This is a genomic window from Streptomyces sp. NPDC111628 (assembly GCF_055635195.1).
In genome coordinates this window covers 1,153,821-1,380,390 of sequence record NZ_JBVKBZ010000001.1, presented here as the reverse complement: position 1 = coordinate 1,380,390, position 226,570 = coordinate 1,153,821, and the positions used below count along the sequence as shown (strand labels likewise).

At 71.3% G+C, this 226,570-nt stretch carries 207 protein-coding genes, 2 tRNA genes, 2 pseudogenes and 1 riboswitch (2 of these 212 only partly in view); of the genes and pseudogenes, 98 read left to right on the top strand and 113 right to left on the bottom strand.

Annotated features, from left to right (window positions below; all coding sequences use genetic code 11):
- The 4 genes from ACZ7MF_RS06720 to ACZ7MF_RS06705 form a co-directional block, all read right to left on the bottom strand.
- Positions 1-2,094, bottom strand: partial view of a HelD family protein gene (locus ACZ7MF_RS06720; RefSeq protein WP_471474892.1) — the 5' portion only. It extends 174 nt beyond the left edge of the window; the window shows 2,094 of its 2,268 coding nt (coding positions 1-2,094); the start codon lies at positions 2,092-2,094; the stop codon falls past the left edge of the window.
- Between the two features lie 135 nt (positions 2,095-2,229).
- Positions 2,230-2,544, bottom strand: coding sequence for a thioredoxin (locus tag ACZ7MF_RS06715; RefSeq protein WP_109033491.1), 315 nt, complete (start codon positions 2,542-2,544; stop codon positions 2,230-2,232).
- An 11-nt stretch (positions 2,545-2,555) separates the two neighbouring features.
- A complete protein-coding gene (locus ACZ7MF_RS06710) occupies positions 2,556-2,954 on the bottom strand; it encodes a MerR family transcriptional regulator (RefSeq protein ID WP_003973561.1) in 399 nt (132 codons plus the stop codon).
- A gap of 162 nt (positions 2,955-3,116) precedes the next feature.
- Complete coding sequence (locus ACZ7MF_RS06705; protein ID WP_471474890.1) at positions 3,117-4,520, bottom strand: cation:dicarboxylate symporter family transporter; 1,404 nt, start codon at positions 4,518-4,520, stop codon at positions 3,117-3,119.
- A gap of 154 nt (positions 4,521-4,674) precedes the next feature.
- Here ACZ7MF_RS06705 and ACZ7MF_RS06700 point away from each other — a divergent pair, with 154 nt between their 5' ends.
- Positions 4,675-6,348: a sensor histidine kinase gene (locus ACZ7MF_RS06700; RefSeq protein ID WP_471474889.1), complete on the top strand. Its 1,674-nt coding sequence runs from the start codon at positions 4,675-4,677 to the stop codon at positions 6,346-6,348.
- 124 nt (positions 6,349-6,472) lie between these two features.
- On the top strand, positions 6,473-7,162 hold the full coding sequence (locus ACZ7MF_RS06695; protein ID WP_471474887.1) for a response regulator: 690 nt from the start codon (positions 6,473-6,475) through the stop codon (positions 7,160-7,162).
- On the opposite strand, the gene ACZ7MF_RS06690 is transcribed toward ACZ7MF_RS06695, so the two are convergent.
- A complete protein-coding gene (locus tag ACZ7MF_RS06690; RefSeq protein WP_471474886.1) occupies positions 7,047-9,473 on the bottom strand; it encodes an ATP-binding protein in 2,427 nt (808 codons plus the stop codon). The genes ACZ7MF_RS06695 and ACZ7MF_RS06690 overlap by 116 nt on opposite strands.
- 30 nt (positions 9,474-9,503) lie before the next feature.
- Positions 9,504-10,043: a hypothetical protein gene (locus tag ACZ7MF_RS06685; protein WP_471474884.1), complete on the bottom strand. Its 540-nt coding sequence runs from the start codon at positions 10,041-10,043 to the stop codon at positions 9,504-9,506.
- A gap of 33 nt (positions 10,044-10,076) precedes the next feature.
- On the opposite strand from ACZ7MF_RS06685, the gene ACZ7MF_RS06680 reads away from it, so the two are divergent.
- From ACZ7MF_RS06680 to ACZ7MF_RS06660, 5 genes are all read left to right on the top strand, one after another.
- Positions 10,077-10,964, top strand: a complete 888-nt coding sequence (locus ACZ7MF_RS06680; protein ID WP_471474883.1) for a 5'-methylthioadenosine/S-adenosylhomocysteine nucleosidase family protein — start codon at positions 10,077-10,079, stop codon at positions 10,962-10,964.
- Positions 10,965-11,032: 68 nt separating this feature from the next.
- Entirely contained in the window at positions 11,033-12,409 is a 1,377-nt protein-coding gene (locus ACZ7MF_RS06675; RefSeq protein ID WP_471474881.1) for an extracellular solute-binding protein, read from the top strand.
- Entirely contained in the window at positions 12,406-13,347 is a 942-nt protein-coding gene (locus tag ACZ7MF_RS06670; RefSeq protein WP_471474880.1) for a carbohydrate ABC transporter permease, read from the top strand. Before ACZ7MF_RS06675 ends, ACZ7MF_RS06670 begins: the two co-directional genes overlap by 4 nt.
- Before the next feature lies 1 nt (position 13,348).
- Positions 13,349-14,218, top strand: a complete 870-nt coding sequence (locus tag ACZ7MF_RS06665) for a carbohydrate ABC transporter permease (protein WP_471474878.1) — start codon at positions 13,349-13,351, stop codon at positions 14,216-14,218.
- Positions 14,219-14,295: 77 nt separating this feature from the next.
- Positions 14,296-15,009 (top strand): helix-turn-helix domain-containing protein, encoded by a 714-nt coding sequence (locus tag ACZ7MF_RS06660; protein ID WP_361004618.1) that lies wholly within the window; start codon positions 14,296-14,298, stop codon positions 15,007-15,009.
- A gap of 40 nt (positions 15,010-15,049) precedes the next feature.
- Here the strand turns inward: ACZ7MF_RS06660 and ACZ7MF_RS06655 are convergent, their stop codons facing one another.
- Positions 15,050-16,075 (bottom strand): ATP-dependent 6-phosphofructokinase, encoded by a 1,026-nt coding sequence (locus ACZ7MF_RS06655; protein ID WP_361004615.1) that lies wholly within the window; start codon positions 16,073-16,075, stop codon positions 15,050-15,052.
- 150 nt (positions 16,076-16,225) lie between these two features.
- Between ACZ7MF_RS06655 and pta the strand changes: the two genes are divergently transcribed.
- From pta to pyk, 3 genes are all read left to right on the top strand, one after another.
- Complete coding sequence (gene pta, locus ACZ7MF_RS06650; RefSeq protein WP_471474877.1) at positions 16,226-18,319, top strand: phosphate acetyltransferase; 2,094 nt, start codon at positions 16,226-16,228, stop codon at positions 18,317-18,319.
- Positions 18,316-19,536 carry an acetate kinase gene (locus tag ACZ7MF_RS06645; RefSeq protein WP_471474875.1) on the top strand — a complete coding sequence of 407 codons (1,221 nt, stop codon included), beginning with the start codon at positions 18,316-18,318 and terminating at the stop codon, positions 19,534-19,536. The genes pta and ACZ7MF_RS06645 overlap by 4 nt, the downstream gene beginning before the upstream one ends.
- A 74-nt stretch (positions 19,537-19,610) precedes the next feature.
- The gene (pyk, locus tag ACZ7MF_RS06640) at positions 19,611-21,041 is read left to right on the top strand and encodes a pyruvate kinase (RefSeq protein ID WP_471474874.1); all 1,431 of its coding nucleotides are present in this window, start codon (positions 19,611-19,613) and stop codon (positions 21,039-21,041) included.
- A 75-nt stretch (positions 21,042-21,116) separates the two neighbouring features.
- Here the strand turns inward: pyk and ACZ7MF_RS06635 are convergent, their stop codons facing one another.
- The 4 genes from ACZ7MF_RS06635 to ACZ7MF_RS06620 form a co-directional block, all read right to left on the bottom strand.
- Positions 21,117-22,520: a hypothetical protein gene (locus ACZ7MF_RS06635; RefSeq protein ID WP_471474872.1), complete on the bottom strand. Its 1,404-nt coding sequence runs from the start codon at positions 22,518-22,520 to the stop codon at positions 21,117-21,119.
- Positions 22,510-23,157, bottom strand: a complete 648-nt coding sequence (locus ACZ7MF_RS06630) for a DUF6114 domain-containing protein (protein WP_471474871.1) — start codon at positions 23,155-23,157, stop codon at positions 22,510-22,512. The genes ACZ7MF_RS06635 and ACZ7MF_RS06630 overlap by 11 nt, the downstream gene beginning before the upstream one ends.
- Before the next feature lie 116 nt (positions 23,158-23,273).
- On the bottom strand, positions 23,274-23,906 hold the full coding sequence (locus ACZ7MF_RS06625) for a DUF6230 family protein (RefSeq protein ID WP_398323788.1): 633 nt from the start codon (positions 23,904-23,906) through the stop codon (positions 23,274-23,276).
- 652 nt (positions 23,907-24,558) lie between these two features.
- Positions 24,559-25,536, bottom strand: coding sequence for a tetratricopeptide repeat protein (locus ACZ7MF_RS06620; RefSeq protein ID WP_471474869.1), 978 nt, complete (start codon positions 25,534-25,536; stop codon positions 24,559-24,561).
- A 279-nt stretch (positions 25,537-25,815) separates the two neighbouring features.
- Between ACZ7MF_RS06620 and ACZ7MF_RS06615 the strand changes: the two genes are divergently transcribed.
- Positions 25,816-26,466: a TetR/AcrR family transcriptional regulator gene (locus ACZ7MF_RS06615; RefSeq protein WP_471474868.1), complete on the top strand. Its 651-nt coding sequence runs from the start codon at positions 25,816-25,818 to the stop codon at positions 26,464-26,466.
- 22 nt (positions 26,467-26,488) lie between these two features.
- On the opposite strand, the gene ACZ7MF_RS06610 is transcribed toward ACZ7MF_RS06615, so the two are convergent.
- Positions 26,489-27,457, bottom strand: coding sequence for an NADP-dependent oxidoreductase (locus ACZ7MF_RS06610; protein ID WP_471474866.1), 969 nt, complete (start codon positions 27,455-27,457; stop codon positions 26,489-26,491).
- Positions 27,458-27,528: 71 nt separating this feature from the next.
- Here ACZ7MF_RS06610 and ACZ7MF_RS06605 point away from each other — a divergent pair, with 71 nt between their 5' ends.
- Positions 27,529-28,542, top strand: a complete 1,014-nt coding sequence (locus ACZ7MF_RS06605) for a GlxA family transcriptional regulator (RefSeq protein WP_471474864.1) — start codon at positions 27,529-27,531, stop codon at positions 28,540-28,542.
- 29 nt (positions 28,543-28,571) lie between these two features.
- Here the strand turns inward: ACZ7MF_RS06605 and ACZ7MF_RS06600 are convergent, their stop codons facing one another.
- From ACZ7MF_RS06600 to ACZ7MF_RS06580, 5 genes are all read right to left on the bottom strand, one after another.
- Positions 28,572-30,272: a methylmalonyl-CoA mutase family protein gene (locus ACZ7MF_RS06600; protein WP_003973584.1), complete on the bottom strand. Its 1,701-nt coding sequence runs from the start codon at positions 30,270-30,272 to the stop codon at positions 28,572-28,574.
- A 93-nt stretch (positions 30,273-30,365) separates the two neighbouring features.
- Positions 30,366-30,707, bottom strand: coding sequence for a DUF3817 domain-containing protein (locus ACZ7MF_RS06595; RefSeq protein WP_361004581.1), 342 nt, complete (start codon positions 30,705-30,707; stop codon positions 30,366-30,368).
- Between the two features lie 78 nt (positions 30,708-30,785).
- Positions 30,786-31,295: a MarR family winged helix-turn-helix transcriptional regulator gene (locus ACZ7MF_RS06590; protein WP_003973586.1), complete on the bottom strand. Its 510-nt coding sequence runs from the start codon at positions 31,293-31,295 to the stop codon at positions 30,786-30,788.
- 86 nt (positions 31,296-31,381) lie between these two features.
- The gene (locus ACZ7MF_RS06585) at positions 31,382-31,675 is read right to left on the bottom strand and encodes an MTH1187 family thiamine-binding protein (protein WP_189701513.1); all 294 of its coding nucleotides are present in this window, start codon (positions 31,673-31,675) and stop codon (positions 31,382-31,384) included.
- Positions 31,672-32,016, bottom strand: a complete 345-nt coding sequence (locus ACZ7MF_RS06580) for a DUF3817 domain-containing protein (RefSeq protein WP_003973588.1) — start codon at positions 32,014-32,016, stop codon at positions 31,672-31,674. Before ACZ7MF_RS06580 ends, ACZ7MF_RS06585 begins: the two co-directional genes overlap by 4 nt.
- Before the next feature lie 184 nt (positions 32,017-32,200).
- Between ACZ7MF_RS06580 and ACZ7MF_RS06575 the strand changes: the two genes are divergently transcribed.
- The 4 genes from ACZ7MF_RS06575 (at position 32,201) to ACZ7MF_RS06560 (ending at position 34,836) form a co-directional block, all read left to right on the top strand.
- Complete coding sequence (locus ACZ7MF_RS06575) at positions 32,201-32,833, top strand: AIM24 family protein (RefSeq protein WP_093457011.1); 633 nt, start codon at positions 32,201-32,203, stop codon at positions 32,831-32,833.
- Position 32,834: 1 nt separating this feature from the next.
- Entirely contained in the window at positions 32,835-33,485 is a 651-nt protein-coding gene (locus ACZ7MF_RS06570) for an AIM24 family protein (protein WP_356862904.1), read from the top strand.
- A complete protein-coding gene (locus tag ACZ7MF_RS06565; RefSeq protein WP_361004573.1) occupies positions 33,482-34,258 on the top strand; it encodes an AIM24 family protein in 777 nt (258 codons plus the stop codon). The genes ACZ7MF_RS06570 and ACZ7MF_RS06565 overlap by 4 nt, the downstream gene beginning before the upstream one ends.
- 101 nt (positions 34,259-34,359) lie before the next feature.
- Positions 34,360-34,836, top strand: a complete 477-nt coding sequence (locus ACZ7MF_RS06560) for a MarR family winged helix-turn-helix transcriptional regulator (RefSeq protein WP_087807185.1) — start codon at positions 34,360-34,362, stop codon at positions 34,834-34,836.
- Between the two features lie 22 nt (positions 34,837-34,858).
- Here ACZ7MF_RS06560 and ACZ7MF_RS06555 read toward each other — a convergent pair whose 3' ends face one another.
- The gene (locus ACZ7MF_RS06555) at positions 34,859-36,307 is read right to left on the bottom strand and encodes a sensor histidine kinase (protein ID WP_471474862.1); all 1,449 of its coding nucleotides are present in this window, start codon (positions 36,305-36,307) and stop codon (positions 34,859-34,861) included.
- Positions 36,304-36,972: a response regulator transcription factor gene (locus ACZ7MF_RS06550; RefSeq protein WP_102932268.1), complete on the bottom strand. Its 669-nt coding sequence runs from the start codon at positions 36,970-36,972 to the stop codon at positions 36,304-36,306. The genes ACZ7MF_RS06555 and ACZ7MF_RS06550 overlap by 4 nt, the downstream gene beginning before the upstream one ends.
- 124 nt (positions 36,973-37,096) lie before the next feature.
- On the opposite strand from ACZ7MF_RS06550, the gene ACZ7MF_RS06545 reads away from it, so the two are divergent.
- On the top strand, positions 37,097-37,855 hold the full coding sequence (locus tag ACZ7MF_RS06545) for a PepSY domain-containing protein (protein WP_471474861.1): 759 nt from the start codon (positions 37,097-37,099) through the stop codon (positions 37,853-37,855).
- On the opposite strand, the gene ACZ7MF_RS06540 is transcribed toward ACZ7MF_RS06545, so the two are convergent.
- From ACZ7MF_RS06540 to ACZ7MF_RS06530, 3 genes are all read right to left on the bottom strand, one after another.
- On the bottom strand, positions 37,789-39,084 hold the full coding sequence (locus ACZ7MF_RS06540) for an MFS transporter (RefSeq protein WP_471474859.1): 1,296 nt from the start codon (positions 39,082-39,084) through the stop codon (positions 37,789-37,791). The two genes, ACZ7MF_RS06545 and ACZ7MF_RS06540, sit on opposite strands and share 67 nt — an antisense overlap.
- A gap of 249 nt (positions 39,085-39,333) precedes the next feature.
- Positions 39,334-40,290 (bottom strand): methylmalonyl Co-A mutase-associated GTPase MeaB, encoded by a 957-nt coding sequence (meaB, locus tag ACZ7MF_RS06535; protein ID WP_471474858.1) that lies wholly within the window; start codon positions 40,288-40,290, stop codon positions 39,334-39,336.
- Between the two features lie 64 nt (positions 40,291-40,354).
- Positions 40,355-41,596, bottom strand: a complete 1,242-nt coding sequence (locus tag ACZ7MF_RS06530; protein ID WP_471474856.1) for an acetyl-CoA C-acetyltransferase — start codon at positions 41,594-41,596, stop codon at positions 40,355-40,357.
- Positions 41,597-41,745: 149 nt separating this feature from the next.
- On the opposite strand from ACZ7MF_RS06530, the gene mce reads away from it, so the two are divergent.
- The 7 genes from mce (at position 41,746) to ACZ7MF_RS06495 (ending at position 51,714) form a co-directional block, all read left to right on the top strand.
- Positions 41,746-42,186, top strand: coding sequence for a methylmalonyl-CoA epimerase (gene mce / locus ACZ7MF_RS06525; RefSeq protein WP_059301486.1), 441 nt, complete (start codon positions 41,746-41,748; stop codon positions 42,184-42,186).
- Positions 42,187-42,419: 233 nt separating this feature from the next.
- Positions 42,420-46,400, top strand: a complete 3,981-nt coding sequence (gene scy / locus ACZ7MF_RS06520) for a polarized growth protein Scy (protein ID WP_471474854.1) — start codon at positions 42,420-42,422, stop codon at positions 46,398-46,400.
- A 207-nt stretch (positions 46,401-46,607) separates the two neighbouring features.
- Positions 46,608-47,540 carry a coiled-coil domain-containing protein gene (locus tag ACZ7MF_RS06515; protein ID WP_356862888.1) on the top strand — a complete coding sequence of 311 codons (933 nt, stop codon included), beginning with the start codon at positions 46,608-46,610 and terminating at the stop codon, positions 47,538-47,540.
- A gap of 122 nt (positions 47,541-47,662) precedes the next feature.
- Positions 47,663-48,655: an ABC transporter ATP-binding protein gene (locus tag ACZ7MF_RS06510; protein ID WP_471474853.1), complete on the top strand. Its 993-nt coding sequence runs from the start codon at positions 47,663-47,665 to the stop codon at positions 48,653-48,655.
- Positions 48,652-49,428: an ABC transporter permease gene (locus ACZ7MF_RS06505; RefSeq protein ID WP_471474851.1), complete on the top strand. Its 777-nt coding sequence runs from the start codon at positions 48,652-48,654 to the stop codon at positions 49,426-49,428. Before ACZ7MF_RS06510 ends, ACZ7MF_RS06505 begins: the two co-directional genes overlap by 4 nt.
- A 148-nt stretch (positions 49,429-49,576) precedes the next feature.
- Positions 49,577-50,848, top strand: coding sequence for an ABC transporter ATP-binding protein (locus tag ACZ7MF_RS06500; protein WP_471474850.1), 1,272 nt, complete (start codon positions 49,577-49,579; stop codon positions 50,846-50,848).
- The gene (locus ACZ7MF_RS06495) at positions 50,845-51,714 is read left to right on the top strand and encodes an ABC transporter permease (protein WP_471474848.1); all 870 of its coding nucleotides are present in this window, start codon (positions 50,845-50,847) and stop codon (positions 51,712-51,714) included. Before ACZ7MF_RS06500 ends, ACZ7MF_RS06495 begins: the two co-directional genes overlap by 4 nt.
- Before the next feature lie 17 nt (positions 51,715-51,731).
- On the opposite strand, the gene ACZ7MF_RS06490 is transcribed toward ACZ7MF_RS06495, so the two are convergent.
- The gene (locus tag ACZ7MF_RS06490) at positions 51,732-52,064 is read right to left on the bottom strand and encodes an ATP/GTP-binding protein (RefSeq protein WP_471474847.1); all 333 of its coding nucleotides are present in this window, start codon (positions 52,062-52,064) and stop codon (positions 51,732-51,734) included.
- Between the two features lie 256 nt (positions 52,065-52,320).
- Here ACZ7MF_RS06490 and ACZ7MF_RS06485 point away from each other — a divergent pair, with 256 nt between their 5' ends.
- Positions 52,321-53,349, top strand: a complete 1,029-nt coding sequence (locus ACZ7MF_RS06485) for an LLM class flavin-dependent oxidoreductase (RefSeq protein ID WP_471474845.1) — start codon at positions 52,321-52,323, stop codon at positions 53,347-53,349.
- 79 nt (positions 53,350-53,428) lie between these two features.
- Here the strand turns inward: ACZ7MF_RS06485 and ACZ7MF_RS06480 are convergent, their stop codons facing one another.
- Complete coding sequence (locus ACZ7MF_RS06480; protein ID WP_356862873.1) at positions 53,429-53,821, bottom strand: SCO5389 family protein; 393 nt, start codon at positions 53,819-53,821, stop codon at positions 53,429-53,431.
- A gap of 279 nt (positions 53,822-54,100) precedes the next feature.
- Here ACZ7MF_RS06480 and nucS point away from each other — a divergent pair, with 279 nt between their 5' ends.
- The gene (nucS, locus tag ACZ7MF_RS06475; RefSeq protein WP_471474843.1) at positions 54,101-54,772 is read left to right on the top strand and encodes an endonuclease NucS; all 672 of its coding nucleotides are present in this window, start codon (positions 54,101-54,103) and stop codon (positions 54,770-54,772) included.
- Between the two features lie 82 nt (positions 54,773-54,854).
- Here nucS and ACZ7MF_RS06470 read toward each other — a convergent pair whose 3' ends face one another.
- The 4 genes from ACZ7MF_RS06470 to ACZ7MF_RS06455 form a co-directional block, all read right to left on the bottom strand.
- Positions 54,855-57,470 carry an ATP-binding protein gene (locus ACZ7MF_RS06470; RefSeq protein ID WP_471474842.1) on the bottom strand — a complete coding sequence of 872 codons (2,616 nt, stop codon included), beginning with the start codon at positions 57,468-57,470 and terminating at the stop codon, positions 54,855-54,857.
- Positions 57,471-57,703: 233 nt separating this feature from the next.
- The gene (locus ACZ7MF_RS06465; RefSeq protein ID WP_003973611.1) at positions 57,704-58,027 is read right to left on the bottom strand and encodes an STAS domain-containing protein; all 324 of its coding nucleotides are present in this window, start codon (positions 58,025-58,027) and stop codon (positions 57,704-57,706) included.
- Positions 58,028-58,229: 202 nt separating this feature from the next.
- Positions 58,230-59,078: a 3-hydroxyacyl-CoA dehydrogenase family protein gene (locus ACZ7MF_RS06460; RefSeq protein ID WP_471474840.1), complete on the bottom strand. Its 849-nt coding sequence runs from the start codon at positions 59,076-59,078 to the stop codon at positions 58,230-58,232.
- Positions 59,079-59,214: 136 nt separating this feature from the next.
- Positions 59,215-59,856 (bottom strand): TetR/AcrR family transcriptional regulator, encoded by a 642-nt coding sequence (locus tag ACZ7MF_RS06455; protein WP_471474839.1) that lies wholly within the window; start codon positions 59,854-59,856, stop codon positions 59,215-59,217.
- Positions 59,857-59,949: 93 nt separating this feature from the next.
- Between ACZ7MF_RS06455 and ACZ7MF_RS06450 the strand changes: the two genes are divergently transcribed.
- From ACZ7MF_RS06450 to ACZ7MF_RS06440, 3 genes are read left to right on the top strand one after another with little or no spacing between them, the layout of a single operon-like run.
- Positions 59,950-60,732: an ABC transporter ATP-binding protein gene (locus ACZ7MF_RS06450; protein WP_471474837.1), complete on the top strand. Its 783-nt coding sequence runs from the start codon at positions 59,950-59,952 to the stop codon at positions 60,730-60,732.
- A 20-nt stretch (positions 60,733-60,752) separates the two neighbouring features.
- Complete coding sequence (locus tag ACZ7MF_RS06445) at positions 60,753-61,502, top strand: ABC transporter permease (RefSeq protein ID WP_356862861.1); 750 nt, start codon at positions 60,753-60,755, stop codon at positions 61,500-61,502.
- A 13-nt stretch (positions 61,503-61,515) separates the two neighbouring features.
- Entirely contained in the window at positions 61,516-62,088 is a 573-nt protein-coding gene (locus tag ACZ7MF_RS06440) for a cob(I)yrinic acid a,c-diamide adenosyltransferase (RefSeq protein WP_471474836.1), read from the top strand.
- 42 nt (positions 62,089-62,130) lie between these two features.
- On the opposite strand, the gene ACZ7MF_RS06435 is transcribed toward ACZ7MF_RS06440, so the two are convergent.
- Entirely contained in the window at positions 62,131-62,736 is a 606-nt protein-coding gene (locus ACZ7MF_RS06435) for a hypothetical protein (RefSeq protein WP_471474834.1), read from the bottom strand.
- Positions 62,737-62,888: 152 nt separating this feature from the next.
- Here ACZ7MF_RS06435 and ACZ7MF_RS06430 point away from each other — a divergent pair, with 152 nt between their 5' ends.
- From ACZ7MF_RS06430 to ACZ7MF_RS06420, 3 genes are all read left to right on the top strand, one after another.
- Complete coding sequence (locus ACZ7MF_RS06430) at positions 62,889-64,085, top strand: sensor histidine kinase (RefSeq protein WP_471474833.1); 1,197 nt, start codon at positions 62,889-62,891, stop codon at positions 64,083-64,085.
- On the top strand, positions 64,082-64,723 hold the full coding sequence (locus ACZ7MF_RS06425) for a response regulator transcription factor (RefSeq protein WP_361004503.1): 642 nt from the start codon (positions 64,082-64,084) through the stop codon (positions 64,721-64,723). Before ACZ7MF_RS06430 ends, ACZ7MF_RS06425 begins: the two co-directional genes overlap by 4 nt.
- A 147-nt stretch (positions 64,724-64,870) precedes the next feature.
- A complete protein-coding gene (locus ACZ7MF_RS06420) occupies positions 64,871-66,700 on the top strand; it encodes a glycosyl hydrolase family 18 protein (protein ID WP_471474831.1) in 1,830 nt (609 codons plus the stop codon).
- 28 nt (positions 66,701-66,728) lie between these two features.
- Here ACZ7MF_RS06420 and ACZ7MF_RS06415 read toward each other — a convergent pair whose 3' ends face one another.
- The 25 genes from ACZ7MF_RS06415 to ACZ7MF_RS06295 form a co-directional block, all read right to left on the bottom strand.
- Positions 66,729-67,178, bottom strand: coding sequence for a DUF2550 domain-containing protein (locus tag ACZ7MF_RS06415; RefSeq protein WP_003973622.1), 450 nt, complete (start codon positions 67,176-67,178; stop codon positions 66,729-66,731).
- Positions 67,179-67,320: 142 nt separating this feature from the next.
- Positions 67,321-67,695, bottom strand: a complete 375-nt coding sequence (locus ACZ7MF_RS06410; RefSeq protein ID WP_104631686.1) for a F0F1 ATP synthase subunit epsilon — start codon at positions 67,693-67,695, stop codon at positions 67,321-67,323.
- 131 nt (positions 67,696-67,826) lie between these two features.
- A complete protein-coding gene (gene atpD / locus ACZ7MF_RS06405) occupies positions 67,827-69,263 on the bottom strand; it encodes a F0F1 ATP synthase subunit beta (RefSeq protein WP_385359015.1) in 1,437 nt (478 codons plus the stop codon).
- Positions 69,263-70,204: a F0F1 ATP synthase subunit gamma gene (locus tag ACZ7MF_RS06400; protein ID WP_471474829.1), complete on the bottom strand. Its 942-nt coding sequence runs from the start codon at positions 70,202-70,204 to the stop codon at positions 69,263-69,265. Before ACZ7MF_RS06400 ends, atpD begins: the two co-directional genes overlap by 1 nt.
- A 21-nt stretch (positions 70,205-70,225) precedes the next feature.
- Positions 70,226-71,815: a F0F1 ATP synthase subunit alpha gene (gene atpA / locus ACZ7MF_RS06395; RefSeq protein ID WP_356862842.1), complete on the bottom strand. Its 1,590-nt coding sequence runs from the start codon at positions 71,813-71,815 to the stop codon at positions 70,226-70,228.
- 180 nt (positions 71,816-71,995) lie between these two features.
- On the bottom strand, positions 71,996-72,811 hold the full coding sequence (locus ACZ7MF_RS06390; RefSeq protein ID WP_471474827.1) for a F0F1 ATP synthase subunit delta: 816 nt from the start codon (positions 72,809-72,811) through the stop codon (positions 71,996-71,998).
- A gap of 5 nt (positions 72,812-72,816) precedes the next feature.
- On the bottom strand, positions 72,817-73,371 hold the full coding sequence (locus ACZ7MF_RS06385; protein ID WP_385458272.1) for a F0F1 ATP synthase subunit B: 555 nt from the start codon (positions 73,369-73,371) through the stop codon (positions 72,817-72,819).
- A gap of 41 nt (positions 73,372-73,412) precedes the next feature.
- Entirely contained in the window at positions 73,413-73,643 is a 231-nt protein-coding gene (gene atpE, locus ACZ7MF_RS06380) for an ATP synthase F0 subunit C (RefSeq protein ID WP_009321656.1), read from the bottom strand.
- A 75-nt stretch (positions 73,644-73,718) separates the two neighbouring features.
- The gene (gene atpB, locus ACZ7MF_RS06375; protein ID WP_109033445.1) at positions 73,719-74,540 is read right to left on the bottom strand and encodes a F0F1 ATP synthase subunit A; all 822 of its coding nucleotides are present in this window, start codon (positions 74,538-74,540) and stop codon (positions 73,719-73,721) included.
- 225 nt (positions 74,541-74,765) lie between these two features.
- Positions 74,766-75,200 (bottom strand): hypothetical protein, encoded by a 435-nt coding sequence (locus tag ACZ7MF_RS06370; protein WP_471474825.1) that lies wholly within the window; start codon positions 75,198-75,200, stop codon positions 74,766-74,768.
- Between the two features lie 262 nt (positions 75,201-75,462).
- Complete coding sequence (locus tag ACZ7MF_RS06365; protein ID WP_471474824.1) at positions 75,463-76,782, bottom strand: MraY family glycosyltransferase; 1,320 nt, start codon at positions 76,780-76,782, stop codon at positions 75,463-75,465.
- Between the two features lie 143 nt (positions 76,783-76,925).
- Positions 76,926-78,182, bottom strand: coding sequence for a serine hydroxymethyltransferase (locus ACZ7MF_RS06360; RefSeq protein ID WP_471474822.1), 1,257 nt, complete (start codon positions 78,180-78,182; stop codon positions 76,926-76,928).
- 247 nt (positions 78,183-78,429) lie between these two features.
- Positions 78,430-79,110, bottom strand: coding sequence for an arsenate reductase/protein-tyrosine-phosphatase family protein (locus ACZ7MF_RS06355; protein ID WP_109033441.1), 681 nt, complete (start codon positions 79,108-79,110; stop codon positions 78,430-78,432).
- Positions 79,107-79,754, bottom strand: coding sequence for an L-threonylcarbamoyladenylate synthase (locus ACZ7MF_RS06350; protein ID WP_471474821.1), 648 nt, complete (start codon positions 79,752-79,754; stop codon positions 79,107-79,109). The genes ACZ7MF_RS06355 and ACZ7MF_RS06350 overlap by 4 nt, the downstream gene beginning before the upstream one ends.
- Positions 79,755-79,804: 50 nt before the next feature.
- Positions 79,805-80,650, bottom strand: coding sequence for a peptide chain release factor N(5)-glutamine methyltransferase (prmC, locus tag ACZ7MF_RS06345; protein WP_471474819.1), 846 nt, complete (start codon positions 80,648-80,650; stop codon positions 79,805-79,807).
- Between the two features lie 79 nt (positions 80,651-80,729).
- Positions 80,730-81,806 carry a peptide chain release factor 1 gene (gene prfA, locus ACZ7MF_RS06340; RefSeq protein WP_003973637.1) on the bottom strand — a complete coding sequence of 359 codons (1,077 nt, stop codon included), beginning with the start codon at positions 81,804-81,806 and terminating at the stop codon, positions 80,730-80,732.
- Positions 81,807-81,914: 108 nt separating this feature from the next.
- Complete coding sequence (gene rpmE, locus ACZ7MF_RS06335) at positions 81,915-82,139, bottom strand: 50S ribosomal protein L31 (protein WP_030420966.1); 225 nt, start codon at positions 82,137-82,139, stop codon at positions 81,915-81,917.
- Between the two features lie 124 nt (positions 82,140-82,263).
- Positions 82,264-83,412 carry an LCP family protein gene (locus ACZ7MF_RS06330; protein WP_471474818.1) on the bottom strand — a complete coding sequence of 383 codons (1,149 nt, stop codon included), beginning with the start codon at positions 83,410-83,412 and terminating at the stop codon, positions 82,264-82,266.
- Positions 83,413-83,840: 428 nt separating this feature from the next.
- Entirely contained in the window at positions 83,841-85,955 is a 2,115-nt protein-coding gene (gene rho / locus ACZ7MF_RS06325) for a transcription termination factor Rho (RefSeq protein ID WP_471474816.1), read from the bottom strand.
- Positions 85,956-86,384: 429 nt separating this feature from the next.
- The gene (gene thrB / locus ACZ7MF_RS06320) at positions 86,385-87,314 is read right to left on the bottom strand and encodes a homoserine kinase (protein ID WP_115744224.1); all 930 of its coding nucleotides are present in this window, start codon (positions 87,312-87,314) and stop codon (positions 86,385-86,387) included.
- A gap of 285 nt (positions 87,315-87,599) precedes the next feature.
- Entirely contained in the window at positions 87,600-88,658 is a 1,059-nt protein-coding gene (gene thrC / locus ACZ7MF_RS06315; RefSeq protein WP_356862821.1) for a threonine synthase, read from the bottom strand.
- Between the two features lie 6 nt (positions 88,659-88,664).
- Complete coding sequence (locus tag ACZ7MF_RS06310) at positions 88,665-89,957, bottom strand: homoserine dehydrogenase (RefSeq protein WP_052840680.1); 1,293 nt, start codon at positions 89,955-89,957, stop codon at positions 88,665-88,667.
- Between the two features lie 158 nt (positions 89,958-90,115).
- On the bottom strand, positions 90,116-91,507 hold the full coding sequence (gene lysA, locus ACZ7MF_RS06305) for a diaminopimelate decarboxylase (RefSeq protein ID WP_471474815.1): 1,392 nt from the start codon (positions 91,505-91,507) through the stop codon (positions 90,116-90,118).
- Between the two features lie 18 nt (positions 91,508-91,525).
- On the bottom strand, positions 91,526-92,569 hold the full coding sequence (gene nrtL, locus ACZ7MF_RS06300) for an ArgS-related anticodon-binding protein NrtL (protein WP_471474813.1): 1,044 nt from the start codon (positions 92,567-92,569) through the stop codon (positions 91,526-91,528).
- Positions 92,570-92,689: 120 nt separating this feature from the next.
- Positions 92,690-93,193: a response regulator gene (locus ACZ7MF_RS06295; RefSeq protein ID WP_471474812.1), complete on the bottom strand. Its 504-nt coding sequence runs from the start codon at positions 93,191-93,193 to the stop codon at positions 92,690-92,692.
- Positions 93,194-93,372: 179 nt separating this feature from the next.
- On the opposite strand from ACZ7MF_RS06295, the gene ACZ7MF_RS06290 reads away from it, so the two are divergent.
- Positions 93,373-93,444: transfer RNA gene (locus ACZ7MF_RS06290), tRNA-Arg, on the top strand.
- Positions 93,445-93,671: 227 nt separating this feature from the next.
- On the top strand, positions 93,672-94,139 hold the full coding sequence (locus ACZ7MF_RS06285) for a hypothetical protein (RefSeq protein WP_471474811.1): 468 nt from the start codon (positions 93,672-93,674) through the stop codon (positions 94,137-94,139).
- A 77-nt stretch (positions 94,140-94,216) separates the two neighbouring features.
- On the opposite strand, the gene ACZ7MF_RS06280 is transcribed toward ACZ7MF_RS06285, so the two are convergent.
- From ACZ7MF_RS06280 to ACZ7MF_RS06270, 3 genes and pseudogenes are all read right to left on the bottom strand, one after another.
- Positions 94,217-95,596 carry a tyrosine-type recombinase/integrase gene (locus tag ACZ7MF_RS06280; RefSeq protein ID WP_471474810.1) on the bottom strand — a complete coding sequence of 460 codons (1,380 nt, stop codon included), beginning with the start codon at positions 95,594-95,596 and terminating at the stop codon, positions 94,217-94,219.
- Positions 95,593-95,787, bottom strand: coding sequence for a helix-turn-helix transcriptional regulator (locus tag ACZ7MF_RS06275; protein WP_471474808.1), 195 nt, complete (start codon positions 95,785-95,787; stop codon positions 95,593-95,595). The genes ACZ7MF_RS06280 and ACZ7MF_RS06275 overlap by 4 nt, the downstream gene beginning before the upstream one ends.
- Before the next feature lie 7 nt (positions 95,788-95,794).
- Positions 95,795-96,481: pseudogene (locus ACZ7MF_RS06270) on the bottom strand (replication initiator); the annotation flags it as partial.
- 595 nt (positions 96,482-97,076) lie between these two features.
- On the opposite strand from ACZ7MF_RS06270, the gene ACZ7MF_RS06265 reads away from it, so the two are divergent.
- From ACZ7MF_RS06265 to ACZ7MF_RS06255, 3 genes are all read left to right on the top strand, one after another.
- Complete coding sequence (locus ACZ7MF_RS06265; RefSeq protein WP_471474807.1) at positions 97,077-98,759, top strand: AAA family ATPase; 1,683 nt, start codon at positions 97,077-97,079, stop codon at positions 98,757-98,759.
- 104 nt (positions 98,760-98,863) lie between these two features.
- Positions 98,864-99,289 (top strand): hypothetical protein, encoded by a 426-nt coding sequence (locus ACZ7MF_RS06260; protein WP_471474806.1) that lies wholly within the window; start codon positions 98,864-98,866, stop codon positions 99,287-99,289.
- 551 nt (positions 99,290-99,840) lie between these two features.
- A complete protein-coding gene (locus ACZ7MF_RS06255; RefSeq protein ID WP_471474804.1) occupies positions 99,841-100,584 on the top strand; it encodes an NYN domain-containing protein in 744 nt (247 codons plus the stop codon).
- A 777-nt stretch (positions 100,585-101,361) separates the two neighbouring features.
- Here the strand turns inward: ACZ7MF_RS06255 and ACZ7MF_RS06250 are convergent.
- From ACZ7MF_RS06250 to ACZ7MF_RS06230, 5 genes are all read right to left on the bottom strand, one after another.
- A complete protein-coding gene (locus ACZ7MF_RS06250) occupies positions 101,362-102,303 on the bottom strand; it encodes a restriction endonuclease (protein ID WP_471474803.1) in 942 nt (313 codons plus the stop codon).
- Positions 102,304-102,503: 200 nt separating this feature from the next.
- Positions 102,504-103,049 (bottom strand): hypothetical protein, encoded by a 546-nt coding sequence (locus ACZ7MF_RS06245; RefSeq protein WP_471474802.1) that lies wholly within the window; start codon positions 103,047-103,049, stop codon positions 102,504-102,506.
- Between the two features lie 289 nt (positions 103,050-103,338).
- Positions 103,339-103,695, bottom strand: coding sequence for a hypothetical protein (locus ACZ7MF_RS06240; protein ID WP_387062265.1), 357 nt, complete (start codon positions 103,693-103,695; stop codon positions 103,339-103,341).
- A gap of 4 nt (positions 103,696-103,699) precedes the next feature.
- Positions 103,700-104,020, bottom strand: a complete 321-nt coding sequence (locus ACZ7MF_RS06235) for a hypothetical protein (RefSeq protein WP_471474800.1) — start codon at positions 104,018-104,020, stop codon at positions 103,700-103,702.
- On the bottom strand, positions 104,010-104,570 hold the full coding sequence (locus ACZ7MF_RS06230; RefSeq protein WP_471474799.1) for a bifunctional DNA primase/polymerase: 561 nt from the start codon (positions 104,568-104,570) through the stop codon (positions 104,010-104,012). Before ACZ7MF_RS06230 ends, ACZ7MF_RS06235 begins: the two co-directional genes overlap by 11 nt.
- 385 nt (positions 104,571-104,955) lie before the next feature.
- On the opposite strand from ACZ7MF_RS06230, the gene ACZ7MF_RS06225 reads away from it, so the two are divergent.
- Entirely contained in the window at positions 104,956-106,197 is a 1,242-nt protein-coding gene (locus ACZ7MF_RS06225; protein WP_471474798.1) for a hypothetical protein, read from the top strand.
- 33 nt (positions 106,198-106,230) lie between these two features.
- On the opposite strand, the gene ACZ7MF_RS06220 is transcribed toward ACZ7MF_RS06225, so the two are convergent.
- The gene (locus ACZ7MF_RS06220; RefSeq protein WP_471475202.1) at positions 106,231-107,160 is read right to left on the bottom strand and encodes a phosphotransferase family protein; all 930 of its coding nucleotides are present in this window, start codon (positions 107,158-107,160) and stop codon (positions 106,231-106,233) included.
- 89 nt (positions 107,161-107,249) lie between these two features.
- Between ACZ7MF_RS06220 and ACZ7MF_RS06215 the strand changes: the two genes are divergently transcribed.
- Positions 107,250-107,337: transfer RNA gene (locus ACZ7MF_RS06215), tRNA-Arg, on the top strand.
- A 250-nt stretch (positions 107,338-107,587) separates the two neighbouring features.
- Here the strand turns inward: ACZ7MF_RS06215 and ACZ7MF_RS06210 are convergent.
- From ACZ7MF_RS06210 to ACZ7MF_RS06200, 3 genes are read right to left on the bottom strand one after another with little or no spacing between them, the layout of a single operon-like run.
- Positions 107,588-108,277: a hypothetical protein gene (locus tag ACZ7MF_RS06210; RefSeq protein WP_471474797.1), complete on the bottom strand. Its 690-nt coding sequence runs from the start codon at positions 108,275-108,277 to the stop codon at positions 107,588-107,590.
- Between the two features lie 55 nt (positions 108,278-108,332).
- Positions 108,333-110,636: a glycoside hydrolase domain-containing protein gene (locus ACZ7MF_RS06205; RefSeq protein WP_471474795.1), complete on the bottom strand. Its 2,304-nt coding sequence runs from the start codon at positions 110,634-110,636 to the stop codon at positions 108,333-108,335.
- Positions 110,637-110,687: 51 nt separating this feature from the next.
- The gene (locus ACZ7MF_RS06200; RefSeq protein WP_471474794.1) at positions 110,688-111,239 is read right to left on the bottom strand and encodes a peptidoglycan-binding domain-containing protein; all 552 of its coding nucleotides are present in this window, start codon (positions 111,237-111,239) and stop codon (positions 110,688-110,690) included.
- 148 nt (positions 111,240-111,387) lie between these two features.
- On the opposite strand from ACZ7MF_RS06200, the gene ACZ7MF_RS06195 reads away from it, so the two are divergent.
- Positions 111,388-113,931 carry a sensor histidine kinase gene (locus ACZ7MF_RS06195; RefSeq protein WP_471474793.1) on the top strand — a complete coding sequence of 848 codons (2,544 nt, stop codon included), beginning with the start codon at positions 111,388-111,390 and terminating at the stop codon, positions 113,929-113,931.
- A 14-nt stretch (positions 113,932-113,945) separates the two neighbouring features.
- On the top strand, positions 113,946-114,602 hold the full coding sequence (locus ACZ7MF_RS06190) for a DNA-binding response regulator (RefSeq protein ID WP_471474791.1): 657 nt from the start codon (positions 113,946-113,948) through the stop codon (positions 114,600-114,602).
- Between the two features lie 39 nt (positions 114,603-114,641).
- Here ACZ7MF_RS06190 and ACZ7MF_RS06185 read toward each other — a convergent pair whose 3' ends face one another.
- Complete coding sequence (locus ACZ7MF_RS06185) at positions 114,642-115,613, bottom strand: hypothetical protein (protein WP_471474790.1); 972 nt, start codon at positions 115,611-115,613, stop codon at positions 114,642-114,644.
- A 432-nt stretch (positions 115,614-116,045) separates the two neighbouring features.
- Between ACZ7MF_RS06185 and ACZ7MF_RS06180 the strand changes: the two genes are divergently transcribed.
- Positions 116,046-116,693, top strand: a complete 648-nt coding sequence (locus tag ACZ7MF_RS06180; RefSeq protein ID WP_471474789.1) for a papain-like cysteine protease family protein — start codon at positions 116,046-116,048, stop codon at positions 116,691-116,693.
- Between the two features lie 85 nt (positions 116,694-116,778).
- Positions 116,779-117,618 (top strand): hypothetical protein, encoded by an 840-nt coding sequence (locus ACZ7MF_RS06175; RefSeq protein ID WP_471474787.1) that lies wholly within the window; start codon positions 116,779-116,781, stop codon positions 117,616-117,618.
- 62 nt (positions 117,619-117,680) lie between these two features.
- Here ACZ7MF_RS06175 and ACZ7MF_RS06170 read toward each other — a convergent pair whose 3' ends face one another.
- Positions 117,681-118,361: a nitroreductase family protein gene (locus tag ACZ7MF_RS06170; RefSeq protein WP_471474786.1), complete on the bottom strand. Its 681-nt coding sequence runs from the start codon at positions 118,359-118,361 to the stop codon at positions 117,681-117,683.
- Positions 118,362-118,495: 134 nt separating this feature from the next.
- On the opposite strand from ACZ7MF_RS06170, the gene ACZ7MF_RS06165 reads away from it, so the two are divergent.
- A complete protein-coding gene (locus tag ACZ7MF_RS06165) occupies positions 118,496-118,990 on the top strand; it encodes an Lrp/AsnC family transcriptional regulator (protein WP_471474785.1) in 495 nt (164 codons plus the stop codon).
- Between the two features lie 57 nt (positions 118,991-119,047).
- Here the strand turns inward: ACZ7MF_RS06165 and ACZ7MF_RS06160 are convergent, their stop codons facing one another.
- Both ACZ7MF_RS06160 and ACZ7MF_RS06155 read right to left on the bottom strand, forming a co-directional pair.
- Positions 119,048-119,887 carry a patatin-like phospholipase family protein gene (locus ACZ7MF_RS06160; protein WP_471474783.1) on the bottom strand — a complete coding sequence of 280 codons (840 nt, stop codon included), beginning with the start codon at positions 119,885-119,887 and terminating at the stop codon, positions 119,048-119,050.
- A gap of 106 nt (positions 119,888-119,993) precedes the next feature.
- Positions 119,994-121,895, bottom strand: coding sequence for an FAD-dependent oxidoreductase (locus ACZ7MF_RS06155; protein WP_471474782.1), 1,902 nt, complete (start codon positions 121,893-121,895; stop codon positions 119,994-119,996).
- 339 nt (positions 121,896-122,234) lie between these two features.
- Between ACZ7MF_RS06155 and ACZ7MF_RS06150 the strand changes: the two genes are divergently transcribed.
- From ACZ7MF_RS06150 to ACZ7MF_RS06085, 14 genes are all read left to right on the top strand, one after another.
- Positions 122,235-123,428, top strand: coding sequence for a SchA/CurD-like domain-containing protein (locus ACZ7MF_RS06150; protein WP_471474780.1), 1,194 nt, complete (start codon positions 122,235-122,237; stop codon positions 123,426-123,428).
- A 181-nt stretch (positions 123,429-123,609) separates the two neighbouring features.
- The gene (locus ACZ7MF_RS06145; RefSeq protein ID WP_471474779.1) at positions 123,610-124,089 is read left to right on the top strand and encodes a cupin domain-containing protein; all 480 of its coding nucleotides are present in this window, start codon (positions 123,610-123,612) and stop codon (positions 124,087-124,089) included.
- Entirely contained in the window at positions 124,086-125,357 is a 1,272-nt protein-coding gene (locus ACZ7MF_RS06140) for a beta-ketoacyl-[acyl-carrier-protein] synthase family protein (protein ID WP_471474778.1), read from the top strand. The genes ACZ7MF_RS06145 and ACZ7MF_RS06140 overlap by 4 nt, the downstream gene beginning before the upstream one ends.
- Positions 125,354-126,628, top strand: coding sequence for a ketosynthase chain-length factor (locus tag ACZ7MF_RS06135; protein WP_471474776.1), 1,275 nt, complete (start codon positions 125,354-125,356; stop codon positions 126,626-126,628). Before ACZ7MF_RS06140 ends, ACZ7MF_RS06135 begins: the two co-directional genes overlap by 4 nt.
- A 69-nt stretch (positions 126,629-126,697) precedes the next feature.
- Positions 126,698-126,967: an acyl carrier protein gene (locus ACZ7MF_RS06130; protein ID WP_007444685.1), complete on the top strand. Its 270-nt coding sequence runs from the start codon at positions 126,698-126,700 to the stop codon at positions 126,965-126,967.
- A 1-nt stretch (position 126,968) separates the two neighbouring features.
- Positions 126,969-127,448, top strand: coding sequence for an SRPBCC family protein (locus ACZ7MF_RS06125; RefSeq protein ID WP_356862744.1), 480 nt, complete (start codon positions 126,969-126,971; stop codon positions 127,446-127,448).
- Positions 127,449-127,480: 32 nt separating this feature from the next.
- Positions 127,481-127,816 (top strand): TcmI family type II polyketide cyclase, encoded by a 336-nt coding sequence (locus ACZ7MF_RS06120; protein ID WP_115744192.1) that lies wholly within the window; start codon positions 127,481-127,483, stop codon positions 127,814-127,816.
- Positions 127,817-128,075: 259 nt separating this feature from the next.
- Positions 128,076-128,999, top strand: a complete 924-nt coding sequence (locus ACZ7MF_RS06115; protein WP_471474775.1) for a DUF3152 domain-containing protein — start codon at positions 128,076-128,078, stop codon at positions 128,997-128,999.
- A gap of 26 nt (positions 129,000-129,025) precedes the next feature.
- Positions 129,026-129,460, top strand: coding sequence for a PPOX class F420-dependent oxidoreductase (locus ACZ7MF_RS06110; RefSeq protein WP_471474773.1), 435 nt, complete (start codon positions 129,026-129,028; stop codon positions 129,458-129,460).
- Positions 129,461-129,588: 128 nt separating this feature from the next.
- On the top strand, positions 129,589-130,335 hold the full coding sequence (locus tag ACZ7MF_RS06105) for a DUF4142 domain-containing protein (RefSeq protein ID WP_356856814.1): 747 nt from the start codon (positions 129,589-129,591) through the stop codon (positions 130,333-130,335).
- Between the two features lie 226 nt (positions 130,336-130,561).
- On the top strand, positions 130,562-131,101 hold the full coding sequence (locus ACZ7MF_RS06100; protein ID WP_471474772.1) for a hypothetical protein: 540 nt from the start codon (positions 130,562-130,564) through the stop codon (positions 131,099-131,101).
- A 22-nt stretch (positions 131,102-131,123) separates the two neighbouring features.
- The gene (locus tag ACZ7MF_RS06095) at positions 131,124-131,861 is read left to right on the top strand and encodes a TetR/AcrR family transcriptional regulator (RefSeq protein WP_471474770.1); all 738 of its coding nucleotides are present in this window, start codon (positions 131,124-131,126) and stop codon (positions 131,859-131,861) included.
- Positions 131,776-132,474, top strand: a complete 699-nt coding sequence (locus ACZ7MF_RS06090) for an ABC transporter ATP-binding protein (protein ID WP_471474769.1) — start codon at positions 131,776-131,778, stop codon at positions 132,472-132,474. Before ACZ7MF_RS06095 ends, ACZ7MF_RS06090 begins: the two co-directional genes overlap by 86 nt.
- A complete protein-coding gene (locus ACZ7MF_RS06085) occupies positions 132,461-133,255 on the top strand; it encodes an ABC transporter permease (RefSeq protein WP_471474767.1) in 795 nt (264 codons plus the stop codon). The genes ACZ7MF_RS06090 and ACZ7MF_RS06085 overlap by 14 nt, the downstream gene beginning before the upstream one ends.
- 24 nt (positions 133,256-133,279) lie before the next feature.
- Here ACZ7MF_RS06085 and ku read toward each other — a convergent pair whose 3' ends face one another.
- Positions 133,280-134,362 carry a non-homologous end joining protein Ku gene (gene ku / locus ACZ7MF_RS06080; protein WP_471474766.1) on the bottom strand — a complete coding sequence of 361 codons (1,083 nt, stop codon included), beginning with the start codon at positions 134,360-134,362 and terminating at the stop codon, positions 133,280-133,282.
- A gap of 55 nt (positions 134,363-134,417) precedes the next feature.
- Here ku and ligD point away from each other — a divergent pair, with 55 nt between their 5' ends.
- Positions 134,418-135,299, top strand: coding sequence for a non-homologous end-joining DNA ligase (gene ligD / locus ACZ7MF_RS06075; protein WP_471474764.1), 882 nt, complete (start codon positions 134,418-134,420; stop codon positions 135,297-135,299).
- A gap of 10 nt (positions 135,300-135,309) precedes the next feature.
- On the opposite strand, the gene ACZ7MF_RS06070 is transcribed toward ligD, so the two are convergent.
- Positions 135,310-136,113, bottom strand: coding sequence for an NERD domain-containing protein (locus tag ACZ7MF_RS06070; RefSeq protein WP_471474763.1), 804 nt, complete (start codon positions 136,111-136,113; stop codon positions 135,310-135,312).
- Between the two features lie 319 nt (positions 136,114-136,432).
- On the opposite strand from ACZ7MF_RS06070, the gene ACZ7MF_RS06065 reads away from it, so the two are divergent.
- The 5 genes from ACZ7MF_RS06065 to ACZ7MF_RS06045 all read left to right on the top strand — a co-directional run bounded on the left by ACZ7MF_RS06065 (position 136,433) and on the right by ACZ7MF_RS06045 (position 141,950).
- Positions 136,433-137,227, top strand: coding sequence for a hypothetical protein (locus tag ACZ7MF_RS06065; protein ID WP_471474761.1), 795 nt, complete (start codon positions 136,433-136,435; stop codon positions 137,225-137,227).
- Complete coding sequence (locus tag ACZ7MF_RS06060; RefSeq protein WP_471474760.1) at positions 137,224-138,468, top strand: ATP-binding protein; 1,245 nt, start codon at positions 137,224-137,226, stop codon at positions 138,466-138,468. The genes ACZ7MF_RS06065 and ACZ7MF_RS06060 overlap by 4 nt, the downstream gene beginning before the upstream one ends.
- 107 nt (positions 138,469-138,575) lie before the next feature.
- Positions 138,576-139,055 (top strand): SH3 domain-containing protein, encoded by a 480-nt coding sequence (locus ACZ7MF_RS06055; protein ID WP_471474758.1) that lies wholly within the window; start codon positions 138,576-138,578, stop codon positions 139,053-139,055.
- A 43-nt stretch (positions 139,056-139,098) separates the two neighbouring features.
- The gene (locus tag ACZ7MF_RS06050; protein WP_471474757.1) at positions 139,099-140,460 is read left to right on the top strand and encodes an FtsW/RodA/SpoVE family cell cycle protein; all 1,362 of its coding nucleotides are present in this window, start codon (positions 139,099-139,101) and stop codon (positions 140,458-140,460) included.
- The gene (locus ACZ7MF_RS06045) at positions 140,457-141,950 is read left to right on the top strand and encodes a penicillin-binding transpeptidase domain-containing protein (protein ID WP_471474755.1); all 1,494 of its coding nucleotides are present in this window, start codon (positions 140,457-140,459) and stop codon (positions 141,948-141,950) included. Before ACZ7MF_RS06050 ends, ACZ7MF_RS06045 begins: the two co-directional genes overlap by 4 nt.
- Here the strand turns inward: ACZ7MF_RS06045 and ACZ7MF_RS06040 are convergent.
- Positions 141,907-142,533: a Uma2 family endonuclease gene (locus ACZ7MF_RS06040; protein WP_361004728.1), complete on the bottom strand. Its 627-nt coding sequence runs from the start codon at positions 142,531-142,533 to the stop codon at positions 141,907-141,909. The two genes, ACZ7MF_RS06045 and ACZ7MF_RS06040, sit on opposite strands and share 44 nt — an antisense overlap.
- Before the next feature lie 237 nt (positions 142,534-142,770).
- Here ACZ7MF_RS06040 and ACZ7MF_RS06035 point away from each other — a divergent pair, with 237 nt between their 5' ends.
- From ACZ7MF_RS06035 to ACZ7MF_RS06020, 4 genes are all read left to right on the top strand, one after another.
- On the top strand, positions 142,771-143,709 hold the full coding sequence (locus tag ACZ7MF_RS06035; protein ID WP_471474754.1) for an AurF N-oxygenase family protein: 939 nt from the start codon (positions 142,771-142,773) through the stop codon (positions 143,707-143,709).
- A gap of 52 nt (positions 143,710-143,761) precedes the next feature.
- The gene (locus ACZ7MF_RS06030) at positions 143,762-144,415 is read left to right on the top strand and encodes a TetR/AcrR family transcriptional regulator (protein ID WP_471474752.1); all 654 of its coding nucleotides are present in this window, start codon (positions 143,762-143,764) and stop codon (positions 144,413-144,415) included.
- Between the two features lie 49 nt (positions 144,416-144,464).
- Positions 144,465-144,788 carry a hypothetical protein gene (locus tag ACZ7MF_RS06025; RefSeq protein ID WP_471474751.1) on the top strand — a complete coding sequence of 108 codons (324 nt, stop codon included), beginning with the start codon at positions 144,465-144,467 and terminating at the stop codon, positions 144,786-144,788.
- 103 nt (positions 144,789-144,891) lie between these two features.
- Positions 144,892-146,040 (top strand): C40 family peptidase, encoded by a 1,149-nt coding sequence (locus ACZ7MF_RS06020; protein ID WP_471474749.1) that lies wholly within the window; start codon positions 144,892-144,894, stop codon positions 146,038-146,040.
- Positions 146,041-146,194: 154 nt separating this feature from the next.
- On the opposite strand, the gene ACZ7MF_RS06015 is transcribed toward ACZ7MF_RS06020, so the two are convergent.
- The 5 genes from ACZ7MF_RS06015 to ACZ7MF_RS05995 are packed head-to-tail and all read right to left on the bottom strand — an operon-like array spanning position 146,195 to position 152,018.
- Complete coding sequence (locus ACZ7MF_RS06015; RefSeq protein WP_471474748.1) at positions 146,195-147,457, bottom strand: styrene monooxygenase/indole monooxygenase family protein; 1,263 nt, start codon at positions 147,455-147,457, stop codon at positions 146,195-146,197.
- 44 nt (positions 147,458-147,501) lie between these two features.
- Positions 147,502-148,143, bottom strand: a complete 642-nt coding sequence (locus ACZ7MF_RS06010; protein ID WP_356856778.1) for a GTP-binding protein — start codon at positions 148,141-148,143, stop codon at positions 147,502-147,504.
- On the bottom strand, positions 148,124-148,573 hold the full coding sequence (locus tag ACZ7MF_RS06005; RefSeq protein ID WP_356856776.1) for a DUF742 domain-containing protein: 450 nt from the start codon (positions 148,571-148,573) through the stop codon (positions 148,124-148,126). The genes ACZ7MF_RS06010 and ACZ7MF_RS06005 overlap by 20 nt, the downstream gene beginning before the upstream one ends.
- Positions 148,570-149,100 carry a roadblock/LC7 domain-containing protein gene (locus ACZ7MF_RS06000; protein ID WP_471474746.1) on the bottom strand — a complete coding sequence of 177 codons (531 nt, stop codon included), beginning with the start codon at positions 149,098-149,100 and terminating at the stop codon, positions 148,570-148,572. The genes ACZ7MF_RS06005 and ACZ7MF_RS06000 overlap by 4 nt, the downstream gene beginning before the upstream one ends.
- Positions 149,097-152,018 (bottom strand): sensor histidine kinase, encoded by a 2,922-nt coding sequence (locus tag ACZ7MF_RS05995; RefSeq protein WP_471474745.1) that lies wholly within the window; start codon positions 152,016-152,018, stop codon positions 149,097-149,099. Before ACZ7MF_RS05995 ends, ACZ7MF_RS06000 begins: the two co-directional genes overlap by 4 nt.
- Positions 152,019-152,470: 452 nt before the next feature.
- Here ACZ7MF_RS05995 and ACZ7MF_RS05990 point away from each other — a divergent pair, with 452 nt between their 5' ends.
- Positions 152,471-153,262, top strand: coding sequence for a hypothetical protein (locus tag ACZ7MF_RS05990; RefSeq protein ID WP_471474743.1), 792 nt, complete (start codon positions 152,471-152,473; stop codon positions 153,260-153,262).
- A gap of 57 nt (positions 153,263-153,319) precedes the next feature.
- On the opposite strand, the gene ACZ7MF_RS05985 is transcribed toward ACZ7MF_RS05990, so the two are convergent.
- Positions 153,320-153,814, bottom strand: coding sequence for a MarR family winged helix-turn-helix transcriptional regulator (locus ACZ7MF_RS05985; protein ID WP_356856768.1), 495 nt, complete (start codon positions 153,812-153,814; stop codon positions 153,320-153,322).
- Between the two features lie 259 nt (positions 153,815-154,073).
- On the opposite strand from ACZ7MF_RS05985, the gene ACZ7MF_RS05980 reads away from it, so the two are divergent.
- Positions 154,074-154,901 carry a lysozyme gene (locus tag ACZ7MF_RS05980; protein ID WP_471474742.1) on the top strand — a complete coding sequence of 276 codons (828 nt, stop codon included), beginning with the start codon at positions 154,074-154,076 and terminating at the stop codon, positions 154,899-154,901.
- A gap of 76 nt (positions 154,902-154,977) precedes the next feature.
- Here the strand turns inward: ACZ7MF_RS05980 and lon are convergent, their stop codons facing one another.
- Positions 154,978-157,401 carry an endopeptidase La gene (gene lon, locus ACZ7MF_RS05975; protein WP_471474741.1) on the bottom strand — a complete coding sequence of 808 codons (2,424 nt, stop codon included), beginning with the start codon at positions 157,399-157,401 and terminating at the stop codon, positions 154,978-154,980.
- Between the two features lie 179 nt (positions 157,402-157,580).
- Here lon and ACZ7MF_RS05970 point away from each other — a divergent pair, with 179 nt between their 5' ends.
- From ACZ7MF_RS05970 to ACZ7MF_RS05955, 4 genes are all read left to right on the top strand, one after another.
- Positions 157,581-158,279: a spermidine synthase family protein gene (locus ACZ7MF_RS05970; protein WP_471474739.1), complete on the top strand. Its 699-nt coding sequence runs from the start codon at positions 157,581-157,583 to the stop codon at positions 158,277-158,279.
- Positions 158,280-158,392: 113 nt separating this feature from the next.
- Positions 158,393-159,127, top strand: a complete 735-nt coding sequence (locus ACZ7MF_RS05965; protein ID WP_003973686.1) for a response regulator transcription factor — start codon at positions 158,393-158,395, stop codon at positions 159,125-159,127.
- A complete protein-coding gene (locus tag ACZ7MF_RS05960) occupies positions 159,124-160,251 on the top strand; it encodes a sensor histidine kinase (RefSeq protein ID WP_361004268.1) in 1,128 nt (375 codons plus the stop codon). The genes ACZ7MF_RS05965 and ACZ7MF_RS05960 overlap by 4 nt, the downstream gene beginning before the upstream one ends.
- A gap of 283 nt (positions 160,252-160,534) precedes the next feature.
- Positions 160,535-164,383, top strand: coding sequence for a multifunctional oxoglutarate decarboxylase/oxoglutarate dehydrogenase thiamine pyrophosphate-binding subunit/dihydrolipoyllysine-residue succinyltransferase subunit (locus ACZ7MF_RS05955; RefSeq protein WP_471474738.1), 3,849 nt, complete (start codon positions 160,535-160,537; stop codon positions 164,381-164,383).
- A 101-nt stretch (positions 164,384-164,484) separates the two neighbouring features.
- Here the strand turns inward: ACZ7MF_RS05955 and fxsT are convergent, their stop codons facing one another.
- The 8 genes and pseudogenes from fxsT to ACZ7MF_RS05915 form a co-directional block, all read right to left on the bottom strand.
- Entirely contained in the window at positions 164,485-167,508 is a 3,024-nt protein-coding gene (gene fxsT / locus ACZ7MF_RS05950) for an FxSxx-COOH system tetratricopeptide repeat protein (protein ID WP_471474737.1), read from the bottom strand.
- Between the two features lie 128 nt (positions 167,509-167,636).
- Positions 167,637-169,196: an aKG-HExxH-type peptide beta-hydroxylase gene (locus ACZ7MF_RS05945; RefSeq protein ID WP_471474736.1), complete on the bottom strand. Its 1,560-nt coding sequence runs from the start codon at positions 169,194-169,196 to the stop codon at positions 167,637-167,639.
- 476 nt (positions 169,197-169,672) lie between these two features.
- Positions 169,673-170,821 (bottom strand): annotated as a pseudogene (locus tag ACZ7MF_RS05940) (FxsB family cyclophane-forming radical SAM/SPASM peptide maturase); the annotation flags it as partial.
- A 152-nt stretch (positions 170,822-170,973) separates the two neighbouring features.
- A complete protein-coding gene (gene fxsA, locus ACZ7MF_RS05935; RefSeq protein WP_471474735.1) occupies positions 170,974-171,168 on the bottom strand; it encodes an FxSxx-COOH cyclophane-containing RiPP peptide in 195 nt (64 codons plus the stop codon).
- Between the two features lie 20 nt (positions 171,169-171,188).
- On the bottom strand, positions 171,189-174,482 hold the full coding sequence (locus ACZ7MF_RS05930; protein ID WP_471475201.1) for an SAV_2336 N-terminal domain-related protein: 3,294 nt from the start codon (positions 174,480-174,482) through the stop codon (positions 171,189-171,191).
- A 94-nt stretch (positions 174,483-174,576) separates the two neighbouring features.
- Positions 174,577-175,599 (bottom strand): AAA family ATPase, encoded by a 1,023-nt coding sequence (locus tag ACZ7MF_RS05925; RefSeq protein WP_471474733.1) that lies wholly within the window; start codon positions 175,597-175,599, stop codon positions 174,577-174,579.
- Between the two features lie 169 nt (positions 175,600-175,768).
- Positions 175,769-178,024, bottom strand: coding sequence for a VMAP-C domain-containing protein (locus ACZ7MF_RS05920; protein WP_471474732.1), 2,256 nt, complete (start codon positions 178,022-178,024; stop codon positions 175,769-175,771).
- Positions 178,021-178,491, bottom strand: coding sequence for a CU044_2847 family protein (locus ACZ7MF_RS05915; RefSeq protein WP_388522456.1), 471 nt, complete (start codon positions 178,489-178,491; stop codon positions 178,021-178,023). Before ACZ7MF_RS05915 ends, ACZ7MF_RS05920 begins: the two co-directional genes overlap by 4 nt.
- Before the next feature lie 179 nt (positions 178,492-178,670).
- Between ACZ7MF_RS05915 and ACZ7MF_RS05910 the strand changes: the two genes are divergently transcribed.
- Positions 178,671-178,853, top strand: a complete 183-nt coding sequence (locus tag ACZ7MF_RS05910) for a DUF6104 family protein (protein WP_014176503.1) — start codon at positions 178,671-178,673, stop codon at positions 178,851-178,853.
- A gap of 139 nt (positions 178,854-178,992) precedes the next feature.
- Here the strand turns inward: ACZ7MF_RS05910 and ACZ7MF_RS05905 are convergent, their stop codons facing one another.
- Positions 178,993-179,826: a hypothetical protein gene (locus tag ACZ7MF_RS05905; protein ID WP_471474730.1), complete on the bottom strand. Its 834-nt coding sequence runs from the start codon at positions 179,824-179,826 to the stop codon at positions 178,993-178,995.
- A gap of 136 nt (positions 179,827-179,962) precedes the next feature.
- On the opposite strand from ACZ7MF_RS05905, the gene ACZ7MF_RS05900 reads away from it, so the two are divergent.
- Positions 179,963-180,913 (top strand): DUF4097 family beta strand repeat-containing protein, encoded by a 951-nt coding sequence (locus ACZ7MF_RS05900; RefSeq protein ID WP_471474729.1) that lies wholly within the window; start codon positions 179,963-179,965, stop codon positions 180,911-180,913.
- 1 nt (position 180,914) lies between these two features.
- On the top strand, positions 180,915-181,997 hold the full coding sequence (locus tag ACZ7MF_RS05895) for a PadR family transcriptional regulator (protein WP_471474728.1): 1,083 nt from the start codon (positions 180,915-180,917) through the stop codon (positions 181,995-181,997).
- 68 nt (positions 181,998-182,065) lie between these two features.
- Here the strand turns inward: ACZ7MF_RS05895 and ACZ7MF_RS05890 are convergent, their stop codons facing one another.
- The 4 genes from ACZ7MF_RS05890 to ACZ7MF_RS05875 all read right to left on the bottom strand — a co-directional run bounded on the left by ACZ7MF_RS05890 (position 182,066) and on the right by ACZ7MF_RS05875 (position 185,508).
- Positions 182,066-182,632: a Clp protease N-terminal domain-containing protein gene (locus ACZ7MF_RS05890; RefSeq protein WP_356856738.1), complete on the bottom strand. Its 567-nt coding sequence runs from the start codon at positions 182,630-182,632 to the stop codon at positions 182,066-182,068.
- Positions 182,632-182,841, bottom strand: coding sequence for a helix-turn-helix domain-containing protein (locus tag ACZ7MF_RS05885; protein ID WP_471474726.1), 210 nt, complete (start codon positions 182,839-182,841; stop codon positions 182,632-182,634). The genes ACZ7MF_RS05890 and ACZ7MF_RS05885 overlap by 1 nt, the downstream gene beginning before the upstream one ends.
- 129 nt (positions 182,842-182,970) lie before the next feature.
- Positions 182,971-183,936, bottom strand: coding sequence for a zinc-binding dehydrogenase (locus tag ACZ7MF_RS05880; protein WP_471474725.1), 966 nt, complete (start codon positions 183,934-183,936; stop codon positions 182,971-182,973).
- A gap of 342 nt (positions 183,937-184,278) precedes the next feature.
- On the bottom strand, positions 184,279-185,508 hold the full coding sequence (locus tag ACZ7MF_RS05875; RefSeq protein WP_471474724.1) for an NAD(P)-dependent malic enzyme: 1,230 nt from the start codon (positions 185,506-185,508) through the stop codon (positions 184,279-184,281).
- 639 nt (positions 185,509-186,147) lie between these two features.
- On the opposite strand from ACZ7MF_RS05875, the gene ACZ7MF_RS05870 reads away from it, so the two are divergent.
- Genes ACZ7MF_RS05870 through ACZ7MF_RS05860 form a run of 3 tightly spaced genes read left to right on the top strand, consistent with a single transcriptional unit; the run spans position 186,148 to position 188,849 of the window.
- Entirely contained in the window at positions 186,148-187,110 is a 963-nt protein-coding gene (locus ACZ7MF_RS05870; RefSeq protein WP_471474722.1) for an ABC transporter substrate-binding protein, read from the top strand.
- 30 nt (positions 187,111-187,140) lie between these two features.
- On the top strand, positions 187,141-188,091 hold the full coding sequence (locus ACZ7MF_RS05865) for an amino acid ABC transporter permease (RefSeq protein WP_356856730.1): 951 nt from the start codon (positions 187,141-187,143) through the stop codon (positions 188,089-188,091).
- Entirely contained in the window at positions 188,088-188,849 is a 762-nt protein-coding gene (locus ACZ7MF_RS05860; RefSeq protein WP_121709743.1) for an amino acid ABC transporter ATP-binding protein, read from the top strand. Before ACZ7MF_RS05865 ends, ACZ7MF_RS05860 begins: the two co-directional genes overlap by 4 nt.
- 66 nt (positions 188,850-188,915) lie before the next feature.
- Here the strand turns inward: ACZ7MF_RS05860 and ACZ7MF_RS05855 are convergent, their stop codons facing one another.
- Positions 188,916-189,722: a class I SAM-dependent methyltransferase gene (locus ACZ7MF_RS05855; RefSeq protein WP_471474720.1), complete on the bottom strand. Its 807-nt coding sequence runs from the start codon at positions 189,720-189,722 to the stop codon at positions 188,916-188,918.
- Positions 189,723-189,820: 98 nt separating this feature from the next.
- Between ACZ7MF_RS05855 and ACZ7MF_RS05850 the strand changes: the two genes are divergently transcribed.
- On the top strand, positions 189,821-190,450 hold the full coding sequence (locus ACZ7MF_RS05850; protein WP_356856725.1) for a CGNR zinc finger domain-containing protein: 630 nt from the start codon (positions 189,821-189,823) through the stop codon (positions 190,448-190,450).
- On the opposite strand, the gene sodX is transcribed toward ACZ7MF_RS05850, so the two are convergent.
- The gene (gene sodX, locus ACZ7MF_RS05845; protein WP_471474719.1) at positions 190,354-190,791 is read right to left on the bottom strand and encodes a nickel-type superoxide dismutase maturation protease; all 438 of its coding nucleotides are present in this window, start codon (positions 190,789-190,791) and stop codon (positions 190,354-190,356) included. The two genes, ACZ7MF_RS05850 and sodX, sit on opposite strands and share 97 nt — an antisense overlap.
- Positions 190,792-190,936: 145 nt before the next feature.
- Between sodX and sodN the strand changes: the two genes are divergently transcribed.
- The gene (gene sodN, locus ACZ7MF_RS05840) at positions 190,937-191,332 is read left to right on the top strand and encodes a superoxide dismutase, Ni (RefSeq protein ID WP_003973716.1); all 396 of its coding nucleotides are present in this window, start codon (positions 190,937-190,939) and stop codon (positions 191,330-191,332) included.
- A gap of 355 nt (positions 191,333-191,687) precedes the next feature.
- Here the strand turns inward: sodN and ACZ7MF_RS05835 are convergent, their stop codons facing one another.
- The 4 genes from ACZ7MF_RS05835 to ACZ7MF_RS05820 form a co-directional block, all read right to left on the bottom strand.
- Entirely contained in the window at positions 191,688-192,272 is a 585-nt protein-coding gene (locus tag ACZ7MF_RS05835) for a dihydrofolate reductase family protein (protein WP_471474718.1), read from the bottom strand.
- Between the two features lie 75 nt (positions 192,273-192,347).
- A complete protein-coding gene (locus ACZ7MF_RS05830) occupies positions 192,348-192,962 on the bottom strand; it encodes a GNAT family N-acetyltransferase (protein WP_471474716.1) in 615 nt (204 codons plus the stop codon).
- Positions 192,963-193,217: 255 nt separating this feature from the next.
- Positions 193,218-194,378 carry a family 2 encapsulin nanocompartment cargo protein polyprenyl transferase gene (locus tag ACZ7MF_RS05825; RefSeq protein WP_471474715.1) on the bottom strand — a complete coding sequence of 387 codons (1,161 nt, stop codon included), beginning with the start codon at positions 194,376-194,378 and terminating at the stop codon, positions 193,218-193,220.
- Positions 194,379-194,463: 85 nt separating this feature from the next.
- A complete protein-coding gene (locus ACZ7MF_RS05820) occupies positions 194,464-195,870 on the bottom strand; it encodes a family 2B encapsulin nanocompartment shell protein (RefSeq protein WP_356856713.1) in 1,407 nt (468 codons plus the stop codon).
- 306 nt (positions 195,871-196,176) lie between these two features.
- Here ACZ7MF_RS05820 and ACZ7MF_RS05815 point away from each other — a divergent pair, with 306 nt between their 5' ends.
- On the top strand, positions 196,177-196,755 hold the full coding sequence (locus tag ACZ7MF_RS05815; RefSeq protein WP_471475200.1) for an N-acetylmuramoyl-L-alanine amidase: 579 nt from the start codon (positions 196,177-196,179) through the stop codon (positions 196,753-196,755).
- 230 nt (positions 196,756-196,985) lie between these two features.
- Positions 196,986-197,894 carry a 1-aminocyclopropane-1-carboxylate deaminase/D-cysteine desulfhydrase gene (locus ACZ7MF_RS05810; RefSeq protein WP_471474713.1) on the top strand — a complete coding sequence of 303 codons (909 nt, stop codon included), beginning with the start codon at positions 196,986-196,988 and terminating at the stop codon, positions 197,892-197,894.
- Between the two features lie 48 nt (positions 197,895-197,942).
- Here ACZ7MF_RS05810 and ACZ7MF_RS05805 read toward each other — a convergent pair whose 3' ends face one another.
- Entirely contained in the window at positions 197,943-199,535 is a 1,593-nt protein-coding gene (locus tag ACZ7MF_RS05805; RefSeq protein ID WP_471474712.1) for a Na+/H+ antiporter, read from the bottom strand.
- Between the two features lie 61 nt (positions 199,536-199,596).
- Here ACZ7MF_RS05805 and ACZ7MF_RS05800 point away from each other — a divergent pair, with 61 nt between their 5' ends.
- From ACZ7MF_RS05800 to ACZ7MF_RS05790, 3 genes are all read left to right on the top strand, one after another.
- Positions 199,597-199,857, top strand: a complete 261-nt coding sequence (locus ACZ7MF_RS05800) for a UBP-type zinc finger domain-containing protein (protein WP_471474711.1) — start codon at positions 199,597-199,599, stop codon at positions 199,855-199,857.
- Positions 199,858-200,107: 250 nt separating this feature from the next.
- Positions 200,108-200,521 (top strand): ATP-binding protein, encoded by a 414-nt coding sequence (locus ACZ7MF_RS05795; RefSeq protein WP_003973726.1) that lies wholly within the window; start codon positions 200,108-200,110, stop codon positions 200,519-200,521.
- A gap of 17 nt (positions 200,522-200,538) precedes the next feature.
- Positions 200,539-201,603 carry an RNA polymerase sigma factor SigF gene (locus tag ACZ7MF_RS05790; protein WP_356856707.1) on the top strand — a complete coding sequence of 355 codons (1,065 nt, stop codon included), beginning with the start codon at positions 200,539-200,541 and terminating at the stop codon, positions 201,601-201,603.
- Positions 201,604-201,622: 19 nt separating this feature from the next.
- On the opposite strand, the gene ACZ7MF_RS05785 is transcribed toward ACZ7MF_RS05790, so the two are convergent.
- Entirely contained in the window at positions 201,623-202,081 is a 459-nt protein-coding gene (locus ACZ7MF_RS05785; RefSeq protein WP_471474709.1) for a hypothetical protein, read from the bottom strand.
- 127 nt (positions 202,082-202,208) lie between these two features.
- Here ACZ7MF_RS05785 and ACZ7MF_RS05780 point away from each other — a divergent pair, with 127 nt between their 5' ends.
- Positions 202,209-203,177, top strand: a complete 969-nt coding sequence (locus ACZ7MF_RS05780; protein ID WP_356856704.1) for a diacylglycerol/lipid kinase family protein — start codon at positions 202,209-202,211, stop codon at positions 203,175-203,177.
- A gap of 320 nt (positions 203,178-203,497) precedes the next feature.
- The gene (locus ACZ7MF_RS05775) at positions 203,498-203,755 is read left to right on the top strand and encodes a WhiB family transcriptional regulator (protein ID WP_003973730.1); all 258 of its coding nucleotides are present in this window, start codon (positions 203,498-203,500) and stop codon (positions 203,753-203,755) included.
- Positions 203,756-203,932: 177 nt separating this feature from the next.
- On the opposite strand, the gene ACZ7MF_RS05770 is transcribed toward ACZ7MF_RS05775, so the two are convergent.
- Positions 203,933-205,408, bottom strand: coding sequence for a histidine kinase N-terminal domain-containing protein (locus ACZ7MF_RS05770; RefSeq protein ID WP_471474708.1), 1,476 nt, complete (start codon positions 205,406-205,408; stop codon positions 203,933-203,935).
- A gap of 420 nt (positions 205,409-205,828) precedes the next feature.
- A complete protein-coding gene (locus ACZ7MF_RS05765) occupies positions 205,829-206,473 on the bottom strand; it encodes a TetR/AcrR family transcriptional regulator (protein WP_471474706.1) in 645 nt (214 codons plus the stop codon).
- A 96-nt stretch (positions 206,474-206,569) separates the two neighbouring features.
- Here ACZ7MF_RS05765 and ACZ7MF_RS05760 point away from each other — a divergent pair, with 96 nt between their 5' ends.
- On the top strand, positions 206,570-207,322 hold the full coding sequence (locus ACZ7MF_RS05760; RefSeq protein WP_471474705.1) for an SDR family oxidoreductase: 753 nt from the start codon (positions 206,570-206,572) through the stop codon (positions 207,320-207,322).
- Between the two features lie 134 nt (positions 207,323-207,456).
- Complete coding sequence (nagB, locus tag ACZ7MF_RS05755; protein ID WP_471474704.1) at positions 207,457-208,242, top strand: glucosamine-6-phosphate deaminase; 786 nt, start codon at positions 207,457-207,459, stop codon at positions 208,240-208,242.
- A 193-nt stretch (positions 208,243-208,435) separates the two neighbouring features.
- Here the strand turns inward: nagB and ACZ7MF_RS05750 are convergent, their stop codons facing one another.
- From ACZ7MF_RS05750 to dasA, 4 genes are all read right to left on the bottom strand, one after another.
- A complete protein-coding gene (locus ACZ7MF_RS05750) occupies positions 208,436-209,926 on the bottom strand; it encodes a glycoside hydrolase family 3 protein (protein ID WP_471474702.1) in 1,491 nt (496 codons plus the stop codon).
- Between the two features lie 8 nt (positions 209,927-209,934).
- On the bottom strand, positions 209,935-210,765 hold the full coding sequence (locus ACZ7MF_RS05745; protein ID WP_471474701.1) for a carbohydrate ABC transporter permease: 831 nt from the start codon (positions 210,763-210,765) through the stop codon (positions 209,935-209,937).
- Positions 210,762-211,748 carry a carbohydrate ABC transporter permease gene (locus ACZ7MF_RS05740; protein WP_356856690.1) on the bottom strand — a complete coding sequence of 329 codons (987 nt, stop codon included), beginning with the start codon at positions 211,746-211,748 and terminating at the stop codon, positions 210,762-210,764. The genes ACZ7MF_RS05745 and ACZ7MF_RS05740 overlap by 4 nt, the downstream gene beginning before the upstream one ends.
- An 89-nt stretch (positions 211,749-211,837) precedes the next feature.
- Positions 211,838-213,115, bottom strand: a complete 1,278-nt coding sequence (dasA, locus tag ACZ7MF_RS05735; RefSeq protein ID WP_471474699.1) for a N,N'-diacetylchitobiose ABC transporter substrate-binding protein DasA — start codon at positions 213,113-213,115, stop codon at positions 211,838-211,840.
- Between the two features lie 455 nt (positions 213,116-213,570).
- Between dasA and ACZ7MF_RS05730 the strand changes: the two genes are divergently transcribed.
- The 6 genes from ACZ7MF_RS05730 to ACZ7MF_RS05705 all read left to right on the top strand — a co-directional run bounded on the left by ACZ7MF_RS05730 (position 213,571) and on the right by ACZ7MF_RS05705 (position 220,738).
- The gene (locus ACZ7MF_RS05730) at positions 213,571-214,335 is read left to right on the top strand and encodes a GntR family transcriptional regulator (RefSeq protein WP_003973740.1); all 765 of its coding nucleotides are present in this window, start codon (positions 213,571-213,573) and stop codon (positions 214,333-214,335) included.
- A 145-nt stretch (positions 214,336-214,480) separates the two neighbouring features.
- Positions 214,481-214,792, top strand: coding sequence for a DUF3311 domain-containing protein (locus ACZ7MF_RS05725; RefSeq protein WP_471474698.1), 312 nt, complete (start codon positions 214,481-214,483; stop codon positions 214,790-214,792).
- Positions 214,789-216,399 carry a monocarboxylate uptake permease MctP gene (gene mctP, locus ACZ7MF_RS05720; protein ID WP_361004158.1) on the top strand — a complete coding sequence of 537 codons (1,611 nt, stop codon included), beginning with the start codon at positions 214,789-214,791 and terminating at the stop codon, positions 216,397-216,399. Before ACZ7MF_RS05725 ends, mctP begins: the two co-directional genes overlap by 4 nt.
- A 71-nt stretch (positions 216,400-216,470) precedes the next feature.
- The gene (locus ACZ7MF_RS05715) at positions 216,471-216,977 is read left to right on the top strand and encodes a GNAT family N-acetyltransferase (protein ID WP_471474696.1); all 507 of its coding nucleotides are present in this window, start codon (positions 216,471-216,473) and stop codon (positions 216,975-216,977) included.
- 78 nt (positions 216,978-217,055) lie between these two features.
- Positions 217,056-217,199, top strand: a riboswitch (cobalamin riboswitch).
- 123 nt (positions 217,200-217,322) lie between these two features.
- On the top strand, positions 217,323-219,698 hold the full coding sequence (locus tag ACZ7MF_RS05710; protein ID WP_471474695.1) for a ribonucleoside-diphosphate reductase subunit alpha: 2,376 nt from the start codon (positions 217,323-217,325) through the stop codon (positions 219,696-219,698).
- Positions 219,698-220,738, top strand: coding sequence for a ribonucleotide-diphosphate reductase subunit beta (locus ACZ7MF_RS05705; protein WP_471474693.1), 1,041 nt, complete (start codon positions 219,698-219,700; stop codon positions 220,736-220,738). The genes ACZ7MF_RS05710 and ACZ7MF_RS05705 overlap by 1 nt, the downstream gene beginning before the upstream one ends.
- On the opposite strand, the gene ACZ7MF_RS05700 is transcribed toward ACZ7MF_RS05705, so the two are convergent.
- Entirely contained in the window at positions 220,651-220,917 is a 267-nt protein-coding gene (locus tag ACZ7MF_RS05700) for a hypothetical protein (RefSeq protein WP_356856678.1), read from the bottom strand. The two genes, ACZ7MF_RS05705 and ACZ7MF_RS05700, sit on opposite strands and share 88 nt — an antisense overlap.
- Before the next feature lie 92 nt (positions 220,918-221,009).
- Between ACZ7MF_RS05700 and ACZ7MF_RS05695 the strand changes: the two genes are divergently transcribed.
- Positions 221,010-221,978 (top strand): GlxA family transcriptional regulator, encoded by a 969-nt coding sequence (locus ACZ7MF_RS05695; RefSeq protein WP_471474692.1) that lies wholly within the window; start codon positions 221,010-221,012, stop codon positions 221,976-221,978.
- A 13-nt stretch (positions 221,979-221,991) separates the two neighbouring features.
- Here the strand turns inward: ACZ7MF_RS05695 and ACZ7MF_RS05690 are convergent, their stop codons facing one another.
- The 5 genes from ACZ7MF_RS05690 to ACZ7MF_RS05670 form a co-directional block, all read right to left on the bottom strand.
- Positions 221,992-223,377, bottom strand: coding sequence for a bifunctional albaflavenone monooxygenase/terpene synthase (locus ACZ7MF_RS05690; protein ID WP_471474690.1), 1,386 nt, complete (start codon positions 223,375-223,377; stop codon positions 221,992-221,994).
- A complete protein-coding gene (gene cyc1 / locus ACZ7MF_RS05685) occupies positions 223,374-224,459 on the bottom strand; it encodes an epi-isozizaene synthase (protein ID WP_471474689.1) in 1,086 nt (361 codons plus the stop codon). The genes ACZ7MF_RS05690 and cyc1 overlap by 4 nt, the downstream gene beginning before the upstream one ends.
- A 270-nt stretch (positions 224,460-224,729) precedes the next feature.
- On the bottom strand, positions 224,730-225,380 hold the full coding sequence (gene def / locus ACZ7MF_RS05680; protein WP_356856670.1) for a peptide deformylase: 651 nt from the start codon (positions 225,378-225,380) through the stop codon (positions 224,730-224,732).
- Positions 225,381-225,458: 78 nt separating this feature from the next.
- Positions 225,459-226,439 carry a tetratricopeptide repeat protein gene (locus ACZ7MF_RS05675; RefSeq protein ID WP_471474687.1) on the bottom strand — a complete coding sequence of 327 codons (981 nt, stop codon included), beginning with the start codon at positions 226,437-226,439 and terminating at the stop codon, positions 225,459-225,461.
- Positions 226,440-226,553: 114 nt separating this feature from the next.
- Positions 226,554-226,570 carry the 3' portion of an HD-GYP domain-containing protein gene (locus tag ACZ7MF_RS05670; protein ID WP_471474686.1) on the bottom strand. The gene runs 1,249 nt beyond the window's last position, so the window shows 17 of its 1,266 coding nt (coding positions 1,250-1,266); the start codon falls outside the window, past its right edge — the gene reads right to left on this strand; it ends in the stop codon at positions 226,554-226,556.

Sequence of the window (226,570 nt, the reverse complement as noted above, 5' to 3'; positions counted from 1 at the left end):
GCGGTGGGTGAGGTCGGGCTCGGCGTCCGCCGTCACGCCGTCCAGGCGGGCCGCGAGGACCCGGTGCAGTTCGCGCGGGGCGATGACGGCGAGGCGGCCCTCCTCGGGGGTCAGCTCCCGGACCGCCTCGGCCACGGCGGCCGGGAGGTCGCCGGTCGCGCGGACCCAGGGGCGTACGCCGGTCGAGCGCACCGAACTCGGCGGCGTGAACTCCGGGTCACCGGCCCGGACGACGGCCGCCGCCAGGTCCATGATCTCGGCCGGGGTGCGGTAGTTGACGCCGAGGCGGGTGTGCTCCCAGCGGTCCTCGACGTAGGGGTCGAGGATCTTCGACCAGGAGCCGACACCGGCCGCCTCGGCGGTCTGCGCCGGGTCGCCGACCAGGGTCATCGAGCGGGTGGGGCAGCGCCGCATCAGCAGCCGCCAGGCCATCGGGGACAGCTCCTGCGCCTCGTCCACGATGATGTGCCCGAAGGCCCAGGTGCGGTCGGCCGCGGCGCGTTCGGCGGCGCTGCGGTGGTCGTCCTCCTCCTGGCGCTCGGCGAACCGCTCGGCGTCGATGATGTCGTGCGCGGACAGGACCTCGGCGTCCTCCTCGTCCTTGTCCTCGAACTCGTAGGTCCGGGACGCGTACGACACGTCGAGCACGCCCTGCGCGTAGGCGATCTGCTCCTCCCGCTCGCGCTCGGCGCGGGAGCGGGCGATCCGGTCGTCCACGCCGAGCAGTTCGGCCGCCTCGTCCAGCAGGGGCACGTCGGCGACGGTCCAGCGACGGGTGACCGGGCGGCGGACGGCGGCGGCGTCCTCGGCGGGCAGGAAGGCCTCGGGTGCGGCGAGGAGGTCGGCGACCAGACGCTGCGGGGTGAGCCGGGGCCACAGCTGGTCGACTGCGGCCCAGACCTCGGGGTTCTCGGCGAGTTCGTCGCGGATCTGGGTGATGTCGCTGGGGTCGAGGAGGTTGCTGCCGTCGTAGGGGTCGGTGCCGATGCGCTCGGCGACCATGTCGGTGAGGGTGTTGAGGATGTGGCCCTCGAAGTGCTCGCGGGCCGCGTTGTGCGGGAGCTTCGCGGCGCGGGTGCGCTCGCGGGCGACGTTCACCAGGTCGTCGTCCAGCATGAGGATCTCGCGGTCGTGCTCGATCGCGATGACCGGGTCGGGCAGCGCCTGCCGGTCGCGGACCGCCTCGGCGAGCACGGCGGCCATCTCGGCCCGGCCCTTCACGGCCGCCGCCTCGGGGGTGTCCGTCGCCGTGGCCTTCACGCCGGGGAACAGCTCGCCGACGGTGGCGAGGAGCACGCCGGTCTCGCCCAGCGAGGGCAGCACCTCGCCGATGTAGCCGAGGAAGGCCGGGTTGGGGCCGACGATGAGGACGGCGCGCTTGGCGAGCAGTTCGCGGTGCTCGTAGAGGAGGTAGGCGGCGCGGTGCAGGGCGACGGCGGTCTTGCCGGTGCCGGGCCCGCCCTCGACGACCAGGACGCCGCGGTGCGGGGCGCGGATGATGCGGTCCTGGTCGGCCTGGATGGTCTGCACGATGTCGCCCATGCGGCCGGTCCGCGCCGAGTTCAGCGCGGCGAGCAGCACGGCGTCGCCGGAGGGGTCCTCGTGGCCGGTGCGGGTCTCGTCGCCGAGGTCGAGGATCTCGTCGTGCAGGGCGGTGACCGTGCGGCCCTCGCTGGTGATGTGCCGGCGGCGGCGCAGCCCCATCGGGGTGTGGCCGGTGGCCAGGTAGAACGGGCGGGCGACACCGGCCCGCCAGTCGATGAGGACGGGGGTGCGTTCGGCGTCGTCGGCGCGCAGGCCGATGCGGCCGATGTGGTGGCCCTGCCCGGAGGTGAGGTCGATCCGGCCGAAGCAGAGGGAGCCGTCCACCGCGTTGAGCGCGGCGAGCAGTCCCGAGCGCTCGGCGACCAGGATGTCCCGCTCCAGGCGGGCCTGCTGCGGGGTGTTGCCCTGCGCGAGCGCGTCGGTCACGGAGTCCTCGGTGTCGCCGCGCAGCGCGTCCACGCGCGCGTAGAGTCCGTCGATGAATTCCTGCTCGTGCAGCAATTCATCGTCCGGAAATTCGGTGTTTGACAATTCCACTCCCGGCCGCATATACTGTGCCTACTGAACTTCTTCGCGACCTCATTTTTCTGAAGTCACGAATCAACGAATATACGCAGAGAAATCCCCCGAGCGCAATTGCCCGGGGGATTTTTTCTGCGTCGGCCAGTCCGTGTGCCGGGCCGGTCAGACCACGTCGGCCAGCTCCTCCAGCAGCCGCCGCTTGGGCCGGGAGCCGACCATCGACTTCACCGGCTCACCGCCGCGGAACACCATGAACGTCGGCATCGACAGCACCTTGTACGCGTTGGTGGTCGCCGGGTTCTGGTCGACGTTCAGCTGCACCACGCGGAGCCGGTCACCCTCCTCCTCGGCGAGGGCGCTGAGCACCGGCGCCATCTGCCGGCACGGCGGGCACCAGTCGGCGGTGAACTCCACCAGCACGGGCAGCTCGGAGCCGATCACCTCCGCCGCGAAGTCCGCGTCCGTCACCTCGGGCACCCCGCTGGTCTTCATCCGTGTCCTCCCAGTTCGCACTTGGGCTCCGGACCCCCCGGAGCCGCCGCCTCGGCCCGCGTCAGCTGCGCGGCGACCTGCGCGCGCACCGACGTGAGCTGCTCGATCAGCGTGTCCAGCTCGGCCAGCTTGCGCCGGTAGACCACCAGGGACGCCGGGCAGGAGTCGCCCTCGGGGTGCCCGGCGCGCAGGCACTCCACGAAGGGGCGGGTCTCCTCCAGGTCGAACCCGAAGTCCTGGAGGGTCCTGATCTGCCGCAGCAGCTTCAGGTCGTCCTCGTCGTAGGTCCGGTAGCCGTTGCCGCCCCGCCGCGCGGGCAGCAGGCCCCGCGACTCGTAGTACCGCAGCGTCCGCGTGGTGGTCCCGGCCCGTGCGGCCAGCTCGCCGATTCGCATGGGAACGAACGTAAGCCTTGACGCGGACGTCAAGGCAAGAAGCCCCGCGCGGGGGGTGCGCGGGGCTTCTTCGGGGGGCCGGGCGGCTGAGCAACGGGGGGAGCACCTCAGCCGCCCGGGGTGTGCGGCCGCCACCCGGAGCGGGTGGGCGTCGTACGGCCGTCAGGCCTTCGCCAGCTCCTTCTCGCCGCCCTGCTCGGGCAGGTCCGGCGCGCTGTCGCCGCCGTCGTCGGCGGCGGCGCCGTGGCCGTCGTCCAGGAGGGTCTTCTCGTCGAACGGGATCCGGCCGGCCAGCACCTCGTTCACCCGGTCCTTGTCGATCTCCTTGGTCCAGGTGCCGATGAGGACGGTGGCGACGGCGTTGCCGCCGAAGTTGGTCAGGGCGCGGGCCTCGCTCATGAAGCGGTCGATACCGACGATCAGGCCGATGCCGTCCACCAGGGCGGGCTTGTGCGACTGGAGGCCGCCGGCCAGCGTGGCGAGACCGGCGCCGGAGACACCGGCGGCGCCCTTGGAGGCCACCAGCAGGAAGAGCAGCAGCGGGATCTGCTCGCCGATCGACATCGGCGTGCCCATGGCGTCCGAGATGAACAGCGAGGCCATGGTCATGTAGATCATGGTGCCGTCGAGGTTGAACGAGTAGCCGGTCGGGACGGTGATGCCGACCACCGGCTTGCTGACGCCCAGGTGCTCCATCTTCGCGATGAGGCGCGGCAGCGCCGACTCGGAGGAGGAGGTGGAAAGGATCAGCAGGAACTCGCGGCCCAGGTACTTGAAGAGCGAGAAGACGTTGATCCCGGTGACGACGCGCAGCACCGTGCCGAGCACCACGAAGAGGAAGATGACGCAGGTCGCGTAGAAGCCGAGCATCAGCACGGCCAGGCTCTTCAGGGCGTCGACGCCGGCCGATCCGGTGACGGCGGCGATGGCACCGAAGGCACCGACCGGGGCCGCCCACATGATCATGGCCAGGACGCGGAAGACCAGCCGCTGGATGTGCTCGATGCCGCGCAGGACGGGCTGCCCGGCGTTGCCCATGGCCTGCAGGGCGAAGCCGCAGAGCAGGGCGATCAGCAGGGTCTGGAGCACCTCGCCCGCGGTGAAGGCGGAGACGATCGTCGTCGGGATGATGCCCATCAGGAAGTCGACGGTGCCCTTGGCCTCCGCGTCGACCTGCGCCTGGCCCGTCTCCTTCACGGCGTCGGTGACCGCGAGGCCCGTGCCCGGGTCCAGGATGTTGCCGACGATCAGACCGATGGCGAGCGCCACCAGCGACATGACCAGGAAGTAGCCCAGGGCGATACCGCCGACCGCGCCGACCTTGGCGGCCTTGCGGACCGAGCCGATGCCCAGCACGATCGTGCAGAAGATGATCGGCGAGATCATCATCTTGATCAGGTTCACGAAGCCGGTGCCCAGCGGCTTCAGCTCGGTGGCGAAGTCCGGGGCGATCAGACCGACGGCGATACCGAGGGCGACCGCGATGATCACGGCGATGTAGAGATAATGCGTGCGGTCCCGCTTGGCTTTGGGTGCGGCCGGTGCGGTAGCGGCGTTGCTGGTCACGGCTGCCCTCCTTGACGACGTCGTCGGTACTCACCGGCGTGCGGCTCACGTCCGGGGTTTGTATCGGGGATGCGGTGACTATCTCCCGGCATGTGAGCGCGGTCACCCTTGCGTTCATTTAGTTCACAATCAAGCCACGAGGGAGACTGGCGGCATGCACCTCCGCGTCCCGAGACCCCGCAGCCTGGCCGGGCAGCTCTTCGCCATGCAGGCCGTCCTGATAGCGGTCGTCGTGGTCGGGTACGCGCTGTTCAGCTACATCAGCGACCGGGGGCAGGCGGAGGAGGCTGCCGGGCGCCAGGCCAGGGCGGTGTCGCTGGCGATCGCCGACTCGCCGTCCGTGGCGGAGGCGATCCGTACCCCGGACCCGACGGCGCGCCTCCAGCCGTACGCGGTGCGTGTCATGCAGGACACGGACGTGGACTTCGTGACGATCATGAATCCCGAGGGCATCCGCTGGACCCACCCCGAACCGACAGAAATCGGCCATCCCTTCCAGGGTCACATCGAGCGCGCGCAGCGGGGCCAGACCTTCACCGAGACCTACACGGGCACGCTCGGCCCCTCGGTGCGGGCGGTCACACCGATCGTGGACGACGGCCGGATCGTCGGCCTGGTCAGCGCCGGGATCAAGGTCGAGGAGATCAGCAAGCGGGCGCAGGACCAGCTCACGGCCCTGTCGGGGGTGGCGGCCGGGGCCCTGCTGCTCGGCGCGGTCGGGACGTACGTGATCAACGCGCGGCTGCGCCGGCACACGCACGGCATGAACGCCGACGAGCTGAGCCGGATGCACGACTACCATCAGGCGGCGCTGCACGCGGTGCGGGAGGGACTGCTGATGCTGGACGGGCAGTACCGTGTCGCGCTGATCAACGACGGCGGACGGGAGCTGCTCGGCGTGCGCGGTGACGTGGTCGGCGCCTCGGTGGCGGACCTGGGGCTGCCGTCGCCGCTGACGGGGGCGCTGCTGGCGTCGGAGCCGCGGGTGGACGAGGTGCACCTGGCGGCGGAGCGGGTGCTGGTGGTGAACACCTCGCCGGTCTCCGGCGGTGAACGCCGGGGCACGGTGGTGACACTGCGGGACGTGACCGAGCTGCAGTCGCTGACGGGCGAGCTGAACTCGGAGCGCGGTTTCACCCAGGCGCTGCGCTCACAGGCGCACGAGGCGGCGAACCGGCTGCACACGGTCGTCTCGCTGATCGAGCTGGGGCGGGCGGAGGAGGCCGTGGAGTTCGCGACGGCGGAGCTGGAACTGGCGCAGGCCCTCACCGACCAGGTGGTGGCGGCGGTGAGCGAGCCGGTGCTCGCGGCGCTGCTGCTGGGCAAGACGGCGCAGGCCAACGAGCGGGGAGTGGAGCTGGTGGTGTCGCAGGACAGCCGACTGGACGACGGACTGCTGCCGTCGTCGCTGCCCGCCCGGGACCTGGTGACGATCCTGGGCAACCTGGTGGACAACGCGGTGGACGCGGCGCAGGGCGCGGTGCCCTCGCGGGTGACGGTGGCGGCGTACACGGAGGGTGCCGGTTCCGGTGGCTCCGAGCTGGTGCTGCGGGTGTCGGACACCGGCGCCGGGGTCGATCCCGCCCACGCCGACCTGGTCTTCCAGCGGGGCTACTCGACCAAGCCGGCCGGGGAGGGCGGACGCGGCCTGGGCCTCGCCCTGGTCCGGCAGGCGGTGCGGCGGCACGGCGGCACCCTGACCGTGGCGGAGGCGGAGGGCGGCGGCGCCCGCTTCGAGGCACGGCTGCCGCTGGGCCCTGCCGGGGGCGGAGGCTCGACCCCGGTCGCGGTGTCGGGCGGCAGACCGGACTCCGGGGGTGCCCTGTGAGACGGCAACCGCCCGCGCGTGTCGTCCCAGTCGCCGTGGCCCGCCCGGCCGTCGGCGCCGTGCGCCGTGCCGCCCGCGGTGACGGCCACTCCCACAGTGCGGCAACTCACCCCGGAGGTGCCGTATGAGCACCGCCGGGGAGCCCATCCGCGTCCTGGTCGTCGAGGACGACCCGGTCGCCGCCGACGCGCACATGATGTACGTCGGCCGGGTGCCCGGGTTCGTCGCCGTCGGCAAGGCGCACACCGGCGCGGAGGCCAAGCGGATGCTGGACCGCACGCCGGTGGACCTGCTCCTGCTCGACCTGCACCTGCCGGACGTGCACGGACTCCAGCTGGCCCGCTCGCTCCGCGCGGCCGGGCATCACACCGACGTGATAGCGGTGACGTCGGCGCGCGACCTGACGATGGTGCGCGAGGGGGTGTCGCTGGGCGTCGTCCAGTACGTCCTGAAGCCCTTCACCTTCGCCACCCTGCGCGACCGCCTGGTGCGCTACGCGGAGTTCCGCGGCACCGCCGGGGAGGCCAGCGGCCAGGACGAGGTGGACCGCGCCCTGGCCACCCTCCGCGCCCCCGGCCCCGCGGCCCTGCCCAAGGGCCTGAGCGGCCCGACCCTGGAACGCGTGACGGGCGCCCTGCGCGGCTCGTCCGAGGGCCTCACGGCGGCCGGGGTCGCCGAGGCGGTGGGCATCTCCCGCATCACGGCCCGGCGTTACCTGGAGCACCTGGTGGACGCGGGCCGGGCGGGGCGGAGCCCGCAGTACGGTCAGGTGGGGCGGCCGGAGCTGGTGTACCGGTGGGTGCGGGGCCGGTGAGCCGGGCCGCCCTGCGGGCCTGCTCGGCCTCCTCGGTCGAGCCCGCCCGCTCGTAGGCGTCGGCGGCCTGTGTCATCCGCGCGCGGGCCCGCTCGGCGTCTCCGGCCGTCTCGTGCACGAGCCCGAGGGCGTACAGCGTCCGGGCGCTGCCGTGCCAGTCCTCGAACTCCTCGCAGATGTCCAGGCTGTCGAGGCAGGCGGCCACGGCTTCCGCCGTACGGCCGCGTGCGTTGAGGGCGACGGCGTAGTTGTGCCAGGCCCGGCCCTCGCGGGGCCGGTCCCCGGTCTCCCGGTAGAGGGCGAGCGCGGCTCGGAGGGCGTCGAGGGCCTCGTCCACGCGGCCGGACTTGCGCAGTGTGAGGGCGAGGTTGTTCCAGGCACCGGCCTCGCTGTGCCGGTCGCCGGTGCGGCGGAAGAGCCCGAGGGCGAGCCGGAAGGCGTCGATGGCCTCGTCGGCCTGTCCCACGTCGCTGAGGAGGGTGCCCAGGTTGGACACCGCCATCGCCCTGCCGTTGTCGTCGCCCAGGGCCTGGTACAGGTCGCGGGCCCGTCGGTGGGCGTCGTACGCCTCCCTGAGCCGCCTGCTTCCCCGCAGAGCGGTGCCCGTCCGGTTCCAGGCGGCGGCCTCGGCGGCCGCGTCACCCGCCCGGTGCGCGGCGGCACGGGCGGCCCGGCACACGGTGACCGCGTCGTCGAAACGGCGCCGCCAGTCCAGGTACTCGCAGAGCGCACCGGCGAGCCGGACGGCGTCGGCGGTCAGGTGCCGGTCCGACACCCACCGCGCGGCCGCCACGAGCCCGGCACGCTCCGCGTCGCACCAGGCGAGCGCCTCCTCACGGCTCCGGAACGGCCCGGACTCCTCGTCGTCCTCCGTGCGGGGCTTCAGGTGGGCGTCCGCCGCGCGGGCCCGCTCCAGGTAGTGCCGCAGCACCCGTGACCGCGCGGCGTCAGCCTCTGCTCGGGCCACCACTCCCGCCCCGAACACCCGCACCAGGTCGTGCAACCGCCACCAGCCGCGCGCACGCCCCCTCTCCACGAGGTGCGCCCGGGCCAGGGCGTGCTGGTCACGTACCGGAGGACGGTCGGCGCCGACCAGCGCGGCGACGACCTCGTCGCTCACCTCGGGCCCCGGCGCGAGAGCGAGCAGGCGCAGCAGCCGGGCCTGCTCGGGCGGCAGTCGGCGGTAGGACAGCTCGAAGGCGGCGCGGATGCTGCGTTCGCCGTCGTCGAGGTGGTCCAGGCGGTCGTGGGCCTCGGCCAGTTCCGCCACGAGTTCGGCCACCGGTTTGCCGGGGTCCGCCGCCAGCAGGGCGACCGCGATCTGCAGGGCCAGGGGGAGGTGTCCGCAGAGTTCGGCGAGTCGCTCGGCCGTGTCGGGGTCGTCGGCCATGCGGCTGTCGTGGGGATCGGCGATCCCCAGAGCACGGTGGAGGAGTTCGAGGGCCTCGCTTGCTCCGAGCTGATCCAGGGGCAGGAGCCGCGCGCCGAGTTGGGGCAGACGGTCGCGTGACGTGACCAGGACGCGGTGCCGGAAGTCGCCCGGCAGGAGGGGCCGTACCTGCTCCGGTGAGGAGGCGTTGTCGGCCAGGATCAGCACCGCGCCGCGCTCACGGGTTCGGGCGGCCAGCGTCGAGCGGTAGAGCGCGGCCCGCTCGTCCGTCGTGATGGGGATGTGTTCCGGCAGGGTGCCGAGGGCGTGCAGCAGGGCCTGGAGGCCCCGGTCGGCGGTGACGGGCTCCCGGTCGTAGCCGTGCAGGTCGAGGAAGAGGACCCCACCGGGGAACCAGCCCCGTTCCCGGGCCAGGTGCGCGGTCTCGACGGCGAGCGCGGTCTTGCCGATACCGCCGAGACCGGACACGGCGGCAACGGGGGCGGCCGACTCCGTGGACCGCGTCCTCGCCGGGTCCAGCGCGCGCAGCAGGTTTTCGGTCTCGCGGTCCCGTCCGGTGAACCCGCCGGGCCTCGGCGGCAGGCCCGCCACCGCCTCCGGGACGGCGGCCCCACCCTCCTGGACCACGACCTGTACGCCGACCACCTCGCGCAGGAAGACCCCGCCCCGGAAGTCGGCGTGATCGCCGCCGTACCAGGACGCCCCGCTGCCCGGCACCGGCAGCCCGGCCACCGTCCCGCCCCACTCCCGTACGACCTCCCGTACGGCCTCCCGCCGCGCCGGTTCCGCCGCGGCCCTCGCGATGTCCCGGACGGACGCGTCGGCGTCGAGCCCCACCGCCCGCGCCAGCGCCTCCACCGCCCGGCGCCCCGCGTCTCCGCCCGCGCCCTCGGCCAGGGCCGTCAGCAGTGCCGTTTCCATCCGCGCCGCTCCTCCCTGCCGGAGGGACGCTCACGCCGCCTTCGCGTACCACACGACCTGCGCGGCGAGCCCCGCCACGGCGAGCGCCTCCAGCACCGAGAGCGCGACGAGCAGCCGGGTGGCGTCCCCGTTCACCCAGAAAACGACCAGCGCCGCCAGGGGTACCGCGCAGAACGCGGTCAGGTCGATCACGGTCTGGATCGTCTTGCGGGACCGGCGCCGGGTGTCGCTGCGGTGGTACGCCTCCCACCCGAAGGTCGCGAACCCGCTCGCGTGCGCGGCGAGTTCGGCCAGCTTCGGCCCCAGATCGTCCCGGACGTAGAGCCCGATCGCGGAGATCTTCTCGTCGTTGACGAGGTAGGTCCACCCGAGGACGAGGCACACCGGCGGCAGCGCCAGCAGCATCGAGGGCCGCTCCGCCTGGGCGGTAGCGGCGATGACGGCGGCCACGACGGCGAGCGTCACATAGAGGAGATTGTCCCGGAACCCGATCCTCGCCCTCTGCTCGCTCTTCACGCTCTCGTACTCGGCGAGCAGCAACTGCCCCACCGTGACGTCCTGTTCCGGCACTCGAATCCCTTCTCCCAGCGGTAACTTACGACTATGCCGGACATCCAGCCCACCGTTCTGGTCCTGACCGCACTCCCGCTCGAATACGCCGCGGTCCGCGCGCACGTGGCGGAGCGGGAGGAGCGGGTGCACCGGGACGGCACCCGGGTCGAAGTGGGCCGAGTGACATCGGCTTCCTGGCACGTCGCCCTCGCCGAACTGGGCATGGGCGCCGAGCGCGCCGGCGTTCTCACCACCCAGCTCATCAACTGGCTGCGCCCCGAGGCCGTGCTGTTCGTCGGGGTCGCGGGCAGTCTGAAGGACGACGTCGGGATCGGCGACGTCGTCGTGGGCACGCAGGTGTACGAGATCCACGGCGGCAAGCAGACCCCGGAGGGCTTCCTGGTCCGGCCGGAGGCCCTGCCGGGCTCGCACGCGCTGGAGCAGGCGGCCCGTTCCGCCGTGCGGGACCTGCCCGGCGTACGGGCGCACTTCATGCCGATCGCCACGGGTGATGTCGTCCTGGCGGACGCCGAGTCGGAGATCGCCCGGTTCCTCCACCGGAACTACAACGACGCGGGCGCGATCGAGATGGAGGGCTCGGGCGCCCTCCAGGCAGCCCACCTGAACGGCCAGGTGTACGCCCTGGTCATCCGGGGCATCAGCGACCGCGCCGACGCCGGGAAGCACAGGGCCGACGCCTCGGGTTCACCGCAGCGCGCCGCCGAGCAGGCCGCGACGGTGACGGTGGCGGTGCTGCACAAGCACCGGCCCCGGGAGGGCTCCTCGGACGGCGCGGAGGGGCCCCACGAACATGAGGCCAACGGAGCGACGTACGGCGGGGACCACATCGACTTCCGGGGCGGCACCTTCCACGGGCCCGTCACCGGCAAGGCCGATCACCTCCTCCGGGGCCAATCCGGCGCACACTCATTGACCTGACTAGACCATTCCTCTTACGTTCGCCACGCAGCCGTCCAGGCCACAGTGTCGTGTGCCCGTAGGAGGTCATGCCCGTGCGTCCCACCGTCCGGTTCACCGCCCTGTTCACCCTCACCGCGCTCGCCTCCACCTCGCTCGCCGCCTGCTCAAGCGGCTCCGGCAGCGATCCGGACACGGTGAAGGTCTCCTTCAAGCAGTCGACGGACAACTCCATCAAGGTGATGGACACCTACCTCGGCGACATCAAGAAGCAGTTCGAGAAGGCCAACCCGGGGAAGAAGGTCGAGCTGGTGCCGATCAAGGCGCCGGACTCGGAGTACTACACCAAGCTCCAGCAGATGCTCCGCTCCCCCAAGACCGCCCCTGACCTGGTCTACGAGGACACCTTCCTCATCAACTCCGACATCACCAGCGGGTACCTGAAGCCGATCGACGAGTACCTGGACCAGTGGAAGGACTGGGACCAGTTCATCGACACGGCGAAGGCGGCGGCCAAGGGCGAGGACGGCAAGACGTACGGCGTGCCGGACGGGACCGACACCCGCGGGCTGTGGTTCAGCAAGGACGTCTTCGCCAAGGCGGGGCTGCCCGCCGACTGGCAGCCGAAGACCTGGGACGAGGTCCTCGACGCCGCCCGCACCATCAAGGAGAAGGTCCCCGGCGTCACACCGCTCAACGTCTACACGGGCAAGCCCGCCGGCGAGATGGCCACCATGCAGGGCTTCGAGATGCTGCTGTACGGCACGGGGGACGGCTCCTCCGACCCGCTGTACGACAAGGGCGGCAAGAAGTGGATCACGGCGGGGCAGGGGTTCAAGGACTCCCTCGCCTTCGTCGAGACGGTGTACAAGGAGAAGCTCGGCCCGGAGGTCTCCGACGCCCTCGACCCCAACTTCTCCACGAAGATCCGCGGTGAGCTGCTGCCACAGGGCAAGCTCGGGATCGCGCTCGACGGCTCCTGGCTGCCGCAGGACTGGCTGGAGGGCAGCGGGCACGAGTGGCCCGAGTGGTCGAAGGAGCTGGGGCTCGCCGCCATGCCCACGCAGAACGGGCAGGCGCCCGGCAGGGTGAGCATGTCCGGCGGGTGGACCTGGTCGATCCCGGCCAAGGCGGGCAACCCCGACCTGGCCTTCGAGTTCATCAAGACGATGCAGACCAAGGCCAACGCCCAGAAGTGGTACGTCGCCAACTCCGGCATCTCCGTCCGCGAGGACGTCGCCGACGACCCCGCCTACGTCGACGCCCAGCCCGGCATCAAGTTCTTCACCGACCTCGTCGCCGACACCCACTACCGGCCCGCCTACCCGGCGTACCCGAAGGTGTCCGTCGCCATCCAGGAGGCCATGGAGGGCGTGACGACCGGTGACAAGTCGGTCGAGGAGGCGGCGCGCGGCTACGACGAGGCGCTCAAGGAGGCCACCGACAACCAGGTGGTGAGCAAGTGACGGCCACCGCGCCGGAGCACACCGGGCCCAAGGTGCGGAAGACGCCCGCGCCTTTGGCCTCGGGCACCCGGCCCGGCAGCGTCCGGCGCTCCCTCTTCCGCGCCCTGCCCGTCTCCCCCGCCGTCGTCCTGCTGCTGCTCTTCCTCGCGGGTCCGATCGTCTACTGCGTCGTCATCGCCTTCACCGACCTCCAGCTCACCGGGCAGGCCCAGGAGTCCTTCGTCGGGTTCGACAACTTCACCCGCGCCTTCAAGGACGAGGCGTTCCTCAACGCCGTATGGCTGACCCTCGTCTTCACCGTGCTGTCCTCGCTGATCGGGCAGAACACCCTGGGGCTCGCCCTGGCCTCGCTGATGCAGCGGGCCTCGAAGCCGGTCCGCACGCTCACCGGTGGCATCGTTGTCACGGCCTGGGTGCTGCCGGAGGTGGTGGCGGGCTTCCTGCTCTACGCCTTCTTCCGGCGCGAGGGCACCCTCAACGCCATCCTGGACTGGCTCCATCTGCCCTCCCAGAACTGGCTGTTCACGCTGCCGATCCTGGCGGTGTCCTTCGCCAACGTGTGGCGGGGCACGGCGTTCTCGATGCTGGTGTACTCGGCCGCGCTGAACGAGATCCCCAAGGAGGTCACCGAGGCCGCCGAGGTCGACGGCGCGAGCGGCTGGCGCCGGATGTGGCACATCACGCTGCCGATGATCCGGCGCTCCATCGGCACCAACCTGATGCTCAACACGCTGCAGACGCTGTCGGTCTTCGGGCTGATCTGGGTGATGACGCGGGGCGGGCCGAGCGGCAAGAGCCAGACGCTGCCGCTGTTCATGTACGAGCAGGCCTTCCAGAACAGCCTGATCGGGTACGGCACGGCGGTGGCGCTGCTGCTGTTGCTGATCGGCTCGCTGTTCTCGGTCGTGTACCTGCGCCTGCTGCGGACGGAGGTCTGACATGGCATCCACGGTCACGTCCCGTACGGCCCGCCGTACGACCCCCGCCTCCCGGCGCAACCGGCGCCGCACCGCCGCCGACGCCGGGCTGCTGGTGGCGGCCGCGGCCTTCGTACTGCCGCTGGCCTGGGTGGTGCTGTCCGCCCTCGACCCGCACGCGAGCCTGCGGGTCAAGGTCCCCGACGGGGTCACCCTGGACAACTTCGACGCGATCCTCACCCCGGAGATCACCTTCACCCCGCTGCTCAACAGCCTGATCCTGTGCGGCGGGGCGACGCTGCTGACGGTGGTGTGCGCGGTGCTCGCGGCGTATCCGCTCTCCCGCTTCCGGTCGCGGCTGAACCGGCCTTTCCTGCTCACCATCCTGTTCGCGACCAGCCTGCCGATCACGGCGATCATGGTGCCCGTCTACGCCCTGTTCGTGCGGGTGAACATGATCGACACCATGCAGGGGACGATCTTCTTCTTCGCCGCCTCGCAACTGCCCTTCGCGATCTGGCTGATGAAGAACTTCATGGACGGGGTGCCGAAGGAACTGGAAGAGGCGGCGTGGACGGACGGGGCGTCGTCCTTCCAGTCGCTGCTGCGGATCGTGCTGCCGCTGATGGGGCCGGGGGTGGCGGTGGTGACGGTGTTCTCGTTCGTGATGATGTGGGGGAACTTCTTCGTCCCCTTCATGCTGCTGCTCTCCCCGGACCAGATGCCCGCATCGGTCAGCATCAACGACTTCTTCGGCAACCGGGGCATGGTGGCGTACGGACAGCTGGCGGCGTTCTCGATCGTCTACTCCACGCCGGTGGTGCTGCTGTACGTGCTGATCTCGCGACGGCTGGGCGGCGGGTTCGCGCTGGGCGGGGCGGTCAAAGGGTGAGCCGCGCCCCCGTACGTTCCTACAATCCGTATCGCTGGCCGAACAGCCCGTAGTCAGCATCGCCCCGGACCCCTACGGTGTGGCGCGTGCGCCGACCCTCACCCGGCCCGAGCCAGTCGGGCCCTCCGTTCAACGCCCTCGCCGCCCGCCGGCTGCGTGCCGCCCTCAACATGGGGCCCGAGCACGTCGCCCACGGCATACGCGTCTCGTACGGGCTGCCGTACGTCTCCCCCGACCTCGTCATCGCCTGGGAGCGGGGGACGGCCTTCCCCGAGGGGCCGGAGCTGACCGCGCTCGCCGGGGTGCTGTGGTGCTCGCCCGGTGAGCTGATCGGGCGGCCGCAGTCCCTGCGCGAGCACCGCGTCGCCCGCGGTCTGGCACCCGAGGACGTGGCCCGTGCGGTCGGGCTCGGGCTTCCGGCCTACCTGCGGATGGAGGAGGCGGACGACTGGCGCGGCACCGACCGTCAGTCGGCCCAGCTCGCCGACGTGCTCGGTCTCACGCTGCCCGACTTCGTGACCGTCACGGGGCGCGAGGAGAAGCTGGCCGACCTGCTGACGAGCGCGGTGACCACCCGCTGGCAGGGCTGCGTGCGCCCGATCGCCAAGCTGGCACCGCTGGACCGGCGCGTCCTGGAGAACGTCCTCCAGGTGCTGCACCAGGACTACCAGGGGCGGATGACCGCCACCCTCAGCTGGGGCGGCGGCGCCCCCGACTCGAGCGCCGGGGGCCGGGACTTCCTCGACCGGATCGTCGACCACTTCTGGACGGCGGTCGAGAAGCACCCGTAAGCGGGTCCGAGGTCTGGAGATCCAGTGTCTGGAAGAGGGTCTAGAAGACCGACTCCGCCTCGTCCATCCGGTCCTTCGGGACCGTCTTCAGCTCGGTGACCGCCTCCGCCAGCGGCACCATCACGACGTCGGTGCCGCGCAGCGCCGTCATCCGGCCGAAGTCGCCCCGGTGCGCGGCCTCCACCGCGTGCCAGCCGAAGCGGGTGGCGAGGACCCGGTCGTACGCGGTCGGTACGCCGCCGCGCTGGACGTGGCCGAGGATGACCGGCTTGGCCTCCTTGCCGAGCCTGCGCTCCAGCTCGAAGGCGAGTGCGGTGCCGATGCCCTGGAAGCGCTCGTGGCCGAACTTGTCGATGGCGCCCTTGCCGTAGTCCATGGAGCCCTCGGCGGGGTGGGCGCCCTCGGCGACGCAGACGACGGCGAACTTCTTGCCGCGGGAGAAGCGCTCCTCGACCATCTTGACCAGGTCGGCGGGGTCGAAGGGGCGCTCGGGCAGGCAGATGCCGTGGGCACCGGCGGCCATGCCGGACTCCAGGGCGATCCAGCCGGCGTGCCGGCCCATGACCTCGACGACCATGACGCGCTGGTGGGACTCGGCGGTGGTCTTGAGGCGGTCCATCGCCTCGGTCGCGACGCCGACGGCGGTGTCGAAGCCGAAGGTGCGGTCGGTGGAGGAGATGTCGTTGTCGATGGTCTTCGGCACGCCGACCACCGGGAGCCCGGCGTCGGACAGCATCCGGGCGGCCGTGAGGGTGCCCTCGCCGCCGATCGGGATCAGGGCGTCGATGCCGAAGTTCTGGATCATGTCCGAGGCGTCCTCGCAGGCCTCGCGGAGCCGGTCGCGCTCCAGGCGGGAGGAGCCGAGGATGGTGCCGCCGCGGGCGAGGATGCCGCTGACCGCGTTGAGGTCGAGGGTGCGGTAGCGGCTGTCCAGCAGCCCCGCGTAGCCGTCCTCGAAGCCGATGACCTCGTCGCCGTAGTTGTCCACCGCTCGGTGCACGACCGACCGGATCACTGCGTTCAGGCCGGGGCAGTCGCCGCCTGCGGTGAGAACTCCGATACGCATCGTGCTGTGTCTCCTGCTCGCTGTTGACACCGGTGAGCCGATCCAATTGTTTCACGGCCCGGGCGGCGGTGGACGCTGACGGGCGCCTTAACCATCGCCGGAGGTACTGTCAAGAGGATTCCGCTCACCCCTACGAAACGGAGAGCACGCGTGACGCGCAGCGTGTACGTGACCGGTATCGACCGCGGTGACGGCCGCCAGGTCGTCGAGCTGGGGGTGATGGAACTCCTGACCCGGCAGGTCGACCGGGTCGGTGTCTTCCGTCCCCTGGTGCACGACGGGCCCGACCGGCTCTTCGAACTGCTGCGCGCCCGCTACCGGCTCTCGCAGGACTCCGCGACGGTCTACGGCATGGACTACCAGGAAGCCTCCCTCCTCCAGGCCGAACAGGGCGTGGACGAGCTGGTGTCCGCGCTGGTCGACCGCTTCCATCTGGTCGCGCGGGACTACGACGTCGTCCTCGTCCTCGGCACCGACTACGCCGACACCCAGTTCCCGGACGAGCTGTCGCTGAACGCGCGGCTCGCCAACGAGTTCGGCGCCTCGGTCCTTCCCGTGGTCGGGGGCCGCAAGCAGAGTGCCGAGTCGGTGCTGGCCGAGACCCACAACGCCTTCCGCGCCTACGACGGCCTCGGCTGCGACGTGCTGGCCATGGTGACCAACCGGGTCGCGCGCGAGGACCGGGACGAGATCGCCGAGCGGCTCGCGCACCGGCTGCCGGTGCCGTGCTGGGTGGTGCCGGACGAGCCCGCCCTGTCCGCGCCGACGGTCTCCCAGATCGCGCACGCCCTGGGCGCCGAGATCGTCCTCGGCGACGACTCCGGGCTCGCCCGCGACGCGCTGGACTTCGTCTTCGGCGGGGCCATGCTGCCCAACCTGCTGGCCGCGCTGACCCCGGGCTGCCTGGTCATCACGCCCGGCGACCGCGCCGACCTGGTGATCGGCACGCTGGCCGCGCACAGCGCCGGCACCCCGCCGATAGCCGGGGTGCTGCTGACCCTGAACGAGGTGCCCGGCGAGGGCATCCTCACCCTCGCCGCCCGGCTGGCCCCCGGCACGCCGGTGCTCTCGGTGACCGGCACCAGCTTCCCCACCGCCGAGCAGCTCTTCTCCCTGGAGGGCAAGCTCAACGCGGCCACCCCGCGCAAGGCGGAGACCGCCCTCGGCCTCTTCGAGCGGTACGTCGACACCGCCGAGCTGAACAAGCGGGTCTCCGCGCCCAGCAGCGACCGCGTCACGCCGATGATGTTCGAGCACAAGCTCCTCGAGCAGGCCCGCTCCGACCTGCGCCGGGTGGTCCTGCCGGAGGGCACCGAGGAGCGGGTGCTGCACGCGGCGGAGGTGCTGCTGCGCCGGGGCGTGTGCGAGCTGACGCTGCTCGGCCCGGTCGAGCAGATCCGCAAGAAGGCCGCCGACCTGGGCATCGACCTGGCCGGCGCCGAGCTGATGGACCCGGCCGCCAGCGAGCTGCGGGACTCCTTCGCCGAGAAGTACGCCGCCCTGCGCGCTCACAGGGGCGTGACCGTGGAGCTGGCGTACGACGTGGTCTCGGACGTGAACTACTTCGGCACGCTGATGGTGCAGGAAGGGTTCGCCGACGGGATGGTCTCAGGGTCGGTGCACTCGACGGCGGCGACCATCCGGCCCGCCTTCGAGATCATCAAGACCAAGCCGGACGCGGCCATCGTCTCCTCCGTCTTCTTCATGTGCCTGGCCGACAAGGTGCTGGTCTACGGCGACTGCGCGGTCAATCCGGACCCGGACGCGGAGCAGCTCGCCGACATCGCCACCCAGTCCGCCGCGACGGCCTCGCAGTTCGGGGTGGAGCCGCGGATCGCGATGCTGTCGTACTCGACCGGCACGTCCGGTTCCGGCGCGGACGTCGACAAGGTGCGCGAGGCCACCGAGCTGGTCCGCTCGCGCCGCCCGGACCTCAGCGTCGAGGGGCCGATCCAGTACGACGCAGCGGTCGAGCCGTCGGTCGCCGCGACCAAGCTGCCCGGTTCGGCGGTCGCCGGGCAGGCCAGCGTGCTGATCTTCCCCGACCTGAACACCGGCAACAACACCTACAAGGCGGTGCAGCGCTCGGCCGGTGCCATCGCCGTCGGCCCGGTCCTCCAGGGCCTGCGCAAGCCGGTCAACGACCTGTCCCGGGGCGCGCTCGTGCAGGACATCGTCAACACCGTCGCCATCACGGCGATCCAGGCCCAGCAGTCCCCCAGTGAGAAGGCGTCCGACCAGTGACCGGCACCCGTGTCCTCGTGCTCAACTCCGGCTCGTCGTCGGTGAAGTACCAGCTGATCGACATGCGCGGCGGCGAGCGCCTCGCCGTGGGCCTGGTCGAGCGGATCGGTGAGGAGACCTCACGGCTGAAGCACACGCCGGCGGGCGGCGACAGCCGCGAGTGGAGCGGGTCCGTTCCGGACCACGAGGCGGCGCTGAAGGCCGTGGCGGCCGAGCTGGCCAGGGACGGGCTCGGCCTGGACTCCTCCGAGCTGGCCGCGATCGGGCACCGGGTGGTGCACGGCGGCAAGCACTTCACCGAGCCGACGGTGATCGACGACGCGGTGCTCGCCGAGATCGAGCGGCTCATCCCGGTCGCCCCGCTGCACAACCCGGCGAACCTCACCGGCATCCGGACCGCGCAGGCGCTGCGCCCGGACCTGCCGCAGGTCGCCGTGTTCGACACCGCCTTCCACACGACGATGCCGGAGTCCGCGGCGCGCTACGCGATCGACGTCGAGACGGCCGACGCGCACCGGATCCGCCGCTACGGCTTCCACGGCACCTCGCACGCGTACGTCTCCCGCGAGACCGCGCGCCTCCTCGGCAGGGCGCCCGAGGACGTGAACGTGATCGTGCTGCACCTGGGCAACGGGGCGTCCGCCTCGGCCGTGCGGGGCGGCCGGTGCGTGGACACCTCCATGGGGCTGACGCCTTTGGAGGGACTCGTGATGGGTACGCGCTCGGGAGACATGGACCCGGCCGTCATCTTCCATTTGATGCGCGTTGGGGAAATGTCCGCCGACGAGATCGACACTCTCCTCAACAAGAGGAGCGGTCTGATCGGGCTGTGCGGCGACAACGACATGCGGGAGATCCGCCGCCGCGTCGACGCGGGCGACCAGCGGGCGCGGCTGGCCTTCGACATCTACATTCACCGGCTCAAGAAGTACATCGGTGCCTATTACGCCGTTCTCGGACGCGTGGACGCCGTGGCGTTCACGGCGGGAGTCGGGGAGAACTCGGCGCCGGTGCGCGAGGCGGCCGTGGCCGGGCTGGAAGGGCTCGGCCTGGCGGTCGACGGCGGGCTGAACGCCGTACGCGGCGACGGAGCCCGGCTGATCTCGCCCGCGGGGGCGCGGGTGGCGGTGGCGGTGGTACCGACGGACGAGGAAATGGAGATCGCGACACAGACCTACGCGCTGGTAATTGAATCGGGAAATCCCCATCTCACCTGAGCGGCATCCCGCCCTTTTGTATTTTCCGCCAGACGGAATATTCCGCGCCGAAACAAACCGATAGGATGGCACCCATGCGCCGTTCGAAAATCGTCTGTACTCTCGGCCCCGCGGTCGACTCCCACGAGCAGCTCGTCACGCTGATCGAAGCCGGCATGAACGTGGCCCGCTTCAACTTCAGCCACGGCAGCCACGCCGAGCACCAGGGCCGTTACGACCGGGTCCGGGCCGCCGCCAAGGAGACCGGCCGGGCCATCGGTGTCCTCGCCGACCTGCAGGGCCCGAAGATCCGCCTGGAGACCTTCGCGGAGGGTCCCGTCGAGCTGGTGCGCGGTGACGAGTTCACCATCACCGCCGAGGACGTCCCGGGCGACAGGACGATCTGCGGCACGACGTACAAGGGCCTGCCCGGTGACGTCACCAAGGGCGACCAGGTGCTCATCAACGACGGCAACGTCGAGCTGAAGGTCACCGAGGTCGAGGGCCCCCGGGTGAAGACGATCGTCATCGAGGGCGGCGTCATCTCCGACCACAAGGGCATCAACCTGCCCGGCGCGGCGGTCAACGTCCCCGCGCTGAGCGAGAAGGACGTCGAGGACCTCCGTTTCGCGCTGCGCATGGGCTGCGACCTGGTCGCCCTCTCCTTCGTCCGGGACGCCAAGGACGTCGCCGACGTGCACCGCGTCATGGACGAGGAGGGCCGCCGTGTCCCGGTGATCGCCAAGGTGGAGAAGCCCCAGGCGGTCGACAACATGGAGGACGTCGTGATGGCGTTCGACGGCGTGATGGTCGCCCGTGGCGACCTGGCCGTCGAGTACCCGCTCGAGAAGGTCCCCATGGTGCAGAAGCGCCTGATCGAGCTGTGCCGGCGCAACGCCAAGCCGGTGATCGTGGCGACCCAGATGATGGAGTCGATGATCACCAACTCCCGTCCGACCCGCGCCGAGGCCTCCGACGTGGCCAACGCGATCCTGGACGGCGCCGACGCGGTCATGCTGTCCGCCGAGTCGAGCGTGGGCGCCTACCCGATCGAGACCGTCAAGACGATGTCGAAGATCGTCACCGCCGCCGAGCAGGAGCTGCTCTCCAAGGGCCTCCAGCCGCTGGTGCCGGGCAAGAAGCCGCGCACGCAGGGCGGTTCGGTGGCCCGTGCGGCCGCCGAGATCGCCGACTTCCTGGGCGGCAAGGGCCTGGTGGCCTTCACCCAGTCCGGCGACACCGCCCGCCGGCTCTCCCGCTACCGCGCGGCCCAGCCGATCCTCGCCTTCACCACCGACGAGTCCACCCGCAACCAGCTGGCGCTCAGCTGGGGCGTGGAGCCGCACGTGGTGCCGCTCGTGAACACCACGGACGAGATGGTGGACCTGGTGGACCAGGAGACGGCCCGCCTGGGCCGGTTCAGCGACGGCGACATCGTCGTGATCACCGCCGGTTCGCCCCCCGGCGTGCCCGGCACCACCAACATGGTGCGGGTCCTCCACCTGGGCGAGACACGGCGCGGCTGACCGCCCCCTCCCCGTCGTACGCACCGAGGGCGCCCCCTGTCGCAGGGGGCGCCCTCGGGCGTGGTGCGGGCGTGCTCAGTCGGTCGTGTACTGGTGCAGTCCCGGGATGTGCAGCGTGCCGCCGAACTGGCCGGCCTGGACGACCGTCACCTTGGTGAAGTAGATCAGCGGGATGTCCAGGGGCGGCGGGTGCTCCGGGTCGAAGGTGATCGGGATCAGCCCGAGCAGGTTGCCCGAGATGCTCTCCGTGTACATCACCGTCTCGCCGTCGCGGATCGTGGACGTGGAGCCCTTGGCCGCCTGCACGTGGTAGGTCTTGCCGGCCTGCTTGTCGTTCACCGTCTGGTGCAGGTCGCCGATGTCGGTGCCGTCGGAGATGACGTACTTCAGCACCTTCTTGGTGGTGCCGTTGGCCGTCTTGACCTCGACGACGCCCTTGTAGGAGGCGCCCTTCAGGAGCAGCGAGCTGGCGTTGAGGTACCACGGGTCGTCGGGCAGCGGCAGCTTGTTGTCGACGCCGCCCTCGTCGTCCGTGGCGACCGGGCAGTCCTCGGCGTCCTTGCCGGCCTCGTCGGCGCTCTCGGAGGGGCTGGGCGTGGCGGTGGCGTCCTCCTCGGCCTTCGCCGCGTCCTCCTTGGCCTTCTCCGCCGCCTCCTTGGCCGCCTCGGCCGCCTTGTCCACCGTGTCCTTGGTGTCCTCGGCCGCCTTCGACGCCGTGTCGGTCGCGCCCTCGACGGTGTCCTTCACCGTGCCGGTGACCTCGTCGGTCGTGTCCTTCAACGCGCCGGACGCGTCCGACGCGTCGCCCGCGCTCTCGGACGCCGAGGGGGTCGGCGTGGGGCTCGGGCTCTCCTCGGCCTTCTTGCCGCCGGTGAAGATGCCCTCGATGGCGTCGCCGAGGCCCTCCAGCAGACCGCCCTTGTCCTCCGACTCGGACGGGGAGGGCTCCGTGGCGCTCTGACCGGATGCCTCCTGGCTCTGCGACGCGGAGGGGCTCGGGGCGGGGTCGGCCTTGTCGTCCCCGGCGTCCTTGCCGCCCTCGTCGTCGGAACCTGAATCCGACGAAGAGGAGTCGCCCTTGTCCGTGCCGGAGTCCTTGTCCCCGGTGGAGGCCGAGGGGTCGGGCTCCTTGGCGTCGTCCTTGCCGTCCTCGGCCCCGTCACTCGCCGAGGGCGAAGGGGTGGGCGACTCGGACGGGTCCTTCTCGGCGTCCTCGAGGGCCGCCACGCAGTCCTTGTACTCGTCGGCCGTCAGGCTGTTGGAGGGCGGCGCCGCGTCGTTGCCGTCGGCGAGGGCGAGCGTCGGCGTGAACCCCATCCCCATGAGCACGGCCGTGGGCATCGCCGCGATGGCTATCGCCTTGCCGGCCGGCATGTGGAACCTGGTGAACAACGGCTTCTTGGGTGCCGCGTGGCGCGGCCCGGTTCTCACACGGGACGACTCCACGTCAGTCCCGCGGGTCACCTCGTCAGCCGGCACTGTGCCTCCCGTTCGCCCCGTTGGCCGGGCTCGTTCCTGACAGATCGTGCGCCCCCGGTGCCATGGAGGCCTGGGAGGGCTCCCCGTCGTCCATGCCGCCCCGCGGCCCCGGCACCGCGGGGCCGGACGCCTGGGTCCCGGGCTCCGGGAAGCCGGGGAAGGCGGTGTCGTCGGCCGCGGGGACCGCGCCCCGGGGCGCGTCGTCCGTGCCCTTGCCCTCCGCCGGCGGCTCGGCCTGCGGCGGATCGCCCGGCACCCACGACACGGCCATGGCCCCGCCGACCAGCGCGAACAGGAAGCCGATGAGGAAGCCGCCGAGGTTGGACACGGGGATGGACACCAGCGCCAGCAGGATCGCCGCGACGCCCGCGAAGACCCGCACGTGCTTCTGGAACCACAGGCTGACGCCCAGGACGACCAGCAGCACGCCGATGATCAGGGACCCGGCGCCCGCCGTGGTGGACATCGCCAGCGTCAGGTGACCGATCTGAAGGTTCGCGTACGGGAAGTAGGCGATGGGGAGTCCGCCGAGCGCGACGAACAGGCCGGCCCAGAACGGCCGCGCGCCTCGCCAGGCACGGAACTGCAGCCTGCGGCGGGTGAACTGGCCGGCGGCGGCAGGAGTCTCGGCGCTCATGGAAATAGCTCCCTGGTACGGCTTTGCTGTGGTGGAGATGTGGGCCGCGCGTGAAGGCGCGGCCGGAGAGTGGACGGGCGGGGGCGCCGTCGGCTCCCCCGCCCGTCAGCGAGTGCTTAGTAGCACTCCTTGACACCCTTGGACAGCGACATCTTCAGACCGCTGAGCTTGAAGGTTCCGGCGGTGGTCGCCCACGCCGTCTGCTTCACATCGGTCAGCGTGGCCGAGTCGGCCTGCTGCGAGAACCCGTACGGGTTCGTGGTGTCGCCCTTCTTGATGCCGGGACCCTTGTTGGCGTCCTTGGCGGCCACACCGATGTCGATGCCGCGGAACGTGGCATCGGCCTGCAGGTCCTCGACGTCGATGTACAGGTTCTCCGCCTTGACCGGGGTGTCTCCACCGCCGGCCTTCAGCATGAGGCTGACCGAGCCGATCAACGGGATGTCCGGGGTGACCACGGACTGGCACATGTTCTTGATCTGCGCGGACTTGAACGCCGAGACCGCGACGGGGTGAGCCGTCTTCTCGCCCTTCAGCGTGTAGCCCGAGTCGATCGCGCCGTACTGCATAAAGCCCGTGCCGTCGAGCCGGTCAGCCGTCACCTTGAACGACTGGCCCGACACGCTGAACGACGCGGCGAGAGCGCCCTGCGCGAGGGCGACACCTATCGCAGCCGTGGCGGCCACGCTGGGCACCATCACCACGGCGAACCGCTTCCATCTGGTCCCGCCACGCACCTGGGACTCCATATTTCCTCCTTCTCGGACGTACATCTCCTGGCCTCGGCCCCGTCACCAGTCGGCGACTCGGCCCGGCAGGGATGGGAGAAGTGCTACGTCCTCGGGAAGGAGAGCGCCTGTCCTCGGCGGCACGTACAACGCGCCCGAACAACCGGCGATCACCCCCGAGCGACAACCACTGGTCGCGCCTGACACGCATCACGCACAACCCTGCTGGACAGGCTTCGCCGGATGAGCGAAGACCCCCCTGCCCAAGGGCCGGCATCACTGCCGCCGACCCTGCTCGGTGGGGACCCAAAAACCCCCGCGACCCGACCGGCTGTCGGGGTACGGGAATGGACCGAGCGTCGCCGATCGTGGTGCATTCTCGCCGTCGGCACAAGGGGGTTCGTTACTGGCTAGTAGCGGCCGCGTGACCGCGGGACGACACACCGGGCCCGAACGGCGACGCTGGGTGTGCCATGAGGGCAGAACAAAACTATTGATCGATGGACAGAGTCCGACAGATCGACGCCGTCGACTTACTGGCAGTAACAGCGGCCGCGATTACCAAGTTTTGGTAAAGCGCGGCCGCAGTGACGCCTCTTCGACAGCTCCTTCACATACGCAACACGCCGACGGCGTTTAGAACGCCGATCCCGGAGCGCCGACGAGAAGCCGCCTAGAACAGGGCCCGCGCCAGCGCCCGGCGCGCCGCGGTCACCCGCGGATCGTCGGCACCGACCACCTCGAACAGCTCCAGCAACCGCAGCCGGACGGCGTCCCGGTCGTCGCCCGCCGTGACGCGCACCGTGTCGATGAGGCGCCCGAAGGCGTCCTCCACGTGACCGCCCACCAGGTCCAGGTCGGCGGCGGCGATCTGCGCCTGGGCGTCACCCGGCTTGTCGGCCGCTTCCTGACGGACCTTCTGCGGATCGGCGTTCTGCACCCGCTGGAGCAACTCGGCCTGGGCCAGGCCCAGTTTGGCCTCCGTGTTGCCCGGCTCCTCGGCCAGCACGTTCTGGTAGGCCTGGACGGCACCGCCCAGGTCGCCCGCGTCCATCGCCTGCACGGCGGCGTCGAGGGCCGCGTCGTGCGGCCCGGCGGGGCGCTCGGGCGCGGCGGGCCGCTCGGCACCCGGCTCCGCCTCGGGGTCGACGACGAGACCGGTCAGGCCGAAGCGCTCCTCGCCGACCTGCACCAGCTGATCCAGGGTCTGCCGGATCTGCTGCTCGCCCGCGGCCCCCTGGAAGAGGGGCAGCGCCTGTCCGGCGACGACCGCGAACACGGCCGGGATGCCCTGGACGCCGAACTGCTGCATCAGCATCTGGTTGGCGTCGACGTCGATCTTGGCGAGGAGGAAGCGCCCGTTGTACTCGACGGCGAGCCGCTCCAGGACCGGGCTCAACTGCTTGCAGGGCTCGCACCACTCGGCCCAGAAGTCGATGACGACCGGGACCTCGGTGGACCGCTGCAGGACGTCGCTCTCGAAGCCGGCCTCGTCGACCTCGATGACGAGGTCGGCCGGGGAGACGGCGCCCGCGCCGCCGGTCCGGGCCGCCTCGGCGCGCGCCTGCTCCGCCTTCGCCTTGGCCTCCTGGGCCTGCTTCACCGCGGCGAGGTCGACGACCCCGCTCATGGACATGTTCCGTGGCTGCATGGGTCTATCCTCCCCCGTACGGCGCGCGCGTGTGAAAACCGGGTCGAAAGCCCGCCCGGATGTGTGCTGTTCGGTCTGTGTACTGCTCGGCTGTACTGCTCGGCGCCGGGTCCCCACCCCACGCCCGTGGTCGTCGCTGGGGCACGGGCGGACCCGCGCTTTCGCTACGAGTCGTAGCGTAATGCCAGGACGGCCCGTCGGAACACCCCACCGCCGGACCCCGACGCGGTGATCTGTCTCACGACCGGCCGCGTGTTACCCGCCGGTTAAGGTCGGGGGATGCAGAGCAGCACCCCAGCCGGCCGTGCCGGGCGCCCGCGCAGTGCCGCGGCGGACACCGCGATCCTGGCCGCGACGCGGGCCGCCCTGGTCGACCTCGGCTGGTCGAAGCTCACCCTGGGAGACGTCGCCACGCGGGCCGGGGTTGCCAAGACGACGCTCTACCGCCGCTGGGCGGGCAAGAACGAACTGGTCGTGGACGCGGTGGCGGAGCTCTTCGACGAGCTCGAACTGCCCGACCGCGGCTCGCTCGCCGCCGACATCGAGGGCGTGGTGCTCCAGTTCGCGACGATCCTGGCCCGGCCGGAGGCCAGGAGCGGCCTGATGGCGGTGGTCGCGGAGTCCACCCGCGACGACGCGCTGCGCGAGCGCATCCGCACGTCGATCGTCGAGCGGCAGAAGCGCCTGGTGCTGGAGGGCAGGGCCCGCGCCCAGGCCCGCGGCGAGCTGCCGCCGGAGACCGATGCGGCCGAGGCCGCCCGCACGGCGGACCTCATCTTCGACGTGGTGGCGGGCGCGGTGGTGCACCGCACGCTGGTCAGCGCCCGGGCCGCGGACGAGGAGTGGGTGCACGGCCTGACACAGGTACTGCTGTGGGGCCTGGCCGGCGCGGACGGCGGGGCCGACGCGGAACCGGCCGCGCCCCGGTAGGACGCGGCCGGTTCGGGCCCGCTCAGCGCACGGTGACGACCAGCTTGCCCGTCGTACGGCCGGTCTCCCCCTGGGCGTGCGCCCGGGCGCCCTCGGCGAGCGGGAAGGTGCCGGACACGTGGGCGCGCAGGCTCCCCCGTTCGACGAGATCGGCGATGGCGCGCATCCCGGCGTGGTCGTGTTCGACCAGCAGGACCACGGCGCGGACCCCGGCCCGCTCGGCCGCGGCCCCGGTGTGCGCGTCGCCCGGCAGCAGGGAGACGACGGTGCCGCCGGGGCGGAGCACGCCCACGGAACGGGTGGCGGTCTCCCCGCCGAGCGTGTCGAGGACCACGTCGTAGCGCTCCTCGGTGTCGGTGAAGTCCACGGAGCGGTAGTCGACGCAGGCGTCCGCACCGAGTTCACGCAGGAACGCGTGCTTGGGCGCGCTCGCGGTGCCGGTGACGTGCGCGCCCCGCTCCTTGGCGATCTGTACGGCGAGATGGCCCACGCCGCCCGCCGCCGCGTGGATCAGCACCCGCTGCCCGGCGCGGAGACCGGCGGTGTCGACCAGGGCCTGCCAGGCGGTGAGCGCGGCCAGCGGGAGGGCGGCGGCCTGGACGTGGTCGATCCCGGCGGGCTTGGCGGCGAAGGCGCGGGCCGGTCCGGTCACGTACTCGGCGTGCGCGCCGGCCCCGTGCGGATAGGGCAGCATGCCGAAGACCTCGTCGCCGGGCCGGAAGAGGGTGACGCCGAAACCGGTCTCCACCACGGTGCCGGAGACGTCCCAGCCGAGGGTCAGCGGCGGGGGCGGCAGGAAGATCTTCAGGGCGCGGTGCTTGAAGTCCGTCGGGTTGAGCCCGGCCGCGTGCACGGCGACGAGGATCTCGCCCGGTCCCGGTTCGGGCCGCGGCAGTTCGGTGGGCCGCAGCACCTCGGGGCCGCCGAGGGCCGTCTGGTGCAGGGCGAGCATCACGGGGGCGGGCTTCTCAGGAGTGTCCGTCGAGGTCATGCCCTCGATCCTGGCCGTGCGGAGCGGTCCGGCGCGATGGCCAGAAGGACAGCATCCGATACATTTCTGCCATGCTCGTCGATGCGGCCGCGCGCGCGGCCGAACTGGACCGCCTGATGCGCCCGGCGCCCCGGCCCGGCGCCCACAAGGTCGCCGTCCTCGCCCTGGACGGCGTCTACCCCTTCGAACTCGGCATTCCGCACCGGGTCCTGGGTTCCGCGGACGGCCGCTACGCAGTGCTGTCCGCGAGCGTCGACGGACGGCCCGTGCGCACCGACTCGGACCTGACCGTCACCCCGGCGCACGGCCCCGAGGCGCTTGCCGAGGCGGACACCGTGATCGTCCCGCCGTACGCCATCACGGCCGCGTCCGCCGCCGTGCCGGATCCGCGGGCGCTCGCCGCCCTGGCCCGGATCCGCCCCGGGACCCGCCTGGTGTCGATCTGCACCGGCGCCTTCCTGCTGGCCGCCGCCGGTCTCCTGGACGGGCGCCGGGCCACCACCCACTGGGCGCTCACCGACCACTTCCGGGAACTGTTCCCCCGGGTCGAACTGGACGCGGACGTGCTCTTCGTCGACCACGGCGACCTGCTGACCTCCGCGGGCGCGGCGAGCGGCGTCGACGTCTGCCTGCACCTGGTGCGCCAGGACCACGGCAGCGAGGTGGCCAACCAGGTGGCCCGCCGCTGCGTCGTACCGCCGTACCGGGACGGCGGCCAGGCGCAGTACATCGAGCGGCCGGTGCCACCGACGAGCGGGACGGGCACCGGCCCGACCCGCGACTGGGCGCTGGGCCGGCTGGGCCGGCCCCTGTCCCTGGACGAGTTGGCCGCGCACGCGGCGATGAGCACCCGCACCTTCGCCCGGCGCTTCAGGGAGGAGACCGGTCTGAGTCCCGGCCGCTGGCTGACCCAGCAGCGGCTGCGGCGGGCCCGGCACCTGCTGGAGTCCAGCGACCTTTCGGTGGAACGGGTCGCCCACGAGGTCGGCTTCGCCACCGCCACCTCGCTGCGCCGGCACCTGGCCGCCGAGGCGGGGGTCGCTCCGTCGGCGTACCGGCGCACGTTCCGCGCCTCGGTGCCGTAAGAGGCGCCCCGGGTGGGTGTCGGCCTCGCTCAGAACCCCGCCGGTTCCGTGTACACCCCCCACTCGTCGCGCAGCACCCCGCAGATCTCGCCCAGCGTCGCCTCCGCGCGCACCGCGTCCAGCATCGGCCCGATCATGTTGCCGCCGGAGCGGGCCGCGGCCAGCATGGCGTCCAGGGCACCGCGCACGGCGGCGTCGTCGCGGGCGTCCTTGCGCTCGCCCAGCACCCGCACCTGCTCGCGCTCGACCTCGTGGCTGACCCGCAGGATCTCCAGGTCGCCGGTGACGGAGCCGGTGTGGACGTTGACGCCGACCACCTTCTTGTCGTCCTTCTCCAAGGACTGCTGGTAGCGGAAGGCGGACTCGGCGATCTCGCCGGTGAACCAGCCGTCCTCGATGCCGCGCAGCAGGCCGGAGGTGATCGGCCCGACGGGGTGCTGCCCGTCGGGGTGGGCGCGCAGCCCCCGCTCCTTGATCTGCTCGAAGATCTTCTCGGCGTCGGCCTCGATGCGGTCGGTCAGCTGCTCGATGAACCAGGAACCGCCCAGCGGGTCGGCGACGTTGGCGACGCCGGTCTCCTCCATCAGCACCTGCTGGGTGCGCAGGGCGATCTCGGCGGCCTGCTCGCTGGGCAGGGCGAGGGTCTCGTCGAGCGCGTTGGTGTGCAGGGAGTTGGTGCCGCCGAGCACGGCCGCCAGCGCCTCCACGGCGGTGCGTACGACGTTGTTGTACGGCTGCTGCGCGGTGAGCGAGACACCGGCGGTCTGGGTGTGGAACCGCAGCCACTGGGCCTTGTCGGTCTGCGCCCCGTACACGTCGCGCATCCAGCGGGCCCAGATCCGGCGGGCCGCCCGGAACTTGGCGATCTCCTCGAAGAAGTCGAGGTGCGCGTCGAAGAAGAAGGAGAGGCCGGGCGCGAAGACGTCCACGTCGAGCCCGCGGCTGAGCCCCAGCTCCACGTATCCGAAGCCGTCGGCGAGCGTGTACGCCAGCTCCTGCGCGGCCGTCGCCCCGGCCTCGCGGATGTGGTACCCGGAGACCGACAGCGGCTTGTAGGCGGGGATGCCGGCCGCGCAGTACTCCATGAGGTCGCCGATGAGCCGAAGGTGGGGCTCGGGCTGGAAGAGCCACTCCTTCTGGGCGATGTACTCCTTGAAGATGTCGGTCTGCAGCGTGCCGTTGAGCACGGACGCGTCGACGCCCTGGCGCTCGGCGGCGACCAGGTACATGCAGAACACGGGCACGGCGGGCCCGCTGATCGTCATGGAGGTCGTCACGTCCCCGAGCGGGATGTCCTTGAACAGCACCTCCATGTCGGCGGCCGAGTCGATGGCCACCCCGCAGTGCCCGACCTCGCCGAGGGAGCGCGGGTCGTCGGAGTCGCGGCCCATCAGCGTCGGCATGTCGAAGGCGACGGAGAGCCCGCCGCCGCCGTTGCGGAGGATCATCTTGTAGCGCTCGTTGGTCTGCTCGGCGTTGCCGAACCCGGCGAACTGCCGGATGGTCCACGTACGCCCCCGGTATCCGGTCGGATACAGGCCGCGGGTGAAGGGGTACTCGCCCGGCCAGCCGATCCGCTCGAAGCCCTCGTACTCGTCCCCCGGGCGGGGCCCGTACACCGGCTCCACGGGGTCTCCGGAGAGCGTGGTGAAGTCCGCGTCGCGCTTGCGCGCCGCGTCGTACCGGGCCTGCCAGCGAAGGCGGCCCTCTTCTATGGCGTGAGCGTCCATACCCTCAAATTTACTAGGACGTCCAAGTAAATGTCGATGGGGTACCGCCGTACGGGTGTCCGTACGGCGGTGGGACGGCTCGTGAGGGGCCGGTTACGCCTTGACGGGGGCCGGTGCCTCGGCGGCGGCGACCTTCGCGTCCAGCTCCTGGGTGACCCTGCGCTCCACGAAGAACGCCGCGGTCGGAACGGTCCCGGCGAGCAGCACCCAGAGCTGCTTCTTCACCGGCCACTTCGCCTTGGAGCCCAGGTCGAAGGCGAAGACCAGGTAGATCACGTACAGCCAGCCGTGGGCGATGCTGACGACCTGGGTGAAGTCGGCGGCGCCGCCCAGATCCAGGGCGTACTTCGCGATCATGCCAAGGCACAGCGCGATCAGCAGCACACCGGTGACGTACGCCATGACCCGGTAGCGGGTCAGCACGCTCTTTTTCATGGCTACGAGCGTAACCGTCCGTTTCGCGCGATCTTCGACCGGGTCGGGCGACTCGCCGGGCCCGCCCGGCCCGCGCGCTCAGTCCTCGTCGAAGTCCCCCGCGGCGACCCGCAGCGGCCGGAGCATCGCGAAGATCTCGCCGCACTCCTCGGCGTCGTACGCGCCCAGGCCGAAGTCCATCGCCATCAGGTCGCGGGTGGCCGCCTCGACGACCTCGCGGCCCTTGTCGGTGATGGTGGCCAGTGTGCCGCGGCCGTCGTTGGGGTTGGGGCGCTTGGCCACCAGGCCGGAGCGCACCAGGCGGTCGACGGTGTTCGTCACGGAGGTGGGGTGCACCATCAGGCGCTCGCCGATCTTGGACATCGGCAGTTCGCCCGACTTGGAGAAGGTGAGCAGCACCAGCGCCTCGTAGCGCGCGAAGGTCAGCCCGTACGGCTTGACCACGGCGTCGACCTCGCCCAGCAGGATCTGCTGGGCCCGCATGATCGAGGTGATCGCCGCCATGGAGGGCACACCGCCCCAGCGCTGTGCCCAGAGTTCGTCGGCTCGGGCGATGGGATCGAAGGAGAGACTGAGGGGCTTCGGCACGGCAAGAGACCTTACCGGCCGGTCACATGCCGGTCAGCCCCGTCTCGCCTTTCGATACCACCGGCCCGCCGTGTACGACCGCCGCGTCATTGCGCGAGGTGGCGCTCGACCGTCTCGACCTTCGACGTGAGGCCGTCCGTCACGCCGGGGCGGATGTCCGCCTTGAGGACCAGGGAGACCCGCGGTGCGCGTGCCTCGACGGCGGCGACGGCCCGCCGGACGACGTCCATGACCTCGTCCCACTCGCCCTCGACGGACGTGAACATCGCGTCGGTGCGGTTCGGCAGCCCGGACTCGCGGACCACGCGGACGGCGTCGGCGACGTACTCCCCCACGTCCTCGCCGACGCCGAGCGGCGTCACGGAGAAGGCGACGATCATGCGTTGACGATCCCTTCCTGGCGGGCGCGGGAGGCGATGACCGCGCTCTCGGCCTCGCGCTTGAGCTTGCGCTCGGCGAAGAAGCCGCCGGTCGGCAGGACGGAGAGGACGAAGTAGAGGGCGGCGGTCTTCAGCGGCCACTTGGCGCGGTTCCAGGCGTCGGCCCAGAAGATCACGTACAGCACGAAGAGGACACCGTGGATCATGCCCATCGCCGGCACCGCGTTGAAGTCGGTGGTCCGCTTCAGGACGGAGCAGACGAGCAGGAGGAGGAACGAGATCGCCTCGGGGGCCGAGACCAGGCGGAGGCGGCGGAGGGCGGTGGCGGTCTTGAGGTCCACGGGTCACCTTCGGAAGGGAGGGATGCGCCGTCGGCGCGGGCGGTGTGCGGTCCGCCTTGTGAACGGAAGCACAATCGTTCGCCCATTGTGGCAAACAATGCCCCAAGGGATGGACTCAGGGTCGGTCTCCACCCGTGGGCCCTGTTCTGTCCACCCGTGGCGGGGCTACTTTCGCAGCGTGGCGATGTTCCGACTTCAAGGCAGCAAGGTCCTCGCCGTCGACATGACCCAAGACGCCGTGAAGGCGAAGAACGGCTCGATGGTCGCGTACGACGGGGAGATGGCCTTCAAGAAGCTCAGCGGCGGCGGTGAGGGCATCCGGGGCATGGTGACCCGGCGGATCACCGGCGAGCAGATGACGGTGATGGAGGTGAGGGGGCAGGGGACCTGCTGGTTCGCGGACCGGGCCTCGGAGATCACCCTGGTGGGGCTCCAGGGCGACAAGCTGTACGTCGAGTCGAGCAATTTCCTGGCGGCCGACGCCGGGCTGCGCACCGGCACCAGCTTCACGGGCACGCGCGGCGCCTCCCAGGGCAACGGGCTGTTCACCACGACGATCGAGGGGCACGGGCAGGCGGCGATCATGTCCGACGGTCCCGCGGTGGTGCTGCGGGTCAGCGCCCAGTACCCGCTGACCGTCGACCCGGGGGCGTACGTCGCGCACCAGGGGAATCTGCGGCAGTCCTTCCAGTCGGGTGTGACCTTCCGCACGCTGTTCGGGGAGGGCGGCGGGGAGGCCTTCCAGATCCGCTTCGAGGGCGACGGACTGGTGTATGTGCAGCCGAGCGAGCGGAACACGATCGCGGGGGATGTGTGAGATGGCCTTCGAGGAGCTCAATTCCAAGATGGTCCGGGCGACCGTGGCACCCGGGCAGCGGCTGTTCAGTCAGCGCGGGGCGATGCTCGCCTACCAGGGCGAGGTGTCCTTCACCCCCAATCTGCGCGGCGGTCAGGGCGGCGTCATGTCGATGATCGGCCGCCGGGTGGCGAACGAGGACACGCCGCTGATGACCGTCGAGGGCAGCGGCACCGTGTTCTTCGGGCACGGCGGCCACCACGTCCAGGTGATCAGCCTCGCGGGCGACACCCTGTACGTGGAGGCGGACCGCCTCCTCGCCTTCGAGGGCACCCTGGAGCAGAGCACGGTGTTTCTCGGCTCGCAGGGCGGCGTGATGGGCATGGTGCGGGGCCAGGTGAGCGGACAGGGGCTGTTCACCACGTCCCTCAAGGGCCACGGCTCGGTGGCCGTGATGGCCCACGGGGGCGTCTTCGAGGTGCCCATCACCCCGCAGCGGCCGGTGCGCGTGGACCCGCAGGCCTACGTCGCCCACCACGGCGACGTGCGCAACAAGCTGTCCACGGCGCTGGGCTGGCGGGACATGGTGGGACGCGGCTCCGGCGAGGCGTTCCAGCTGGAGCTGAGCGGCAGCGGCACGGTGTTCGTCCAGGCGTCGGAGGAGAAGCTGTGAGCACGGTCCACCACGACCCGGCGACGCTGCCGGCCGACGACAACGTCAACGCGTACACCTTCTGCGTGGAGCTCAAGGGGAGCCAGTGGTTCCTGCAGAAGGGGAAGATGATCGCCTACTACGGGACGATCGATTTCAACGGGATCGGGCACGGCCGGCTGGACCGTCTGGTGCGCACTTCGTTTCATTCGCCTCTGCACGCGAGCGACTGGGTCGTGGCGGAGGGTTCGGGCAAGATGCTCCTCGCCGACCGGGCCTTCGACGTGAATTCCTTCGACCTGGAGGACGGCAATCTGACCATTCGCTCGGGCAACCTGCTCGCTTTTCAGCCAAGCCTCGCGCTCAAGCAGTCGATCGTGCCGGGCTTCCTGACGCTGATCGGAACCGGGAAGTTCGTGGCCGCGTCCAACGGTCCGGTGGTGTTCATGGAACCGCCGATCCGGGTGGACCCGCAGGCCCTGGTCGGCTGGGCCGACTGCCCGTCTCCGTGCCACCACTACGACCACGGGTACATGACCGGCCTACTGGGCGGTCTACGTGCGATGACGGGGCTCGGCGGGGCCTCCGGGGAGGAGCACCAGTTCGAGTTCGTGGGCGCGGGGACGGTGCTGCTGCAGTCGAGCGAGGCGCTGATGGCGGAGCAGGCCGTGGGGACCCCTCCGCAGCAGGCGGGGGTGCCCGGCGGCGGGGCTTCCGGAGCGCCGGGAGGCCGGTCGGGGGTACCGGGACTTCCCGGACAGCTGGGGGACCTCCAACGCCGCTTCGGGCTGTGAGCGGTAATCTGCGGAGTGTGACATCGAACGCGTGCGCACCGTCACCGTCACGGAAAACCCCTCACTAGTTCGCCTTTCAACCTTTTAGGTAGACTTCATTCATGGAGACCGAGACGGCCACTCGCTGGCTGACCGATACGGAGCAGTGTGCTTGGCGCACCCACCTGGAGGTCAACAGGCTGTTGACGCACCAGCTCGAGAAGGACCTGCAGCCGTTCGGCCTGACAATGAACGACTACGAGATCCTGGTGAACCTCTCCGAGTCGGAGGGCGACAGAATGCGGATGAGCGACCTGGCCACCGCCACGATGCAGTCCAAGAGCCGCCTCTCCCACCAGATCACCCGCATGGAGAACGCCAACCTGGTCCGGCGGGAGAACTGCGAGTCCGACCGGCGCGGGCTCTTCGCCGTCCTCACCGAGCACGGCATGGAGACGATGCGGAAGGTCGCCCCGCACCACGTGGCCTCCGTCCGCAGGCACTTCATCGACCTGCTGGCCCCGGAGGACCTGACGGAGCTGGACAAGGCGCTCAAGCCCATCGCGGAACACCTGCGCGGGCAGCGGGGACGACCCTGAGTCCCTGATCACCTGTCCCTGATCACTCGTCCCGGGCCGTGCGGGCCCGGGCACCCGGCAGGCGGAGCTCGAACAGGGCGCCGCCTGCCGGTGCGTCGTGCACGGTGAGCGTGCCGCCGTGCCGCATGGCGACGTCGCGGGCGATGGCCAGTCCCAGACCGGCCCCGCCGTCGTCGCGGCTGCGGGCGTCGTCGAGCCGTACGAAGCGCTCGAAGATCCGCTCCCGGTCGGCCGCCGGCACGCCTGCGCCGTCGTCGGCCACGGCGACCACCGCGGTGTCCCCGTCCCGCCGCACGGACACCTCCACCGCCGTGCGGGCGTGCCGCTCGGCGTTGTCCAGCAGATTGGCCAGCACCCGCCCCAGCTGCCCGCGCGATCCGGCCACCCTCACCACCCCCTCGTCCCCGCGCACCCGCACCCCGGTCCGGCCCTCGGCCGCCTCCCGTGCGAGCGCCGCGAGGTCGACCCGGGCGTCGGCCGGCCGCTCCCCCGCGTCCAGCCTGGCCAGCAGCAGCAGATCGGCGGCGAGCCGCTGGAGCCGTACGGTGTCCGCCACGGCGCCGTCCAGATCCAGCAGCTCGGGATGCGCGGCGGCCACCTCCAGCTGGGTGCGCAGCGAGGCGATCGGGCTGCGCAGCTCGTGCGAGGCGTCGGCGACGAAGCCGCGCTGCCGCTCCACCGAGGACTCCAGGGCGGCCAGCGTCTCGTTGGTGGTGGAGGCGAGCCTGGCCACCTCGTCGTGGGTGCCCGGCACCGGGACACGGCGGGCCAGGTCCTCGCTGGCGGTGATCGCGGCCATCTCGCGCCGGATGCCCTCCACCGGGCGCAGTGCGCGCCGGGTGACCAGCCAGGTCACCCACGCCACGACCGCGAGCAGCAGGGGGAAACCGATCAGCATCACCGTCAGCGCGGTGTTCACGGCGCCGTGTTCGGCGGAGAGCGGGGCACCGGCGTAGACGGTGAGCGTGCCCCGGTCGTCGGTCTTCACCGGGACGGCGGCGAAACGGTAGTCCTCCTTGTCCCCGTCGATGGTCGCCGAGCCGTCGCTGACGGTGATCCGCTCGCCGATCTCACTGGGTTCGAGGGGCTCGCGCGAGTCGTCGTCGTCGGCATCGTCGTCGGCGGCGTCCTCCCCGTCGCGGGGAGCGGTCGGCTGCGGCTTCACCGCGTCGACACCGGTGCCGCTGATCCGCTCCAGGTCCTCGCTGGCGGCGACCAGCACGCCGTCGTCGTCGACGACCTGCACCGGCCGGTCGTCCACGTCCAGCGACAGGTCGCCGTACGCCGTCCCGAAGGCCAGCTCCGTCGCGACGTCGCGGGCGGACCGCTCCGCCTGGGTGCCGGCCTCGCCCAGCAGGTTGGAGCGCAGGGAGAGCAGCACGGCGGTACCGGCCGCGACGAGGGCGACGGCGACCACGAGGGTCGCGGCGAGCGTGGCGCGGGCCCGCACCGAGGCGAAGAGGCGGCTCACCGCCCGGTCTCCAGCCGGTAACCGGCGCCGCGCACGGTCCGGATGAGCCCGGCGCGCAGCTTGCGCCGGAGCGCGCTGACGTAGACCTCGACGATGTTGGGGTCGCCGTCGTAGGCGAAGTCCCAGACGTGCTCCAGGATCTCCGCCTTGGAGACCACCTGCCCGGCCCGCACCACGAGCTGCTCCAGGACGGCGAACTCCTTGGCGGTGAGGGTGACCTCGTCCTCGCCGAGAAAGACCCGGCGGGCGGCGGTGTCGACCCTGAGGTCGCCGTGGACGTGCACGGGAGAGGCCCCGGCACCCTGTCCCCGCCGCCGCAGCAGGGCCTTCACCCGGGCGACGAGGACCACGTAGGAGAAGGGCTTGGTGAGGTAGTCGTCCGCGCCCGTGTCCAGGCCCTCGGCCTCGTCGTACTCGCCGTCCTTGGCGGTGAGCATCAGGATCGGCACGTCGTGCCCGGCGGCGCGCAGGGCGGCGCAGACCCGGTAGCCGTTGAGGCCGGGCAGCATGATGTCGAGGATGACGAGGTCGTAGACGCCCTCGCCCGCCCGGTGCAGTCCCTCCAGGCCGTCGTGGACGACGTCCACGGCGTATCCCTCCGCGGTGAGGCCCTTGGCGAGCGACACGGCGAGGCGCTTCTCGTCCTCCACGATCAACAGGCGCATGCGTAAAGAGTGGCAAAGGCGAGCTGAAGATCGCTTCAGGTGCCTTCAGGTTGGCCTCAGCGTCGGTCCGGGACAGTGAAGTCAACGAAAACCGCTGGACTCTGGACGACTCGGAGGAAACCGCATGAAGCGCAACATCGTGATCGCCGCCGTCACCGCCGCCGCACTGATCGGAGGCGGTACGGCGACGGCCCTGGCGACGACGGGGGACGACGACCGGGGCACGGCGTCCCGCGCGGACGTGGCGGACGCGTCGGCCGTCACCGTGTCGGACGACGGCGGCGTACGGGACGAGGCCGACGACCGCGACGACGACCGGCGCGACGACTCCGGCGCCGCCTCCGCGAAGGTGACGGCGGCCGACGCCGTCGCCGCCGCGCTGGCGGACACCCCGGGCACCGCCGTCTCCGCCGAGCTGGACGACGAGGACGACGACCACGACGGGGACGACGACGGCGACGACCGCCGCGAGCGCGCGGCCTGGGAGGTCGACGTCCTCTCCGGCGACGGCACCTGGCACAGCGTCCGGGTGGACCCGGCCACCGGCAAGGTCCTCGGCTCGGAGCGGGACGACGACGAGGACGACACCGCCGAGGTGCGCGCGGCCCTGAAGGGCGCCTCCGTCGACGCCGCCGAGGCGGCGAAGGCGGCGGCGGGACACGGGACCGTCACCTCCGTCGAGCTGGACGAGGACGGCTACCGCGGCGACGGCAAGCCCGCCTGGGAGGTCGAGACGCACACCTCCGGCAAGGGCGAGCAGGACTGGCGGGTCGACCCGAAGACCGGCAAGGTCACGGCCGACCGCGCGGACGACGCTCATGACGCGGACGCCTCGGACGACTCCGACGGCTCCGACGACGCGCGCGACTCCGACGACGACTGACCGGCCCCGCCCGACCGGACCGAACCACGGCGGCGGTACCCCGGCACCAGTGCCGCCGCCGCGGCGACCGCGCCGGCGACGGCGAAGCACACCGGCAGCGGCAGCCGTTCCACCAGCAGGCCCACCGCGGCGGCGCCGACCGACATCCCGGCGTTCACGGCGGTGTTGCACCAGGCGCCCGCCCGGACCCGGAAACCGGGCGCCACGCTCTCGTCGGCGATCAGGTACGCCGTGGTCAGCGCAGGGGCCACGAACAGGCCCGCGCACATGACGGCCAGGACCAGCGTGCCGAGGCCGGGCGCGAGGCCCGCGGCGGCGAGGCAGAGGCCGACCCCGGCCGCGAAGAACGGGAGCCGGGCCCGGGTGGGCGAGCTCCAGGCGACGGCGCCGTTGACGAGACCGCCGACCGCGCTGCCCACCGAGAGCGCCGCGAGCACCCAGGCGACGGCGCCGTCCCCGAGGCCGCGCTCCCCCGCGAAGGCCACGACGAGGAGGTCGACGGCGCTCACCGAGACGCCGACGGCCGCCGCGACGACGACGGGCTGCAGCAGCGCCCGGCCGTGCCCGGGGGCGCCCCGCCCGGGTGCGGGGCCGTCACTCTTCCCCCGCCCCGCCGGGCGCAGCGCCGCGGTCGCCGGTGAGGTGACGAAGGCGAAAGTGCCGACCGCCACCAGCACCGCGCTGAGCACGACGCCGACCACCGGTGACCCGACGGCGACGATGCCGCCGACCAGGAGCGGGCCGGAGACGAAGAGCAGTTCCTCGGCGACGCCGTCCACGCTGTAGGCCCGCTGCAACAGACGCCGGTCCGGGAGCAGTTCGGCCCACACCGCGCGCATCGTGGGGCCGAGCGGGGGCGTGCAGGCGCCCGCGAGCCCGGCGCTCACCGCGAGGACGGCCTCGGAGGTGCCCGGACGCCGGCAGGCCGCCGCCAGCACGCAGAGCAGGGCGGCGTAGAGCAGGGCCATGGGCAGCAGGGCCCGGCGCGGACCGTGCCGGTCCACGAGGGACGCACGGTAGGGGGACAGGAAGACGCTCGTGGCGCCGAAGAGCGCCATGACCAGCCCGGCCACGGCGTACGACCCGGTGGACCGGGTCAGGGAGAGCATCAGGGAGAGGGAGACCGTGCCGTACGACAGCCGCCCGACGAGGGCGGCCGCGAACGTGCGGCGGGCATGGGGGACGCGGAGTACAGCGGCGTACGAGGGCCGCGAGAGTGGCGTGGACACGCGAAGGGTTCCTCTGCGGGAGGCAACTGGGGGACGCCGATGCGCGCGACGGCCGGATGCGGCGGTCGCGTGCGGGGCGGGCCCTAGGCCAAGAGGAGGAACATGCGCGTCACTTTAGCCCGTCCGGCGCTTGAGGACGAGGCCGTTCAGGCCGAAAGCGGGGTCTGGGGGCGCAGCCCCCAGGGACGGGAATGGGAAGGGGCGGCGGGGGCGAGAGAAGCTGTACGCCGGAAAGCCACCCCGCACCGCTCAGCCCCGCGTCAGCCCCGCCACCAGTTCGTCCGCCGCCCGGTACGGATCCAGTTCCCCCGCGACGATGCGCTCCGCCAGCGCGCCGAGGCGCCGGTCCCCGTGCAGGTCGCCGATGCGTTCCCGCAGCGTCGTGACGGCGATCGTCTCGACCTCGCGCGCCGCGCGGGCCCGGCGGCGTTCGGTGAGGACGTCCCGTTCCTCCATCCACGCGCGGTGCTTCTCCAGCGCCTCGACGACCTCGTCGACGCCCTCGCCGCGCGCGGCGACCGTCTTGACGATGGGCGGGCGCCAGTCGCCGGCGGCGCGGGCCTCGCCGAGGCCCAGCATGTGGTTCAGCTCGCGGGCGGTCGCGTCGGCGCCGTCGCGGTCGGCCTTGTTGACGACGTAGACGTCGCCGATCTCCAGGATTCCGGCCTTGGCCGCCTGGATGCCGTCGCCCATGCCGGGGGCGAGCAGGACGACGGAGGTGTCGGCCTGGGAGGCGATCTCGACCTCCGACTGGCCGACGCCCACCGTCTCCACCAGGACCACGTCGCAGCCGGCCGCGTCCAGCACGCGGATCGCCTGCGGCGCGGCCCAGGCGAGCCCGCCGAGGTGGCCGCGGGTCGCCATCGAGCGGATGTAGACGCCCGGGTCGGAGGCGTGCTCCGACATCCGCACGCGGTCGCCGAGCAGGGCGCCGCCGGAGAAGGGGGAGGACGGGTCGACGGCGAGCACGCCGACCCGCCTGCCCTGCTTGCGGTACGCCGTGACCAGCGCCGAGGTGGACGTCGACTTGCCGACACCCGGGGAGCCGGTCAGGCCGACGACGTACGCGTTGCCGGTGAGCGGCGCGAGCGCCTCCATGACCTCCCTGAGCTGCGGGGACGCCCCCTCCACCAGGGAGATCAGCCGGGCCACGGCCCGCGGCCGGCCTTCTTGGGCCTGGGCCACCAGTGAGGAGACGTCCTGCATCACAGCTCCGTTCAGCTCCGTTCGGTGAGGTCTCGTACCTCTGGCGAGATCTCGTGTCTTGGGGTCAGGCCCCGGGCACCCGCACGATCAGCGCGTCGCCCTGACCGCCGCCGCCGCACAGCGCCGCCGCGCCGACGCCGCCGCCGCGCCGCTTCAGTTCCAGGGCGAGGTGCAGCACCAGCCGGGCGCCGGACATGCCGATCGGATGCCCGAGGGCGATGGCGCCACCGTTGACGTTCACCTTTTCGGTGGACACGCCGAGGTCCTTCATTGACTGCACGGCGACGGCCGCGAAGGCCTCGTTGATCTCGATCAGGTCGAGATCGGCGACCTCCAGGCCCTCCTTCTTCAGGGCGTGCCGGATGGCGTTCGACGGCTGCGACTGCAAAGAGTTGTCCGGGCCCGCGACATTGCCGTGGGCGCCGATCTCCGCGATCCACTCCAGGCCCAGCTCCTCGGCCTTGGCCCGGCTCATGACGACCACGGCCGCCGCGCCGTCGGAGATCTGCGAGGAGGAGCCCGCGGTGATGGTGCCGTCCTTGGCGAAGGCCGGGCGGAGCCTGCCGAGCGACTCGGCGGTGGTGTCGCCGCGGATGCCCTCGTCCTTGCTGAACAGCACCGGGTCGCCCTTGCGCTGCGGGATCTCGACCGGCGTGATCTCGGCCTCGAAGACGCCGTTCTTCTGGGCGGCGGCGGCGCGCTGGTGGGACAGGGCGGCGATCTCGTCCTGGGCGGCGCGCTCGATGCCGAGGCGGGTGTTGTGCTTCTCCGTGGACTCGCCCATGGCGATGTCCTCGAAGGAGTCGGTCAGGCCGTCGTAGGCCATGGCGTCGATCATCTGGACCGCGCCGTACTTGTAGCCCTCGCGGGACTTGGGCAGCAGGTGCGGGGCGTTGGTCATGGACTCCTGGCCGCCGGCGACGATCACGTCGAATTCACCGGCGCGAATGAGCTGGTCGGCGAGTGCGATGGCGTCGAGGCCGGAGAGGCAGACCTTGTTGATCGTGAGCGCCGGGACGCTCATGGGGATGCCGGCCTTGACGGCGGCCTGGCGGGCGGGGATCTGCCCGGTACCGGCCTGGAGCACCTGCCCCATGATCACGTACTGGACCTGGTCGCCGCCGATCCCCGCGCGGTCGAGGGCGGCCTTGATCGCGAATCCGCCGAGGTCGGCCCCGCTGAAGGACTTCAGGGAGCCGAGCAGCCGCCCCATCGGGGTGCGGGCACCCGCGACGACGACGGAGGTCGTGCCGTTCGTTCCAGAGGTTCCAGAGGTTCCCGAGGTTTCAGTGGTTCCAGAAGACATGAGCTGCGGTCCCCTTTTCCGGCCCGCACAGGCCGAGGAGTGAACGAGGGTTTACTCGAATGTACTGAGCGGTATCCCGCCCGTCACCGGGCTGTCGGTGTGATCGCGCGCACGTTGCGTAACCACCTCCGGAGCGCTGCACTGAAACCATGCTGACGCGAATCGACCACATCGGAATCGCCTGCCACGACCTCGACGCGACCGTCGAGTTCTACCGTGCCACCTACGGCTTCGAGGTGTTCCACACCGAGGTCAACGAGGAGCAGGGCGTGCGCGAGGCCATGCTCAAGATCAACGATACGTCGGACGGGGGCGCCTCGTACCTCCAGCTCCTGGAGCCGACCCGCGAGGACTCCGCGGTCGGCAAGTGGCTCGCGAAGAACGGCGAGGGCGTCCACCACATCGCGTTCGGTACGGCGGACGTGGACGCGGACGCCGCGGACATCCGGGGCAAGGGCGTACGCGTTCTGTACGACGAGCCCCGGCGCGGTTCCATGGGGTCGCGGATCACCTTCCTGCACCCCAAGGACTGCCATGGCGTACTGACAGAACTGGTCACTTCGGCGGCCGTTGAGTCACCTGAGCACTGACCCTCGTACATATGGGCCGGTAGGGTTGGGTGCGGTCGCCGCTCAGTCCAGGGTGACCCGGTCCTGTCGCCTTGGGCGCCGGGACCGCCGGGGTCGTGTTTCGGGGGGCGGGCGACGGGGCAGCAGCACATGCTCCGCCGTTGATCTGACACCATTCCCCGGGGGCCCCGTTCGGCGGACGGACGGAGCTCGTTCGGGAAGATTTGCGACCAGGGGACGGATGGGACCGCGCAGTGCGGGGCTACGAGAGCCAGGAGCGAGAGCCGGCGGCTGACGTCGACCACCTCTCTCGGTTCGAGGCCGAGATGAAGCGGCTGAAGACCGAGCGGGAAAAGGCGATCCAGCACGCCGAGGACCTCGGCTACCAGGTCGAGGTGCTGCGCGCCAAGCTGCACGAGGCGCGGCGCACCATCATGTCCCGGCCCGCCTTCGACGGCGGCGACATCGGGTACCAGGCCGAGCAGTTGCTGCGCAACGCGCAGACGCAGGCCGACCAGCTGCGCGCGGACGCGGAGCGGGAGCTGAGCCAGGCGCGGGCGCAGACCCAGCGGATCCTCCAGGAGCACGCCGAGCAGGCGGCCCGGCTCCAGGCGGAGCTGCACCAGGAGGCGGTGACCCGACGCCAGCAGCTCGACCAGGAGCTGGCCGAGCGTCGCCAGACCGTCGAGTCCCACGTCAACGAGAACGTGGCCTGGGCGGAGCAGCTGCGCGCCCGCACCGAGCAGCAGGCCCGGCGCCTGCTCGACGAGTCCCGGACCGAGGCCGAGCAGGCCATGACCGCGGCCCGCGCCGAGGCGGAGCGGCTGACCGCCGAGGCCCGTCAGCGGCTGCGGAGCGACGCGGAGAGTGCCCGCACCGAGGCCGAGCAGATCCTGCGCCGGGCCCGCACCGACGCCGAGCGGCTGCTGAACGCCGCCTCCACGCAGGCGCAGGAGGCCACCGACCACGCGGAGCAGCTGCGCAGCTCCACCGCCACCGAGTCGGAGTCCACCCGGCGCGAGGTCCAGGAGCTGAGCCGGGCCGCCGAGCAGCGCATGTCGGAGGCCGAGGAGGCGCTGCGCAAGGCGCAGACCGAGGCCGAGAAGGTGGTCGCCGAGGCCGAGGAGGCCGCGGCCAAGGCCCTGTCCAGCGCCGAGGCGACCAACGAGCAGCGCACCCGCACCGCCAAGGAGCAGGTCGCCCGGCTGGTCGGCGAGGCCACCAAGGACGCCGAGAGCACCAGGTCCGAGGCCGAGCAGGTGGTCGCGGACGCCCGTACCGAGGCCGAGCGGATCGTCGCCGAGGCCGCCGAGAAGGCCCGCACGATCACCGCCGAGGAGTCGGCCACCCAGCTTTCCAAGGCGGCCAAGACGGCCGAGGACGTGCTGAACAAGGCGTCGGAGGACGCCAAGCGGACCACGAAGGCGGCCACCGAGGAGGCCGAGCGGATCCGCACCGAGGCCGAGACCGAGGCGGACCGGCTGCGCGCCGAGGCGCACGACATCGCCGAGGAGCTCAAGGGCGCGGCGAAGGACGACACCAAGGAGTACCGCGCCAAGACGGTCGAGCTGCAGGAGGAGGCGCGCCGGCTGCGCGGCGAGGCCGAGCAGCTGCGGGCGGACGCGGTCGCCGAGGGCGAGAAGATCCGCACCGAGGCCCGCAAGGAGGCCGTGGCGCAGATCGAGGAGGCGGCGAAGTCCGCCGAGGAGCTGCTCGCCAAGGCCAAGGCGGACGCGGACGAGCTGCGCCAGACCGCGACGGCGGACGGCGAGAAGGTCCGCGCCGAGGCCATCGAGCGGGCGACCACCCTGCGCCGGCAGGCCGAGGAGACCCTGGAGCGCACCCGCGCGGAGGCCGAGCGGCACCGCACGGAGGCCGCCGAGCGGGTGGAGGAGCTCCAGGCGGAGGCCGAGCGGGCCGCCCGTGAGCTGCGCGAGGAGACCGAGCGCGCCGTCGAGGCCCGGCGGGAGGAGGCCGCCGAGGAGCTGACGCGGCTGCACACCGAGGCCGAGGAGCGCCGCACCGCCGCCGAGGAGGCGCTGAGCGGGGCCCGCGAGGAGGGCGAGCGGATCCGCCGCGAGGCCGCCGAGGAGAGCGAGCGGCTGCGCGCGGAGGCCGCGGAGCGGGTCCGTACGCTCCAGCAGCAGGCCGAGACGGAGGCCGAGCGGCTGCGCACCGAGGCCGCCGCGGACGCGTCCGCCTCCCGCGCGGAGGGCGAGGCCGTCGCCGTACGGCTGCGCTCGGAGGCCGCGAACGAGGCGGAGCGGTTGAAGTCGGAGGCGCAGGAGAGCGCCGACCGGGTGCGGGCGGAGGCGCAGACCGCCGCCGAGCGCATCGCGGCCGAGGCGTCCGAGGCGCTGGCCGCCGCCCAGGAGGAGGCCGCCCGGCGCCGCCGCGAGGCGGAGGAACTGCTCGGCTCCGCCCGGCAGGAGGCCGACCAGGAGCGCGAGCGGGCCCGCGAGCAGAGCGAGGAGCTGCTCGCCTCGGCACGCAACCGGGTGGAGGAGGCCCAGGCCGAGGCGGTCCGGCTGGTCGAGGAGGCCGACCGGCGCGCCACCGAGATGGTGTCGGCCGCCGAGCAGCACGCGGCGCAGGTCCGGGAGTCGGTCGCCGGGCTGCACGAGCAGGCCCAGGAGGAGATCACCGGGCTGCGCAGCGCCGCCGAGCACGCCGCGGAGCGCACCCGGCACGAGGCCGAGGAGGAGGCGGACCGGGTCCGCGCCGACGCCTACGCGGAGCGGGAGCGGGCGAGCGAGGACGCCGGACGCCTCCGGCGCGAGGCGCAGGAGGAGACCGAGGCCGCCAAGACGCTGGCCGAGCGGACCGTGTCCGAGGCCATCACGGAGGCCGACCGGATCCGCGCGGACGTCTCCGAGCACGCCCAGCGGGTGCGCACGGAGGCCTCGGACGCCATCGCCGAGGCCGAGCAGTCCGCGTCGCGCACCCGGGCGGACGCCCGCGAGGACGCCAACCGCATGCGGTCCGACGCGGCGACGCAGGCGGACACCCTGATCACCGAGGCGCGTTCCGAGGCGGAGCGGCTCACCACCGAGACGGTGGCCGAGACCGACCGGCTCCGGACCCGGACGCTCGCGGAGGCGGAGCGCGTCACCGCCGAGGCGGCGAGCGAGTCCGAGCGGGTCAGGACCGAGGCGGCCGCCGAGTCGGAGCGGCTGCGCACCGAGACGATCGCCGAGGCCGACCGGGTACGGGCCGAGGCGGGCGCCCGGGCCGAGCAGCTGGTCTCGGACGCCACCGGGGAGGCGGAGCGGCTGCGGGCCGAGGCCGCCGACACCGTCGGCTCCGCGCAGCAGCACGCCGAGCGGCTGCGCACCGAGGCGGACCGGGTCCGCCGCGAGGCGGCCGCGGAGGCCGAGCGGGTCACCACGGCGGCCCGCGAGGAGGCCGAGCGCACTCTCGACGAGGCCCGCAAGGACGCCAACAAGCGCCGCTCGGAGGCCGCCGAGCAGGTCGACACGCTCATCACGGAGACCACCGCCGAGGCCGACAAGCTGCTCACCGAGGCGCAGCAGCAGGCCCAGAAGACCACCGCGGACGCCGAGTCGCAGGCCGACACGATGGTCGGCGCGGCCCGCTCGGAGGCGGACCGGCTCGTCCAGGAGGCGACGGTCGAGGGCAACACCCGGGTGGAGAAGGCCCGTACGGACGCGGACGAGCTGCTGGTGGGCGCCCGCCGGGACGCGACCGCCATAAGGGAGCGGGCGGAGGAGCTGCGCGAGCGGCTCACCTCCGAGATCGAGGAGCTGCACGAGCGGGCCCGCCGCGAGGCCGCCGAGACGATGAAGTCGGCCGGCGACCGCTGCGACGCGCTCATCAAGGCCGCCGAGGAGCAGCTCGCCAAGGCGGAGGCGAAGGCCAAGGAGCTGGTGTCGGAGGCCAACTCCGAGGCGGGCAAGGTGCGCATCGCCGCCGTCAAGAAGGCCGAGGGGCTGCTCAAGGAGGCCGAGCAGAAGAAGGCCACCCTGGTCCGCGAGGCCGAGGAGCTGAAGGCCGAGGCGGTCCGCGAGGCCCGGGCCACGGTCGACGAGGGCAAGCGCGAGCTGGAGGTGCTGGTCCGGCGCCGCGAGGACATCAACGCGGAGATCTCCCGGGTGCAGGACGTGCTGGAGGCGCTGGAGTCGTTCGAGGCGCCCGGGGGCGCGAAGGACAACGGGGTGAAGGCCGGTGCGACGGTGGGCGCCCCACGTTCGGGTGGCAAGTCGTCAGACGGCTAGCGCCCGGGGCGGATTCGGTGTCTGCTGGAGATCTTTGGCCGAGTCCCGACGGGACCGTTCACCAGAACTTTGGCAAGCCATCCGCGGGTCAGCCACTCAAAAGAGGTGTCATTCTCCGTATCAAACGTGCATCCGCTCGATGACACACCGCATTGGCGCCTAGGATTCCCTCTATCACCTCACCCGGTCTCTTTCGACAGGAACCCCATGAGCGACACTTCCCCCTACGGCTTCGAGCTTGTGCGGCGTGGGTACGACCGCGCTCAGGTGGACGAACGTATCTCCAAGCTCGTCTCCGACCGTGACAGCGCTCTCGCCCGCATCACCGCTCTGGAAAAGCGCATCGAGGAGCTCCACCTCGAAACCCAGAACGCCCAGGCCCAGGTCAACGACGCCGAGCCGTCGTACGCCGGTCTCGGCGCCCGGGTCGAGAAGATCCTGCGGCTCGCCGAGGAAGAGGCGAAGGACCTGCGCGAGGAGGCCCGGCGCGCGGCCGAGCAGCACCGCGAGCTGGCCGAGTCCTCGGCCCAGCAGGTGCGCAACGACGCGGAGTCGTACGCCGCGGAGCGCAAGTCCAAGGCCGAGGACGAGGGCGTCCGGATCGTCGAGAAGGCCAAGGGCGACGCCTCGCAGCTGCGTTCCGAGGCGCAGAAGGACGCGCAGTCGAAGCGCGACGAGGCCGACGCGCTCTTCGAGGAGACCCGCGCGAAGGCCGCGCAGGCCGCCGCCGACTTCGAGACGAACCTCGCCAAGCGCCGCGAGCAGTCGGAGCGGGACCTGGCCTCCCGTCAGGCCAAGGCCGAGAAGCGGCTCGCGGAGATCGAGCACCGCGCGGAGCAGCTGCGCCTGGAGGCGGAGAAGCTGCGCACGGACGCCGAGCGCCGGGCCCGCCAGACCGTGGAGACGGCGCAGCGCCAGTCCGAGGACATCGTGGCCGACGCCAACGCCAAGGCCGACCGGATCCGTTCGGAGTCGGAGCGCGAGCTGGCCGCCCTCACCAACCGCCGCGACTCCATCAACGCGCAGCTGACCAACGTGCGCGAGATGCTGGCGTCGCTCACGGGCGCCGCGGTGGCGGCCGCTCCGTCGGTCGAGGACGAGTCGGTCTCCCGCGGGGTCCCGGCCCAGCAGTCGCGCTGACGCCGTCTGACCCGGGCGGTTTCGGCTGCGCGGGGGTACGCCTGCTGAATCCGTACGAACCTGGGCGAGGCCTGCTGTCACTGGGGTGGCAGCGGGCCTCGTCCCGTTCTAGCGTGGTCGCCATGATCGAGCTCGAGGGGCTGACCAAGCGGTACGGCGAGAAGGTGGCGGTCAACAATCTCTCCTTCACCGTCAGACCGGGCATCATCACGGGATTCCTCGGCCCCAACGGCGCGGGCAAGTCGACGACCATGCGGATGGTGCTTGGCCTGGACCGGCCGACCGCCGGGGACGTGCGGATCGACGGCAAGCACTACGACCAGCTGAAGGACCCGCTGACGTACATCGGCGCGCTCCTGGAGGCCAAGGCGTGGCACGGCGGGCGCAGCGCCTACAACCACCTGCTGTGCCTCGCGCAGAGCAACGGCATTCCCGCGAGCCGGGTGCGCGAGGTCCTGGACACGGTCGGGCTGTCGGCGGTCGCCAGGAAGAAGACCAAGGGCTTCTCCCTCGGCATGGGGCAGCGGCTCGGCATCGCGGGCGCCCTGCTGGGCGACCCGCGGATCCTGATGTTCGACGAGCCGGTCAACGGGCTCGACCCCGAGGGCATCCACTGGATCCGCAATCTGATGAAGACCCTGGCCGCCCAGGGCCGTACGGTCTTCGTCTCCTCCCACCTGATGAGCGAGATGGCGCTGACCGCCGACCATCTGGTGGTCATCGGCCAGGGCAGGCTGCTGGCGGACACCTCGATGGCCGAGTTCATCGCGGAGAACTCGCGCAGCTACGTCCGGATCCGCACCCCGCAGCGCGAGCAGCTGCTCGACGCGCTGCACGCGGCCGGGGTCACGGTCGTCGAGTCGGGCGAGGGCGTCCTGGAGGTGGACGGCGACAAGTCGGAGACGGTCGGCGAGCTGGCGGCGCGCCACCAGGTCGTGCTGTACGAGCTGAGTCCGCAGCGCGCCTCCCTGGAGGAGGCGTTCATGCAGCTGACCGCGGAGTCCGTGGAGTACCACGCGCACGACGGGCAGCCGCCCGGCGCGGTGCCGCAGCAGCAACAGCCACCGGGGCAGCCTCCGCAGCAGCCGTGGGGCAGCGACTGGAAGAGGGGATGAGCATGGCGGCGACACAGGTCGTCCGGTCCGAGTGGACCAAGATCCGGTCGGTCGCGTCCACGGTGTGGACGCTGGGCCTCGCCGTGGTCGTCACCATCGCCCTCGGCATGCTGATCTCGGCCCTGTCGAAGAGCGAGTTCGGCGACATGAGCCGGCGCGACCAGCTCTCCTTCGACCCGACCTTCATCAGCTTCGCCGGCACCAGCCTCGGCCAGCTGGCGATGATCGTGTTCGGGGTCCTGGTCGTGGGCAACGAGTACAGCTCCGGCATGATCCGCACCTCGCTGGCCGCCGTGCCGAAGCGCGCCACCTTCCTGTTCAGCAAGATCGCGGTGGCCACCGCCCTGGCCCTGATCGTGGCCATGGTCACCAGTTTCGCCACGTTCTTCCTCGGGCAGGCGATGCTCGGCGACCTGAAGGCGTCGATCGGCGACCCCGGCGTGCTGCGCGCGGTGTTCGGCGGCGGCCTCTACATGACCCTGATCGCGATGTTCTCGATGGGCGTCGCCGCGATGCTGCGCTCCCCGATGCTGTCGCTGGGCATCCTGATGCCGTTCTTCTTCCTGATCTCCAACATCCTGGGCAACGTCCCGGCGACGGAGAAGGTCGGCCGGTTCCTGCCCGACCAGGCCGGCAGCAAGATCATGCAGGTGGTCACGCCGATCGACGACGACGTCCCGTACGGACCGTGGGGCGGCCTGGGGATCATGGCACTGTGGGTGATCGCGGCGCTCGTCGGCGGGTACGCGGTGCTGAAGCGGCGGGACGCCTGACACGCTGGGAGCAGAACCCCGGCGGGCGCCTCCGTACGGTGTCGGATTTTGCCCGCGCTTGAACGGAACCGTCAGCGCGTGGATATCCTCCTAACCCTTACGGGGGCGTGTGCCCTGCTGTCCCTGAACCTTCCGATGGGTGCGGAGCATGATCGAGGCTGTCGGCCTGACCAAGCGATACGGCGACAAGACCGCTGTGTACAACCTCTCCTTCCAGGTGCGGCCCGGTGCCGTCACCGGCTTCCTGGGGCCCAACGGCTCGGGCAAGTCGACGACGATGCGGATGATCCTGGGCCTGGACAACCCCACGGCGGGGCACGTGACCATCGGCGGTCACCCGTACCGCAGGCTGCCGAACGCCGCGCGCCACGTCGGGGCGCTCCTGGACGCCAAGGCGGTGCACGGCGGGCGGGCCGCCCGCAACCACCTGCTGAGCCTCGCCCAGCTGTCCGGCATCCCGGCCCGGCGGGTGGACGAGGTGCTCGGCGTGGTGGGCCTCCAGGACGTGGCCAAGCGGCGTTCCAAGGGCTTCTCCCTCGGCATGGGCCAGCGGCTCGGCATCGCCGCCGCGCTGCTCGGCGACCCCCAGGTGCTGCTCTTCGACGAGCCGGTCAACGGCCTCGACCCGGAGGGCATCCACTGGGTGCGCAACCTGATGAAGGCGCTCGCGGCCGAGGGCCGTACCGTCTTCGTCTCCTCGCACCTGATGAGCGAGATGGCGCTCACCGCCGACCACCTGATCGTCATCGGGCGCGGCCAGCTGCTCGCCGACATGAGCGTGACGGACTTCATCTCGGCCAACTCCGCCGACTTCGCGCGGGTGCGGACCCCGGACACCGATCCGCAGCTGCGCGAGAAGCTGACCTCGGCGCTGACCGAGGCGGGCGGCCACGTGCTGCCCGAGCAGGACGGCGCGCTGCGGGTGACCGGGCTCGCCCTCCCCCGCATCAGCGACATCGCGCACGACACCGACGTACGACTGTGGGAGCTGTCGCCGCACCAGGCCTCGCTGGAGGAGGCGTACATGCGGATGACGCAGGGCGCCGTGGACTACCGGTCGACCGCCGACCAGAAGGCGGGGCTCCAGCAGCCCCTGCCGCCCGGCGCGCAGCCGCCGATGCCGGTGCCGGGACAGGGCCAGCCCGGGTGGTACGCGCCGCCGCCGCCCCAGCAGGGCGGTCAGCCCTTCGCCGCGCCGCAGGGCGCGCCGGGCCAGGCCCCGGCGGGCCCGTACGGCGCCCCCGTGGCGCCCGGGGCGGTGCCGGGCGGTCAGCCGGCCAACCCGTACGCGGCCCAGCAGGCGCCCCAGGCACCGCCGATGCCCCAGGCTCCGGCCGGCGCGCCGACGCCGCCCGTGGCGGGCCCCGCGCCCGCCTCCGCGCCCGTCACCGACCCGACCAAGCCCGAGGACGCCCGATGAGCACGCCCCAGCCCCCGACGCAGCAGGCCGCGCCCGACTGGCACGCGGCGTCCGGTTCGCCGTTCCCGACGTACACGTCGCCGATCCCGGTGGTGCGCACGACCCTCGTGCACGCGCTGGCCTCCGAGTGGACGAAGATCAAGTCGGTGCGCTCGACGATGTGGACGCTGGGCGTGTTCGTCCTGCTGGTCCTCGGCATCGGGCTGCTGACCGGCGCGGTGGTGGCGGGCTCGGACTCCGACCTGGCCGGCGAGAGCGCGCTGAGCCTCGGCTTCTTCGGTCTGCTGCTGGGCAGCATGTGCGTGATCACGCTCGGCGTGCTGACCACCGCCTCGGAGTACGGCACGGGGATGATCCGCACGACGATGACCGCCTGCCCGAGCCGCGGCCGGGTGCTGGCCGCCAAGGGCATCGTGTTCTTCCTGGTGGCGTTCGTGGTGACCCTGGTCTCCGCGACGCTGGTCGGGCTGGCCCACGTGTCCATGCTGGAGGGCAACGGCGCCGAGAACCCGACCGGCGCGGAGTGGCTGAAGGGCACCGTCGGCGTCTCGCTCTACGTCGCGCTGCTCGGGCTGCTCTCGCTGGCCATGGGCTCGATCATCCGGCACTCGGCGGGCGCCATCACCATCATGATCGGCGTCCTGCTCGCCCCGCTGGTGATCGCGCTGTTCATGTTCTCGGAGTCGCTCAAGGACGTGCAGCAGGCGCTGTTCGAGTACTCGATCCCGAACCAGATGAGCATCTTCTACGCCAACTCGCTCTCCGAGTCCGGGCCCTCGGGCTGGGACCCGCTGTGGATCGTGCTCGGCGTGACCGCGGCCGCCTTCGCCGCCGCCTTCGCCCTGCTGGAGAAGCGGGACGTGTAGGCCGGCGGGACCGGCCTTCAGAACCTCGGCGCGTTACGGGACCGCTGCACCCGCGTGGTGCGGCGGTCCTTCGCGTTCCAGCACGCCTTGTGCCAGTGCCGGCGGTCGTCGACGCCCGAGTGCGCGGGCCAGGCCACCACGTGCGGGACACCGTCCGGAATGAGCTGGTCGCAGCCCGGGCATCGGTACGACTTGCCCTGCGCGCTCGCGCCCGCCACGTGCCGTACGCTCCACTCCTCGCCCTGCCAGTCCTCCGAGGACTGCCAGCCGCCGTAGCGGCCGGAGCCGTCCTCCTCGGCGCTCCGGCCGGAGAAACCGGCTTCCTTGGGTCGGTTGCGACGCGGGGACACAGGACACCTCACGGAGCTATACAGGAAGCAGGGCTGCATCCAGCCTACGCGGCACGGACACGGGTACGCGTACGGCGCCGAACACCGCAACTCCCCCTGACCGGTGTTGTCCGTCCGGGCGCGTGCACCGTCCCACAACGGCCGATTCTGCAGACAATCCGCAAATTCCTTCGTCCGGCCGTGTCCTCGGCACGTGTCAGGCGGTTATGCCGTGTGGGGGAGCTCCACGTCGGGGCCGAGGAAGCAGGAAAAGGCAATGCGCGTAGGAAGTTTCGTGTTGGGGGCCCAGTTCCCGGGCCAGGGTCAGGGGGAGGCGCTGCACCGCGCGGTCCGCTCGGCCGAGGTCGCCGAGGAGGCCGGGCTGGACACGGTCTGGCTGGCCGAACACCACTTCGTGCCGTACGGCACGTGTCCGTCGGCCGTGACCCTGGCCGCGCTGCTGCTGGGCCGCACCCGGCGCCTGAGGGTCGGCACCGCGGTGAGTGTGCTGCCCACCGTCCACCCCGTGGCGCTCGGCGAGCAGGCCGCGCTGCTGCACGTCACCAGCGGCGGCCGCTTCTCGCTGGGCGTGGGCCGCGGCGGCCCGTGGGTGGACCTGGAGGTGTTCGGCGCGGGTCTTGAGGCGTACGAGAAGGGGTTTCCGGACTCGCTCGACCTGCTGCTGCGCTGGCTGCGCGAGCCGGCCGTCGGCGCCTCGGGGGACCGCTACCGCTTCCGTGAGGTGCCCGTCGTGCCGCGTCCGTCGGAGTCCCTGTCGGAGGAGCCGGGCCCGGAGGTCGTCGTCGCCTGCACCTCGCCGTCGAGCGTGCGGCTGGCGGCCGAGCGGGGGCTGCCGATGCTCCTCGGAATGCACGTCGGCGACGAGGAGAAGGCGGAGATGGTCGCCCTGTGGCGGCGCCACGCGCGTGCGGCCGGGCGTCCGGCGGCGGAGATCCACGGCGCCGGACACGTCTCGGCCGGTGTCTGCCAGATCGCGGACCGGCGCACGGACGCGACCGAGAGCCTGCTCAAGGCGATGCCGGGCTGGCTGCGGCAGGGACTGGGCGCCCACGTCACGGTGGACAGCCGGGCCCGGCAGATGCGCGACCCGCACGCCTACACCGAACTGCTCTGCGGGCTGCACCCGGTGGGCACGCCCCGGCTGTGCGCGGACCGGCTCGCGGCGACCGGCGAGCGGACCGGCATCTCCCGCTTCGCCCTGCTCGTCGAGGGCTCGGGAGACCTGGCGGCGACCGAGGAGAACGTACGCCGGCTCGGGGCCGAGGTACTCCCCCAGCTCCGCTGAGCCCGCGGGCGGGGAGCTTGCCGCTCCGGTACAGAACTGCACCTCCCGCGTACGGAGCGGCAAGCGAGGACCGCGGGCCTCAGCAGTCGCGCAGTTCCGGCGACTGGTTCAGCAACTGGCTGCGCACCGAGGTGAACTTGGTCAGCGTCCCGTCGACAGAGGAGTCCAACGGGAACACCGCCACCCGGTGGCAGTTCTGGAAGGCCAGCCGCACCCCGAAGTGCCGCTGCAGTGCACCGCGTATGGCGTCACTCGCGAGCGCACGCAGGAGCTGACCGCGCGCCTGCTCGTCCGGCGGGGGCGTCTGGTTGTCGGCGAACGCTCCGCCGTCGACCTTCAGCTGTGCCACCAGGGAGCTGACCATCTCCCATGCGTAGGGCAGGGAGGTCCGGACGCAGTCGACGAAGTCTGCTTCGTCGACCTCGCCTCGCTCGGCCTGTTCGAGTAGGGCCGGTGAGACGTCGAGCGACATGGGTTCTCCTCTCGCACCCCCGACCAGCAGGGGTTGCCGGACAGTTAAGGGAGTGCGCGATTCCGAACACGCTGCGTACACAGTTCGCGACCTCCCGTTCAATACCGTAAGCAACCGATCGTGACGGCACCAGGAGAATGCCCAGATGGACACCATCCCGTAGGCCCACAATCGGCCAGTGCGCAAGACGGGGCCAATGGGAGAAGTGGGACAGTGCGCGCGGTGCCCGGGTCCGGGCGAATCGCGTCGGGCCGGGCCGGTCGAGTAGCGTTGCCGACCATGCGTCTCGTCATTGCCCGCTGCTCCGTCGACTACGCCGGACGGCTCACCGCCCACCTGCCCTCGGCCCCCCGGCTGATCCTGGTCAAGGCGGACGGCAGCGTCTCGATCCACGCCGACGACCGGGCCTACAAGCCCCTCAACTGGATGTCGCCGCCCTGCGCCCTGAAGGAGGGCACGGGCGAGGAGGAGGGCGTCTGGACCGTCGTCAACAAGGCGGGCGAGAAGCTCATCATCACGATGGAGGAGATCCTCCACGACTCCTCGCACGAACTGGGCGTCGATCCGGGCCTGATCAAGGACGGCGTGGAAGCACACCTCCAGGAGCTGCTCGCCGACCGCATCGACACCCTGGGCGAGGGCTACACCCTCATCCGCCGCGAGTACATGACCGCCATCGGCCCGGTCGACATCCTGTGCCGGGACGGCCAGGGCGGGACCGTCGCGGTCGAGATCAAGCGGCGCGGCGAGATCGACGGCGTGGAGCAGCTCACGCGCTACCTGGAGCTGTTGAACCGCGATCCGCATCTCGCGCCGGTGCGCGGCGTCTTCGCCGCCCAGGAGATCAAGCCGCAGGCCCGCGTGCTGGCCACGGACCGCGGCATCGGCTGCCAGGTGCTGGACTACGACGCGCTGCGGGGCATCCAGGACGACAAGCTGCGGCTGTTCTGAGGGCACGTCACGTACGACGTGGGGAGGGCCGGGTCCGGGTGGCGGACCCGGCCCTCCTGCGCTGTCGCCTTCCCCGGTGGGGTCAGATGATCTGACCGGTCGCCGGATCCGAGTCGGCCGGGGCTCCCGTTCCGGTGTCGGTGCTCGCTGCGCTCTCCGTGCTGCTCTGCGAAACGGTGGCCGGGGGCGTGTCGGCGCCGCTGACGGTGTCGGACGTCTCCGGGGTGGACGGCGAGGTCGTCTCGGTCTCCGTGGGCGTCGGTGACGTGTCGTCGGACTCGGTGGGCGTCCCGGGGTCCGTCGGCTCGGTGTCCGTCGGCTTCGGCGACGTCGGCTTCGTCGTCGGCGAACTCGGCGACTTGCTCGGTTCGTCCGGCGAGCCGGGGTCGTCGGGACTCTCGTCGTCACCGGGGCCGGTGCTGTCCGTACTGCTCGGCCCCTGCGAAGGCTCCCCCGACTCCGTGGCCGTCGGCGACTCGGACGTGCCGGGGGTGGCGGAGTCGCTCGGGCCGGGCGTCTGCCGGCCCTGACCGTCGTCGGAGGGCCGGTCCGCGCCCAGGCTGCCGTCGTCGACGCCCTGGCTGGCCGACGGGTTGACGCCGACCTCGTTGGACGGATCGCCGCCGTCGTTCTCCGACGTGGCCCCCAGGGTCACCACCGTGCCGAGCACGGCGACGAGCAGTGCGCCCGCCCCCGCGGCCACCAGGTTGCGCCGCGCGAAGCCCTTGATGCCGCCGGCGACCGTGCGGGACGGCTCCTCGTCGGGCTCGCGACGGGTGACGAGGGTGGGGGACTGCGGACGCGGCTGAAGCGGCGGGAAGGGCGCGGGGACGCCCGCGGACGGCGACGCCGACTCCTCGTTGCGGGCGTCGGGCACCTCCTCCCCCACCGTCGGACCGAGTCCGGCGCCGACGGCACCGAGCCCCGCGGCGGGCGCCGCCGCGGCGAACGCGCCCGCGCCGCTGCCCAGGCCCGGCGTGTCGCCGGTGCGGTCGGCGACCAGTGCGAGGGCGCGGCGGCCGGCCACGGCACCGCGCTTGTCCGCCATCGCGCCGCGCAGCCCGATGGAGGCCTCCAGCTCGGCGCGGGCCCGGTCCAGCTGGCCCTCGCACAGCGCGAGGACGCCCAGCTCGTGGTGGAAGTAGGCCTGTTCGGCGACGTCACCGGCGAGCCGGGAGGCCTCGGTGCCCGAACGCAGCGCCCGTTCCCAGGCGCTCCAGTGCAGCCCGGCGGCGAACGCGGGCGCCGCGGTGCGGGCCAGCTGGACGGCCGGGCTCTCCTCGTCCTCGGCGGTCGGGGTGGTCGTGGGCACCAGCACGGCGAGGGCGGCCAGTACGGCGTCGGCCTCCGCGCAGACCCGCTCCGGGGTGACCGAGGGGTGTCCGGCCCACCAGGCGTAGTGCTGGGCGGCGGCCGTCGCCCGCTCCCGTACGGCGTCCGTGTAACCGGCGCTGTCCAGCTGGGTGAGCACGCCGGCGGCCAGCCGGTAGCGGGAGCCGACCGGGGAGACCAGCCCGCAGTCCGTCAGCTCGCCGAGGGCGGCGTCCGCGTGGGTGTCGCCGACCAGGGCGGGCAGATGCGCCTGGTGCGGCACCTCGCCGCCGAGCGCGACGGCGAACTCCAGGGTGGCGCGGGCGGAGGCGCTCAGCCGGGAGGCGAGCAGCGGTGCGGGGGCGGCGGCCTCGCCGAGGGACGGCAGGGGTACGTCCTCGGCCTCGGCTGCGTCGTAGGGGGTGTCGTCGGCGGGGCGGGTGTCGGCGAAGACGCCGAACTCGTCGACGGCGTCGGCACCGGCCCGCTCCCGGTCCCGGCGGCGCAGCAGGGCACCGGCCTGGACGAAGCGCAGCGGCAGGCCCTCGGACTCGAACCAGAGGTCTCCGGCCCAGTTGGCCTCCTCCTCGGTGAGGGTCCGCCCGGCGGCGCGCTCAAGGAGCTCCACGCCGTCGGATCGGTCCAGGCCGGTGAGGAAGACCTCCTCGACGGCGGAGTCGGCGGAGGGTGCGGCCACGTCCGGGGTGGCGCCGATGACGAAGGCGCACTCGGGGGTGGCGTCGAGGAGTTCGTCGAGGGCGGTGCCGCCGAACTCGACGTCGTCCAGGACGACGACGGCGCCCACCTCGCGCAGGTGTCCGAGGAGTTCCGTCCGGTCGGGACGGTGCAGGGGCGCGCGGTGGACGGCGTAGAAGAGGTCGTGGAGCAGGTCGTCGGCGGTGCGGTGGTGGCCGCTCAGCCGGACGACGCCGTCGGGCGCGAGGCCCGCACAGTCCTCGGCGACGACGTCGAGGAGGCTGGTGCGGCCGGAGCCGGCGGGGCCGGTGAGGCGGACGGAGCGGCCGCGGGCGAGCAGCCGGACCAGGCGTTCGCGTTCGTCCTCGCGGGCCAGCAGGCCGAGGACCGTGCGGACCGGTCCCGGTGGGACGGGCGGCCGCGCGGCGCGCTCCGCCTCGGCGCGTTCGGCCGCGGTGAGCTTCTCGGGCCGGGCGGGCCGCTCCGTGGGCGGGCAGACCTCGATCTCGCTGCCGTCGACGGGGTTGACGGTGAGCAGGAAGTCGCCGGACACCAGCTGCACCGTGCGGGCGAGCGCGGGCGCGTGCTGTCCGAAGTCGGAGGTGATGGGGTCCCTGTGCGGGCGCGGGCGCGGCGCCTGCTGGTCGCCGTCCTGGCCGTACTCCTCAGGGCCCCGGTTGTTCGGGTCCATTGGTTCAAGCCCCCCAAAAGCGTCGTGTGCAGGGCCCCGGCAGGGACCACCCTCCCGGCCTTGCCGCACACCGCGCTGTCGCTTCTGGTCCGGGCCCGCCGGCGGGTTTGCAAAGGCAGCGGGCAGCCAGACCCTAAACCTTCGCCCAGTATCTCCGACAGTCCGGGGTGCCGGACGGCCCGAGAGGTCACGGTCTCGTGAGGATTGCGTGTGTCGGAGGTGTGAACCTTCACTTACACGCGGGGCAGGGTCTCCACACCGATGCCGCCCTCGATGGCGAGGATCCGGTGCAGCCGGGTGGCCACCAGCAGGCGCTGCATCTGCGGTGGCACGCCGCGCAGCACCAGCCGCCGGCCGCAGCGGCCGGCCCGCCGGTGGGCCCCCATGATCACGCCGAGTCCGGTGGCGTCCCAGGAGTCCAGCTCTGACAGGTCGAGCACCAGGTCGCCGACTCCGTCGTCGACGGCCGAGTGCAGGACCGTACGGGCGTCCGCCGCGCTGCGGACGTCGAGGCGGCCCCCGACGACCAGCTCGACGTGGTCGCCCCTGATGTGCATATGCGCTCCCCGGCGTGCGTCTTCTTCGTCGTCTTCTTCGTCTTGTTCTTCGTCTTGGCGTTGCGTTGCGCGCGTTGTGGTCTCTCGGCGATATCAGGCACTGCACCCTCTGACTGGCCGAAACGACCGGAGGTTGCCGTCTGTAAGCGAACCGATACCGAATTCACCCCGGCGTGTGACGTTTGCCGGGGCTGATGTGACCTCAGTGCTTGTAGAAGCCCTGCCCGCTCTTGCGGCCGATGTCACCGGCGTCCACCATCCGGCGCATCAGCTCCGGCGGGGCGAACTTCTCGTCCTGGGACTCGGTGTAGATGTTGCCGGTGGCGTGCAGCAGGATGTCGACGCCCGTCAGGTCGGCGGTGGCCAGCGGTCCCATGGCATGGCCGAAGCCCAGCTTGCAGGCGAGGTCGATGTCCTCGGCGGTGGCGACGCCCGACTCGTACAGCTTCGCGGCCTCGACGACGAGGGCGGAGATGAGCCGGGTGGTCACGAATCCGGCGACGTCGCGGTTGACGACGATGCAGGTCTTGCCGGTGGACTCGGCGAACTCGCGTGCGGTGGCGAGCGTTTCGTCGCTGGTCTTGTAGCCGCGCACCAGCTCGCACAGCTGCATCATCGGGACCGGCGAGAAGAAGTGGGTGCCGACGACCCGCTCGGGGCGCTGCGTGACGGCCGCGATCTTGGTGATCGGGATCGCGGAGGTGTTGGACGCGAGGATCGCCCCGTCCTTCACCAGCTTGTCCAGGGTACGGAAGATCTCGTGCTTGACCTCGAGCTTCTCGAAGACGGCCTCGACGACGACGTCCGCGTCGGCGGCGGCGTCCAGGTCGGTGGTCGCGGTGATGCGCCCGAGCGCGGCCTCGGCGTCGTCGGCGTCGAGCTTCCCCTTGGCGACGAACTTGTCGTAGGAGGCCCTGATGCCGTCGGTGCCGCGCCGCAACGCCTCGTCGGTGACGTCGCGCAGGACGACCTCCCAGCCCGCCTGGGCGGAGACCTGGGCGATGCCGGACCCCATGAGACCGGCTCCGATGACGGCGAGCTTCCGTGCCACTGTGCGACTCCCCTGATACGCGCTGATTCTCGTCTCTCGGCCGGAGATTAGCGGGCGTGAGGCGCTGTGTGACCGGTTAGTAACGCGCGTCACGTCTCAAATGACGGACGTCACACCGAGGGGTGGCGTCCGGGTGTCACAGAGCGCCTCGTACGGCGTAGTTGAGCACCTTCTCGCTCAGCAGGTCCTCCATCTCGTCCAGCAGCACGAGGATGTCGCGGGACACCTCGGCGGGCTTCCCGCCGGCCATCAGGCGGCGGCCGATGGTCGCCATCACCGTGCCGTGCAGCCAGCTGACCTGACCGGCCATCAGCGAAGGGACGGGGTCGTCGTCGGGGGCACCGGTCTCCTCGCGCAGGGTGTGCTCGAGGTTGTCCTGCACCTCCTGGCCGATCGCCCAGAGCCGGGAACGCAGCGCGGGCGAGGCGTGGATGACCCCCATGAAGCGCGCATAGCCATCCATGAGGCCGATCCGGGGCGAAACCGACTCGACCTCCTCGCGCAGTTCCCGCAGCACGGCCCGGGCCGCCGACTCCCCGTCCCGCCGCCCGCGCACCCAGCGGGAGAGCCGGTCGATCACACCCTTGGACCGGTCGAGGAACAGGTCCTCCTTGGCCGGGAAGTAGTTGTACACGGTGTTGACGGAGACGTTCGCGGCGTCCGCGACCTCCGCCACCGTCACGGCCTCGAAGCCGCGCTCCAGGAACAGCCCGGTGGCGACATCCGAGATGTACTGCCGGGTCTGCCGCTTCTTCCGTTCCCTGAGTCCCTCGGCCATGCCCGCATCCTAGCCGCGCCGACGGCACAGTCTGAGGCGAGTGAAAACTTGGTGTCATTGCAAAATTTCAGTGACTCTGTTTTTCTGGAGCGCATGGCAATCATCAGTACGGCCGGGCTGGCCCGGACCTTCGCGACCAAGCGCGGTCCGGTCGAGGCGGTGCGCGGCATCGACCTCACCGTCCGCGAGAGCGAGATCCTGGGCTTCCTTGGCCCCAACGGCGCCGGCAAGACGACCACCCTGCGGATGCTCACCACCCTGCTCGCCCCCACCGGCGGCGCGGCCACCGTCGCCGGGCACGACCTGGCGACCGACCCGGCCGGGGTGCGCGCGGCGTGCGGGTACGTGGCGCAGTCGGGCGGGGTGGACCCGCAGATCACGGTCCGGGAGGAGCTGGTCACCCAGGGCCGCCTGTACCGCCTGTCCAGGGCGCGGGCCGCCGACCGCGCCGGGGAGCTGGCCCTCGACCTGGGCCTGGCCGAGCTGCTCGACCGCAAGTGCGGGGCGCTCTCCGGCGGGCAGCGGCGGCGGCTGGACATCGCGATGGCGCTCACGCACCGCCCGAAGGTGCTCTTCCTGGACGAGCCGACGACCGGCCTGGACCCGGGCAGCCGCGCCGACCTGTGGGACCTGGTCCGCCGGCTGCGCGACGAGCACGGCACGACGGTCTTCCTGACCACCCACTACCTCGACGAGGCCGACGCCCTCTCCGACCGCCTGGTGGTCGTGGACGGCGGCACGGTGGTCGCCGAGGGGACTCCGGCCGCCCTGAAGCGCGAGTACGGCGGCTCGCCCGACGCCACCCTCCAGGACACCTTCCTGGCCGTCACCGGCCGCGGCGCCGCTCCGGCCGACGCCACTCCCGTAGCCGTCTAACACCCCTGGGAACCGACCCGATGCTGCTCCACGACACCGGCCTCGTCTACGGCCGCTATCTGCGCCAGTCCCTGCGCTCCCGCTTCGCGCTGCTGTTCGGCGTGCTGATGCCGCTGCTGTACCTGCTGTTCTTCGGCCCGCTGCTGACCGATCTGCCGCTCGGCGGGCGGGGCAGCTCCTGGCAGGTGCTGGTCCCCGGCCTGCTGCTGCAACTCGGCCTGTTCGGCGCCTCCTTCGCCGGGTTCTCGATCATCATCGAGAACGGCCAGGGAGTGGTCGAGCGGATGCGCGTCACGCCCGTCAGCCGCCTGGCACTGCTCCTGGGCCGGGTACTGCGGGACGCCACCGTCTTCGCCTTCCAGGCGGTGCTGCTGGTGCTGGCGGCCGTGGTGATGGGCCTGCGCGCGCCGCTGCCCGGCGTGCTGATCGGCTTCGCCTTCGTCGCCCTGCTCACGGTCTCGCTGGCCTCGCTGTCGTACGCGCTGGCGATGAAGGTCCGCACCCCGCAGGAGTTCGGGCCCACGATCAACGCTCTGACCATGCCGTCGATGCTGCTGTCCGGCCTGATGCTGCCGATGACACTGGGCCCGGCGTGGCTGGACGTGCTGTCGCACCTGATGCCGTTCCGCTATCTGGTGGACGCGGTGCGGGACGCCTACGTCGGCTCCTACGCGACGGCGCACATGCTGTACGGCGTCCTCGTCGCCCTGTGCTTCACCGCACTGGCCGTGACGGTGGGCACACGCGTGTTCCGAACCGCCGGGGCGTAACTACGCTGGTCCCATGGTCAACCTGACGCGCATCTACACCCGGACCGGCGACAAGGGCACCACCGCCCTCGGCGACATGAGCCGGGTCCCCAAGACCGACCTCAGGATCTCCGCGTACGCCGACGCCAACGAGGCGAACGCGGTGATCGGTACCGCCGTCGCGCTCGGCGGTCTGCCCGACGAGGTCGTCAAGGTCCTCGTCCGCGTCCAGAACGACCTGTTCGACGTGGGCGCGGACCTGTCGACGCCGGTGGTGGAGAACCCGGAGTTCCCGCCGCTCAGGGTCGAACAGTTCTACGTCGACAAGCTGGAGGAGGACTGCGACCGCTACCTGGCCGAGGTGGAGAAGCTCCGCTCCTTCATCCTCCCCGGCGGCACCGCCGGCGCGGCCCTGCTGCACCAGGCGTGCACGGTGGTCCGCCGGGCCGAGCGCTCGACCTGGGCGGCGCTGGAGGCCCACGGCGAGACGATGAACCCGCTCACCGCGACCTACCTGAACCGGCTCTCCGACCTGCTGTTCATCCTGGCCCGAGTGGCCAACAAGGAGGTCGGCGACGTGCTGTGGGTGCCGGGCGGGGAACGCTGAGCGCTCCGCAGGGAGGGGCGTGACGGCCCGGCCGCCGATCGTCTAATCACATCGTCGTGGCTGGTCGTGCAGTTCCCCGCGCCCCTTGGGGGCGCTGCCCGCCGGGGCGCTGCCCGCCGGGGCCTTCTTCGGCCAGACCAGGTAGGTGAGGGCGATCAGGCCGTGGATGCCGACGACCTTCAGTACCGCGCCCTGGGATGCCTCCAGGGCCGAGGCGTCCCCCTCGTCGCCGACGTACCAGACGGCGGCCAGGAGCAGCGCCGAGGAGACGGCGCCACCCACGACCGTCCGCAGCCACATCCGGCCCTCGTGGGCGGCCCGGGGCAGGCCGTGCCGCGGCGGCTTGCGCGGCGGCGGTCCCCCGCCCAGCCGGTGGGCGGCGTGGCCGTCGAGCCAGCGGATCGTGTAGTGGCCGTATCCGACCGTGTAGCCGATGTACAGCGCGGCCAGGCCGTGCTCCCAGCCGGGCTCGGCGCCGTTCTTCAGGTCCCACGCCGTCACGGCGAACAGCACCAGTTCCAGCACCGGCTCGCACAGCAGCAGGACGACGCTGGTGCGGCGCCACTTCAGCACGTAGCGGGCGCCCAGGCCGAGGGCCAGCAGCACCCAGAAGCTGACCTCACAGGCGATGATCAACGCAGCGACCACGACGCACTCCCTTCGTTCACCCTTCCAGGCTCCCGTCGGAATCCGCCGGGATCGTCGTCGCCGGTGACGAACCTCCCGTACATCGAAAGATGCAGTGCGGGACCCTTCCCCGGGATCAGGCGGGCGGGGCGCGGGCCGTGTTGGATGGTGGCATGGCCGCACGACTCCCCCGCCCGCGCCGCTTCGACGTGTACGCCGCGTCGGCCGGGCTGCTGGGCGGGCTGCTGCTGTGGGGCATCGGCCTGGGCGTGCGGCCGGCCGACGAGCCGGTCGTGCTGTTCGACGGCCGCTGGCCGCTGCTGGTGCCGCTCGCCGTCATGGCGGGCTGCGAGCTGCTGCGCCGGGCCGCGCCCCGCACGGGGCTGCTGGTCGGCACCGCCGCGCTGATCGCCGACACGCTCACCCAGGGCAGCCTGGTCACGGTGATCATGTACACCGACCTGATGTACGCCGCCGTGCTGTACGGCCCGCCCGCCTCGGCCCGCCGCATCCCGTGGATCACCGGGCTGCTCACGGTGGCCGGGACGGTGGTGCCGTACGCGGTGCTGCGGGTGCCCGAGGCGCTGCTCATCGGTGTCGCCGTCGGCGTCGTGTCCTTCGCGCCCGCCTCCACGGGGCTCATCGTCCGCAACCACCGCGAGGCCGCCGACGCCGCCCTGCTGCGGGCCGAGCAGACCGCGCTGCTCGCCGAGATGGACCGGGTCCAGGCGGTGACCGCGGAGCGCTCCCGGATGGCCCGCGAGCTGCACGACATGGTCGCCAACCACCTCTCCGCGATCGCCATCCACTCCACGGCCGCGCTCTCCCTGGACGACGCCGCGACCACCCGGCAGGCGCTCGGTGTGATCCGCGAGAACAGCGTGGCGGGACTGGCCGAGATGCGACGCCTGATCGGCATCCTGCGGGACCAGGGCGGGGACACCGAACCGGCCGCCGCCCCGACCCTCGACGGGCTCGGCGCGCTGGTCGACGGCGCCCGCGCCAACGGCCTCGACGTCACCCTGGACGCGGCACCCGGCGAGAGCCTGCCCGCGCCGGTCGAGCTGGCCGCGTACCGGATCGTGCAGGAGTCGCTCACCAACGCTCTCAAGCACGCCTCCAAGGGCACCGTCCTGGTCCGGCTCGACCGGCACGAGGGCGCCCTGCGGGTCCGGGTGACCAGCCCGTACGGCGACCGGGACACCCCGCGCGCCCCCGGCTCCGGCGCCGGTCTGGTCGGGATGCGGGAGCGGGCCGCGCTGCTGCACGGCACGTTCGAGGCCGGGGCGGTGCCGGATCCCGGCTCGGCGGGCGGCAAGATCTGGGCGGTACGGGCCACCCTGCCCCTGACCGAAGGAGACCTCGCATGATCCGCGTCCTCGTTGCCGAGGACCAGTCCGCCGTCCGCGCGGGACTGGTGCTGATCCTGGGCAGCGCCCCGGACATCGAGGTGGTGGGCGAGGCCGCGGACGGCGAGCGGGCGGTGGCGCTGGCCCGGGAGCTGCGTCCCGACCTGGTGCTGATGGACGTGCAGATGCCGCGCCTGGACGGGGTGTCGGCGACCCGGATCGTGGTCGGGGAGCAGCTCGCCGACGTGCTGGTGCTGACCACCTTCGACCTGGACGAGTACGTCTTCGGGGCGCTGCGGGCGGGAGCCGCCGGGTTCCTGCTGAAGAACACCGACGCCAAGGACCTGATCGCGGCCGTGCGCACGGTGGCGGGCGGCGAGGGGATCGTGGCCCCGGCCGTCACCCGGCGGCTGATCGCCGAGTTCGCCGCGCACCCGGTGCGCGAGCCGGCCGCGGACCCGGCCGTGCTGCGGGAGCTGACCCGGCGTGAGCGCGAGGTGCTCTCGTGTCTCGGCGAGGGGCTGTCCAACGCGGCGGTCGCCGAGCGCCTCGACATGGCGGAGGCCACGGTGAAGACGCACGTCAGCCGGCTGCTGGGGAAGCTGGGGCTGCGCAGCCGGGTGCAAGCGGCGGTGCTGGCGCAGGAGTTGGGGATCTAGTTTCCCCGCTCAACCACCGGCTCAACCACTGGTCGCCACATTGGTCCAGACCTATTGACCTATGGTCCAGACCTTTCTATTCTCGCCGCACTGCGGGCATGAGGCTCAGTCATGCCCTCGACAACATCCCCATATAAGGAGGCGCACATGCGCTTCAGACACAAAGCCGCGGCACTCGCAGCGACCCTGGCGCTTCCCCTCGCCGGCCTGGTCGGCCTCGCGAGCCCGGCCCAGGCCGCCGCGAGCGCGACGGCCACCTTCGAGAAGACCTCGGACTGGGGCACGGGCTTCGGCGGCAAGTGGACGGTGAAGAACACCGGCACCGCCTCCCTCAGCTCCTGGACCGTCGAGTGGGACTTCCCCTCCGGCACCAAGGTCACCTCGGCCTGGGACGCCACCGTCACCAACTCCGCCGACCACTGGACCGCCAAGAACGTCGGCTGGAACGGGACGCTCGCCCCCGGCGCCTCGGTCTCCTTCGGCTTCAACGGCAGCGGGCCCGGCTCCCCGTCCAACTGCAAGCTCAACGGCGGCAGCTGCGACGGCACCTCCGTCCCCGGCGACGAGGCCCCCTCCGCGCCCGGCACGCCCACCGCCTCCGGCATCACCGACACCTCGGTGAAGCTGTCCTGGTCGGCGGCGACCGACGACAAGGGCGTCAAGAACTACGACGTCCTGCGGGACGGCGCGACGGTCGCCACCGTCACCGGCACCACCTACACGGACAGCGGCCTCACCAAGGGCACGGCCTACTCGTACAGCGTCAAGGCCCGCGACACCGGCGACCAGACCGGTCCGGCCAGCGGCGCCGTGAAGGTCACCACCACCGGCGGCGGGGACGGCGGCAACCCCGGCACCGGTGACGAGGTCAAGATGGGCTACTTCACCAACTGGGGCGTCTACGGGCGCAACTACCACGTGAAGAACCTGGTCACCTCCGGCTCGGCCGACAAGATCACGCACATCAACTACGCCTTCGGCAACGTCCAGGGCGGCAAGTGCACCATCGGCGACTCCTACGCCGACTACGACAAGGCCTACACCGCCGACCAGTCCGTCGACGGCGTCGCCGACACCTGGGACCAGCCGCTGCGCGGCAACTTCAACCAGCTGCGCAAGCTGAAGGCCAAGTACCCGAACATCAAGATCCTCTACTCCTTCGGCGGCTGGACCTGGTCCGGCGGCTTCCCCGACGCGGTGAAGAACCCCGCCGCGTTCGCGAAGTCCTGCCACGACCTGGTCGAGGACCCGCGCTGGGCCGACGTCTTCGACGGCATCGACCTGGACTGGGAGTACCCGAACGCCTGTGGCCTCAGCTGTGACGAGACCAGCGCCCCGAACGCCTTCAGCAGCATGATGAAGGCCATGCGCGCCGAGTTCGGCCAGGACTACCTGATCACCGCGGCCGTCACCGCCGACGGCTCGGACGGCGGCAAGATCGACGCCGCCGACTACGGCGAGGCCTCGAAGTACATCGACTGGTACAACGTGATGACGTACGACTTCTTCGGCGCCTGGGCGAAGAGCGGCCCGACCGCTCCGCACTCGCCGCTGACCGCGTACGACGGCATCCCGCAGCAGGGCTTCAACACCGCCGACGCGATGGCGAAGTTCAAGTCCAAGGGCGTCCCGGCGGACAAGCTGCTGATCGGCATCGGCTTCTACGGCCGCGGCTGGACCGGCGTCACGCAGTCCGCGCCCGGCGGCACCGCCACCGGCCCGGCGACCGGCACGTACGAGGCGGGCATCGAGGACTACAAGGTCCTCAAGAACAGCTGCCCGGCCACCGGCACCGTCGCCGGCACCGCGTACGCCCACTGCGGCTCCAACTGGTGGTCCTACGACACCCCGGCCACCATCAAGTCCAAGATGGACTGGGCCGAGCAGCAGGGCCTCGGCGGCGCCTTCTTCTGGGAGTTCAGCGGCGACACCACGAACGGCGAACTGGTGAGCGCCATCGACAGCGGCCTGAAGTAATCCTCAAAGGCCCGGCGTTCAAACGGGCCTAAGCAACATTGACGCGCTGACCGGGCGGGGCTGCCTCCAGCCACGCGAGAAAACCGGTCAGCGCGTCTTCGCTCATCGCCAGTTCCAGCCGGGTGCCCCGGTGGAGACAGGCCAGGATCACGGCGTCGGAGAGCAACGCCAGCTCCTCCTCGCCGTCCGGCAGCCGGCGGCCGGCCACCTCGATCGCGGAGCGCTCCAGGACGCGGCGCGGGCGGGGGGAGTACGAGAAGACGCGGTACCACTCGACCCGGTCGCCGTTGTAGCGGGCCACTCCGTAGGCCCAGCCCTTGCCGTCGGTGGTGTCGCCCTCCTTGGGGGCGTCCCAGCGCAGGGAGCAGTCGAAGGTGCCGCCCGAACGCTGGATCAGCCGGCGGCGCAGACCGAAGACGAAGAGGCCGATCACCACCACGGCCACGACGATTCCGCACACAGTCAGAGCGAGGGCCATCGACACCGACCTCCTCGTCTCCTAGGTAACGGAACGGAAAAAACACCCGGATCTGCCTCAGCCGCGGCCGGGTCCGGATGGCTCCGGTCCCAGCCGCGGCTGAGTGACGTCATGGCACGACGCTATCGCACAGTGCTGTGGATCAGCGTCCCGCCGCCGCGCGCAGTCGGACGTCCGCGCGACGCTCGGCGTGGGCGTCGCCCTCCGCCTTCGCGCGCTCGAGCTTGCGCTCGGCGCGGTGGACGTCGATCTCGTCCGACAGCTCGGCGATCTCTGCCAGCAGCGACAGCTTGTTGTCGGCGAACGAGATGAAACCGCCGTGCACCGCGGCGACGACCGTCCCGCCGTCACTCGTGCGAATGGTCACCGGGCCCGACTCCAGCACACCGAGCAGCGGCTGGTGACCGGGCATGACGCCGATGTCGCCGGACGTGGTGCGCGCGACGACCAGGGTGGCCTCGCCGGACCAGACCTCTCGGTCGGCCGCGACCAGCGCGACGTGCAGCTCAGCAGCCAAGGTGGCTCCTCGGGTCACCACCCGGCGGGAGAGCCGGGTGTTGGTTACAAGTCTAAGGGGCGTGCCGGAGGGGACGGGACGCGCCCGCCCCCTCCGGATGGTGTGCCGTGCGGCTCACCGTGAGCCGAGGCTCAGGAGACGCCCAGCTCCTTGGCGTTGTTCTTCAGGTCCTCGATGCCACCGCACATGAAGAACGCCTGCTCCGGGAAGTGGTCGTACTCGCCGTCGCAGATCGCGTTGAAGGCCGCGATCGACTCGTCCAGCGGGACGTCCGACCCGTCGACGCCGGTGAACTGCTTGGCGACGTGGGTGTTCTGGGACAGGAAGCGCTCCACGCGACGGGCGCGGTGGACGACGAGCTTGTCCTCTTCGCCCAGCTCGTCGATACCGAGGATCGCGATGATGTCCTGCAGGTCCTTGTACTTCTGCAGGATGTTCTTCACGCGCATCGCGGCCTGGTAGTGGTCCGCCGCGATGTACCGCGGGTCGAGGATGCGGGACGTCGAGTCCAGCGGGTCCACGGCCGGGTAGATGCCCTTCTCGGAGATCGGACGGGAGAGCACCGTCGTCGCGTCGAGGTGGGCAAAGGTGGTGGCCGGGGCCGGGTCGGTCAGGTCGTCCGCGGGGACGTAGATCGCCTGCATCGAGGTGATCGAGTGACCACGGGTCGAGGTGATGCGCTCCTGGAGGAGACCCATCTCGTCGGCCAGGTTCGGCTGGTAGCCCACCGCGGAGGGCATGCGGCCGAGCAGGGTCGACACCTCGGAGCCCGCCTGGGTGAAGCGGAAGATGTTGTCGATGAAGAACAGCACGTCCTGCTTCTGGACGTCGCGGAAGTACTCGGCCATGGTCAGGCCGGCCAGCGCGACGCGCAGACGGGTGCCCGGCGGCTCGTCCATCTGACCGAAGACCAGCGCGGTCTTGTCGATGACGCCCGACTCGCTCATCTCGTCGATGAGGTCGTTGCCCTCACGGGTGCGCTCACCGACACCGGCGAACACGGAGACACCGTCGTGGTTGTTGGCGACGCGGTAGATCATCTCCTGGATGAGCACCGTCTTGCCGACGCCGGCGCCGCCGAACAGACCGATCTTGCCGCCCTTGACGTACGGGGTCAGCAGGTCGATGACCTTGACGCCGGTCTCGAACATCTCGGTCTTCGACTCGAGCTCGTCGAAGTTCGGGGCCTTGCGGTGGATCGGCCAGCGCTCACCGTCGTAGCTCTCGTCGACGTTCAGCACCTCACCCAGGGTGTTGAAAACCTTGCCCTTGGTGAAGTCGCCGACGGGGACGGAGATGGCCGAACCCGTGTCGGTCACCGGGGCCTGGCGGACCAGGCCGTCGGTGGGCTGCATGGAGATGGTGCGGACCAGGCCGTCACCGAGGTGCTGGGCGACCTCGAGGGTCAGCGTCTTGAGCTCACCCTCCTTGGCCGGGTCGGCCACCTCGACGTGCAGCGCGTTGTAGATCTCCGGCATCGCGTCGACGGGGAACTCCACGTCGACGACCGGGCCGATGACCCGGGCGACGCGGCCCGTGGCCGTCGCGGTCTCAACAGTGGTGGTCATTAGTTGTCACTCCCCGCGTTCGCGTCGGCCAGGGCACTGGAGCCACCGACGATCTCGCTGATTTCCTGGGTGATTTCGGCCTGGCGGGCCGCGTTGGCAAGACGGGAGAGCGTGTTGATCAGCTCGCCCGCGTTGTCGGTGGCCGACTTCATCGCGCGCCGGGTGGCGGCGTGCTTGGAGGCGGCCGACTGGAGCAGCGCGTTGTAGATGCGGCTTTCGACGTAGCGCGGCAGCAGGGCGTCGAGGACGTCCTCCGCCGACGGCTCGAAGTCGTACAGCGGAAGGATCTCGTCCTTCGCGCCCCCCGCGGCGGCAGCCGCTGATGTCTGCGTCTGGGCCACCTCGTCGAGGCTCAGCGGCAGCAGCCGGGAGTCGACCGCCGTCTGCGTCATCATCGAGACGAACTCGGTGTAGACGATGTGGAGCTCGTCCACGCCGCCCTCCGCCGTGTCCTTCTCGATGGCCTCGATCAGCGGCGCCGCGACCTTCTTGGCGTCCGCGTACGAGGGCTCGTCGGTGAAGCCCGCGAACGACTCCGCGACCTTGCGCTCGCGGAAGTTGTAGTGGGCCAGACCGCGTCGGCCGACGATGTACGTGTCGACCTGGCGGCCCTCACGCTCGAGGCGCTCGGTCAGCTGCTCCGCCGCCTTGATGGCGTTGGAGTTGAAGGCGCCGGCCAGACCGCGGTCGCTCGTGAGGAGCAGTACCGCGGCGCGGGTCGGGTTGTCCGCCTCCGTGGTGAGCGGGTGCTTCGTGTTCGACCCGGTACCGACCGCCGTGACCGCGCGGGTGAGCTCCCGCGCGTACGGCGTGGAGGCCGCCACCTTGCGCTGCGCCTTGACGACGCGCGAGGCGGCGATCATCTCCATCGCCTTGGTGATCTTCTTGGTCGCGGTGACGGATCGGATGCGACGCTTGTAGACCCGGAGCTGGGCTCCCATGAGTCAGGTCCCTTCCTTACGTCACTTGGCGGCGGACGGGGCGTCCTCGCCGAGCAGCTTGCCGTCGCTCGTCTCGAACTGCTTCTTGAACGCCGCGATGGCCTCGGCGACGGCCTGCAGGGTGTCGTCGGACATCTTGCCGCCCTCGCGGATGGAGGTCATGAGGCCCTGCTCCTGGCGGTGCAGGTACTCCAGGAGCTCCTTCTCGAAGCGGCGGATGTCGGCGACCGGCACCTCGTCCATCTTGCCGGTGGTACCGGCCCAGACGGAGACGACCTGGTCCTCGGTGGCCATCGGCTGGTACTGGTCCTGCTTCAGCAGCTCGACCATGCGCTGACCGCGCTCCAGCTGCGACTTCGACGCGGCGTCCAGGTCGGAACCGAAGGCGGCGAACGCCTCCAGCTCACGGAACTGGGCGAGGTCGACGCGGAGGCGGCCGGAGACCTGCTTCATGGCCTTGTGCTGGGCGGAGCCACCGACGCGGGAGACCGAGATACCGACGTTCAGGGCCGGACGCTGACCGGCGTTGAACAGGTCGGACTCCAGGAAGCACTGGCCGTCGGTGATGGAGATGACGTTGGTCGGGATGAACGCCGACACGTCGTTGGCCTTGGTCTCGACGATCGGCAGACCGGTCATCGATCCGGCGCCCTCGGCGTCGTTGAGCTTCGCGCAGCGCTCCAGCAGACGGGAGTGCAGGTAGAAGACGTCACCCGGGTAGGCCTCGCGGCCCGGCGGGCGGCGCAGCAGCAGCGACACGGCGCGGTAGGCGTCGGCCTGCTTCGACAGGTCGTCGAAGATGATCAGGACGTGCTTGCCCTCGTACATCCACTGCTGGCCGATGGCCGAGCCGGTGTACGGCGCGAGGTACTTGAAGCCGGCCGGGTCGGACGCCGGGGCGGCCACGATGGTCGTGTACTCCAGCGCGCCGTTCTCCTCCAGCGCGCCGCGCACGGACGCGATGGTGGAGCCCTTCTGGCCGATGGCGACGTAGATGCAGCGGACCTGCTTGTTCGGGTCGCCGGTGCGCCAGTTGTCGCGCTGGTTGATGATCGTGTCGACGGCCAGGGCGGTCTTGCCGGTCTGACGGTCGCCGATGATCAGCTGACGCTGACCGCGGCCGATCGGGGTCATGGCGTCGACGGCCTTGTAGCCCGTCTCCATCGGCTCGTGCACCGACTTGCGCTGCATGACCGTGGGGGCCTGCAGTTCGAGGGCGCGGCGACCGGAGGTCTCGATCTCGCCGAGGCCGTCGATCGGGTTGCCGAGGGGGTCGACGACGCGGCCGAGGTAGCCCTCGCCGACGGCCACGGAGAGGACCTCACCGGTACGCGAGACCGGCTGTCCCTCCTCGATGCCGCTGAACTCACCGAGGACGACGCAACCGATCTCGCGCTCCTCGAGGTTGAGGGCGAGGCCGAGGGTGCCGTCCTCGAACTTCAGCAGTTCGTTGGCCATGGCCGAGGGCAGGCCCTCGACCTTCGCGATGCCGTCGCCGGCAAGGGTGACCGTACCGACCTCCTCGCGCGAGGCCGCGTCCGGCTTGTACGACTGGACGAAGTTCTCCAGTGCGTCCCGGATCTCCTCCGGCCGGATCGTGAGCTCCGCCATCTGAGTTCCCTGCTCTCCTTGTTGGGCCCGAAGTTTCACTTGGGGGGTATTCCACGAGTCGGGACTCCCCCCAATGAGAGGTGAATCCTCTGCACGGCCCAACCAGGGCCGTCGTAAGTACGTACTGCTACTGCTCTGTTACTGCTTCTGCTCTGCTACTGCTGTTGTCGCGCGTGGGCGTCAGCTCGCCAGCCGGCGGCCGGCGTCCTCCAGACGGTCCGCGATGGAGCCGTTGATGACCTCGTCACCGACCTGCACCCGGATTCCGCCGAGGACCTCGGGGTCCACGTCGAGGTTCAGGTGCATCGGACGGCCGTAGACCTTCGCGAGGGCCGCGCCGAGGCGCTGCTTCTGCGTGTCGCTGAGCGGCACCGCCGAGGTGACCACGGCCACCATCCGGTCCCGCCGGTCGGCGGCGAGCTTGGACAGGGACTCGAGTCCCGACTCCAGGCTACGTCCCCGCGGCACGGTGACAAGGCGCGTCACCAGACGCTCGGTGGTCCGCTCCGCCCGGCCGCCGAGCAGGTCGCGCAGCAGCTCGCCCTTGGCCGCGGTGGTGGCCGACCGGTTGGTGAGCGCGGCGCGCAGCTCGGTGTTGGAGGAGATGATCCGGCCGAACCGGAACAGCTCGTCCTCGACGTTGTCGAGCCGGCCCCGCTTCTGGGCGGCGGTGAGGTCGGCGGTGTCCGCCAGCTCCTCCAGCGCGTCCACCAGGTCGCGGGACTGCGACCAGCGGGAGCGCACCATGCCGGCCACCAGGTCGACGGCGGTGCCGCTGACCTGGGTGCCGAGGAGACGCTGGGCGAGCTCGGCCTTGGCCTCGCCGGACTGCGCCGGGTCGGTGAGGACCCGACGCAGCGACACCTCGCGGTGGAGCAGCGCGGTGACGGCGGCCAGCTCGTCGGCGAGCGAGCCGGCGTCCACGGACGTGGAGTCCGTCAGCGCGTCGAGACGCTCGCGTGCGGCGGCCAGGGCCTCGCGGCTCGCTCCGTGCATCCCACTCATCGGGTTGCCTCTGCCGTCGTCGCCTTGTCGTCCAGCTCGTCCAGGAAGCGGTCGATCACACGGCTCTGGCGGGCGTGGTCCTCGAGGGACTCGCCGACCAGCTTGCCGGCCAGCTCGGTGGCCAGCTTGCCGACGTCCTGGCGCAGCGCGGACGCGGCGGCCTTGCGGTCGGCCTGGATCTGGGCGTGACCGGCGGCGATGATCTCCTCACGCTGCCGCTGGCCTTCCGCGCGCATCTCGGCGATGAGCGTGGCGCCCTGCTCCTGCGCCTCCTGGCGCAGTCGCGCGGCCTCGTGCCGGGCCTCGGCGAGCTGGGCCTTGTACTGCTCGAGGACGCTCTGGGCCTCGGTCTGCGCGGCCTCGGCCTTCTCGATACCGCCCTCGATGGCCTCGCGACGCTCTTCCAGAACCTTGTTGATGTTCGGGAGGAGCTTCTTGGCGAGGAAGCCGAAGACGATGACGAAGGCGATCAGGCCGATGACGAGCTCGGGGATCGGCGGAACGAGGGGATTCTCCATCTCCTCTGCCGCGATCTGAAGCATCGGGCTCATGGGTTTGCCTTTCGTCTAGTCGGCTGGTCTGGGATCAGCGATCAGTAGCCGTAGACGAACGGCATGACCAGACCGATCAGGGCGAGCGCCTCACAGAAGGCGAAGCCCAGGATCTGGTTGGCGCGGATCAGGCCGGCCGCCTCGGGCTGACGGGCCAGGGCCTGGGTGCCGTTGCCGAAGATGATGCCGACGCCGACGCCGGGGCCGATGGCAGCGAGGCCGTAACCGATGGAACCGAGGGAACCTTCGACGGCAGCAAGGGTCTGGGACATGCCAGTTCTTCCTTTTCTTTACGGACCGGTGGGGGTTGGCCACCGGACGACTGTGAGAGGTCTAGGCGCGCTTGCTCAGTGGTGCTCGGCCATGGCGCCCTGGATGTAGGTGCACGTCAGCAGGACGAACACGTAGGCCTGCAGAGCCTGGATGAACAGCTCGAAGGCGGTCATCACCACGGTCATGATGAACGAGACGCCCGCGTAGGCGATGCCGACGCCGTTCAGCAGGTACCAGCTGGCGATCGTGAACAGGAGCAGCAGGGTGTGACCCGCGAACATGTTCGCGAAGAGTCGCACGGCGTGGGTGAAGGGCCGGATCAGGATGTTCGAGAAGAACTCGATCAGCATGGCCAGCGGCAGCACCGGGCCGAGCGACTTGTCGTAGCCGGTGACGTTCTTGAAGAACCCGACGAACCCCTGACGCTTGAAGGTCAGCGTGATCCAGGTGACGTAGACGATCAGGGCGAGCACCGCCGGGTAGGCGATGATCGAGGTGACCGGGAACTGGGCGACCGGAATGATCGACCAGAGGTTCATCATCCAGACGAAGAAGAAGAGCGAGACGACGAGCGGGACGTACTTCTCGCCTTCCTTCTTGCCGATGGTCTCGTAGACGACTCCGCGCCGGATGAAGTCGTAACCCGCCTCGGCGACCATCTGGAGCTTGCCGGGGACGACCTTCGGCTTGCGGAAGGCCGCCCAGAAGAACCCGACGATGACGATCGACCCCAGCAGCGCCAGCAGCATCGGCTTGTTGAAGTACAAGTTGCTGTCGTGGTCGCCCCACAGGGGCTCGAACAGGAACGAGTGCAGGCCGGGAGAAGGGAAGCCACAACCGTCGAAGATGTGGCAGTCGGTCTCGAAGGCGAGCACCTGCGTCGGGTCAGCACTCACCGCGGGCTCCTTCAGCGTGGCGCATGGATACGGCAACCTCGTTGTGTCGGCGCGGCGCGGGGCCGCTGTTCGGCACGGGACTGGTGTTACGGGTGTGGGGGCGGCTGTGGGGCATCTCGCCTCGCGATTCAGCAGGCGTCAGCCGAGATGCCCGCGCCCGCGATGCCGCAGTTGGCACCGGACGATAGCAGGACTTCACATGCCTCTTTATCCCGGCCCTACCCCTCACGACGAGTGGCCCGTCTTTTCGGACTTTTCGCTCGACGAATCGGGCTCGACGTAGAGAACCTTGGCCTTCATGTGCGCCCGCGTCTGCGCACCGATCCACGCGAGCGTGACGACGAGCAGACTGATGGCGAAGGACCGGGGGTTGAACAGCGTCGTGTTCTTGAACGCGGCGAGGAAGATGAACAGCAGCAGGATCTGCGCCGCGTAGAGCAGCAGGCCCATCCCCTGGAAAAGGTGCGGAAGCGATTTGGCGGTGCGCTGCAGGACGTAGAGGCCGATCCCCATGAAGAGCATCGCGAGCACGGTCGCGACGACGGCTCCGACCGCACCCTTGCCACCGGCGACCACGGCGCTGACGACGACGGCGACAGCGCCGACGCCGGCCGCGGGCACGGCAGACTGAAGCAGGATCCGGACGTCATTGGACGGCATGGCGGCAACTCCGCTTTCAACACACAGGGGGCAGGTGTCGTCATGGACGAGCGTAGCCCCGAGCCGGACGAGGTCCTCACTTACAAGAGACCGTCGCACTACGGTCCTTGGGCTCTACCCGGGGAATACTCGTGAACCGTATCACAAACTATTTGATGAGGTCTTTACCTCTGGGTGTGCTTGCTGTCACACGTGAGAGTGACCGTGCGCGTTTGTGCAACTACGACGCCAACTTGTCTGGTAATGCGGCATTTTGCCGGTCTTACCTTGTCCGCGTGCGGTGTCCGACGGCGGTCGCCCCGTTGACGCCCGAGACACCCACGGTGACGGGAACCCGCTCCTCGTCCGCGGCCGCATCGGACCCGGACCCGGACTCGGCCCCGGACTCCGACTCGGTGGCGGCGGACACCGCCCTGCGGCGCCGGTAGCGCGGCGGCACCAGGCCCTCGGCCCAGCGCGGGGCGCGCGGGGTGAACCGTGGCAGCAGGAGCAGCACCAGACCGATCGCGCTGAGGAAGACGACGCTCAGCACGATCCACATCGACGCCGCGTTCACGGAGTAGGCGAGCGCGCCGAACGCGATGAGCGCCGAGAAGAAGTACATGATCAGCACCGCCCGGCTGTGCGAGTGGCCGATCTCCAGCAGGCGGTGGTGCAGGTGCCCCCGGTCCGCGGCGAACGGCGACTGGCCGCGCCAGGTGCGGCGCACGATGGCCAGGATCAGGTCGGCGGCCGGGATGGCGATGATGGTCAGCGGCATCACCAGCGGGATGTAGACCGGCACCATCTGGTGCACCGAGTTGCGCTCCGACCCGGAGAACAGGTTCATCAGGTCGGGGTCGACCTGTCCGGTGACCGAGATCGCGCCGGCCGCCAGCACCAGCCCGATCAGCATGGAGCCGGAGTCGCCCATGAAGATCCGGGCGGGGTGCATGTTGTGCGGCAGGAAGCCGAGGCACATGCCCATGAGGATGACCGCGAAGAGCGAGGCGGGTGCCGCGGCCTCGATGCCGTACGAGTACCAGATCCGGTAGGCGTACATGAAGAACGCCGCCGCCGCGATGCACACCATGCCGGCCGCGAGACCGTCCAGGCCGTCCACGAAGTTGACCGCGTTGATGGTGATGACGACCAGGGCCACCGTCAGCAGGGTGCCCTGCCACTGGGTGAGCGCCACCGTGCCGACGCCCGGCAGCGGGATCCACAGGATGGTCAGCCCCTGGACCACCATCACGCCGGCGGCGATCATCTGACCGCCCAGCTTGATCAGGGCGTCGATCTCGAACTTGTCGTCCAGGACACCGATCAGCCAGATCAGGGCGGCCCCGGAGAGCAGGGCGCGCGGCTCGTTGGACTTCTCGAAGACCTCGCTGAGGTTGGTGAGGTGGTCGGCGACCAGCAGGCCGGCGCAGAGCCCGAAGAACATGGCGATCCCGCCGAGCCGCGGAGTGGGTTCCCGGTGCACGTCACGTGCCCGGATCTCCGGCATCGCCCCCGCCACGATCGCGAACTTCCGTACCGGCCCTGTCAGCAGATACGTCACCGCGGCCGTGATGCAGAGCGTCAGCAGGTATTCACGCACGGGCTTCCCCACAGGTCTCGCTGGCCATCCTCAACCCCACACCCTAGCGATGCGCATGGCAATGCGACGCATACGGTTGAGGACTTCCGGGTATCGACGATGGTTGCACGTGTGGCTGTGTACGCCTGTACGCCTACCCGGTCTCAGTCCGGGTACGGGGGGAATTGCGCGGTCAGGTCCCTTACGTCGGCCCGTGCCGCGGCCGGGTCCGTCGTCCCGCGCAGCACCCCGGCGACCAGCGTGGCCACCGCCCGCATCTCCCGCTCCCCCATGCCCTGGGTGGTGACCGCCGCCGTGCCCAGGCGCAGCCCGCGGGCGTCCGCGTGCGGCAGCGCGCAGCAGTCCAGGACGATCCCGGCCGCCGCGAGCAGCCCCCGTGCGGCCTTCCCGTCGACGCCGAGCGGGGCGGGGTCGGCGGTGAGCAGGTGGGTGTCGGTGCCGCCGGTGGTGACGACCAGGCCCTCGGCGGCCAGGTGGGCCGCGAGTGCCCGGGCGTTGGCGACGACCTGGTGGGCGTAGGCGGCGAAGGCGGGGGTCGCCGCCTCCCCGAAGGCGACGGCCTTGGCGGCGATGGTGTGCATCTGGGCCCCGCCCTGGGTGAACGGGAAGACGGCCCGGTCGACCCGTTCCGCCAGTTCGCTTCCGCACAGGATCATGCCGCCTCGGGGTCCCCGCAGCACCTTGTGCGTGGTGGCGCACACGATGTCGGCGTACGGCACCGGACTGGGCGCCGCTCCCCCGGCGACGAGTCCGATCGGGTGGGCGGCGTCGGCGATGAGGTAGGCGCCCACCTCGTCGGCGATGTCACGGAAGGCGGCGTAGTCGAGGTGGCGGGGGTAGGCGATGGAGCCGCAGACGATCGCCTTGGGCCGGCGGGCGCGGGTCAGGGTGCGCACCTGGTCGTGGTCGATCAGCCCGGTCTCCGCGTCCACGCCGTAGCCGACGAAGTCGAACCAGCGGCCGGAGAAGTTGGCGGGTGAGCCGTGGGTGAGGTGGCCGCCGTAGGGCAGGCCGAGGGCGAGGACGGTGTCGCCGGGGCGCAGCAGGGCGGCGTAGGCGGCCAGTACGGCGGAGGAGCCGGAGTGGGACTGCACGTTGGCGTGCTCGGCGCCGAAGAGCGCCTGGGCCCGCTGGGCGGCCAGCCGCTCGGCCACGTCGACGATCTCGCAGCCGCCGTGGTGGCGGGCGCCCGGGTAGCCCTCGGCGTACTTGTTGGCCAGCGGTGAGCCGAGGGCGGCGAGCACGGCGGGCGACGTGAAGTTCTCGGCGGCGATCAGCTGCAGGGTCGTCGACTGGCGGCGGCCTTCGGCGAACAGGATCTCGGCCAGCTCGGGATCCTGGCGCAGCAGGACTCCGACCGAACTGTCATCGGCCTCGATGATCTCGTGGGTGACCGACATGGTGCGCTCCGGGCATGCGTCGACGGTGACGTAGCACCAATGTAGGCCCGCCACGACAAAGACGCCCGGTGTGCGCGGGGCGGGTCCCCGCATCCGCGCGGGGACCCCCGTCAGCGCCGTCACCACCGGGACCCCGCCCCGGACGCGCCCCTCGCACCGCTCGGCCCCGGAGGGCCTCCCGCGCATCGGCACGCTGCGGCGGACTCCGCCCACCGGCTCCACGGGCCGGGTCCCGCCCCGGTCCGCCTCAGGCCCGCGCAGGGACCCCGGTCAGAGCTGTCACCACCGGGTCCAGGGCCTGGTGTATCTCGTCGCCGATGGAGCGGAAGAAGGTCAGCGGGGCGCCGTACGGGTCGTACACCTCGTCGGCCTCGACCGTGGGCGCGAGGAGCCACCCGCGTAGAGCGGCGGCGGCGCGGACCAGGGCGCGGGCGCGGGTGACCACGCCGTCCTCCAGGGGAGGGAGCGTCGCCGGGTCGATGGCGTTCACCAGGCGGGTGAACTCCTTCAGGGTGAAGGTGCGCAGGCCCGCGGAGTGGCCCATGGAGATGACCTGGGCCCGGTGGTCCCGGGTCGCGGTGAGGACCAGGTCGGCGCGGATCACGTGCTCGTCGAGCAGCTCGCGGCCGGTGAAGCCGGCGGGGTCGGCGCCGAAGTCCGTGAGGACCGTCTCGGCGTTCGCCTCCATCGGCGCGCCCTCGTGGCCCCAGGTGCCCGCGCTCTCCACGATCAGGCCGCCGCCCAGCACACCGAGCCGCTCCTTCACCGCGTGCCGGGTCAGCCGCTCGGTGATCGGCGAGCGGCAGACGTTTCCGGTGCTGACGTGGAGGATGCGGAAGCTGTCGCGCGGGAGGCCGACGAACGTGGTCGTGATCTCCGCGGCGCGCTCCCCGTTGCCTATGCCACGCCCCGTCTCAGGGGCCGTCAATTCGCCACCTCGAGGTCGGGTACCACCTTGCGCAGTTCCTCCGCCGTCAGCGCGCCCGCGCGCAGCAGGACCGGCACCTCCCGGGTGACGTCGACGATGGACGACGGGACGATGCCGGGCGTGGGCCCGCCGTCGAGGTAGACGGAGACGGAGTCGCCGAGCATCTGCTGGGCGGCGTCGCAGTCCTCGGGCGCCGGGTGGCCGGTCAGGTTGGCGGAGGAGACGGCCATCGGGCCGACCTCGGTGAGCAGCTCGATGGCGACCGGGTGCAGCGGCATGCGGACGGCGACCGTGCCCCGGGTCTCGCCCAGGTCCCACTGGAGGGACGGCTGGTGCTTGGCGACCAGGGTCAGCGCGCCGGGCCAGAAGGCGTCGACCAGCTCCCAGGCCATCTCGGAGAAGTCGGTGACCAGGCCGTGCAGGGTGTTCGGCGAGCCGATCAGGACCGGGGAGGGCATGTTGCGGCCGCGCCCCTTGGCCTCCAGGAGATCACCGACGGCCTCCGCGGTGAAGGCGTCGGCGCCGATGCCGTACACGGTGTCCGTCGGCAGCACCACGAGCTCGCCACGGCGGACGGCGGACGCGGCCTCACGCAGACCGGTCACTCGGTCGGTCGCGTCGTTGGTGTCGTAACGCCGTGCCATTTAGCTGGCCTCCTCGTACACGTACTGCGGGGTGGGAGTCGTCGGGGTGTTCACGGCAGTGCCTTGCGGGCCGTCGCGAAACGAGGCCGGTTGTTGAGGTCGGGGTGGTCGGCCGCGTCGGCCCAGCCCCGCTCCTCGGTGAAGATCCACGGCACCTGGCCGCCCTGGGTGTCGGCGTGCTCGACGACGACCACGCCGCCGGGGCGCAGCAGGCGGTGCGCGGTGCGCTCCAGGCCGCGGATCAGGTCGAGGCCGTCCTCGCCGGAGAACAGGGCCAGCTCGGGATCGTGGTCGCGGGCCTCGGGGGCGACGTACTCCCACTCGGTGAGCGGGATGTACGGCGGGTTGGACACCACCAGGTCGACCTGGCCGTCGAGGTCCGGGAAGGCCGTCAGGGCGTCTCCCTGGCGCAGGTCGACCCTGGACCCCTCCATGTTCCTGCGCGTCCACCTGAGGGCGTCCTCGGACAGCTCCACGGCGTGCACGCGCGAGCGCGGCACCTCCTGGGCGAGCGCGAGCGCGATGGCGCCCGAGCCGGTGCACAGGTCGACGATGCAGGGCTCGACGACGTCCATGGCGCGCACCGCGTCTATGGCCCAGCCGACGACCGACTCGGTCTCCGGTCGGGGCACGAAGACGCCGGGGCCGACCTGGAGCTCCAGGTAGCGGAAGTAGGCGCGGCCGGTGATGTGCTGGAGCGGCTCGCGCGCCTCGCGGCGGGCGACGACCTCCCAGTACCGGGCGTCGAAGTCCGCGTCCGGCACGGCGTGCAGCTCGCCCCGCTTGACGCCGTGCAGATACGCGGCGAGCTCCTCCGCGTCGGTGCGCGGCGAGGGCACGCCGGCGTCGGCCAGCCGCTGGGTGGCCTGGGCCACCTCCGCGAGCAGCAGGTTCACGCTGGTCCTCCGGGGCTGAGCTGGTCGTCCGGTACGGGGGTGCGGGTACGGATGCGGTGCGGGGCGGTGCGGGCAGGGCTCAGGCAGCGGCGAGCTTGGCCGCCGAGTCCGCGTCGACGCAGGCCTGGATCACCGAGTCGAGGTCGCCGTCCAGGACCTGGTCCAGGTTGTACGCCTTGAAGCCGACGCGGTGGTCCGAGATGCGGTTCTCCGGGAAGTTGTACGTACGGATCTTCTCGGAGCGGTCGACGGTGCGGACCTGGCTGCGCCGGGCGTCCGCGGCCTCCTTCTCCGCCTCCTCCTGCGCCGCCGCGAGCAGCCTGGAGCGCAGGATACGCATCGCCTGCTCCTTGTTCTGCAGCTGGCTCTTCTCGTTCTGGCAGGAGGCGACGACTCCGGTCGGGATGTGCGTGATGCGCACGGCGGAGTCGGTGGTGTTGACGGACTGGCCACCGGGCCCGGAGGAGCGGTAGACGTCGATACGGAGGTCGTTGGGGTTGATCTCGACGTCGATCTCCTCGGCCTCGGGGGTCACGAGGACACCCGCCGCGGAGGTGTGGATGCGGCCCTGGGACTCGGTCGCGGGGACGCGCTGCACGCGGTGCACGCCGCCCTCGTACTTGAGGCGGGCCCAGACGCCCTGGCCGGGCTCGGTGGCGCCCTGGCCGCCCTTGGTCTTCACGGCGACCTGGACGTCCTTGTAGCCGCCCAGCTCGGACTCGGTGGAGTCGATGATCTCGGTCTTCCAGCCGATCCGCTCGGCGTAACGCAGGTACATGCGCAGCAGGTCGCCCGCGAAGAGCGCCGACTCGTCGCCGCCGGCGCCGGCCTTGATCTCGAGGATGACGTCCTTGTCGTCGCTGGGGTCGCGCGGGACGAGGAGCAGCCGGAGCTTCTCGGTGAGCTCGTCGCGCTGCTTGTCCAGCTCCTTGACCTCGGCGGCGAAGTCGGGGTCGTCGGCCGCGAACTCGCGCGCGGTCTCCATGTCGTCGCCGGTCTGCTTCCAGGAGCGGAACGTGGCGACGATCGGGGTCAGCTCGGCGTACCGCTTGTTCAGCTTGCGCGCGTTCGCCTGGTCGGAGTGGACCGACGGGTCGGCGAGCTTCTTCTCCAGGTCGGCGTGCTCGGCGACGAGTTCCTCGACGGCCTCGAACATCTTGGGCTCCTGCTACTGCGTGGGAAAGGGAAGGCGGGCGACCAAAAACGCCGGTCCCGGCGCTCCCCGGGGAGGGGATGCGGCCGTGGACCGGCGGTTGGAGGCTCGCTACTTCTTGGAGCCGGCGGAAGCCTTGCCGAAGCGGGCCTCGAAGCGGGCCACGCGGCCACCGGTGTCGAGGATCTTCTGCTTGCCCGTGTAGAACGGGTGGCACTCGGAGCAGACCTCGGCCCGGACGGTGCCGGACTGAATGGTGCTGCGGGTGGTGAACGACGCGCCACAGGTGCAGCTGACCTGCGTCTCGACGTACTCGGGGTGGATGTCGCGCTTCAAGGTGTCTCCTACTGTTCCGGGAGGGCGCCGGGTCGCAGCCGCGGGATGCGGGAGCGTGAACCGGAGCCGACGTACCAGTCTGCCAGGACTGGGGCCATCCCCCAAAACCGGGGGGCGGCGTGAACTATTCCCCGGTGTTGACGACGCCCTTGGCCTCACCGGTGGCCGTGCCCTGCGTGGCCGACTCCGGGATCGGGCGGTCGTTCTTCAGGGCCGTCCAGACCTGCTGGGCCTTGGCCTTCTCGACCAGGACCCGGTTGGCGTCGGCGGGATCGTAGATCACCGGCATGGTGACCATGTGCATCTTGTCGGGGCCGATGCCCTTCAGGCCGCTCGCGAAGGACATCAGGGAGTTCACCGAGCCCAGGTCGGAGTCGGTGGTGACGGTCTTGGTGGCGGTGTCGGCGATGTCGTACAGCTTCTTGGGGTTGCCGAGCAGGCCGATGTCCTTGACCTGGTCGACCAGGGCCTTGACGAAGGCCTGCTGGAGCTGGATGCGGCCGAGGTCGGAGCCGTCGCCGACGCCGTGCCGGGTGCGGACCAGGCCGAGGGCCTGCTCGCCGTCGAGCCGGTGGGTGCCGGCCTGGAGGTCGAGGTGGCTGTCGGGGTCCTTGATGTTCTCGGTGGTGGTGACCTGTACGCCGCCGAGGTCGTCGATGAGGTTCTGGAAGCCGCTGAAGTCGACCTCGAGGTAGTGGTCCATGCGCAGGCCGCTGATGGACTCGACGGTCTTCACGGCGCAGGCGGCGCCGCCGGTGGAGTAGGCGGAGTTGAACATCACGCCGTCGGCGGCGGGGTGCTCGTCGCCGTCGGTGTCGGTGCAGTCGGGGCGGTCGATGAGGGTGTCGCGCGGGATGGAGACCACGCTGGCCTTCTTGTGGCCCTTGTAGACGTGCACGATCATCGCCGTGTCCGAGCGGGCGGTGCCGTCGTCGGTGCCGCCGCCGAGCTTCTTGTTGCCGCCGGAGCGGGTGTCGGAGCCGAGGACCAGGATGTTCTCGGAGCCGTTGTCGGCCTTCTCGGGCCGGTCGGCGCCGAGCGCCTGGTCGATGTCGACGCTCGTGAGGTTGCCGTTGAGCTTGAAGTACAGGACTCCGGCTCCGGTACCGCCGAGGACCACGATGCCCGCGGCGCTCCAGGCCGCGACGAGCAGGGCCTTGCGCCGCTTGGCCGTGGGCTTGCGGCGGCGGCCCTTGCCCCGGCGGCCGGGGCCGGGGGTGCGGGACTGGCCGGGGCCGGGTATCGCGGGATCCGGCGTGCTCTCGGCGGACATGGGCTCCTCGGTGTTCGTCCGGTCGGTTACCCCCTGCGCTCAGGGTCGGGTCGGTCGGCTCCGGTGGTCGGCGCCGGTACCTCACCATGGTCCCTCCGTAGCTCAGACGGCGGAACTCGGGACAGGGTTGCACAACAGTCTGTGGCGAACCGGTGCGGAAACGGTGACGGAGCGTGTTCGGACTGCGCTGCTCCGCCTCGCTGACCTGGGCATCCGCGAGCACCGGCCCGGACCCGACGGAACCCCGCCCGGGCCGGTCCGTGTGGCGAAGGTCGCAGGTGGAGGCCGTGGGTGCAGGCCGTGAGTGCAGGCCGTGGGTGCAGGCCGTGGGTGCAGGTCACAGGTGGCGGCAGTAGGCACAGGCACCGGTCCATGACGAAGGGGCCGCCCCCGAAACGGAGGCGGCCCCTGAGGTGCGCGGCGGTGACTCAGTCGCCGTTGCCGGGCGTCGGGGTCGTCTTCTGGATCTGCATCAGGAACTCGGCGTTCGACTTCGTCTGCTTCATCTTGTCGAGGAGCAGTTCGATCGCCTGCTGCTGGTCGAGCGCGTGCAGCACGCGGCGCAGCTTCCAGGTGATGGCGAGCTCGTCGCTGCCGAGCAGGATCTCTTCCTTGCGGGTACCGGACGCGTCCACGTCCACCGCCGGGAAGATGCGCTTGTCGGCGAGCTTCCGGTCGAGCTTGAGCTCGGCGTTGCCGGTGCCCTTGAACTCCTCGAAGATGACCTCGTCCATGCGGGACCCGGTGTCCACCAGGGCGGTGGCGAGGATGGTCAGCGAGCCGCCGTCCTCGATGTTGCGGGCCGCACCGAAGAAGCGCTTCGGCGGGTACAGGGCGGTCGAGTCGACACCACCGGACAGGATGCGGCCGGAGGCCGGGGCGGCGAGGTTGTACGCACGGCCCAGACGCGTGATCGAGTCGAGCAGCACGACGACGTCGTGACCCAGCTCCACCAGGCGCTTGGCGCGCTCGATGGCCAGCTCGGCGACCGTGGTGTGGTCCTCGGCCGGGCGGTCGAAGGTCGAGGAGATGACCTCGCCCTTCACCGACCGCTGCATGTCGGTGACCTCTTCGGGACGCTCGTCGACCAGGACGACCATCAGGTGGCACTCGGGGTTGTTGTGCGTGATCGCGTTGGCGATCGCCTGCATGATCATGGTCTTGCCGGTCTTCGGCGGGGCCACGATCAGACCGCGCTGGCCCTTACCGATCGGCGCGACCAGGTCGATGATGCGGGTGGTGAGGACGCCCGGGTCCGTCTCCAGGCGGAGGCGGTCCTGCGGGTAGAGCGGCGTCAGCTTGTTGAACTCCGGCCGTCCGCGCCCGGATTCGGGCGCCATGCCGTTCTGGGAGTCCAGGCGGACGAGCGCGTTGAACTTCTCGCGGCGCTCGCCGTCCTTGGGCTGGCGCACGGCACCGGTGATGTGGTCGCCCTTGCGCAGGCCGTTCTTGCGGACCTGGGCGAGGGAGACGTACACGTCGTTGGGGCCGGGCAGGTAGCCGGAGGTCCGGATGAACGCGTAGTTGTCGAGGATGTCGAGGATGCCGGCGACCGGGATGAGGACGTCGTCCTCGTTGATCTGCGGCTCCTGGATCTCGTCGCGCCCGCGACGGCCCCGGCGGTCCCGGTAGCGGCCGCGGCGGCCCCGACGGCCGCTGCCGTCGTCGTCGTAACCGTCGTCATGCTGCTGGCGGTCCTGGCGTCCGCCGCCGCCCTGCTGCTGACGGTCCTGGCGGCCGCCGCCCTGGTTCTGCTGGTCGTCGCCCTTGTTGCGCCGGTCGCGGCCACCACGGTCACCGCGGTCGCCACGGTCACCGCGGTCACCGCGGTCGCCACGGTCACCGCGGTCGCGGCGGTCGCGGCGGCGGCCGTCGCCGCCCTCACCGTCGGAACGGGCGTCGCCCTGGCCCTGCTGGTGGCCCTGCGTCTGCTGCTGCGCGGCCGATGCGTCGGCCTTCGGCTCGGCGCGGGTCTCGACGGCCACCGTCGTGTCAGTGGCGGACGGGCTGCCCGCGTCGGAGGTGGCCCGGCGACGACGGCGCTCGGCGGGAGCGTCGTCGGCGGCCTGCTCGGCCGAGGCGTTGACCTTGGGGGACGGCTGACCGGGGATGTCGATCTGCTGCTGGGCGGCCTTGTCGGCGGCCGCCTTGTCCGCCTTCTTGTCGGCCTTGCCGGCCTTCTCCGCCCGCTCCGCCTTCTCGGCGGGTGCCTCGTCGCCCGTACGGGTCCGGGAGGTGCTGCGGCGCTTCGGCTTGGTCTCGCCGGCGGTGTCCGCGGCGGCGGGCGCGGCCTTGGCGGGGGCTCCCCCCGCGGCCTGCGCCTCCTTGATGACCTCGATCAGCTGGCTCTTGCGCATACGCGCGGTGCCCCTGATGCCGAGGCCGGATGCGACCTGCTGCAGCTCGGCCAGCACCATGCCCTCGAGGCCGGTACCGCGGCGCCGCCGGGAGCCGGCACCGGTGGCAGGCGCGGAGGCGTCCGTGGCGGGCGCGGCAGCGGTCTCCTCGACACGTGCGCCCATCAGATCGGTGGTGTCGCTCACGAAGGGTCCTTCCCTGGAGCGGACGTCGGCCTGTCTGGCTCGGCGACCGGTTGTGCTGTCCGGCTTCGGTCCTTGCTGTGTGAACCGTGCCGGGGCGGTGGTCCGCCTGAACGGCGGAAGAGATATCTGGTGATGGCGCTTCCCCTAGCCGTGGCACCCGGTGTCTGTGTCATGCGGCGTGGTCGCACCGGTTCCGAAACTCCCCCAGAGGGGGTAACCCCCACCGGTGGGCCGCTCAATGCCCGTGTTGGCCGTACTGATCACGTACGACATCCACTGCAGAATGCGGCTTGGGGGGCTCCCGGAAGAATGTCTGTCCCGGACGGGGACACGAGGCACCTCGCCATGGTGGGGTCGGGTGCAGACTTGAGGTTAACACTACCGGATCCAACAAACATTCCCCCTCTCGAAATCCGGCAACCGTCCGCGTCAGGTGTCGCTGGCGGTCGCCAGAGGCAGGACGGTTGCGCCCTGCTGGTCCAGGCCGAGCCGGTTGGCCGCCCAGTCCGTTCCGGCCAACGCCTCGACCTTGTCGGCCGTGTCGGCGTCGGCCAGTGCCATCACCGTGGGTCCGGCACCCGAGATCACCGCGGGGATGCCGTCGCCACGCAGCCGTTCCACCAGCGCCGTGCTCTCCGGCATGGCCGGCGCGCGGTACTCCTGGTGCAGGCGGTCCTCGGTGGCCGGCAGCAGCAACTCGGGGCGCCGGGTGAGGGCCTCGACGAGCAGCGCGGCGCGGCCGGCGTTGGCGGCGGCGTCGACGTGCGGGACGCTGCGCGGGAGCAGTCCGCGCGCGGTCTGGGTCAGCACCGGCTTTCCGGGCACGAAAACCACCGGAACGATGGAATCGGAGGGCTCCATCCTGATCGCCCGGGCGGCGCCGGACTCCATCCAGGAGAGCGTGAATCCGCCCAGGAGACAGGCCGCCACGTTGTCGGGGTGGCCCTCGATCTCGGTGGCGAGGTCGAGCAGCGCGGCGTCGTCGAGGCGGGCCTCGCCGCCTATGGTCACCGCGCGCGCGGCGACGATGCCGGCGCAGATGGCGGCGGAGGAGGAGCCGAGGCCGCGGCCGTGCGGAATGCGGTTGGCGCAGACGATCTCCAGGCCGCGCGGCTGCCCGCCGAGCAGGTCGAAGGCGGTGCGCAGGGAACGGACGAGGAGGTGCTGCTCGTCGCGCGGAAGGGTCTCGCTGCCCTCACCCGCGATGTCGATGTGCAGCCCGGAGTCGGCCACCCGGACGACCACGTCGTCGTACAGACCCAGCGCGAGGCCGAGGGCGTCGAAGCCCGGACCGAGATTGGCGCTGGTGGCGGGGACGCGCACCCTGACGGCGGCGGCGCGGAACGCTGGACCGGCCATCGCTCGATGACTCTCCTTGAGCTGCGTGACTGTCGAATGACATTCGATGACGACGACGATGACGTACAGAACCCTGGGCGCGACCGCGGAGACGGCGCGGTACCGCGGCATATGCGGCAGGCGGGTTAGGTACAGCCTATCGAAGGAAGGTTCTGTGGCGACATAGGGCGCACAGGAGGCGCACGATGCGTGTCGTAAGCCCCCTGTGCACCCCCCGTAAGTGACTTTCCCGGCCGGGCGTCGCCTACGCCCTCCTGCGCCGGGCGCCTTTCACCGGCGCGGCGCTCAGACCAGCCCGAGCCGCTCGGCCGCCGTCGCCGCGTCGACCGGGACGGTGACCGGCTGCGGGGCGCCGGCGACGGCCCAGTCCGGGTCCTTCAGCCCGTTGCCGGTGACGGTGCACACGATGCGCTGCCCCGGGTCGACCTTGCCCTGCTCGGCGGCCTTCAGCAGGCCGGCCACGGACGCGGCGGATGCGGGCTCCACGAAGACGCCCTCCTGGGAGGCCAACAGCCGGTAGGCGCGCAGGATCTCACGGTCCGTCACCTCGTCGATGGCGCCGCCCGACTCGTCCCGCGCGGCGAGCGCGAAGTCCCACGAGGCGGGGTTGCCGATCCGGATGGCGGTGGCGATGGTCGACGGGTCCTTGACGACCTCGCCGCGCACGATCGGGGCGGAGCCGGAGGCCTGGAACCCCCACATGCGGGGCTTCCTGGTGCTGACCCCGTCGGCGGCGTACTCCTGGTACCCCTTCCAGTACGCGGTGATGTTGCCCGCGTTGCCCACCGGGAGGACATGTATGTCGGGCGCGTCGCCGAGCATGTCCACGATCTCGAAGGCAGCCGTCTTCTGCCCCTCGATACGCACCGGGTTGACCGAATTGACCAGTGCCACCGGGTAGTTGTCGCTGAGCGCACGGGCCAGCGTCAGGCAGTCGTCGAAGTTGCCGTCGACCTGGAGGATCTTCGCGCCGTGCACGAGGGCCTGGCCCATCTTGCCGAGCGCGATCTTGCCCTGCGGCACGAGCACGGCGGAGACCATGCCCGCGCGCACGCCGTACGCGGCGGCGGAGGCGGACGTGTTGCCGGTGGACGCGCAGATGACGGCCTGCGCGCCCTCCTCCTTGGCCTTGCTGATGGCCATGGTCATGCCGCGGTCCTTGAAGGACCCGGTCGGGTTCGCCCCCTCGACCTTGAGGTGGACCTCGCAGCCCGTGCGCTCGGAGAGCACCTGCGCGGGCACGAGCGGGGTGCCGCCCTCACGGAGCGTCACGACGGGCGTGCGGTCGGAGACGGGCAGCCGGTCCCGGTACTCCTCGATGATTCCGCGCCACTGGTGGGTCATTGCTGGTTACTCTCCTTCAACCCGCATGATGCTGGCGACACCCCGCACGGTGTCGAGCTTGCGCAGCGCCTCGACCGTACCGCCGAGGGCGGCGTCGGACGCGCGATGGGTGACGACGACGAGGGATGCCTCGCCGTCCTTGCCGGACTGCCGCACGGTGTCGATGGAGACACCGTGCTCCGCGAACACGGTCGCGACCTGGGCGAGCACGCCCGGTTTGTCGGCCACGTCGAGGCTGATGTGGTAGCGCGTGACGACGTCGCCCATCGGGGAGACGGGCAGGGCGGCGTACGCGGACTCACCGGGTCCGGTCGCTCCGCCCAGCCGGTTGCGGCACACGGCCACCAGGTCGCCGAGCACGGCGGACGCGGTCGGCGAACCGCCGGCGCCGGGCCCGTAGAACATGAGCTGTCCGGCGGCGTCGGACTCGACGAAGACCGCGTTGTACGCCTCGCGCACATTGGCCAGCGGGTGGCTGAGCGGGATCATCGCGGGATGCACGCGCGCGGTGACCGATCCTCCGTCCGCCGCCCGCTCGCAGATGGCGAGCAGCTTGATGGTGCAGCCCATCTCCTTGGCGGAGGCGAAGTCGGCGGCGGTGACCTCGGTCATGCCCTCGCGGTAGACGTCGTCGAGGCGCACGCGCGTGTGGAAGGCGATCCCGGCGAGGATGGCGGCCTTGGCGGCGGCGTCGAAGCCCTCGACGTCGGCGGTCGGGTCGGCCTCGGCGTACCCGAGCGCGGTGGCCTCGTCGAGCGCCTCCTGGTAGCCCGCCCCCGTGGTGTCCATGGCATCGAGGATGAAGTTGGTCGTCCCGTTGACGATGCCGAGCACCCGGTTGACCTTGTCGCCGGCGAGGGACTCGCGCAGCGGCCGGATCAGCGGGATGGCACCGGCGACGGCGGCCTCGTAGTACAGGTCCTTGCCGTGCTCGTCGGCGGCGGCGTGCAGCGCGGCGCCGTCCTGGGCGATGAGCGCCTTGTTGGCGGAGACCACGGAGGCGCCGTGCGCGAAGGCGGTGGTGATGAGCGTCCGCGCGGGCTCGATCCCCCCGATGACCTCGACGACGACGTCGATGTCCCCGCGCTTGACGAGGGCGGTGGCGTCGGTGGTGACGAGGGCCGGGTCGATCCCCTCCCGCACCTTGTCGGGCCGCCGTACGGCGACGCCCGCGAGCTCCACCGGGGCCCCGATCCGGGCGGCGAGGTCGGCGGCGTGCGTCGTCATGATGCGCGCCACCTCTGAGCCGACCACTCCACAGCCCAGCAGCGCCACCTTCAGCGGACGCGTACGCATCATCCGACCTCGTTTCCTCATACCGTCTACGGTTGGACCAGTCTCACGCACCGGACGGGATTTTCTGCCTTTCGTCCGGATCGTGAGACGTTTATTTCATTTTCGGAGGGGGTGCGGACCGAAAGATCTTCGCCCGCCCCCGGCCTCTCCCCCCTCGGACGTCACCCGACGTCGAGACGCAGCAGATCCTCCTCGGTCTCCCGCCGCACGACGACCCGCGCCGCACCGTCCCGCACGGCGACGACCGGCGGCCGCAGCGCGTGGTTGTAGTTGCTGGCCATCGAGCGGCAGTACGCCCCCGTCGCCGGTACGGCGATGAGGTCACCGGGTGCCAGGTCCCCCGGCAGGAAGGCGTCCTTGACCACGATGTCCCCGCTCTCGCAGTGCTTGCCGACGACGCGCACGAGCATCGGCTCGGCGTCGGAGGTGCGGGAGGCGAGGGCGACGCTGTACTCGGCGTCGTACAGCGCGGTCCGGATGTTGTCCGACATCCCGCCGTCGACGGAGACGTAGGTCCGCAGCCCGTCGAGGGGCTTGACGGTGCCGACCTCGTAGAGCGTGAAGGCGGTGGGCCCGACGATGGCCCGCCCGGGCTCGACGGAGATGCGGGGGGTGGCGAGCCGGGCGGCCTCGCACTCCCGCGTCACGATCTCGGTCAGCGCCTTGGCGATCTCGTGCGGCTCGCGGGGGTCGTCGTCACTGGTGTACGCGATGCCGAGCCCGCCGCCGAGGTCGATCTCGGGCAGCTCGACCCCGTGCTCGTCCCGGATGTCCTTCAGCAGCCCCACCACCCGGTGCGCGGCGACCTCGAACCCCGACATGTCGAAGATCTGCGACCCGATGTGCGAGTGGATCCCGATGACCTCGAGCCCGTCGAGTTGCAGGGCCCGCCGCACCGCTTCGGCAGCCTGCCCGCCGGCCAGCGGAATCCCGAACTTCTGGTCCTCGTGGGCGGTGGCGATGAACTCGTGCGTGTGCGCCTCGACCCCGACGGTGATCCGGATCTGCACCCGCTGCCGCTTGCCGAGCGACTGGGCGATGTGCGCGACCCGCACGATCTCCTGGAAGGAGTCGAGCACGATCCGCCCGACCCCGGCCCGGACGGCCCGCTCGATCTCCTCCGGCGACTTGTTGTTGCCGTGGAAGGCGATCCGCTCGGCGGGCATCCCGGCGGAGAGGGCGGTGGCGAGCTCGCCGCCGGAACAGACGTCGAGGTTGAGCCCTTCTTCATGCAGCCACCGCACGACGGCGCGCGACAGGAAGGCCTTCCCGGCGTAGAACACGTCGGCGTCGTTGCCGAAGGCGGTGCGCCAGGCCCGCGCCCGCTCCCGGAAGTCGGCCTCGTCGAGGATGTAGGCGGGGGTGCCGTACTCCTCGGCGAGCTGCGTGACGGCGATCCCGCCGACGGTCACGACCCCGTCCGCGTCCCGCCCGACGGTGTGGGCCCAGACCTTGGGATCGAGGGCGTTGAGATCGTCCGCGGGCGCGGAGTAATGCCCTTCGGGCAGGACATCGGCGTGACGGGGCCCGGCGGGGTGTGCGGAACGGCTCATGGCGTCTTCCGTGCTCTCTCAGAGGTGTTCGGGTGCGTCGATGCCGAGCAGGGACAGGCCGCCGGCCAGCACCGCCCCGACGGCTTCGGCGAGGGCCAGCCGGGCGCGGTGGACGGCCGAGGGTTTCTCCCCGCCGCGCGGCAGCACGGTGGGCAGGAACGGCAGCGCGGCGTCGGCGACGGTGACGAGGTGCCGGGCGAGCCGGTCGGGGGCGCGGTGGTCCGCGGCGGCGGCGAGGACGCGGGGGTGGTCGGCGAGGACGGCGAGGAGGTCGCGCTCGGTGACGGGTCCGGGGGCTGCGGTGAACCCGAGATCGGCGGCGTTCCGAGCGGCGGCACGGGCGCGGGCGTGCGCGTACCGCACGCGGAAGAGAGGATTCCCCTCCTGCTGTACGAGGTGCTCGTCACCGACCCGGGGCCGGTCGTGGGCCGCGGGGTGGAGCAGGGCCCAGCGTCCTGCGTCGCGCCCGAGGGACATCGGGTCGGCGGACCCGTGGGCGGGGACGGGCCGGACGTTGACGGGCAGCTCGGCGGGGGCGTGCCCGACGGCGTCGACTGTGACCCCGAGGACGGAGGTCCAGGCGCCCTCGAACCCCTCGGCGCTCACGCGGACGAGGGCCCCCTGGGAGCGGAGCAGCCGTGCGGATGCCTCGGCGACGACGACGGCACGCAGGTCGTGGGGGCAGTGGAGCTGCACGACACGCCCGTCGGGCCCGTCGGCGTACCCGTACCGGTCCCCGCGGCGCAGGATCTCGGCGACGAGACCGACGTCGGAGGCGGCCCGGTCGACACTGATGTTGAGGAACCCCGGCCCGGTGAGGACGACGTCGGTGATCCCGTCTGTTCCGACCAGGTAGGGCCGCAACACCTCGGCGACCCGGAACGGCGGCTGCCCGGCCGGGCGGGCCAGCTGGAGGGCGATGCTGGTGGCGTAGTCCCCGCACCCCCCGGGTCCCGGCGGCGCGACCACGGCACGCGTCGGCACGGCCACACTCAGCTCCCCGGCGTCGACGGCGCGACGCACCGCGTGCAGCACGGTGCGGGAGAGCTCTACGGGTGTCACGGGACAAGCGTATGGGAGGAAGGGGGTGGGGAGGCGAACCGATTTACGCCGGTCCCGGGATATGGACGAGCCGGCAGCCCGAGGGGACGCGACCGGACCCGAACACACCCGGGTCCCCGCTCACGCCTGCGCGGACGCCCCACTCTCTCCGGCAAGCCCACGCACCCGCGGCGGCGATCCCCCGGCCCCGGGGCCCGACGGCCCGGAACCCGGCCCGGACGCCCCGTTGACGACGGTGGACCCCCTGCTCTTCCGCTCCACCAACTGCCGCACCAGACCGACCAGCTCGGCGGGCTCGAAGGGCTTGGACAGAAAGGCGTCGGCCCCCGCGGCGAACCCGGCGTCGACCTCGTACTGCGTACAGGCGCTGACGATCGCGATCGGAAGGTCCCTGGTACGCGGATCGGCACGCAGCCGGGCGGCGGTCCTGAGCCCGTCCAGCCGAGGCATGACCACGTCCAGCGTCACGGCGTCGGGCCGCACCTGATGGACGACTTCCAGACACTCGGCACCATCGCCCGCGGTCACGACCTCGAAGCCCTCCAGCTCGAGGTTGACCCTGATCAGCTGCCGGATGACCTTGTTGTCGTCCACAACAAGAATCCGGCCGGACGCCCTAGGCACCACTCGAGAGTAGGTCCGGACCGGCCACCGCGTCCGGGTTTTCCCGACTTCCGCCCCGTGCGGGTGACAACGCCCTGCACGGGCCCCGTCACGACCCGCGAAAACCCGTTCATGACCACCCCGGACGAGCTGGTAGTGTTCTACCCGTCGCCGCGAGCAACACCGAACGCGACGGACACGCCCCCGTAGCTCAGGGGATAGAGCAACGGCCTCCGGAGCCGTGTGCGCAGGTTCGAATCCTGCCGGGGGCACACTGTGTAAGTGTGCCAAGACCCCGTAACCAGCGGAGACGCTGAGTACGGGGTCTTCTTGCATGTGCAGGCGGATGCGGCTCGATGCAGACCCATGTCACTGATCACGTAATGACGACGTAATGATCTTGACGAGCCTCTTCGCAGGCCAGACCCCCTTTAGGGAGTCCCGAGCAAGGCTCATTATGGACCTGGGCACGCAGACGATCTTGTGATGTTCTGCTTCCGTGGATGTTGTCATCTCGGCTTTAATCGCCATTGCGGGGACCTTGTTGGGCTCTACCGTCACGCACGCCTTTCAGCGCAAAGCGTCCGCACAAGACCAGCTGTTCGCAGCTCAGCAACAACTCCGCTCCGACCGGATGACCGTCTACAGCGACTTCGCTGGAGCGCTGACAGAGTTCCGACGGGGGCAACAAGATCGCTGGCACCGCAGGAACGAGGATCCAGACGGCTCCGCTTTCATCGACGCTCGCACAGAGGCCTACCGGCTGCGCGGGATCGCCCTCCACGCGCTGTTCCGGGTCCAGCTCATAGCGAGCGCCCGGACACTGATCGACACTGCGCAAGATGCCTACGCCCTGACGTCCACCTTGCATAAGGCATCCGACAAGACAGAGCTGAGTGCCGTCGGCGCACAGGCACGAGAGATCCTGGAGCAGTTCATCGAGCTCGCTTCCTCGGACGTCCAGTAACGCCGAGGGAACCCCGCATCTCTCTGGGGCTCCCTCGGTAACCTGGCAAGGCCGTTCAATGGTCACCTGGCTCGCATTTAGAGATCTTCCTCCCCGAGCCCCTGCATGATCCGGTCGTTCATCTCCTGTTCCTGGCCGTCGATGCACTTGGCGTAGATCTTCAACAGGACGTCCACCGAGTGGCCCGCGCGAGCGGCAACCTCCGGCGCCGGCACTCCGGAGTTGAGCCACTGGGAGACGCCCGCGTGGCGGAGGTCGTACGGCCGGAAGGCCAGGACCGAAGACACCTGATCCGAGACGAGCGCCAGTTCCCGAGCCTGCTTCCACGCCCGCGAGTACGACGAGGCCGCGATCACGTTGCCCCGCTCGCTGAAGAACAATCGGCCGTCCTCCGCCGTGCCGAACTCCTCCAGGTGCTCGCGGAGCAGCCGGACCAGCGGAGGCGGAATCGGCACGATGCGCACCTCACCGTCGGCCCGCTGCTTCAGGCCGCGCCGATCGTGTGCCTCCCCGGAGTCCGTCCATGCCTTCCCAGCCGTGGGCCGTGTCTCCGCCAATTCGATGCGACCCCAGCCCGACGCGGGAAGCGTGCAGTCGGAAGGGCGAAGGCCGAGGGCCTCCCCAGGCCGCATGGCTGCGTAATACAGGCACCCAAAGAACGCCCGCAGCCGTCGACCGCTGGCCCGGTCATAGCCACCCACATACGTGAGGGCGGTCAGTAACTCCCGAGCCTGACGAGGGTTGACCACCACCCGGTGGTCAACCTCCTGGACGGCCCGCTTGCCCCGCTTGCGCCGCACCCGGCTCAGCGGGTTCGAGGGCAGCGCCTCCACCTCAACGCCGTACTCCAGAACGTTGAAGACCACCGCGCGCCGCCGCCGGTACGTCTGCGTAGCCGCAGGCTTACCGTCGAGCTTGCACGTGAGCGCGTTGATCAAGTCGTGCACGCGGCTGATCTCTTGGAGTTCCGCCACCGGTAACGACGCTTTCTCGATCCACTTCGCCGCCACGGCGGTCTCCTCGGGCCGCTCTCGGTCCCGCCGAGGCGGAGGTAGCACGTACGAGCGCAGCGCCCGGCGGAGATCAGCCGGGACAGGACGCCCGCGGACCGGCTTGACCAGGGCGGGCAGGACCGTGGCAAGTGCGTCGGTCATGCTGTCCCGTTGCTTCGCCGATGCCTCCGCCCATCGAACATCGATGTACCTCAGCGCCAGGTCCAGCAGCGACAGGGCCACCTTGCCCCCGCGCAGGGAGTCAGGAAAGCCGGTCACCGTGTCGAATGGCTCGCCCTTGTCCGCCGCCCGGAGCAGCTTCGCGCGGAAGCGGTCGGCCAGTGCCTTCGTCTTGTGCGACTCGTGGAAGGGCTGACCGTCCACAGACCAGCGGACGAGGTACGTCGGCTTCTTCGCAGAACGGTTGATGCTCAGCTTCCAGATGGCAACCTTGTACGACTTCACGGCGCCGCCCCCTCCGCGCGTTCCTCCAACCAGTCGTTGGGCACGTCTCGACGCACTCGCAGCTCACCGTTCGGGAGCCGGATGCAGGGCGGGGCCAAGTGCAGCTCCCGCCAGCGGTAGAAGGTGCGCCGGGAGATGCCGCCCAGTTCGTCGAGCACCTGCCGCACGGTGAGCAATTCGGTCGGCTTCATACGGCTCTCACGCGCCATGCCGACCACCGCCCTCCCGCACGCAGGCAGCCAGGAGCGCCGCTTCCGGCGAGTAGCCGCGCCCCGCGTAATGCCACCGGCCGACCGTGACCGTCGAGCGCTCCGGCAGGCCGAGGGCGTCCCGCTGCTGCTCCGCGCGATGGTCGGCACGGGCCTGCCGGAGAGCGGTCAGCGTGGTCGAGTAGCGACGCGACTTGGTGCAGAAGTGGCCGCCATACCCGAGCATGTGAGCCCACCGCCGCAGCCCGAGCGGTGCGAACTCCGGCAGGCCACCGAGCCACCAATACGTACTGATCATGCGCAGCACGTGAGCGCGTACCGGCAGCATGACCATGTCCCGTGCGTGGTGGATTCCGCCGTCCACGGCGCCGGCGGTCTCCGCACCCTTGGTGGCGTACTTGGCAATGTAACCCGCCACCGCCGCCGCAGAGGCAGGCCGCTCCCCCGCTGTCCGCCCGTTCAAGGTGACCGGTCGTACGTCGACCTGCGTGCCGAAACGCAGGACCCGCGGCCCGACGACCTCCGAGCCAGGAGCGGTCAGCCGCACCCTCCCGACCACGGCCCGCACGGAGTCGACGAGGAGCGGTACCGTGGCCCAGCCGGGCGGGTCCAAGTCGGGTCCGTCCGGGCCGTCGAGGCGGACTACTGCATGGAAGTGGATCAGACCCCGCCGTTGGAGTCCCCGGTAGCCACCCGTACCGACGCCCCGCTCGCACTGGCGGACCTGCTCCGCATCCCGCCGGGTGAGCCGATGTACACGTACGACGCCTTGCAGACCGCGGATCACGGCCAGCTCCGCCAGCTCCACCGCACATACATCGCGTTCTCGGTACTGATCGACACCAAGTACGAGGAGGAGGCACCGCCGCCGGCGCCGGAGCTCTACAGGGCGCTAACGGCCCTGGCCACGAACTCCACTTCACGGAGTACGTCCGCACTCGCATGCCCCTACCGGACCAGGCCCAAGCGCTGCGCCTTGCCGACGGGGTCCCTCTGCTCCACACCATCCGCGTGACCCTCACCGCGTCAGATAGGCCTCTCGCCCTGGAGGAGTTCCAACCTTCCTGGGGACGAGCTAGAGGTGTCGTTCCGGCTGTAGCACAGACCGAGTTGGCTCAGATTTTCTCCACGTCATCAAGGCGGCTCGCTCCGCTCACCGCGGGCGGCCCGGCCCCCGGCCGGGCCTGTGCTCCTGTCGCCGCCCCGCTCCAGCCCGGCCAGCGCCCGTGCCGCGCTCAGAACGATTTGCCGCCTGATGCCAGAGAAGAGGTATGTCATGGCTGGGGCGGTCGGCCCCGCGGCTTTACGGAGCCACTTTGGCGCGAGCCTCGAAGGCCATGGCCCCAACGTCGTGCTTTACCGGGCAGGTCCACAGTCTGCCCGACGCGCCGGAAGCCTACGGGGCCATGATCACTCGCGCCACAGCAGCGCCACCCCAAAGCCGCTCCGCCTACCTCTTCGCGTGCAGGTCTGGCACGGCTAAGTGGTTTTACCCGATCGGCCCTTGCTGTCGGCTTGGTACGTATACCATCGCGATCACCACGCAGCGCGACAGCGCAGACGGCGCATGGCGGCTATCCCACCGAAGCGAGGAATACGTGACAGAGACCGGGAACAGGAGGCGGTACGCCAACAAGCCCTCAGACCTCGAATTCAGAGTTGGCGGATACAAGTCCTTGCGGGAAATGACCTCCATTCCTATCAAGCCGTTGACCCTAATCGGGGGCGCTAACAGCTCAGGAAAGTCCAGCTTCATGCAGGCGATCCTACTATTGAAGCAGACCATTGAAGCACAATTCGATCCAGGCCCTCTACTCCTGGATGGCCCTAACGTTGCAATCACTTCGACCACGCAAATGTTCTCCAGAGGGAAGTCGAGCAAAGATATCGCCAAGAGCATGAAGATTGGCATGGCAACGAAGAAGACCAGCGTCGATCTCACTTTCACCAAAGGGAGTAAGGGGTTGAAGCTGGACAGTATGGAGATCGAACAGGGAGGGAAGCGGGTCAAGCTTAACGAGAGCACTAAAGGCGGGAAGGAATTCATCGACGAATTGCCGGCTTTCAGGAAGGACATTAGAAGGTTGCTCGACTCCGAGAGGGAGGTCACCTTCTTCACTCGACGGAATCGAAGTTTCTTTGATGTCGTCCTGAAGATGGAAGAATTCTCCGGAACGACAGGGATTCCTTACGACCCCGTCAACTCGTTTCGGAGAATCGCCCTGGAGGTGATCCATGTTCCAGGGCTGCGCGGCAACCCGGAAAGAGTGTATCCGAGTTCTGCAGTGGGGAGTGCGTTCCCAGGGAGGTTTGAGAAATACGTCGCCAGCCTGATTCATGATTGGCAGACATCAAAAGGAGAGAAGGCTCTGCGTCTGAAATCCTTGAATCAGGACTTGGAGGCGCTTGGCCTTACCTGGAAGGTAATGGCACGCCCCGTAAACGACACAAGCGTGGAACTACTGGTAGGGCGGATGCCTCATGCTCAGCAAGGTGGCGCTCTGGACGTTGTAAATATCGCAGACGTTGGCTTTGGGGTATCGCAAACCCTTCCGGTGCTAGTTGCGCTCTCAGTGGCGCGCCCTGGTCAGATCGTCTATCTCGAGCAGCCAGAAATCCATCTTCACCCGAAAGCTCAGGCAGCACTGGCCAAAATTTTGGTCAGGCACGCCTTGCGTGGTGTGCGAGTCGTTGCCGAGACGCATAGCTCACTTCTCATTAAGGCAGTACAAACCGCCGTCGCTCTCGATGAAATTACGCCCGCGGATACGGCACTACATTGGTTTGGTCGTTCGCCTGACACCGGCGTAACAACGGTAAAAACTGCCGATCTAGACGAACTGGGGCGCTTCGGAGATTGGCCAGTTGACTTCGATGACATCGCTCTTGAGGCAGAAATGAGTTACTTGAATGCAGTAGAGGATCGCATCGAGGCCGACGGGGATCAAGAGTAGGAAAACAGGGGGGCAGTATGACGTTGAGGGTGGTAGTTGACGCCTGCGTCGGCAAAGAGGCAAGCGAAGCGAATTTGCCGCGATCCAGAAATTCAAGGCTTGTCATGAGCGAGCTCCTCAAGCAGAGAATTCCGGTCGACTTCACTCCCGAGGTTGAACGGGAGTGGAAAAAACACGCTTCCTCATTCTCTGTCAAGTGGCGTTACCAGATGGTCACGAGAAAGTTGATAACGCAGGGGAAGGATAAGCCGAGTAATTTGCTGCGGAAGGAGATCAAAGATCTCCTTGATGACCCTCACGACGTTGCTGCACTTCTGAAGGATGTGCACCTGCTAGAGATTGGCTTGAACCACGGTTCGGGAGTTATCTCCAGTGACGACAGGTCGGGGCGTCTTGCGAAGATCGTCGCCGGTTCATACGCTCCTCTTGAGCGAGTTCAGTGGGTAAGTCCTCATAAGCCTGAAGGTGCTTGCCTCGGATGGGTGGAGGGGAAGCTTGCTGATGCAGAAGTCGGCAGGCTCGGAAGCTAGCGTGTGGCTGGAAAGATTGATTCTCGCATCATGACCGAGTGTCTCTGGCGTCCCCAAAGCTCAGGGTGCGCGCACCGCCGTGACGGGGCCGGCCGTCGCAGGTTGCTCTGGTCGACGGCGCAAGCCAGTAGCGTGGCTGAGGCCGGTGGGGGTGCAGCGAGGCATACGCGCGCCTGGTCGGCTGGCGCACCCGCCGTCGTGGCTGGCTGTCGTCGGCTGAGGTTCGTGCCACAACCGTGCCAGATGCAGGGGTCAGCCACGGTCAACTAGGGTGCGATGCGGTCGAGTTCTCGATTGCCTCACCAAGTACCGAAGCACCAGGTCATCGCCGTGATCGTCCGGCCTCTCTCCTAAAGCGGGGGTCGCCGGTTCGAATCCTGCCGGGGGGCCAGCGCTAGGTCGTGGGGCGAACCTGTCTGACAAGCTGCGGGTCAGGTACATAAGGTGACTGGTTCATGGCTGAAGAGGGCATCGTGTCCTGGACAAGGGCAGAGCCGAGAACCTGGCGTTGCCGAGAACACATCGGCCACGCCGCTAGGGGGGGAGATCGCATGGAGACGGAAAATTCGGCCAGGCTCGCCGTACTCATCGATGCAGACAATGCCAGTCCCGCGATCGTCGAGGCTCTGCTGGCCGAGGTGGCCAAGTACGGGACCGCTTACGTCAAACGGGCCTACGGCGACTGGACTGGCACCTCGCTCAAGGGCTGGAAGGATCAGCTGCTCACCCAGTCGATCCAGCCCATCCAGCAGTTTGCTTACACGACCGGCAAGAACGCCACCGACGCGGCGATGGTAATCGATGCAATGGACCTGCTGTACACGGACCGCTTCGACGGGTTCTGCATCGTGTCGAGCGACAGTGACTTCACCCGGCTGGCCGCGAGGATCCGTGAGTCCGGTCTGACTGTATACGGCTTCGGGGAGCGGAAGACACCGAAGGCTTTCGTCGCGGCCTGCGACAAGTTCATCTACACCGAGAATCTCACCTACACCCAGAGCGCTCCCCGGTCCTCCCTGAGACCGGCTCCGGACCGGTCCGTGGAAGGCAAGCCATGGGACGATGCCCTCCTCAGTCTCCTGCGTAGTGCCGTGGAGGACTCGTCGAACGACGACGGCTGGTCGCACCTCGGAGGCGTCGGAAACATCATCAGGAAGCGGCAACCCGACTTCGATGCACGCACTTACGGATACCTGAAGCTCATGCCTCTCATCGAGGCGACCGGTCTGTTCGACGTGGACAAACGTGATCCCGGGGACGGGAACCCAACGGTCGTCTACGTCCGTAACCGCTGACCCGTTCCACGTTGATGCCGTTAAGCCCCGCCAGCCCTGGGACGACCCTCCGCCAAGGGCTGGCGTTCGGGGACCGCCGGGCGGCTCCTGGCGCGAAGTGACGAGCGGAGGCGCCGGGGCTGGCGCACCACAACGCACCAAATCGAGCTGGGAACAGCGGGAAACCACGGTGAAAGCAGCGGTGCCAGGTTGAGCCCCTTGTGAGCGTTCGCCCAGGCCAGCCCTCGAACCGGCCGCGAAGGATCGCAGCTTCCCAAGCTGATGGCTCCATATGCGGAACTCAGCAGTCTCCGAGACCAGTTGCTGCACAGTCGCCCCCTGCGTGCACAGGTTCTGCCAGGCTCGCTTTATGGGGCGTTGCGCTGGGGTGACACGGCAGAGGCGAGCGTGCGGAAACCCGGCCGGAAGGAACGGCTACTGCCATCTGCACGGTGGTGGAGGTCGACGCAGCCGAAGCCCACGTGTCTCTACTCCTCCACGACTTCCGCGCGAGCCGGCGCGTCAGGGACCGCAGCCGCATGGCGGGCGGAGAGGCTGGTTTTGGTGGCTGAGCTGGCTCTTCATGAGTTGGTTCGAGGCACTACGTAACGCGGTAGGCCGACGCTCATAACGGTGCTGGCTGGGCCGTCCGAGGCCGCTCAACAGTGGCGAATGATGACCAACGCCGACCACCAGGCCCACCGCTCCTGAGCAGCAAAAGCCCAGCTCACCATGATCCCCGACAACACCCAGGGCACATTTGCGCAATCGTCTATCTCCACCTCTCCTACTTGGGCATTACATCCTCGAAAAGATCTCGGAGACGGGCAGATAACAGTGACCAGTCTGGCTGGCGTGCCTCCTCTTGTGAGTCATCAGGTCGTCCAGGCGGATGCGTTGATCCAGCACAGCCATGAAGTCGCCGCCGTCCATCGTGATGAACGGCGTGCTAAGGCTGTAGATCGCCAGGGCATCGGAAGTGAAGCCGCTCATGCTGACATACAGGCCGAGAGTGTTCTTGCCCTTGCGCTCGATATTGGTTTTAAAGACGTCCAGTTCCCGTCGGCCGATGCGCTCCTTCCACCACTTGGCCTCAAGAACGTAGTAGTCAGTGTCGAAGGAGAACGCGCCATCGATCTGCTCGTACTCCATGACGTAGGCCGCCCGCGGCTCCAAGTCGTACAGGGCGAACAGCTCATTGATGAAGCCCTCGAAGTCCGTCCCCCGCTGGTGCTTGTCGGTCGCGGCGTGCATCACGATGAACCGTTGCTTCAGATCGTCATGAGCTTGGGCGAAGACCCGGCTGTCCTGGTCCTTCTTCGCACTCTCGGCTATGGCCGCCGCGTGCTCCTCGTGCTCCTTGATGATGTCTTGCTGCTTGCCAGTCCAGCGCCGCAGTTCCGCGACGGCCGCCGTGGCCTTGGCCACCATGACGTCACCGTCGACCTGTCGTTCGAGGTTCGGAAACCGGTCCATGGCGGCGATGTCGAGCATGAGCGCCACGGTCACGTCCAGGTACCGGGCCTCATTGGCCCGCAGCAGTTTGACCAACTGGCCGGAGACTTCGCGTTTGGTGGCCTGGAAGTTGAGCTGCGGCAGGAGCTCACTGTGGTCCTTCAGCATCCCGCGGACGTACAGCTCAAAGGGATCTTTGTTCCAGTAGATCAACCAGAGTGCGTCGGCTAGTGCGTTGTACGCGCTGGGGTTGATCGTCTTCTTGCGGGCATCAGGCTGCTGCACCTGCCCCTCCTCCACACGCACTGTCACCGACCTATCACGGTACCGCGCGATCAGCTGATGACCAGCCCATACGACAAGGCTTGATCCTACTGGTTCGTGATGACCCGTCATTCAGGGTGTGCCGGCGGGCCGATGATGGAAGCGGATGGCGAGTGACCGAGGCGGCTTGTCCGGCTGTCATCGAGACGGACTGACGCGCCTCAGGTCCGGAAGTGCGCCGCCACGTCGTCGAGCATGTCCAGGTAGTCGCCTGCACCAACAGTGACCCCAGCCGCCTTGGAGCCGTGCAGCGCCGATGTCAGGACGATGCCGCGCAACTCTGCTGGCTGCCTAGGTTCCGCGTTCTGGAGGTGCCAACGATTGCCGTGCGCACAGGCGTTGCGGAAGTGCCGCACGAACTGAAGCAACGGGCTTGTCCTGTCACTCAGCCCTGCGCGCTGGATGGCATCACCCAGGCAGGCTGCACCATGCATCGTCGCGAAGTTCAGCAGGTCCTCACCGAGCCCAGCACCCGCAGTTGAGCTGGCCTTGGCAAAGATGTCTGTCAGCCGCTTCGCAGAGTGCGGCGTACCGTCATTGCGGTAGATGACCAGTGGTGAGTCAGCGGTTTGCTCGTACAGGTCGCGGTAGATGGCCATGAGCGGCTGACGGGGGTCAGCTAGCGGAAGTATGGCCAGGCTGAGACCGCAGAACCCAATCTTGAGTTCGTCAGCCAGCTGCGCGATGCGTTCCGCCTCGATGCTCACGGCCCGACATGTTAGGGCTCCCCTGCTTCCCTGCCCAGTGACCACTAGGTAGACCAGCACTTCAGCGTCATTCCGCCGCAGGTCAGCCCAGCAGCCACGGCAAGGAGCACGAGCTTCCCAAGTTGATGTCGCCCACCGGCATGCCGTTCGTCCGGGCTGCGGCGCTGGGGCGCCGGTCCCGGCCGAGCGGCATGCCGAGGAGCGCCCCGGAGATCGCCGAGGCGGCGCAGGCGGCAGTGCCGAGGCACGATGTCGCAAGGGGACCGGGTCGTCTGAGTGCGGAGCTACCTCAGGGATGAGGCGTAACCGACGTCCGGGAGCAGGCGCAGGCCGCTGGTGCTTCCCGTCGAGTGGTCATAGCCGGTTCACCCGTCGGGGCACGGCGCTCCGCTTCCAGTCCTGCCGTGATCAGCTGTGCCAGCAGTTCGGCAGCCTCAGGGCGAACGGCTCCCAACTGCACCAACCCATCACCGGAGACGTTGACGTCAGCCACCAGGCCGGGGAAGTCGCAGTCCAGTCCGAGCAGCACCAGTTGATCGGCCAGAGTGCCAGCGCTTCGCCGAGCGCGGTTCCAGCCGCGGACGTAGGGCACGCCAGGCGACAGGTCCTCCGCGCGCTTGGCCACCACTCCTCGCCGGTCGGTCATGACGTCAGGTCCTTCCCCTGTGCTCATTGGTAGTGGTCTGCGCAGCTTCAGCGCCGTCACGGTCCGTGCCCAAGCCGCTTGCCAGCGCCAGGCGCAAGAGCTCTGCGAGGCGTTCGGCCGTGTCGGGGGACACTCGACCCAGCTCGACGAGGCCGTGCCCGAAAGCGTTCAAATCCGCGCGCAGATAGGGGAAGTCCTTCTCCAGACCTGCGCGTACCAGGACGCCCCGTAGTGCCGTGGTGGCGTTTCGGGCCGCGTACCATCCGTCGCTATTGAGGGGCGACCACGTGGCGAAGTCGTGCCCGCTGGTCGGCTCATCCCGCATCGGTGGTGGTCTCCTCGGGAAGTGCAGCGACCGCCGCGTACGGAGTCGGGTACTGCTCGTCGAAGCGGTCGATCCTCGCCAGGAGTTCCGCGGAGGCCGCAAGAGCCGTCGCGAGGGCGACCGGGCGCAGCGGGTTGGCCTCCGGCCGGCGCGTCGGCGCGCGGAGCCACTGGTATCGGTCCGCGGAGAGCGGGATGGGGCCGGGGACTACGACGGCGGAGCCATGGCCGAGGTACCGGTACTGCGGCGGGGAGGGCGTTTCTCGCCTGAGGAAGTGCGAGAAGGTGTCGCGGCTGTTCGAGCCGAGGAAGAAGCCAACGCGCTGTGCTTGGCGGTCGACGACCGAGGGGCCGAATGGCATGCCACTGCGCAAGAGCCGGTCGAACATCTCCAGGCCGAGGCGCTGGTCTACGCTCACCACGTCGAAGAGGCGCCCCGTCGCAAGCAGGCAAGGCACCCGCGGATCATCCGCCCAGATCTGTCGGCACTGCGCGGGATCGTCCGCCGCCGCAGACAGCCATTCCATGCCGCGCCTGGTCATCCTCTGCATGACGTCTCACCTTCAGTCGGCCTACGTTGCGGCCCCGATGCCGCAGCATGTCCAGACTTCCGGTCCGGCCCCTGGCCAGGGCAGATGACAAGAGGTGCCGGGGGATGACGCGTCCACGCGCAATGCGTCATCCCCCGTCCTCTTCTTCTCTTGCAGATGAACTCCGGTTACCGCCTGCACGAAGCGATGACCAGCACGTACATTCAGTGACAGAACCCCGAGTTGTCGCACCGGCATCACGCAGGGAGTGAAAGGCGCCTTGAAGCCGAGCAGTGTCCTCTTACGTGAAGCTCGCACGGGTCGAGGCTGGAGCCAGCCGCGATTGGTAAGGGAACTACGGCAGGCTGCAGCCCAGCGCGGGCACCAACTCCCCTCGGATGCCAGCGTGAAGCGCCGTATCGCCAGCTGGGAGAACGGCCACAGCGCCCCGGACGACTTCTACGGCCCGCTGCTGTGTGACGCCTTCAGCACCAGCGCGGCCGAACTCGGTTTGAGCCACGGGGAAGTCGCCAACAGCGCTCTAATCGACGCCGCGTATCCCGCAAGCCCCGATGACGCCATTCGGACGGTCGGCCAACTGTGGCGTGCCGACCTCAATCAGTACGACCCGTTGCTCACGGCGGAGCCGTCCGAGCCCGCATGGAACGAGGCGTCCCTCCGATGGTTGGTCGCCCCCGAGCCCAGCATCCCCCAGCCTCGTACCGAAGGCGCCCGAGTCGGTCTCGGCGACGTGGCAGCAATTAAGACCACGGCGGACATGTTCGCCCAGCTCGACGACCAGTTCGGCGGAGAACACGCACGTCACTCCGTCATCCAGTACCTCAACAACGATGTGGCCCCACTCCTACGCGGCCGGTACACCGAGCAGATAGGGCGAGCCCTCTTCTCTACCGTGGCGGAAGCGACCCTCCTCGCCGGCTGGATGTCCTACGACGCCTGTCACCACGGACTCGCGCAGCGGTACCTTCTCCAGGCCCTCCGGTTCGCCCAGGACGCCAACGACCGTCGGCTTGCAGGCAGCATCCTGTCCGCGATGAGCCACCAGGCGACCTTCCTGGGGCGGTACACCGAGGCCGCCACTCTCGCGCGGGCCGCCCTCATGGGCATCTCTCCCGTGGCTACACCGACGTTGCGCGCACAGTTCCATGCGATGGAGGCACGAGCCCTGGCGCGTACCGGCGATGTCGCTGCATGCGAGGCTGCCCTGAGCGCGGCGACCAAGGCCCTCGAAAGCCGGAACAACGAGGACGAGCCGGAGTGGATCAGCTACTTCGACGAAGCCGAGCTTGCCGCCGAGGCCGCCCACTGCTTCCGTGACGTGAACAGCGCCCGCCGAGCCGTCGCCCACGCCGAGAACGCCATGAGCGGCAGCCACGTACGGAGCGACTTCTTCGCGACCATGGTCCTGGCCGATGCCCACCTACGGGCAGGGGACGTCGAGGAGGCTTGTCGGGCGGCGCTCGACGCGTTGGATCTCGGAGAACAGCTCAAGTCGGCCCGATGCATCAGCTATCTCGCCGAGTTCCGCGGCAATCTCAGCGCGGCCGGCCGAAGCGGCGCGGCGCATGAGCTTGCAGAGCAGGCCCGCGAACACAGGTTGTGGATTGCTTCGGAGCAGTACAGCTGACCATGCGCTGACGCGAGCATCGTCTGGGCGCCCTCAGAAGGGTTTCCACGCCTCGCGTCCCTCGCCCGTCCGCAGTGACCGAACACGCCGGGCGAACTCGGCGGCAGAACGTTCACTCGTTCCGGCCTGGTGACCGACCCATGCCACCATCATGAGTTCTCGGAGGTCGGCCAAGGTCTCGTAGCCTGGCCAGTTCATGAGGTCGAAGCCGTACCGGTGGACGAACTCCGCGTACTCCGTCTTCGAATGCCACCCGTATCGGTCGTGGTAGATCGCCGTCAGGATCAGGTCCCACTCGCGTGGAGCGAGCGCGAAGCCGTCCAGGTCGATGAGTACCGCTTGCCCGTCCCGGTGCCGGAGGATGTTCCCGATGTTGGCGTCTCCGTGGATCATGCCGAAGGGAAGGACGAAGTCCAGCCGGTCATAGTCCTTGGAGAGCCTGGCCGCTCGCTCCTCCAGAAAGGCCCTGTCTTCCTCGGCCACGCCGTCCAGCCCGTCGAGGGACGCCGTCAGCTTGGCCATCGGATCGAAGTACGGCAGGCCGAGCGACTCAGGTTCTTCCAGCCAGTGCAGGCGGCGCAACAGGTCGGCCAGCTCGCCGAGCGTCGCGTACTCCTCGTTCTCCTGGACGCTCTCCCAGAAGGTGACCACCAGGCCGCCGACGACCACCGGCTGACTCACCGAGGCCGGCACCGGGGCAGCCGGAAAGTTCTCTGCCTCCAGCCATCGGGCCACGTTCACGGCCCGTTTCATCTCCGCCAGCACCGCCGGATCGCGGGCGATACGGACGATGACCGGAGACGAGGCCAAGCGGTAGACCGCGTTCGACCCCAGCCGCAGCAACTCGGCGCCGCGGGAGTCGAGTCCGGCCGTCTCACACGACTCATGCAGGATGGGCGCCAGGCCCTCCGCCGTGAAGTCCGTGCCGCCGTCGACCGGTCCCCCATCGCTGCCCGAGATCATGCTTCGACGATACGGCCCGGAGTCCCCAGCCGACAGGCGGCCCACGTAATAGGGACGTAATGATCTTCCTTGGCGCCTGCCTGCTCAGAGCCTCCGGTGCAGGTCAGGGTCCCGGCGGAGTCCTGCTCTCACCTGGCCTCCGGAGCCGTGTGCGCAGGTTCGAATCCTGCCGGGGCACTTCGCAGGAAGTGCCCAAGACCCCGCCATCAGTGAGTTCGCTGAGGACGGGGTCTTTGCGTATGTGCAGGCGGATGCGGTCGGAAGCAGCCGTTTGCCAGTGATCGCGTTGTCCCGCTCGCTGGGGAACAGCCGCCCGTCCTCCGCCGTGCCGAACTCGCCCAAGTGGTCGAGGAGCAGCCGCACGAGTGGTGGCGGAATCGGCACGATGCGTTCCCCGCTCTGGGATCGCTGCTTCGGCCCGGGCCGGTCAGGTGGGGCGGTGTGGGTGTTCGCGGTGGGCGAAGTCCGTTGACCGGGTGCGGCGGTCGGGGGCGAAGGCGTCGGTGGCGCCGGCTCCCTTGCCCGGGCTGGTGTTCCAGTCCCGGATCGTGCGGGCGACCCGCTTCGTCTTGGGGTGCGTCGGTGCGAGGGCGATCTCGAAGTGCGACTCCTTCGGTGTGGCGAAGTCGCCGCCCCACGCCACCGTGCCGTCCAGCTCGGCCAGGATGTCGCGGATCACCACCAGCTCCGCCGGGTACAGCCCGCCGGCGACGCCCAGCGGGTAGGCGTGCGGCCGAACGGTCAGCGCCGTGCCGGAGAGGCGGTTGGACTCGAAGGGGTGGCTGACGCGCCGGGAGGTGCCGTGGCCGTGGAGGTCGCCGGTGCGCAGCGCGTCGATCTCGTAGTGGAACCGGCGGGCGATGTGCAGGAGGAGCACGGACGGGTCGCCGGGGGCCAGGCGCACCGTCACGCCGCTGCCCTCGACGAGGTACTCCTCCGTGTCGGTCTCGGCCAGCACCTTCCAGCCGTTGGCGCTGGTGCCCTCGCGCCATTGCGGCGCGGTCGCGGGGGCGGCGCCGGCCGGCGGGGCGACGGCCGTCTGCCCCAGCGTCACCGCTGCCAGGGCACCGGCGGTGCCGCCCATCAGGCCGCGGCGGGACATTCCACGTACGCTCACGGGCATCTCCCTCTCCCTCTTCCTCTCCCGGCTCCCGGGTGAACTCGTTCGCATCTCAGGACTCCCCGTCCACTCGGCCGCGGAGGACGTCCAGGAAGCCCAGCCAGAACCGCTCCAGTTCGGAATAGGGGAGCATCGCGGGCTGGACGACCGTTCCCCGGAGCAGCAGCAGGCCGGTGCGGACGAAGTCGACCGGGGACTCGGAGGTCGTCAGGATGTTGGACGCCGCGAAACCGGCGTCGTCGGCGTTGCCGGTGAAGCGCGAGTTCCAGAAGGAGGTGAACCGGCTTTCTCCGCCGCCGCCTTCGTAGTGTTCCCTGATGGCGGTCACGATGTCCCGGTTCGACCGGCACGCCTGCGCGATGAGGTAGCCGTCGACGTCCTCGATGAAGTCGGAGTTGCCGAAGCTGGTCTGCGCGTCCGGGTTCGCCATGTTCGCGTTGACGAAGTCCCGGCCGTCCGGATACGCGTCCAGGGCGCCCCTCCAGTCCGCGTACAGGGTGATGAGGTCGCCGCCCCAGCCCGCCACGTCACCGCCGTTCACACTCCGCCGGTTCGCCTCGGGCGGGACGACGAGGGCTCCGTTGGCCGTCGCCAGCAGGTGTTCGGCACCCAGATGTGCCCCGGTGAAGGGGTCGACGAACTGCTTCGGCACCGTCATGCCGCGCGCCTCGGCGTAGGCGACGAAGTCCTTGTCGAGGTTCCCGATGAGGTACACCCAGTCCGGTCCCCCGTACGCGTCGTGGCGCACGAACTCCATGACCAGTTGGTCGGGGTCGCCCTTGCCGTACTGCACGGCGAGGCCGTACAGATCCTCGATCGCGGCGATGAATCCGTCGTACTGCACGGCGGGCTGGTTGACGGACGCGGATGCCCTGTCCCGGCCGGAGACGGCGTCCCGGTCGAGGTCGAAGGAGTCCGCGCCGTTGGTGACCGCGATCTCCTGGATCTGGTTGAACGACCAGTTCGCAGGCAGCGGGTATCCCAGGTTGCCGGAGAATCCCCACGACATTCCCGAGACGAAGGAGTACTTCGCGCCCGCCCGCTCCGTGACGTTGGCGCACACGTTGCGGGATCCGTACACCCCGAGCCGGTATCGCCCGCCGCGCTGCTTCAGGGCGGTGGCCACACCCTGGAAGTACGGAACGATGGCGGAGTTGATCTCGGCCTGGGTGGCGTCGTAGTCCACGGCGAAGTAGATCACCGTGCCCCAGTTGAAGCCGTACTCGCGTGCGAGGTCGTGCGCCAGGGCTCCGTGCTCGTACCCCTGCGTCGTGGTGAAGTCGCCCAGGGTGCGGGCGTTCGCCTGGAAGATCGGGAACACCTTCAGGCCGGCGGCGAAGATGGTGTCCAGCTCTCCCGGCTTGATCTCCTTGTCCAGGGTCGAGCCCGGGGGGTCGTACAGATAGCGGCCGACCACCTCGTAGTCGCGGTCCGTCAGCCATCGGGCGCGGGCCGGGGTGATCTCGAACCGGGTGTCCGAGCCGGTCACGGGGCGGGACGCGTCTCCCATGGAGACCAGCAGCTGGCACCAGGTGCCGTAGTCGCCCTCGCCGCGCTCCAGGAGGGAGAAGTCCTGGAACTCCCGTACCCATGCGGCGAGTTCGGCGCCGAACGTGTCGGTGAACCCGGCGGTCGCACCTCCGGGGAGCGGCGAGTTGAACACGCACGCGGCGGAGAACAGCTGGGTCATGACTCCGCTGTCCCCCTGCCCCACCGGGTTGCTGCGCAGGCCGGCCTTGGTTCCGTCCCCGAAGTTGCCGTTGGGGACCGGCACTCCTATCTCGTACTGGAGGGCGATCATGAGCGCCTTCTGCACGTCCCGCGAGTAGTGCCCGTCACAGGGTCCCACGGCGTAGGCGTCCCGCTGCCAGTAGTGGCCGTTCAGCCACTGCTGGACCTGTCGCACGGCGTCGGTACCGCCGGCGGTGCGGACATAGGCGTCCAGGTTGAGGATGCACTTGAAGATGCGCGCCTGCACCGTGGTGTCCGCGGGGAGTCCCATGTCGGACTTCATCTCGTCGACCGCGTCGCCGGTGGCGGGTTCGATCTCGCCGGTGTCGTAGTAGCCGCCCCAGTAGCCCTTGCAGAACAGGGCGTGTTTGAGGATGCGCGCGATGTTGGCGTTCTCGGCCCACGCCACGTGCAGGGGGCCGAGGGCCTCCAGGCGGGACAGGGTGGTCGGGCCGAAGGACGCGACCACGGGGCTGATGCCCAGCTCGTGCTGGAGGCCCATGGTCAGGGCGTGCATGGTCCCCCAGCCGGTGATGCCGTCCTCGGCACACCGGACGTACCCGGCGACGCCGGAGTATGTTGCGTTGGCCCATCGCTGGGCTGCGAGTACCTTTTCGTCGGCCATGCGCCTTCCACGGAGTCGAGTGTCGTCACAGCGCCGGGATCACCGGACCGGTCAGCCGCCGGGGACGAAGCAGGTGGCGTTGGTCGTGTAGGAGGCGGTCTCCCACAGGTTCGATCCCACGCCCGCCTCGGGGTTCTCGAAGCGGTAGCTGCCGCTGGCGGCACGGATGAAGGTGACGGTGCGCGCCTTGCCGGTGTAGGTGACCCTGCCGGTGCTCCCTCTGAGGTGGTTGTCCGCGATGCTGAAGGTGTCGCCGCCCACGGCGCCGTCCGCGGCCAGGCCCCACCTCGCTTGCAGTTTCTTCGTCGCGTAGGTGGTGTTGGGGCCGTAGTCGCAGTCGATGTCCGCGTAGTCGAAGGTCGAGCCGTTCTGCTCCGTGGCCCCCTCTGCCCACAGGACGTACTGCCACAGCCCGACCGCGTTGGACACCCGGTACCTGCTTCCCGTCCAGAGGGGACCCTCGTCCCCCCAGTCGTCGGTGATGGTGCCGCTGCCGAAGACGACTCCCTGCGACACGTTCGCCGACGCCGGGCTCGTGCTCAGCGCCATCGCCCCCACGGCGACGCCTGCGACGAGCGCGACCAGGCTCTTTCTGACCGACATGAGTACCCCCGGATGCTTCGGAGAGGGAGGCGGCGGAATCGCGCGCCTCGTTCTTTTCCCCCGTACGTCGCGCACCCTAGCCCGGTGCGGTCACCCGGTGTGCCGGTCGTTCGACCCACAAGGATCATCTTTCAACTAACCTTGTGCCGTGCGGGATTGGGGATACGGAGAGCGTGCGAGGGCGATCGCCGCCACGCCGAAGGAGGCCCCGGGAGCGGGTGAACGTCTGCTGGTCCGCACCCTTGAGCGGTACGGCGTCTGGCTCCGCTTCACCGTGGCCGCTGTGTGCGGCGCGCTGGGTGTCGTCTCGGCCGGCGCGGCCGGCACCGCCCCGGCGGCGGCGAGTCTGATGCTGCCCGCGCTCCTCGCCTGCGGTGTGTGCCTCCGCTCGCCGCGCCGACCGCTCCCGTTCGCTCCGCGATGGGCCCTGGACGCGGTTTTCGTGATCCTGATCGGACTCTCGCAGCCCGTGCTCGGCGAGGGCGCCAACCTGACGGTGGAGGCGATCATCGGCATCGCCGTCATCACCTTCCAGCACGAGTGGGCGACGCGCCCGGCGGTGGGTCTGGCCCTGGCCGGGCTGGGAGCCGCCGCGAGCGCACTGGGCGACGTCCTCTCCTCGCCCGGACACGGTCCCGAGGCGGCACCCCTGGTGGCCATGGCCGTCGAGGTGGGCCTGTCCAGGACGGCCCATGTCATCGTCCGCTCGCGTGCCGGAGCGGCCGACCGGTCCGCCGCGTCCAGGGCCGCGTCCCGCCGTGAGGCCGACGTCGCCGCCGCCCGGCGTGCCACCGAGCGGGAGTACCTCGCGACGCTGCACGACACGGCTGCCGCGACGCTGCTGATGGTCTCCCAGGGTGACGGCCGGGACTGGTCGTGGCTGCCGCTGCGCGCCAGACAGGATCTGGAGGCCTTGTCCACCCTGCCCGGCTTCGCGACGGAGAACGTGGACCTCGCCGCTCTCCTCGGCTGCGTTCCGCGGGGCGTGGGGCTGGCCGCGGTGCGGCTGGAGTCGCGCGTCGACGGCCCGCTCACGATCCCGTCCGGTCCCGGGCTCGCGATCTTCAACGGGGTCCGGGAGGCGGTCACCAACGTGGCCCGCCATTCCGGGGTGCGGGACGCGGAGCTGCGGGCCTGGGCGGCGGAGGGCGGCGGCGTGGTCGTCGAACTGTCCGACGCGGGGCGGGGGTTCGTGCCCGAGGCCGTGTCCGTGCGGCGCCGGGGCCTGTCCGGTTCCGTCGTGGGCCGGATGCAGGCGGTCGGGGGCTCGGTCTCCATCACGTCCCGTCCGGGCGCCGGGACCCGGGTGCGGTGGCGCTGGCCCGCCGGGCCCCGGGACGTGCGGACACCTGGAGTCCACGGAACCTCCGGGGCACGGCGGGCGGTGGGGGCGGCCGGGTCACCGCCCCGGTCCGCCACCGGCTCGCCGCCCCGGTCCGCCACCGGGTCACCGCCCCGGTGCACCACCGGGTCGCCGCTTCGGTCCGCGACGGTTTCACGGTCCCGGTCCGCCAACGGGTCGCCGCCCACGGGGGTGGTCCGCTTCCTGCGCGGACAGCTCCTGCACGGGGCACAACTGGCCGCGCTGTTGATCAGCCTGGTGGCGCAGTTCGGCCTGTCCCTGGGTCAGTTGACGGCATACCAGGACGCGTACCGACCTGCCTGGGCCCAGACGGCGGCCTACGTCTGTCTCGTCGCCGTCGCGGCGGTCGCGGCTCTCCACCTCCTGCGCGGCAGGCGGATCCCGCCCGTGGTGCGCCGGTGGGGGGTGGGCGTGCTGCTGGCCGTGTCCGCGGTCTCCGCGTTCACGCTCGCGCCGGAGCGGCAGACGGGGCCGCAGGACTGGGCCTTCGGGCTGCTCGGCTGGCATGCGCTGTACCTCCTGGCGGACCAGCCCGTCAGGCTGTTCGCCGGCTTCCTCGGCGCACACGTCGGGCTCACCCTGCTGGTCGTGCTGCTGGCGGGGACGCCGACCGTCGCACGGTCGGCCGCCATGGGTGTGGCCACGGTGTCCGACATCGGCTTCCAGCTCTCCGTCGGGGTGCTCGTCGGCCTGTTCCACGGCCTGGCCTCGACCGCGGGGGACGAGGCCGCGCGGGAGGAGGTGCTGCGGACCCGGGAGCGCCTCCACGAGGAGACCCAGCGCGATCACCGGGAGCGCTACCACGCGCTGACGGCGACCACGGTGCCGCTGCTCGTGGGCCTCGGCCACGGCGCGTTGAGTCCGCACGACAAGGCCGTCCGGCTGCGGTGCGGCGTGGAGGCCGCCCGGCTGCGCCGCCTCTTCGCGGAGGGCGACGCCGTCTCCGATCCGCTGCTGAACGAGTTGCGGGCGTGCGTGGAGGTGACCGAGCACCAGGGCGTGACGGTGAGCCTGGCCGTACGCGGCCTGCCGGGCGAGGTGCCCGTGGAGGTGCGCAGGGAGTTGGTCGACCCGGTCGCGGTGGTCCTGGGCCGTACCCGCTCGACGGCGCGCGTGACGGTGGTGTGGACGTCCCGGGCCGTGCACGTGAGTGTCGTCGGCGAGGACGGCGGCGACGACGGCGGCTGCGATCCGGTGGAGGCCGCCCGGGCGCGCGCCCGGGCGGCGGACACGGAGGTGACCGTGGTCAGGACGGCGCGCGGTGCGGACGTGTGGGTGACGGCCGGCTGGCAGAGGCCGGCAGGAGTACGGGAGTTGACTCCGACATGAATGACCTGAATGACATGAATGACGGTCCCCCGGTCGGCGTGGTGGTCGTCGACGACCATCCGGCGATCCTCTCGGGCGTGGAGGCGTGGTACGCCGCCTCGCGCCGCCCCATCACCGTCGTGGCGGCCGGCGGTTCCGTACGGGAGGCCTGGACTCCGCCGGGCAGCACCGCCGACGTCGTCGTTCTCGATCTGCAACTGGGTGACGGCGGCCCCGCCTTCCCCAGCCTCCGAAGACTCGTGGACGCCGGTCGGCAGGTCGTCGTGTACTCGATGCGGGACGACGAGAAGACCGCCCTCAACTGCCTCGACCTGGGGGCGGCGACCTTCCTGACCAAGAGCGAGGGGCGGGAGCATCTGGTGGCGGCGACGCTGGCCGCAGCCGACGAGCGCCCCTACATGCCTCCGGCGCTGGCCGGTGCCCTGGGAACGAACGTCCGCACCGATCGCCCGCAGCTGTCCGCCCGTGAGGAGAGCGTGCTCATCGAGTGGTTCCAGTCGGAGTCGAAGGAACTGGTCGCTCAGCGGCTCGGCCTTTCCGTACGGACGGTCAACTCGTATCTGGACCGGGTGCGGATCAAGTACGCGAACGCCGGGCGCCCCGCACGGACCAAGGCGAGCCTGGTGGCTCGCGCCGTGCAGGACGGGCTCGTCGACGTGAACGACCTCTGACCCCGGTGGCGGTGCCGCGCGCCGGCCGGGGCCTCGGGATCAGTCCCACTCCCAGGCCAGGCCCACGATGCCCGGGCTGGAGTCCTGCTCCGTCAGGTGGGCGTTGTGGTAGCCGTTGAGGGGCACCGGTGTCACGTGGTGGCGGGGGGCGTGGGCGGAGCGGCGGGTGAAGCGGTAGCAGCGGACGGGGAGGGCCGGTGGGGAGAAGTAGACCTGGAGGAGGTAGTGGCCCACCGGGTAGCGGAAGCCCCGGGTGTACTCGGTGCACTCGCCGCCGGTGCCGTCGGTGATGCGGTAACGGAAGGGCTGCGTCTCGCCGAGGGACAGGGGGCGGTCGAAGACCAGCTCGACGGCGAGGAGGGAGGCCGCCTGGTCGCTGCGTACGCGGCCCAGCCGGCAGTTGTCCAGGGGGTCGATCCGTACCCGGGTCATGTCGCAGCCGGGGTCGCCCTCGTAGATGGAGACGTATCGGTCGACGTTGCCCCGGTGCGCGCGTACGAGTTGCTGGATCTCGCGGCGCCACAGTTCGCGGCGGGGGCCGAGGCGTACCTGCTCCGACTGGCTCACCGTGTGGAGGCGGTCCTCGGTGGGGCAGTCGAGTTGGTCCAGCAGGTGGAGGACCGCCGTGTCCGAGCCGATCAGTTCCTGGTAGCGGCGGGCCGCCCGGGTCGTGGTGCCCGTGGCCCCGCCGTGGGTCGGCTCCAGCAGGCGGACCAAGGCGCCGGGGGCGATGCCCAGGATGTGTTCGAGTGCCCTGACCACCTGCACCGACTCGGGCCTTGCCGGTATCCGTTCCCCGCGCTGCCAGTAGCTGAGGCTGGTCACGCTGACCTGGAGGCCCTGTTCGGCCAGGTGGTGGCGGATGCGGTGCAGGGCGAGGCCGCGGCGTCGGACGGCCGTGCGCAGCGCCAGGTGGAAGGGGCCGGTGCGCAGCGCCTCGGTCAGGGCATCGTCCGATGGGTCGCCCTGCACGGCGCCGCCGGCGCCGCCGGGGTGCGTATCGGTACGCATCACATCTTCACCTCCGCCGGTGCCCGGTCCCGTGTGCTTCGAGTGGATGTTCACACAGCCGGCGGTCGAAGGCACCGGGTCGGACGGGGCGATTCCACGGCCGGTGCGCGGAGGGGCCGCGAGCGGTCCGCGGGCGATGCGGGCGAGGCTGGGCAGACGGGGTCGCGGTGCGATCCGGTCAGGCCCGTGGGCCGTTCACGGGTGTTCACACCGGGTTCACCGCTGAACCGGCCGGTTTTGCCCGCACCTTGAACGACCGGGCGCGCGGTCCGATTCTCGAGCCACTCCCCCCGGCCGGTCCCGCCGGTCCCGGCGGTCCCGGCCCCCCTGGCGCCCGGTTCCCGTCGCTCGACCCTGGGCCCGGACCGTGGTTCGTCCGGTGAACGGCCGTATCGGCTTCGGTCGTTCACCGCCCCCACAAGGAGGCCATCCATGCGCTTGTCCCTGTCCCCACGGAGACGGCGACGGTGGGCCGTCGCACTCGCGCTCTCCGCGAGCGTCGGGCTGCTCGCCCCCTCGGCGGCGTCGGCGGCGTCGGCGGCGTCCACCCCTGCCCGCTCGGCGGTCGGCGGCAGCACCAGCAGCGCCCAGGCCGAGTGGACCTGGCGCCGGCTGAACATCTCGATGCAGGGCCAGCAGTTGAGCAACTGGTGCTGGGCCGCGACGGGCGACACCGTCGCGGAGTACTACGGCCAGGACTACTCGCAGAACCAGTTCTGCAACCTCGCCTTCGGCCGGGCCGTGAACAGCTCCTGCCCCAACTGGCAGGCCACCCTCGGCAACGACCAGCGGGCGTTCGACTCGATGGGCATCAATCCGGGCCGGTACGTCAACGGCTACCTCAACTACGACACGATCACCCGGGAGATAGACGCCGACCGGCCGGTGATGTCGCGGATCCAGTGGCAGTCCGGCGGCGGCCACATGCTGACCGTGTACGGCTACGACGTCAGCAAGAACTGGGTGTACTGGGGCGATCCCTGGCCGTCGAGCAACCGCTACAACTGGGCCACCTACAGCTACTACGTCAACAACGGCTCCTTCTTCTGGACCCACTCCCTCTACGGCATCGGAGCGTGAGCCCGGCATGCGACCCCGACCCCGACCCCGGCTCCGACCCCGACCCCGACTCCGACACACCGTCCTGCTGATCGCGCTTCCCTGCGTGGCCCTTCTCGGGCCGAGTCCGGCGGCCGCCGCCGCACCCGCCGGCCAGGCGGGACCCTCCGACACCCCCGTGGTGGCCGACGCCCCCACCGCGGCGCAGCTGTCCGACGCCCACCGGGCCGCCGGGTCCCCGGCCACCCTGCGGGTCCTGGAGACGTTCTTCGCCCGCGACGGCCTCCCGCCGGGCCGCAAGGGCAGACTCAGCCCCGCTCAGGAGGCCACCGCCGCCGAGGCCGCCGATCCGCGCCTGGTCGGCAGGGCCGTACCGGTGTACTCGCTCAACCCGGAGTTCGTCACCGCGGCCTCGGCGGGCCGGACCCCCGTGGCCGCGATGGAGTTCGCCGCGTCCGAGGCCGTCGACGCCGACGGCGACACCGCCTCGGTGTGGACGGCCAGGGTCGCCGGGAAGTGGCAGGTGGTCAACATCGCCACCGGGAGCGACGAGACCGACTACGCGGCCCGCGCCGACGCCGGTTCGGTGGTCTTCCGGGAGCCCCAGCTGAACGCCTGGTACCGGGTGGCCGACGGCCGGGTGGTCCCGCTGAACGAGGAGGCCCGCGCCTCCGTCGGCGCCGGGGGCACCGGCCTGGCGCGCTACCAGCGCCTGGTGCACCAGCGGTACGCCGACAAGATGCCGGGGTCCGCGTACGACGAGGGCGGCTACGCCGGCGGGTACGACACCGGGGCCGGGCGGGCGCGGGTCGCCGCGGACGCCCACGCGGGCCCGGGGGCGACGGACGCCACGCCGGTCGCCGCCGGGGTGGGTGCGGGCGCCCTCGCCGTCGCCGGGGTCGCCGGTGGGCTGTTGGTCCGCAGGCGACGGCTGGCCGGGAGGTGAGCCGGAGCTGATTCGGAGCTGATTCGATGGCCCCCGGCGGCGCTCACGGCGGTCGGGGGCCGTCAGCGCGGGGGCTCGGTGATCGCCTCCGCCAGGGGCTTTCGGGCCAGGTCCGGGACCTCGCAGCCGGGCGCCGCGTAGCCGACGGGGAAGAGGATGTAGGGGCGTTCGTTGCCGGGGCGTGCGCAGATCCTGGTGAGGAAGGCCATCGGGTTGGGCGTGTGGGTGAGGGTGCTCAGGCCCATCGCGTGCAGGGCGGTGATGAAGAGGCCGCAGGCGATGCCCACGCTCTCGTTCACGTAGTAGTTCTTGCGCAGCGAACCGTCCGGCATGGCGGTGCTCTTCTCGGCGAAGCAGACCACGATCCACGGTACGACGTCGAGGAAGCTCTTGTCGGAGTCCGTTTCGAGGCGGGCGAGCGCGGCGCGCCACTCGGGCGGGATGCGCCCGCCCTCGTAGTTGACCCGTTCCTCCTCCTCGGCGGCGACCCGGATGCGGTGCTTGGTCGCGGCGTCGCCGATCACGGCGAACTTCCACGGCTGGAAGTGGGCGCCGGAGGGTGCGGTGTTGGCCGCGGCGACGGCGAGGTCGACGCACTCGCGCGGGACCGGCTCGTCGCTGAAGAACCGCACGCTGCGCCTGCGGTCGGCGAACGACACGAAGTCCTTGCCCCGCCGGATCATTTCGGCCTCGTCGTACCGGTCGGGCCGGTAGGGGACGAACGGGTGCGTGTGCTGCCTCACGGGTCTCCTCCAGGACGGGAGCCCACAGGGTGGGGCGCGGGGTGCCTATTGGGCAACTGATGCATCCTCTGGTTGTCTATGTGGCAAGAGAAGCGGCATCGGGGTGCTCTTCGCGTGGCAGATCGGCAGATGCAGTGGCACGACAGGGACTCGACAGGCTCGACGGGCGGATGCTGCGGCTGCTGCGGGAGCGTCCGCGTGAGGGCCTGTTGGAGATCGCCCGCCGGCTCGGGGTCGCCCGCGGCACCTTGCAGGCGCGGCTCGACCGGTTGACCGGTTCCGGCGTGGTGACCGGTTACGGGCCGGACATGGACGTCGCCGCCCTCGGGCACGTGGTCCAGGCGTTCACGACGTTCGAGGTGGACCAGCCGGCCCGAGAGGCCATCGCCGCGCGGTTGCGAGCCGTGCCGCAGATCCTGGAGGCGCACGTCGTGACGGGCCCCGGCGACATCTGGTGCCGTATCGCGGGCACGAGCAACCAGCATGTGCAGCAGGTGATCGACCAAGTGCTGGAGGTGCCGGGGGTACGACGCAGTACGACGGTCATCGCGCTGGGCGCGGTCGTCCCCTACCGCGTCCAGCCCTTGGTCGACGAGGTGTCCGGCCTGACGGAGCCACGCCTGGGCTGATTCCGCGGTTCCTCGGGCCTCTCGGGCCTCTCGGGACGCCGGCCGGCTGAGCGGCGCTCAGCCCTGCCAGGTCTCCCCGATGCGTGCCGCGTGGGCCGCGCCCTGGCGCCGGCCCTCCCGGACCGCCCCGGGGATGCGGGAGGCGTCCAGGGCGTTGCGGCCGAAGGCGCGGCGGGCCTCCCGGTCGGGGGTCAGCAGGGCGACCCAGGCCCCGCGCGAGGCGAGGGTCCCGGCCTGGGTCCGCGCGCTCGGGCTCGCTCCCGCGCCCTTGGGGATCGGGGCCAGCACGACGACGCGCGCGCAGTCGTCGACCAGGTCGGCGTTGGTCGTGGAGCGGACGCCGCCGTCCATCCAGCGGCCCGGACCGATGCTGATCGGCGGGAAGAGCGGCGGCAGTGCGCAGGTCGCCGACATGGCGTGCAGCAGGTCGACCCCGCTGTCGGCGTCGAAGGCGGTCGGTTCACCGGTGAGCGCGTCGACGGCGAACATCCGGACGGTCCTGTCGGGCCAGTCCCGGACGGGCAGTTGGGCGCCGATGGCGTCGAAGACGGCGGTCTCCGGCACGTCGCGCACGGAGAGCGCCAGCCGGCCGAGGCGCCTGACCACCGTCTCCGGGTCGCGCGAGCCCAGCGCGGCCCACAGGTACCTGACCGTCATGCCGAACGTGAAGTCCACGTCCAGCATGGCGCGTTCACGGTTGAGCTGCTCCTTGTAGAGGTCGGCCGGGGCCGCACCCCTGGCCAGGTCGAGCGCCAGCAGCGAACCCGCCGACGTGCCCGCGAGGACGTCGGCGTCCGTGAGGTCCACCCCGGCGTCGGCCAGTCCCGCCAGGACGCCGATCTGCCATCCGTACGCGGTCAGGCCGCCCCCGCCCAGCACCAGCGCCGTATCCGCCACGTCCGCCACCCCTCCCGTACTGGGGACCACTCCCCGTTTCACTGCTGAGCGCGACGCTAGCAGGTAAACGGGGAGTGGTCCACGTTTGGGTGGCTCGTGCGCTCACTCAGCTTCGGGCCAGTACCGTCCCCACCACCTGGCGCAGCATCGACTCCGGGTCGGGGGCGGGGCCCGGGGAGCGCCAGGCCACGAAGCCGTCGGGGCGGACCAGGACCGCGCCGCCGCGGGTCACCCCGTGGGCGCGCGCCCAGTCGGTCTCCTCGTCGTCCGGGACCAGGTCGGCCCCGGGCGTCCCGCCCACGCGGTACGACTTCAGCGGGATGCGCATCCCGGTGGCCACCCCGGCGGCCGCCTCGTGCCAGCCGGTGGGCTGGGCGGCGTCGCTGAGCAGGACGAGGGAGTCCTCGTAGAGGTCCAGGGTGGACAGGCGGTCCTGGCCCCGGCGGACCCAGAGGTGGGGAGCCCGGCTGCCGGGCGCTCCGGTGAGGTCGAGGCCCTCCGGGACCACCGGGGTCGCCGGGTCGGCGCCGACCACCGCGCCCCGGGGGTAGCGGTAGCCGAGGGCGACGTTGAGGATCCCGCGCTGCGGGCCGCCGCCGGGACCGCCCGGACCACCGGGCGCACCTCCGGGGCCACCGAATCCGCCTGGCCCACCCGGCGCACCGCCGGAACCGTCCGGGCCACCGGATCCACCGGGACCGCCGGAGCCACCCGGACCGCGGACCCCACCGGACGCACCCCCCGGGCCACCGGGCGTACCACCGGGACCGCCAGAACCACCGGGGCCACCGGGGCCACCGGGGCCTCCCGGACCGCCACCCCCGACGCCCGGCGGCGGCGCGAAGCCCGGGTGGCTGTGCTCCACCGAGCGGTGGGCGGCGCGGGCGCTGGTGGCCTCCGCGACCGGGCGACGTTCCGTGTCGTACGTGTCCAGCAGGGCCTCGCCCGCCCAGCCCTCGAGGACCGCGGCCAGCTTCCAGGCGAGGTTGTGGGCGTCCTGGATGCCGGTGTTGGAGCCGAAGGCGCCGGTGGGGGACATCTCGTGGGCCGAGTCGCCGGCCAGCAGGACGCGGCCGGAGCGGTAACTGCGGGCGACGCGCTGGGCGGCGTGCCAGGGCGCCTTGCCGGTGATCTCGACGTCGAGGCCGGGATCACCGATCGCGCGGCGGATGTGGGCGGCGCAGCGCTCGTCGGTGAAGTCCTCGACGGTTTCGCCCTGTTCGGGGTGCCAGGGGGCGTGGAAGACCCAGTTCTCGCGGTTGTCGACGGGCAGGAGGGCTCCGTCGGCGTTCTCGTCCGTCAGGTAGCAGACGATGAAGCGGCGGTCGCCCACGACGTCGGCGAGACCGCGCGAGCGGAAGGTGATGCTGACGTTGTGGAAGAGGTCGCCGGGTCCGCTCTGGCCGATGCCGAGCTGCTCGCGTACGGGGCTGCGGGGGCCGTCGGCGGCGACCAGGTAGTCCGCGCGGATGGTGGTGTGCTCGCCGGTCTCCCGGCTCTTCACGATCGCCGTGACGCCCTCGGTGTCGGCCTCGAAGGAAAGCAGTTCGGTGCCGAAGCGCAGGTCGCCGCCGAGGTTCGTGGCGTGCGTGAGGAGTTCGGGCTCCAGGTCGTTCTGGCTGCACAGGCACCACGAGCTGGGGCTGAAGCGGGCCAGTCCGCCGCCCGGGTCGATCTGCTTGAACAGCCACTCCCCCGCGTCGCCGGCCAGGGTCGGCGTCTGGAGGATGCCGTGGTTGTCGGCCAGGGTGGCCGCGGCCCGGCGGATGTCGGGCTCGGTGCCGGCCACCCGGAAGATCTCCATCGTGCGGACGTTGTTGCCGCGTCCCCGGGGGTGGATGGAGGTGCCGGCGTGGCGTTCGACCAGGGTGTGCCGGACGCCCAGCCGTCCCAGGAACACCGACATCGACAGGCCCACCAGGGACCCGCCGACGACGAGGACCGGTACGCGGTGGGTCCGGTCGCCCCGTTGGGTGGCGCCGCCGGACCGGTCGGCTCTTTCGTTCATGGTTGCTCGTCCTCCGTTGCGACAGACGTGAGTGACATACGTGGATGAGGGACGTGGGTGAGGGACGTGGGTGAGGGACGTGGGTGAGGGACGTGGGTGAGGGACGTGGGTGACGGGCGCGCCCCGCGACAGGTGTGCGCCGGGGCCTTCATGCATGCCCCGTACGGCCCGTCGAGGCCCGCGACGGCGCAGGCTTCACCCGCTTAACCCTCCTGGTTCGCGGACCCCGCGGGCACGGCCCACGATCGTGCTTACGCGACCGTCGCACCCCGCCTGCCTGGCGGGCGCCGCCGACGATCGCCCCAGTCCACGAGGAAGACCGGAGAAGAGGTGGGCCGGATGACGGTCTCTCCCGTCGTAGCGACGGATGCCCCGAGCACGGACGCGACGCAGGCCACAGCGACGTCGGCGACGTCGCCCGCCGTGGCGACGGACGCCGGTGGTGTGTCGATATCCGCGTTCGACGGTTCCCGCGTGCGGGTCGTCCTGATGCTGGACGTCCACGACGGAATGCAGCAGGAGTTCCTGGAGGCCTACGAGCGCATCCGCGACCGGGTCGCCGCCGTTCCCGGGCACGTCAGCGACCAGCTGTGCCAGTCCCTGGAGAACCCGACCCAGTGGCTCCTCACCAGTGAGTGGGAGAGCGCCGCGCCCTTCCTGGCCTGGGTCAACAGCGACGAGCACCTGGACACCGTCGAACCCCTGGCGACCTGCGTCCGCGACACCCACTCGCTGCGCTACAGCGTCCTGCGGGAGACCGACGGCGGGCGGCCCGCACCCGGTGAGCCGCGCTCTGCGCCCCGGATCGGGGACAACGTCGTACGCCACGCCCTGACCTTCACCGTACGGCCCGGCACCGAGGCCGAGACCGCCCGGCTGCTGTCCGAGTACGTGTCGCCCGACGCCCACGTGGACGGCTCCACGCGACTGCTGCGCACCTCGCTCTTCATGTCCGGCAACCGGATCGTGCGGGCCGTGGAGGTACGCGGCGACCTGCAGACCGCGTTGCGCCACGTCGCCCGGCAGCCCGGGGTGCGGGCCGTCGAGGAGGCGCTGAACCCGTATCTGGAGCAGGACCGGGACCTCGGCGACCCGGCGTCCGCCCGGCGGTTCTTCACCCGGGCCGCCATGCCGGCCGTCCACCACGCGACGTCCCCCGCCCGGGCGGGCGCGCGCCGGGAACGGCTCGCGCTGCTCTACCCGGTACGCGACGGCGCCGGTCCGGAACTGGCCCGGCTGCTGGCCCGTCAGGACGCGTCCGCCGCCCGGAACCCGGACGGCCCGGTGCTGGCGGCCACCGTCTTCCACCGCGACGACCTCGTCGTACGGCTCGTCGACGTGGACGGCGACCCCGAGGACGCGCCCGCCGAGGTGCTCGGCCTGCACGGCCGGGGTGCCGCGGATGCCGAGCGGCTGCTGGACGCCGCCGCGGTCGGCGTCGACGGGTCGCCGGCCGAGGCCGCGACACTGGCCCGGCTGCTGCGCCGGATCCGTATGACGCCGCTGACCGACCGGCGTTCGGCCGGTTCCTGAAGCACGCCTCCCGACCGCGCGGCCGACCGCGCGGCCGGCCGGGCCCGACGGCGTGCCCGGCCGGGCCGCGCGACCTTCCCCGCCGCCCCTGCTCCCCCGCTCCCGCTTCCGCCCGCTTCCCCGCTTCCCCGCTTCTCCTTCTTCTCCCCCTCCTTCCTCCCGTCACCCCGGAGTGAACGTCATGACAGACCAGCAGGTACGCATCGTCTCCCTCGGCGACATCGCCCCGAACCGCCGCCGCGGCGGAGACCTCCGCGCCCTCCTCACGCCCACCACCGCCGGGTCGACCAGCGGCTTCATGGGCGTGGCCATCGTGCCGCCCGGCGACCGCATCGCCGAGCACTACCACCCGTACTCCGAGGAGTTCGTGTACGTCACGGAGGGCGCCCTCGAGGTGGACCTGGACGGGGTGCCGCACTCGCTCGGCACCGGGCAGGGACTGCTGATCCCGCAGGACATGCGCCACCGCTTCCGCAACGCGGGGGACGTCGAGGCGCGGCTCGTGTTCCACCTGGGGCCGCTGGCCCCGCGTCCGGAGCTGGGCCACGTCGACACGGAGGACGCCGAGGGCAACGCGCTCCCCTGCGACGGGGCGCACGCGGGCCGCCCGGGCCGGGCCGGGCACGAGCGGCCCGCCCCCGCGGCCGAGGTGGTGTCATGACCCGGCGCCGGGTCGCCGTCACGGGCATAGGCGTCGTCGCCCCGGGCGGGATCGGCGTGCCCCAGTTCTGGGGGCTGCTGTCCGAAGGCCGTACGGCGACGCGCCGCATCTCCCTGTTCGACCCGTCCGGGCTGCGCTCGCAGATCGCCGCCGAGTGCGATTTCGAGCCGTCCGACCACGGGCTCGGCCTGGCCACCGCCCAGCGCTGCGACAGGTACGTGCAGTTCGCGCTGGTGGCCGCCTCGGAGGCGGTCCGGGACGCGAACCTCGACATGAACCGCGAGGACCCCTGGCGGGCCGGTGCCACGCTCGGCACGGCGGTCGGCGGCACCACCCGGCTGGAGCACGACTACGTCCTGGTCAGCGAGCGCGGTTCGCGCTGGGACGTCGACGACCGGCGCTCCGAACCGCACCTGGAGCGCGCGTTCACCCCGGCCACCCTCTCCTCCGCGGTCGCCGAGGAGTTCGGGGTGCGCGGGCCGGTGCAGACCGTCTCCACCGGGTGCACGTCCGGCCTCGACGCGGTCGGGTACGCGTACCACGCGGTGGCCGAGGGCCGCGTCGACGTGTGCCTGGCGGGCGCGGCGGACTCGCCGATATCGCCGATCACCATGGCCTGCTTCGACGCCATCAAGGCGACCTCGCCGAACAACGACGACCCCGAGCACGCCTCCCGGCCCTTCGACGCCGACCGCAACGGCTTCGTGATGGGCGAGGGCGCGGCGGTGCTGGTCCTGGAGGACCTGGAGCACGCCCGGGCCCGGGGCGCGGACGTGTACTGCGAGATCTCCGGCTACGCCACCTTCGGCAACGCCTACCACATGACCGGGCTCACCAAGGAGGGCCTGGAGATGGCGCGGGCCATCGACACGGCGCTGGACATGGCCCGTATCGACGGCTCCGCGATCGACTACGTCAACGCGCACGGCTCCGGCACCCAGCAGAACGACCGGCACGAGACCGCGGCCGTCAAACGCTCGCTGGGCGAGCACGCCTACGCGACGCCGATGAGCTCCATCAAGTCCATGGTGGGCCACTCGCTCGGCGCGATCGGCTCCATCGAACTGGCCGCGTGCGTGCTGGCGATGGCCCACCAGGTGGTGCCGCCCACGGCCAACTACACGACCCCCGACCCCGAGTGCGACCTGGACTACGTGCCGCGCGAGGCACGGGAGCGGACGCTGCGGCACGTGCTGTCGGTGGGCAGCGGCTTCGGCGGCTTCCAGTCCGCGGTCGTACTGAGCGGCAGTGAAGGAGGGCTGCGATGAGCGGACCACAACGGACCGGCACCGGCGGTGGGAGCCGGCGTGCGGTCGTCACCGGACTCGGCGTGGTGTCGCCGCACGGCACCGGCGTCGAGGCGCACTGGAAGGCGGTCGCCGACGGCACCAGCAGTCTCGGTCCCGTCACCCGGGAGGGCTGCGCGCACCTGCCGCTGCGGGTCGCGGGCGAGGTGCACGGCTTCGACGCGGCCGAGACGGTCGAGGACCGCTTCCTCGTCCAGACCGACCGGTTCACGCACTTCGCGCTGTCCGCGACCCAGCACGCGCTGACCGACGCCCGGTTCGGCCGGGCCGACGTCGACTCGCCGTACTCGGTCGGCGTGGTCACCGCGGCGGGTTCGGGCGGCGGCGAGTTCGGGCAGCGGGAGCTGCAGAACCTGTGGGGGCACGGCTCGCGCCACGTCGGCCCGTACCAGTCGATCGCCTGGTTCTACGCGGCCAGCACCGGCCAGGTCTCGATACGCAACGACTTCAAGGGCCCCTGCGGGGTCGTGGCCGCCGACGAGGCGGGCGGTCTGGACGCCCTGGCGCACGCGGCGCTGGCCGTGCGGGGCGGCACCGACACGGTGGTCTGCGGCGCGACGGAGGCGCCGCTGGCCCCGTACTCGATCGTCTGCCAGCTGGGCTACCCCGAGCTGAGCCGGGCGGCCGAACCCGACCGCGCCTACCGCCCGTTCACCGAGGCGGCCTGCGGGTTCGCGCCGGCCGAGGGCGGTGCCGTGCTCGTCGTGGAGGAGGAGGCGGCGGCCCGGGAGCGCGGGGCGGACGTGCGGGCGACGGTGGCCGGGCACGCGGCGACCTTCACCGGACCCGGCCGCTGGGAGCAGTCCCGGGAGGGGCTGGCCCGCGCGATCACGGGCGCCCTGGCCGAGGCGGGCTGCCGGCCCGAGGAGGTCGACGTGGTCTTCGCGGACGCCCTCGGGGTCCCGGCGGCCGACCGGGCGGAGGCGCTGGCCCTGGCCGACGCGCTGGGCCCGCACGCCGCGCGGGTGCCGGTCACCGCGCCCAAGACCGGGACGGGCCGGGCGTACTGCGCGGCTCCGGTCCTTGACGTGGCGACGGCGGTGCTCGCGATGGAGCACGGGCTGATCCCGCCGACCCCGCACGTGCTGGACGTGTGCCACGACCTGGACCTGGTGACCGGCCGGGCCCGCCCGGCCGAGCCGCGCACGGCCCTGGTCCTGGCGCGCGGCCTGATGGGGTCCAACTCGGCGCTCGTGCTGCGCCGGGGTGCGGAACCGCCCCAGGGCCACTGACGGCCGAACGACGACCAACGGTCACGGGCGATGCCCGTGGCCGGCCAACCCGAGTCAAGGAGGACACCCATGACCGACCAGCTGGACTACCAGGTGACCGTCGAGGAGCTGTCGGCGCTGATGAAGCGCACCGCCGGCGTGCACGTCGACCCGGTCACCCTCCGGCAGCAGGCCGACGACGGTTTCGACACCTTCGGCCTGGACTCCCTCGGCCTGCTGGGCATCGTGGCCGAGCTGGAGAAGCGGTACGGCCTGGGCCTGCCCGAGCAGGCCGAGCGCTGCAAGACGCCCGCGGATTTCCTCGCGCTGATCAACGGCGCCCTCAAGACGGGAGTGTGACATGGCAGGGCACACCGACAACGAGATCACCATCGCCGCCCCGATGGAGCTGGTCTGGAAGATGACCAACGACATCGAGAAGTGGCCCGGGCTGTTCAGCGAGTACGCCTCCGTGGAGGTGCTCGGGCGCGACGACGACAAGGTCACCTTCCGGCTCACCATGCACCCGGACGCCGACGGCAAGGTGTGGAGCTGGGTCTCCGAGCGGGTCGCCGACCCGGTCACCCGCACGGTCCGCGCCCAGCGGGTCGAGACCGGCCCCTTCCAGTACATGAACATCGTCTGGGAGTACGCGGAGACCGCCGAGGGCACCGTCATGCGCTGGACGCAGGACTTCGCGATGAAGCCGGACGCGCCCGTGGACGACGCCTGGATGACGGACAACATCAACCGCAACTCGCGTACGCAGATGGCGCTGATCCGGGACCGGATCGAGCAGGCGGCGGGCGAGCGGCGGACCGCTTCGGTGCTCGCCGACTGACACCGACGGACCTCGGCGAAGGGCAGCACCCCATGCACCACACACTGATCGTCGCCCGGATGGCACCCGGCGCGGCACCGGACATCGCGAAGGTGTTCGCGGAGTCCGACGGCGGCGAGCTGCCGCACCTGGTGGGCGTCAACCGGCGCAGCCTCTTCGAGTTCGGTGACGGCGTGTACCTGCACCTCATCGAGAGCGACGAGGACCCGGCCCCCACCATCGGCAGGCTGACCGGGCACCCGGAGTTCCGCCAGGTCAGCGAGCGGCTCGAGCCGTACGTCTCGGCGTACGACCCGGCGACCTGGCGCGGTCCGAAGGACGCGATGGCGCGCTGCTTCTACCGCTGGGAGCGGACCCCCGCCGGCTGACGGCGCTCCCTCCCCGCATGCGTCGGGGTCGCCCGGATCTCCTCCGGGCGACCCCGACGCAGACGTTCCGGGCGAAGACGTTCCGGAGCATCGAACGGTTGCACTCACGGACCGAATGTCCGCGTGAGAAGGGACACTTCGGAAACGGTGACGTTTTCCCACGTCCGTCCGCTTGGATCTTCGGGGCACGACAGCACGCAGGCCGCTGTGCCAGGCCGACCGGGCCGAGCCCCGCCGACCAGCAGAGAGGACGCTTACCGTGGGCCGATCCACCGCCCGCCGCTCCAGCCGGAGAACCGGGCCGGACGGTGCCGGGCACAGATCCCGCGCCCGCAGACGCAGACGCCGCGGACCCGCCCGCGCGGTCCTGACCCTCGTCGCCCTCGGGGCCGTCCTGCTCACCGCGGGGGCCGCCGTCGCGTACTGGCGGGAGACCCGGCCGCCGGTGACGGACGACCAGGTCGCCGACGTCACGGACGCCCTGGACGCCTCGACCCGGACGCCTTCGGCTTCCCCCTCCCTCTCCCCCGCCCCCTCGGCGTCACCGTCGCCGAAGGTCTCCCCGTCGCCCTCGGCCTCACCCTCGTCCTCGCCCTCCGCCACCACCATCGCCATTCCGGCGACCGGCCCCGGCACCTTCGTCACCGCCCAGTCCGACGGCACGACCGTGGGCACCGGCAGCCGCGTGCGCCGTTACAAGGTCCTGGTCGAAAAGGGCCTCGACATCCGGCCGAGCGCCGCCGCCGACGAGATATCCGAGGTGCTCGCCGACCGCCGCGGCTGGACCCAGGACGGGACCAACTCCTTCCGGCTGGTCAGCAGCGGCTCCTACGACTTCGTGGTGAAGATCGCCACGCCGGGCACCGTCGACAGGATCTGCGGCGCGGCGGGCCTGCTCACCCGGGGCGAGGTCAACTGCAGCGTCGGCACGGACGTCGTGGTGAACCTCAAGCGCTGGGTGCTGGGCTCCCCGCAGTTCGACGGGCCGATCCACGAGTACCGGGCGCTGATCGTGAACCACGAGGTCGGTCACCGCATCGGCCACGGCCACGAGACGTGCCCCGGAGCGGGCCGTCCCGCCCCGGCGATGATGCAGCAGATCAAGGGACTCAAGGGGTGTGTGGCCAACGCCTGGCCCTACGACGAGGCGGGCGACTACCTGGGCGGCCCGGCGGTGCCCTGAGCCCGTCCCCGGGTGATGATCGGTCCATGACCACCACATCGCGCTTCGATCCCCGTGCCCTGCTGGCCGAGAGCCGGCTCGGTGTACTGGCGACGATCAAGTCGGACGGCCGCCCGCAGCTCTCGCCCGTCATGCCCGCCTACGACCCCGACGCGGGCGTCATCCGGGTCTCCACCCGCGAGGGCCTCGCCAAGACGGCGAACCTGCGCCGGGACCCGCGCGCCACGCTGGAGGTGACCGCCCCGGACGGCAGGTCCTGGGCCACCGCCGAAGGCGTCGCCACCCTCACCGGTCCGGGTGCCGACCCGCACGGACCGGAGGTCGAGGCGCTCGTGGAGTACTACCGCGCCGCGGCCGGGGAGCACCCGGACTGGGAGGAGTACCGGTCGACGATGGTGTCCGACCGCCGGGTGCTGCTCACCATCACGGTCGAGCGCGTGTACGGCGCCGACATCGGCTGACCGGCTCGGCGGCGGCGCGGGAGCGGGTCCTCACCGGCCCCGCAAGTTTTGTGCCGGAGCGGTGAAGGATCCGCCCGCCGCTTCCGTACCTCCTGGCGTACCCCTCTCGCGTCGCCCCTGGAGGCACCATGCGCCTGTCCCGCAGCAGGATCGGAGTCGTCGTCCTGTTCGGTGCGATGACCCTGACCCTCACCGCGCTGGCCTTCCCGGCCGTGCTCGGTCTGGACAAGGCCGACGGCAACCAGAACCGGGTGGTGGCCAGTACGAAGTTCGGTCCGCTCACCGAGGCCGACCGCGACTTCGTGGTGAAGGTCCGCGCCGCCGGGCTGTGGGAGTACCCGCTGGGCGAGATGGTGATGGAGCGCGGCACGACGAAGGCGATGAAGACGGCCGGGGAGCACCTGGTCGTCGGGCACGCCGGGCTCGACGCGATGTGCCGGGAGATCTCCCCCGAGCTGGGCATCACGCTGCCCAACCGGGCCTCCCCGCAGCAGGAGGGCTTCGTGGCCACCGTGGACGCCGAGAGCGGCAAGGAGTTCGACTCCTCGGCGGTCAACATCATGCGGGTGACCCACGGTCAGATCTTCCCGGCCATCGCCAAGATCCGGGCCTCCACCAAGAACACCCTCGTGCGGCAGCTGGCCGACCTGGCCAACGACACCGTCCTGGACCACATCACGGTGCTGGAGAAGACCGGGCTGGTCGAGTACGACGACGTCACCTTCAAGCAGACGGGTCCGGCGAAGCTGCCGAGGGAGAAGGTCACCCCGCCCCCGCCGCAGCCGGGTGAGCGGGTGCTGGTGCTCAAGCCGCGCCCCGACCTGAACGTGAACACCGCCTCCCCGACGCCCACTCCGTCCCCGGCGGCTCCCTGAGGACCCGGGGCGGGGGCCTGGCGCGAGAACGCGGCGCGGGCACGATTACGACCCAGTCACGACCGGCGGCACGGGGAACGGGCCGCCGGTCGCGCACGTTCTCAGCAGGTGGCGGCCGACGGAGTCCGCCGGGCCATGACCATCCGGCGCCGGAGCCGGTGGTGGGCGGCCGTTCCCCTCCTCCCGCCCGCGTCCGTCCGGGGCCGACGACAGGAGGAGCGGGACCATGACCGCTTCCGGACCGGGCGGCGGCGACACCCCGGATGGACCGCACGACACGCCGGCCGTGCCCGAGTACGTCTGGCGACTGTTCCTGGAGGACGACGAGCGCGCCATCCACGCCTCCGCCCCCCGGGAACCCGCCGCACGGGACCGGATCCCCGGCAGGCAGCCGGAGCCTCCCGCCGGCGATCCCGGCCGCGCCCGCGACACGGTCGGCGAGACGTGGCGCCGGGAGGACGCGTGGGCCGGACCGGCCTGGCGCGAGCTGGACGGTCGGGCCCGGCTGCGGCGGACGGGCCGGGTGCTCGGCACGGCGGCCGCGGTCGCCCTCGCCGTGACCGCGTGGTCGCAGCTGACCACCGGCCCGGCCACCCCGGGCGGCGGCCCCGCCGAAACGATCGGTCAGCGCCTGGAGGAGAGCCCCGCCCTGCCCACGGCGGACTCCCTCGCACCGACGGAGTCCGCCGCCGCGAGCCCCGCCGTCTTCCAGCCCGCCCCGTCCGCGATACCCCGGTCGTCCGCCTCCCCCTGGACAATCGACTGAACGTCTGTTTAATCTGCTGTACATGCGTTCAATCCCGGAGGACCGGACGACCCGGGCCCTCATCCGCGACGAGGCCCTCGCCCTGTTCGCCGCCCACGGCCCGGACTCGGTGACCGTACGGCGGATCGCGACGGCGGCCGGTGTGTCGCCCGGCCTCGTGGTGCACCACTTCGGTTCGAAGGACGGGCTGCGCCAGGAGGTCGACCAGTACGTCGTGGCCGTCTTCGAGGCCATGCTGGGCGAACTGACCGGCGACGACGGCGGCGCTGAGGCCTTGGACTCCGGCGCCGGGGCGGCGTCCCTGAGCGCGGCCTTCACCCGCCACCTCCCGGACGGCTCCCCCCTGCCCGGCTATCTGCGCCGCCTGCTGCTGAGCGACTCGGACGCCGGACGGCTGCTCTTCGGCCGCCTCTACGAGGTGAGCCGCGCCGCCCTGGACGGACTGACGGCGGCCGGGCTCGCCGTACCGGGCCGGGACCCGGCGGTCCGCGCCGCCCTGCTGCTCGCCAACGACCTGGCCGTGTTCCTGCTGCGCGACCGCATCGGCGAGGCCCTCGGCACCGACCCCCTCTCTGCCGACGGCATGGCCCGCTGGGCCCCCGAGGTGCTCGACATCTACGCGGGCGGGCTGAACGCGTCACCTCCGGAAGCACAGGAAGGCCCAGGTGACCCATATGCCGACCGACCCCGCACCCGTACCGCCCGCACCACCCACAGCACCGGCGCAGCACGCCCCAACGCCCGTCCTCCGCGCCCGTGACCTGCACAAGGCGTACGGCAGCAATCGCGTCCTGCGCGGCGCCGACCTCACCGTCGCCCCCGGGCAACTGGTCGCCGTCGTCGGGGAGAACGGCGCCGGAAAGTCCACCCTGCTCAAGGCGCTGGCCGGCACCCTGGCCCTGGACCGCGGCGAGGTCTCCCTGTCCGGGACGCTCGGCTACTGCCCCCAGGACCCGGTGCTGAGCGGCAGCCTCACCGTCGCGCAGCACCTGCGCTACTTCGCCGCCGCGCACCGCCTGCCCACCCTGGACCGCGGCCGGGAGCTGGTCCGGGCCCTGGGCTACGAGCGGTACGAGCACACCCCGGCCGGCGAGCTGTCCGGCGGGACCCGGCAGAAGCTCAACCTCACCCTGGCCCTGCTGCACGACCCCGAGGTGCTGCTCCTCGACGAGCCGTACCAGGGCTTCGACTGGGAGACGTATCTGCGCTTCTGGGACCTGGTAGAGGAGCTGCGCGCCCGGGGCAAGGCCGTCGTGGTCATCACCCATCTCGTCTTCGAACAGGACCGGTTCGACCTGCTGGCCGACCTGTCCGACGGCCGCCTCACCGCACGCGCGGCGGCCGGGAGGGAGCACCGTCGTGTCGACGCCTGAGCAGGCCGCCCGCCCGGGTCCGCGGTACGGGCAGTTCCCCACCGCGCTGCGCTTCTCGGTGCGCGACCAGACCCGCAACCGGCTCGCCGGGCTGCTGCTCGTGCTGTTCGTGCCCGTCTGGTACCTGGTGATGGACGCGATGGCGGGCGGGCAGCCGCTGGACTTCAAGCTGTACGCCACCGGCGAGGTGCTGCACGTCGACGGCGGCCACCTCACCCTGATCACCGCCGGGCTCAACTGCGTCACGATGATCGCCGGGTTCGTGGTCTTCGACGCGGTGCGCAGGTCGCTCGCGTTCGACCGGCGGCTGGTCTTCGCCGGATACCGGCAGTCCACCCTCATCGGCGCCAAGACCCTCGCCGTCGCCGCGGTCGCCACCGGCATCGCCCTGTACACCGCGCTGGCGGTGCTGTTCTTCTGGCGTCCGGCGGCAGGCGCCTGGTTCGCCGTGCTGGCCGCGTTCACCGTCATCGCGCTCGCCTACGGCGGTCTCGGACTGCTCCTCGGGGTGCTGGTCAAGCGGGACCTGGAGGGCTTCTTCCTGATCATCATGGGCGGGCTGATGGACACGTTCCTGCAGAACCCCCTGGGCAACCCGCTCGCCAACAAGCCGGTCCTGCAGTGGTTCCCGTCCTTCGGCCCCATGCAGTTCGCCGCGGGCGACGCGTTCGCGGACACCGCGCTGTGGGGGCACCTCGGCCTGGGACTGGCCTGGGCGGCCGGGTTCAGCGTGGTGGGGCTGGTCATCTTCAGGTTCCGGACGCGCGACCGCACCCGCTGACCGGCGTGAGCGCGTTCGCGCCGGTCAGGCGCTGCGCCTGCGGGGCGCCGTCTTCCTGGCGGCGCTCTTGGCGGTGCTCTTGGCGGCCGTCTTCTTCGCGGGTGCGGCGGACTTCGCCGTCTTCTCCGTCTTCGCCGTCTTCGCCGTCTTCGCCGTGGACTTCTTCGGTTCCGTCGCCTTCCCGGCCGCCGTCTTCTTCGCCGCCGTCTTCTTCGCGGCCGCCGAGGTCGACTTCTTGCCGCCGGTCTCCTTCGGGGCCCGCCGGGACGAGGTCTTGCGCTGTGGCAGGGACCTGACCTGCGCCTCCTCGGCCGGTCCGGCCTCCTCGCCGTCCCGGGACTCCCGCGCCGCCCGCACGCTGCTCTCCAGTGCCGCCATCAGGTCGAGCACCTTCCCGGGCGCCGCCTCCTCGCGGGCCTCCGGGGGCTTCTCACCGGAGGCCTTGGCGGCGACGACCTCCTCGACGGCCTCCCGGTACTCGTCGTGCAGATCGTCCAGGTCGATCTCGCCGAGGGTGTCCATGAGGGCGTCGGCGAGGTCCAGTTCCTGGTCGCGTACGGTGACGCCGCCCTCCGGGGCGACGCCCTCGGGGGCGCGGACCTCGTCGGGCCACAGCAGGCCGTGCATCGCGATGGCGTCGCCGACGACCCGGAGCATGCCCAGGCGCTCCCGGCCGCGCAGCGCGAACTTGGCGATCGCCACCCGGTTGCTGCGCTTGAGCGCCTCGCGCAGCAGCGTGTACGGCTTGGCGGCCGGGGCGCCGCTCGCCGCGAGGTAGTAGGCGGAGCCCATCTGGAGCGGATCGATGCGGTCCTCGGGCACGAAGGCGACGATCTCGATCGTGCGGGCCGTCGGGATCGGCAGCTGGGACAGGTCCTCGTCGGTGATCGGGATCATCGAACCGTCGGCGTCCTCGTAGGCCTTGCCGATCTCGGCCTGGGTGACCTCGCGGTCCTCCAGTTCGCACACCTTGCGGTAGCGGATCCGGCCGCCGTCCTCCGTGTGGATCTGCCGGAAGGAGACCGAGTGGCTCTCGGTCGCGTTCACCAGCTTGATCGGGATGCTGACCAGGCCGAAGGAGATGGCGCCGTTCCAGATGGAGCGCACGTGCAGCACCGTTCCTTTCGGGCGTTTTGTGACTGTTTTATGAGATTCTCATGGTATGGCGCCGATGACGGAAGTGGAGGGGCGGCGGGTGGCCCTCAGCAACCTGGACAAGGTGCTGTATCCCGCGGCCGGCCTCACCAAGGGCGAGCTGCTGCACTACTACGCGACGACCGCCGGGGTGCTGCTGCCGCACCTGCGGGACCGCGCGGTCTCCTTCCTGCGGTATCCGGACGGCCCGGACGGCCAGGTGTTCTTCGCCAAGAACGTGCCGCCGGGTACGCCCGACTGGGTCACCACGGCCGAGGTGCCGCGCTCGGAGGGCCCGGCCCGGATGGTGCTGATGCAGGACCTGGCGAGCCTGATGTGGGCGGCGAACCTGGTGACCGAGTTCCACACCCACCAGTGGACCGTGGACGATCCCGGCGAGGCCGACCGGCTGGTGTTCGACCTGGACCCGGGGCCGCCCGCGACCGTGGTGCAGTGCTGCGAGGTCGCCCTGTGGCTGCGGGAGCGGCTGGCGGCGGACGGGGTCGAGGCGTACGCCAAGACCTCCGGGGCCAAGGGGCTGCATCTGCTGGCGGGGGTGCGGGGTGCGTCCTCGGAGCGGGTGTCGGAGTACGCGAAGGGGCTCGCCGTGGAGGCGGAGCGGGCGCTGCCGAAGCTGGTGGTGCACCGGATGACGCGCAGCCTGCGGCCGGGGAAGGTGTTCGTGGACTGGAGTCAGAACGCGGCCCGCAAGACCACGGCCGCCCCGTACACCGTGCGGGCCCGCGATGTGCCCGCGGTGTCCACGCCGGTGACGTGGGACGAGGTCGCCGGGTGCGGGCGGGCGGAGCAGTTCGTCTTCCTGACGCCGGACGTCGCGCCGCGGGTGCAGGACTACGGCGACCTGCTGGCACCGCTGTTCGAGCGGCGGCGGGCGGCGGCGCTGCCCTGAGCCGTGGCCCTCAGACGCGCTGCCAGGTGGCCCGGTCCCGGGCCATCGCGTGCAGGGCCTCCACGTCCGCCGGCTTCAGCACCCCGCCCGTCCGGGCCAGGTCGGGCAGCTCCCGGTCCGTGAGGACGCGCACCGAGCGGGGCGGGGCGGTGACGGTCACGTGCGCCGGCTCGACGAGGACGAGCACCGGGTGGACCTCCGCCGTCAGGGCGTAGGAGGCCCGGTCGGCGTCCGCGCGGACCCGGTGCAGCAGGGGGCGGGGAGTCCGGCGGCCCAGCGCCACCAGCGGGTCGGTGACCCGCACCCGCTGTCTGCGGGCGGGCAGCACGTGGAGGGCGAAGAGACCACCGGGTCCGATCAGCAGGTGGTGGACGCGGTCGCCGCCGGGCAGCGGGAGGGAGTGCAGGGTGTGCTGGCCGGCGCCGTCGAGTCGGTCGAGGGCGGTCCCGGTCGCCTGCTCGGCGGCCAGCGCCCGGCGGCGCGGGTCGGGACGCAGCCGGTGTGCCGGTCCCGGCGCGCGTTCCAGGGCGACCAGAAGGGCCTCGCCGGGCCGGTTGGGGGCGAGGTCGTCGTCCGGGTGGAGGGTGAGCCGGGCCAGCTCGGCGGGGGTCGGGACCGGCGGCGGGCCGACCGTGACCGGGCCGGTGACGAAGGGGCCGAGGGCCTGGAGGACCTCGGCCCTGCGGTCGTCGCTCAGCAGGTTGACGCGGGCCTCCTCGCGGTCGTACCAGGCGACGTTCCCGCCGTCCGGGAGGCAGACGTAGAGCCGTTCCCGGCCGTGGCGCCGGGTCGGCACGACGCGCAGTCCGTCCATGCCCATCACCACCCCCGTCCATGGGACCAGTCGGGGTGCCGCCGGGGCAAGAACCGGGTGCCTTCGGGATGAGTTGGGCAGACCCGGGGCGGGGCCGGGACGCACCTTCACCACCCCTCGAACAGTTGCCCGACAGCAGAGTCGGCGGACCTGCCGCCGGGCCGGCGGGCTGCCGGAGGAACCGGCCGAGTAGCCCGGCGGGCCCGTGCGCACGCAAAATGGCCTTCCGTACGGCGTCGCGTGCGGTGCCGCGATGCCCGCGGTGCCGCCCGCGGCCCCGCGGGACCGCCGACGCCGATCACCGAACCCCAGGAGTGCAGTGCTCCCGAGCCGCCGCGGGCACCCCGTCCGCGTCCCCGCCGCCCTCGCGCTGCTCCTGGCGACCGCCGCGACGGGTGTGCTGACGGCCTGCGGGGACACCGGCGGCCTCGAGGGTGCCGGGGCCACGCCCGCCGCGCGCAACCCGGCCCGGCTGTGGCCCGGCCTGACCCCGGCGTCCAGTCCGGCGTACGACATCGGCGAGGTGGAGCACGCGCCGGTGAAGGGCGTCGCCGTGCCCGGTGGCGACATCCGCAGGGCGGACCCGGTGGCCGCGGTGCGGGCCGAGATCGCCGCGCACCCGGACGACTACGCGGGCGCGAAGGCGCGGTACCACGAGACGTCCGTGCGGATGGCGGACTGCGGCCCGGACGGCGCCGGTGACGAGAGCGGCGGCTGCCCGGTGCTGCGGCCGTACTACCGCGACCTGACCGGTGACGGGCGTCCCGAGATGACGCTGGGTTTCCGGCTGCTGCCGGACCGGCTGACCGCCGTGCGGGTCTACACCGTCGAGAAGGACCGGCTCGTGCGGGTCATGTCCTACGAGGACGCCGTGAGCGCGGTCGAGCTGGCCGGGCGGACGGTGATCGTCCGCTCGCCCTCGGAGGTGGCCGGGTACGAGTACCGCCTGCAGTGGACCTGGGACGCCGACCAGCGGGCCATGCTGCTGACCAGCGACGAGATGCTGCGCACCGACGACGGCGGACGGCACACGAAACGTCCGTCCGCCTCACCGTCGCCCTCCGTGTCGCACTCGGCCGCACCACCCGCCCCGCCCTCGGCGAGCGCCCGGTGAGGCTCGCCCTCCCCCGGTGGGCCGGGCCGCTGGCGGTGAAGGCGGCCGTCTTCATCACCGTGATGTGCTGCGGGCTCGCCGCGCTGCTCGGGGTCCTGGTGCACGTCTCGGTGACCAATCGGACCGTCGGCCAGGCGCGGGACGCGGCCCTGTCCCGGCTGGGCGAGGCGACGGAGTCCTACGAGGCGGGGGACCCGCTGCGGCGCGGGGCCGGCATCGACCCGGCGGGGCTGCCGCGGCCGCTGCGCGAGCTGGCCCGCTCGGGCCGGCGCGGCACGATGCTCGCCGAGTACGCGGGGCGCCCCACGATGTGGGCGGCGGGGCCCGCCGACGGCGGCCGGGCGCTGGCGGTGCGGGTCGACCACTCCCGGGGCCAGGCCACCATCGACGGCCTGGACGGCACGCTCGTGTGGTCGTCGGCGCTGGCGATCGGGGCGACGCTGCTGGTCGGCGCGTTCGCGGTGACGCGGGTGACGCGGCGGCTGCACACGACGGCGCGGGTGGCGCGGCGGATCAGCGCGGGCGACCTCGACGCGCGGGTCGGCGATCCGCGCGCACAGGACCCGACGCGTCCGCAGGACGAGGTGGCGTCGGTCGCCGCCGCGCTGGACTCCATGGCGTCGTCGTTGCAGGGCAAGCTGCTCGCCGAGCAGCGGTTCACCGCGGACGTGGCGCACGAGCTGCGCACCCCGCTCACCGGCCTGCACGCGGCGGCCGAGCTGCTGCCGCCGGGCCGCCCCACCGAGCTGGTGCGGGACCGGGTGGCGGCGCTGCGCACCCTCACCGAGGACCTGCTGGAGATCTCCCGGCTGGAGAGCGGGCGGGAGCGGCCCGCGACGGAGCCGGAGGAGCTGGGCGCACTGGTCCGCCGGGTGCTGCGGGGCTCGGGCACCGACACGCGCGTGGACGTCGTACGGGACGCGCGGGTGGAGACCGACCGGCGGCGTCTGGAGCGGGTGCTGGGCAACCTGGTCGCGAACGCGCACCGGCACGGGCGGGCGCCGGTGGTGCTGACCGTGGACGGTGCGGTGATCACCGTGCGGGACCACGGGGACGGCTATCCGGAGTACCTGCTCGCGCACGGGCCGCAGCGCTTTCGCACCGAGGGCGGGACCAAGGGGCACGGCCTGGGGCTGACGATCGCGCTGGGGCAGGCCGAGGTGCTCGGGGCGCGGCTGGAGTTCACCAACCCGCCGGACGGCGGCGCGCTGGCCCGGCTGACGCTGCCTCAGCAGCCCTGACCACGGCGTCTTCCCCGATGGCTCAGTGCGGCGGGCGGTGCCTGCGGGGCGCTCCTAATGTGGCGGTTAGTCACCTGAAGACCCGTTCGCTCCCGGGAGGTACTCCCATGTCGCCACTGTCCGCACCGGCCTCGCGTTCGCCCCTGGTCCGCGGCCTCGCCACCGCCCTCGCGGCCGGCGCGCTCGCCACCGCCGTCGCCGTCACGCCCGCCGCCGCGAACGACGAGTGGGGCGGCGGCGCCGGCTCCACGTCCGCCGTCACCGGCGGCGGAAACGGCGGCGGAAGCAGCGCAGGAAACGGGGGAGGAAACGGCGGCGACGCGTGGGGCGGGAGCGACGGCCGCCAGGAGCAGGGCCGCTACCGGGGCGTCGTGACGGCCCAGCGCCTCGCCCTGCGCACCTCGCCGAGCCGCGGTGCGGACGTCATCCGGTACGCCCGCCGGGGCGAGGTCGTCTCCATCTACTGCAAGACGCCGGGCTCCAAGGTCAAGGGCAACCCGCTGTGGTACCTCCTCACGGACGGCACCTGGGCCTGGGGCGCGGCCCGGTACATCGACAACATCGGCCCCGCGCCGCGCTGGTGCTGAGCCGGACGCCGCGCACACCACACCATTTGGGTAAGTTCCGGACATGACCAAGGCCGGAACCGGAACCGGGATCACCGTGGCACAGGCGGACACCCCTCCTCCCGTCGCCCGGCTCCCCCGGCGCCGGGGCATCGAACTCGCGCTGATCGTCATGGCCGTCCTGCTGTCGGTCTTCGGCTACTGCAACGTCGGCCTCGCCCAGCAGGGCGCCCTGCCGCCCGGCGCGGCCGGTTACGGCGCCGGGCTCGGCGTACTCGCGCTCGTCGCCCATCTGGCGGTACGGCTGCGCGCCCCGTACGCCGACCCGCTGCTGCTGCCCATCGGGGTGCTGCTCAACGGCCTCGGCCTGGTGCTGATCTACCGGCTCGACCTGGAGACGCCGGACGACCGGGCGGCCCCGACCCAGCTGGTGTGGTCGACGCTGGGTGTCGCGCTGTTCATCGTGGTCGTCCTGCTCCTGCGCGACCACCGGGTGCTGCAGCGCTACGCCTACGTGTGCGTCGCGGCGGCGCTCGTCCTGCTCACCGTGCCGATCTTCTTCCCGGCGGTGAACGGCGCCCGCATCTGGATCCGGATCGAGGGCTTCTCCATCCAGCCCGGCGAGTTCGCGAAGGTGCTGCTCGCGGTGTTCTTCGCCGCCTATCTGGCCGCCAACCGCAGCGCGCTGGCCTACGCGGGCCGCCGGGTGTGGCGGCTGCAACTGCCCACCGGGCGGGTGCTCGGCCCGATCCTGGCGGTGTGGCTGGTCAGCGTCGGCGTCCTGGTCCTGGAGCGGGACCTGGGCACCTCGCTCCTCTTCTTCGGCCTGTTCGTGGTCCTGCTCTACGTCGCCACCGGCCGCACCGGCTGGATCGCCGTCGGGCTGCTGCTGGCCTCGCTGGGGGCGGTCGCCGTGGGCTGGCTGGAGCCGCACGTGCACACCAGGGTGGAGGACTGGCTGCACCCCTTCGCGTCCATCGAGGCGGGCGACGGCCCGAACCAACTGGCCCAGTCCCTCTTCGCCTTCGCCGCGGGCGGGGTGACCGGCACCGGTCTCGGTCTCGGCCACTCGGTCCTGATCGGCTTCGCCGTCAAGTCGGACTTCATCCTGGCGACGGCCGGCGAGGAGCTGGGCTTCCTCGGCCTGACCGCCGTCTTCCTGCTGTACGGGCTGCTGGTGGAGCGCGGCTACCGGGCGGGCCTCGGCGCCCGCGACCCCTTCGGCCGGCTGCTCGCGGTCGGGCTCTCCTCGATCGTCGCGCTCCAGGTGTTCGTCATCGCGGGCGGCGTGACGGGGCTGATCCCGCTGACCGGCATGGCGATGCCGTTCCTGGCACAGGGCGGGTCCTCGGTCGTCACCAACTGGGCGATCGTGGCGCTGCTGATCCGGGTCAGCCACGCGGCCCGGCGCGGGACGCCCTCGTGACCCGGAACATCCGGCACGCCGCCGTCTTCTGCGCCCTGCTGCTGGTCGCCCTGGTGGTCAACGCGGCCCGGGTGCAGATCGTCCAGAAGCCGGAGTACGACGACAACCCGGCCAACCGGCGCCCCGACATCGCCCGCTACCAGCAGCCGCGCGGCGACATCCTGGTCGGCGGCAGGGCGGTCACCGGCTCCCGGGACACCGGTGAGCACCTGCGCTTCGAACGGACCTACGCCGAGGGGCCGATGTACGCGCCGATCACCGGCTTCGCCTCCCAGGCGTACGGGACGACGCTCCTCGAGCACGCCGAGGACGGCCTGCTGTCCGGCGCCGACCCGATGCTCGCGCCGCTGCCGCTGTGGAACGACGTCACGGGGGCCCACAACCCGGGCGGCGACGTGGTCACGACGATCGACGGGGCCGCGCAGCGGGCCGCGTACGAGGGGCTGGGCGGGCGCAAGGGGGCGGTGGCCGCGATCGAGCCGGCCACGGGCCGCGTCCTGGCCCTGGTCTCCACCCCCTCCTACGACCCCCAGCTGCTGTCCGGGAACAGTACGGCCGCCACCCGCACCTGGAACCGGCTGAACGCCGACCCGGACCAGCCGATGCTCAACCGGGCGGTGAGCCGGACCTATCCGCCGGGTTCGACGTTCAAGGTGGTCACCGCAGCGGCGGCGCTGGACGCGGGCGTGATCCGCGACCTGGACGCGCCGACCCGCTCCCCCGACCCGTACACCCTGCCCGGGACGCGGACGAAGCTGACGAACGAGGCCGACGGGTGCCGGAACGCCTCGCTGCGGGAGGCGTTCGAGTGGTCCTGCAACACGGTGTTCGCCAAGCTCGGCGTGGACGTGGGCGTGCGCGGCATGACGGCGATGGCGGAGGCCTTCGGCTTCAACGACGACGGGCTGCGGGTCCCCTTCCCCGTCGCACGGAGCACCTTCGACACCACCGTGGACCGGGCGCAGCTCGGCCTGTCGTCGATCGGCCAGTACAACACCCGGGCGACTCCGCTGCAGATGGCGATGGTGGCGGCGGCGGTGGCGGGCGGCGGCCAGGTGCGCTCGCCGTACCTGGTGGAACGGACGCTGCGGGCGGGCGGCAGCCTGGTGGCGGCGGCCGGGTCACGCCCCTCCCGTGAGGTGATGCGCCCCTCGACGGCGGCGCTGCTCAAGGAGCTGATGACCGGCGTGGTGGACAAGGGCACCGGCGCGAAGGCCGCGATCCCGGGTGCCACCGTGGGCGGCAAGACCGGCACCGCCCAGCACGGCGTCGGCAACTCGGGCACGCCGTACGCCTGGTTCATCTCCTGGGCACGGGGCGACAGGGACGTGGAACCGAAGGTCGCGGTCGCGGTGGTGGTCGAGGGCTCGGCGGCGGATCGCGGCGGCATCAGCGGGGGCGGGCTCGCGGCGCCGATCGCGCGGGGGGTGATGGAGGCGGTGCTCTCTACAGCAGGCCCGGAGGTGGCATCACCGGCGGCCGGCGGTTGATGACGGTGAGGTCAATCGTGAGAGGGAACGGGACATTGAGCTTCAGTCGGTTGTGGTGGATGCCAGTGAGGCCATAGGTATCCGTGGCCCGGTCGAGTTCGTAGGTGTAGACGACTGGCAGCCCCTCGTTTTCCTCGACCCTCCAGTAGTACGGGATGCCCGCCAACGCATACTTCCGGGGTTTCACGTCCCGGTCCCGCTCCTGGGAGTCCTCGGACACCACTTCGATGGCGAGGACAACGGAATCCGAGTGGTGCCACGTCTGCCGCGGTCCGGTGTCGGCATCCGCCCGATATACCAGCACATCCGGTTCCGGCCGGTTTCGCCGGTCAAGCTTGACACTGAACTCTCGGTCGACGTCGTACGCGTCCGGCGCCTGACCGAGCAGCGCGTACTCAAGAAGCCGGATGGTGCGCATGTGAAAGCGGGTCTGCGGACTCACGAAGACGAGGCTCCCGTCGATCAGCTCCGTGTGCGGAGGCAGGTTGGGAAGCTCGTCGAGGTCGTCCGCCGTCCAGCCGCCCTCCGGCGGACGGGGCCACTCGTAGTCGTCGTCCAGCCCGTAGTCACGTGCGGCGCTCATGATCGCTCCCATGTACCGGAGTCTGACGGACACGGCCAGCGTACCCAGCACGAACGCCGACGGAGCGCCCCATCGAGCGAACCCACGCCGGACGATTGACGGCCACCCCACCTTTACTCGCGGTCAACAAGTTGCGCGCAGGGGATTGACGAGCTTACTGACAAGCAGTCTCATAAGAACCGGCACGCTGGAGTGACCGCGGGTAACACGATCCGTTCGACGAGGTGGGACACAGCCATGACGACGCTGACGGAAGCCGACGCGCTCGAGGGCCTGCGCGACGCGCTCGGCCTGCTCAAGGACCGGGAGCAGGTGGCCGAACGGCTGCTCGACTCGTCCGCCAAGCACTCCTTCGACCCGGACAAGGAGCTGGACTGGGACGCGCCGTTCGAGGACGGCAAGTGGTTCTGGCCGCCGGAGCTGGTGTCGCTGTACGACACGCCGATGTGGCAGCGGATGAGCGAGGAGCAGCGCATCGCGCTCTCCCAGCACGAGGCCGCCGCGCTGGCCTCGCTCGGCATCTGGTTCGAGCTGATCCTGATGCAGCTCCTGGTCCGGCACATCTACGACAAGGCGGCGACGAGCGCCCACGTGCGCTACGCGCTCACCGAGATCGAGGACGAGTGCCGGCACTCGAAGATGTTCGCCCGGCTGATATCGCGAGGGGAGACCCCGTGGTACCCGGTGAGCCCGGCCCACCAGCAGCTGGGGCGCCTGTTCAAGACGATCTCCACCACCCCCGGTTCCTTCACCGCCACGCTCCTCGGCGAGGAGGTCCTGGACTGGATGCAGCGCCTGACCTTCCCGGACGAGCGGGTCCAGCCGCTGATCCGGGGCGTCACGCGCATCCACGTCGTGGAGGAGGCCCGGCACGTGCGGTACGCCCGTGAGGAGCTGCGCCGGCAGATGGTGACGGCCCCGAAGTGGTCGCAGGAGTTCACCCGGGTCACCTCCGGCGAGTTCGCCCGCGTCTTCTCCAAGGCCTTCATCAACCCCGAGGTCTACACGAACGTCGGCCTGGACAAGCGGGAGGCCCTGGCCCAGGTCCAGGCCAGCGGCCACCGCAAGGAGATCATGCAGACCGGCGCGAAGCGCCTGACCGACTTCCTGGACGACATCGGCGTCCTGCGCGGCGCCGGCCGCAGGCTGTGGCGGTCCTCGGGCCTGCTGGCGTAGGCCGCTCCGCAACGCCGGGCTACGCACCCCGCCCCCCAGTTACCCTGCGGACATGAATCCGCAGGCCTCCACCCCCGCCTACCGCCGCCTCAGCGTGGAGGAGCGCCGCGTCCAGTTGCTGGAGGCGGCGCTCGCCCTCTTCGCGCACCGGCCCCCGGAGGAGGTCTCCCTGGACGACGTCGCCGAGCAGGCGGGGGTCTCGCGGCCGCTGGTGTACCGGTACTTCCCCGGCGGCAAGCAGCAGCTGTACGAGGCCGCGCTCAGCTCCGCCGCCGACGAGCTGCGGCTCTGCTTCGACGAGCCCCGCGAGGGCCCGCTGCTGGCCCGGCTCTCCCGCGCCCTGGACCGCTACCTCACCTTCGTCGACGAGCACGACACCGGTTTCAGCGCCCTGCTGCGCGGCGGCAGCGTGGTCGAGACCTCGCAGACCTCGGGCATCGTGGACGGCGTGCGCCGGGCCGCCGCCGACCACATCATGCGCCACCTGGACGTCACCGAGCCCGGCCCCCGGCTGCGGATGACCGTCCGGATGTGGATCACGGCGGTGGAGGCGGCCTCGCTGATCTGGCTGGACGAGGAGAAGCAGCCGCCCTTCGACGAGTTGCGGGACTGGCTGGTGGAGCAGTTCCTCGCCGTACTGACGGTCACCGCCCGCCGCGACCCGCAGACCGCGACGCTGGTCGAGGTGCTGGCGGCGGACCTCTGACCCGGGCGCGGCCTCCGGCACCGGGGCGCCGATCACCGACACTGGAGCCGTGAAGAGCGAAGACACCCCCTTCGAGGGCGGCCCCATGGACGGACGTGTGCTTCCCGTCCTGGTCGGCATGACCGGGCACCCGCCGAAGACGTACCGCATCCCCGTGCCGGACCCGGACGGCGGCCCGCCCACGGTGCTCGTCTACCGGCGCGTGCCGCGGGACTCCCGGGGCGGGCTGCGGTTCGCCCGCTGGAAGTACACGTACACCCCGGAGGGCGAGACGGGCTCCGGCCGGAAGTGGCCCTGGTCGAAACCGGAGCGCCCGGCGGCCGCCGATCCAGACGCCACGCCGGGTGGCAAGCCGGACGACGCGGACGGGTGACCCCGTTGCGCCGATCCGCGCACACTCGGCGCGCGAACCCCGCCGACCCGCCACATGCTCACCGTGCGGAGCGGACCCGCCGCCCCGCAGCGGAGGTGATGGCGTGTCAGGAAGACTTCTGCGTCTGGTGTGTACGGCGGCGCTCGCGGCCGGGATCGTCCTCGCGCCCGTGCCCGCCGCGGCCGAACCCGGACCCGGCCCCGCCGAGGGGGCGGCCGGCGACCGCACCGTGGCCGGACTGCTGACGGACCTTCAGCGGCTGTACCGGGAGGCGGAGCAGGCCACCGAGACCTACAACGGCACCGAGGAGCGGCTGAAGCAGCAGCGTGCCCGGGTGCTGCGGCTGAACGCCGAACTGACCCGGACCCGGCTGTCGTTGCGGGACAGCCGCGGCGCGGCCGGGCGCCTCGCCCGGCAGCAGTACCAGAACAGCAGCGACCTCTCCCCCTATCTGCGGCTGCTGCTCGCCCGCGACCCGCAGCACGCCCTCGACCAGGGGCATGTGATCGGCAGGCTCTCCCAGGAGCGGGCCGAGACGGTGGGGCGGCTGACCGGCGACACGAAGAAGGCCGACGAGCTGGCCGGGCGGGCCCGTGCGGCCCTGACCCGGCAGGCCGCCCTCGCCGAGCGCCAGGAGCGGGAACGGGACGGCGTGCGCGAACGGCTGCGCGCCGTCGAGGAGCTGCTCGCCTCCCTCACCCCCGAGCAGCTGGCCGCCCTGGCGGAGCTGGAGAAGAGCGGGGTCGCCGAGGAACAGGAGCGGTTCCTGGCGTCCGGCGCGCTCGGCGACGACGCCGAGCCGTCCGCCGGGGGCGAGAGTGCGGTGCGCTTCGCGGTGGAGCAGCTCGGCAAGCCGTACGAGTGGGGCGCCGAGGGCCCGGCGTCGTACGACTGCTCGGGGCTGACCTCCGTGGCCTGGGAGCGGGCCGGGACACCGATCCCGCGCACCAGCCAGGAGCAGTGGGCCCGCCTCGACCACGTGCCGCTGGACGAGCTGCGCCCCGGTGACCTGGTCGTGTACTTCCCCGAGGCCACCCACGTGGCGATGTACCTCGGCGACGGCCTGGTCGTCCAGGCGCCCCGCCCCGGCGCCGACGTCAAGGTGTCGCCGATCGCCGCCAACCCGGTCCTCGGCGCCGTACGCCCCGACCCCGGCGGGGAGCCGGTACGGCGCTACACACCACCGCGGCTCCCCGCGGGGGCGACGGACGGGTCGGACCGGGGGTACGCGGCCGCGGGGCCCACCCGGTGACTCACGGACCCCGCGCACGGCGGACTCCGGAACGACGGCCGAGCCGAGGCGCTCCGCGGGTGTGTCCGCGTCCGCAGGAGGCGGCGGAATCCGCGCGCCGGTGCCGTCGTGCCGCGTGCCCGCCGGGTGGTCCCCCGCCCGGCCGCCGGAGGCCCTACGCGCCCGCTGCGCCCGAGACCTCTGCCAGGTAGCCCTCGGTCTTCGCCGGGTCGTAGAAGAAGTTCTCGAAGTCGGACGGGTCGTTGAAGCCGTTGGCGAAGCGGTCGGCGATGGGCTGGAGCTGCGTCGCCGCGCCGAACAGGTTCAGGATGTGCTCCGGCGGCGGGGCCAGCATGGCGTTGGTCCACTTGGTGACGTGCTGGGCGGTCTCCCAGTAGCGGTCGAAGGCCTGCCGCATCCAGGTCTCGTCGAACTCCTGGTCGCCGTGCTCGATGATCGAGGCGAGGTAGGAGGCGGCGCACTTGGACGCGGAGTTGGAGCCCTGGCCGGTGATCGGGTCGTTGGCGACGACCACGTCGGCCACACCGAGGACGAGTCCGCCGCCGGGGAGGCGGCCGACGGGGTTGCGGACCGTGGGGGCGTAGCGGCCGGCCAGGGTGCCGCCGGCGTCGGTCAGTTCGACCTTGGTGGCCCGCGCGTACTCCCAGGGGAGGAACTTCTCCATGAGTTCCAGGGTCAGGGAGAGGTGCTCCGCCGGGTCCTTGACGTCCTTGAAGGCGTCCAGCGGGCCGCCGGGTATGCCCTCCCAGAACAGGATGTCGGCGCGGCCGGAGGTGGTGAACGTCGGCATGATGAACATCTCGCCGACGCCGGGCACCAGGTTGCAGCGCACGGCCTCCGTCTCCGAGTGCTCGGGTCGCGGGCCCATCCCGTGGACGTAGGCGACGGCGAGGGCGCGCTGCGGCTCGCTGTACGGCGACCTCTCCGCGTCCCGGCCGAACATCTGGACCAGCTCGCCCTTGCCCGCCGAGACCAGGACGAGGTCGTAGGCGCGGGAGAAGTAGTCGAGGTCGCCGACGGCCGCGCCGTGGATGACCAGCTGGCCGCCGCGCTGGGCGAAGGTCTCCATCCAGCCGGCCATCTTCACCCGCTGGTCGACCGACTGCGCGAAGCCGTCCAGGTGTCCGAGCCAGTCGATCGCGCGCTGCGAGGGGCCCGGGTCGAAGGAGCCGGGGGCGGCCACCGAGACGCCGAGTCCCTCGATCTTCGGGGCCTGGGACTCCCAGAAGTTCAGCTGGAGATCGCGCTCGTGCTGGAGTGCCGTGTGGAACATGCACTGCGTCGACATGACCCGGCCGGTGCGGATCTCGTCCGCGGTCCGGTTGGACATCAGGGTGACCTCGTAGCCGTGCGACTGCAGGCCGAGGGCGAGCTGGAGGCCGGACTGGCCGGCTCCGACGACGAGTATCTTCCGCATGCGGTTTCCGTCTCCTGGTCGAGGGCGTCTGGACGAGGGTTCGTCTACTCGGGTGTTTCGTCGAGCGCGTGGCCCACGAGGGACAAGAGGGTCTCGATGGCCGAGATCCGACGGCGCGCATCCATGATCATGACAGGTATGTGCGCCGGGATCGTCAACGCCTCCCGCACGTCCTCCGCCTCGAAGAACTCACTGCCGTCGAAGTGGTTGACCGCGACGACGTACGGCAGTCCGCAGCTCTCGAAGTAGTCCAGCGCGGGCCAGCAGTCCTTCAGGCGGCGCGTGTCGGCCAGCACGACGGCACCGATCGCGCCGCGCACCAGGTCGTCCCACATGAACCAGAACCGCTGCTGGCCCGGGGTGCCGAACAGGTAGAGCACCAGGTCGTCGTCGAGCGTGATGCGGCCGAAGTCCATGGCCACGGTGGTGGTGAGCTTGCCCGGGGTGGCGGTGAGGTCGTCGGTCTCCTCGCTCGCCTCGGTCATCAGCGCCTCGGTCTGCAGGGGCGTGATCTCGGAGACGGCGGTGACCAGCGTGGTCTTGCCGACACCGAACCCTCCCGCGACGACGATCTTCGTGGCGACCGGCGCGCGGGTGGGATCGGTCTGCCAGGGCTGTACGGGCCCGTCGGTGTCGACGAGCGGGGGGACGCCGAACGCGGCGGCGTCAGAGACGACGGAGTCCACTGAGCACCCTTTCGAGCAGAGCGCGGTCCGGGCGGCCCGTGCCGTGGCCGGTCCCGGTGCCGTACACACGGATCTTTCCCTGGTCCGCCAGGTCGCTGAGGAGCACCCGGACCACGCCGAGCGGCATCTTCAGCAGCGCGGCGATCTCGGCCACCGTACGCATACGGCGGCACAGTTCGACGATGGCCCGCATCTCCGGCATCACGCGGGAGGTGAGACCGCCGTTCGTCAGTTCCTTGCGCTCCTCGGCGGCTTCGAGCGCGGCGGTGCCCGCCGTGGCGCCGACGAACGTCTCGACGAGCAGGACGTGACCGAAGCGGGTGCGGCCGCCGGTGAGCGAGTAGGGGCGTACCCGGGCCGGTTTGCGGTCGGCGCCGCGGACGGGGAGGTGCCCCCGGCCGTTCTTCCCGGGCTTGGGACTGCTGCTCATCGGGCGCTCCCCGTCGGCTGGGACGACACGGACGAATCAGACGGCTCGGGCTCCAGGGACTTGCGCAGTTCGGTGCGGAGTTCGGGGGTCAGGACGTGGCCGGCGCGGCCGACGAAGAGGGCCATGTGGTACGCCACCACGCTCATGTCGCACTCCGCGGAGCCGTGCACGCCGAGCAGCGAGCCGTCGCTGATCGACATCACGAACAGGCTGCCCTCGTCCATGGCGACCATCGTGTGCTTCACCGGGCCGAAGTCCATCAGCCGGGCGGCGCCGACGGTCAGGCTGCCCACGCCGGAGACGACGGTGGCGAGGTCGGCGGCGGAGCCGCGCGGGCCCGCCCGGGGCGTCTCGCGGGCCTGCCGGGCCTCCTCGTTGCGGCCGGGGTCGGAGGACAGGAGCAGGAGCCCGTCGGAGGAGACCACGGCGACCGACCGGATGCCGGGCACCTCCTCGACGAGGTTGGTCAGCAGCCAGTGGAGATTGCGGGCCTCACTGCTCAGTCCGAACGTACTGGGCGCGGTCAACTGCTTGCCTCCTCGACGGTGCCCCCCGTGGCTTCTTCGGTTGTGTCCGCCCCGGCGTCCGGCGTCCGGTTCTGCCCGGTGCGGTCGGCGATCTCCGCCTCGACGTCCCGGCGGCCGGCCTCCGCCCCGCGACGGAATCCGCCCAGGCGTCGACGGAGTGCGTCGGCGTCGACGGAACCCGAGGTGCGCGGACGCGGCACCGCGGCGGGGGTGGTGAGCTTCGGGGTCCGCTTGGGCAGGCCCTTCTCGGTGACGGGTTCGGCGGACTCGGCGCCCTCGGTCCGGTCGGCGTCCCCTGCCTGCCCGGTGCCCTCGTCCGGCGTGCGGTCGTGGGCGTCGGGGCCGATGGCGTACGGGTCGGTGCCGGGCTCCGGCCCGGGCTCCGGGTCCGCCAGGGCCGGGAGGAAGAGGGCCATCGTGGCGTCGTCGGGGAGGTCGCTGCCGGGCGCGGGGCCGTCCTGGGAGGACTCCGTCTCCCGCGCGGGTTCCGGGGCGGCCGACCCGGCCGGGTCCTCGCGTTCGTCCGGTTCCGGAGTCTGCGGCGTGTCCGCGTGGGACGCGTCCGCCTCGGCACGGCGTACGGCTTCCTCCGCCGAGGCGACCAGCGGGTCGGTGCCGGGCTCGGGGTCCGGGCCGGCCTCCGTCCCGGTGCCCTGTTCCGGCCGCTCCGCCTTCTCCGCCCGCCCGTGCAGGACGTTGGAGTTGGCCTCTGCGTCGGCGCCGGGCAGGGAGAAGGTGCCGGTGCCGTCGGACACCGGCACGGTCGGGGCCAGCGCGGCCGGCGGGGCGGCGGCCAGCAGCGGGCTCGGCAGGACGACGACGGCCGCCACCCCGCCCTGCTTCTGCTCCCGCAGCCGTACCCGCGCCCCGTGCCGGTGGGCGAGCCGGGCGACGACGTAGAGGCCGAGCCCGAGACCGTCCTCGCCCTCCTGGTCGTACGGCGCGTCCGGGTCGAAGTCGGTGAGGCGGGCGTTGAGCCGCTGGAGGCGTTCGGTGGCCATGCCGATGCCCTCGTCCTGGACGGAGAGCATCACCTCGCCGTTCTCCAGGAGCCAGCCGGAGACCTCGACGGGCAGGTCCGGCGGCGAGAAGGAGGTGGCGTTCTCCATCAGCTCGGCCAGCAGGTGGGAGAGGTCGTCGGCGGCGAACCCGGCCACGTGCGCGTGCGGCGGCAGCGCGGCGATGCGCACCCGCTCGTACCGCTCGATCTCGCTGACCGCCGCCCGGACCACGTCGACCAGCGGCACCGGTGAGGCGCTGTGCTGGACGTGCTCGGTGCCGGCGAGGACGAGGAGGTTCTCGCTGTGCCGGCGCATGACCGTGGCGAAGTGGTCGAGCTTGAACAGGGTGGCGAGGCGGTCCGGGTCCTGCTCGCGCTCCTCCAGGCCCTCGATGACGGCGAGTTGCCGCTCGACGAGGCCGAGGGTGCGCAGTGCGAGGTTGACGAAGGTGGAGCCGATGCTCTTGCGCACCACCTCCAGCTGGGCGGCGGACTCGGCGAGTTCGGTGCGCAGCTCCTCGCGGGCGTCGGCCATCTTCTGCCGCTGGCCGACCAGGTGCTTGCGGTCGGACTCCAGCGTGGCGACCCGTCCGGCGAGCGTGGCGGCATGCGTGTGCAGCGCGTTGACGGAGCGCACGACCTGCGCGAACTCGTCGTTGCGGCCGGTGAAGGCGACCGCCTCCTCGGTCGTCGGGTCCTCCGCCCCGGCCAGCCGGGCCGAGCCGCGGCGCAGCACCGACAGCGGGCGGGTGAGGGTGCGGGCCAGGGCGGTGGCGATGCCGACGGCGAGCAGGATCAGGGCGCCGAGGACGGCGATCCGGACCTCCAGCGCGGTGACGTCGTCGTCGCGCAGCTGCTCCAGGGCCTCGACGCGCTTCTCGTACAGGGCGGACTCGGCACCGCGCATCGCGTCGACGCGGGCGGAGAGCGCCGCGTCCAGCCGCTTGGTGCTGGTGCCGAGATCGCGGTCGGAGAGCGTCGGCTCGTCGGTGAGACCGGCGAGGTACTTCTCGGCCGAGTTGACCTCGGGCCCGGCGACGGTGGCGTCGAAGCTGCTCCGCGCCTCCTTGGGAGCGCCCTCGCGGAAGTCGGCGAGGGCCGCGTCGGAGCGCACCCGGGCCTGCTGGGCGGCGGCGGCGAGGGCGTCGCGCTGCTCGGCGTCGGCGTCCGAGGAGGTGGTCGTCTCGGTGGGCAGGCCGGTGACCGGGTCGATGACGGTCTCGGTGGTGCTCGGCACGTTCAGGGCCGCCAGCAGCAGGCCGCGGGTGGCGGCGGCCTGCTGGACGGCGGTGTCCAGCTCGGCCAGGGCGTACGCGCCGGAGCCCGCGCGGGGCGGCATCTCCTCGCCCAGCTTCTCGGCCAGGGCGTGGAGTTCGGTGATCGCCTCCGAGTACGCCTGGTGGGCCTGAAGCGCGGTGCTCTTGCCGGTGAGAGCGGCGCGGCGCAGTGCGGCGACGGCGTCGAGGTCCTCGCGCAGGGACGCGGGCGTGTCGGTGTCGGCACGCAGCTCCTCCACCTGGCGGTCGACGCGGGCACTGCGCTGCTCGGAGGGCGCCTTCGACTTGGGGCGGCCGGCCGCGATGTAGGGGGTGACCTCGTCGCGCTCGTCGGCGAGGGAGTGGGCGAGGGTCAGCGCGCCCTGGGTCTGCTCGGCGAGCGTCACCAGCTCCTGGGAGTCGTGCAGTTGCCCGGAGGCGGCCACGACCGAGGGAGCTCCGGCCCCGGCGACGGCGGCTGCCACGACGGCCACCGCGACGATGAGGCGGTTGCGTACGTGGGTGGCGCGGCCCCTGCCGACGGGAGCCTCCGGCGGCTGCGGAGGGGTGGAGGTACTACCGGGGGCGCGCTCCGCGCTCCCCACGGGGGCCGTCTGCTTGCCTGTGCGACGAGGCCGCGTCTTCTGCACCGGTGCTCGCATTCCTGACTCGTGTACCCGTGGGCCCGGGTGGCGCTCCGTCAACTGGCCGGCCGGGGGCGCGTGCACCCACTGCCGGGCGCTGGGCTGTTCCCCGGCCGCCGGCAGCGCGTCGGGCGGGGAGACCGCGTGAGCGGGGCAGTCCCCCACCGGTTCCCGACCCTCCCAGTGCCGGTGGGCGGAGAGCGCGCATCGTCCGACCCGCCACCCGAAGGAGTGAACCCCGGAGGGGAGTTGGGGAGCAAGTTCCCCTGGCGCGTGCCGCACGGTTGCCCGGCGAGCCGGTTGGACGTCTGCGACGGGCGGTGGCACTATGTGCCGCCACGCGCCGCCGGAGCCTGGAATTCCACCCCAAATCCGGCGTCTGACCTGCGTCGCCGCCTCGGTTCCGGGAGAACCCGAGGAAGGTGCCAGCCTTTTGCGGACGCTGTGAAGGGGTCGTGCAGACTGGCCGGATGCGTACGGAACTCGTCTCGGAACCAGGCCTCGCCGACCAGCCCAACGAGGACTTCGCGAGTGTCGGACTACCCGCCTCGGGGCAGGGTGGTTCACTCGTCGTCCTTGACGGTGTGACGCCGCCACGGACCGCGACGGGGTGTCTGCATTCCGTGCCCTGGTTCACGGCGCGCCTGGGTGGGGCGCTGACCGAACTGACCGTTTCACTCCCGGATCTTCCCCTCGCCGAGGCCCTGTCCCGCGCCCTCGCACGTACCGCGGCGGCACACGCGGAAACCTGTGACCTTTCTCACCCGCGCACACCGCAGGCAACCGTGGTCCTCGCGCGCTGGTCCGCGGCCTCCGTCGAGTACCTGGTCCTGTCCGACTCCGCCCTCCTGCTGGAGGCGCCCGACGGGACCCTCACCCCCGTCCTGGACGACCGGCTGGCCCGGCTGCCCCGCTCGGCCCTCGTGAGCGACGCGGCGATCGACGCCGGGCTGCGCAACAAGGAGGGCGGTTTCTTCACGGCCGCGGCCGACCCCGGGGTGGCGGCGCGCGCCGTGACGGGGGTGCTGCCGCGCGGTGCGGTGCGGACGCTGGCGGCGCTCACGGACGGGGCCGCACGGTGGGTGGAGAAGTTCGGGGAGGGCGACTGGGGGGACTGTCTGGCGCTGGTCCGCAAGCAGGGCGCGCAGGCACTGGTGGACCGGGTGCGGGAGCTGGAGCGCGCGGACGCGGCGGACGGCAGGGCGTTCCTCGGGCGCAGCAAGACGCACGACGACGCGACGGTGGTCTACGCCGAGTTGTGAGCCGGGCCGTGCGACGGGCCGTGCGACGGGGCGCGAGACGGACGGGCGGCGCCGGTCCTACTTCTCCATCCCCCGGTTGAGTTCGTGCAGCAGCCTGGCCAGTTCCGTCACCTCGCGCGGGTCCCAGTCGGCGAGCCGCCGGGCGTACCGGGCGCGGCGGGCCTCCCGGACCCGGCCGACGCGTTCCTGGCCCTCCGGGGTCAGGGTGACCAGCCAGGCCCGGCCGTCGGCGGGGTCGGGCTCGCGGGCGACGAGCCCGAGTTCCTCCAGGGCGCGCAGCTGGCGGGACATGGTGGCCTTGCCGACGCCGATGAAGGCGGCGAGGTCGGTGGCCCGCTGGCCGCCGCACTCGCCGAGCCGGACGAGCAGGCCGTATGCGGACGACTCCAGGTCGGGGTGGACCTCCCGCGCCATCTCGCCCTGGTTGGCCCGGGCCCGCCGCAGCAGGACGGTCAACTCCCGCTCCAGGGCCAGGAACTCCGGTTGGTTCACACCACTGCCGGACAGGCGGGATTCGCCTCCGCGACCGCCACCGTTCCCGTCTTCGTGCACGTCAGCCCCTGCCTCGCCTTTTTCCGGTTTTTCCGGTCCTGAAAGTTTCCGCCACGGGCCGCCATCGCCGCAGCTCGCCAAGTATTTCGCAGGCTTAGACCAACGGCGGCTCCCGGGCCTCTTCCACCCAGTGTTTCTACGTGCGTAGAGTCTTCACCGGACCTCCGAATGGCATGCGCACGCCATCCTCGTGCCATCCAGGGGTTCTCCCCACTCGCGCATCCCCCACCGAGCACCACCGAGCCATCGGAGGCACGTCATGCTCGTGCACAGATCCGGATCGGCCCGCGGACGGCGGTTCGCCGTCACCGGGATCCTGCTCGCCGCGTTCTCCCTCGTGTTCACCCTTCCCGCCGACGCCGCGTCGTCCGCGGACGTCCCGGCCCGCGGCTCCGCCCACATGGGCATGGGCGTCGCGGCCCACGACGGCGAACACGGCACCCCCGTCCCGGGCCGCGCGGCCCAGACCGAGGGCGTCGACGTCTCCAGCCACCAGGGCAACGTCGCCTGGTCGACCCTGTGGAACAGCGGAGTCAAGTGGGCCTACGCCAAGGCCACCGAGGGGACGTACTACACGAACCCCTACTTCGCCCAGCAGTACAACGGCTCCTACAACGTCGGCATGATCCGGGGCGCCTACCACTTCGCCACCCCGGACACGACGAGCGGCGCCACCCAGGCCAACTACTTCGTCGACCACGGCGGCGGCTGGTCCAGGGACGGCAAGACGCTGCCGGGCGCGCTCGACATCGAGTGGAACCCGTACGGTGCCACCTGCTACGGCAAGTCGCAGAGCGGGATGGTCTCCTGGATCCGCGACTTCCTGAACACGTACAAGGCCCGTACCGGCCGGGACGCCGTGATCTACACGGCCACCAGCTGGTGGACCCAGTGCACCGGCAACTACGGCGGCTTCGCCGCCAACAACCCGCTGTGGATCGCCCGGTACGCCTCGACGGTGGGTACGCTGCCGGCCGGCTGGGGCTACTACACGATGTGGCAGTACACGTCGTCCGGTCCGACGGTCGGTGACCACAACAAGTTCAACGGCGCGCTGGACCGCGTCCAGGCGCTCGCGAACGGCTGACGCACCACGCGTACGGCGACGGCCCGGACTCCGCACGGAGTCCGGGCCGTCCCCTTTCCTCATCCGGCCGCGTCCGTCACGCCGCGACCGGAACCTCACGCTCCGCACCGTTGGTCGCCGGTGCGAGCGCCAGTTCCAGCACCTGGCGGACGTCGGTGACGGCGTGGACGTCGAGCTTGTCCAGCACCTGGGCCGGGACGTCGTCCAGGTCGGGCTCGTTGCGCTTGGGGATGATCACCGTGGTGATCCCCGCCCGGTGCGCGGCGAGCAGCTTCTGCTTGACCCCGCCGATCGGCAGGACGCGGCCGGTCAGCGAGACCTCGCCGGTCATCGCCACGTCGGTGCGCACCAGCCGGCCCGACAGGAGCGAGGCGAGGGCCGTGGTCATGGTGACGCCTGCGCTCGGGCCGTCCTTGGGGACCGCGCCCGCCGGGAAGTGGATGTGCGCTCCCCGGTCCTTGAGGTCGCCCACCGGCAGCTCCAGCTCGGCGCCGTGACTGCGCAGGAAACTCAGCGCGATCTGCGCCGACTCCTTCATCACGTCGCCCAGCTGACCGGTCAGGGTCAGTCCCGCCGCGCCCGTCTCCGGGTCGGCCAGCGAGGCCTCGACGTACAGGACGTCGCCGCCCGCTCCGGTGACCGCGAGGCCGGTGGCCACGCCGGGCACCGCGGTGCGCCGCTCGGCCGGGTCCTGGGCGGACTCGGGCACGTGGTGCGGCCGCCCGATCAGACCGCGCAGGTCGGTCTCGGTGACGGTGAACGGCAGTTCCCGCTCGCCCAGTTCGTGCTGGGCCGCCACCTTGCGCAGCAGCCGCGCGATGGACCGCTCCAGGGTGCGCACGCCCGCCTCGCGGGTGTACTCGCCGGCCAGCTTGCGCAGGGCGCCCTCGTCGACGGTGACCTCGTCCGCGTCCAGTCCGGCCCGCTCCAGCTGGCGCGGGAGCAGGTGGTCACGGGCGATGACGACCTTCTCGTCCTCCGTGTAGCCGTCCAGGCGGACCAGCTCCATGCGGTCGAGCAGGGCCTCCGGAATGGCCTCCAGGACGTTGGCGGTGGCCAGGAAGACCACGTCGGACAGGTCCAGCTCGACCTCCAGGTAGTGGTCCCGGAAGGTGTGGTTCTGAGCCGGGTCGAGGACCTCCAGCAGGGCCGCGGCCGGGTCGCCCCGGAAGTCGGAGCCCACCTTGTCGATCTCGTCGAGCAGGACGACCGGGTTCATGGACCCCGCCTCCTTGATCGCCCGCACGATCCGGCCGGGCAGCGCGCCGACGTACGTACGCCGGTGGCCGCGGATCTCGGCCTCGTCGCGGACGCCGCCGAGGGCGACCCGGACGAACTTGCGGCCCATCGCGTGGGCGACGGACTCGCCGAGGCTGGTCTTGCCGACGCCGGGCGGGCCCACCAGGGCCAGTACGGCACCGCCGCGCCGGCCGCCGACCACGCCGAGGCCCCGGTCGCCGCGCCGCTTGCGCACGGCCAGGTACTCGGTGATGCGCTCCTTCACGTCCTCCAGGCCCGCGTGCTCGGCGTCGAGCACGGCCTGGGCGCCCTGGATGTCGTAGGCGTCCTCGGTGCGCTCGCTCCACGGCATCTCCAGGACCGTGTCGAGCCAGGTGCGGATCCAGGAGCCCTCGGGCGACTGGTCGGAGGACCGCTCCAGCTTGTCGACCTCCTTGAGCGCGGCCTCGCGGACCTTCTCGGGCAGGTCGGCGGCCTCCACGCGGGTGCGGTAGTCGTCGGACTCCTCGCCGTCCTGCTCGCCGTTGATCTCGCGCAGCTCCTTGCGGACGGCATCGAGCTGGCGGCGCAGCAGGAACTCCCGTTGCTGCTTGTCGACGCCCTCCTGGACGTCCTTGGCGATGGTCTCGGCGACGTCCTGCTCGGCGAGGTGGTCGCGCAGCTGCTGGGTGGCGAGCTTGAGACGGGCGACCGGGTCGGCGGTCTCCAGCAGCTCGACCTTCTGCTCGGTGGTCAGGAACGGCGAGTATCCGGAGTTGTCGGCGAGCGCGGACACGTCGTCGATGGCCTGGACGCGGTCGACGACCTGCCAGGCGCCGCGCTTGCGCAGCCAGGCGGTGGCGAGGGCCTTGTACTCCTTCACCAGCTCGGCGACCTGGCCGGGCAGAGGATCGGGAACGGTCTCGTCGACCCGGGTGCCCTCGACCCAGAGCGCGGCGCCCGGGCCGGTGGTGCCGGCGCCGATGCGCACCCGGCCCCGGCCACGGATCAGGGCGCCGGGGTCGCCGTCGGCCAGGCGGCCGACCTGCTCGACCGTGCCGAGCACGCCGGTGGCGGCGTGGGCGCCGTCGATGCGCGGGACGAGGAGGACGCGGGGCTTGCCGGGCTCGGACCTGGCGGCGGCCTGGGCGGCCTCCACCGCGGCCCGTACCTCGGCGTCGCTCAGGTCCAGGGGGACGACCATGCCGGGCAGGACCACTTCGTCGTCGAGCGGCAGCACGGGCAGGGTGAGCGGTGTGAAGGCGGCGGACTCAGCAGCCATGATCTCCCCTTCGGCAGTCAAGTTGAGTTACATCGACTCAATGAAAGGGAGCCCCGGATTGTTCCCCCGGCCGTGTTCGCTCTGAGCGATCAAGCTCCGAGAGGTACGTCCCGCCTCTGGGGACAGCACCGTCGTACCGGCGGGCATTCCTCCGCCGGGGCGGGTGCCAGGATGGGCCGATGCCCCACACTACCCACGACTCCCCCGACGCGCCCGAGGTGCTGGACCGCCGCGAGGGTCCGTACGGCGAGGTGGTCCTGCGCCGGCACGGGACGTTGCTGCAGATCATCGCGAACGGCTGTTTCCTGATGGACACCTCCGACGGGCGTTCGGAGCGGCGCCTGGTCGACGTGGCGGCCGACGCGCTGGCCGCCTCCGGCGGACGGACCGCTCCGCACCTGCTCATCGGCGGTCTCGGGGTCGGCTTCTCCCTGGCACACGCGGCCGCCGACCCCCGCTGGGGCAGGATCGCGGTCGTCGAGCGCGAGGGCGCCGTCATCGACTGGCACCGATCCGGACCGCTGGCCGCGCTCTCCGCCGACGCGCTGGCCGATCCGCGCACGAAGATCGTCGAGGCGGACCTGGTCGCGTACGTCAATGAGACATCCGACACGTACGACGCCCTGTGCCTGGACATCGACAACGGCCCCGGCTGGACCGTCACCGAGGGCAACGACGGGCTGTACGCGCCGTCCGGACTGGCGGGCTGCGCACGGCTGTTGAGGCCCGGCGGGGTGCTTGCCGTATGGTCTGCGCAGCCCTCTCCGGAATTCGAAGAAACCTTGCGTAATGCCGGTTTCCAACAGGTGCGTACCGAAGAGATCCCCGTTGCCCGGGGCGTTCCGGACGTCGTGCACATCGGCGTCGGGCCTGGATAGCAAAGGCGCGGTGACTCCCCGTACGCTGCTGCTCTGACGCGGATCATTCAAGCGTCAAGCGCAGTCATGGGATCACCCCACGGATTCCGGAAAGCACACCTCAGGGGCGGGCGATGGAGCAGACACAGACCTCCCACAACGGCACGGCCACCCAGGGCGCCCAGCGCCGGGTGCTGGTGGTCGAGGACGATCAGACGATCGTGGACGCCATCGCGACCCGCCTGCGCGCCGAAGGGTTCCTGGTGCAAACGGCGGGCGACGGTCCGTCCGCCGTCGACACGGCCGAGGCTTGGCAGCCCGACCTGCTGATCCTCGACATCATGCTGCCCGGCTTCGACGGCCTGGAGGTCTGCCGGCGCGTGCAGGCCCAGCGGCCGGTGCCGGTGCTGATGCTCACCGCGCGCGACGACGAGACGGACATGCTGGTCGGCCTCGGCGTGGGCGCCGACGACTACATGACCAAGCCGTTCTCGATGCGCGAGCTGGCCGCCCGCGTGCACGTGCTGCTGCGCCGGGTCGAGCGGGCCGTGGTGGCCGCGTCGACGCCCCGCAGCGGCATCCTGCGCCTGGGCGAGCTGGAGATCGACCACGCACAGCGCCGGGTGCGGGTGCGCAGCGAGGACGTCCACCTCACCCCCACCGAGTTCGACCTGCTGGTCTGCCTGGCGAACACCCCCCGCGCGGTGCTCTCCCGCGAGCAGCTGCTCGCCGAGGTGTGGGACTGGGCCGACGCCTCGGGCACCCGGACCGTGGACAGTCACATCAAGGCGCTGCGCCGGAAGATCGGCGCCGAGCGCATCCGTACCGTGCACGGCGTGGGCTACGCCCTGGAGACACCGACGCCATGAGCAGCGGAGGACGGGAAGCCGCCCGGAGGAGCTCCGGCCCTCGGACCGCCGGGGAGTCCTGGGGCGGCGTGCGCCCGTTCTCGATCAAGACCAAGTTGGGCGCGCTGGTCGTCACGTCGGTGCTGATCACCACCGGCCTGTCGGTGATAGCGGTGCACACCAAGACGGAGCTGCGCTTCATCACGGTCTTCTCGATGATCGCCACGCTGCTGATCACGCAGTTCGTGGCCCACTCGCTGACCGCGCCGCTGGACGAGATGAACGCGGTGGCCCGGTCCATCTCGCACGGCGACTACACCCGCCGGGTGCGCGAGAACCGCCGCGACGAGCTGGGCGCCCTGGCCGTCACGATCAACCGCATGGCCGACGACCTGGAGGCCCAGGACCTCCAGCGCAAGGAGCTGGTGGCGAACGTCTCGCACGAGCTGCGCACCCCGATCGCGGGCCTGCGCGCGGTGCTGGAGAACATCGTCGACGGCATCACCGAGGCCGACCCGGAGACCATGCGCACGGCGCTCGGGCAGACCGAGCGGCTCGGCCGGCTGGTGGAGACGCTCCTTGACCTCTCCCGCCTGGACAACGGCGTCATACCGCTGCGCAAGCGGCGCTTCGAGGTGTGGCCGTACCTGTCGGGCGTGCTGAAGGAGGCCAACATGGTCGCCTCCGCGCGTGCGGGCATCGCCTCGGGGTCCGGCAGCCACACCCGCACCGACGTGCACCTGGCCCTGGACGTCTTCCCGCCGGAGCTGACCGCGCACGCCGACCCCGAGCGCATCCACCAGGTCGTCGCCAACCTGATCGACAACGCCGTCAAGCACAGCCCGCCGCACGGCCGGGTGACGGTGCGGGCGCGCCGCGGCGAGCTGCCGGAATCCCTTGAGCTGGAGGTTCTCGACGAAGGACCCGGCATTCCGCGCTCGGAGTGGCGCCGGGTGTTCGAGCGGTTCAACCGGGGCTCGGTGTCGCGGCCGCACGGTCCGGGCAGCGACGGCGGCACCGGTCTGGGCCTCGCGATCGCGCGCTGGGCGGTGGATCTGCACGGCGGCCGGATCGGGGTGGCCGAATCCGAGCGGGGCTGCCGGATCCTCATCACTCTTCCGGGCCTGCCGTCGACGTCCGGTTGACGTAGGGTTCGAAACGGAGCGTCAAGATCCACTGGATCCGCGCTGGCGGACACGTGTGATCAGGCACAGGCCCGCGCTGGAGAGGCGCCGGGCCGCGGCCTCCCGATCCCTCACGCAGCAGAACCTCGCTTGTTTCCCGCCATTTCCAGCGCCGAAACGCGGTCTGCGATGTGACTTACGCGACGATGAACGGGCCCAGTCTGACCTTCCGGGGTCGGTAGGCGTAGCCTTGATTCCCGCTGTCCACCATCTTGTGAAGAAGCGGAAGAGGGCGGTTCTCGCCGTGTCGCCACAGTCCCCCAGTAACTCGAGCATCTCGACCGACACCGACCAAGCGGGCACCGCGGGAAAGAACCCCGCGGCCGCGTTCGGTGCCAATGAGTGGCTCGTCGACGAGATCTATCAGCAGTACCTCCAGGACCCGAACTCCGTGGACCGAGCCTGGTGGGACTTCTTCGCCGACTACAAGCCCGGCGCGGCGGCCACCCCGACCGCCGCCGGCACCGTGACCACGGACGCCGGCAGCACGCCACCGGCCGCCGCCGCCCCGCAGGCGCAGGCCGCCGCCCCGGCGCCCGCTCCCGCGAAGCCCGCCGCTGCCGCCCCCGCGGCTCCGGCCGCGCCGGCCACCAAGCCCGCCGCCGCGCCGGCCACCAAGCCCGCCGCCGCGCCGGCCACCAAGCCCGCCGCCGCGCCGGCCAAGCCGGCCGCCAAGCCCCAGGCGAAGGCCGCCGCGCCCGCCAAGGACGCCGACGCCGCCCCCGAGGGCCCGGAGCTGGTCACCCTGCGCGGCCCGGCCGCCGCGGTCGCGAAGAACATGAACGCCTCGCTGGAGCTGCCCACGGCCACGTCCGTGCGCGCGGTCCCGGTGAAGCTGCTGTTCGACAACCGCATCGTCATCAACAACCACCTCAAGCGCGCCCGGGGCGGGAAGATCTCCTTCACGCACCTGATCGGCTACGCGATGGTGCAGGCCATCAAGGCCATGCCGACGATGAACCACTCGTTCGGCGAGAAGGACGGCAAGCCGACCCTGGTCAAGCCGGCCCACATCAACCTCGGCCTCGCCATCGACCTGGTCAAGCCCAACGGCGACCGCCAGCTGGTCGTCGCGGCGATCAAGAAGGCCGAGACGCTGAACTTCTTCGAGTTCTGGCAGGCCTACGAGGACATCGTCCGTCGCGCGCGTGACAACAAGCTGACGATGGACGACTTCACCGGCGTCACGGTCTCCCTGACCAACCCCGGCGGCCTCGGCACCGTCCACTCCGTGCCGCGCCTGATGCCCGGCCAGTCGGTCATCCTGGGCGTCGGCTCCATGGACTACCCGGCGGAGTTCCAGGGCACCAGCCAGGACACCCTGAACAAGCTCGGCATCTCGAAGGTCATGACGCTCACGTCGACCTACGACCACCGGGTCATCCAGGGCGCCGCCTCCGGCGAGTTCCTCCGCCAGGTCGCCAACCTGCTGCTCGGCGAGAACGGCTTCTACGACGAGATCTTCAAGGCGCTGCGCATCCCCTACGAGCCGGTCCGCTGGCTCAAGGACATCGACGCCTCGCACGACGACGACGTCACCAAGGCCGCCCGCGTCTTCGAGCTGATCCACTCCTACCGGGTGCGCGGCCACGTCATGGCCGACACCGACCCGCTGGAGTACCAGCAGCGCAAGCACCCCGACCTGGACATCACCGAGCACGGGCTCACCCTGTGGGACCTGGAGCGCGAGTTCGCCGTCGGCGGCTTCGCCGGCAAGTCCCTGATGAAGCTGCGCGACATCCTCGGCGTGCTGCGCGACTCGTACTGCCGCACCACCGGCATCGAGTTCATGCACATCCAGGACCCGAAGCAGCGCAAGTGGATCCAGGACCGCATCGAGCGCTCGCACACCAAGCCGGAGCGCGAGGAGCAGCTGCGCATCCTGCGCCGGCTGAACGCCGCCGAGGCGTTCGAGACGTTCCTGCAGACCAAGTACGTCGGCCAGAAGCGGTTCTCCCTGGAGGGCGGCGAGTCCGTCATCCCGCTGCTCGACGCGGTCATCGACTCGGCGGCCGAGTCCCGCCTGGACGAGGTCGTCATCGGCATGGCCCACCGCGGCCGGCTGAACGTGCTGGCGAACGTGGTCGGCAAGTCGTACGCGCAGATCTTCCGCGAGTTCGAGGGCAACCTCGACCCGAAGTCGATGCACGGCTCCGGCGACGTGAAGTACCACCTGGGCGCCGAGGGCACCTTCACCGGCCTGGACGGCGAGCAGATCGCGGTCTCGCTGGTCGCCAACCCCTCGCACCTGGAGGCGGTGGACCCGGTCCTGGAGGGCGTCTCGCGCGCCAAGCAGGACATCATCAACAAGGGCGGCACGGACTTCACCGTCCTGCCGGTGGCGATCCACGGCGACGCGGCCTTCGCGGGCCAGGGCGTGGTCGCCGAGACCCTGAACATGTCGCAGCTGCGCGGCTACCGCACCGGCGGCACGGTCCACGTCGTCATCAACAACCAGGTCGGCTTCACCGCCGCCCCGGAGTCCTCGCGCTCCTCGATGTACGCCACCGACGTGGCCCGCATGATCGAGGCCCCGATCTTCCACGTGAACGGCGACGACCCGGAGGCCGTGGTCCGCGTCGCGCGGCTCGCCTTCGAGTTCCGCCAGGCGTTCAACAAGGACGTGGTGATCGACCTCATCTGCTACCGCCGCCGCGGTCACAACGAGACCGACAACCCGGCCTTCACCCAGCCGCTGATGTACGACCTGATCGACAAGAAGCGCTCGGTGCGCAAGCTGTACACCGAGTCCCTCATCGGTCGCGGCGACATCACCCTGGAAGAGGCCGAGCAGGCGCTGCAGGACTACCAGGGCCAGCTGGAGAAGGTCTTCACCGAGGTCCGCGAGGCCGTCTCCCAGCCGGCGGCCGCGGAGCCCTCGGAGCCGCAGGCGGAGTTCCCGGTCGCCGTGAACACCGCGATCAGCGCGGAGACCGTCAAGCGCATCGCCGAGTCCCAGGTCAACATCCCCGACCACATCACCGTGCACCCGCGGCTGCTGCCGCAGCTGCAGCGCCGCGCGGCGATGGTCGAGGACGGCACCATCGACTGGGGCATGGGCGAGACCCTCGCCGTCGGCTCCCTCCTGCTGGACGGCGTGCCGGTCCGGCTGACCGGCCAGGACTCGCAGCGCGGCACCTTCGGCCAGCGCCATGCGGTCGTCATCGACCGTGAGACCGGCGACGAGTTCACGCCGCTGCTCTACCTGTCCGAGGACCAGTCCCGGTACAACGTCTACAACTCCCTGCTCTCCGAGTACGCGGTGATGGGCTTCGAGTACGGCTACTCGCTGGCCCGCCCGGACGCGCTGGTGATGTGGGAGGCGCAGTTCGGCGACTTCGTCAACGGCGCGCAGACGGTCGTGGACGAGTTCATCTCCTCGGCCGAGCAGAAGTGGAACCAGACCTCCGGCGTCACGCTCCTGCTGCCGCACGGCTACGAGGGCCAGGGCCCGGACCACTCCTCGGCCCGGCCGGAGCGCTTCCTCCAGCTGTGCGCGCAGAACAACATGACGGTCGCGATGCCGACCCTGCCGTCGAACTACTTCCACCTCCTGCGGTGGCAGGTGCACAACCCGCACCACAAGCCGCTGGTGGTCTTCACCCCGAAGTCGATGCTGCGCCTCAAGGCGGCGGCCTCGAAGGCGGAGGAGTTCACGACGGGCCAGTTCCGCCCGGTCATCGGCGACGACTCGGTCGACCCGGCCGCCGTCAAGAAGGTCGTCTTCTGCTCCGGCAAGGTCTACTACGACCTCGACGCCGAGCGGAAGAAGCGCGGCGCGACGGACACGGCCATCCTCCGCATCGAGCGCCTGTACCCGCTGCCGGGTGCCGAGCTCCAGGCGGAGATCGCCAAGTACCCGAACGCCGAGAAGTACCTGTGGACCCAGGAGGAGCCGGCGAACCAGGGCTTCTGGCCGTTCATCGCGCTCAACCTGATCGACCACCTGGACCTGGCGGTCGGCGCCGACGTCCCGCACGGTGAGCGCCTGCGCCGCATCTCGCGGCCGCACGGCTCGTCCCCGGCCGTCGGTTCCGCCAAGCGGCACCAGGCCGAGCAGGAGCAGCTGATGCGTGAGGTGTTCGAGGCCTGAGCCTCTGCCGCCGACCACGGCCGCACCTCGATGGGCCCGGCTCCGGAGACTCTCCGGAGCCGGGCCCTTCGGCGTCCGGTCCGCTCCATCTCTTCGCGATGTCAGGTGATCTGAGGTTCGAAGTCCCAGTACGGGCGGTTGCGGGCACGGGCGGAGAGGGTGTGCGTGTGCTTGGTCCCCAGTGTCGCGTCCAGGTCGGACAGTGCCTCCTGTTCGACCTTCTCCGCCTCCCGGCGGTCCCGCAGGCCGCGCAGGTCCGCCGCATGCGCGATACGGGTCGACAGCGTGAGCGGGTGCGTGCGCCCGAGCGACTCGATGGCCCGCGCCGCCGTGTCCCGGCTGAGTTCGGCGGCGCCCTCGGTGTCGCCCACCAGGTTCCGCAGCGCGGAGGCGTTCAGGGCGCAGCCGAGTGTCCAGGGGTGGCTCTCGCCGACGGCCTGCGTCATCTCGGCCAGCGCCTGTTCGACGAGGGCGTGGCCGTGCTCGCGTTCGCCGACGTTGCGCAGGATCAGGGCCTGGTTGACACGGGACCCGGCGATGAACGGGTGCCCCTCGGAGAGCATCATCTCGTAGCGTGCGACCACGGCCTCACTGACCTCGCGCGCCTGGTCGATGTCACCGTGCTCGCGGGCGTAGCAGCTCTGGCCGGTCGCGAAGATCAGCGTGAGCGGGTGGCTCTCGCCGAGGACACGCTCACCGCGCTCCAGGACACTCGCGAGCATCGGCCCCGGCTCCTCACCACGAGGGGCCTGTTCACCGGTGCGGTACCGGCACAGCGCGAGGTTGTACTCCGCCTTGAGGGTCTGCGGATTGTCGGGGCCCATCACGAGTCGGTTCTCGCGGACGTTCTTCACCTGGATGGACTCCGCCTCGGAGTAGCGGCCCAACAGGCGAAGGTCCACCGCGTAGTTGATCTCCGAACTGAGCGCCCACGGGTGGCGCGCACGCAGGAGCTGACGGCGCGCCTCCATGGTGCGCCGGTCCGTTTCCAGCGTTTCCCCGTAGCGGCCGAGCAGGCGCAGCGAGGTGGCCAGGTTGTTCTGCGCGCTCAGGGTCCTGGAATCCTGCTCGCCGATGAGTTCGCGGTAGGCCGCCAGGACCCATTGGGAGAGTTCCAGGGCCTCGTCGTAGCGGGCGAGGCCGCGCAGGTCGCCGCCCAGGCCCGCGGCGGCGCGCAGGTGGTCGAGGTCCTGCGGTCCGCGTTCCTCCCTGAGGTGCTCGACCGCGTCGCGGCTGAGGGTCTCGGTGCGGGCGTAGTCGCCCATGGCGCGCAGCAGGTTGGTGTAGTGGTAGGTCAGCTCCCAGATGCGCGCGTGGGTCGGACCGAGGAGGCGGCGCCAGGCGGTGAGGGCGCGCTCGCCGAGCTTGATGCCGGCCCGGTACTCGCCGGAGAAGTACATGTAGCGCAGGCAGTTCAGGACCATGCGCTGGACCTTCGTGTCCTTGCTCTTGAGGACGTCCGCGTACTTCAGGTGCGGCACGATCTCCGCGTAGCCCGGCCACAGCCGGGTCTCGGTCGGCCGGCCCGGATCGGCCGCGGCCAGGGCCCGCCGTACGACGTCGATGAACTCGCCGCGGTCGGCGTCCGGCATGTCCTTGTGCACGATCTGGTGGACCATGCGGTGCAGGTAGAGCGATTCTCCGGCGGACACCGGTTCGTCGAGGGACGCCTCGTGGGACTCCAGCCGGACCACCGAGTAGGTGCGCAGCTGGTTGATCGCCTTGTTCCACAGCAGCGGGTCGTTGAGCAGTCCGGCGAGCTGCTCGGGGAGCTCGTCGACGGGCATTTCCTTCAGCAGGCGTACGGGGATGAAACCCGGCGCGAAGAAGGTGCACAGGCGCAGGAGGTCGACGGACTCCGGGACGGTCTCCCGGAGTTTGTTCAGCAGTATCGACCAGGCGGTCTGGAAGGCCAGCGGGAAGTCCGCCGACACCTTCACCACGTCGCTGTCGATGCCGCCCTCCAGCAGGGCGATGTACTCGTCGACCGACAGGTCGGAGTCGTTCAGCCAGCCCGCCGTCTGGTCGAGCAGCAGCGGCAGGTCGCCCAGCGCCTCGGCCAGTTGGTCGGCGTCCGCCTCCGACAGGCGGGGGGCGCGGCGGCGGATGAACGCGACCGACTCGTCGCGGGGATAGACGCGGACTTCGAGCAGCTTGCTGTTGTGCTCGCTCCACTCGGGGTTGCGCGAGGTGACGATGACGTGTCCGGGGCCGGTCGGCAGCAGGTCCCAGATCTGGTCCGGCTCGTCGGCCCCGTCCAGGACCAGCAACCACCTCGAGTAGGGCTCCCCGCGACGGAGCGCGTCGCGTACGGCGCGCAGTCGCTCGCCGTACTCCTGACCGGTCCGCAGGTTCAGTTTCGGGGCGAGCTCGGCCAGTTGCCGCCGGTAGGTGACGCGCTTCTCCGCGTTCACCCACCAGACCACGTCGTACTCGGACCCGAATCGGTGCGCGTACTCGGCGGCGAACTGGGTCTTGCCCACTCCGGACATGCCGTGCAGGGTCAGCACGCCGGCGCCGGACTCGGCGCTCTGGAGGAGGTGGTAGGCCTCGTTGAACAGCGGCTCGCGGCCGGTGAAGCGGGTGTTGCGTCGCGGCACCACGCCCCACACGTCCGGCATCGCCGCCGGGAACCGCGGCGCGCGCCGCGACTCCGCCGGGGACTCGGCGAGCGCCTCGGGCGACAGGTCGAGCCGGTCCAGCAGGCGGCGCTCCGCCTCCTCGGCGCCCATGTTGGTCAGGGCGACCGGTGCCAGTACGGCCGCGGCGGCCGGGACCGCCGCCGTGGTGACCGACACGGCCGCGAACCGGGAGGGGTCGGGGGCGACGATCTCGCGCAGCGCCGCGTTCCACTCCTCGTGGGTGCGCGGTCCGAGCTGGAAGTACCACTCGCTGACGATGATGAGGACCCGGCCCTCGGCGAGCGTCAGGTCGCGCAGCAGGTCCACCAGGGGGACATCGGCCGGGGAGTCCCAGCGCAGCGGCACCACCCGTACGCCACGCCGCTCCAGCCGGTCCCCGATCCAGGCCGCCCAGGCTCGGTTGAAGCCTGCGAAGTGGATCGTGACCGTCTGCCTGGCGGTCCCCCTCTCGGCCGTCTCGACCGGCTTGCGAGCTCCAGACATGCAGTGGCCTCCAGCGCGTAGTACCACAAAATCCTAGGACCCCGGAGCGTCGCGCGTAAGTCCGCCGACCGACGGCAACACCCCCTGTGCGGACGATCTTTCCGTACCCGGCCGCCGCGCGTGGGCATTCATCCGTTAGAGGGCGGGAGCGTGGAGGCGTGACGCCGGGTCCACAGTGTGCGCGCGGCGGCCACGTACGCCTGTGCGCGGGCGACGTGGCCCCTGGGCGCGGGGTGTTCCGCCATCCGTTCGTGGGTGGCGGCCATCTCGTCGACGAACCGGCGTCCGCGCACGGTGAGGTCGGGCGAACCGACGAGGGCGGGCAGGGCGGCCCCGACCTGGGCGCGGTAGCGCGCGTGCTGGGCCCACGCCCAGTCCCGGTCCGGGAGCCCGCCGACGAGCGCCCGGCGCTGGTGGAACGCGGCCAGCGCGAGGTGCGAGTACGTGCCCTGGAGCAGGCCGTCGTAGGGCCGGGGATCGGCGCGCCAGGGGGCGAAGTACCGCGCCGCGGGACCGGCTCGGTGCAGGGTCACCAGGTCGCCGAGGGCGGCGAGTTTGGCGTGCTGCAACTCGTGCACGAGGGTGGCGGCGAGGGTCACGGGGTCGGGCGGGGTGCTGCTGAGGAGGGCGCCGAACGCCTCACGGCGCGTGGCGCTGCAACTGCCGCGGCCGGTGCCGACGTCGGGCGGCGTCTCCAGCGGGACGAGGCAACGCAGCAGCGCGCCCGCTTCGGCGAGGCGTTGCGCGCCGCCCGCGCGGAGCGCGAGGGCCGTGCCGGACCAGGCCTGGAGCCAACGTTTGCGTTCCGCGTCGTCGAGGGCGAGCGGTGTGCGCAGGTCGCCGTGGCCGGGGCCGTCGGGCAGCTCGCGGTACGGGTCGAGGTCGTCCAGCGGCAGGGGCGGTGCCGTCGGGGTGAGGCCGGGCAGGGCGTGGGCGGGCGTCCAGGCGAGGGCGCCGGACCAGGCGCCGACGCCGCTCTCCAGGTGGACGGTCGCGTCGGGGGCGTCGGCCTGGCGCAGGACCAGTCGGCCTTCGGTGCAGGTGACGTCGACGGGTACGTCACCGGACCTGGCCGTGTGCAGGGCGCCGAGCGAGGGGAGGGCGAGGACTCCGGCGCGGGCGGTGAGCCGGGTGCTGAACGGGATGCCGGCACCGGCGGCGACCACCGCGGCGATCGCGCTGAAGTGCGCGAGGTCGCGCCGCAGCCGCCGCTCCCGCTCGCCGCCCGCGGGCCCCGGGGTGGCGTCGAGGCCACGCAGACAGGAGCGTGCCCAGGGGCCGGTGAGCGGATGGAAGAGGCGGGCACGTGCCGGGTTCGCGAACCGCGCGTCGGCGCCCGACGGGACCGCACCGGGCGGGGCGTCGGCGTCGGCATGGGTGCTCCGCGCTCCGGGCAGGGCGTCGCGGTCGCCACGCGTTGCCGCGCGTCCGGGCCGGTGCTCCGGGGGCGGCGCGCCCGGTGCCGGGAGCCGGTCCGCCTCGGTCAGCAGCGCCCAGTCCGCGCGCAGCCTCGCCTTCTGCGCGGCGGTGCAGACGGACCGCTCCGCCGCCTCGGCCGCGTCGAGCACCGCACGCAGCAGGAGCAGCCGCCGCGTGTCCTGGTCCCGCACGAGGAGCGTCAGGGTGTCGGATCCGCCCTCGGTCCGGGCGAGTTCGAGAAGGGCCCGCTCGGGAACGACTGGAAACATCACGAAACGCCCCCTCCGGCCGGGCCCGTCCCGGCGGCAGCCGCGCCACTGACGCCCGGCCACACCGAGGCCACGCCGGCCGACGCGGGACCGACCGAGGCACCCGAACCAGCCGACGCCGCCCCAGCGGGAGCCGGCGCGATCGCGGCCGGTCCGGCCGGCGCCGGGCCGCCGACGGAGTGACCGTCCGACGCCGGGCCCATGGGATACGGACCAGCCGACGCCGGGCCGACTGGCGCCGGGCCGACGGCGGAGAGACCGTCCGACGCCGGGCCGATGGCCGACGGACCAGCCGACGTCGGGACCGTCGTGGAGGGGCCGTTCACAGGCGGGCCAGCCGCGGCCGAACCGGTCGCGGGCAGACCGGTCGCGGGCAGACCGGTCGCGGGCAGACCGGTCGCGGGCGGACCGCTCTCCGGCAGACCGGTCGCGGCCGCACCACCCCCCGGCAAGCCGGTCGTCACCAGGCCGCCCCGAGTCGGTCCACCCGCGGCGGCGGTGAGCCGTGAGGACACGTGGCGGATGAAGCGCTGGAGGTCCGCGCAGTACACGGACGGGTTCCGGAAGCCGTGCCCGGCGCGGTAGCGGTGCGCGTAGTGCCCGCCCCCGCAGACCCGCAGCAGCGGGCAGGCCCGGCACTGTCCCGCGAGCGACGCGGTGCCGGCCTGCCGGGCGGCCACGCCCGGGTGCCGCAGCGCGTCGTCGAAGGTGTGGCGGAACACGTCGAGGCCGGTGCGCGCGGCGCCGGGGTACGCCGACTTGAGGGAGTCGACCTGCTCGATCGACCCGTCGGTCTCCACCACGACCGCGTCGAACGGCGTGAGCCCCAGCGCCTCGGTGGCCGCGGGCAGCCCCAGCAGGAGCGCCACGCACTCCTCGAAGAGCCGTACCCGGACCTCCCGCCGTCCGGCGGCCCACCAGCGGTCGAAGACGGCGCACAGCCAGTCGCCGTACCGGACGCCGGTCCGGCCCGGCGGCGGCGCGGACCAGTTGCCGTGCGGCAGCAGCAGGTCCAGCGCGGGCGGGCGCAGGCCGAGCAGCGACTCGTACGTCTCGACCGGGTCCAGCGTCGGGTCGACGACGGTCAGGAGCCCGGCGTACGACGCTGGGAAGCGTTCGGCGACGAGGCGAGCCCCCCGTGCCGCGGCGGGCCAGGACGGGCGGCCCGCGTGGTCCACCCGCCGTCGGTTGTGGGCGGCGGTGCCTCCGTCGAGGCTGATGCCGACGCGGATGCCGGCGTCGGCCAGGACGGCAAGGCGTTCCTCGGTGAGCAGGGTGGCGTTGGTCTGGACAGTGGCGTGGACCTGACACCCTCGCGGGACGAGTTCCCGCACCCGCCCGGCGACCTCGGCGAGCGGGCCGGCTCCCGCGAGCAGCGGTTCGCCCCCGTGCAGAACCAGCGCCAGGTCACGCAGGGCGTGCCGGTCGGCGTGCTCGGCGATGCGGGTGGCGGTGCGGTCCAGGACGGCGGCGGAGGCGGAGGCGGGACGGTCGCGCCAACTGCTGTCGGGGCCTTCGTAGAGGTAGCAGTAAGTGCACGCGAGGTTGCAGCGGCCGTGCATCTTGACGATGAACTGCCGGAAGGGAAAGGTCATGGCCTGTTCCGACACTCCAGCACCCCCCATGCCGTAACGGCCCGCCGGCGTCGCCGCGAGTCCGCGCCACGGCACCGTGCCGCACGAAGCCGCATTCCCGGCGCGGCAGGTGCCCAAAACTCGGCGCGGCGAAAGTTGTCCTATTCACATGTCTTCCCGCGCCCGGACGACGCGGCCGCCGGTCAGAAGGAGTTGTCGAAACCCCACAGCATCTCGCTCGGCTCCGCGGCCCGCGCCCTCAGTTCCCCCAGCACCTCGCGCAGCACCGGATGTTCGATGGTGCCCAGCTGTGCGAGGTCCAGTTCCAGCAGGTCGGGCAGCGGCTCCCCGGCGCCCGCAGGCGCCTGCTCCGGCCCGGTCTCGTCCCGTATGTCCATGCCCCGTTCCTCTCCTCCGCTCACTCCAGGTCGGCGAGCCGCTGCGCCGTCTGCCGTGCGGTCGGTTCCCCCGTGGCCAGCCGGTCGTCCGGCAACCGGTCCCACTGCGCCCGCGCCGCCGCGTAGGCGTCCCGGGCCGCGCGCGGCCGCACGGCCGCCTCGAAGGACATACCCCGCCAGTGGTGCGCCTGCGCGGCGAGCTCCACCGCTTCTTGGCGCCGACGCTCGGTTTCGGCCTCCTCCTCGGCCCGGTGGGCGGACTCGGCGGCCGCCCGGAAGGCGTCGACCGCCACGTCCAGGCGGGCCGCGCGGCCCAGGCTCTGGAAGGCCTCGAACTGGGCCTGCCCGAGCTCCAGTCGGCAGCGCGCCGCCAGCAACGGGTCCTCCGCGTCGGCCGCGGCGAGCCCGAAGAGATGCTCCGCCTCCCGGAGGTCGACCCGGTCGCCGCGCGCCTGGTACCGGAGCATGAGCGCCTGTCCGAGGAGCAACAGCCGGTGGGCGACCCGCCGGCTGCCCGCCGGGGTCTCCATCCGGCAGTCCCGCAGCACCCGGATCGCGCGGGACAACTGGTCCTGGCGCCGGTCGGCGGGCTCCAGCGCGGCCAGCCGGAGCAGTACGCTCCCCCACTCGGCGAGCACGTCCGCGTGCGCGGGCGCGTCCCGGGACATCCAGTGCGCCGCCTGTGCGAAGCGGTCGGCGGCCCCGTGCAGTTCGGGCGGCTCCCCCGACTCGGCGTAGCGCGCGACGGCCACCCGCCCGGCGCGGACCAGCAACGCCGCGCGCTGCGCCTGCTCGCGGACACGGCCGAGGGCCTCGTCGGTCCTGGCCTGGGCCTCCTCCAGCGGGCCGCCCGCCGACAGCAGCGCGTCGACCAGGTCGATCAGCACCCGGACCCGGTCACGGACGGACTCGTTGGTGTCCCGTGCCGGGCCGGACTCCAGTCCCCTGCGCAGCGACCGCGCCGACTGCTCCGCGTACGACCGGACCTGGACCGGGTCCGCCGTCACCTCCGACAGACGCAGCAGGGTGCGGCCGTGGGCCAGCAGCAGCTCGGCGGGGCGGTCGCCGCGGTCGGGCCAGGCGTCGGCGAAGGCCTCCAGCATGCCGACGGCACTCTGCAGGAGGGCGCTGTCGCCGCCCAGGCGCCACTGGGTCTCCAGGGAGGCGACCCGTTCCAGGGTGAGCCGCAGCGCCTCCCCCTCGTCCAGGCCGGGTGCCGCGCAGGCGACCGCGTACTCCCGGTCGGCGCGGCGCAGCAGGTCGAGCGCGCCGGACCGGTCTCCGCGCCGTCGCGCGTCGGTGGCGGCGGCGTGCAGTACGCGCGCGAGGACGGCGCGTTCGCGCAGGGCGTGCGGCGACGAGGCGGCCCGTTCGGCGGCCCGGGTCGCCTCCTGCAGCAGCGCGGCCCCGCCCTGCACCTCCCACAGCCGCAGGGTGCAGCGCGCGTACTCGCCCCACAGCTCGGGGTCGGCGGCGGCCGGCCGTACCTGCTCGGTGGCGCCGCGCAGCAGCTGCACGGCGTCGATGACGTCCTGGACCATGCCCTCGCCGTCGAACCGGGAGAGCAGGGCGCGCGCCCGGACGACCGCCCGGTGCGTGGGCCGCTCCGCGGTGACCTGCGGGCCGGTCCGGCTGTCGTACGTCGCGAACTGCTCGGGCAACGGCATGAACCGCTCCAGGATCCGGGCCGCGACCTCCGCGAAGGGCTGCGGGACCGGGACGGTCCCGCCGTCGCCGCCGTTCTCGCCCGGGTACCCGGGTTCGGCGCCGGAGGAGTGCGGGTGCGGGCGTCCGGGGCCGCCGTCGCCGAGCTGGGCCAGCGCGAGCGCCGGGAAGTTGGGGCCGCCCTTGCCGAAGTGCTGTTCGATGTACTCCGAGCAGTGCTTGAGGACCAGCATGGCCTCGTCCCGGCCGAGCCGGGACAGCAGGGCCTCGCGCACCTCGGGGTCGATGTCGTACCACTGGGAGCCGTCCCCGCCCTGGTCCGCGCGGACCCGGGTGACCAGGCCGCCGACCAGGACCTCGGCGAGTTCGGACGGGCCGGACCCGGGCAGCATCGTCCGCTGGACCAGCTGCATCACCGGGAGGCAGAGCGGGGTCGCCGCGAGATAGACGGCCAGGCGCGCGGCGGCCGGAGACGCTCCGGCGCTGAACCGGCTGACCCGTTCCAGCGGTGTGCGGCGGCGGTCCGGGCGGGTGGCCGCGGCGGCCGGCTGGTCGGCACGCACCCAGCCCACGGCGCCGGGCACCGGACCGGCACCGGCCAGCAGCCGTGCCCACGACCCGAGGGCCACCGGCTCCGGCGGCAGTACGGGGACGGCCAGCGCGCCCCGGCGGGCCTCGGCGGCGGCGCCGGAGGCCGTTCGCACCCGCAGCACGGCGCCTCCGCCCAGGGTGTCACCGCGCGACAGGCCGCCGAAGGTGACGGGCAGCCGGGTGCGGTTCCACATGCGCTGCGGCAGCGGCTGGAGCACGACGACGGGGCCCTGCCGGGACAGGTGGTGGAGCAGCCGGTGGGCGTGGCCGCCGTGCCACAGCGGGCCGGCGCAGTCGCTGACCAGGACGACGATCCGGCGTCCGGTCGGATCGCTGAGCCGGTCGGCGGCGTGCAGCGGCGCACCGTACGGGTCGGCGCTGCGGCTGACGGCCGGGCCCCCGTCCGGCCCCTGGTGCAGATGGCTGACCTGGACGTCCGAGAAGGCTCCCAGCCCGCTGAAGATCTGGGCCAGTTCGGCGAACAGCCGGCCCCACACGCGCATCGAGGAGGAGGCGTCCAGCACCAGTTGCAACCGGGCGTCCCGGCGGGACAGGTACCGGCGGACGGGCAGGATCAGTCCCCCGGCCCGGGCGCTCACCTCCGCGGTCCGGACCTCGTCGAGCTCGGACCGCAGGGGGATGGCCGGGCTCCGGTATCCCTGCAAGGGGCGCAGGGCTCGCTGGAGTTCGAGCGGCGCGGGCAGCACGGGGGCCGCGGGCACACCCACCGGCAGTGCCCGGGCCGGGCCGGTTCCGTGCGCACCGGAACCGTCGCCCGGGGGCAGCGGGTAGAGGGCCACGCGGCGGGCGGCCGGAGCGTCGGGCGGCTCGGGCGCGGGCGGCCGGGTCTGGTCCGGTGGCAGGGACAGGGGTCTGGCCGGCGGCCGGACCACCGGGGGCGCGACGCGGGTGTTCGGGGCGGGCGCAGCGTCCGTGGCGTCGGCGGAGCGGGTCCACCGGGCCAGCCAGAGCGCGTCGCAGAGCTGCTCGGCGTCCGGGTCCAGGCCGATCTCCCGCAGCCTCAGGACGAGTCGGGCGAGCGGGTCGTCGGCGGGCACGGCGGCGCGCCCTGCCTCGGAACCGTCGCCGCCGTCGCCGCCGGGGGTGCCGTGGTGGCCGGGACCGTGGCGCGCCGTCTCGTCGGGCATCGCGTCACCTCGGACGGTCGAGCCGCTGGATGAGCAGGTCGGCCAGGCGGTCGCGGCTGGGCGTGGCGGCGGCGTCGGTGAGGTATATCGCGTTGAGCAACTGGTCCGTGGCCAGCAGCTCGCTGCGGGACCGCTCCAGGAACCGGGTGACGAGGTCGTCGCCCGCGCGTGCCGCCTCGTCGCCCAGGTGGGCCCGTACGAAGGTGGCGAGCCGGTTGTGGTCGGGGCGGCCGAGCTCCAGGTGGATGCAGCGCCGCATCAGCGGGGCCGGGAAGTCGCGTTCGCCGTTGCTGGTGAGCACCACGAACGGGAAGGCGCGGCAGCGCACGCGGCCGTCGCGCACCGGCACCTTCACGCCGTCCGCGGTGAGCACCTCGGCCGTACGGTCCGGCAGCCGGTCCGCGATGCGTTCCAGCTCGGGGATGGCGAACTCGCCCTCCTCCAGTACGTTCAGGAGGTCGTTGGGCAGGTCGATGTCGCTCTTGTCCAGCTCGTCGATGAGCAGGACGCGCGGCTTGTCGGAGGGCAGCAGCGCGGTGCCCAGGGGGCCGAGCCGGATGTAGCCGCCGATGCCGTCGACCGCGCCAGGCGTCCCGGACCCCGGGCCGTTGTCCGCCTGCGCGGCGATCTGCACGTCCTGGAGGCGGGCGATGGCGTCGTAGTGGTAGAGGCCGTCCTGGAGTTCGGAGCGGCTGACGATGGACCAGCGCAGTACGTTGCCCAGGCCCAGTTCGTACGCCACCGAGTGGGCCAAAGTGCTCTTGCCCGCGCCGGGGCTGCCGGTGACGAGGAGCGGCCGCCGCAGGTACAGCGCGGCGTTGATCATCTCGAGTTCCTCGGCGCCCGGCCGGTGCAGTTCGGCCAGGTGCCGGTGGGCACCGAGCCTGCGGTCCTCGGACCCGTCGCCCGAACCCGCCGCGTCCCGGCTGCTGAAGTCCCGCCACGGGGGCGGGTCGGGAAGACGGTCGATGCCGTCGTGGGGTTCGCCGGCGCCCCGGTAGATGAGCCACTCGCTGGATTCGGTCATGATCCAATCCTCGTCGTCACTCGTCCGGGGGGCGCGGTCGTCGTGGGGCGTCCATCACGGTATCGATCCTGAACGGGACTGGTAAGAGGCACATCGCTCAAGGGGTGCCTCGTCAGGGGGACTTGAAACGCCGGGGCGCGCGGTCGACACGGACCCGCGCGGGCCGCGGTCAAGGTGCCTCCAGCAGGTCGCCCGCGCCGGGCAGGGGTTGGTGCGGGTCGTCGTACAGCAGCGCTATGCCGTGGGCCCAGAAAGTCTCGGGCCGCCCCGATCGCAGTCTGTGGCGCAGGTCGCGCACGGCCTCGGGCAGTCGGTGGGCGCCGGCCGGGCCCGCGATCTGGTCCAGGGTGCCGCGGTGGAACTCGCCGCAGACCGTCTCCGGCAGCCCGTACCCACGGCGCCACAGCGCCACGCCGAAGCCGCCGCGCACGAGCCGGGCGAGCCCCTCCGCGTCGTCCTCGCCGCCGTGGGCGTCGAAGCGGCACAGCACCGGGACCGTGCCGTGCGACAGGCCCCGCAACTCCTCGACGGGCGGCACCGGTTTGCGCAGGCCGTCGTCGCAGTCCAGGACCGCGGCCGTCACCGGATGGGCGTGCAGCCAGCGCCAGCGGGCTCTGCGTTCCTCGTCGATGTCCAGGTGGTAGTCACCGTTTGGAGCGCCCGCCGGCTGCACGCCTCCTCCGCCGGTCCCACGGCTCCGGCCGATTCCACCGCCTGCACCGTCTTCGCCGTATGCGGAGTACGCGCCGTACGCGGCGTATCCGGGGTTCTCGCCGTATCCGGGGTTCTCGCCGTACTCGGGGTTCTCGCCATTCTCGGTGAGCTGGTCGCGGTCGGAGCAGCGCAGGACGACCGGGCGCTGTGTGCCGAGTCGCTCGTCCTCGGGGCCGAGCCGCCATTCGTCCACGTCGAGCGCCAGCAGTGAGTGCTCCGTCGCCACCTGGAGGACGGCCGGCCGCCCCGGCGTGTCGCACTGCCGGAACGCCTCCTTGAGGGGTGCGGACAGATGGGCGGGGAGGTCGGCCAGCGGGACGCGCTGGACCTCCTTGAGCCGCTTCGCCTCTCCGTCGGAGCGCACGACGAAGACCGACCAGTCGCAGTGGTCCGGCTCCCATCCCCGCCGCACGATCTCCACCAGCACGGACGACTGCCCGGCCGCCGACCGTTCAGCGCCGCCGGCGGGCGCCCCGTTCGCCCCGGAGGCCGGACCCGGGGCGGGCCGGCGCGCCGTCATCCTGGCCATCCGACGTTCGACGAGGGCGCTCCGGCGGCCGGGGCCGAGCCGCTGGGCGGCCTGCCAGATCCCGGCCCACAGGGCCTCCTCGGCGGCCGGCGTACTGGGCGCGAGGAACGGGCGGTCCGCGGTCATGGCGTGCACCGCGTAGTCGAGCACCAGGTAGAGGGCGCCGTCGTCGCGCGCGTACTCGTACAGGGCACCGAGTCCGTCCCGCCAGCCGCGCGGGGCGGGCAGCGGAGCCGGTGCCTCGAAGTCCTGCAGTGAGTCGAGGAGGTCCAGCAGGGAGCGGGTGCTGGCCGGCGGCGGCAGGTCCGCGAGGCGTCCGAGCAACTGGACGCGCTCGTCGGGGCTCAGCGTCTGACCGGGCCGGGCCCCGAGCTGGCCCTGCACGTCGGCCCAGGTGTGACGGCGCGCGTCCGGATGGCGCTGCCGGTCGCGGTGGTAGCGGTCGTGGGCGTGCACCACCGCCTGGTACAGGTCGTCGGGTTCGGTCTTCAGCTCTCCGGCGGGCACGGGCAGCGTCCGCAGTTGTTCGAGCCCGGTGGAGGTGCCCCCGCGCGCGTGGGCGGAACGCGACTTCAGTACGCCGATGACCTCGCCGCGCTCCGGATCGATCACGGGGCCGCCGGAGACGCCGTCCGGGAGGTCGTTGTCCCCCAGCCGCATCTGGACGTCCGCGTTCCAGCCGCCGATGGTGCCCTGCACGGAGAGGGTGCCGTCGAGCATCCTCAGTCGCCCGTCGACCACCGTCCAGCCCGCGTACAGGACCTTGCCCTCGCCGAAGTAGGCCGCCGGGCGCTCGGAGAGGTACACGCACTCGTGGTCGGCCGGCTCGCTCAGCCGCACCAGCGCGAGGTCGGGGGCGGGCCAGTTGCCGGGCACGGATCCGGCGCCCTCGGGAAGGGCCGCCGCCACGTGGCCCGGGACCGCGGACATGCCGCGGCCCGGTGCGGGCTCGTACACCACCACGACTTCGCCCCCCTCACCGCCGCATGCCACGTGTGCGCAGGTCAGAACCCAGCTCGGCGCGACGAAGTAGCCGCTTCCGAGGAACGTTCCGGGTTCGTCCAGGGCATACCCGGCGTCCGGCCGATGAATGCGAACGGTCGCCGCCATGACGAGGCCACGCAGCGCACGGCGGGCCGCGTCCTGGGCCCCCGGTGCGCCGGGGGCGCGTCCGTGCATCACGCCCCGCTCCCGGAGGCGGCGGCTCCCGTCCCGCCGTGCTCCGGGGCGCGGGCGGACGCGTCCGCGGTGGCGTCGGGGGGCTCACCGCCCGGGGCGCGCGCGTCGGGCGCGGACGGGTCCGGCGGGCCGCCGTTCCAAGTGAGGGTGACCGAGATGCCCGCCTTGGCCTCGCCGTCGGCGAGGAGACCCACGACCTTGCCGGCCTTGGCCGTCAGCTCGATGCCGAACTGGACGCTCACCTCGTCCGGCCGCACCGCGCGCAATGGTTCCGCCAGCGAGCGCGCGACACCGGTCACGAGCGCGTTCAGGCTCTCCACGCTCGCCTCGATCCGCTCGGTGAAGCCGGTGTCGCTGAACGACAGCTGCCCGGACGGTGCCGGCAGCTCGGCCGCGCCCGAGATCCGGGCCCAGACCGGTGTCCCGTCCGGCAGCACGATGCGCGTGACGCGCGTCGCTTCCTGTCCCATGCGATTCCCCCGTCCCCGCGCCCCCTCGACGGCCCCGGAAGACACGGCCCTGTGGACGCCTATCCTTGTGCTGTCTTTTCACAACCGACGGAAAGACCTCATCTCTCCACCCCGCAGGCACAGGTTTCTTCCCGCACGGGAGGCTCTCAACCCTGCAAAGACCCGACGGAGCACGATCCATGTACTTCACCGACCGCGGCATCGAGGAGCTGGAGAAGCGGCGCGGCGAGGAGGAGATCACCTTCGAGTGGCTCGCCGAGCAGCTGCGCACGTTCGTCGACCTGAACCCGGACTTCGAAGTACCGGTGGAGCGTCTGGCCACGTGGCTGGCACGGCTGGACGACGAGGACGAGGACGAGTAGGGACGCGGGGATACCGGCGGCTGCGCCGGGGGCGGGCTGCGACGCACGGGCGCCGGGCGGGGCCGACGGGAACGTCGGTGCGGACCGGAGAACCGGGCCGTCGGACCGGGCCGTCGGACCGGACCGTCGTGGCGGACCTTCAGCTGTGCCTGGAGAGCCCGTAGGCCGCGCCGAGCGCACCGTGCCCGACGAGCAGCGCCCCCGCCGCGGCCCACCCTCCGCTGCGGCGCCGCAGACCCCAGACCGTGAGCGGCAGGCCCGTCGCCACCTGGACCAGGGCCAGGGCGCGGGCCCCCGGACCACCAGTCCAGGGCATCCAGGCGGCCAGGGGACTCTCGTCTGCGGTCGGGCGGCGTCCGGCGGACTCGGTCCGGCGCACACCGGGCAGGGCGCGGGCGGCCGCGCCGAGGCGCTCGGCGCCCTCACCGGGGTCGAGCCCAGCGGGGAGGGTGATTCCCCCGCGGGTGAGCACCGCCAGCAGTCCCCGCAGCCTGGCCCGGGCACCGGCTCCGGCCCCGAACACGCGGTCGGCCTCCGGGTCGGCCCGGGTCAGCCGGTCCAGCGACTGCACGTCCAGGACCGGGTCGAGGCCCAGCCGGGCGGCGAAGGTGCGCATGGCCTCGTCCTCGCCGGCCGGGGTGCCGTTCGCGAGCCACACGTAGCCCACCGGGCGGCGGAACCCGGACGCGAGGATGTATCCGGCCCGGTCGGCGTCCCACCACAGGGCGAGTACGGGCCAGGGGGCGCCGACGGCGAGCGCCGCGGCCCAGCCGGTGACGACCCGGTCCACCGGTTCGCCCCCGTCCCGCCAGGGTCTGCCCTCCGGCACCAGCACGCTCCACTCCGCACCGGCCCGGACCAGCGGCATCCGTTCGCCCAGCAAAGGGGCGACCACGGCGACGGAGTCCGGCTCGGCCCGGCAGAGCAGCAGGGCGCCGGGAGTGAGAGCGGACACGGACTCTTCCGTCGGCATAATGACAAGTTAGAGCATATCGACCCACTCGGCCGATCATTGATCACCAGATCGGGTGTCTTGACTTTCCGTGTCCGCGATATATCGTGAATTGCGGAGGACGCGATATGGCGCGTTCGGTCGAGGAGGTCTCACCATGTCCGAGTGGTCCGTCGCGGAGCCAAGGAAGCTCACCTTCGACGAGTCCGTGAGCCGGCTGCACGTACGCATCGTCGGCGGAACGGTGAACGTGGTGGGCACGGACGAAGGTTCCGCCCGCCTGGAGGTCTCCGAGATCGAGGGCCCTCCTCTGATCGTGACCCACCGGGACGGCGTGCTCACGGTGGCCTACGAGGACCTGCCCTGGAAGGGCTTCCTGAAGTGGCTGGACCGCAAGGGCTGGCGGCGCAGTGCGGTGGTGTCCCTGGCGGTGCCGACCGGCACCCGCGTGGAGGTGGGCGCGGTCAGCGCCGCGGCCGTGGTCTCCGGTCTCGACGGACCCGCCGAGGTCAAGGGCGTGTCCGGGGACACCACTCTGGTGAGCCTCGCGGGCCCCGTCCGCGCCGACACCGTCTCGGGGAACGTGGAGGCGCAGGCCCTCACCGGCGACCTCCGCTTCAACTCCGTCTCCGGCGACCTGACGGTGGTGGAGGCGGGCTCCTCCGTGCGGGCCGACTCGGTCAGCGGTTCGATGATCGTCGACCTGGACCCGGCCGGAGGCCCCACCGACATCAGCCTGAACAGCGTCTCGGGCGAGATCGCCATCCGGCTGCCCCAGCCGGCCGACGCCCAGGTCGAGGCGAACACGGCCAGCGGCATGGTCAGCAGCGCCTTCGAGGACCTCCGGGTGGGCGGCCAGTGGGGGGCCAAGCGCATCACCGGACGACTCGGCGCGGGCAACGGCCGGCTGAAGGCCACCACGGTCTCCGGCTCGATCGCCCTGCTCCGCCGTCCGGCGACGGAGGACACCCCGTGGGAGCGGGAGCCGGAGGAATCCGGCCCGACGGGCACCGCACGGGGTGACTCGGGGGACAATTCCGCTTCCGTCCGGGACCAGGGCGCCACCGACGTCCCTTCCGACGGCACGACCGACAAGAAGGTGCTCTGACATGCCCCCCGTCTTCGCCCACGGCCGCCTCCGCCTCTACCTCCTCAAGCTCCTGGACGAGGCCCCGCGCCACGGTTACGAGGTGATCCGGCTCCTCGAGGAACGCTTCCAGGGCCTGTACGCCCCGTCCGCGGGCACGGTGTACCCGCGCCTGGCCAAGCTGGAGGCGGAGGGCCTGGTCACCCACACCACCGAGGGCGGCCGCAAGGTGTACGCCATCACGGACGCCGGTCGCGCCGAGCTGGCCGACCGCAGCGGTGAGCTGGCCGACCTGGAGCTGGAGATCCGCGAGTCCGTGGCCGAGCTGGCCGCCGAGATCCGGGCCGACGTGCGGGGTGCGGCGGGCGATCTGCGGCGGGAGATGCGGGCCGCCGCCACCGCGGCCCGCCGGGGCACCTCAGGGGCGCACGACGAGGCGGGCGGCTCCGCCGCCGGTGCCGGGGAAGGCGACGAGAAGGAGGCCTGGCGGGCCGCCAAGGAGGAGATGCGGCGGGTCAAGCAGGAGTGGAAGGAGCAGGCCCGCCGCGCCAAGGACGAGAGCCGCCGCGCCCGCGACGAGGCCCAGCGGGCCCGGCGCCAGGCCAAGGAGGCCCAGGAGCGGGCCCGGGCCCAGGCGCAGGAGGAGGTCCAGCGCATCGCCCAGCGCGTGCAGGAACAGGTGCAGGACCACTTCTCGCGCGGCGACTGGCCCACGGGGCTGCGTGAGGGCCTGAGTGAACTGGCCAAGGAGGTCGGCGACTTCGGAAAGGACTTCGGGAAGGAGTTCGGCAAGGACTGGGGCTTCGGACGCACCGACCCCGGGAGCCCCACCTCGCGCGCGGAGCGTTCCCCGGGCCCCGAGTACTCCGTCACGCCCGAGGACTTCCCCGGCGGATACGCGCCGAGCTGGGCCCATGAGGACGCCGCGGAATCCACCGGTGACCCGGCGCGCGACCTGGACCGGCTGCTCGACCGCTTCCGGGACGACATCCGCGACGCCGCCCGGGACCACGGAGTGACATCCGACCAGGTGCGCGACACCCGCCGCCGGCTGTCGGAGGCAGCGGCCCACATCGGGGCGATCCTGCGCACACCGAAGGCCTGAGCACGGCACAGCGCGGCGCCCCCACCTGCTGTGGGCGCCGCGCGCCGGTGAGCTGCCGGTGCCGCGGGTCAGGCGCAGGCCTCCCCGGCCCCCTCACCCAGCACTCTGGACAGTGACGCATGGGTCACCCCGTGGTCGGCGAGCACCTCGGCGGGTACTCCGGGACGCAGGGCCAGGGCGAGGAGGAGATGCTCGTCCCCGATGTGCCGGTCACGGCGTGCGACGGCGACCCGCAGCGCCTTCTCCAGGACCTCCTTGGCGCCCCGGCTGAAGCTCCGGTGTCCCGACCACCGGCGCCCGCGCTTGTGGTCGTCGGCGGACATCGCCCCCACGCCGTGGGCCTCCTCCACCCTGGCGACGATCTCCGTGACATCGATTCCCAGTCCGGCGAGAGCTTCCGTCTCGGACTGCGACAGACCCGCACGGCGCCGTGCCTCCCCCAGCTCCTGGCGTACTGCGTCCCGGTGCTCGCCGACGCCGAGGGCCGCCAGTGCGAAGGAGGCGCGACTGCCCTCCCGGTCCAGCAGGGCGAGCAGCAGGTGCTCGGGCTCGACGGTCTCCGCCCGTGCCTCCTCTGCGTGTCCCACCGCCCCCTGCACGACCGCGCGGGCGTCCTTGGTGAATCGCTCGAACATCAATGCCTCCCGTACTTCTTGTGCACGGCCTGCCTGCTGACTCCGAGTTCCGTGGCGATCTCCTGCCACGACCATCCCTGCGCGCGGGCGCTGCGCACCTGTACGGCCTCCAGCTGCTCCACCAGCTTCCGCAGGGCGGTGACGGCTCGCAGCCCGATCCGGGGATCGCGGTCACCCGCACGCGTGGCGAGATCCGTTGCTTCACTCATGCAGTCAACTTAGGTTGACATGACGTCTTCGTCAACCCCGGTTGACATGAGGGTGGGGGTTGCCGAGCGGCCGGGACTAGCGAACGGCGGGCCCGGAGAACCGGACCCGCCGTGTGTGGGGGGAACGCGTCAGGAGTTGTTGAGCACGATCTTGCCGAACTGCCCGCCGGAGGCCATCCGCTCGAAGCCCTCGCGGGCCCGGTCCATCGGAAGCACCTCGTCGATGACGGGACGCACACCGGTGGCGGCACAGAAGGACAACAGGTCCTCCAGCTCGTCCTTGGAACCCATCGTGGAGCCGACGACCTTGAGCTCCAGGAAGAAGATCCGGGTCAGCTCGGCGTGGGAGGGCCGGTCACCGCTGGTGGCACCGGAGATGACCAGCGTGCCGCCGGGCCGCAGCGACTTGATGGAGTGCGACCAGGTGGCGGCGCCCACGGTCTCGATGACGGCATCGACCCGCTGCGGCAGCCGCGCACCGGTCTCCACGGCCTCCACCGCGCCGAGCTCCAGCGCCCGCTTGCGCTTGGCCTCGTCCCGGCTGGTGGCGAAGACCCGCAGCCCCGCAGCCTTGCCGAGCACGATCGCGGCCGTGGCCACCCCGCCGCCGGCGCCCTGCACCAGCACCGAGTCACCGGGACGCACCCCGGCGTTGGTGAACAGCATCCGGTACGCCGTCAGCCAGGCGGTCGGCAGGCAGGCGGCCTCCTCGAAGGAGAGCTCCTTGGGCTTGGGCAGGATGTTCCAGGTCGGCACGGCGACCTGCTCGGCGAACGTCCCCGGGTAGCGCTCGGTGAGGATGGAGCGGGGCTCCTTGGGACCGACCCCGTGGCCGGTCTGGCCGATCACGGAGTGCAGGACGACCTCGTTGCCGTCCGCGTCGATCCCGGCGGCGTCGCAGCCGAGGATCATCGGCAGCCGGTCCTCGGGGAGGCCGACGCCGCGCAGAGACCACAGGTCGTGGTGGTTGAGGGAGGCGGCCCTGACATCGACGACACTCCAGCCCGGCCGGGTCTCGGGAGCCGGAAGCTCTCCCAACTCCAGGCCGGCCAAGGGCTGGTCGCGGTCGATTCGGGCGGCGTAGACAGCGAACATGACCTTGACGATAGGTTCCCCAACCTCCAACCGGAACCACAGCCCCGTGTGACACACCCCCTCTTGCCAGCCGCCCCGGCTCCCAGCTGCGGGCAGTCGCGCCTGCCAGCCCCCCCCCCCCCAGCTGCGGGCAGTCGTGCCGCTGGGGCGGCACGGGTGGGCGCAGCGGCACCCGCCCAGCGCCGGTCAGCGCCCCCACCCCGCGCCCAGCACCAGCGGACCCGCACCCGCGTCGGCACCGGCACCGGCACCGGCACCGGCACCGAAAAGACAAGCGGCCCCGCCCACCAAGGACGAGACCGCTCACCACACCGCAGTGATCACACCGCAAGCGTCACACCGTCACCGGCGCGCAACCCCCTCCGCCCGAGCCGCCGCGGCCACCGCCGCCGTCACGGCCGGCGCGACCCGCTCGTCGAACGGCGACGGAATGACATAGTCCGCGGCGAGGTCGTCCCCCACCACGGAGGCCAGCGCCTCGGCCGCCGCCAGCTTCATGCCCTCGGTGATCCGCGACGCCCGCACCTGGAGAGCGCCCGCGAAGATGCCCGGGAACGCCAGCACGTTGTTGATCTGGTTCGGGAAGTCCGAGCGCCCCGTCGCGACGACCGCCGCGTACTTGTGGGCGACCTCCGGATGCACCTCCGGGTTCGGGTTGGCCATCGCGAAGACGAAGGCACCCTCGGCCATCGAGGCCACCGCAGGCTCGGGCACCGTACCGCCGGAGACGCCGATGAAGACGTCGGCACCCGCGAGCGCCGCCTCCAGCGGACCGGAGAGCCCGGCCTTGTTGGTGAAGGAGGCCAACTCCTGCTTCACCGGGGTCAGGTCCCCCCGGTCGGCCGAGACGACACCCTTGCGGTCGGCGACCGCGACGTCCCCGATGCCGGCCTCCACCAGCATCCTGGCGATGGCGACCCCGGCCGCACCCGCACCCGAGATCACCGCCCGCAGCTCACCCAGCGTCCGCCCGCTCAGCCGCGCCGCGTTCCGCAGGGCGGCCAGCGTCACGACGGCCGTGCCGTGCTGGTCGTCGTGGAAGACCGGGATGTCCAGGCGCTCCTGGAGCTTGCGCTCGATCTCGAAGCACCGCGGCGCCGAGATGTCCTCCAGGTTCACGCCGCCGAAGGAGGGCGCGAGCCGGACCACGGTCTCGACGATCTCGTCGGCGTCCGTGCAGTTCAGGGCGATCGGGACCGCGTCCACGCCGCCGAACTGCTTGAAGAGGATGGCCTTGCCCTCCATCACCGGGAGGGACGCCTCGGGCCCGATGTCACCGAGGCCCAGCACCGCCGTACCGTCCGTCACGACCGCGACGACCGACGACTTCCAGGTGTAGTCGTGGACGAGGTCGGGCTGCTCGGCGATCGCGCTGCACACTTTCGCGACGCCTGGCGTGTACGCCAGGGACAGGTCTTCCTTGTCGCGGACCGGCACGGTGGCCTGCACGGCCATCTTGCCGCCGCGGTGCAGCGCGAACGCGGGGTCGAAGGAGTCGAGCGGCTCGGCGCCCGCCTCCTGCTCCGCACCGGCTTCGCTGTCGCTGCGAGGATTGACGATCTCCGCTGCCACTTTGTCTTACCCCTTAAGAGTTCATGGTTTGAGGGTTTGTCCACTCCTGGTGAGGAATGGGCGGGCACCGCACAGGGAGATGGCTGTCTGGGCCACGAGGACCCTGCGCGACGGGCGCGCCGCACACGCGCCCTGAGCCCCTGATGAGGGGTGTAAAGAACCTTCTTACCCGACGGACGCCCCCTGCGACGAGTCCGATAAGCGCAAGCTCACATGCCGGACCCCGAACGCCGCATGTCGGTGACATGGCTCATAGCCAGGGTTTTGGACAACCTCCCGAGACCTCTTGACAGACCCGGGATCGAAGCTTTCGGACGCGCCGTACACGCGCGATCCATGGCGGGATAACGAGAAATTCCGCAGATCTTCCGGCCGGAAGGGCAGATTCCCGCAAAGGTTCGGTCGTGATGTACCGACCTGGTGCGGTTCGGGGGGTGACCCGTTATCCGATTTTGACATGACGGGCCCCCTGAACGGCCGAGTCCGAATGGCAAGATGCCGTAATCACACGAGGTCGCGGCACTCGAAGGTGTGTGCTCTCGTCGACCCACGGCACCGGCCGGTCCCCCGGCCGGCGCCCGTCCCACCGGAACTCCACCGTCCCCATCGGCAACTCCCTCATCCGCCGGAGGAACCACCATGACCGCACGCTCCACCCGTCGTACGACCGCCGCGCACTCCCGGCTAGCAGCGGTCGGTGCGATCGCGGTCGCCGGCGCCCTGCTGCTCACCGGATGCGGCGACCAGACCGAGAACGGCGACTCCGGCGGCAGCGACAACCAGTCCGCCGGCGGCGCCCCGCTCGCGGACAAGCTGCCGCAGTCGATCCGCGACAAGGGCACCATCAAGGTCGGCTCGGACATCGCGTACGCGCCCGTCGAGTTCAAGGACGACTCCGGCAAGACGGTCGGTATCGACCCCGACCTCGCGGACGCCCTGGGCAAGCAGCTCGGTGTGAAGTTCGAGTTCGAGAACGGCACCTTCGACACCCTGATCACCGGCCTGCGCTCCAAGCGGTACGACATCGCCATGTCCGCGATGACCGACACCAAGGACCGCCAGGAGGGCATCGACGCCGACACCGGCAAGAAGGTCGGCCAGGGCGTCGACTTCGTCGACTACTTCACCGCCGGTGTCTCGATCTACACCAAGAAGGGCGACGACCAGGGCATCAAGACCTGGTCCGACCTGTGCGGCAAGAAGCTCGTGCTCCAGCGCGGCACGGTCTCCGAGGACCTCGCCAAGGCCGAGAACGAGAAGTGCCCGGCCGGCAAGAAGATCTCCATGGAGGCCTTCGACAACGACCAGCAGGCCCAGACCCGCCTGCGCGCGGGCGGCGCGGACGCCGGTTCCTCCGACTTCCCGGTCGCGGCGTACGCAGTGAAGACCTCCGGCGGCGGCAAGGACTTCGAGCTCGTCGGCGAGCAGGTCGAGGCCGCGCCGTACGGCATAGCGGTCGCCAAGGACAACACGCAGCTGCGCGACGCCCTGAAGGCGGCGCTGGACGCGGTGATCGCGAACGGCGAGTACAAGAAGATCATGGACAAGTGGGGCGTGTCGGAAGGCGCCATCACCGAGGCCACCGTCAACGGCGGCAAGTGACCGCGCGGCCGGCGCTGAAAGGCAACATCCGTGACTGTTGACATCGACAAGACGGCGGGCGGCCCGGCCGGCACCCCGCCGACCCCGCCGGAGGCCATCAAGGCCATCCCGGTCCGGCACTACGGGCGGTACGTCTCCGCGGTCGTCGCGATCGCGCTGCTGGCCGCGGTCGTGTACGCGTTCTCGCAGGGCAAGATCAACTGGGGCGCGATCCCGGACTACTTCTTCGACGACCGTGTCCTGACCGGCATGGGCAAGACGCTCCTGATCACCGTCCTCGCGATGCTGATCGGTGTCGTCGGCGGCATCCTGCTCGCCGTGATGCGGCTGTCGAAGAACCCGGTGACCTCGTCCATCGCGTGGTTCTACATCTGGTTCTTCCGCGGCACGCCGGTCCTGGTGCAGCTGGTCGTCTGGTTCAACCTCGGCCTGGTCTTCGAGTACATCAACCTGGGCCCGTTCTACCGCGACGAGTGGTCGGACTTCATGACGCCGTTCCTGACGGCGCTGCTCGGCCTCGGCCTGAACGAGGCGGCGTACATGGCTGAGATCTGCCGCGCCGGTCTGCTCGCCGTCGACGAGGGCCAGACCGAGGCGGCACACGCGCTCGGCATGAGCCACACCAAGACGCTGCGCCGGATCGTGGTCCCGCAGGCGATGCGCGTGATCGTGCCGCCGACGGGCAACGAGGTCATCAACATGCTGAAGACGACCTCACTGGTGTCGGTCGTCCAGTACGCCGAGTTGTTCCGGGTCGCCCAGGACATCGGCCAGACCTCGGGCGCCCCGGCCGAGATGCTGTTCCTCGCGGCGGCCTGGTACCTGCTGCTGACCTCGATCTTCAGCATCGGCCAGTACTACCTGGAGCGCTACTACGCCCGCGGCTCCAGCCGCAGTCTGCCGCCGACCCCGATGCAGAAGATCAGGGCGAACCTGTTCTCCCTGTCGAACCGCTCCAGCACGACGGGAGGTGCGGCATGACCGCCATGGTCAAGGCCGAGGGCGTCCACAAGTCCTTCGGTGCCGTCGAGGTCCTCAAGGGCATCGACCTGGAGGTGAAGCAGGGCGAGGTGTTCTGCCTCATCGGCCCCTCCGGCTCCGGCAAGTCCACCTTCCTCAGGTGTATCAACCACCTCGAGAAGATCAACGCCGGGCGTCTGTACGTCGACGGCGAGCTGGTCGGCTACCGCCAGAAGGGTGACAAGCTCTATGAGCTGAAGGACAGCGAGGTCGCCCTCAAGCGCCGGGACATCGGCATGGTCTTCCAGCGCTTCAACCTGTTCCCGCACATGACGGCCGTCGAGAACGTCATGGAGGCGCCGGTCCAGGTCAAGGGCATGAGCAGGGCCCAGGCCAGGGACCGTGCGCGGGGCCTCCTGGAGCGTGTGGGCCTGGCCGACAAGGCCGGCAACTACCCCTCGCAGCTCTCCGGCGGCCAGCAGCAGCGCGTCGCCATCGCGCGGGCCCTGGCGATGGACCCGAAGCTGATGCTGTTCGACGAGCCGACCTCGGCGCTCGACCCCGAGCTGGTCGGCGACGTCCTCGACGTCATGCGCGACCTCGCGGAGTCCGGCATGACGATGGTCGTCGTCACCCACGAGATGGGCTTCGCCCGCGAGGTCGGCGACAGCCTGGTCTTCATGGACAACGGCGTGGTGGTCGAGTCGGGCAACCCGCGCGACGTGCTGACCGACCCGCAGCACGACCGGACCAAGGCGTTCCTGTCCAAGGTCCTCTGATCGTCCGCACGATCACACGCCGAGGGGGCGGTACGGATTCCCGTACCGCCCCCTCGGCGTGTGGTCCTACTTGACCGCCAGCAGCAGCGTGTCCGACGGCGAGCACCACACCGGCCGGGCCTCGCCGAAGCCCTTCTCGCGCAGCACGCGCGCGTGCCACGCCGCCGAGGGCATCTCGCCGTCGGCGTGCTCACCGTAGATCTCGAAGCGGCGGGCGGTGGGCCCGGCGAGCACCGGGTCCTTGGCGGCCAGCTGCCACCACTCGGCCCAGTCCAGTGCGCCCTGCCCCTTGGCGGCGTCCATCCGCGCGTGCCGCTGCGCGCGCTCGGCCGCGTTGATCCGGGGCGTCGCTTCGTCGATCATGTGGTCCGCGTTCATGAAGACACCACCGTCGCGGACCAGCTCCGCGACCCGGCCGTAGAGATCCGCGAGGGGTTCGGCGTGGAACCAGTGCAGGGCCGTGGCGGTCAGCACGGCGTCGTACGACGCGTACGGCAGCTGCGACGGCCAGTCGGGGTCCTTGAGGTCGGCGGCGACGAAGGAGACCCGCTCGTCGCCCGCGAAGGTGCCCTCGGCGATGGCGAGGAGGGCGGGGTCGAGGTCCACGCCGGTGCTCGTGGCGTCCGGGAACCGGTCGAACAGCCGGGCCGTGATGGTGCCGGTGCCGCAGGCCAGGTCCAGCACGCGGGGCGCGGGACCGACGAGCGCCTCGACCATGTCGAGCATGATCCGGAACCGTTCCTCGCGGTCCGGCATGTACCACTCCTGCTGCCGGTCCCAGCTCTGCTGCCAGGCCTGCCAGTCGGCACCCGCCGCGGTGGCCCTGGTCGTGGTGGTGGTCGTGTTGGCCGTGGTCGTGTCCGCGTTCGTCATCGAGCCCCTCCGCAGTGTGTCGCGTAATACCCTGGAAGCACGATCAGCTGTTACCTGACCGCAGGCACGACCCTAGAGCCCCGTCGTAAGGACTACAAGTGGAACTGGCCTATTACTCGGATTACGCCGTACGTCTCGTCAACACCGAGGAACCGTCGCGGGGACAGGACTCCCTGACCTCGGTCGAGGCCGTCCGTGAGCTCTTCGGCGCCAACCAGTCGGCGGCCCGGCGCGCGTCCGACGCCGACGTGACACGGTTCCGCTCGGTCCGGGGACGGCTGCGCTCGGTCTTCGAGGCGGCCGACGGCGGCGACGAGACCCTCGCCGTGGACCTGCTGAACTCACTGCTCCTGGAGTTCCCGGTGAGCCCGCAGATCTCCGGCCACGACCACCGCGCGGAGGACGGCAGCCCGCTGTGGCACATGCACCTGGCGGACCACCCCTCCAACGCGACGGCCGGTTTCGCGGCCATCGCGGCGATGGGCCTGGCCTTCCACCTCACCGAGTACGGGGTGGACCGGCTGGGCCTGTGCGAAGCGCCGCCCTGCCGCAACGCCTATCTGGACACCTCCACCAACCGCTCCCGGCGCTACTGCTCAGACCGCTGCGCCACCCGCGCCAACGTGGCGGCCTACCGCGCCCGCAAGCGCCTGGAGGCGGACCGGTCGGCCAGCACCGGCCTGACCGCCGACAGCACCCAGCGGACCACGGCGAGCGGCGAGCGCTGACCCGCGCGCGGCGGCCGGTACCGGAACCGGACCCGGCCGAGGACGAGATCCTGCGGGACCACCCCGTAGTCGGTGCTGTCCCCGCCCGCGAACGCGTTGTCCCCGAGCACCCACCAGCCGGCCCCGCGCCGTTCGGCCGCCCGCTTGACCACGAGCAGGTCCTGCTGGAAGGGGTGCCGCAGCACGACCACGTCACCCGGCCGGACCCGGGCCCCCCAGTGCACGAGCAGCACGTCCCCGTGGTGCAGCGTGGGCACCATCGACGGCCCGGTCACCTCGGCCGGCCCGAAGGGCAACGCCCCTCTCGAGCGCTCGGTCTCCTGCGACAGTTGCTCCGGCATCACCCGGCACCTCCCCGGTCTTTCCTCCACCAGTCTCAGTCTCACCCCGGACTTTTGTCCTAAGCCCACGGGGGCACCCGCGAAATCGGGCCTCCCAGGGAGTAATGTCCCCCCTGAGAAGACGATCACGAGGAAGGAACGCTTCATGCTTTCCCGCCTGTTTGCCCCCAAGGTCACGGTCAGCGCCCACTGCGACCTGCCCTGCGGCGTGTACGACCCTGCCCAGGCCCGCATCGAGGCGGAGTCGGTGAAGGCCGTCCAGGAGAAGATGGCCGGCAACGACGACCCGCACTTCCAGACGCGCGCCACGGTCATCAAGGAGCAGCGCGCCGAGCTGGCGAAGCACCACGTCTCCGTGCTGTGGAGCGACTACTTCAAGCCCCCGCACTTCGAGAAGTACCCGGAGCTGCACCAGCTGGTCAACGACACCCTGAAGGCCCTGTCGGCCGCCAAGGGCTCGAAGGACCCGGCGACCGGCCAGAAGGCCCTGGACTACATCGCCCAGATCGACAAGATCTTCTGGGAGACCAAGAAGGCCTGACGGACGTCAGCATCCCGGGGCCGGCGATCGGTGCACCATCGCAGGCCGCAGGGCAGCCCGAAGGGGCCCGCGCCATCCTGGCCGGGCCCCTTCGGCGTTGTCGTGGTCAGGGGTTCTCGGTGACCGATTCCCGGGAGTGCTCCGGCCTCCCGGGCCGTGCCCCGGCTTCGGCGGCCCCCGCGTTCTTCCCGGGACCCGCCTCGCACTGAGGGTTGCCGCACGGGCCCGGGGCCCATGCCGGTACCCATATGCCCAGCGTCTTGTGCCGCCGGACGACCGCTTCGACTGGCTGTCCGCACACGGGACAGGCGTACGTGTCGCTGTCCATACCCCCAAGGTTAGAGCGGGCGGCGGCTCAGCGCTTGCGGTGGTACGTACGCACCACGACACCGTTGCCGAACGTCCGCACCGAGTCCGGCACGAACTCGGAGACCCGGAACCCGGAGGCGAACATCGGCATACCGGTGCCGAGGAGCACCGGGTAGGTCTTGATGACCAGTTCATCCACCTCGTCGACCAGCTCGCCGGCGACGGCCGATCCGCCGCACAGATAGATGCCGAGGGCACTGTCCTCGGCCTTCAGCTCCCGGACCCTGCCGACCAGATCCGTCGAGATGATCTCGACGTTCGGGTCGGGCGACTCCGTGAGCGTGCGCGAGGCGACGTATTCGCGCAGGTGGGCATAGGGGCTGGTGACGCCCTCCTTCAGGGCCAGGTCGTAGCTGGCGCGCCCCTGCACGATCGTGTCGAACCGCTTGTTCGGCAGGTCGTCGATGCCCAGCGGACGACGGCCGTGGGTCGGCAGCGTCTCCGGATACTCCGACTTCAGGAAGTCGAAGAACTCCTCGTCGACGAACGGGACCATGAACGACGCGTCGCCGTCCGGGCCGCCGATGAAGCCGTCGATCGAGCAGGCGATGAAGTAGGTGAGTTTGCGCAAACCGGTCTCCCGTTCATGTTGACCACTGCGGTCATAGTACTCCATGCGTAGTTGTTTGGGGAACGGATTACGCGATCAACGGATTACGGCCGGTCGGGGAGTCCGCGGCTCGCGCCACATCGGCCACATGCGGGGGCCGTCCGGCAGATCCAGGGCCCGGCCGGTGAACTCGAAGCCGAGACGTTCGTAGAGCGCCTTCCCACGGGCACTGCTCGCCTCGAGATAGGCGGGCAGCCCTTCAAGGTCGCAGCGGTCGAGGACGGTCTCGATCAGCGCGGTGCCCAGGCCCTCGCCCTGCCGCTCCGGGACCACGCCGATCATCCACAGGTACGCGTGCGCCCGGCCGGAGGGGTGGATCCCGTCCGTGAGCCGGGCTATCAGCTCTACCCGCTCGTTCTCCGGGTCGACGGCCTCGCGGATTCGGGCGGGGCCGTCCTCGGCACCCTCGTGCTCCTCCGCCGCAACGGGCAGCCACAGCGCGCAGGCGGCGCCGTCCTCGGTGAGATCGACGCGGCCGTCCGCGAAGACGGCGTCGGCGAACGCGGCCATGAGCCGATGGTGCGTCCGGCGACGGTACTCCGCGCCGGGAAAGACCCAGCTGCTCACCGGATCGTCCTGGAAGGCCTCGTCCAGCAGCCGTACGACCAGCTCCCGGTCGCCCTCCCCCGCCGTGCGGATCACCACACCCATGCCTCGCCCCTTCGACTCAACACTGCTCGCCTGTACGGCGGTTGAGCCTATCCGCTGGGCCCGGGCCCCACGGGGAGAGACAGAGGGGCGGGCCCCGCACACCGTGGGGAAGTGCGGGACCCGCCGGACCGGAGCCGTCGGCGGTGCGGCCGTACGTCGGTCAGGTGCCGTACGGCCCTGCACGGGCTCCGGGGTCTTGCGTGGCCGATCCGGCGATCCACGACGCCGGGCCGGGCGAGGGGGCCGGGGCGGCGCTCAGGTGCTGCGCCGGGTCACGAACTCGGCCAGCGCGAGCAGGCCGCCCGCCGCCTCCGGCTCGGGCACGGCACGCGCCAGCTCCTGCATGGCCCTCGCCATCCGGTCGGCCGCCTGGGCCTGGGCCCAGTCCCGGCCGCCGGCCCGCTCCACGGCCAGGGCGGTGCGCTCCAGGTCCTCCTTGTCCTCGTCGTACAAGCCGGTGTACAGCTCGGCCAGTTCGGCGGCGGCCGGGGTGCCGGAGGTGAGGGCGGCGACCACCGGCAGCGACTTCTTGCGGGCGGCGAGGTCCGCACCGGCCGGCTTGCCGGTGTGGCGCGGGTCGCCCCATATGCCGATGACGTCGTCGATGAGCTGGAAGGCCATCCCGGCCTCCCGGCCGAAGGCGTCCAGTGCCTCGACGTCCTCCGTGGAAGCGCCCGCGTACAGCGCGCCGACGGCGCAGGCACAGCCCAGCAGGGCACCCGTCTTGGCCTCGGCCATGGCGAGCGTCTCGTCGAGGGTCACCTCGCCCGGCGGGCGCCGCTCCATCGCCGTGTCCGCGTGCTGGCCCTCGCACAGCTCCATGACGCAGTCGGCGAGCCGGGTGGCCGCCGCCGCGGACGCCGGATGCGGGTCGGCGGCGAACAGCCGCAGGGCGAGCGCCTGAAGTGCGTCCCCGGCGAGGATCGCGTCGGCGTCACCGAACACGGTCCACGCGGTCGGCCGGTGCCGCCGGGTGGCGTCGCGGTCCATCACGTCGTCGTGCAGCAGGGTGAAGTTGTGGACCAGTTCCACCGCCGCCGCGGCCCGGACGGCCGCCGCGCGGGCCGCCGGACCGCCGAGCGCCGCCGCCGCGGTGAGGACGAGCGCGGGGCGGATCGCCTTGCCCGCGTTGCCCGCCGCGGGCGTGCCGTCCGCGTGCTGCCAGCCGAAGTGGTAGAGCGCGACCCGGCGCATCGACTCGGGCAGCGTCGCGATGGCGGAGCGCAGTTCGGGATCGACCGACGCTCGTGACTCGCTCAGGAGCACGGCCGCCTCGTGCCCTTCGACCACCGCCTGCCCCTGCCCTTCGGCCGACTCCCCCGGCTTCTTCTCACGCTGTGTGCCGATGGGCCCGTGCCTTTCCGGCGTCCCGGTGGGACGGCGCGTCGCGGTGGCGCCGCGCCGGGTCTCCGTCATGGACTCACCTTCCCCCTGGGCCCGTCCGTACCCCGGGGGTGTACCCGCCCGGGAGGGCGGGAACACGGCGTTCGGGACAGTGACGTCACCGCCAGCGGCCGATCTCGACGTTCTCCAGCACGCCGAGCGCGTCCGGCACGAGGACCGCGGCCGAGTAGTAGGCCGTGACCAGGTACTTGATGACCGCCTGCTCGTTGATCCCCATGAAGCGCACCGACAGACTCGGCTCGATCTCGTCGGGGATGCCGGTGGCGCGCAGGCCGATGACGCCCTGGTCCTGCTCGCCGGTACGCATCGCGATGATCGAGGAGGTACGGGCCTCGGTGACCGGAATCTTGTTGCACGGGTAGATGGGCACACCGCGCCAGGTCGGGATGCGGTTCCCGGCGACGTCGATGGTCTCGGGGACGAGACCGCGCTTGTTGAGCTCGCGGCCGATGGCGGCGATGGCGCGCGGGTGGGCGAGGAGCAGCTTGGTGCCGCGCCGGCGGCTCAGCAGTTCGTCGAGGTCGTCGGGACCGGGCACGCCGTCGTGCGGCTGGATGCGCTGGTCGTACTCGCAGTTGTGCAGCAGCCCGAACTCCCGGTTGTTGATGAGTTCGTGCTCCTGGCGCTCCTTCAGCGCCTCGACCGTCAGGCGGATCTGCTGCTCGGTCTGGTTCATCGGCTGGTTGTACAGGTCGGCCACGCGCGAGTGGATGCGCAGCACGGTCTGGGCGACGCTCAGTTCGTACTCACGCGGCCGGGCCTCGTAGTCGACGAAGGTGTGCGGGATGTCCGGCTCACCGCTGTGGCCGGCCGCGAGGTCGATCTCCTTCTCACCGTGCCCGTTGGTGCGCTGCTCCGGGATCGAGCGCCGCTGCTCCAGGTGTTCGCGCAGGGAGTCGGCCCGCTCCGCGACCTGGTCCACCTCCTGACGGGGCAGCACGAGCACGGTGCAGGCAGTGACCGTACGGGCGGTGTACTCCCAGATGGCGTCCCCGTCGAGGAGCGCCTGGTCGCCGAAGTAGGCGCCGTCCGCGAGGACGCCGAGCACCGCGTCGTCGCCGTAGGGGCCGGTGCCGATCTTCTCGACCTTGCCGTGCGCCAGCAGATAGACCTCGTCGGCCCGCGCGCCGAACGAGGCGATCACCTCGCCGGGGCCGAACTCCCGCTGCTCGCAGCGCTGCGCGAGTTCCGACAGCACCTCGTCGTCCTCGTACGACCGCAGGGCCGGCAGCTCGCCCAGCTCCGCGGGGATGACCTCGACGCGGTCGCCGGTCTTCACGAACGTCACGCGGCCGTCGCCGACGGCGAAGGTCAGACGCCGGTTCACCCGGTACGTGCCGCCCTGGATGTCCACCCAGGGGAGCGAGCGCAGCAGCCAGCGCGAGCTGATCTCCTGCATCTGAGGAACGGACTTGGTGGTGGTGGCCAGGTTCCGCGCGGCCGCCGTGCCGAGGCTCTGCTGCGGCCTGGTCTGCTCGGTGCGGACCTCTTCGCCTACCGACATAAGGAATTGCCCTCCCGGTCATGCCGGACGACTGCGCCCGGCATCGATGTGCGTGGACCAGCCTTCCTCACGGAGCGTGCCGGTGCTATTACACGAACGAGCGGGAATGGATCACTCGCGGCCGGGGCAGATATGGGGGCTTGTTTCGACTTGGGCACCCCCTGGCCGGGATGAGATTGTCCGAAACGACTCGCACACGGACCGAACAAGCAATAGGAGTTGCTCCGTTTCGGTACAAGCTCCGTACGAGGCGGTCGCGTCGGGCGGTCGTCGCGCAGCGTGAAGGAGTCGGCCGTGGCCTCACCCATGTCCTCGAGCAGTTTCCTCAAGGCACTCAAGGCGGAGGGCCTCACCGTCGTCCAGGTCGGCGACTGGCGGGACCACAACCGCAACCACAAGGGACCGTGGGGTCCCGTGCACGGTGTGATGATCCACCACACGGTCACCAAGGGCAGCGCGCGGACGGTGGACATCTGCCGCAAGGGCTACGAAGGTCTGCCGGGGCCTCTGTGCCACGGGGTCGTCACCAAGGACGGCAGGGTCCACCTGGTCGGGTACGGCAGGGCCAACCACGCCGGCCTCGGCGACGACGACGTCCTGCGGGCGGTGATCGCGGAGAAGGCGCTGCCCCGGGACAACGAGGCGAACACCGACGGCAACCGGCACTTCTACGGCTTCGAGTGCGAGAACCTGGGCGACGGCGACGACCCCTGGCCGGCGGCGCAGCTGGAGGCGATCGAGCGGGCCGCGGCGGCCGTGTGCCGCCACCACGGCTGGAACGAGCGGTCCGTCATCGGCCACCTGGAGTGGCAGCCGGGCAAGGTGGATCCGCGCGGTTTCACGATGTCGTCGATGCGGAACCGGATTCGGGACCGCCTGAAGTGACCCGGCCCGGCGAAGCCGCCCGACACCGGCCGAGTTGACCCGAGACCGGCCGAGACGCCGGGACCACCGGGGCCATCCACGGCAGGCCGAGACGCCCCGGACCCGCCGACGCGCCCCAGCACCGGCCGAGGCTCGGACCGGCCGGGTCGACCCGGGACCGGACCGGTGGTGTGAGCCGGGAGCGGACGGGGTGAGGTGGCCGGGGGGCGTGGGGGCGCGACAATGGCGGGGTGACCGGCACCGACACCCGTGAGCTCGCGGCCCTGCGGCCCCGTCTGCCCTCTCCGCTGCACGAGGTGGCCGACGGACGGTTCGAGCGGCACGGTGTCCGGCTGCTGCTCAAGCGGGACGATCTGATCCACCCCGAGCTGGTCGGCAACAAATGGCGCAAGCTGGCGCCGAACCTCGCCACGGCCGGCGGGCGCACCGTCGTCACGTTCGGCGGCGCCTACTCCAACCACCTGCGTGCCGCGGCCGCCGCCGGCCGACTGCTCGGGCTGCCCACGGTGGGCGTGGTCCGCGGTCAGGAGCTGGCCGGCCTCCCGCTCAACCCCTCACTGGCCCGGTGCGCCGCCGACGGGATGCGGCTGCACTTCGTCGACCGCTCGACGTACCGGCGCAAGTCCGAACCGGGGACGCTGACGGCCCTCCTGCGCGCGGCGGGCGCCGAGGGCGCCGTCGTCGTCCCCGAGGGCGGCAGCAACGCGGAGGCCGTCCGCGGCTGCCGCGCCCTGGGCGAGGAGCTGGGCACCCACGCCGACGTGGCCGCCGTCGCCTGCGGCACCGGTGGCACGCTCGCGGGCCTCGCCGCCGGGCTCCCCCGGGGGCGGCGGGCCCTCGGCATACCAGTACTCAAGGGCGGCTTCCTGGACGGTGACATACGGCGGCTCCAGGAGCACGCGTTCGGCGGGCCGCGCGGCGACTGGAGCCTGGAGGACCGCTTCCACCACGGCGGCTACGCCCGCACGACGCCCGGTCTTGACGCCTTCGCCGAGGACTTCGAACACCGCCACGGCCTCCCCGTGGAGCGCGTCTACGTCGCCAAGATGCTGTACGCCCTGCTGACCCTCACCAAGGAGGGCGCCTTCCCGCGCGGGACGACCCTGGCGGCGGTCGTCACCGGCCGGCCCTTCCCCTGAGCGGGTCGGGACCGCCGCCCCGACGCGCCCGCGCACCCCTGCGCCCGCTCACGTCGCCTCCCGGTATGCGGCCGCCTCCTCCAGGTCCAGCCGGCGCAGCAGGGTCCGGAGCATCTCGTCGTCGATGTAGCGGCCGTCCCGCAGCCGGACGAAGACCTCGCGCTCGGCGCTGATCATCTCCCGGGAGAGTCGCCGGTAGGTGTCGTCGACGGTCTCGCCGGTGACGGGATTGACCTGGCCGAGCCGTTCCCAGACGGCGTTGCGGCGGCGCTCCAGGACCATGCGGAGGCGGTCCGCGAGCGGCGCCGGCAGGGCGTTGCGCTGGTCGGCGAGCAGATCGTCCAGGCGCAGTTCCGCGACCCGCGAGGCCTGCGCCTGGGCGTTGGCCTCCGCCAGCGTCTCCGCCTGCACGTCGTGCGCCGGGAACTTCAGCAGGCGGATCAGCGGCGGCAGGCTGACGCCCTGGACGACCAGGGTGCCGATGACCGTGGTGAAGGTGAGGAACAGGATGAGGTTGCGCTCGGGAAAGGGCTCGCCTCCGTGCACGGTGAGCGGGATGGAGAACGCGATGGCCAGGGAGACCACGCCCCGCATCCCGGCCCAGCCGATCACGAACGGCCCCTTCCAGGAGAGCTCGCCCTCGCGCGCGCGTACCCGTGCCGACAGCCGGGGCAGGAACGTCGCCGGGTACACCCACACGAACCTGGCCACGGCGACCACCAGGAAGACGGCGAGGGCGTACCAGGCGGCGTCGGCCCCCTCGTACTCCCCCAGGCCCCTGAGGACGACGGGCAGCTGGAGCCCGATGAGGGCGAACACGGCCGACTCCAGGACGAACGCGACCATCTTCCACACCGCCTCCTCCTGGAGCCGGGTGGCGAAGTCGACCTCCCACGCGCGGTGGCCGAGGTAGAGCGCGACGACGACCACCGCGAGCACCCCGGAGGCGTGCACCTGCTCGGCGACCGCGTAGGCGACGAACGGGATCAGCAGGGAGAGCGTGTTCTGCAGCAGCGCCTCCGTCAGGTGGGTGCGCAGCCAGTGCAGCGGCACCATCAGGACCAGTCCGACGCCGACGCCGCCCACCGCCGCGATGAGGAACTCGCCGATCCCGCCGGCCCAGGTCGCCCCCTCGCCGACGGCCGCGGCGAGCGCCACCTTGAAGGCGGTGATCGCGGTGGCGTCGTTCACCAGGGACTCGCCCTGGAGGATCGTGGTGATCCGGGAGGGCAGCCCCACGCGGCGGGCGACCGCCGTGGCCGCGACGGCGTCCGGGGGCGCCACGACCGCCCCGAGCACCAGGGCCGCGGTCAGCGGCAGGCCCGGCACGATGAGGTACGCCGCGCAGCCGACGACGAAGGTGGCGAACAGGACGTAACCCACGGACAGCAGCGCCACGGGCCGGGCCTGCGCCCGCAGGTCCAGGTAGGAGCTGTCGGTGGCCGCCGTATAGAGCAGCGGGGGCAGCAGCAGGGGCAGGACGATGTGCGGGTCGAGGGTGTAGTCGGGCACACCGGGTACGTAGCTCACCGCCAGGCCCACCGCGACCAGGAGCAGCGGCACCGGCACCGGCACGCGTCGTCCCGCCGCGGCGACCGCGGCGCTGCCCGCCACCAGCAACAGCAGCGGCATCACGTCCATCGTCCTCGCCCGCCCTCGTTTTCCGCGCGCTCATCCGCACACCCGTCGTAACCTGGCAATCATGAAACAGTGCACGCACGCCGACGCGCTGCCGCACCCGGAACCCGAGCCGTGCGGCGAGACCTGTCCGGAGTGTCTCGCCGAGGGCACGGACCCGGTGCAGCTGAGGCTGTGTCTCGTCTGCGGTCATGTCGGCTGCTGCGACTCCTCGCCGAACCGGCACGCGACAGCGCATTACAAGGAGAGCGGCCACCCGGTGATGAGGACCTACGAGCCCGGGGAGAGCTGGCGCTGGTGCTTCGTCGACCACGTCCTGGTGTGACCTCTGCCCGGGACGGTTCGACCGTCTGACGTCTGGGTACGTCAACCCGGCGCGCGCTCTTCCGATTTGGGCCCGCCGACCCCCTAGCCACTGTGCGTGTTCGCGTGTTTACTATGAGTGACAGCACGGGGTTGGGGTCTCGGGGACAGGAAACTTCGGAGCGCGATAACGTCACCGCTGAACCACGTGTCGCGTTATCCCGAGGGGCGTCCCTCGGCCCTGTAACGCTTGTACCACCTTGGAGGTGAGGGTGTCCCAGATCGCAGGCGAGCCCGCGACCCAGGACTTCGTCGAAGTCCGGCTGCCGGCCGCGGGTGCCTACCTGTCGGTGCTGCGTACGGCGACGGCCGGCCTCGCAGCTCGTTTGGACTTCACCCTCGACGAGATCGAGGACCTGCGCATCGCAGTCGACGAGGCCTGCGCGATCCTGCTGCAGCAGGCCGTGCCCGGCTCGGTGCTCAGTTGTGTCTTCCGCCTCGTCGACGACTCGCTCGAGGTCACCGTCTCGGCGCCGACCACGGACGGCCACGCGCCGTCCCGGGACACCTTCGCCTGGACGGTGCTCTCCGCCCTCGCGGGCAAGGTCTCCTCTGCCGTGGACGAGGACAAAACCGTTTCGATCAGCCTCTACAAACAGCGCGGCGCGGGACCCGGGCCGACGTGAGGGACGGGGACGGGCCGGTGCGGGACGAAGAGCGCGGTACACGGGAGCTGCCGGCCGAGGGCACACGTTCTCCGAACGAGGCGCGACGGACGGCGGACGGCATCGACGGCATCCCCGAGCAGGCCCGGCCGCATCCGGAGGACGAGACCCCGCCCGGGGCCGTCGTTCCGGGCGACGGGCAGCGGACCGGGGAGACCCCCGTCCGGCCCGTCCGAGCGGAGGCGAGGGCTCGGGAAAGGGCAACGGGCGGGACGATGAGCGAGCACGAGCGACACTCCGAGGGCCACGCGCCGGGTGCACGGGGCACTCAGGGCACACGGCACGACCCGCAGGACCGCAGCGGTGCGCGCCTCCTGTTCGCCGAGCTGCGCACGCTGACGAAGGACAGCCCGGAGTACGCGGAGCTGCGCAATCGGCTGGTCCGCATGCACCTGCCGCTGGTCGAGCACCTCGCGCGCCGCTTCCGCAACCGCGGCGAGCCCCTGGACGACCTGACCCAGGTCGCCACCATCGGCCTGATCAAGTCGGTGGACCGCTTCGACCCGGACCGCGGCGTGGAGTTCTCCACGTACGCGACGCCCACGGTCGTCGGCGAGATCAAGCGGCACTTCCGGGACAAGGGCTGGGCGGTGCGCGTCCCGCGGCGGCTCCAGGAGCTGCGGCTGGCCCTGACGACGGCCACGGCGGAGCTGTCCCAGCTGCACGGCCGCTCCCCCACGGTCCACGAGCTGGCCGAGAAACTGGCGATCTCGGAGGAGGAGGTCCTGGAGGGCCTGGAGTCGGCCAACGCGTACTCCACGCTGTCCCTGGACGTCCCCGACACCGACGACGAGTCCCCGGCGGTCGCCGACACCCTCGGCGCCGAGGACGAGGCCCTGGAGGGCGTCGAGTACCGGGAGTCGCTCAAACCGCTCCTCGAGGACCTGCCACCGCGGGAGAAGCGCATCCTGCTGCTGCGCTTCTTCGGCAACATGACCCAGTCCCAGATCGCGCAGGAGGTCGGCATCTCCCAGATGCACGTGTCCCGGCTGCTGGCCCGCACGCTGGCACAGCTGCGGGAGAAGCTGCTGGTCGAGGAGTAACCGCCGGTCGACGGGTGCCTTACGGCTGCTTCCCGGCGTTGCCGGGCCCCCGGATGCCGAGGGCCTCGGTGGTCGTCGGATTGACGAGCAGCACCAGCGCGGTGACGGCCACGACACCGAGCACGATGCCCGCCGGAACGGCCAGGCTGTCGGCCCGCACCATGTTGTAGGCGACGGGCAGCGCCATGATCTGCGTGATCACGGCGGGCCCCCGGCTCCAGCCCCGTCGGGCGATCAGTCCGCGGGCGGCGAGCAGCGGCAGCAGGGCGAGGACGATCAGCGTGACTCCGCCGGTGACGGCCGAGGTCCGGTCGTCGGGGTGTCCGGTGAGACCCCCCACGAGCATCCAGCCGCCGCCGACGACGAGCGCCAGCCCCTCCAGCGCGGCGATCGCGGCCGCGGCGGTCAGCCGGCCGGGGCGAGGGCCCGCCTCTTCGGCGGTTGCGGAGGCGGGGGTGGGGGTCTGCTCACTGCTCACCCCGAAAGGGTAGCCCTCGGTGCGCCCGCGTCCTCCGCGGTGTCCCACGTATCACGCCTGCCGTCCGCCGGTGACCATCTTCACCTCGGTCTGGGCCGAGTACCACCCAGTAGGTACCCTGCACAGCATGCGTGCACTTCTCGTGGTCAATCCGGCGGCAACCACCACGAGTGCGCGCACGCGCGACGTGCTGATCCACGCGCTCGCGAGCGAGATGAAGCTGGAGGCGGTCACCACCGAGTACCGCGGCCACGCGCGCGACCTCGGCCGGCAGGCGGCGCAGAGCGACGACATCGACCTGGTGGTGGCCCTCGGCGGCGACGGCACGGTGAACGAGGTCGTCAACGGTCTGCTGCACGCGGGCCCCGACCCGGAGCACCTGCCCGGTCTCGCGGTGGTCCCGGGTGGTTCCACCAACGTCTTCGCCCGCGCCCTCGGTCTGCCCAACCATGCGGTGGAGGCCACCGGAGCCCTGCTGGACGCCCTGCGCGAGGGCAGCGAGCGGACCGTCGGCCTGGGGCTGGCGTCGGGTACGCCCGGCTCGGAGGACGAGGCGGTTCCGGCCCGCTGGTTCACCTTCAACGCCGGTCTGGGGTTCGACGCCGGCGTGGTCGGCCGGGTCGAGCAGCACCGTGAGCGCGGCAAGAAGTCGACGCACGCCCTCTACGTCCGCCAGGTGGTGCGTCAGCTCATCGGCGAGCCGCACCGCCGCAGCGGGACGATCACTCTGGAGCGGGCGGGCGAGGACCCGGTCACCGATCTGGTCCTGTCCATAGTTTCGAACACCTGCCCCTGGACGTTCCTCGGGAATCGCCCGATCTACGCCTCTCCCGAGGCGTCGTTCGACACCGCCCTCGACGTGTTCGGCCTCAGCCGGCTGTCGACGGCCGCGGTTGCCCGGTATGGCACCCAGTTGCTCACTTCGTCCCCCGAGCGCGGGCCGCGGGGCCGTCATGCGGTCTCCCTGCACGATCTGACCGAGTTCACCTTGCATTCGAAGGTGCCCCTGCCCCTTCAGATGGACGGTGACCACCTGGGGTTGCGGACCAGCGTGACGTTCACAGGCGTACGCCGTGCACTGCGTGTGATTGTGTGAGCAGAAGGGGCGAAAGTCCTTTCACTCGAACGTTTAGACCAGGGTCCACCCCATGGAAGTACGGCTGTGACCTAGTCGACACCGAAGAATCAAAAAAAACTTTCCGGAAGGGGTTGTATCCGCCGCCGAGGTTTGCGAGTCTCTTCTTGGCGATCGGGACAGCCCGCAGGACCGGCATCCACAGATCACCGGAACCCCTCTTCAAACCACAGGACCACGCCAGGGAACCTGGCGCTAGGCCCTTCCCTTGTTGAGGGATTCGTGAAAGCGTTCACATTCACAAGCATCCCAGCATGTAATACCAAGGAGAGGTAGCAGCCATGGACTGGCGTCACCGCGCCGTTTGCCGCGAGGAAGACCCCGAGCTCTTCTTCCCCATCGGCAACACCGGTCCCGCGCTGCTGCAGATCGAGGAAGCCAAGGCCGTCTGCCGTCGCTGCCCCGTCATGGAGCAGTGCCTGCAGTGGGCGCTCGAGTCCGGCCAGGACTCCGGCGTCTGGGGTGGTCTCAGCGAGGACGAGCGCCGCGCAATGAAGCGCCGTGCCGCCCGCAACCGGGCTCGTCAGGCCTCCGCCTGACAACCCACCCCTACTGACAGCCTCAGCTTGGCGGCGCGTACAGCGAGTACGCATCCCCCGCTCCCGAGCCGCAGCGCGCAGTACCCCCGATGCGCATCGGACGATGTATCGCACGAGCACTGGCCTCGGACCTTCACCGGTCCGGGGCTTTTTGCTGTGCCCACCGCCCGACGGCCGCTACTTCTCGGCGGGCACCGGGATGTCGAGGATCACGCGGCACCCGCGCTCCGCCGCCGGGACCATGTCGAACGCCCCGCCCAGCTCGCCCTCCACCAGGGTGCGGACGATCTGCAGGCCGAGGTTGCCGGAGCGGTGCGGGTCGAAGTCCTCGGGCAGGCCGACTCCGTCGTCCTGGACGGTGACCAGCAGCCTGGCCTCCTTCGTCGTACCGCCGCGGACCGCGGAGACCTCGACCGTGCCGGTGTCGCCGTCCCGGAAGCCGTGCTCCAGGGCGTTCTGCAGCACCTCGGTCAGCACCATGGACAGCGGGGTGGCGACCTCGGCGTCGAGGATGCCGAAGCGTCCGGTGCGCCGGCCGGTGACCTTGCCCGGCGAGATCTCCGCCACCATCGCCAGCACGCGGTCGGCGATCTCGTCGAACTCCACGCGCTCGTCCAGGTTCTGGGAGAGCGTCTCGTGCACGATCGCGATCGAGCCGACCCGGCGCACGGCCTCCTCCAGCGCCTCGCGGCCCCGGTCGGACTCGATGCGGCGGGCCTGCAGGCGCAGCAGGGCCGCCACCGTCTGGAGGTTGTTCTTCACCCGGTGGTGGATCTCCCGGATGGTGGCGTCCTTGGTGATCAATTCGCGTTCACGGCGGCGCAGTTCCGTCACGTCCCGCAGGAGAACGAGCGAACCGATGCGGGTGCCCTTGGGTTTGAGCGGGATGGCGCGGAACTGGATCACCCCGTCGTGTGCCTCGATCTCGAACTCACGCGGCGCCCAGCCGCTGGCCACCTTGGCGAGCGCCTCGTCCACCGGCCCGCGGGACGGGGCGAGTTCGGCGGTGGTCCGGCCCAGGTGCTGGCCCACCAGGTCGGCGGCCAGGCCCATGCGGTGGTAGGCCGACAGCGCGTTCGGCGAGGCGTACTGGACGATGCCGTCCCCGTCGACCCGGACCAGGCCGTCGCCGACGCGGGGCGAGGCGTCCATGTCGACCTGCTGGTTCTCGAACGGGAAGGCGCCGGCCGCGATCATCTGGGCCAGGTCGGAGGCGCTCTGCAGGTAGGTGAGCTCCAGCCGGCTCGGCGTACGCACCGTGAGCAGGTTGGTGTTGCGGGCGATGACCCCGAGGACGCGTCCCTGGCGGCGTACGGGGATGGACTCGACGCGGACCGGGACCTCCTCGCGCCACTCGGGGTCGCCCTCGCGCACGATGCGGCCCTCGTCCAGGGCTGCGTCCAGCATGGGGCGCCGGCCGCGCGGGACGAGGTGGCCGACCATGTCGTCCTGGTACGAGGTGGGGCCGGTGTTGGGCCGCATCTGGGCGACGGAGACGTAGCGCGTGCCGTCGCGGGTGGGGACCCACAGGACGAGGTCGGCGAAGGAGAGGTCGGAGAGAAGCTGCCACTCCGAGACCAGCAGATGGAGCCACTCGAGGTCGGAGTCGTCGAGTGCGGTGTGCTGGCGTACGAGTTCGTTCATGGAGGGCACGGGGCTGAGCGTACCTGGCGGTACGGACCGCGCTCGAAACCAGCCGCACTCCACCGCGCCCCCGCCGCGCCGGGTAAGCCCCGGAAACACCCGCGGGCCGCGGCGCCTGAGAGGGACCCTCAGCCCTCTCGGCACCGCAGCCCGGAGCAACATCGGCCGTGGGGTGTGCGGTCCCGGTCGGCCGAAGGATGAGGAGCCGGAGCAGTCAGGGCAGAGAGCGCCGGTTCCTCGGTCCGTCCTCCTGTGCGGGGAGGGCGGAAGCCTGACGATCACTTTGCGTGAGCGACACGGTCAGTTCCTCAGGAACCATTGTGGACTAGACCACTAACCGTGTCCATGCGGTGGACGTTGTTTGTTGTTGGTGACTTGTGGCGACCGGACCACCGTCCGGGCAGCCGCCAGAAGCCTAACCCCGTTGGCTCAACCTCGGGGCCAGACCGCCAGCGCAATTTCCGCGAGCGCCTCCAGCTCCGCCCTGCTCGCGCCGTCCCGCGCCTGCTGGGACATGCCCTGGATCATCGCACCGGTGTACCGGGCGAGGGCGGCGGCGTCCGTGTCCGGCGGCAGCACACCCTCGTCCATGTCGGCACCGATCCGGCTCTCGATGGCGGCGATGTTCGCGTTGCGCCGCTCCCGCAGGGACTCCTCCACCTCGGCGGTCGAGCAGTTGGCGGCCGCGTGGATGACGAGGCAGCCGTGCGGCCGGCCGGGGGCCGTGTACTCGGCGGCGGCCTCGCGCAGCATCCTCTCTATGCCCGCACGCGCGGTCGGCTCCTCGGCGAGGGCGCGCTCGCCGAACGAGCCGAACCGCACCCCGTACTCCTGGACGACCTCCTCGAAGAGCGAGCGCTTGTCGCCGAAGGCGGCGTAGAGGCTCGGGGCTCCGATGTCCATGACCCGCGTCAGGTCGGAGACGGAGGTGGCCTCGTACCCGTGCTCCCAGAACGCCAGCAGGGCCGCCTCCAGCGCCGTCGCCCGGTCGAAGGAGCGCGGGCGGCCGCGGGTCCTGGCCGCGCCACTGCGGGCAGGCGCCCCGGACCATTCGGTCTTCTCACCGCTCACCATGGAGTGCATTTTATAGCGGCCACTAGAAAAAAGCCCCCGGACCGTTGTAACGTCATTTCTGTAGCGATCACTAGCGAAAGCGAAGGGGGCGCCGGGATGGGCGTGCTTGCGGGCAGGACGGCACTCGTCACGGGGGCGAGCAGGGGCATCGGGCGGGGCATCGCGGAGCGGCTGGGCCGCGACGGCGCCCGGGTCGCGGTGCACTACGGGAGGAACGAGGCGGCGGCGAAGGAGACGGCCGCCGCGATCGAGGCCGGGGGCGGCTCGGCGTTCACGATCAGGGCCGACCTGGGCGCTCCGGGTGCCGCCGAGGCGCTGTGGGAGCAGTTCGACAGACACGCCGAAGGGCTGGACGTGCTGGTGAACAACGCGGGGATCGGCAACACCCGCCCCATCGGAGAGATAGGGGAGGCGGAGTACGACGCGGTCTTCACGGTCAACGTGAAGGCACCGTTCTTCATCCTCAAGCACGGGATGGGGCGGCTGCGCGACGGCGGCCGGGTCATCAACATCTCGTCGGGCCTGGCCCGCACGGCGGTGATGCCGGACAACATGGCGTACGCGATGACGAAGGGCGCGCTGGACGTGTTCTCCCGCGACCTCTCCAAGGTGCTGGGCACCCGCGGCATCACGGTGAACTCGGTGGCGCCCGGCATCATCGACACGGACAACACGGCCGGGATGCTGCACGGGAGCGAGGGCGGCTGGGAGCGGGCGGCGGCGTTCTCCGCGCTGGGCGGGGTGGGGGCGCCGGCCGAGGTGGCCGACGTGGTCGCGTTCCTCGCCTCGCACGGGGGCCGGTGGGTCACGGGAAGCTGGGTGGACGCCACGGGAGGTTCGCTGACCTGACACCACGGCCGGAACGGCGCCACCCGCCTGACCGTTTCAGCGCGACCGCGCGGTCCCGCTCTGTTAGATTGGTCTAAACCACATAGCCAGTCCCGGGCCCCGGGTGAGTCCTCTCTTCGAAACGGCAGGCCAGCGTGGAAGTTGTCATCGTTCCCGATGCCAAGGCGGGCGGCGAACTCATAGCCGAGGCCATGGCGCAGCTGCTCCGGCGCAAGCCCGACGCCCTGCTCGGGGTGGCCACCGGCTCGACGCCGCTGCCCGTGTACGAGGCGCTGGCGGCCAAGGTGCGCTCGGGTGCCGTGGACACCGCGCGGGCGCGGATCGCCCAGCTCGACGAGTACGTGGGGCTGCCCGCGGAGCACCCGGAGTCCTACCGCTCGGTGCTCCGGCGCGAGGTGCTCGAACCGCTGGGCATCGGTATGGACGCGTTCATGGGCCCCGACGGCACGGCCGCGGACGTGCAGGCGGCGTGCGCGGCCTACGACGCGGCGCTGGGCGGGACCGGCGGGGTCGACCTCCAGCTGCTGGGCATCGGCACGGACGGGCACATCGGCTTCAACGAGCCGTGCTCCTCGCTCGCCTCGCGGACCCGGATCAAGACCCTGACCGAGCAGACCCGGGTCGACAACGCGCGCTTCTTCGACGGTGACATCGAGCAGGTGCCGCACCACGTGATCACGCAGGGCATTGGCACCATCCTGGAGGCGCGGCACGTGGTGCTGCTCGCCACCGGGGAGGGGAAGGCCGACGCGGTCGCCGCGAGCGTCGAGGGTCCGGTCGCGGCCGTGTGCCCGGCCTCCGCCCTGCAACTGCACCCGCACGCCACGGTCGTCGTCGACGAGGCCGCCGCGTCCAAGCTCAAGCTCGCCGACTACTTCCGGCACACCTACGCCCACAAGCCGGACTGGCAGGGCATCTGAGCCACCCGGTCCGCGCCCACGGGGCGGACTCCCACGCGCGAACGGCGCCGGATCCCGTCGAAGGGGACCCGGCGCCGTCGTCGTACCCACGCCCGCGCCGACCCGCGCGCGAAGTACGTACGCCGACGCACGCACGCGAAGGCGCCGGCCCCGTCACGGGACCGGCGCCTTCGGTGGGGCGACGAGGTAGGTGTCAGACGCCCGCGATGGCCTCCGCCGCCGCTCGGCCGCAGACGCGGGCCGCGCCGTGGGTGGCCAGGTGGAGGGCGCCGCGGGGTTCCGCACGCGGGACGCCCATCTCGACGACGATCGTGTCGGGGCGGGCCGCCAGCAGGACGTCGAGGGCCGCCGCCATCCAGGGGTGGCGGTGCTCGTCGCGGACGACGGCGACGATCCGCCGCGCGCCCGCCGCGGCCAGCGCCTCGCGGCCCGCGTCGGCCCCGTTGAAGCTGCCGGTCTCCGTGCCCGGGAGCAGCCGGCCCAGCTCGGCCGCCACGCCCCACGGGGTCTCGTCGCCGACCGCGATGTTCGCCACCGGCGTGAGCGCGGCGACGTACGGCGGTTCGGTGAGCGGCGCGGGCTCCCCCGCGACGGTGACGCGCAGCGCGCGGCGGGCCGCACGCAGGCCGACGTCGCCGTCCGCGGTGTCCGCGGCCGCGTCGGCGAGACGGTTCTCCGCGGCCCACCGGGACAGGGACCGGACGCGTTCGGCCGCGTCGGCCAGGCGCTCCTCGGGCAGTTCGCCCGCGCGGACGGCCTCGACCAGCGCGTCGCTGAGCCGCCGTACGGTGCCCTCGTCGTGCAGGCCGCCGCCCACGCAGATCGCGTCGGCACCGGCGGCGATGGCCATGACGGTGCCGCGTTCGATGCCGTAGGTGCCGGCGATGGCCTTCATCTCGATGCCGTCGGTGACGATGAGCCCGTCGTAGCCCAGTTCGCCGCGGAGCAGGTCGGTCAGGATGCGCCGGGACAACGTTGCCGGGAGCTCCGGGTCCAGGGCCGGGACCAGGATGTGGGCGCTCATCACCGCGCGGCTGCCGGCGGCGACGGCGGCGCGGAAGGGGACCAGGTCGCGTTCGGCCAGCACGTCGGCGCCCACGTCGATGCGCGGCATGGCGTGGTGGGAGTCGATGCCCGTGTCGCCGTGGCCCGGGAAGTGCTTGGCGGAGGTGGCCACGCCCGCGGACTGCATCCCGGTGATGTAGGCGGCGGTGTGCCGGGCGACCAGGTCGGTGTCGGAGCCGAAGGCGCGCACCCCGATCACCGGGTTGTCCGGGTTGGAGTTCACGTCGGCGGACGGCGCCCAGTTGAAGTTGACGCCCGAGGCGGCGAGCCGGCGGCCCAGTTCCGCGGCCACCGCCCGGGTGAGGCCGACGTCGTCCACCGCGCCGAGGGCGTGGTTGCCGGGGAAGGAGGAGCCGGTGCGCACCTCGAGACGGGTGACGTCGCCGCCCTCCTCGTCGATCGCGACCAGCAGGTCCTCGCGCTCGGCGCGCAGCTGTGCGGTCAGGGCGGCCACCTGCTCGGGCGAGGCGACGTTGCGCCCGAACAGGGCGACGGACGCCAGCCCTTCGCCGATGCGGCGCAGCAGCCAGTCGGGGGCGGTGGTGCCGGCGAAGCCGGGCTGGAGGACGGCGAGCGCGTCGCGCGTGAGGGTGTCGGTGGCCCTGGCGAGGGTCGTCATCGGTGGTGCTATCCCTTCACGGCGCCGGCGGTCAGGCCACTGACGGCCTTGCGCTGGAGGTAGACGAAGAGGATCAGGATCGGGATGGCGAACAGGGAGGACGCGGCCATGGTCGCGCCCCAGTTGTCGCCGAAGACGGTCTGGAAGCTGGTCAGCCACAGCGGCAGGGTCTGGGACTCCGCCTCCTTGTTGACGACCAGGACGAGCGGCAGCTCGTTCCAGGCGGTGATGAAGCCGAACATCGAGGTGGACATCAGGCCCGGGGCGAGCAGCGGCAGGATGACGCGGCGGAAGGCCTGCATTCGGGTGCAGCCGTCGACCATCGCCGACTCCTCCAGCTCCTTCGGCACGGCGGCGACGAAGCCGCGCAGTGTCAGGATGGTGAAGGGCAGGATCATCATCATGTAGAAGAGCGTGAGCGGCACCAGGCTGTTCAGCATCGACGCGTCGCGCACGATCATGTAGATCGCGATGACCATGACTTCCCAGGGCGCCATCTGGGCGAGCATGAAGCCGATGATGAAGCCGCGCCGGCCCTTGAACCGCATCCGCGCCAGGGCGAAGGATCCGGCCAGCGCGATGACCAGCGAGAAGACGACCGCACAGACGGTGACGATGAGCGAGTTGCTCACGTACGTCCAGAAGTGGTCGGCCTCGGTCGCGGTCTTGAAGTGCTCGAAGGTGACGTCGGTCGGGAACCAGACCGGGTCCTCCGAGATGATGTCCCCGGTCGGCTTGAAGGCCGTCGCGAACATCCAGTAGACGGGGAAGACGAGGCCGATGAACAGGACGACGGCCGTGACGTTGGGCCACACGCGGCCGAAGAGCGAGCGCTTCACAGCTCGTCCTCCTCTTGCTTGAGCACGATCCTGAGGTAGTACGCGGTCAGGCCGAGCAGGATCAGGATGGTCAGGACCGCGATCGCCGCACCCATGCCGTAGTGCTGGTTGCCGACACCCTCGATGTAGGCGTAGACGGGCAGGATCTCGGTGAGACGGTCCGGTCCGCCGCCGTTGAACGTGTAGACCTGGACGAAGGCCTTGAAGATCCAGATGACTTCGAGGAACGTCGTCGCGTAGAGGAACGGGCGCAGGAACGGCAGGGTGACCGAGGTGAAGCTGCGCCACATGCCGGCCCCGTCGAGGGCGGCGGCCTCGTACAGCTCGTCGGGGATGGTGGTGGTCGCCGCGTACAGGTTGATCGCGACGAACGGGACGGACATCCAGACGATCAGCACGGTGACGACGAAGAAGGTCGAGAACTGGCTGCCGGTCCAGCTGAAGTCGGCCATGGAGTGCCAGCCGAGCTTGTCGAGCACCCAGTTGACGACGCCGAAGCGCTGGGCGAAGAGCCACTGGTAGACGGTGGTCGCGGCGACCACGGGCATGGCCCACGCCAGCACCAGGCCGATCATCAGCACGAACCGCATCACCCTGCCGAGGCGGGCGAGCAGCAGGCCGATCAGACCGCCCACCACCATGGTGAGGACGACGTTGACCGCGGTGAAGATGATGGAACGGACGGTGACGCGCCAGAAGTCCTCGCCGGTGAGGACCTCCTTGTAGTTGTCGAAGCCGGTCCACTCGGTGACGTGCTGGATCAGCTGCGCCATGTTGAGGTTCTGGAAGGACAGCAGGCCGTCCTTCACCAGCGGCCAGCCGAGCAGCAGCACGGTGGCCGCGGCGGCGGGCAGCAGCAGCAGATACGGGGCCAGCGCGCCGGCACGCGACGCGGCTCTCGCTCTGGGCCCGCCGGTTCCCCCACCGTCCGCCTTGCGGACGTCCGACGGGCCTGAGGGCGGCCGTTCGGTCTGCACGGTCATGCTCGCGGTCTCTCTCTTCTCGACCTGTTCACCTCGACGCCGGGGGCGGGGGCCGTCGTGTGCCGACCCCCGCCCCGGCTCACCCGGTGCTACTGCTGCTGCGCCAGGCGCTTGTTGAACTCGCCCTCGACCTGCTTGGCGGCCTCGGCCGGGGACTTCCCCTTCATGACGGCCGTCAGGTACGTCTTGATCGGGTTCGGGTCGTTCTCGACGGCGGCCCACTCCGGGATCAGCGGCGTGGTGTCACCGGTACCGGCGGCCGGCGCGGCGGCCTCGGCGGCGGCGTTGCCCTTCAGGTTGCTCTGCAGCGCCTCCTTGTTCGGGATGACACCGTTGGCCTTGGCCAGCGCACCCTCGTACTTGTCGGAGAGCGCGAGCTTCAGGAACTCCTTGGCCAGGTCCTGCTTCTTGCTGCCCGCGGCGACGGCCAGGTTGGAGCCGCCGAGGAAGACGCCCTCGGGCTTGTCGGCCGTGGGGCCGGGGATGGTGAAGTAGCCGAGGTCCTTCTCGATCGCCGGGTTGGTGGCGATCGCGGTGGCGCCCTCCCAGCCCATGCCGATGAAGGAGCCGGTCTTGCCCTTGGCGAAGATCTCGCCCTGCTGCGGGGTGGCCTCGTCCTTGTCCTTGGGCGCCTTGGAGAGGGCCTGGAACTTCTTGTAGGTCTCGGTGGCGGCGGCGACCTTCGGGTCGGACAGGTTGGAGACGTACTTGTCGCCGTCCTTCTTGACCAGCTCGCCGCCCTCGCCGATGACCAGGCCCACGAAGTGGTACCAGTTCTGGCCGGGCAGGTAGATCGGCTCGGCGTCGGTCTTCTCGCCGATCGTCTTGAGGTCGTTGTAGAACTCGTCGCGGGTCTTGGGCAGTTCCTTGATGCCCGCGTCCGCCCAGATCTTCTTGTTGTAGACGACGACGCGGTTGACCACGAACCACGGGGCCGCGTACTGCTTGCCGTCGAACACGGCGGACTTGTTGAGGGACTCGGACCAGTCGGTGCCGATCTCGCCCTTGAGGTCACTCAGGTCGGCGAGGCCGCCGGTCTTGGCGTAGGCCGGGGTCTGGGTGTTGCCGATCTCGAAGACGTCGGGCGGGTTCTCCTCGGAGAGGGCGGTGGTCAGCTTCTGCTGAATGCCGTTCCACTTCTGGATCTCGAACTTGACCTTGGCCTTGGTCTTCGCCTCGAACTCCTTGGCGAGGTCCGCCTGCCAGTCGTCGGGCGAGGAGCCGTCCATCACCCAGACGGTGAGCGTCTCGCCGGCGTAGCCGTCGGCGCCGGCCTTCTTGCCGTCGTCGTCGCTGTCGCCCCCGCACGCGGCGATCGAGACCATCATGCCCGCGATACCGATCGCGGCTATAAGCTTGCGCTTCACGCCAACCCTCCTCAGGGATGCCACACAACCCCCCTGCCTCCCCGCGGTTGCTCGTCGACGCGGACCGCCCATGGGGCCGGGACCTGGACCAATGGTGTAGACCAGTACGGGGAGCTTGGCCCAGACCAATAGGCCTGTCAAGGGTGTTCAAACCCAGTCCTCGCCTCCGTGATGGGACCGAGATATGCAGGGACCTTTCATTGCGCAAGCGACAGATCGGGCGGACCGGGACCGGGTGTACCACCCCCCACCGAATGACGTGCGGAGACGACTCCGAACGCGCGTACCAGCGGCGTCCGACTGGCCTGTGGACTAGACCAAGGGTGTTCCCGCGGGTATACAGAAGGGATCACGGAGCGTGCGGGGGCCATCCCGGCACGAAGCCGTGCCACGATGTGAGCCGTGGCCGACAGGGACAGCGGTCGCTTCGGCATCCGGAGCCGGGAAGGCAGAGCATGAGCACCGACGTCAGCAGTGCGGAGAACGAGGGTGGGGCGACCGTCCGTACCGCGCGCGTGCCCAAGTACTACCGTCTGAAGAAGCATCTGCTCGACATGACCCGGACCCAGACCCCGGGCACACCGGTTCCGCCGGAGCGCACCCTGGCCGCCGAGTTCGACACCTCGCGCACGACGGTGCGCCAGGCCCTGCAGGAGCTGGTCGTCGAGGGCCGCCTGGAGCGCATCCAGGGCAAGGGCACCTTCGTCGCCAAGCCCAAGGTGTCGCAGGCGCTGCAACTCACCTCGTACACCGAGGACATGCGGGCCCAGGGCCTCGAACCGACCTCTCAGCTGCTGGACATCGGTTACATCACCGCCGACGACCGGCTCGCCGGGCTGCTGGACATCACGGCCGGCGGCCGGGTGCTGCGCATCGAGCGGCTGCGCATGGCCAACGGCGAGCCGATGGCGATCGAGACCACCCACCTCAGCGCCAAGCGCTTCCCCGCCCTGCGCCGCTCCCTGGTGAAGTACACGTCCCTCTACACCGCGCTCGCCGAGGTGTACGACGTCCATCTCGCCGAGGCCGAGGAGACCATCGAGACCTCCCTGGCCACCCCGCGCGAGGCCGGTCTGCTCGGCACCGACGTGGGCCTGCCCATGCTGATGCTCTCCCGGCACTCGCAGGACCGCACCGGTCAGCCGGTGGAGTGGGTGCGCTCGGTGTACCGGGGCGACCGCTACAAGTTCGTGGCCCGCCTCAAGCGGCCCCAGGACTAGCACAAATCCGGCATAGCTCCGCGCGCACAGGCGCGAAGTTGCAGTTGAGGACCGATATACGGACGAGGTCTTCCGCTGTCTTGACACCGTCACCTACATTTCGTGCGCACTGCACGAGGTGATCAGCGAGGGGACGGAGCCGCGCATGTCAGAAGACACAGAAGTGAGCAGAGAGCCGGTGGTGACGCCGGTGCGCGTCGTCATCGGGCTCTGTCTTGTCGCACCGTTCGTCGCCATGCTGTGGGTCGGTTCGTACACCAAGACGGACCCGACCTTCATCGGCATCCCGTTCTTCTACTGGTACCAGATGGCCTGGGTGCTGATCTCGACCGTGCTGACGGTGACCGCGTACAAGCTGTGGCAGTGGGACCAGCGCGGCCGCGCCGCCGCCCGCTCCGCCGCCGCCCCCTCCTCTCCGTCCGCTCCCTCCGCTCCGAAGGGCGGTGAGTCGCGATGAACGACGGCGTGAACGGCGTCGCACTCGCCGTCTTCATCTTCTTCTTCGTCCTCGTCACCGCCATGGGCTTCCTGGCCGCCCGCTGGCGCCGGGCCGAGAACGAGCACAGCCTCGACGAGTGGGGCCTCGGCGGCCGCTCGTTCGGCACCTGGGTCACCTGGTTCCTGCTGGGCGGCGACCTGTACACCGCGTACACCTTCGTGGCCGTCCCGGCGGCGATCTACGCGGCGGGCGCGTCCGGCTTCTTCGCGGTGCCGTACACGATCCTGGTCTACCCGCTGATCTTCACCTTCCTGCCCCGCCTGTGGTCGGTCTCGCACAAGCACGGGTACGTGACGACCTCGGACTTCGTGCGCGGCCGGTTCGGCTCCAAGGGCCTGTCGCTGGCGGTGGCCGTCACCGGCATCCTGGCGACCATGCCGTACATCGCGCTCCAGCTGGTCGGCATCCAGGCCGTGCTCGACGTGATGGGCGTCGGCGGCGGCGAGGACACCAACTGGTTCGTCAAGGACCTGCCGCTGCTGATCGCCTTCGGTGTGCTGGCGGCGTACACGTACTCGTCGGGGCTGCGCGCCCCCGCGCTGATCGCGTTCGTGAAGGACACGCTGATCTACATCGTCATCGCGGTGGCGATCATCTACATCCCGATCAAGCTGGGCGGCTTCGACGACATCTTCGCTTCGGCGAGCGACAAGTTCACCGAGGCGGGCAAGGGCGGGGTGGTGCCGGACGCGGGGGGCCAGTGGACCTACGCGACCCTGGCGCTCGGCTCGGCCCTGGCGCTGTTCATGTACCCGCACTCGATCACCGCCACGCTGTCCTCGCGCAGCCGTGAGGTGATCCGCCGCAACACCACGATCCTGCCGCTGTACTCGCTGATGCTGGGCCTGCTCGCGCTGCTCGGCTTCATGGCGATCGCGGCCGGGGTGAAGGTGGACAACGGCCAGCTGGCGATCCCGCAGCTGTTCGAGAACATGTTCCCGGACTGGTTCGCGGGTGTCGCCTTCGCGGCGATCGGCATCGGCGCGCTGGTCCCGGCGGCGATCATGTCGATCGCGGCCGCGAACCTGTTCACCCGCAACATCTACAAGGACTTCATCAAGCCGGACGCCACGCCGCAGCAGGAGACGAAGGTCTCCAAGCTGGTGTCGCTGCTGGTGAAGGTGGGCGCGCTGATCTTCGTCCTGGGCATGGACAAGACCGTCGCGATCAACTTCCAGCTGCTGGGCGGCATCTGGATCCTGCAGACCTTCCCGGCCCTGGTCGGCGGCCTGTTCACCCGCTGGTTCCACCGCTGGGCGCTGCTCGGCGGCTGGGCGGTCGGCATGGTCTACGGCACCGTCGCCGCCTACGGTGTCGCCTCGCCGACGCAGAAGCACTTCGGCGGCTCCTCCGACGAGATCCCCGGCATCGGCGAGATCGGCTACATCGGTCTCACCGCCTTCGTGCTGAACGTGCTGGTCACCGTGGTCCTGACCTTCGTCCTGCGGGCCGTCAAGGCGCCCGACGGCGTCGACGAGACCAAGCCGTCCGACTACACGGCGGACGCCGGCGACCCCGGCGTCCAGGTGGAACTGCCCCCGGCCACGGCGGGCAGCTCGCACTAGCGGCGCTCTTCAGCGGGCCGTCGGAGAAATCCGGCGGCCCGTTGTCGTACCCGTGGGGCACACTCGGCGTCATGGACTTCGTGATCCGGCGGGCGACGGCCGAGGAGTACGACACCCTCGGCGAGATCACCGCGCAGGCCTATCTGCGCGACGGCCTCCTCGACTTCGGGGAGAGCGACACCTACCTGGACGAGCTGCGCGACGTGGCCAAGCGGGCGGCGGCCGCCGAGGTGCTGGTCGCCGTGGCCGACGGCCGGGTGCTCGGCGGCGTGACCTTCGTGCCCTCCGGCGGCCCCATGGCGGACATCGCGCGTCCCGGCGAGGCCGAGATACGCATGCTCGCCGTCGCCCGCGAGGCACGCGGCCGCGGGGCGGGCGAGGCTCTGGTGCGGGCCTGCCTCGACCGCGCCCGGACGGTGGCCGGTTGCACGGGCGTCGTGCTGTCGACCCAGACCGCCATGCGCACCGCCCACCGCCTCTACGCCCGCCTGGGCTTCGCCCGCACGCCCGACCGCGACTGGAACCCGCTGCCGGAGCTGGACGACATCACGCTGCTCACCTACGCACTGACGCTCTGACACGGCCGCGGCACCCCGCCACAACACCCCGCCGAGACACAACATCTGGGGGTGCTCGCGCCCCCCGGCACAAGATGTATGCTCGTGCTCGCTGTCGCCGCAGGGGAATCCGGTGCGAATCCGGAACTGTCCCGCAACGGTGTACTTGCGTGCATCCGTACGTCTTCGCACGTGCGCGCACGCCTGTCCAGTCCGAGGACCTGCCGACAGTGCGCCCGGCCGTCCCGGTCCGGGTGCCATGTCGTCCGGGCCTCGTGGAGTGGGCCGGTGGACGCGGACGCCGTGCGCGCTCGTGAGCCCCCCTGCCCTCCGCCAGGCCCCGTGCCGAGCGAGGGAGTGCTCCACGTGACCATCGCGCCAGCCGATCCGGCTTCAGCGACCCCGGTGACGGCGACCGGGGAACCCGACGGACCCGGTGCCGCCCTGCTGCGGACCCTGACCGGGCTGACCGCCGACCTCCAGGGCGCCGACCCCGGCCGGGTGGCCGCCGCCGCACTGCGCGGCCGGTCCGCCCGCGCCGACGAGGCCGAGCTGCGCGAGCTGGCCACCGAGGCGGCCGCCGGTCTGATCTCGGAGGACCCGGTCTACTCCCGGCTGGCCGCCCGCCTGCTGACCATCGGCATCCGCGCCGAGGCCGCCTCCCAGGGCGTCGTCACCTTCACCGGCTCCGTCGCCACCGGCCACCGCGAGGGCCTGATCGCCGACCGCACCGCGGCCTTCGTACGGCTGCACGCGGCCCGCCTCGACGGGCTGATCGACCCGGCCGCCGACGACCGCTTCGGCTACTTCGGCCTGCGCACCCTCTACAGCCGCTACCTGCTCCGCCACCCGATCACCCGCAAGGCGGTGGAGACGCCCCAGCACTTCCTGCTGCGGGTCGCCGCCGGACTCGCCGAAGACGACACCTCCCGCGCGGTGGACGAGGTCGCCGCCCTGTACGGCCTGATGAGCCGCCTGGACTACCTGCCCTCCTCCCCCACCCTCTTCAACTCCGGCACCCGGCACGCCCAGATGTCGTCCTGCTACCTCCTGGACTCCCCCAAGGACGAGCTGGACTCCCTCTACGACCGCCTCCACCAGGTGGCCCGCCTGTCCAAGCACGCCGGCGGCATCGGCATCGCCTACTCCCGCGTCCGCGCCCGGGGTTCGCTGATCCGGGGCACCAACGGGCACTCCAACGGCATCGTCCCGTTCCTGAAGACGCTGGACGCCTCGGTGGCGGCCGTGAACCAGGGCGGCCGGCGCAAGGGCGCGGCGGCGGTCTACCTGGAGACCTGGCACGCGGACGTCGAGGAGTTCCTGGAGCTGCGGGACAACACCGGCGAGGACGCCCGCCGTACGCACAACCTGAACCTCGCGCACTGGGTGCCGGACGAGTTCATGCGGCGGGTGGACGCCGACGGGACCTGGTCGCTGTTCTCCCCCGCCGACGTGCCGGAGCTGACCGACCTGTGGGGCGAGGAGTTCGACGCGGCCTACCGCAGGGCGGAGGAGGCGGGGCTCGCCCGCAAGTCGCTGCCCGCCCGCGAGCTGTACGGCCGCATGATGCGCACCCTCGCGCAGACCGGCAACGGCTGGATGACCTTCAAGGACACCGCCAACCGCACGGCGAACCAGACCGCGACCCCCGGTCACGTCGTCCACTCCTCCAACCTCTGCACGGAGATCCTGGAGGTCACCGACGACGGGGAGACGGCGGTCTGCAACCTGGGCTCGGTCAACCTCGGCGCGTTCGTCGACCCGGCGCAGGGGGACATGGACTGGGAGCGCCTGGACGCCACCGTCCGCACCGCGGTCACCTTCCTGGACCGGGTCGTCGACATCAACTTCTACCCGACCGAGCAGGCGGGCCGCTCCAACGCCCGCTGGCGCCCGGTCGGCCTCGGCGCGATGGGCCTCCAGGACGTCTTCTTCCAGCTGCGCCTGCCCTTCGACTCCCCCGAGGCGAAGGCCCTGTCCACCCGCATCGCCGAGCGGATCATGCTCGCCGCGTACGAGACCTCCGCCGACCTCGCCGAGCGGGGCGGCCCGCTGCCGGCCTGGGAGAAGACCCGTACGGCCAAGGGGGTGCTGCACCCGGACCACTACGGCGTCGAGCCCGCCTGGCCGGAGCGCTGGGCCGCGCTGCGCGCGCGCATGGCGACCACCGGGCTGCGCAACTCGCTGCTCCTGGCCATCGCGCCGACCGCGACCATCGCCTCCATCGCCGGGGTCTACGAGTGCATCGAGCCGCAGGTGTCCAACCTGTTCAAGCGCGAGACGCTGTCGGGTGAGTTCCTCCAGGTCAACTCGTACCTGGTGGACGACCTCAAGCGGCTCGGCGTGTGGGACGCACGCACCCGTGAGGCGCTGCGCGAGGCCAACGGCTCGGTGCAGGGCTTCACCTGGATCCCCGAGGACGTGCGCGCGCTGTACCGCACGGCCTGGGAGATCCCGCAGCGCGGCCTGATCGACATGGCCGCCGCCCGCACCCCTTACCTCGACCAGGCCCAGTCGCTGAACCTGTTCCTGGAGACGCCGACCATCGGGAAGCTCTCCTCGATGTACGCGTACGCCTGGAAGCAGGGCCTGAAGACCACGTACTACCTGCGTTCGCGCCCGGCGACCCGGATCGCCCGCGCCGCGGCCCGCGCCACCACCGTCCCCGTGCAGGCCGGCCCGGACCCCGAAGCGGTCGCCTGCTCCCTGGAAAACCCCGAGTCCTGCGAGGCCTGCCAGTAATGACCACCGAGATCCCCGCGAACCCCGCGACGCCCGTCACGAAGAACCTGCTCGACCCGGGCTTCGAGCTGACCCTGCGCCCCATGCGCTACCCGGACTTCTACGAGCGCTACCGGGACGCCATCAAGAACACCTGGCACGTCGAGGAGGTCGACCTCCACTCGGACGTCGCCGACCTGGCGAAGCTCAGCCCCATGGAGCAGCACCTGATCGGCCGCCTGGTGGCCTTCTTCGCCACGGGTGACTCGATCGTCGCGAACAACCTGGTGCTGACCCTCTACAAGCACATCAACTCCCCCGAGGCGCGGCTGTACCTGTCCCGCCAGCTCTTCGAGGAGGCCGTCCACGTCCAGTTCTATCTGACGCTGCTCGACACCTACCTGCCCGACCCGGAGGACCGCGCCGCCGCCTTCGCGGCCGTGGAGAACATCCCGTCCATCCGGGAGAAGGCCGAGTTCTGCTTCAGGTGGATGGACTCGGTGGAGTCGATCGACCGGCTGGAGACGCCGGCCGACCGGCGCCGCTTCCTGCTGAACCTGATCTGCTTCGCGGCCTGCATCGAGGGCCTGTTCTTCTACGGCGCCTTCGCCTACGTCTACTGGTTCCGCAGCCGGGGGCTGCTGCACGGCCTGGCCACCGGCACCAACTGGGTGTTCCGGGACGAGACCATGCACATGTCCTTCGCGTTCGACGTCGTCGACACCGTGCGCAAGGAGGAGCCGGAGCTGTTCGACGACCGGCTCCAGGAGCAGGTCACCGACATGCTGCGGGAGGCCGTCGAGGCCGAGCTGCAGTTCGCGCGCGACCTGTGCGGTGACGGCCTCCCGGGCATGAACACCGACTCGATGCGGCAGTACCTGGAGTGCGTGGCCGACCAGCGTCTGACGCGCCTCGGCTTCGCCCCGGTGTACGGCTCCGAGAACCCCTTCTCCTTCATGGAGCTGCAGGGGGTTCAGGAGTTGACCAACTTCTTCGAGCGGCGCCCCTCGGCGTACCAGGTGGCGGTGGAGGGCACGGTCGACCTGTCCGAGGACTTCTGAGTCTTCTGGGTCTCCTTCCCGTGGCGGGTCCGGGCCTCCCCGTCCTCCTGGGCCTCCCTGATCTGGCGGTCGATGCGCCGGTCGCGCACGATGCCGATCACCGAGGGCAGGATCATGAGGACGAGGAGTCCGAAGGTGGCGAGCATTCCGACGAGGGCTTCGATCTGGTTTCCGGTCATGACACCACTGTCACGCCGGTGACTCCTTACCGGGAGTGGCAGGACTGCCGTAAGGCCTCGATTTCCTGCCACCGGCGAGGCACACTGGCGGCATGCTGAAGAACGTGGCCGCCGTCCTGCTGGACGGTGCGCATCCCTTCGAACTCGGCGTGATCTGCGAGGTCTTCGGCATCGACCGGAGCGACGAGGGCCTGCCGGGGTACGACTTCGCGGTGGTCTCCGCGGAGGGCCCCACGCTGGGCACCCACGTCGGCGGGCTGACCGTCTCCACGCCGTACGGTCTGGAGCGGCTGGAGGAGGCCGACCTGATCGCGGTGCCGGCGGGCAGCGACTTCGTCCGCCGGGAGTACCCGCCCGACCTGCTGGACGCCCTGCGCAGGGCGACGGACCGGGGCACACGTGTACTGAGCGTGTGCTCCGGCGTCTTCGTGCTGGGCGCGGCAGGCCTGCTGGACGGGCGGCGGTGCGCGGTGCACTGGCACCACGCGGACGAGCTGGCCCGGCAGCACCCGCGGGCCCGGGTCGCGCCGGACGTGCTCTATGTCGACGAGGACCCGGTGATCACCTCCGCCGGGACCGCCGCCGGCATCGACGCCTGCCTGCACATCGTGCGCAAGGAGCAGGGGCCGGAGGTCGCCAACCGGATCGCCCGGCGCATGGTGGTGCCGCCGCACCGGGACGGCGGGCAGGCGCAGTACATCGAACGGCCGCTGCCGCGCTCCTCCTGCGACACCGTCGGCGAGGTGCTGGCCTGGATGGAGCAGCACCTCGACGAGGAGGTCACGGTCGAGCAGTTGGCGGTCCGGGCGCACATGTCCCCGCGCACCTTCGCCCGCCGCTTCCAGCAGGAGACGGGGACGACTCCCTACCGCTGGATCCTGCGCCAGCGCGTCCTGCTGGCCCAGCGGCTGCTGGAAGCGACGGACGAGACGATGGACACGATCGCCTGGCGCGCCGGTTTCGGCACGGCGGCGGCCCTGAGGCACCAGTTCACCAGGGCCCTGGGCACCACCCCGCAGGCCTACCGGCGCACCTTCCGGGGCCCGGAGGCCGCCGCCTGAACCGTCGGGCCCGTCACCGCGCCACGGGCCTGACCAGCAGGTCGTGCGGGCGAAGCGTGATGCCGACCCGGACCGCGTCGTTCGATCCCGCCACCTGTTCGAAGCGGTACTTCGTGGCGAGCGCGGCCGTGATCAGCGTGAGCTGGGCCATCGAGAAGTGGTCACTGGGGCACTTCCGCTTGCCCGCACTGAACGGCTTCATGGCGTATTTCGGCACATTCGCCGCGCGTTCCGGGAGCCACCGGTCGGGGTCGAACTCCAGGTTGCCGTCGTACGACTTCGGATCGCGTTGGATTGCGTACGGACTGTAGATGATGTCCGCACCGGCCGGAATGCGATAGCCACCGAGTTCGCTCTCGGCCACCGCGCGCCGCGTCAATACCCATACGGCGGGACGCAAACGCATGGCCTCCACGATGACATTGCCGGTGTGCGTGAGCTTCCGGACGTCCCCGAATGCCACGGGACGTCCGCCGGTGACCGCTTCGACTTCGTCGCGTATGCGGTCGGCATGTTCCGGATGCTCGGCAAGTGCCTGGAGCAACCACATGATCGTGGACGCGATGGTTTCACTGCCGGGGGTGAGTATCGCGACGACCTGGTCGTGGATCTCCTGTTCCCCGATCGGGTCGCCATTGTCGTCCCTCGCCTCCAGCAATGCCGTGAGCAAATCGTCCGGCTTTTGACCGGATGCGCGGCGTTCGGCGATGATCTCGTCGACCAGCAGGTGCAGATCGGCCAACGCGTCGTTGAATCGGCGGTTGGCCGGAAGCGGCAGCCGGTACAGCGGTCCGAGCGGGACCACCATGCGCCGGTACATGCCCCGGAAGACGGTGGCGAGCGCGACGCACAGCCGCTCGGCCCGCTCGTCCATGTACTGCCCGCGCAGCAGGCAGCGGGCCGCGACACGCACGGCGACCCGGAAGGACTCGGAGGTGGCGTCGACGGTCCTCCCCGGCTGCCAGCGCTCGGTGAGCGCGTGCGCCTCCTCCTCCATGATCGGTCCGTAGGCGGGGATGGCGTCGAGCCGGAACGCCGGCTGGATGGTGCGCCGCTGGCGCCGGTGGAGCGGGCCGTTGGCGGTCGCCACGCCCTCCTTGCCGAGCAGGCCCTCCAGCGACTCCCACAGCGGACCGGCTATGTGGTAGTCGGGGTTCAGGGCGAGGGCGCCGGTCAGCTCCGGGTTCGTGACCGCGTAGACGGTCTTCGGGCCGAGCTTGATCCGCACGATGTCGCCGTGGTCGCGCAGCTGGGACATGAAGGCCAGCGGGTCGCGGGCCAGCCGCCAGCCGTGGCCGAGCAGCGGCACGCCGCCGCCCGCGACGGGCGGCTCGCGCAGCTCAGGTGCGCCCGGTGCAGCGGGTGCGCGGGTTTCGGGGTGGACGGACTCGACGGTCATTTCTCACCTGCCGCTTCGTTGTTGACGTACGGGGGCGTGGACCGGTCGTCCCAGCTGTCGACCATGTACCGGCCGGACTCGTGGTGGAACCAGTAGACGGAACTGAACCAGTTCCGCATATTGCCGACGTTGGCCCGTACGGCGCCGCTCAGTTCCTTTCCGCGTACGGTTCCGTCGGCGAGTTCGTCGGCGAACCGTAAGGCGTCCTGCTCCACGGCGAGGAATTCCGTGATGCATTCCTCGACGCGACGCCGGACTTCTCCGATGGCTTCTTCCAGGGTGAGTGAATGGTGGGTGATGAGACTGATGCCAAGATTGTGGACCTCGTCTCCCGCTATTTCCTTTGGCAGCGAGCAGAGGTCGTTGTACCAGGCGGCGAATTCCTGACTCAGCAGCGCCGCCCGGTGATATGCCGGGTGTTTCCGTACGGCGTCGGGGAGTTCGCAGCCCGAGCTCGGCTCCAGCAGGTCGGTCCAGATCCAGTGCGCGAAGGTGAGCCGGCGCAGTTCGAGGTACTCCTCCACGCCCGGCACGATTCCGCGCGTGCGGTTGTGGAATTCACGGTCGTACGCCTCGATCACCGTGTGGAAGTGCCGGGCGAACCGGGCGTTCCACGTGGCCGGCAGGAAGGCGTAGAGCCGCCGCACACTGTCGGCGAATCCGGCCACCAGCGTGTCCTCGTGGTGCAGGTGGTCCCCAGGTGAGTCGAGTGCCGTGTGCAGCCGGCCGCGCAGTCGCCGCCAGGCGCCGGCACGGCCGTGGACGATGTCACGGTCGTGGCGGTCGTCCCAGACGAAGAACCACGCGCTGTAGTCCGCTATCGCCTGCATGACCTCGTCGGGGGCGCCCAGGTAGTACCCCGCCATGAGGTCCGTGTAGCACAGGCCGTCGGCATATTCCTCGACCTTGTCCGCCGGCATGAGCCGCTTTTCGAGCAGCCAGGTCCGGGTTGTCTCCTGGAGCTTCGGCCAATACGGGTGCAGTTGCCGGGGAAATGCCGCCTCGATCACCGGGAGGCGGAGCGATGGCGGTACTGCGATCGCGGTCGGTGTCGCTGTGGTGCCGTGTGGGAAAGCATGCACGAACAAACCCCTCTCAGCCGCCGGTGGCGCACCCCTCTCGCTGAGCGGGGCGTGCGCCGTTGCGTATCCCCGCACTTCCCATTCAGCACCACAACTGACCGTTCTGGGAACGGATTTGCTTCATTCACTACCCCTCGATACCCCTCGATGCCGGAATTCTCCTGTTGTGTGGCGGCTTTCCATGCGCGTGCACAGACGAACGGCGCCCGCCCGGAGGAAGACCCGAACAGGCGCCGTGCGCAAGGGAGATGTGGGGCGGGTGAGGCCGTGTCAGTCGTTCGCGACCACGGGGTAGCGCGGCTCGTTCTCGGCCATCTGCCGCAGCGCGTCCTTGCGTTCACGCTTGGAGAGCCGGTCGATGTACAGGTACCCGTACAGGTGGTCCGTCTCGTGCTGCAAACACCGTGCGAAGTACCCGGTGCCGCGCACCTTGACCGGGTTGCCCTTCTCGTCCTGCCCGGTCACCTCGGCGTAGTCCGGGCGGGCGAGCGGGGCGTAGGCGGTCGGCACGGACAGGCAGCCCTCGTTGCTGTCGTCCAGGCGGCGCCGGTCGGCGGGCAGCTCGACGAGCCTCGGGTTGCAGACCACGCCGACGTGGCGGACGCCCTCGTCGTCGGGGCAGTCGTAGACGAAGACCTTCTTGGAGACGCCGATCTGGTTGGCGGCCAGGCCCACGCCCTCGGCGGTGCGCTGGCTGGCGAACATGTCGGCCACCAGCTGCTGGAACTCCTCGCCGAAGTCGGTGACGTCCTCGCACTCCTTGTGCAGCACCGGGTTGCCGACCACCGTGATCGGGCGCGAGGTGCCGCGCCCGCGCCAGTCGGCCTCACGCTCCTCGCAGTCCTGGCTGTCGACGACGAACCCGTCGTCGTCCACGGGGAGCACGCCCGGGTGCTGCTGATCGGTGTCCTGCTGGGCCATGACCGACGTATGCCTTCCTCGTACAACCAAAGGTGATGCTGACGCTGCTGAGTGTCCTGGCAAAGACTACGGGGCCGCTCAGCAGACCTCTTCCAGGTCCCGCCAGTCCCGGGAGTCCGGACTGTCGGCCACCCACCCGTCCAGCAACCCCTTCACCAGCCCGGCCGGCGCAGCCACCCCGCACTCCCGCTCCGGCACCCACAGCTGCCCGTCGGTGCGGTGTCCCAGCGGCCCGGGGTGTCCCGGTTCGCTGTGGTCGTGCGGATCGAGGTGCTCGCCCTCGCCCTCGTCGGACGGCATCCGGGACTCCGAGCACATCCGGCACAGCAGCCGGACGGAGGACGACCAGTCCTCGGCCGCGAACCCGGCGTCGGCGGCCAGCTGCTCCAGGGCGTCGCGGTCGGACTCGGTGGCGGCCTCCAGGAGGACCACCCAGGTGGGCACCGGCGAGGGCGCCCACAGCTCGATCTCGTCGAAGACGGGGTAGGAGTGCCCGGCCGAGGTCGTCCGCTCCCCGTGCGGTACGCCGTCGTGCAGCACGACCTCGCCCCAGCGGCGCCCGGAGGACGGCAGCGGGATGGACAGCACCTCGACGCGGGCGGGGTCGAGCCGCCGCCCCCACACCACCTCGGCCTCGCCCTCCGGGGACAGCCGTACGGCCGCGCTGCCGAGGTCCATGCCGAGCGGCTCACCCGCGTCCGTGGCACTCCCCGGGGTGCGCAGCCCGTAGGCCTGCCAGGCGCGACGGGCCAGCGGCCAGTCCTGAAGGGCGGTCGCGGCGATGCCGACGTTCCACCAGTCGGGGGCGCCGATGTCCCGGTCGAGCAGCGCGACGGCGCGCAGACCGGCCGCCCTCGCCTGCTCCCAGTCGTGCCGGAACTTGTGCAGCAGCGCCAGGTTGAACCAGGACTCCGACAGCCAGGGCTCCAGGTCGGCCGCCCGCGTCAGCAGCGCGCCCGCGTCCTCGTAGCGACCGTCGTCGATCAGCGTGAACGCGCGGTCGGTGGCCTGCCGCCAAGAGGCGGAGGGCCGGTGCCGTGCCTTGCCGAAGATCCTCACGATTCCCGCCTGCCAGTTCCGTTCTGTGGGCTGGCTGTGCCTTTTCGCGCCCCCGGACACCCTCTCCTGGGCATCAAACCACGTACGGCTGTAGAGGCGCTCATTACCCATGGGTTACCCAGCCGCGGGCT

Excerpts from the sequence above, each read along its gene's own strand:
- ACZ7MF_RS05820 (WP_356856713.1), bottom strand. The coding sequence starts at position 195,870 with ATGTCGGTAGGCGAAGAGGTCCGCACCGAGCAGACCAGGCCGCAGCAG.
- mctP (WP_361004158.1), top strand. The coding sequence starts at position 214,789 with ATGAACGACGGCGTGAACGGCGTCGCACTCGCCGTCTTCATCTTCTTC.
- ACZ7MF_RS05690 (WP_471474690.1), bottom strand. The coding sequence starts at position 223,377 with ATGACCGTCGAGTCCGTCCACCCCGAAACCCGCGCACCCGCTGCACCG.
- ACZ7MF_RS06090 (WP_471474769.1), top strand. The coding sequence starts at position 131,776 with ATGCCGACCGACCCCGCACCCGTACCGCCCGCACCACCCACAGCACCG.
- ACZ7MF_RS06125 (WP_356862744.1), top strand. The coding sequence starts at position 126,969 with ATGGCAGGGCACACCGACAACGAGATCACCATCGCCGCCCCGATGGAG.
- ACZ7MF_RS06420 (WP_471474831.1), top strand. The coding sequence starts at position 64,871 with ATGCGCTTCAGACACAAAGCCGCGGCACTCGCAGCGACCCTGGCGCTT.
- ACZ7MF_RS06050 (WP_471474757.1), top strand. The coding sequence starts at position 139,099 with ATGACCAAGGCCGGAACCGGAACCGGGATCACCGTGGCACAGGCGGAC.
- ACZ7MF_RS05890 (WP_356856738.1), bottom strand. The coding sequence starts at position 182,632 with ATGTTCGAGCGATTCACCAAGGACGCCCGCGCGGTCGTGCAGGGGGCG.
- ACZ7MF_RS06500 (WP_471474850.1), top strand. The coding sequence starts at position 49,577 with ATGATCGAGGCTGTCGGCCTGACCAAGCGATACGGCGACAAGACCGCT.
- fxsT (WP_471474737.1), bottom strand. The coding sequence starts at position 167,508 with ATGTCTGGAGCTCGCAAGCCGGTCGAGACGGCCGAGAGGGGGACCGCC.
- ACZ7MF_RS05740 (WP_356856690.1), bottom strand. The coding sequence starts at position 211,748 with ATGACCGTGCAGACCGAACGGCCGCCCTCAGGCCCGTCGGACGTCCGC.
- ACZ7MF_RS05750 (WP_471474702.1), bottom strand. The coding sequence starts at position 209,926 with ATGACGACCCTCGCCAGGGCCACCGACACCCTCACGCGCGACGCGCTC.
- pyk (WP_471474874.1), top strand. The coding sequence starts at position 19,611 with ATGCGCCGTTCGAAAATCGTCTGTACTCTCGGCCCCGCGGTCGACTCC.
- ACZ7MF_RS06445 (WP_356862861.1), top strand. The coding sequence starts at position 60,753 with ATGCTGCTCCACGACACCGGCCTCGTCTACGGCCGCTATCTGCGCCAG.
- ACZ7MF_RS06465 (WP_003973611.1), bottom strand. The coding sequence starts at position 58,027 with ATGCACATCAGGGGCGACCACGTCGAGCTGGTCGTCGGGGGCCGCCTC.
- atpD (WP_385359015.1), bottom strand. The coding sequence starts at position 69,263 with ATGACCACCACTGTTGAGACCGCGACGGCCACGGGCCGCGTCGCCCGG.
- ACZ7MF_RS06690 (WP_471474886.1), bottom strand. The coding sequence starts at position 9,473 with ATGGAAACGGCACTGCTGACGGCCCTGGCCGAGGGCGCGGGCGGAGAC.
- ACZ7MF_RS06450 (WP_471474837.1), top strand. The coding sequence starts at position 59,950 with ATGGCAATCATCAGTACGGCCGGGCTGGCCCGGACCTTCGCGACCAAG.
- ACZ7MF_RS06180 (WP_471474789.1), top strand. The coding sequence starts at position 116,046 with ATGCGCTTGTCCCTGTCCCCACGGAGACGGCGACGGTGGGCCGTCGCA.
- ACZ7MF_RS06585 (WP_189701513.1), bottom strand. The coding sequence starts at position 31,675 with ATGATCGTCGCCTTCTCCGTGACGCCGCTCGGCGTCGGCGAGGACGTG.
- ACZ7MF_RS05995 (WP_471474745.1), bottom strand. The coding sequence starts at position 152,018 with ATGCGAGCACCGGTGCAGAAGACGCGGCCTCGTCGCACAGGCAAGCAG.
- ACZ7MF_RS06135 (WP_471474776.1), top strand. The coding sequence starts at position 125,354 with ATGAGCGGACCACAACGGACCGGCACCGGCGGTGGGAGCCGGCGTGCG.
- ACZ7MF_RS06275 (WP_471474808.1), bottom strand. The coding sequence starts at position 95,787 with ATGAAGCCGACCGAATTGCTCACCGTGCGGCAGGTGCTCGACGAACTG.
- ACZ7MF_RS06415 (WP_003973622.1), bottom strand. The coding sequence starts at position 67,178 with ATGGCCCTCGCTCTGACTGTGTGCGGAATCGTCGTGGCCGTGGTGGTG.
- ACZ7MF_RS06030 (WP_471474752.1), top strand. The coding sequence starts at position 143,762 with ATGAATCCGCAGGCCTCCACCCCCGCCTACCGCCGCCTCAGCGTGGAG.
- ACZ7MF_RS06140 (WP_471474778.1), top strand. The coding sequence starts at position 124,086 with ATGACCCGGCGCCGGGTCGCCGTCACGGGCATAGGCGTCGTCGCCCCG.
- ACZ7MF_RS05760 (WP_471474705.1), top strand. The coding sequence starts at position 206,570 with ATGGGCGTGCTTGCGGGCAGGACGGCACTCGTCACGGGGGCGAGCAGG.
- atpA (WP_356862842.1), bottom strand. The coding sequence starts at position 71,815 with ATGGCGGAGCTCACGATCCGGCCGGAGGAGATCCGGGACGCACTGGAG.
- ACZ7MF_RS06550 (WP_102932268.1), bottom strand. The coding sequence starts at position 36,972 with ATGCGCCTGTTGATCGTGGAGGACGAGAAGCGCCTCGCCGTGTCGCTC.
- ACZ7MF_RS06205 (WP_471474795.1), bottom strand. The coding sequence starts at position 110,636 with ATGGCCGACGAAAAGGTACTCGCAGCCCAGCGATGGGCCAACGCAACA.
- fxsA (WP_471474735.1), bottom strand. The coding sequence starts at position 171,168 with ATGGACATACGGGACGAGACCGGGCCGGAGCAGGCGCCTGCGGGCGCC.
- ACZ7MF_RS06655 (WP_361004615.1), bottom strand. The coding sequence starts at position 16,075 with ATGCGTATCGGAGTTCTCACCGCAGGCGGCGACTGCCCCGGCCTGAAC.
- ACZ7MF_RS05715 (WP_471474696.1), top strand. The coding sequence starts at position 216,471 with ATGGACTTCGTGATCCGGCGGGCGACGGCCGAGGAGTACGACACCCTC.
- ACZ7MF_RS06700 (WP_471474889.1), top strand. The coding sequence starts at position 4,675 with ATGCACCTCCGCGTCCCGAGACCCCGCAGCCTGGCCGGGCAGCTCTTC.
- sodX (WP_471474719.1), bottom strand. The coding sequence starts at position 190,791 with ATGCCGGAGCAACTGTCGCAGGAGACCGAGCGCTCGAGAGGGGCGTTG.
- ACZ7MF_RS06530 (WP_471474856.1), bottom strand. The coding sequence starts at position 41,596 with ATGTCTTCTGGAACCACTGAAACCTCGGGAACCTCTGGAACCTCTGGA.
- ACZ7MF_RS05700 (WP_356856678.1), bottom strand. The coding sequence starts at position 220,917 with ATGACCGGAAACCAGATCGAAGCCCTCGTCGGAATGCTCGCCACCTTC.
- ACZ7MF_RS06480 (WP_356862873.1), bottom strand. The coding sequence starts at position 53,821 with ATGTCGCTCGACGTCTCACCGGCCCTACTCGAACAGGCCGAGCGAGGC.
- ACZ7MF_RS06560 (WP_087807185.1), top strand. The coding sequence starts at position 34,360 with ATGGAGACCGAGACGGCCACTCGCTGGCTGACCGATACGGAGCAGTGT.
- ACZ7MF_RS06515 (WP_356862888.1), top strand. The coding sequence starts at position 46,608 with ATGAGCGACACTTCCCCCTACGGCTTCGAGCTTGTGCGGCGTGGGTAC.
- ACZ7MF_RS05980 (WP_471474742.1), top strand. The coding sequence starts at position 154,074 with ATGCTCGTGCACAGATCCGGATCGGCCCGCGGACGGCGGTTCGCCGTC.
- ACZ7MF_RS06620 (WP_471474869.1), bottom strand. The coding sequence starts at position 25,536 with ATGCAGCCACGGAACATGTCCATGAGCGGGGTCGTCGACCTCGCCGCG.
- thrC (WP_356862821.1), bottom strand. The coding sequence starts at position 88,658 with ATGACCCACCAGTGGCGCGGAATCATCGAGGAGTACCGGGACCGGCTG.
- ACZ7MF_RS06105 (WP_356856814.1), top strand. The coding sequence starts at position 129,589 with ATGCGCCTGTCCCGCAGCAGGATCGGAGTCGTCGTCCTGTTCGGTGCG.
- ACZ7MF_RS06495 (WP_471474848.1), top strand. The coding sequence starts at position 50,845 with ATGAGCACGCCCCAGCCCCCGACGCAGCAGGCCGCGCCCGACTGGCAC.
- lon (WP_471474741.1), bottom strand. The coding sequence starts at position 157,401 with ATGGCTGCTGAGTCCGCCGCCTTCACACCGCTCACCCTGCCCGTGCTG.
- def (WP_356856670.1), bottom strand. The coding sequence starts at position 225,380 with ATGGCCCAGCAGGACACCGATCAGCAGCACCCGGGCGTGCTCCCCGTG.
- ACZ7MF_RS05965 (WP_003973686.1), top strand. The coding sequence starts at position 158,393 with ATGGAGCAGACACAGACCTCCCACAACGGCACGGCCACCCAGGGCGCC.
- ACZ7MF_RS06130 (WP_007444685.1), top strand. The coding sequence starts at position 126,698 with ATGACCGACCAGCTGGACTACCAGGTGACCGTCGAGGAGCTGTCGGCG.
- ACZ7MF_RS05970 (WP_471474739.1), top strand. The coding sequence starts at position 157,581 with ATGCCCCACACTACCCACGACTCCCCCGACGCGCCCGAGGTGCTGGAC.
- ACZ7MF_RS06545 (WP_471474861.1), top strand. The coding sequence starts at position 37,097 with ATGAAGCGCAACATCGTGATCGCCGCCGTCACCGCCGCCGCACTGATC.
- ligD (WP_471474764.1), top strand. The coding sequence starts at position 134,418 with ATGGCGCCGATGACGGAAGTGGAGGGGCGGCGGGTGGCCCTCAGCAAC.
- ACZ7MF_RS06570 (WP_356862904.1), top strand. The coding sequence starts at position 32,835 with ATGGCCTTCGAGGAGCTCAATTCCAAGATGGTCCGGGCGACCGTGGCA.
- ACZ7MF_RS05830 (WP_471474716.1), bottom strand. The coding sequence starts at position 192,962 with ATGGGTGTGGTGATCCGCACGGCGGGGGAGGGCGACCGGGAGCTGGTC.
- ACZ7MF_RS06595 (WP_361004581.1), bottom strand. The coding sequence starts at position 30,707 with ATGAAAAAGAGCGTGCTGACCCGCTACCGGGTCATGGCGTACGTCACC.
- ACZ7MF_RS06360 (WP_471474822.1), bottom strand. The coding sequence starts at position 78,182 with ATGTCGGTCACCCACGAGATCATCGAGGCCGATGACAGTTCGGTCGGA.
- ACZ7MF_RS06455 (WP_471474839.1), bottom strand. The coding sequence starts at position 59,856 with ATGGCCGAGGGACTCAGGGAACGGAAGAAGCGGCAGACCCGGCAGTAC.
- ACZ7MF_RS06695 (WP_471474887.1), top strand. The coding sequence starts at position 6,473 with ATGAGCACCGCCGGGGAGCCCATCCGCGTCCTGGTCGTCGAGGACGAC.
- ACZ7MF_RS06400 (WP_471474829.1), bottom strand. The coding sequence starts at position 70,204 with ATGGGAGCCCAGCTCCGGGTCTACAAGCGTCGCATCCGATCCGTCACC.
- ACZ7MF_RS05825 (WP_471474715.1), bottom strand. The coding sequence starts at position 194,378 with ATGACGGAGACCCGGCGCGGCGCCACCGCGACGCGCCGTCCCACCGGG.
- ACZ7MF_RS06005 (WP_356856776.1), bottom strand. The coding sequence starts at position 148,573 with ATGAGCAGCAGTCCCAAGCCCGGGAAGAACGGCCGGGGGCACCTCCCC.
- ACZ7MF_RS06425 (WP_361004503.1), top strand. The coding sequence starts at position 64,082 with ATGATCCGCGTCCTCGTTGCCGAGGACCAGTCCGCCGTCCGCGCGGGA.
- ACZ7MF_RS06110 (WP_471474773.1), top strand. The coding sequence starts at position 129,026 with ATGACCACCACATCGCGCTTCGATCCCCGTGCCCTGCTGGCCGAGAGC.
- ACZ7MF_RS06610 (WP_471474866.1), bottom strand. The coding sequence starts at position 27,457 with ATGACCTCGACGGACACTCCTGAGAAGCCCGCCCCCGTGATGCTCGCC.
- ACZ7MF_RS06505 (WP_471474851.1), top strand. The coding sequence starts at position 48,652 with ATGAGCATGGCGGCGACACAGGTCGTCCGGTCCGAGTGGACCAAGATC.
- ACZ7MF_RS05765 (WP_471474706.1), bottom strand. The coding sequence starts at position 206,473 with ATGGTGAGCGGTGAGAAGACCGAATGGTCCGGGGCGCCTGCCCGCAGT.
- ACZ7MF_RS05910 (WP_014176503.1), top strand. The coding sequence starts at position 178,671 with ATGTACTTCACCGACCGCGGCATCGAGGAGCTGGAGAAGCGGCGCGGC.
- ACZ7MF_RS06015 (WP_471474748.1), bottom strand. The coding sequence starts at position 147,457 with ATGCGGAAGATACTCGTCGTCGGAGCCGGCCAGTCCGGCCTCCAGCTC.
- prfA (WP_003973637.1), bottom strand. The coding sequence starts at position 81,806 with ATGTTCGAGGCCGTCGAGGAACTCGTCGCCGAGCACGCCGACCTGGAG.
- ACZ7MF_RS06470 (WP_471474842.1), bottom strand. The coding sequence starts at position 57,470 with ATGGACCCGAACAACCGGGGCCCTGAGGAGTACGGCCAGGACGGCGAC.
- ACZ7MF_RS06220 (WP_471475202.1), bottom strand. The coding sequence starts at position 107,160 with ATGATCTCGGGCAGCGATGGGGGACCGGTCGACGGCGGCACGGACTTC.
- ACZ7MF_RS06310 (WP_052840680.1), bottom strand. The coding sequence starts at position 89,957 with ATGATGCGTACGCGTCCGCTGAAGGTGGCGCTGCTGGGCTGTGGAGTG.
- ACZ7MF_RS06675 (WP_471474881.1), top strand. The coding sequence starts at position 11,033 with ATGCCCGTGCGTCCCACCGTCCGGTTCACCGCCCTGTTCACCCTCACC.
- ACZ7MF_RS06485 (WP_471474845.1), top strand. The coding sequence starts at position 52,321 with ATGCGCGTAGGAAGTTTCGTGTTGGGGGCCCAGTTCCCGGGCCAGGGT.
- ACZ7MF_RS06120 (WP_115744192.1), top strand. The coding sequence starts at position 127,481 with ATGCACCACACACTGATCGTCGCCCGGATGGCACCCGGCGCGGCACCG.
- ACZ7MF_RS06710 (WP_003973561.1), bottom strand. The coding sequence starts at position 2,954 with ATGCGAATCGGCGAGCTGGCCGCACGGGCCGGGACCACCACGCGGACG.
- ACZ7MF_RS06330 (WP_471474818.1), bottom strand. The coding sequence starts at position 83,412 with ATGTCCGCCGAGAGCACGCCGGATCCCGCGATACCCGGCCCCGGCCAG.
- ACZ7MF_RS06630 (WP_471474871.1), bottom strand. The coding sequence starts at position 23,157 with ATGAGCGCCGAGACTCCTGCCGCCGCCGGCCAGTTCACCCGCCGCAGG.
- ACZ7MF_RS05900 (WP_471474729.1), top strand. The coding sequence starts at position 179,963 with ATGTCCGAGTGGTCCGTCGCGGAGCCAAGGAAGCTCACCTTCGACGAG.
- ACZ7MF_RS05730 (WP_003973740.1), top strand. The coding sequence starts at position 213,571 with ATGAGCACCGACGTCAGCAGTGCGGAGAACGAGGGTGGGGCGACCGTC.
- ACZ7MF_RS06070 (WP_471474763.1), bottom strand. The coding sequence starts at position 136,113 with ATGGACGGACTGCGCGTCGTGCCGACCCGGCGCCACGGCCGGGAACGG.
- ACZ7MF_RS06040 (WP_361004728.1), bottom strand. The coding sequence starts at position 142,533 with ATGAGCGCCGCACGTGACTACGGGCTGGACGACGACTACGAGTGGCCC.
- ACZ7MF_RS06385 (WP_385458272.1), bottom strand. The coding sequence starts at position 73,371 with ATGAGCCCGATGCTTCAGATCGCGGCAGAGGAGATGGAGAATCCCCTC.
- ACZ7MF_RS05805 (WP_471474712.1), bottom strand. The coding sequence starts at position 199,535 with ATGGACGTGATGCCGCTGCTGTTGCTGGTGGCGGGCAGCGCCGCGGTC.
- ACZ7MF_RS06575 (WP_093457011.1), top strand. The coding sequence starts at position 32,201 with ATGTTCCGACTTCAAGGCAGCAAGGTCCTCGCCGTCGACATGACCCAA.
- ACZ7MF_RS05695 (WP_471474692.1), top strand. The coding sequence starts at position 221,010 with ATGCTGAAGAACGTGGCCGCCGTCCTGCTGGACGGTGCGCATCCCTTC.
- nucS (WP_471474843.1), top strand. The coding sequence starts at position 54,101 with ATGCGTCTCGTCATTGCCCGCTGCTCCGTCGACTACGCCGGACGGCTC.
- ACZ7MF_RS05870 (WP_471474722.1), top strand. The coding sequence starts at position 186,148 with ATGACCGCACGCTCCACCCGTCGTACGACCGCCGCGCACTCCCGGCTA.
- ACZ7MF_RS06155 (WP_471474782.1), bottom strand. The coding sequence starts at position 121,895 with ATGAACGAAAGAGCCGACCGGTCCGGCGGCGCCACCCAACGGGGCGAC.
- ACZ7MF_RS06605 (WP_471474864.1), top strand. The coding sequence starts at position 27,529 with ATGCTCGTCGATGCGGCCGCGCGCGCGGCCGAACTGGACCGCCTGATG.
- ACZ7MF_RS05815 (WP_471475200.1), top strand. The coding sequence starts at position 196,177 with ATGTCCTCGAGCAGTTTCCTCAAGGCACTCAAGGCGGAGGGCCTCACC.
- ACZ7MF_RS06055 (WP_471474758.1), top strand. The coding sequence starts at position 138,576 with ATGTCGCCACTGTCCGCACCGGCCTCGCGTTCGCCCCTGGTCCGCGGC.
- ACZ7MF_RS05725 (WP_471474698.1), top strand. The coding sequence starts at position 214,481 with ATGTCAGAAGACACAGAAGTGAGCAGAGAGCCGGTGGTGACGCCGGTG.
- ACZ7MF_RS06600 (WP_003973584.1), bottom strand. The coding sequence starts at position 30,272 with ATGGACGCTCACGCCATAGAAGAGGGCCGCCTTCGCTGGCAGGCCCGG.
- lysA (WP_471474815.1), bottom strand. The coding sequence starts at position 91,507 with ATGAGCCGTTCCGCACACCCCGCCGGGCCCCGTCACGCCGATGTCCTG.
- ACZ7MF_RS06235 (WP_471474800.1), bottom strand. The coding sequence starts at position 104,020 with ATGCGGGATGAGCCGACCAGCGGGCACGACTTCGCCACGTGGTCGCCC.
- ACZ7MF_RS06185 (WP_471474790.1), bottom strand. The coding sequence starts at position 115,613 with ATGCGTACCGATACGCACCCCGGCGGCGCCGGCGGCGCCGTGCAGGGC.
- ACZ7MF_RS05775 (WP_003973730.1), top strand. The coding sequence starts at position 203,498 with ATGGACTGGCGTCACCGCGCCGTTTGCCGCGAGGAAGACCCCGAGCTC.
- ACZ7MF_RS06430 (WP_471474833.1), top strand. The coding sequence starts at position 62,889 with ATGGCCGCACGACTCCCCCGCCCGCGCCGCTTCGACGTGTACGCCGCG.
- ACZ7MF_RS05705 (WP_471474693.1), top strand. The coding sequence starts at position 219,698 with ATGACCACCGAGATCCCCGCGAACCCCGCGACGCCCGTCACGAAGAAC.
- ACZ7MF_RS06390 (WP_471474827.1), bottom strand. The coding sequence starts at position 72,811 with ATGCACGGAGCGAGCCGCGAGGCCCTGGCCGCCGCACGCGAGCGTCTC.
- ACZ7MF_RS05895 (WP_471474728.1), top strand. The coding sequence starts at position 180,915 with ATGCCCCCCGTCTTCGCCCACGGCCGCCTCCGCCTCTACCTCCTCAAG.
- ACZ7MF_RS05915 (WP_388522456.1), bottom strand. The coding sequence starts at position 178,491 with ATGGGACAGGAAGCGACGCGCGTCACGCGCATCGTGCTGCCGGACGGG.
- meaB (WP_471474858.1), bottom strand. The coding sequence starts at position 40,290 with ATGCAGGACGTCTCCTCACTGGTGGCCCAGGCCCAAGAAGGCCGGCCG.
- ACZ7MF_RS05855 (WP_471474720.1), bottom strand. The coding sequence starts at position 189,722 with ATGACGAACGCGGACACGACCACGGCCAACACGACCACCACCACGACC.
- ACZ7MF_RS06510 (WP_471474853.1), top strand. The coding sequence starts at position 47,663 with ATGATCGAGCTCGAGGGGCTGACCAAGCGGTACGGCGAGAAGGTGGCG.
- ACZ7MF_RS05780 (WP_356856704.1), top strand. The coding sequence starts at position 202,209 with ATGCGTGCACTTCTCGTGGTCAATCCGGCGGCAACCACCACGAGTGCG.
- ACZ7MF_RS06100 (WP_471474772.1), top strand. The coding sequence starts at position 130,562 with ATGACCGCTTCCGGACCGGGCGGCGGCGACACCCCGGATGGACCGCAC.
- ACZ7MF_RS06615 (WP_471474868.1), top strand. The coding sequence starts at position 25,816 with ATGCAGAGCAGCACCCCAGCCGGCCGTGCCGGGCGCCCGCGCAGTGCC.
- ACZ7MF_RS06095 (WP_471474770.1), top strand. The coding sequence starts at position 131,124 with ATGCGTTCAATCCCGGAGGACCGGACGACCCGGGCCCTCATCCGCGAC.
- thrB (WP_115744224.1), bottom strand. The coding sequence starts at position 87,314 with ATGGCCGGTCCAGCGTTCCGCGCCGCCGCCGTCAGGGTGCGCGTCCCC.
- ACZ7MF_RS06240 (WP_387062265.1), bottom strand. The coding sequence starts at position 103,695 with ATGACCGACCGGCGAGGAGTGGTGGCCAAGCGCGCGGAGGACCTGTCG.
- ACZ7MF_RS06035 (WP_471474754.1), top strand. The coding sequence starts at position 142,771 with ATGACGACGCTGACGGAAGCCGACGCGCTCGAGGGCCTGCGCGACGCG.
- ACZ7MF_RS06440 (WP_471474836.1), top strand. The coding sequence starts at position 61,516 with ATGGTCAACCTGACGCGCATCTACACCCGGACCGGCGACAAGGGCACC.
- ACZ7MF_RS05885 (WP_471474726.1), bottom strand. The coding sequence starts at position 182,841 with ATGAGTGAAGCAACGGATCTCGCCACGCGTGCGGGTGACCGCGATCCC.
- ACZ7MF_RS06625 (WP_398323788.1), bottom strand. The coding sequence starts at position 23,906 with ATGGAGTCCCAGGTGCGTGGCGGGACCAGATGGAAGCGGTTCGCCGTG.
- ACZ7MF_RS06680 (WP_471474883.1), top strand. The coding sequence starts at position 10,077 with ATGCCGGACATCCAGCCCACCGTTCTGGTCCTGACCGCACTCCCGCTC.
- ACZ7MF_RS05960 (WP_361004268.1), top strand. The coding sequence starts at position 159,124 with ATGAGCAGCGGAGGACGGGAAGCCGCCCGGAGGAGCTCCGGCCCTCGG.
- ACZ7MF_RS06260 (WP_471474806.1), top strand. The coding sequence starts at position 98,864 with ATGAGCGAGCTCCTCAAGCAGAGAATTCCGGTCGACTTCACTCCCGAG.
- ACZ7MF_RS06370 (WP_471474825.1), bottom strand. The coding sequence starts at position 75,200 with ATGCCGTCCAATGACGTCCGGATCCTGCTTCAGTCTGCCGTGCCCGCG.
- atpE (WP_009321656.1), bottom strand. The coding sequence starts at position 73,643 with ATGTCCCAGACCCTTGCTGCCGTCGAAGGTTCCCTCGGTTCCATCGGT.
- ACZ7MF_RS05945 (WP_471474736.1), bottom strand. The coding sequence starts at position 169,196 with ATGTTTCCAGTCGTTCCCGAGCGGGCCCTTCTCGAACTCGCCCGGACC.
- ACZ7MF_RS06350 (WP_471474821.1), bottom strand. The coding sequence starts at position 79,754 with ATGGCACGGCGTTACGACACCAACGACGCGACCGACCGAGTGACCGGT.
- ACZ7MF_RS05925 (WP_471474733.1), bottom strand. The coding sequence starts at position 175,599 with ATGACCGAATCCAGCGAGTGGCTCATCTACCGGGGCGCCGGCGAACCC.
- ACZ7MF_RS05800 (WP_471474711.1), top strand. The coding sequence starts at position 199,597 with ATGAAACAGTGCACGCACGCCGACGCGCTGCCGCACCCGGAACCCGAG.
- ACZ7MF_RS06255 (WP_471474804.1), top strand. The coding sequence starts at position 99,841 with ATGGAGACGGAAAATTCGGCCAGGCTCGCCGTACTCATCGATGCAGAC.
- ACZ7MF_RS05880 (WP_471474725.1), bottom strand. The coding sequence starts at position 183,936 with ATGTTCGCTGTCTACGCCGCCCGAATCGACCGCGACCAGCCCTTGGCC.
- ACZ7MF_RS05905 (WP_471474730.1), bottom strand. The coding sequence starts at position 179,826 with ATGCCGACGGAAGAGTCCGTGTCCGCTCTCACTCCCGGCGCCCTGCTG.
- ACZ7MF_RS05990 (WP_471474743.1), top strand. The coding sequence starts at position 152,471 with ATGCGTACGGAACTCGTCTCGGAACCAGGCCTCGCCGACCAGCCCAAC.
- sodN (WP_003973716.1), top strand. The coding sequence starts at position 190,937 with ATGCTTTCCCGCCTGTTTGCCCCCAAGGTCACGGTCAGCGCCCACTGC.
- ACZ7MF_RS06190 (WP_471474791.1), top strand. The coding sequence starts at position 113,946 with ATGAATGACGGTCCCCCGGTCGGCGTGGTGGTCGTCGACGACCATCCG.
- ACZ7MF_RS06150 (WP_471474780.1), top strand. The coding sequence starts at position 122,235 with ATGACGGTCTCTCCCGTCGTAGCGACGGATGCCCCGAGCACGGACGCG.
- ACZ7MF_RS06265 (WP_471474807.1), top strand. The coding sequence starts at position 97,077 with ATGTCATGGCTGGGGCGGTCGGCCCCGCGGCTTTACGGAGCCACTTTG.
- ACZ7MF_RS06665 (WP_471474878.1), top strand. The coding sequence starts at position 13,349 with ATGGCATCCACGGTCACGTCCCGTACGGCCCGCCGTACGACCCCCGCC.
- mce (WP_059301486.1), top strand. The coding sequence starts at position 41,746 with ATGCTGACGCGAATCGACCACATCGGAATCGCCTGCCACGACCTCGAC.
- ACZ7MF_RS05860 (WP_121709743.1), top strand. The coding sequence starts at position 188,088 with ATGACCGCCATGGTCAAGGCCGAGGGCGTCCACAAGTCCTTCGGTGCC.
- ACZ7MF_RS06230 (WP_471474799.1), bottom strand. The coding sequence starts at position 104,570 with ATGCAGAGGATGACCAGGCGCGGCATGGAATGGCTGTCTGCGGCGGCG.
- ACZ7MF_RS06200 (WP_471474794.1), bottom strand. The coding sequence starts at position 111,239 with ATGTCGGTCAGAAAGAGCCTGGTCGCGCTCGTCGCAGGCGTCGCCGTG.
- ACZ7MF_RS06145 (WP_471474779.1), top strand. The coding sequence starts at position 123,610 with ATGACAGACCAGCAGGTACGCATCGTCTCCCTCGGCGACATCGCCCCG.